Genomic DNA, 175,034 nt, shown 5'->3' with positions numbered 1-175,034 from the left:
GACTGTGTGGGAGAGTAGGAGGTTGCCAGGTTAGTATGGCTCGATAGCTCAGTCGGTAGAGCAGAGGACTGAAAATCCTCGTGTCGCTGGTTCGATTCCTGCTCGAGCCACCATATAAACCTAGTGCATTTTGTACTAGGTTTATTTATTACTTATAACTTTTTGATACAAAGTTTTTCTCTAATAGGTTTACTGCAAAATTTTATTTTTATTAATAAGTTTTCGATGAAACTCAGTTTTAATTCACAGATATTGTGGATAAGTTGTGATTAACTCGAATATAATGCAAATAAAGAAACTCATAGTAAAGTTACTATGAGTTTCTTTATTTGTTGTTATTTTATAAAGTGAAATCTAATTAAGGTTGAGTAGGTTTGATGCTTATCGACTTTTTATCTAATATAAATTTTAAAATATTGTTAAATTCTTAAATTAATATGAAAATAATTAAATTTGTGGTATTATAGTAAAGACTATAATTTCGAAAATTAAGTAATTATAGCCAAAAAAATTACATATTAAATAAATTATTTTGTAAATAAACATAAAGGAGACTACAATATGGAAGATAAAGTATTAGCTGTAGTAGGCGGACAAGAAATTACAGAGAAAGAATTAAACGATCTAATAGAAAAATATCCGGAAAATAGAAGAGGGTTTTTTAACACTGAAAAAGGTAAGAAACAGCTTCTAGGACAGGTAATAGATTTTGAACTTATATACCAATTTGGTAAAAAGAATGGTTTCGAAAACTCAAAAGAGTATATAGAACAAGTAGAAAAGTTAAAAAAGGAAATGTTAACTCAGATGATAATAAACAAAACATTAGCAGAGGTTACTGTAACAGATGAGGAAGCATTAACTTATTATAATGCTAATAAAGATACGTTCTCAGAACCAGAAACTGTTTCAGCAAAGCATATATTGGTAGATTCAGAAGAAAATTGTAATGAGATAAGAAAAGAAATATTAGATGAAAAAATTACTTTTGAAGAAGCTGCTGCAAAGTATTCAACTTGCCCTTCAGGTGCAGAAGGAGGAAACTTAGGAGCGTTTTCTAAGGGAATGATGGTTCCTGAATTTGAGAAGGCTGCTTTTGAACTTGCAATAGGTGAGTTAAGTGAAGCAGTTAAGACTCAATTTGGATATCACTTAATAAAGGTTGAATTAAAGAATCCTGCTTCTATCAAGTCATTTGATGAAGTAAAGAGTACAGTTGTAAATCAGTTAGTTCAAGAAAGACAACAAAAAAAGTATTTAGACTTTGTTAAAGAATTAGCTGAGCAATATGGAGTTGACAGAAAAATATAATATTATAAGCACATAACGTAATATGCTAATTTAAGGTATTATGTAATTTATAAAGAAGTATTTTAGTTATTTAAGTAGCTTGTTTTCAAGCTGCTTTTATTTCTCTATAGGAAATCATAAAATCGTCAAGTTATGGATAACTTATAACACAGTCCACGGAGTGGACCTTTTTAATTACCATTTGAGAAGGTGAAATCACAGCAAATAAGTCAGTTATAAAGTTATTTGCTTATAGACTAGACGCCTATTAAATTTTATATTAATGTGATAACCTATTGACGCTATATAAATACAGTATCTGGAGTTGAAAAGATGGAAAAATCAATCTTTAAAAATACAATTTATAGTATTCTATTAAGGGTTTTTAATATAGTTATTCCAATAATTATTGGCGCGTATCCTTTAAGAATATTAGGACCTGATTTAATAGGAAGAATTAGTTATTCAGAGAGTATTTACAATTACTTTATGATATTTGCTTGTTTTGGTATCTACAACTATGCATTAAGAGAGATGAGTAAGGTAAGAAGTGATAAGAAAAAATTAAACCAAATGTTCACCAATATGTTTATATTAGGGTTGATCAGTCATATTACAGTTTTCACGATATATTTATTTTATGTAATTCTAAATTTTAATGATAAACCTCAATTTTGGGTTTTAATAGTATATGGAATAAATATGATTCAAGATATTTTTTACATTGAATGGGTTAATGAAGCTCTTGAAAATTATGATTTTATTGCTATGAAGTCAATAATAATTAGAATAATTAATATTATTTTACTACTTACATTAGTAAAGTCAAAAAGTGATTTTTACATTTATGTATTATTAACCACCTTTACTTTTATAGCAAATAATTTTATTAGTTTTATATATATAAAGAAAAAGGTTAAATTTGATTTTTCAAATATCCAAATAAAAACACATGTTAAGTTTTTAGTTTTTATACTTTTAATTTCTAATGCTAATGTATTATATACTCAGTTAGATAAGCTAATGATTGGAACTTATAATGGAGAAGCACAAGTAGCATTTTATAACTTAGGTCAAATGATAATAACGCTTATTCACCCCATGCTTTTATCTGTAGTATATGTTACTGTACCTAGACTTTCGAATATTGTAGAAAGCAGTGAAGAAGAATATATAAATTTATTAAATAGAGTATCTAAGTACTATTTTGCATTTATGTTTCCTTCAGCAATAGGATTATATGTATTAGCTAAGGAAGCAGTAATTCTTTATGTAGGTAGTCAATATATCGATGCTATCCCTATTCTTAAGATATTTGCAATGTACTTAATTACTATAGGGTTTGATTCTTTATTTACTAATCAAATTATATATGTAAGAAGACAAGAAAAATACTTAGTAAAGTTCTTACTATCTTGTGGAGCTTTAAATCTTATTCTTAAGTTCCTTTTATTAAAACTTAATATACTGACTCCGATAACAGCGGTTGTAACAACTCTTGTATGTAATTCATTACTTGTAATCTTAGAATATATTTTTATAAGAACTAAGTTAAAGATAAGATTTAATATTTTCCAGATAGATAAAATTAAGTATTTTTTTATCTCATTAATATTTATTCCAATAACTATATTAATTAAAAGTTTGATAAGCAAAATATTATTAGTAGCGTTATTAGGAGTAGTGGCAAATGGTGTAATATATATACTGATTTTATTTATTATAAAAGATGAGATTTTATTTTCATTTATTAAAAAACTTAGGTATTAAAAGATATAGAAAGATACTAAAAAGGTAATTTTTATGTTATTATAATAAAAGTTACATGTTAAGTATTACTTATAATATGAAAAATAAATATTTTTATTATAAGTATTAAAATAAAAACTAAATCAAGAGGGATAAAGATGAGAATTCTTCAAATTATAAACAATCTAGATATTGGTGGTGCAGAAACACTACTTAAAAATTATTTACTTACAAATAATGATAAAGATATAGAAAATGATATTTGTCTATTAGGAGGGGGAAATACCTTTATAGTAGATCAATTAAAGCAAAAAGACATAAGAGTTTTTAATTTGGGTTTGAAAAGTAAGTACAATTTTAGGACGGCTATAAAAAAGGTCACCGATATAATAAAAGAATATAAATATGATTGCATACATGTACATTTGTTTCCGGGTCAATACTATGGAGCTATTCTTGCGAAAAGGTTTAATAATTTACCGTTTATTTTTACTGAACATAGTACTTTTAATAAGAGAAGAGATATTAAGTTGTTTTATCCAATTGAAACATGGTCATATAAACATTATAAGAAGCTTTTTTGTATAAGTGAAATGACAAAAAGAGCTCTTGTCGATTGGATGCCATCGCTAAGTAATAAAACTGAGGTGATTTATGGTGGTATACCAATAAAAACTAGTAAGTGTGAATGGCAAAATGAACAAAAGATATATGATTTAGCATTAGTTGGTTCTTTAAGAGGACCAGAAAAGGGCGTAGATCTTTATATTAAAGCCATAAAACAAGTTGAAGATCAAATAACAAAGGCAGTTGTTGTTGGTGATGGAGTTTTAAAGGATGAACTTATAAAACTTAGAAACAGCTTAGGATTAGAGAATAAGATTGAATTTGTAGGTAACAGAGATGATGTAAATAGTTTTCTTCAGAGAAGTAAGATGTTTGTTCTACCTTCTAGATGGGAAGGGTTTGGTCTTGCTATAGTCGAAGCCATGGCAAACAAGCTGCCAGTAATTGCAACTAATACAGGTGGTATTCCTGAGATTATAACTAATGGATACGATGGTTTATTAATTGAAAAAGAAGATGTAAATGATTTAAGTGAGAAGATAGCATATTTATTATTTAATAAAGAAAGGGCAAAAGAGTTAGCTGAAAATGCATATAATACCGCCTTAAACAAATTCTCTATCGAGGTATACACTAAAAAAATTAATAGTTATTATAAGGAAATATGTAAAGAATATTAAGGGAGATTTATTATGAAAATCTGTTTTTTTGTTGGAGATGTTTCAAAAAAAGCGGGAACAGAAAGAGTTACAACAATAATTGCAAATGATATGGCCTCTAAAAATCATGAGGTCTATATTATGAGTTTAGCAAATAGCTCAGAGAGTGGTTTTCCTCTCCATGAGTCAATAAAGGTAATAGCCTTAAAGAATGGGTCAGAAAACAACAAAAAGAACTTTATACCTTTAGTTAAGGAAATAAGAAAAGTACTTAAAAAACATAAATTCGATGTTTTGATTGAAGCTGATGTTATATTAAGGATATTTACATACCCTGCAAGCTTTGGCATAAAGACATCTATAATTTCATGGGAACACTTTAATTTTAAAACAAATTTAGGTACTAAATTAAGAGATATTGCTAGAATTATTGCTGCAAAAAAATCCAAATTCATAGTAACTCTAACAGAAACTGATAGAGATAATTACTTAAATAATTTAAAATGCAAGGCCACAGTTAAAGCAATACAGAATCCACTTGTATTTTATCCTAATCAATTTACTACAGCTTCCAATAAGGTTGTCTTAGCCGTGGGAAGATTTCACTATCAAAAGGGATTTGATATGCTTGTGGAAGCATGGGAAGAAGTAAGTAAAAAGCATCCTGACTGGATATTAAGGATAGCAGGTAATGGTGAATTAGAAAAACAAATCAAAGATAAGGTAAGAGAATATGGAATTAGCGATAAGGTTGAGTTTTTAGGTCAAATTGATAGAGTAGATGAACAATACCTAAATTCAAGTATATATGTTATGTCTTCAAGGTTTGAGGGATTTCCTATGGTGTTACTGGAGGCAATGTCTTTTGGATTACCAGTGGTAAGTTTTGATTGTGAAACAGGTCCAAGAGATATAGTAAATGATGGTATAGATGGAATTTTAGTAAAACCTAATGACATACAAGGTTTAGCGTCTTCTATTTGTAAGCTTATAGAAGATGAATCTTTAAGAAAAGAAATGTCAGTTAACGCAAAAAGTAACATAAAAAGATTTAGCAAGGAAAATATCATCTTTAAATGGGATGAGGTTTTAAACTCCATAGAAAAAACTAAATAATGATTAGGAGGAAATTTCATGGATAAAGCTAATAAGCAAGATAATTTGAAAAAATTTTTTGTAATAGTTAAGAAGTATTTAGCTTTAATTATTGTAGTTCCAATTATAGGAGCAGCAGTTCTAGGATCAATGTCCTTAAGAAAACAACCTGTTTATGTAAGAGAAGTATCAATGAAGTTTGATGGAGAGGAATTAAGAAAAATTAATCTTAACACTAATGAATTAATAAATAGTAAAAAGCTTTATGAGAATATTGCAGGTAACGATCTTATTATAAAAGATTATAAGAATTTGAACAAAGTTAGTGATGTTGATGAAGAATTGATAATTAATTGGATATCATCTCAAATTGAAGCAAGAATAAATGACAAAAACTCCAATATTGTTAATTTAAAAATTACATCAGCAAATAAGGAGCTAAATAAAGATATACAAAACGCATATAGGGAAGGAACAGATAAGTTCATAAAAGAGGAAATGGATATATATTATGGAAAGATACTTGCTTACTACGATAAAAAAATGGAAGTAATTAAAGATAAAGAGAGAAGCTTAATTGGTGATAAAACTGATGTTCGTGGATTAAGTACAGCCTTAGATCAGTGGGCAGATGCAAAAATAAAGAAAGATAACTATGTATCGCCAGTTACTACAATAGAAGAAAAGAATAGTACAATTCAACAAGGTAAAAAGGATGCTTTTAAATATGCTGTAGTAGGGGCAGCTGGTGGATTGTTCGGTATTTTATTTTTAGTTACCCTTATTGAATATTTTAGAAGCTTAAGATAAAAATTAATTATGAAAGGAAATAGATAGCTAAATGATTTACTTAGGTCTATTATCCATAATGTTCATTTTTGCATTTTTAGATGTATGTGAAGAGAAGCAATTCCCTAGTTATAAGAATATCTTTCTAACATTTTTTTTCATTATGTTATTTTTTGTAGCTGGCTTCAGATATAATACTGGATATGATTACGATTCATATAAGGATATTTTTAATAGAGTAAATAGTTCTACCTTATTTAATATGGGTATTGAGTTCGGTTTTACAACTTTATGTTATATACTAAAACTTTTAGGGTTAGGCTTTGAAGTGTTAATTTTTATAATAGCATTGGTAAGCTTAGTCTTCAAGTACAAATCCATTAAGCAATATTCAATTTATCCATTTATTTCACTAATAATATATTTTTCAGCAAATTTTATTATTCAGGATTTTGGTCAAATACGTCAAGGGCTCGCTATCGCATTTTCATTGTATAGTATTAGGTACATAAAAGAAAGAAGGCTAGTAAGTTATTTAATTTTAATGGCCTTTGCAATAGCATTCCATTATTCAGCAGTAATATTTCTACCATTCTATTTTATAGGTAATGTTGAGTTATCAAATAGGAAACTTATCATTATTGTAGCATTTTCATTTGTTATATATGCAGTATTTAGATTTGGCGTTTTTGAGTTTATTTTTACAAAGATTATTAATTTACCTTATGTAATTTATAAATATAAAGCTTATTCAGGAGCTCCATTGGGATTTGTTGGATTTACTTTTGTTTTTAGAGTAGCAATTTTTATAGCATTTTTATTGTTAGAACGAGATATAAGAAATAACTATACTTACTATAATATATTAAAAAATGGATATTTTCTTTCTATAATAATGTATATCATATTTAATGTTAATGAAGGATTGGCTACAAGAGGAGCACTTTATTTTAAAACCTTTGAGATATTATTGATACCAAGTATAGTTTATGCAGTTAAGAATAAGATAGTAGTTTTTAATGCTATATTAGTATGTTATCTCTATACATTAAAGGATCTAGTAGGAGCCTTAATGGGACAAACGGAAAAATTTATACCTTATAAAAATTTGATTTTTGAATTTATGAAAAAACTAATATAATATGAATGTAAAAAAGCAGCTTCAATGAAGCTGCTTTAATATGCTGTAATTTTATTTAGTAAAATGTGGGTAAAGGTGGAGAAGTATTCTCCCCCAACCTCAGTTTATGAATTATTACTTTTTATTATATTAAACCTTGTTAATAGACTAAAGACTAATTCATCTCTTAATAATAAAAGTACCACAAGGTAAACTACCCCACAACCTATTACTGAAAGTAATGCTATTAATATTAAATTTGATATTAAGTATTTAATGCAGTAGACGATAGGAATAAATAAAAAAGATATAATTAAATACTTCATATTTTTAATAGATAACAGGTTTAAATCAACTTTAAGCTTACGTCTTATAATTATATATTCAACTACTATTAAGCAACTGTATGAGAAGGTAGTTGTGGCTATAGCTGTATAAGGATTTAACATATTAAATACCACTAATATATATTTTATTAATAAATTTAGTAAACCACCACATCCAATTAATACTACGGAAAATTTCTCTTTCTTTTTTACATAGAAAATTTGGTTTGTAAATATGAATTCGATTCCTGCAACAATCATAAATATAGAAAAAATCTTTAAAATCCCTATTGCTGGGCTAAACTCAACTCCACCATAAAGAAGTATTATTTCTTTTGAAAGTAGAAACATTCCTATAGCTGCAGGAAATAAAAAAGCAAAGTAACCTTTACAAATCTGCCCTAGCAACTTTTCATAGGCCTTTTGACTTTCATTTGCAATAACATGTGAAAGTCTTGGAATAGTTACATAAATTATCGATAAAAGTAATGCGTTAATTATGTTCGTAATTAATTGGCTTGTAAAGTAATAACCAACATATTTTTCAGATAAATAACTACCAAGCATTATTTTATCTAATTGAACATAAAGAATATTTGCATTAGACATTACTAAAACAATTAGCAAAGATTTTACATGACTTTTAATTTGGAGATTTGAAAAGTTAAATTTAACACTTCGCTTAATATAAATAAAACTGACAATATAATTTAGCAAAAATAATAGTGTATTTAATGAAACATAAATTAAGAAATCTTCATATGTTCTAACTAGGGTAAATAAAAGAATTATATATATTATCCTAATAACCATAGTTTTAATGGCAATAAAGTTATAGCTCTCATTAGCCTCAAATAACCATTCTATATAGAAAACATTTAGAACTAGGTTTATACCGTATAATATGAGGACTGGAAATAATGGAGTACCTTTGAAATTAAAAAATACAAATATAAAATAGCATAGTGTAACTATTAAGTTAGCAGCCACACTGATCACAAATAAACTACTAAAAAGGGATGAAACTTGTGACTTATCATTTCTTATTCTACTAATTTCTCTTAATCCATAATTGTATATTCCAAAGGAAGCAAATATTAAAAAGTATGTGTAAATAGATTCAGCATAACTTATACGTCCTATTAGATTAGGTCCCATAATTCTATAAGCATAAGGTCCTATTATTATAGGTACAATTATATTAAAAACATTTAATAAAGTTTTATATATTACATTTTTTAAAATAGATTTTTCTTTGGTCATGTAATTACCTCTTTCTAAAATAAACCATAGCTATATACTAAACCGCGGTTTCTTCAATATTGTCATAGCTTTCAATGAACCTATCTGCTAAATTTATTATTTCTTCTTTCTGGTGTTCTGCAGCCTCGTCATATACTCCTACAACCTTCATTCCTGCAGCTTTTGCACCTTGTATTGCAGCCAGTATATCTTCAAATACGATGCAGTTTTCAGGTTCCACATTTAATTTTTTTGCTGTTAAAAGATAAACATCAGGAAAGTTTTTACCTCTTTCAACTTCACCAGTAGTAGTAATAACATCAAAAAACTCATAAATACCATTAGACTTCAAAGCACATTGAAGAAGAGAATTTGAATTTGAGGTAGCTAGTGCTATCTTTATTCCAGATTTTCTTAGTTTAAGAAGGAATTCCTTTGCACCAGATTTTAACTTAACATTGTTTTCATAATGGTCAAAAGCCATGTTGAACCATTCATTCATTATTTCTTCAACTGATTCTTTGATATTAAAGGTATTTTTAAAATAAATTGCTGTTTGTTCAAAGCTTAAGTGGTTTATATCCTCTTTTAGATTTTTAGGCTTATCATAACCTTTATTTTTTAGATAATCTACATCTATCTGTTCCCAGACCCACATTGAGTCTATTAAAGTTCCATCTAAATCAAATATTGCTGCTTTTATATTATTTAACATTGTTAATATCACCCTATTAAAGTGTATCATAATACTATAACTTGTTAAAGTAGATTGACAAATCCCACAGATAAATCTGTGGGATTCTTAGGTGGTAGCCGCCAGTTTGTTTCTGAAAGGCTAGTATTGTAGTGTAATCAAAGAAAGTTGAAAAGGTTAAATGAAGAAATTTAGTATTAATGATGGAACTATACCAACTATCATACCTATTATTACATCTGTAGGATAGTGTACTCCAAGATATATTCTTGAAAAACCTACCAAAATTGCTGAAGTTATAAAAGTTATATTCCATTGAGGAATAAGAAAACAAAGACATGTAGCCATTGAAAAGGCAGCAGATGTATGGCCAGAAGGGAAAGAATATTCATCAATTCCTATCTTTTTTATGTGAAGTCCTTTTAACTTTATAAATGGTCTTATTCTAGTTACTGAATGTTTTATTATACTGCATATGGATGAACTTATAACTAAGGACAAAGTAATTATTAAAGAAAATTTATTAAAAGGAGAATGAAAGATAAGTAAAGAAGATAAACAACATATTATACATATTTGAGTAGAACCTAGATATGTTACTATAGGCATAATAATATCCAATAGTCTACATTTAAGTGATGTATTTATTTTTATTAATAATACTTCATCTTTTTTAATTATATTTTGAAGAAGCAATTTAACAACTCCCTTCTATTTTGTAAGTATAGTTTACATAATTAATTTTAAATTTTCGTTAAGAAAGGTAAAGGGGAGTTTAAGTTTAGCAATATTAAAAGAAAAAATGCGACTATCGCCGCATTTCTCAAAAGGTACGTTCAAATATTTCTATTTTCTTTTCATCCTTAAAGTCCTCAAGAGATTCTATGCCTAATTTTTTTAGAACTTCATCCATGATATCACTATGAGTTGCTACTTTAACGGCAGAGCTATATGCATAGTCATCAGCAGCTTTTTTACCTTGATCTCTTGGGATTAAGACTTTAGGGCCACCTACACATCCTCCTACGCAACCCATTCCTTCTATAAAGTTAGCATCTATTTCACCTGCTTGAGCATGTGTGAGCATTTTCTTACATTCTACTACTCCATGAGCTTGAATTGCTTTAAACATCTTAGATTTTTCAGGGAATAATTCTTCTATAGCTTCTGAAACTGCTATAGATACACCACCAGTTCTTGCATATAACCTTCCACCTCTTGAAGCGTATTCAACTGAAGGAACACCAGCGAGTTTGCCAGGTTCTATATCGAGAACATCAAATATTCCTTTTACTTCTTCAAAAGTTAGAACATAATCTATAGCACCAGCGATATCTTTATCTCTTGCTTCAGCCTTTTTGGCTATACATGGACCTATAAATACTACTTTAGCATCTGGATTTAGTTCTTTAACTACTCTACCAGCAGCTATCATAGGAGATACAGAGGGCGAAACATCCTTTACGAGCTCACTATAGACTTTTTTTAGCATACCTACCCACATTGGGCAGCAACAAGAAGTTATCATTAGGTCTCCTTTTTTATGCACATGCTTATCAAATTCTACTGCTTCTTTAATTGTAAGCATATCTGCTGTAAAAGCTACCTCAAACATATCAGCAAAGCCTACCTTTATAAAAGCTTCCCTCAATTGATCCATGGTTACATCAGGTCCCCATTGTCCAGTAATTGCAGGAGCAACAGCAGCGATAACTTTTTGGTTGTTCTTCAATAATTCCATGATTGGAACAAATTCAATTCTATCTAAGAGTCTACCACTATCACATGCTTCAATGCACATACCGCAATCAGTACATAAGTCCATATCTATGTAAGTAGTACCCTTTATAGGCTCTTTAAGTATTGCATTAAATGGACATGATAATTGGCACTTAGTTTTCCCGTCCTCATCAGTATGACAGCTTACTGAACATTCAGAAACTTTTTCTACAATTTTTTCTCTTACCTTATAGTTAGTTATAGCCTTTTTTATATTATAAATAAAGTTTTCATCTTTATCTACATCTACACCACATAATGCAGAAACTACTGCCATAGCTTCTTCTCTATCGAAGTCCTTAGAATTTATAATTTCTTCAAGTGTTTCATCAAAGTTATTTTCATAATATGATTTAACTAATTTTTTAAATAATTCCTCATATTTTTTTTTCATAAAGCTCCTCCTATTCTTAAGAGATTTACATAGCAGATTTACCTCTTGTTATTTTATCCAAGGACATTAGGATTTATTACCAAGAAAAATGTGAATAAATATATAAAATGTGTAAAAAATAAGTAATAACAATAATGTTTCCATAATGTGGAATTGGAAGGTGAGTTAAATGATATATTTTTTAATAATTTTTTTGGTTTCTTTTGTTATAATTTTTTGTCTTGCTCTTTGTAAAGCTGCAGCAAGAGAGGATGAATTTTATAATAGATTACATAATAAAGAAAAGAATAATTAATGTAAATAAGTTAAATTTTATAACGTGAAATCTAGCCAAAACTGAGCAGGTTCAATATCTGATCAGTTTTATTCATTTGTATATTTAGGTTAAGGATAATTATTTAAAATAAAAAGTACATTATTAAGTATATTTTAATCTACATTTAATATATTGTAATGATAACTAATTTTGTAGGGGAAAGATATGGTTGATTTAGCCTTAGATGCAGGTCATGGGGGGATAGATCCTGGTGTAGTAGGACCAACAGGTCTTATGGAAAAGGAATGTAATCTTTATATTGCAAAAAAGTGTGAAGAAATTCTTAAAAATCAGGGTGTTACAGTAAAACAAATAAGGGAAGATGATAACTTTTTAAATCTTTCTGAAAGAGTTCAGATAGCAAATGATGCTAAAGCAAAATATTTTTTTAGTATTCATGTTAATAGTGCTGATGTTGATACTGCACATGGTACAGAAGCATATGTATTAGCAAAAGGTGGAGAAGGGGAAAAGTTAGCAAGAGAGGTATTAGATCACGTTGTAGAGGCCACTGGTTTAGCTGATAGAGGTGTTAAATTTGCAAACTTTGTAGTCCTAAGAGATACGGACATGCCTGCAGTTTTATTAGAAGTCTGCTTTATAAGTAATTCAGCAGAAGAAAGTTTGCTAAGGGATGATGATTTTAAAGATAAAATCTCTTTAGCTATATGTAAAGGATTCTTAAATTATATTGGAAAACCATATAAGAATAGTGTTAATGCACAACCTATTAATACCTTAACTCCGATAATATTAAAACCATCAGCCTTAAAGGACCAAGTTAAACAATGGGCGAAAAATAATAATGCTACACCAACTTTTATTTCATTAGCTGATTTATATTGGGATTTATATTCATCTCATGGTGAAGTTAACCCAGTAGTAGCTTATGCTCAAGCTGCATTAGAAACTGGTTATGGTAAGTTTGGAGGTAAGATAGATGAAGGTTATAAAAATCCTTGTGGATTAAAAACTTCTACAGCTAGAGATGATTCTCCTTCAGCTCATATAAAATTTAATACATGGGAAGATGGGATTTCAGCTCATTTAGACCATTTAGCTCTTTATGCTGGGGCGAGCGGTTATCCAAAAGGCCACACTAAAGATTCTAGACATTTCCCATATCTTTTGGGTAAGGTAAAATATGTTGAAGAACTTTCAGGAAATTGGGCTCCTGCTCAAGATTATGGGGTTAGAGTTTTAAAACTTATGTTTGATATACAAGAAACAATTATTAAAGAAAACTTTGAAAGTAGCACTAATGCTGCAGGTAGTAATGTTAACAATAGTTTAGTAGGTAAAGATGGAAGTAACACTGATGATGGAAACAATGTGGTAGACATTAAAAGTAATCTAGATAAGATTTCTAATGGTATTGAGTCGTTAAAAAGTCATTATGGTAATGTTTACAGCAGCATAGATGAATTAGAAAAGTTTATAAGTGAGAAAGATATACAAATTACAAAATTAATTAATGAAAATAGCGAATTACAATCTAAAATTATAATATATGAAGAGGTTATTGAGAATATTCTTAATATAATTAGTCAGAGGATAAAAAAATAAGGGCTGTTGATATTATTCAACAGCTTTATTTGCTGTTATTTCATAAAGTAAAATCTGACTAAAGTTGAATAGGGTCAATGCCTGCTAAGATTTAGTATATTATAAATTATGTAAAATAAAAAAGGAAATTGTATTTCTACAATTTCCTTAATGGTCGGGGTGACAGGGATTGAACCTGCGACCTCATGGTCCCAAACCACGCGCGCTCCCATCTGCGCCACACCCCGAGGCACATTTCTAATTATAGACACATAAATGATTATTGTCAATATATTTTATAAGAAAATTATAAAATAATTTTCTTATAAATGATTAATATTACTTAAAGAATTTATAGACTAATTTAGGCTAAGATTTTTCTTTACTAATATAAACATAGTTATCTATAATTAAAGGTACATATCTTAGGCAATTAGGAAATTAGAAGAAGTATTAAAATTTATAAAGCATAATTATGAGCTTTTATTTTTTAAAGGAGGAATAAGCATGAGAACAACAACTTTAGTTTTAGAAGTTGCCAGTATCTTATATATGATATTTGGAATTGTACTTGCATTTGGTAAGGGGTTAGCTCAAAAGTTAGAAAAAAGAAGTAATTTAAAGGATAGTAAAGGTTATGTGAAGTTTATCGGAAGATTTAATATTATTCTTGGTATAGTAGGTGTAGTATTAGGAATATTAGACTTCGCCTTCCCTAATCTAACTAAGGTATGGATCATAACTTTTTTAATTATTATGATGAGTTCTTCTCTTATACAAAACAAATTAACTAAAAAATACATATAGTAATGTTACGTAGAAAGTTAAAAAAAGACATGTGATAGATTTCACATGTCTTTTTACCCTATAGGAAATTATAAAATCGTCAAGTTATGAATAACGTATAACACAATCCACGGAGTGGACTTTTTTATATGTTATGTATAAAAGATTTCATAATTAAATTTGTAATTCGCTAATACATAAGTTCATGTTGAGTTAGAGTTTGGAATTATTTAACTATAATTTGCTGCCAGTTTATAAAGTGAAATCTGGCTAAAGCTTAAAAGGGTCGATTCTTGATTGGTTTATTAAAAACTAGTCAAGAATTAAATAGTGATGAAAAAAGGTGGTTTTATGAAGTTGAAAGTTATTATCTTTATATCAATATTTTTCATTTTTTATCTTCTTATAAATTATTATATAGGATTTAAGGTATTCACAGGAATATCACTCAAGTATACTTTAAATTCAAAGGTATTTTGGATTTTCTTTTGGTTTATCTCTTTAGCTTACATTATGTCAAGATTATTAATTAGTTATTTACCGGGAGCTATTCTTAGTGTTTTTACTCTTATAGGAGTTTATTGGTTAGCTATTTTATTTTATCTATTACTTATATTTCCGTTTATAGACTTAGTGAGAGCTATTAATAAAAAGTTAAATTTTATACCTAGCAAATATTTAATCCCCAATAATCTTTCAGTTGCGTTAGTATTTATAATTTCATTAATGATTTTTTTTATTATTATATATGGTACATGGAATGGAAGGAATGCTTATGTTAAAAATTATGAGATTACAATAAATAAGGATTCATTAAAAATAAAAGATTTAAATGTTATTATGGTATCTGATATTCATTTGGGAGATTTAATTGAAAATAATAGGTTAAACAAAATGGTAGAACAAATTAACTCTTTAAAACCTGATGTTGTTTTTATTGCAGGAGATGTGGTGGATAATGAACTACAACCCTTTATTGAGGGTAAAATGGCTCAACAATTTTCTAATATAAAGTCAAATTATGGTGTATATGCTTCCCTCGGTAACCATGATTTTATGGGAGAAAATCAGGATAGAATTACTGAGGAACTCAGGAATGCAGGAGTAACAGTATTACGAGATGAAGCTATTGTGGTGGATAGTGGATTTATTGTAGCAGGAAGAGATGACATTTCAATTAATAGAATTGGAATCGGGAGGAAAGATCTGGATGAAATATTAAGAAATTATAATAAATCAATGCCGTTATTTGTTTTAGATCACAATCCAAGTTCGATAAAGGAAAGTGAAGAGGCAGGAATAGATCTACAGTTTTCAGGACACACTCATAAGGGGCAATTTTTCCCTAACAACTTAATAACTAAAGGGATATTTGAAGTAGATTATGGTTATTTAAAAAAGGGAGATTTTAATGTGATAGTATCTTCTGGATATGGAACTTGGGGACCTCCTATAAGAATAGGAAGTAGGAGTGAAATTGTAAATTTAAAAATAAAATTTCAAAATAATAATCAGTTAACAGAACATAATTAATTACTATTAAAAATGACGACCTTTTAGGGCCGTCATTTTTAGTTATTGTTTTTTATTCATAATTTTATTTCTAATTTCTTTAAACTTAGGGAATGCTTTTTTATACATATTATATATAAAAGAATTTATAACAAGATCGAATTCACCAATGAATTCTACGAAGTTTCCATTAAAGCCTTTTTTGAATTTATACAGCCCATACAATGGATTCTCAGGACTTAAATCTCCAGAGACTCCTCTAAAGTCGTATAGATAGCATTCTAAATCTATACTATCTGTAATCATAGCCCATTGCATAAGGAAGTTAGGCATAGTATCTCTAAGAATATTTTCAGATGCTCCATAAAGGTACCATGCCTTTCCTCCATAATAAAGGTAAATGGACCCAGAAAGATATATTTCTTTATTTTTATAAGGCTCAATATCAGCAATCTTTTGAGTGAAGCCCTCTATTTGTCTTTCTGAATCTTTAAGTCTATTTTCTTGATCTGCAAGCTTTTTACTTAATCTTGAAGCTTTACCTTCATCAGTTTCAGCAACTAAATTTTCTTTAAGTTCATTAATCTTTATAATAGCTCTATTTCTAGCATCTTGTTGCTTTTTAAGCTTTTCTTCTAATCTAGTAAAATCTTTTTGGTAACTGTATTTTATCATGTAAAGTCTGCAGTAAGGAGAAATATTATTTATCATATCTTTAAAATATTCTTTTCTTCTTACTATAAAATTATCTCTCTTACCTGTAGTAACCATTATTTCATGAAATTTGGTAAGAACTTCTTCAGTAAGATTAGTTTTATCATACCATTCAACGGAAAGGCCTCTATCTTCAGCTACCTTAATATTGTATCTAGTTTTACTTGAAAAGTTCTTGAAAACTTGATTCTTTATATTATTTTTTTCTCCTTCCGTTGGTAAATCTAATCTAAATACAAAATTTGGTTGGATAGCCTCGAAGTTTTTACTATCTGTATTCTTATAATTAGAACTTCTGAGGAAGTCTCTTACAGTTTTACCCTTTTCTTGGATTACTTCGTTTTCAGCAAGATGAATATCAGGGTCTACTGTAATAAAAGCAATTTTATTGCTTTTTGCAAAAGTCTTTAGATATTCTGTAAATTCTATAACTAAACTTTTATTTTCATAGTCACAAGTAAAACCTCTTGGTATGTATCCCATATAAGAATTTATATAAGGAGCTTTTCTTAAGAGTATTGTAGCAGTTAAAACAATATCATTATTTTGATCATAACCAGCTATAAATCTTACTTCCCATTCCTTTTTTACCTCAGACCAGTAAGAGGTTTGAAATATATGTCCCTTCTTATGTTCATTATTGAACTTGTTTACTTCTAATGGATTTATTTCTTTAAAACTATACAATCAAAATTCCTCCCTTAATATTTGTGGGATAAGCCACAGAACTAATAATATGAACGCATAAGACTATTGTAATACGAAAAATAAAGAAATTTCAAGGGAAATACTTATATAATAAATTGTTGATAAAAAGTTACGAGTAGACAATTGGTACTATTTAAGGTATAATCTGTAAGGTATGAGTTTGAAGAAAAAATTAATAATTTGTAAATAATTTTACAAAAATGTAAAATGGAAATCATTGACATTGTTATAAAAAACTATTTAATGTTATAATTTGAATTAGATAAAAAAGGTAGGGGAGGGTAGTAGCTCTTGTATATATAGTTATAAGAGCTGAAAACTATGATGAAAAGAGCGATTTCTACTTTAATTGCTTTGAGTGTGGTTATTGGAACTGGTGTACAAGCATTTGCAGAACCAATTACAGAAGCACAACAGAAGCAGATTCAAGAAAACAGAGATAAGTATGCTGACGTAAATAGTAAGATAGATGACTTAACTAGTAAAATAGATGACTTAGATGATCAAATTCAACCTTTAGTTATAAAAATTGATAAAAATAATGATGATATAAAGAAAGCAAAAGGTGAAATTGATTCAACTGAAAAAGCAATTAATAAAGCAAGAAAGGAACTCCAAGACAAGGAAAAAGTCTTTGGAGAAAGAATAAGAGCTATATATAAATCTGGTGGACAAGAAAGCTATTTGGCACTACTTCTTAGTTCAAAGAATATGAATGATTTAGTTTCTAAGATGCAAGCTGTAGGAAAAATAATGAGCATCGATAAGAAGATAATTACTGAGCTTAACAATAAGAAAAAGGAATTAGATGATAAAGTAAAAGAATTACAAGCAAAGAATGAGGAGCTTGAAAAACTTAATAAAGAAACACAAACACAGCTTGATGAACTAAATAAGAAAAAGGACGAGCAACTTAAGCTTGTTGCGCAGTTAAAGGAAGAGCAAAAGAAGGCTTTATCAAATTTAACTGAGAGTGAAAGAGTATTAATTGAATATCCTATTTCAATAATTAACAATTCAGATAGTTCTATTGAGGATTTAAGAAATGCTAGAAAAATGCTTGATGCAGCAAGAGTTAAAGTTGTAAGTTCAGTTATTGAAAAGCAAATACAAGATTATGATAGTAAAGCTGTTAATCTTATAGAAGAAAAAAAGAAGGCTAAGACTACAAGTACTTTTGTACCTAGTAGAGGAGCTGTTCCAGCTTCAAGTGCTCCAGCACCAAGTGCTTCAGCATCATCTGTAGTATCTTATGCGTATCAGTTTTTAGGAACTCCTTATGTTTGGGGAGCAACAGGCCCAAGTACTTTTGATTGTTCAGGATTCACATCATATGTATATAGAAAGTTTGGAGTTAACATAGGAAGAACTACGTATGATCAAGTCACTGTTGGTACACCAGTATCTCGCGGAGAGTTACAGCCAGGAGACTTAGTATTTGAAAGAGGTTCAGCTTCAGCTCCTCAGCATGTTGGTATATATGTTGGCGGAGGTCAAATAATACATGCACCAAGAACAGGTGATGTAGTAAAAGTTGGTCCAATTTATGATTATGTGGCAGCTAGAAGAGTAAATTAATTTAAAGAGCTAGATTACTAGCTCTTTTTTAATTTGCAGTAGTTGGGTATAATAAATAATGACATTTAGACGGAGGAACAAAGAGCAAATGAGAATTATAGATAAGGAAATGATAAAAACACTGGTTTGGGATGGTGAAACTTTAGATGATTTACAATTAAAAGGTATTCATCTTATACAGAAGAAGGATGCTTTTAGATTTGGGGTTGATGCTGTTTTGTTAGCTAATTTTGCAACTGTAAGAAAAGGTAATGAAGTTATAGATTTGTGTACTGGCACAGGGATTATTCCTTTTATAATAGCTGGTAAGACTGAGGCGAGAAGAGTTACAGGTATAGAGATACAAAGAGAAATGGTTGAAATGGCTAATAGAAGTACACAACTTAATATGCTGGAAGATAGAATTACTTTTATAGAAGAAGATCTTAAGAATTTAAAAATTATGAAATCTATACCTAAGGCAGACGTTGTTACTGTAAATCCCCCATATAAACTTAATCAGTCTGGAATTCTAAATCCAAATGATAAAACTGCCATTGCTAGGCACGAAGTTTTATGCAATTTAGAAGATGTTATTATAGCTTCTAGAATACTTCTTAAGGATAATGGACGATTGTATATGGTTCATAGACCAGAAAGATTAGCTGATATTCTTTGTCTTATGAGAAAACATAAAATAGAACCAAAGAGAATTAGAATGGTTCATCCTAACACGAAGAAAGCGCCTAACATCATTCTTGTAGAAGGTCAGAGAGATGGAGGACAATTTTTAAAGTTGGAACCACCTTTATATGTTTATAATGATGAGGGTGGGTATAGTGATGAAATTAATAGAATATATGGAAGGGAGTAGGGGGAAATGAGCAAACTTTATTTAGTGCCTACACCTATAGGTAATCTCAAAGATATAACTTTAAGAGCATTAGAGGTACTTAAAGATGTAGATGTCATAGCTGCAGAGGATACTAGACAAACTTTAAAGTTATTAAATCATTATGAAATAAAGAAAACTCTAATAAGCTATCATCAGCATAATGAACTTGGAAAAAGTGAGAGCATAATTGATAGAATTAGGAAAGGTGAAAAAATAGCACTTGTTACTGATGCAGGAACGCCTGGAATATCTGATCCAGGTGCTGTAATTGTTCAAAGGTGTATAGACCAAGAAATAGAATTTGAGGTACTGCCAGGGGCAACAGCTATAACAACTGCAGTAGTTTATTCAGGATTAGATACTTCGAAATTTCTATTTAGAGGCTTTTTGCCAAGAGAAAATAAAGATAGAAAACCAATAATAGAAGAACTTAAGAATAGAACAGAAACTCTTATATTTTATGAATCACCACATCGACTTTTAGATACTTTGAAGTTTTTATATGAGAACTTAGGTAATAGAAAAATAGCAGTGTGTAGGGAGCTTACAAAACTTTATGAACAAATATTCAGAGCTTCGTTAGATGAAGCTATAAAATATTTTGATGAAAATTCTCCTAGAGGAGAATTTGTACTTGTTATTCAAGGTAAAAGTTTAGAGGAAATAGAAAATGAAAAAATGGCACAGTGGGAACACCTTACTATAGAAGATCATATTATTAAGCTTATTAATGAAGGGTTAAATAAAAAGGAAGCTATTAAGAAGGTGGCTAAGGAGAGAAATCTTCCTAAATCAGAAGTTTATAAATATTCAACAGAAATATAAAATGTCATAGATAAATAAATAAGTATTAAGTTATTCATTCATTGTAATTTATGACAATCTTTGGGGTTTTAAGTTCTAAATCTTAAAAAGCAAAAAGCACTTCAATATAATTTGAAGTGCTTATATTCAACACCATCAAGGGGAGTGAGGTGTTGTAATAGAGAATAGAATATTATTTGTTGGCCATTTCACAAAGTGAACTCTGGCTAAAACTGGGCAGGCTCGACGCCTGAGAAGTTTTATTTATCGTCTTTTAATTCTTCTAAACAGTTTTTACAGATATTCTTACCCTTGTAGTTTACAACATCTCTTGCATCTCCACAGAATATACAAGCTGGTTCATACTTCTTAAGAATTATTTGTTCTCCATCTACATATATTTCAAGAGCATCCTTTTCAGCTATATCTAGAGTTCTTCTTAACTCTATAGGAATTACTATTCTTCCTAATTCATCTACTCTTCTAACTACACCTGTTGATTTCATTGTTATTCCTCCTCAATTTTTACATCGTTCGACAAATTCTATAATAATACTAACAAAAATGTAATATAAAGTCAATACGTTATTCAGAAAAAAATGTTTTTATTTACATTTTTTTTATTTTTATATCATCTAATATAAAATATACTACCATTTTTTTGAAAAGTCAATAGGTCTTTAAATCAATAAACTTATATTTTTTTATTACAAAAAAAAGCTTGTACCCCTATTTATGGATATGTATACGTTTGTAATGGTTATAATTTAACGGAATATGGAAAAAATAAACTATATGTGAAAATAATAAGTTGATAAATAAAATAAGTAAATTGTTGGAATGATGGATAAGCTATGTCGAAAAAAAACATATGTTATTTAAATAAAAAATCTTATATAATCAATATATGTAACTAAAAGGTATTTTGCTTATAATTAATACTGAGAAAAGAAAATATATAACTTTAATTAAATATTAAGTAAATATTTACCACGCAGTTTAACGTACTAATAGTACATTTTGCAGTTAATTGTAAAAATAATGTAATATTTTTTTCAGAATATTATCAGGGAACTATTAAAAAAATATTTATAGGTAGGGAATCATCCTCTAAATATCAATAATTTGTCCACAAATAATATGTGGATAATGTGCAAAAGTTTGAATTTTTATCCACAGCTTATTGGATTGTGAGAACTTATCAACATATACTGTTGATAAGTTGTGAATAAATAATGATTATTATTGAAGTATGTGTATGTAGTATTTAAAATGTAAATAATTAATCTAAAATAGATTAAGGTAACTTGTAATGGGTTTATATATACTATATAATGATAATAGGTAACAAAGTTGATGAGTATTAAGGGTGTTGAATTCTAGTCAGATTCCATTTTGTGAAATGGCAGCAAATAAAAGTGCAAAAATAGAAAGTTTAGAGGTGTAGATATGGAAACTAAAAAATTCGATGCTAGTCATGTTATGAATCTAGCGGAAGAAATGTCAAAAAACAATATAGTTTCGTATAACGATCTTCCTAAATATGATTTATTCTTATCACAAGTTATTGATTATTTAAATGATAAGTTTATTGATGATAAATATACAAATAATATAGTACAGAATTATATTAAGAGTGAAGTTATATCTAAACCGGAAGATGGAAAAAAAAGAGGATATACTAAAGTTCATTTAACTCAATTACTATTGTTAAGTTATATGAGGCCGCTATTAACCACTGAAGAGATAAAGAAAGTTTTTAGACTTGCATTCAATGAAATAAATGATAGAGAAGATGATATAATTTCATGGGAGGATGCTTATAAGGTTTTCTCAGAAGTCCAGACTGAAAGTTTGAAAGAGTTTTTAAAAGATCCTTTATTTGATGAATCTAAGTTAGAAAATACAATAAAGAGTTTACATTTAGAAGAAACAGATGAAGAGAGAATTAGGATATTCCTTATGGTGATGGCTCTTATAGCACAGGCAAGCGTTATTAAAAAGCTTGTACAAAAATTAGTTAGTCAGTATAATGCAGAATAGTCATATAAGGTTTTTTACCTTATATGGCTTTTTTTATAACGATTTTTATTACAGTATATATAGATACACAACTTCATAACTGAATTTATAATTCAGACATATAAGTTTATATTGAATTAAGAATTATAGGGAAAGTATTGCATTCCGAGATTACTTTCCAAAGCTAGTTAGGTATTGGAATTGTGTATCTTTAGTAAATAAATTAATATTAGTTTTATCTAATTATAAAATTTAGTATTAAATTAAAACTTTCTAATATGTGCATATCTAATGAGTGAGAGGAGGATGATATCATGGATAGTATGGTTCAACTTATAGGTAATCTAGGCTTTCCCATCACAATTTCTCTTTATTTACTTACTAGAATTGAGGGGAAATTAGAGAACTTAACAACTAGTATTAACAATCTATCACAGGTAGTTTCTAATATTAAAAATAATACCCCTTAGTGTGAAAAATATAGGTATTGTTTTAGTCTAAAGGATTAGACTTAGCTATTATCGTTATACAACTTTAAATTACTTAGGAGAAGTTATGATAAAGAAGGAAGTTAAGGTTTCTGTAAGAAATCTTGTACAGTTTATTTTAAGAAAAGGAAATATTGATAATAGGTTTATAGGAAAAAGTAGAGCACAGGAAGGGATAAAAGCTCATCAAAAACTTCAAAAACAAAATAAAAATGATTATGATAATTATGAAAAGGAGGTTTATCTAAAGCATGTCTTTTCTTTTGATGACTTAAATATTGCTGTTGAAGGAAGAGCAGATGGAATAATTGTTGATAATAATGATGTTATTGTAGAAGAAATAAAAAGTACAAATAAAGAGCTCATACATATAGATGCCGATTATAATCCTACGCATTGGGCTCAAGTTAAGTTTTATGCTTATATATATTCCATACTCAATGGATTAGAAAATATAAGTGTTCAGATCAGTTATTATCAGCTTACATCAAATGAAATAAAAACCATAAGAAAATTATTTTCTATTAATGAACTGAAGCTATTTGTAGAAGATGTTTTAGAAGGATATTATAAATGGGCTAAGCTTTCTTTAAGTTGGATTAATGAGAGGAATACCTCAATAAAAAGTACAGCATTTCCTTTTAAGGAGTATAGAAAAGGGCAAAGAGAACTAGCAGTATCAGTATACAATACCATTAGAGAAGGTGGAGTACTCTTTGCTCAAGCACCTACTGGGATAGGAAAGACTATATCTACAATTTTTCCTGCAGTTAAAGCTATTGGAGAAGAGAGCGGTGACAGGATATTTTATCTAACAGCTAAAACTATCACCAGAACTGTGGCGGAAGAGGCATTTAAAAGATTAAGAGACAAGGGATTAAAATTTAAGACTATAACCCTTACTGCTAAAGACAAAATATGCTTTAATGAGAGAATAGGATGTAACCCTGAGCAGTGTCAATATGCTCTTAATTATTATGATAAGGTGAATAATGCACTATTTGACGTAATAACTAATGAACAGTATTTTTCACGGGAAATAATAGAACAATATTCTATAAAATATAATATATGTCCATTTGAGTTTTCTTTAGATTTAAGTTATTGGTGTGATGGTATAATATGTGACTATAATTATGTATTTGATCCTAGGACTTATTTAAAAAGATTCTTTGATGATATAAATGAAAGATATATATTTTTAGTGGATGAAGCCCATAATCTAATAGATAGAGGAAGAGATATGTTTTCTGCTGAAATATTAAAAAGTAATATTTTGGAAGGAAGAAAATTTGTTAAAGGAAAGGTACCAAAGTTATATAAATCCTTAAATGCATTAAATTCTTTTATGGTTGATGTAAGAAGAAGTGGAGAAGAGCAGGATGAAAAGTCATATTTACTAGAAGGAGAACCAAAGGATATTTATCCTCTTATAAGAAATTTCTTAAAAGAGTCTGATGAATACCTAGTAAAGAATCAAAATGTAGAAGGATATGAGCACATTTTAGAGTTATACTTTGATTTAAATGCTTTTGTTAATATGTCAGAATACTATGATGAGGGGTATTTAAGTTATGTGGATTGTTCTAATAAGGATGTAGCGCTAAAACTATTCTGCATATATCCTAGAAACAACCTTCAGCAAGGTATTAAGAGAGCACATAGTACTATTGTTTTTTCAGCAACTTTAACTCCTTTAAATTACTTTATTGATATACTAGGCGGAGAAGAAGGAAGTTATAAGATGAAGCTTTCTTCGCCATTTAATTCAGAAAACTTGTGCCTTATGATATCGCCTATTTCTACACGATATAAACGAAGAGAGCAAACTTTCTCAATTATAGTGGATTACATATATAAATTTACTCAAGGGAAAAAAGGTAACTATATGATTTTCTTCCCTTCCTATGCATATATGATGAAGATATATGAGCTGTTTAAATATACCTATCCTAATTTGAATATAATTTTTCAAAAAGGAGAAATGAAGGAAGAGGAAAGAGAAAATTTTTTAAACTGTTTTAAAGAGAACCCAGTAAACACCTTAATAGGGTTTTGTGTAATGGGAGGAATATTTTCAGAAGGTATAGATTTAACTAATGATAGGTTGATAGGTGCAGTTATAATAGGGGTAGGACTTCCACAGATATGTTTTGAAAGAGAGATAATAAAGCAATACTTTGATGAGTTTAAAGCTGCTGGATATGATTATGCGTATACTTTTCCGGGAATGAATAAGGTACTACAGGCAGCTGGGAGAGTTATAAGAACGGAAGAGGATAGGGGAGCAGTTTTATTAATTGATGACAGATTTTTAACTTCTAAGTATATTTCTTTAATGCCAGAAGGGTGGAAAAACTTCTCTATGGTTAATACTAAAGAAAACATAAATCAAGTTTTAAAATATTTTTGGAATTAATTGTGTTTTTCATTGATTTGCTGTCGTTTAATAAAGTGAAATCTGGTTAAAGCTGAGTAGGATTCATGTCTGTTTAGCTTTATTTAAGATTTGAAGAAAAGCGTTAATGAAGAAATTCAGCTCTTTAAATTGAACTGAATTTCTTTTTTTATTAACAATTTTTAATTATTCATTAACTGTTATGGTATAGGTGCATTTAAAGCTTTTATTTATTTCTAAGCTTATTATGCCTTCTTTATTTTTGAATTCTCCTCTAAAGTCATCATAGTCTGCATGTCCAAACCATGGTTCAATACAAACAAAAGGAGCACCTGAAGGTTTTGACCATAAACCTAGATATGGAAATTCATTGAAATCAAAAGTCACGTTTTTAGAGTGATTTTTTGATTTTAATGTAATCGTATGAGATTTTAAACTATTAAATACAAGAGCATCATTCTTGAAGAGTTCTGTTGTAAGGCCTATAATGTTCTCTTCTTTTAATAATGGTATTTTTTTCCCCGAAAAGTATCCATCAGATGTTAATTCCATAGTTGAAGCAGTTTCTTTCTCACTAAATTCAAAGTAATAATCCTGGAAATTTTCATTTTCTAATATAGGACACTTAAAGGCTGGATGCGCACCTATTGAGAAGTATATATCTGTATTGTCTAAGTTATTTACGATATATTCAATTTTAACTGAAGAATCTTCTAAAGTGTATTTTATCTGAAGTGAAAACTTAAATGGATATTTTTCTAGAGTTACTTTTGAATGTTTAAGTTCAAAAGTAAGTGAGTTTTCAGTTTGTTCAAAAAGATTGAACTCTGAAGTTCTAGCAAGGCCATGTTGAGGAAGTTCAAATGTTTTGTTATTAATAATATATTTGTTATCGTATACTTTGCCTACAATAGGAAATAGTATAGGAGCATGGTACTTCCAATATGTTTCATTACCATCCCATAAGAATTCGGTATTAGTTTTTTTCCCTTTAATACTATGAAGTTCCCCTCCAAAAGTAGAAGCTGTAATCTTTAATAAATTATTTTCTAAGGTTTTTAGCATTTATTAAACACCCTTTCTTTATTTGCTACCATTTCACAACGTGAAATCTAGGTCGAATTTAATAGGATCTATACCTATTAAATTTTATTTTACTATAAAAAATAGAGCATAGTTTTATGCTCTATTTATTTTAATAACTTAAATTTAAAATTTAGGAGTCGCTGCAGTTGGTTTTACATCCTCGAATATATACTTTTGCATTTGTTCCTTAGTAGCTTCTTCATCAAATTTTAAATACCATACACCATTTATTGTAGCTCCTGTACAATAGCCATCAAGTGGAAATCTTTCCTGTTCTAGATTGGTAACTCCAGTACTTAAAGCATTTGTACCAATTTTTATTAAGTTAATAGAGCTTAAACTTGTTTCAACATATGGTAACAACTTATTAACCATTGATGGATAATTTGCAACACCTGCGTTCTTAATTTTGTTGAAAAGTGCAGTTAAAACAGTTCGCTGTCTTTCAGTTCTTTCAAAGTCGCCATTTCCAACATATCTTATTCTGGTATATGCAACGGCTTGTACTCCGGATAATGTTTGAAGTCCAGGCTGTGAAATATGTTTTCCAGGTTGTTTGATAATGTCTGCAACGCTGTCAATATATGCATTAACCATTTTAACTTCATAATCTTTAATGTTTATATCAACACCACCAAGTTCATCTATAATTTTAGATAATTCTCCAAAGTTAACAGCAACGAAATCTTTTATGTTTAATCCATAGTTTTGATTCAATGTCTTTATTGCTAGCTGTGGTCCACCAAAGGCATAGGCATGATTTAATTTATCCTTTCCGTAACCTTCTATGGCTACATAAGAATCTCTCATAATTGAAGTCATCTTAATCTTTTTAGTCTTTGTATCAATAGTAAGAACCATTGTAGAGTCGGATCGACCTCTTTCACCTGGATTCATTTGGTCAACTCCAAAGAATGCTATGTTTATGATGTCATCTTCTTTATCTTTAAATTGTTCTGTAACAGAATTATCAATACCTAAGTCATCATTGCTTTTAGATATTTCAGTTTTATTAACCTTATTTAACAAATTATAAGTATAAAATGCACCAAATCCTATAATGAATATAAGAATAAACAATATAGTTAATACAATTACTTTAGTCTTTTTATTACTTTTATTATTTTTTCTTGAGTGTTTCGCTCTCTTCACCATGTTTCCACCGCCTTAATAAAAACTCAATATTAAAATTATACTATTAAAGTACTTATAAATAAATAATAATCACATAATAATGTCATATTATTTATGTTACTTGTATAAAATTATACGATAGATCCAAGATTAAAAAAATAATTTTTTACTTGATAAATGTAATATAATAAATTAGTTTTTTTGTGAGAATATTAATAAATGGATTTATAATACATTGCTATGTAGACACATAAAGATAAACAATCTCATAAAAAATTTATTAATAATAAGATAATCTACTATAAAAATTTTTAGTAAGGTGATTGAATGGATAAAGATTGTTTACTAAGAAGAAATTGTTTTTTTATCATAGTTAAAAAGCTAATAAAAAAGGTAAAGAAAGATGATATATTTGCTCTAGCTTCTCAGCTTGCTTATAATTTAATACTTGCCTTTTTTCCTTTTCTTATGTTTCTTATGACATTAGTTGGGTTAAGTAACTTAAGTAGTAACGATGTCTTAGTAAGTTTAAAGAGTATTCTACCCTTGAATGCTTATGAGCTTATTGAGTCTACAGTAGTAGAAGTGGTAGAAAGTCAACAGAAAGGACTTTTATGGCTCAGTATTTTGCTTGCGTTATGGACATCTTCTTCAGGTTTTAGTGGAGTAATTAAAGGGCTTAATAAAGCTTATGAGGTCAGGGAAACACGATCTTATTTTAAAGTAACCTATATATCTATTCTTTGTACTTTAGCATTTGCTTTAATGATAATAATAACTTTGTTTCTAATGGTTTTTGGAGATCTTATAGGTAAATTTCTAATTATAAAGTTTCCTTTCGATAAAGCCATAAAATTTGCATGGGATATGTTCCGATTTATTATTCTTATATCTATGATGATTTTAATTTTTGCATCTTTATATTACTTTACTCCAAATAGAAGACTTACTTGGTCAGAGGTTTTGCCAGGTGCAGTCATAAGTACAATAGGATGGTTAGCTACCTCCTATGGTTTTTCGTTTTATGTAAATAACTTTAGTAATTATTCTAGGTTTTATGGTAGCCTAGGAGCAATATTCGTGCTTATGACGTGGTTATTTTTAACCTCCTTACTACTTCTTCTTGGAGGAGAAATAAATGCTGTGTTAGCAGAAGATTATTAAAAAACTCGACCAAAATTGGTCGAGTTTTTTAATATCCATTTGGGTGATTTTTATGCCAGTTCCAAGCTGTTTCAATGATAGTTTCAAGAGAGTTGAATTTAGGCTCCCAACCTAATTCCTCAATTGCTTTCTTTGAGGATGCTATTAAAACTGCAGGGTCCCCAGCTCTTCTTGGAGCAACTTCTGCTGGTATAGGATGACCAGTTACCTTTCTTGCGACATCTATTACTTCTTTTACAGTGAAACCAGTGCCATTTCCAAGGTTGTATATTCTGCTTTCTCCGCCATTCATGAGTCTTTGTAATGCTAGAGAATGAGCAGAAGCAAGATCCGATACATGTATGTAGTCTCTTACACAGGTACCATCCTTTGTATCATAATCATCTCCAAACATCATAATTTTATCTCTTTTTTCTAAAGCTACTTGTAGTATAAGTGGTATAAGATGAGTTTCAGGTGAGTGATCCTCTCCAATCTTACCGTTTATATGTGCTCCAGCAGCATTGAAATATCTAAGAGCAGTGTATTTTATTCCATAAGCATTGTCACACCACTTCAGTATTTTTTCAACTAATAGCTTGGATTCACCATAAGCGTTAGTTGGGTCATTTTTATCTTCCTCTAAGATTGGTATACTTTCAGGTTCTCCATAGGTTGCTGCTGTTGAAGAAAATACTATGTATTTAACATTATGAGCCCTCATTGCCTCAAGAAGAGTTATTGTACCAGATACATTATTATTAAAGTATTTTAAAGGCTCACTCATACTTTCGCCTACTAAAGAATATGCAGCAAAATCAATAACTGCTTCTATATGATTTTCAGTAAATACTTTATCTAATATAGTTCTATCTCTTAAGTCTCCTTCGTAAAGCTTACCCCCTAAGATAGCATCTTTATGGCCTTTTTCAAAGTTATCAAGTATTACAACATCTTTTCCACTTTCTAACAACTCTGCTACCATGTGACTTCCTATATAGCCAGCACCACCACAAATTAATATTGCCATTGATATCCCTCCTTTAAATGTATAATTATATTATAATACTATTGCTAATAATACTACTAGAGATTTGAAGTTAAATTATTATTGTAGTAAAATATTTACAGTTATATCTTTACGGAGGGATGGCAAATATGAAAGAAACTAAAATGAGAAATAAGTCTAATAAGCAAAAGATAATAATTATATTTGGTCTAATAATTGCATCAGCTTTACTAATAGCAGTAGGAGGATCATATTACTACATTAATAAGATTAATAGAGTAAAACTTGATGAAAATAAAATAGGAGTAACAGATGTAAATCAAGTTCCTATAAATGATGATAAAAGTACACAATCTGGAAGAAATAAGGTCAAAAATATACTTCTTCTTGGAGTAGATAATCAAGAAAAAGCTTCTGATTCAAATATAATAATAAGCTTAGATGATACTTCAAAACAAATAAAACTATCTTCATTGATGAGAGATACTTACGTAGAGTATGGACCAGATAAGGTGAATAAATTAAACTATGCTTACCATTATGGAGGGCCAGAATTATCTGTAAAAACTATAAATGAAAAATTTAAATTAGACATAACTGACTATGTAAAAGTAGATTTTAATGGTCTTACCAAGATTATAGATCAAGTTGGTGGAGTGGAAATTAATGTAAGGTCATCGGAAGTTAAGTCACTTAATGGATATGCTAAAGATATAGCAAGTATTGGTAAAACTCAATATACTCCTATAAGTAGGTCAGGAAACCAAGTTTTAAATGGACAACAAGCAACTGCATATTGCAGAATTAGATATGTAGGAAATCAAGACTATGAAAGAACCGAAAGGCAGAGAAGAGTTCTTGAGCAAATATTTAGTAAGTTGAAGGATAAATCTGTTACTGAATACCCAACAATACTTTCTAATATACTACCTTATATTGAAACTAGCTTAAATAGAATTGAAATAATAAGTGTAGCAACGACAATTTCTAACTATGGAAAGAATGGCATAAAGGAAACAAGATGTCCTTATGATGGTCTAAGGCAGGATGCTATGGTTAATGGAATATATTACATGAAGTGGAATGAAGAAGAAAACGTTAAAAAACTTCATCAATTTATTTACTTACAATAACATTTAGGGATAAGTGTTATGTAATCAGGTTATTATTTAGTAATTAAAGATAAATAACTTTAATTCTTAAACAATTCATGAAAAGTAAAGCTGAATAGGCTCGATGCCTGGTCAGCTTTATTTATTGTTATTTAACTACATAAGTCTATAAAATTAATAAGTCTCTCCTAGTTTTATATATTATTTTTATATCGTTATAAGTCGAATATAAAAGTACTGTGCTATAATGAATTAATTGAAGTAGGAAATATGGAGGTGTACATATGACAACACTATATCTTACAAGACATGGTGAAACTCTTTGGAATGTAGATAAAAGAATGCAGGGATGGGGAAATTCACCTTTAACTGATCTTGGAATAAAGCAAGCTGAGAGTTTAAGTGAGAGATTAAAGGATGAAGTAATAGATGTTATTTACTCAAGCCCTATAGAAAGAGCGTATAAAACTGCTGAAATACTTAAAAGAGGTAGGAATATAGATATAATAACTCATGAAGGATTAAAAGAAATTCATGTGGGGGAATGGGAAGGATTAACTCTTGATGAAATTTCAAGAAGTGAACTTTATGGTGAACAGTTACAAAACTATTTCTATAATCCAAACAAGTATAAACCTTTTGGAGGAGAAACTATTGATGCACTTTCAGAAAGATGTGAGAAAGCTATTAAAGAGATTATAACTGAGAATAAAGAAAAGAAGATTCTTATAGTAACTCATGGAATAGCATTAAAAATGATAATGATGTATTTTATGAAGGTTACAAAAGAAGAAATAATGAAGTTGCCAGTTATGGGACAAGCTGGATTAACTCAAATTGAAGTATATGATGATAATTTTGATATTATTTTAAATAATGATATCTCTCATTATGGAAGAGATTTCACAACTAAAGGATGGTAGAATATAATCAAAGTGCATTAGTTTATACCTAAATGAAATTTTCTTTAATTTAGAGTAATTTATGGTAGACATTCAAAAAATACAAATAACAATTATAAATAAAAGTGAATAGGTATCGAACCTATTTACTTTTACCTATATTTCGCTTTGTGAAATGGCAGCAAATAAAACTTATAACAATAGCTTAAATTGAGCTAAATACAGGCTTGATTTAAGCTATTTATTTTTATTTAATATAATTTTACAAAGTATAATTTTTATTTTTATATTATCTTCTATAAGTTTAAAGCTAATTGAAATTAATATATTTATACTAATTTTTACACAAGGTTGCATAAAAATTGTTTGTATGGATAGAATTTACAATGAGAATTTTCAGGAGGTTATAATATGAATAAGATTGTTTTATTAGGCAAATTAATTAAAGACCCTGAACTAAGATTAGTTGAAGGCCATGAAAAGGTTTATACGAAATTTATAATTGCTGTAGAAAGAAACTTTAAGTCTTCTGATGGAGAGAGAAAAGCAGACCTTATTCCTGTAACTATATGGGGAAGAAAAGCTGAGGTAGTATGCCAATACATGAAGAAAGGCAGCATAATTAGTCTAAGCGGAAGATTAAGAACTGGAAGCTATGAAGATAAAGATGGAAATAAAAAGTATATAGCGGAGGTTGTGGCAGAAGACTTTAGGTTTGTTGGAAACAGAAGAAACGAAGAAAATGGAGACATGACTAGCGACAATAATAATTAAAAGAATGTGTCGAGTACTTTTTCAGTCTCGGCACATTCTTTTAAGGTTAATATCTTGACAACTTAATTAAATTTTTAAATGATACCTTTAGATAAAACTTCAGACTTAGTTAAGCATTTATCTAAGGCCTTTATTATTATAGTAGATTTTGATATATTACCTATTAATATACCTGCTACAATTTTATTATCCTTAAAGAATAACTTTATATATTTATTATTTAATATATCTTTTGAGGTTATTTGTTCAAGTGAAGAATCACTAAAATCTATTATTCCTGCTGAGAATATATGCGTTCCCATAACACTAAATATTGTTGAAGATACGAAGTTTTTAAAGTAAGCTTCGTCAGATGCAGCATTAGCCCCAGCTACTTTACCCATTTCAATTGCTGCTGGCCAATTACCGAATATTACGCCATCCAGCTCGGCGACATCACCACAAGCAAAGATATCTTTTATATTTGTTTCCATTTTACTATTCACTACAACACCTTTGTCACATTCTATACCAGCGATTTTTGGAAGTTCTATATTTGATCTAATACCTGCTGAAAATAGAAGTAAATCACAATCTAAAACTTTATCATTTTTTAGTTTTACTCCAACAACTTTATTATTTTTAATTATTACTTCTTCACAAATTTCTTCAAGTATTATCTCTATGCCAGAGTTACTAATAATATTCTTAAATATTTGTGAACCTTCTTCATCCAGTTGTCTAGGGAGTAGTCTTGGGAAATGTTCTACTACAGTAATCTTAGGACCCAGCTTATTTAATTCGTAAGCAGCCTCAAGACCAAGAAGGCCTCCTCCAACTACTACTACGTTTTTTGAAATCTTTATTGCTTTTTTTATTTCATAAGCATCATTTAAATTCTTTATTGTAAATACACCATTTACAGATTTGTAGTTAAATGAATTTAGTTCGCTAATATCATTATCTGAATTTGAACTTACCTTAATAGAAGGTATAAAGTTGTAACTTCCATTAGCTAAAATTAACTTATCATAGTTTATTTCCTCATTATTACTTAGTATAATTTTTTTATCTTTAGTATCTATAAGTTTTACAATTGTTCCAAGAATTTGTTTGATGTTATTTTCATCATACCACTTCTTGGAGGTTATATAGAACTTATCGTCTTTAATATTATCACTTAATAAGTCTGAAAGCATAGGTCTAAAATATGAACGAACCTCTTCTTCAGAAATAATCTTTATTAAACATTTGGAATTTCGTTCTCTTATAGATTTAGCAGCATAGAACCCTGCAGCACCATTTCCTATGATAACAAAAGTTTCATTAGTTTCTAGTTTAAAATCTTCCTTTACAGTTCTTTCAATTTCAACGAACTGATCTCTACCAGCACCACAAACTGGGCAAATTTCAGGGGCAATATCATATTCGAAAATTTCACCGCAAACTACACATTTCCACAGCTTGAGCTTGCCATCTCCACTTTTTGCTTTTTCTACTGATAAATTTGTTTCAGGATTATATTTCGAATGTTCTTTTCCTAAAATCATTTTTGCAAAGCCTATACCAAATTCAAAAGCTTTTTGAAGATCTTCTTGCGATGGTTTAAAGTTTATCTTTAATCCTGGTCCATGTATCTCCATTTTCAACTCAGCAAGTCGTGTTTCAATTCTTGGTACAGCCTCCCCACTCCAACCATAAGAACCAAATGCTCCAGCGACCTTTCCACCATGGACTATAGGATTAAGTTTTGAGAGTATATCTCTTATTGGTTCGAGGAGTTCACCAACTATAGTTGGTGAACCAAATAGTATACCATCAGAATCAGAAATATCTAGTAGTATATCTTTCATATCGCAGTGAATTACATTACATAGTTTAATCTCAAAATCACCTACAGAGTTTATTCCATCGGTTATTTTACTTGCTAATTGTTCAGTATATCCATAAGCAGAAACATAGGATATTGTGACTTTCTTTTTTTTATCCTTATTTAATGCAGCAGGAGTACTCCATTCTTTATAAAGATTAACTATTTCCCATGGGTTTTCTCTTAAAATAGGACCATGGCCTGGACATATAGTATCTATTTCTAAGTTTTTTATCTTATCAATAGCTTTTAACACATAAGGTTTAAATGGACCCATAATGCAATCATAGTAATATTTTAATGCTTCCATATAATTATCCGTGTTTAAAATTAAATCATTGTATACTTCTTCAAAACAGTAGTGACTTCCAAAGGAATCACAAGTCATTAATAACTTATCTTCCGGTATATAAGTATAAATTGAGTCTGGCCAATGTAGAAATGGAGCAGATATAAATCTTAATGTTTTATTGCCTAAATTTAAAGTATCACCATCAGAAACTATTATTGATTCGAAATCTCTATTTGCAATTTTCTTCATGAATTTTATTGCTGCTGCTGAACCTACAACTTTAGCTTTAGGTGAAAGCTCTAATAGTTTTACAACTGAACCTGAATGATCTGGTTCGGTATGATCTACAATAATATAATCTATATTATTGATGTTAACATTTAGAGTTTTTAACCTTGTTATATATTCCTCGAAGAACTGCTCCTTAACAGTTTCAAAAATTGCAACTTTTTCATTTCCATTTACAACATATGAGTTATATGTTGTTCCATAGGGAGTATACATAATAATATCAAAAATTCTTAAATTAGGGTCAAGGGCACCAACCCAATAAATATCCTTTTTAATTTCTAGTGATTCCACTTTACAACACCTTCCTTTAAATATCACTTAACATATATTTTTAAAAAATAAACTAGGTTATTTAATAATTATTATTACTTATATAATTTATTATACACATATTATTAAGAAAGTAAATATAGGCTTTTGTTTTTTTTGTTAAAAATTATTTACAACTTTTTATATAAATTTTTGATAAAATAGATGTATATTTTAATAATATACTCAATATCTACTATAAGTTAAAATTATCATTTAGATATCAGATAATGTTACTTATATTAAAAATAAGAGAAAAGGAGTGTACAAATGAGAGAATTATTTTGGGTGTTTTTGCTTTCTGCAGTACCTATTGTAGAACAGCGAGGGGCTATTCCTTTGGGATTTTTTTATGGATATAATCCTCTGTTAATTTTTATTGTAGGCTTTTTAGGAAGTTTACTACCTGTACCATTCATACTATTACTTTTTAATACCATATATAACTGGCTTAAGAAAAATCCTAGATTTGAAAAGGTTGTAGTTCTTATTGATAGTAAAATTAGTAAAAATAAGGGCAAAATCGAAAAGTATAAAGAAATAAGTCTTATAGCTTTTGTAGCTATACCCTTACCGACTACAGGGTTATGGACGGGAAGTGCGATAGCTGCATTTTTAGGATTAGATTTTAAGAAATCATTTATATGCGTAGCTATAGGTGGAATACTATCTGCACTAATAATAACATCTATATGCATGTTTTTTCCTACATTCTTTAATGTTAGAATAGTTTTAGATGCACTTTTTGTGTAAGAGAACACCTATTTTTGGTATTTTTATCAATATTTTTTAAATTTTATATTGCATTTTAGTTTTTATGTGATATAATATAATTAAATACATGATAACGTATTCAAGAGACTTTCAACTATGGTATTATGGGGAATTTAAAGGGATATAATAAGAAGAAAAAGGAGTTGAGTTTTTCGACTCCTTTTTTGTATAAAATTTTTCTATAACTGTTATAAATATAAACAATTTTCTATTACTTTGAATAATTTTTTTACTAATTGATAAAAATACTACTTGAAATTCAAGTGGGAGGGATACCATGAGAAGTAAAGAGTTTATGAAAAAGGTTTATAGAAACTTTGGAGACTTTGTTAGAGTTGCTACATCTAGAGAGTTGCAGTACTTTATTTTAGATGGAAAATACACAAGTGACTTTAATTACAGAATGAAACAACTTACTGAAGAATTAAATAATAAAAGAAAGATAAATGTTGATTTTGTAGTATTTTTCAATACACGCGGAGAGGTATCTATAATTGATGAAGAATTACTTGGTTCTTATGTTGCAGATAGATATAAGGTTGAGATGGTAAATCACTATAGGATATCTAATTTAAACCATATGGTGAAAATGGTGATAAATGGTGGAGAAAGAGCTCAAAAGGACTTTGTATATATAAGTTTTTCTATACTATATATAATATTTAAAGAAGTTTATAAAGAAATAAAATATAGAAAGGAAGTAGGAAATCTTTATAAGGAATTATTCGACATTCCTGAAGGAGAAAATCATCACTTGCCTTTAACAATATGTTCTTTACTTGTTTGTGAAGATATTTGTAGATATTTGGGAATTAATATTGATCTTAAAGATATCATTAAATCGTAAAAATAGAATATATTTAAAAAAAAGTGTCAACATATGTTTCTGAAATTCGACATATAACCACCTTCTGTATTATTCAATAATTCCATAGATGTAAATAACATCCAGCTAGCATAACATTTTCTTAGTTATTGTGTCATATTATAAAGATAAAAAAAATAAATTCAATTCACATTTTGACACAAAAAAAAGGACATCAATGATAGTATTAAAGAAGAGTTCGATAACAGCTCATTAATGAGTGTTATGTAGCTATAAGGGGGATAATTATGAAGGTTGTTGAAAATTTAATTAAATCAGTTAATTGCGATAATATAAGTTACACATATTCTTACAGATTAATAAGAGATAGCTATAAAAGTAATGATGCATATGGAATAGAAATAGAGAGAGCTGATTATAAAAATGACATAATAGTAAATATAGATAGAGATAGAGTAAAGTTAATTTCACCTAACCTTGAAAAGGTTAGAGGTCTTGTTGTAATGCTTTATGAAAATCAAGTTTCACCAATTCATTTAATTGATATTATAGGTGAAAAAGTAGATGAATGGGTTGCGGATTTTGAAAACTCTTCATATACAATAAAAAACTAGTTAAATAAGCTGGGGAAAGTAACGCTACTTTCCTCTTAATTTTATTTTATTATCAATGTTAGTAGCAGATAAACTTAGGCTTTAGTAAAATTCACAAGTATCTGTGCTTTAAATGGTTTTTTATAAAACTATAAGATCTCATTATAAATTTTTTTATCTTTATCATCTATAGTTGATATTGTTTTATGCCAAATTCCTTTTGTAATTTATAGCTTTTTGAATTAACTATAAATTAGTTGTAAAATATTTTTATAGATAACAGCGATATGTGCTAGTTATAAGTTTATATATAATTTATGGTTAAAAAAGCATTGGGGGTAAGGCAATGATATTAGGAGTTGGAGTAGATATAATAGAAATAGAAAGAATAGAAAAGGCTGTAGTTAGAACAAAATCCTTTATTTCAAGGGCTTTTACAGAAGAAGAGGTAAAACTTTTTATCGAAAAAGGGATGAGATCAGAGGTTATTGCAGGAAACTTTGCTGCAAAAGAAGCTATTAGTAAAGCTTTAGGCACAGGGGTAAGAGGCTTTGAGTTTAGAGATATAGAGATACTTAGGGATAAGCTTGGAAAACCTATAGCAAGGTTTCGAGGAAGAGCAAGAATTATAGCAGAATTAAGAGGGGTTAAAAATATACATATAAGTATCTCACACAATAGGAAAGATGCCATAGCGTATGCTGTCTTGGAAGGTGATGAAATTGAGAGTAGCAACATCAGAGATAATGAGAAATATTGATAAAGCTTGTATAGAAAGCCTTGGAATACCTGGTATTGTTCTCATGGAAAATGCTGCTTTAAAGGTTTTAAAGCATATGGATTTAGAAAATAATCACAATTTTGTTGTAGTATGCGGTAGTGGGAACAATGGTGGAGATGGTTTTGCTATAGCAAGACATCTAAAGGTTAAAGGAAAGTGTGTTAAAGTATTCCTAGTTTCAGATGGGAAAAAACTAAGTGATGATTGTGCAACCAATTATAATATATTAAAAAATTTAGGTGTTAAAATACATAATTTAAACAACATTGAGGATTGTACTAGTTTAAAAGATGCTCTACTGAATAGTGATATGACAGTGGATTCACTTTTTGGAACAGGTCTCTCAAGAAAACTTGATAAATTTTATATAGACATAATCTCAATAGTAAATGAGAACAGCAAATATATATTATCTATTGACGTACCATCTGGAATGGATAGCAATACTGGAAATGTATATTGTAACTGTATTGAAGCTAATAAAACTGTATCTTTTGAACTTTACAAAATAGGTTTTTTAAAATGGAATTGTTATAAGTATATTGGTAAAGTTGTAGTGGAAGATATTGGTATACCAAAATTTATAATTGATAAATATCATGAAGGAGTTTTCATTACTACAGAAAATGTAGTTAGGAATAATATACCTTTACGAGATGTATATGCACATAAAGGTGATTATGGCAGAGCTTTAATTATAGCAGGTTCTAAAGGTTTTTCCGGAGCAGCTTATATTTCTACTCAAGCTGCTGTGAGATGTGGTGCTGGTTTAGTAACTCTATGTACCTCAGAAGAACTTCAGTCAATACTATCTGTCAAGCTAGTAGAAGCAATGACATCTTGTTATAAGGATATAGAGAAACTCGTAAATTACATAAGAAAAAGTAATTGTATAGCCATTGGGCCAGGGCTGGGAGATAACCAGTATACATTATCCTTAGTTAAAGAAGTTTTAATCAATAGTAATTGTCCTATTGTTATAGATGCTGATGGTATAAACGTTTTAAAAAGTAATTTAGATTTATTAAAAGGAAGAAAAGCACCAGTAATAATCACTCCTCATCTTGGGGAAATGGCAAGAATTACTGGATATTCAATTGAATATATAAGGGAAAATCGTTTGGAAGTTGCACAACAGTTTGCAAAGGATTATGGAATAGTAGTACTATTAAAAGGATATAATACTATAATTACAGATGGTAGTAAGACTTATATAAACCCAACTGGAAACAGTGCAATGGCTTCTGGAGGAATGGGTGATTGTCTAACAGGAATAATAACAGGTTTAATAGCTCAAGGATTAGCACCTTTTGAAGGAACTGTTATCTCTGCTTTTATCCATGGATATATAGGAGAAAAGTTATCTGAAAACATGTACTGTGTCAATGCAAGTCATGTGTTGGATAAAATACCAGAAGTTATAAAAGATATTATTAAATAAATAAGAAAGCTTATTTATGGATTTGAAGAAATAGTCTTGATTTCAAGTGTTTTTATAAGATTTTCAATTTAATTGTAAACTTGTTATTTAAAAATTAGAATAAATAAATCTAGTAGTTAATAATAGTATTAATGTATAGTCATAATTCTCTGGAGGCGTTATGAAAAGAAATAGACTATTATTAATACTATTATTTTTTATAGTTGGTATAGTTGCAGTAGCTGCAGCTTATCAAAAATTATATAAAATTACACCAGAAGAAATATTAGATGAAATTAAAGATGTAAAGGCATATACAACAGAGGTAACTTACGTAATTAAAAATGCTAGAGGAGAAATAAAAGAACAAAGTATACAATTTTATGACAGAACTATAGGTACTAGAGTAGAATTTGGACAAGATAGAATCCTCATTTATAAAGATAATAAAATTTTTATAAAAGACTTAAAAAGTAATAATACTTATGAAGTGGATAATAACTTTGATCAATTCTATAAACTTGCCTTTCTTAATGAAATAGGTAGGTATATAATACATGATGAAGAATTTAAATATCATTATAGCAATATTGAAGGAAAAAGATTTTTAGTATTAGAATTTAGCACATTAAGCTCGAATGAAAACCTCTATAAAGAAGTTTTTATTATAGATATAGAAAAAAAGAGCCCAAAAGAAATGATAATTTATGATAAAAGGGGTAATGAAAGGGGGAGAATAATTTATAGCAATTACAAAAAAGCAGACAAACTGGATAAGAAGTTATTTGAAATGTAGCTTAATAAACAGTAATTTCAGTAAGAGGTGAAAATATGAACCACATAAGACCTGTTTGGGCTGAAATAGATTTGGATGCAATAGAGTATAACATAAAGCAGATTAGAAAAGTTGCTAAAAGCAAAGAAATTATTGGAGTAGTAAAGGCAGATGCATATGGTCATGGTGCTTTAGATGTAGCTCCTGTGCTTTTGAAAAATGGAGCAGATAAATTAGCTGTAGCTGTTATAACAGAGGCCTTGGAGTTGATAAATAATGGAATAAATGCACCTATAATAATATTAGGATATACTCCATTAGATTTTGCAAAAGACTTAATCCAAAACAATATTGAACAAACTGTTTATAGCCTAGAATATGCAAAAGAATTATCTAAAAAAGCACAAAAGTTAAATAAGATTGTTAAGGTACACATTGCTCTTGATACTGGAATGGGAAGAATAGGTTTTCTTCCGGATGATCAGGGTGTTAAAGATACTTGTGAGATCAGTAGGCTTCCTAATATAGAAATAGCTGGACTTTTTACTCATTTCTCTACATCTGATGAAAAGGATAAGAACTACACCATGAATCAACTTGAAAAGTATACAAGTTTTTATAATAAGCTTGTTAACCATGGAGTAAATATAAAATTGAGACATGCTGCTAATAGTGCAGCAATAATTGATTTACCAGAAACTCATTTTGATGCAGTGAGACCGGGGATAATTCTCTATGGTTATTATCCTTCTGATGAAATCATAAAAGAAAAGATAGATTTAAAGCCTGCATTAACGTTAAAAACTAACGTCGTACATGTTAAAAAGATGCCAAAAGGTATGTACATAAGTTATGGAAGAAAGTTTCAAACAGAGAAAGAAAGCATAATCGCAACACTTCCAATTGGATATGCTGATGGTTATACAAGACTTTTGTTTAACAAGGCTAAGGTTATAATCAATGGAAAGCTGGCACCAGTAGTAGGAAGAATATGTATGGATCAATGTATGGTAGATGTTTCAGAAGTTGGAGATGTAAAAATTGGAGATGAGGTTATTTTAATAGGAGAGCAAAATGGTATTAAGTTTAATGCCGATGATATTGCAGAACTTATAGGAACAATAAACTATGAGGTAGTTTGCATGATCAGTAAAAGAGTGCCAAGAGTTTACACGAAAGAAGATAAAATTGTAAAAATAAGAAACTATATGTAAAAATAAGTAGTTTTTTATAAACAAAAGGAGAAAATCCTTTGACACGATGACATAATTTGATATAATTTATTTATACATATATCACTCTTTTTACATTTATAGGGAGATGAGAAAATTATGTCGTATTCAAGGGAAACGAAAAACTGTAAAATAAATGATGAATATTATGAAAATAATAGTCAATTAAATTGCATGAGAATAATATCATATATTGAGGGGAAAGAAAGCTCAGATTTTTTTGATGCTATGAAACGTGGGTATGAAGAAATGGCAAGCATAAATTTAGAATATGCAGAAATGGGGTCATCTTCATACTACGACGATACAATTGAATACGAGTCATGGCTGTTCGGAGTGTGATATAGGTAATGACAGTTTTAAATGTAAAAAGAGGAGACATTTTTTATGCTGATTTAAGTCCAGTGATAGGTTCTGAACAAGGAGGCATAAGACCTGTTATAATAATCCAGAATGATATTGGTAATAAGTATAGTCCTACAGTAATAGTTGCAGCTATAACGTCTCAAATAAATAAAGCCAAGCTGCCAACTCATGTAGAAATATCTTCGGAGGAATATGGTCTTAACAGAGATTCTGTTGTGCTTCTAGAACAGATAAGAACTTTGGACAAGAGAAGACTTAAAGAAAAAATAGGTCATATGACTGATGACGATATGAAAAAAGTAAATAAAGCTTTATTAATTAGTTTAGCATTAGATTAAAAGACGACAAATGTCGTCTTTTTTTTATGTTTAGAACATAATAGTTTTAGGCTGCTTATTAATATTATGTAGTAGTTTTAGGATTAAAGCCTCATTATTAGTTTATTAATAATATAAATAATCTAATAATAATATATTTATGATATATTATTTTAGATATAAGAATATATTAAATAAGCATATTTTAAAATTTCTATATAAATATGTAAAAAAATGTGGTAAAATGTCTTTTTGTAGAAGGAAATAATTAAAAGTTAAAATAGAGATAATATTTATTGATAATATAAACTATAGGAGGTCTGTTATGAGTAATAAGGTGGAAGAATTAAAAGGGATAGCTAAGGTTATAAGAAAGGATATTGTAACCATGCTTACTGAATCAGGTTCAGGACATCCAGGTGGTTCACTTTCAGCAGCAGACATAGTAACAACACTTTATTTTCATGAAATGAATGTGAATGCAGAAAACCCTAACGATACTGAGAGAGATAGGTTTGTTCTATCAAAAGGACATGCTGCTCCAGTACTTTATAGTGCTTTAGCAAGAAAAGGCTTTTTCAATGTAGAAGAACTTAAGGGTTTAAGAAAATTTGGTTCAATGCTTCAAGGACACCCAAATATGAATGATGTTCCAGGGGTAGATATGTCAACAGGTTCTCTAGGACAGGGAATTTCATCATCAGTAGGTATGGCATTAGCAGGAAAGATAGATAAAAAGAATTATAGAGTGTATACACTTTTAGGAGATGGAGAACTTGAAGAAGGACAGGTTTGGGAAGCTGCAATGGCTGCAGCTCATTACAAGCTTGACAATTTAACAGCTTTTGTAGACTTTAATGGATTGCAGATAGATGGTAAGATTCAAGATGTTATGAATCCAGCACCTATCGATGAGAAATTTAAAGCTTTTGGATGGCATGTTATAAATGCAGATGGCCATGACATAGAAGGATTAATTAACGTTATTGAGGAAGCTAAGAGTACAAAGAATAAGCCAACAGTTATAGTATGTAAGACAGTAAAAGGTAAGGGAGTTTCCTTCATGGAAAATGAAGCTTCATGGCACGGTACAGCACCAAATAGAGAACAATGCGAAAAAGCTTTAAATGAAATTGGAGGGGAAGTTTAATGGCAAAGAAAATAGCAACTAGAGAAGCATATGGAAAGGCATTAGCTGAACTTGGCAAGATAAATGAAAATGTAGTAGTTTTAGATGCAGACCTTTCAAAATCAACAAAGACTGCAGACTTTAAGGATGTTTGTCCAGAAAGATTTTTTAATATGGGTATAGCAGAAGGAAATATGATGGGTGTAGCAGCAGGTCTTGCAACTTGTGGGAAAATTCCATTTGTTAGTACCTTTGCTATGTTTGCTGCAGGAAGAGCTTTTGAACAAATAAGAAACTCTATATGTTATCCAAAATTGAATGTAAAGGTATGTGCTACACATGCAGGGCTTACAGTAGGCGAAGATGGAGCTTCTCACCAAGCAATAGAGGATTTATCTCTTATGAGAAGTGTTCCTAATATGACAGTTATAAATCCATCAGATGATATAGAGACAAAGGCTGCAATAAAGGCAGTAGCAGAATATAATGGACCATGTTACGTAAGACTTGGAAGATTAGCAGTAACTACTATAAATGATTCAGCAGACTATAAGTTTGAAATTGGTAAGGGTGTTATTCTAAGAGAAGGAAATTCTGCTGCTATTATTGCTACAGGTATAATGGTTGAAGCAGCACTTGAAGCCCAAGAAACTTTAAAGGCTGAAGGGGTAGATGTTGCAGTAATAAACATCCATACCCTTAAACCAATTGATAGAGAAATAATATTAAAGGCTGCTAAGGAAACAGGAGCTCTAGTAACTGCTGAAGAGCACAATATAATTGGAGGACTAGGTTCAGCAGTTTGTGAAGTAGTAGCTGAGGAATGTCCAGTACCAGTTCTAAGAATAGGTGTTAAGGATACTTTTGGAGAGAGCGGAAAGCCAGATGAACTTTTAAAAGCTTATGGATTAACTTCAGATGAAATAATTAAAGCAGTAAAAAAGGTTATAGCTCTTAAGAAATAAATTAAGTTTTAGAAACCTTAATAATTGATACTTTACTTGAAAACTTAATAAAATTATAGAAATTCAGATTTTAGATTTGAGAACTAAGTGTTGATAATTATAATTATCTATAGATTAACTTACTAAAGATTAGGTTGACCTATTAGCTTGATTATCTCCTAGGGGTTTTCACATATTTTAAAATCTGAATTTTTTATTTCCTTTCATTTTACGAAGTAAAATCTGACTCAAGCTATATGTACACAACTTTATAACTGAATTTATATTTAAATGATTAAATCAAGTCTTTACAAGTTGTAAAATATCAAGTATATGTGATATCTTTATTTTTATAAAATAATATTAACGATAAATAATTTTATCTTTAATTAATTACACAAAATAGTTTTATGCTTTTTTAAAACTACATATTTAATGAAAAACTTATTTGTTGTAAGTTGAAAAAAATGGAGGTGTAAATGTTGAAGGAAAATATTAAGGAGTTTTTAATAATTACAATAGGGGTTATACTTGTGGCATTATCAGTTCAGTATTTCTTTGTACCAGCTAAAATTACTGGGGGAGGAATAACAGGTTTAGCTATGGTTATAAATCACTATGTACCTTCTCTTTCGATGGGATTATCGATGATGATTATGAATGTGATTCTATTTGGTATAGCATTTTTATTCTTGGGAAGTAGTTTTGGAGCAAAGACTATTTATGCAGCTTTTGGACTTTCAGGGGCAATGTGGTTTATAGAGAAGTTTATGCAGCCACACGCAGTGACTGATGATATTATGTTATCAGTCGTAATAGGAACATTGCTTTTAGGAATAGGACTTGGAATTACATTTTCTCAAAATGCTTCTACTGGAGGAACAACAATTTTAGCAAAAATATTAAATAAGTTTTTTCATATAGAAATAGGTAAGTGTATACAAGCTGTAGACATTATTGTAGTTATAGCAGGTGCTTTAACTTTTGGTTTAAGCAAAGGTCTTTATGCAGTAGTAACTGTTTTATTAAATGGAATAATAATTGATAAGGTTATAGAAGGTTTTGATTCTGTTAAGTCTGTTATGGTATTTTCAAATAAATGCGGCATAATAAGAGAATACATTGTTAAGGATTTAGACAGAGGATGTACAGTTTTTGAAGGTAAGGGAGGATACACAGGAAATAATAATGAAGTAATTTACTGTGTAATGGATAGAACACAACTAATAAGGCTTAGAAGTTACATAAAAAAAGTAGATAAAGATGCTTTTATAATAGTAAGTGATGCTCGTGAAGTTTTAGGACAGGGGTTTAAAAATATACATAATGGATAAAAAGTATATTTTGTGAAAAGATAAAAATGATTATTGAGAAAGAAGGGAAAACCATGTCAGCTAAACTGCTTAAAGACTATAGTTTAATTACCATAGGAATTATATTAGTAGCTATATCAGTTGAGTACTTTTTTGTACCTAATAATTTAGCGGCGGGAGGAGTAACGGGTCTTGCCATAGTCATAAATCATTATATGCCTTTTTTAACTACTGGAGTTTTAGTGTTGGTTATGAACCTTATTCTCTTTGTAATTGCTTTTATATTTATAGGGGGGAATTTTGGAGCAAAAACCATTTATGCTTCCTTTGGTCTTTCTTTTGTCTTATGGTTTATTGAAAAGGTCCTAAATCCAATAGCATTATCAAAAGACTTAATTATTGCGTCTATTTTTGGAACTTTTTTATCAGCTATAGGGATGGCTATCATATTTAATGTTAATGCATCTACAGGAGGAACAGACATATTAGCTAAAATTTTAAATAAGTTTTTTCATTCTGACATAGGAAAGTCTCTTTTAATGGTAGATTTTATAGTAACCCTTTTAGCAGCAATAACATTTGGTTTGGATATAGGGCTTTATGCTCTTCTTTGTGTAATACTTAATGGATTAGCTATTGATAGAGTAATAGAAGGCTTTAATATCTGTAAGGAAGTTACTATAATGAGTTCTAAAAATAAAGAAATAAGTGAGTATATTATTCATAAGCTTGAAAGAGGATGTACTCTTTTAAAAGGTGTTGGAGGATATACTGGAGATGAAACTGTTGTACTATATGCTGTTCTAGGAAGAACAGAGTTTATTAAACTTAGAGAATTTATAAGAGAAATAGATCCAAAAGCATTTATTACTGTTGGAGAAGTGTATGAAGTATTAGGGGAAGGATTTAAAGAGTTTGATAATATATAAGAGGTCTTTTTAACCTTAATGGACGAAATACTCGCATTATTCTCTAAGGTGAGCGTAGTGACGATGAAGCCATCTACTTATATAAGTGGAGGTAGTTCACAGAGAGGCATAAGTAAATGAAAAATATTATTAAGCAGTATATTTTTATCACTATAGGGATGGTTCTAATTACAATTTCCCTTGAATATTTATTTTATCCTAATGGTGTAGCAGCAGGAGGAATAGCAGGGTTTGCTATTGTTATTAACAAGCTTACAGGAATTTCTGCTGGAGCATTAATGATTATTTTAAATATAGTATTGTTTGCTTTAGCTTTTTTATTAATAGGTGGAGGCTTTGGAACTAAGAGCATTTATGCTACATTTGGTCTTTCTGTACTTCTTTGGTTTTTTGATAGTTTTGTAAAACCTACACCTATAACAGATAACCTAGTTTTGGTAGCAGTTTTTGGGAGTGCTATTCAATCGGTAGGATTAGCTATAATATTTAACAATAATTCATCAACTGGAGGTACTTCTATTGTTGCAAAAGTACTTAATAAATATTTTCATATTGATATAGGAAGATCCCTTCTCATAACAGATTTTATTGTAACTCTTTTAGCAGTGTATGCTTTTGGTGTAGAAAAGGGAATGTTTGGACTTATAAGTGTATTTATAACAGGAACACTTATTGATAAGGTTATAGAAGGATTTAATCTTTGCAAGACTGTTTTTGTTATAAGCACTAAGAGTGAAGAAATAGCACAATTTATTATCGATGATTTAATAAGAGGGTGCACTTTTATTGATGGAAAGGGAGCCTATACAAAAGAAAAAACAACAATGATTTATGCTGTTATTAATAGAAGGCAATTTATACTACTAAAAAATAAAATAAAAGAACTTGACCCAGGAGCTTTTATGACCGTAACTGATACAAGGGAGGTTCTGGGAGAAGGCTTCAAGGAGTGGGTGGAATAAGGTAGTATCCTCTAATTTGATAGACTAATTAGAGGATACTACCTTAATAACTTTTTATTAAATTAATGTGTATTTTTTTATTAGAAAATTTAAGAAATTAAGTAAAAATAATTGTTACAAGTATCATAAATTGTTCATTATGGCATACCAATTGTATTTAATTCTTTGAGGAAGTTAATAAAGAGTTCATAAAATTAAACTTTATACATTTGACACATATGTTATAATTAATTTGTATATTAATAGACTAAAAAATGTCTTACAGTCGAAAAAACACTTTTAAGGAGTTGTTTATATGATAGAATTTAAAAATGTTAGCAAAGTTTATAAGAGTGATGTACAAGCTCTTAGCGATGTAAATGTGCAAATTAAACAAGGAGAATTTGTTTTTTTAGTTGGACCAAGTGGAGCTGGTAAATCAACTTTTATAAAAATGCTTCTTAAGGAAGTTGAACCAAGTTCAGGACAAATCCTGATGGAAAGTACTGATCTTTCTGCTATAAAAAGAAAACAAATACCTTTTTATAGAAGAAAGATAGGTATGGTTTTTCAAGATTTTAGGCTTATACCTACTCTTAATATTTATGAAAATGTTGCTTTTGCTATGAGAGTTGTAGGAGCACCACCAAAAGAAATAAGAAAAAGAGTACCTTTAGTATTAGCATTAGTGGGGTTATCAGATAAGTATAAGATGTTCCCGAATCAACTTTCGGGGGGAGAACAACAAAGAGTTTCAATAGCAAGAGCTATAGTTAATAATCCTCAAGTGCTTATTGCTGATGAGCCTACAGGAAACCTTGATCCAGAAACAGCAAAGGACATCATGGGTATTATCGATGACATAAATAAGGCTGGCACTACTGTAGTTATGGCAACTCATGCAAAGGAAATAGTTAATGAAATGGAGAAGAGGGTTATTGCAATAGAGAAAGGTACAATAGTAAGAGACGAAAAGAGAGGTAGATATATCTATGAAGATTAGTACATGTAAATATTTCATTTCAGATGCCTTTAAGAGCTTAAAAAGAAATTCAACTATAAGTTTGGCTTCGATGGCAACTGTTCTTGCTACATTATTTGTTTTTGGAGTTTTCTTACTAACAGCTATTAACATAAATATAGGTGTTAAAGATGTAGAATCAAAGGTTGAGATAAAAGTATTCTTAAAAGATAATATAAGTACAAGTGATCAACAGAATGTGGAAACCAAACTTAAAGATACTAATGGAGTTAAGGATGTAGTTTTTGAATCAAAGCAAGAAGCACTTAGTAGATTCAAGCAGCAGCTTAATGACAATGCAAGTATTTTAGAAGGATATGATGATAAGAATAATCCTCTTCCAAGTTCCTTTGTAGTAAAACTTAATACGCCGGACGATTCAAAGACTGTATCCGATACAGTAAAAGACATGAATGGTGTTGAAAGTGTAGGTAATGATCAAGAATTAATAGATAAGATTGCTTCCTTTGCCAAAACAGTTAGATGGGTTGGTGTAGCTATATTTATTATATTAATATTCGTATCATTATTCCTTATAGTAAACACAATAAAATTAACAGTATATTCAAGAAGAAGAGAAGTTGGAATAATGAAATTTGTGGGAGCAACAGACTGGTTTATAAGATGGCCATTTATACTTGAAGGTATAACAATTGGAGTGGTAGGAGCTATCTTATCAGACATAGCACTTTATTTTGCATATAAGGGAGTATATGAAAAAATTACTGTAAACTTATTTACAGTTCAATTAATGTCTCCAATATATGTACTTTCAACAATGTCATGGCAGTTCATCCTTTCTGGAACAATTATAGGTATATTTGGTAGTATAATTGCCTTAAGGAAGTTCCTGGTAGTATAATCATAAAGTAAGAATAGAATAATTTAATAAGATAAGAATATAAATATAAGGCTAGATAGATAAACAAGTTTACAATCAGACTTAGAATTTTTGAGAAAAAACATTTAAGTAAAGATATTTTCTCAAATTTCTTTAAGATTGAACTTGTTTATCTTTAGTTACTTTAGAAAGGGTGAATCTAATGAACAAGGAGAATGAAGAGGGAAAAAAGCATAACCTGAAAAAGATTGGGAGTGTACTTCTTATAGTACTTGTTTTTGTAGTAACTAATGCAAGCTCCTTTTACGTAGGAAATGCTTTGGCTTTAAAAGGTTTTACTCCAGCAGCTGCAGATACAGATGTTGCAAAATCTTTGCAAGGAATAAATGATGTTTCAAAGTTTAAGAAGTTATTTGATGTTCGAAGTACTTTATATAAATACTACGATGGTAATATTGATGAAGATCAGCTTGTAGAAGGCGCTATAAAAGGTATGACTGCTTCATTAAATGATCCTTATACTGTATTTATGAGTAAGAAGGAGTATGAAGACTTTGAGGAGAAAAGTGAAGGTAGTTATATGGGTTTAGGACTTCAAGTAGGAGTTAAGGATGATAAGGTTACAGTTGTAGCTCCTATTGAGGGATCACCTGCAGAAAAAGCTGGTATAATTCCAGGTGACGTAATACTTAAGGTTAATGACACTGATGTATCAGGAAAAGAGTTAGATAAAGCTATTTCCTTAATGAAAGGGAAAGAGAAGGCTGAGGTTAAACTAGCTATTTCAAGAGAAGGAAAAGGAACTTTTGATGTAAAGGTTATGAGAGATGTAATAAAAATGATCTCTGTTAAAGGTGAGATTGTTGATAAAACAATAGGCTACATACAAATAAATGGTTTTGAACAGGAAACCGCAAAAGATTTCCAAAAGAAACTTAAGGAACTTGAGGATAAAGGGATGAAGGCATTAATTCTAGATCTTAGAGGAAATCCAGGTGGATATCTAAATGAATGTGTTGATGTGGTATCTAACTTTATACCAAAAGGAAAGACTGTTGTTTCAACAATAGATAAGTATAAAACTGAGAATAAAAGTAATTCTAAGGGTGGAATAGCTATAGGTATGCCATTAGTTGTTTTAGTAAATGAGGGATCAGCTAGTGCCTCAGAAATTGTTTCAGGTGCTATAAGAGATTATAAGATAGGAACATTAGTAGGAAAAACAACGTTTGGAAAAGGAGTAGTTCAGGTAGTCCTTCCAGATAAGACAGATGGTACAGCGCTAAAAGTTACTATATCAAAATACTATACTCCAAACGGAGAGAATATTCATAAGAAGGGTATAAAACCAGATGTTGAGGTTGATTATCCAAAAGAGTTACTATCTAAGTCTTATAATAGAGGAGAGGATCCACAGTTCAATAAAGCCTTAGAGATAATAAATGAAAAAATAAAATAGGAGGACTTATCCACATGGATTTAGCAATACATACACTAAGATCCGTAGCTTATGCAATTGTGGGGCCTTCATATGCTTTTGTTTTAATAATAATTGGGGTAATGTTTTATCTTCAGAATAAAAAAACGTCATTTGTACAAAAAATGATTATTGGGGAGAGTTTTAACTCTTCCCTAGAACTTACACTATCTCAATTAGTACTGGGAATTTTTGCAGGAGCTATAGGAAGCATAATGCTTACATATTTAGGAGTAATATTCGATGAAAACTCAGGTATAGAAATTCTTTTTATGATATCACTATTGTTGATGTTTTATAAGCCAAGATTTTTTTGCTTTGCTTATTCTTCATCAATACTTGGCTTAATTTCTATTGGCTTAAATAGTGCTTATGCATCTTTAGGAACACAAGCCTTAATTAATGTAAATATAATTTCACTAATAACTTTTGTTGGAGTACTTCACTTTATAGAAGGCCTATTAATTATAGCTGATGGAGCTAGAGGGTCAATTCCTGTCTTTACAAATAAGGATGGGAAAATACTTGGCGGGTTTGCATTTAAAAGATATTGGGCAATACCTGTATCAGTAATATTAATAGTAACAGGTACTGCTGATGTAGCTACAGAACAGATAGGAAATCCATCATGGTGGCCACTGATTCAAAGCCCTTCTTACATAAAAGCTATAGCAATGGCTATAATTACATTAATGCCTTTTTATGGTGTTTTAGGATATGCCTCAGTGACGTTTACTAAAAGCAAAAAAGAAAAGATATATACTTCAGGAATTTTAACTGCTATCTATGGATTGCTTATGATTGCAGTAGCTCAGCTTGGTAAGATTGGTGTAGCTGGGCAGCTTGTAGCAGTTATAATTGTGCCATTAACTCATGAGTTAATGATCATATTACAAAATAAGCTGGAGGAAAAAGATAATCCGCTTTATATAAGTGATGATGATGGAATTGCTATTTTAGAAGTTGCACCAAACTCACCAGCCTTTCAAGCGGGTATAAAAAGTGGAGATAAGGTAATAGAAATTAATGAAGAAAAGGTTCTTAGTGAGATAGATGCTTACAATCGAATAAAAGAAAGTTATTTAGATATGGAAATGAAAATAAGAGATAGAAAAGGTCATATCACAAGCTATAGTCTAAGAGCGAATGAAAACAAAAGAATAGGTGTTGTGCTTGTGCCTAAGATGGTAAAAACTGAAGATATTATTAATCTAGATAAAAAAGATTTTAACGAAATTTTGGATAAGCTTAAAAATAAAGGTGAGTAACAAAAAAAGATGCCTAAATAAATCAGGCATCTTTTTTTGTTGCTCTTTTTTGCTGTCATTTCATGAAGTGAAATCTCACTTAATCTATAGATACATAACTTCACAACTGATTGTGTACCTTAAGTAGGCTCGATGCCTGCTTAGAGTTATTTTAAATAATGTTTATTTTTAGTTAAGTCTAGATAGATAAGATAATAGATTATCAATGGTAGGTTGTTTTTGTTAACTAATTGTAAAGTTTAGCCGATGTGTATTTACTAGGTTGACATTGATGATTGGAAATGATATTATAATGCCATAAACATAAGTTTTCCTATAAGAATGGTAGGAAATTAAACAAGGCAGAAGAGTAGATATAAATTTTAATGGACATAAATTATTAGTTATTGAAAATAAGTAAAAGTATTTGATTTGAGGTGGTTTTATGGGAGAGGTAAATAATAATATTGTTTGGCATGAGACTAAGGTTAATAGAGAGAATAGAGAAAAACTTTTAGATCAAAAGGGAGTTGTACTTTGGTTTACAGGTTTATCTGGTTCAGGAAAATCAACCGTAGCAACTGCACTAGAAAAAAGACTTAATGAAAAAGGGAAGTTAACCTATATTTTGGATGGAGACAATATAAGGCATGGATTATCTGCAAATCTTGGATTTAGTGATGAGGATAGAGTTGAAAATATAAGGAGAATTGGAGAAGTATCAAAATTATTTGTTGATACAGGAGTAATAACTATTGTAACCTTTATATCTCCTTTTAGAGCTGAAAGAGCTAAGATTAGAGAACTTTTAGGGAAAGATTTTATAGAAGTATATATAGATTGTCCTATTGAAGTATGTGAAGAAAGAGATCCAAAGGGGATTTACAAGAAAGCTCGAAATGGAGAAATTAAAAACTTTACAGGTATAGATTCCAGTTATGAAGCACCATTAGATCCTGAAATAACTTTGCAAACTTATTTAAAATCTATAGATGATTGTGCAGATCAGGTTATAAGTTACCTTGAAAAGCGAGGATAAGTATATGAAATTAAAAAATAAAGTTTTAACTAGTGATGTCTTAATTATAGGAGGAGGGGCAGCCGGTTGCTATGCTGCTCTCACTATATCAGAGAATACAGATGCAAAGGTGATAATTGCAGAAAAAGCAAATATAAAGAGAAGTGGATGTCTTGCAGCAGGAGTAAATGCATTAAATGCGTATATTACTGAAAAGGAAACTCCAGAATCCTTTGTAGATTATGTAAAAAGGGAGTTTGAAGGAGTTGTAAGAGAAGACTTAGTTTATTCAATTGCTAAAAGATTAAACAAAGTTACTGCAAAGATAGAAGAATGCGGATTGCCGATATTAAAAGATGAGAATGGCAAGTATGTAACAAGAGGAAAAAGAAGTGTAAAGATAAATGGAGAAAACATAAAACCTCTATTAGCACAGGAAGTACATAAGCATGATAATGTGCAGGTTTTAAATGGTGTGAACATAATTGACTATATAGTAAAAGACGGAAAAGTAATTGGTGCTTACGGATTTTCTATTAAAGAAGAAGAATTCTATGTAATTCACTCTAAAGCAGTAATTTGCACAACTGGAGGAGCAGCAGGTATATATAAGCCTAATAATCCTACATTTTCAAGACACAAGATGTGGTACAGCCCTTTCAATGTAGGGTCAGGATATGCTATGGGAATAAGAGCTGGTGCAGAGATGACTACTTTTGAAATGAGATTTATAGCTCTTAGATGTAAGGATACTATAGCTCCAACAGGAACCATTGGGCAAGGAGTAAAAGCAGAGCAGGTAAATGGTAGGGGAGAATATTACGTACAAAAGTACGGAAAACCAACTACTATTAACAGACTGTATTCAACAGTTATGGAAAACTTAAATGGTAATGGACCTTGTTTTTTAAAGACTGAAGGTATAAGTAAGGAACAGGCAAGTGACTTATTTAAGGCATATTTAAATATGGCTCCTAGTCAAACACTAAAGTGGGTGGAAAACAATACATCACCATCTAGTGAAAATGTAGAAATAGAAGGAACAGAACCTTATATAGTAGGTGGCCATACTGGTAGTGGCTATTGGGTAGATACTAATAGAAAAACTACAATAAAAGGACTGTATGCAGCAGGAGATGTAGCAGGTGGAAGTCCTAAGAAGTATGTAACAGGATGCTTTGCAGAAGCTGAAATAGCAGCAGTTGATGCTGTTCAGTACATAAGAGATGTGAAACTAGAACTACTAAATGAAGCAGAGATTGAGCAAAAGCTAGAAGAAATAAATAGTTTTTTTGAAAATGATGACCAACTGTATACAATTGAACAAGTAGAACAAGCTATGCAAAAGATAATGGATGAGTATGGCGGAGGTATATCTCAAAATTATGTATACACTAGAAATAAACTTTCAATAGCTCAAAGAAGAATTGATGAACTTATTGAAATAAGCAAAAAACTTAAAGCTGGAGATTTACATGAATTACTTTTTATTTATGAAATAATAGACAGACTATATGTTTCAAAGGTACTTATAGCTCACTTAATAGCTAGAACAGAAACTAGATGGAGATGCTATCAACAAAATGGTGATTATCCTGAAAAAGATGATAGTAACTGGCTTAAATATGTAAATTCCATATATAAGGATGGAGAAGTAAAGATACTGTTAAAAGAGCTTGTTGGAAGGGATGAAGTTTATGAGCATAAAAATTGATGTTAATAAATGCGTAGGCTGTGGAAAATGTTTAGAAGTTTGTCCCGGAAGTTTAATTTATAAAAGTAAAGATAATAAGGCTTACATAAAATACGAAAAAGATTGTTGGGGATGCACAGCTTGTCTTAAGGAGTGCGGGGTTGAAGCTATTAAGTACTATTTAGGACCAGACATAGGAGGAAATGGATCGTACTTATACACAAAGAAAGATAAAAACTTTTTAAATTGGCATATTGTCAATAAAGAGGGTCATGAGAGTGTTTTAAAAATAAATAGAAAAGAATCCAACAAATATTAAGCAATGGGAGGGGAGTGTAGTTGAAGATAAAAAAGGGAGTATTCATTTTACTTACCGTTATTAGTTTGGGTTTAATTGCGGGATGTTCATCTAAAAACAAAAGTGAAGACTCAACTGTAAGGGTTGCTTTTTTTGCTAACTTAACCCACTCTCAAGCCTTAATTGGAAAAGAACAGGGTGTGTTTCAACAAGCTTTAGGTGAAGGTAATAAAGTTATATGGAAACAATTTAACTCAGGTTCATCAGAACTAGAGGCTTTATTAGCAGGAGAAGTTGATATCGGATATATAGGACCTAGTCCTGCTATTAATGGATACGTAAAGTCTAAAGGAGAAATTCAAATAATCTCTGGAGCTGCAGATGCAGGAGCAATATTGGTTTCTAGAAAAGGATTATTAATAAGAGATATTAAAGAGTTAAGCGATAAGAAAATAGCTATTCCACAGTATGGTAATACCCAGGATTTAAGTTTAAGAAACTTAATTCAGGAAGCTGGATTGAAAGATAAAACTAAAGGTGGAACTGTGGATATAGTACAGGCGAATAATTCTGATATTAAGACTTTACTGGATCAAGGAGAGATTGATGCTGCTCTAGTTCCAGAACCATGGGGAGCTAGATTAGTTAAAGAAATAGGAGCTAATGTAGTGCTGGATTTCGATAAGGTTTGGCGAGATGGAAAGTATTCTACTACTGTTTTAGTAGTAAGAAAAGAGTATCTAAGAGATCATCCTGATGTTGTGGAAAAGTTCTTGAGAACTCATATTAAATTAACAGACTATATTAATGAAAATCAAGACGAGGCAAAGAAGCTAGTAAATAAGCAGATTGTAGACTTAACTAAGCAATCTCTACCTGATGATGTGTTAGATGCTTCATTTAGGAGACTTACTATTACAAATAATCCAGAAAGTGAAGCAATAAATGATATGGTGCAGTTGTCCGTTAAGGCTGGTTATATAAGACAGCAGCCTAATATTGATAATTTATTAAATTTGGATTTATTAAATAAAGTTTTGCAAGAGAAAGAACAGCAGCAAATTCAATAAAATATATTTGTATAGGGGGTGAAGGAAGTTGGGTTTGATAATTGAAGGCATAAGTAAGAGATTTATGACTAGGCATAAGAACACTCATACTTTAGATAGGGTTGATCTTTCATTTAAAACTGGTGAATTCATATGTTTACTTGGGCCATCAGGATGTGGAAAATCTACTTTGTTAAATGTTATTGCAGGTCTTGAGAAACCAACAGAAGGTAAAGTTTTATTAAATGGTGAAGCGATAAAGGGTGTAGGACCAGATAGAGCAGTAATGTTTCAAGAATCAGCATTATTCCCATGGCTTAAGGTCATAGATAACGTGGAGTTTGGGATGAAAGTAGCAGGTGTACCAAAGGAAGAAAGAAGAGAAAAGGCAAGACGATATCTGAAAATGGTTCACTTATCTAAATTTGAGAATTCTTATATACATGAATTGTCTGGTGGAATGAGGCAAAGAGTTGCTTTAGCAAGAGCACTAACATTAGATTCTGAGGTATTACTAATGGATGAACCTTTTTCGGCACTAGACAGTCAGACAAAAAACATACTTCAAATTGAGCTACAGAAGATTTGGTGGGAAACGAAAAAAACTATTATCTTTGTTACTCATAATGTTGAGGAAGCAGTACTTTTAGCTGATAGAGTAATAGTTATGGCTGCTAATCCAGGAAGAGTAAAGGCAGAGTTTGAAATAGGATTAGCAAGACCTAGAAGTTTAGATAGTGCTGATTTAAACTACTTTGTTTCCAAAGTAATGAAGGAGCTTAAGGAGGAGGTGGAGAAGGTTGCAAGGGCTGAATACGACAGTGACTGGAGTATTGAAAAAGATTCTATTCTTTATGATTCTAATAATGATGTGGGAATTGGTCTATAAGGTAGGAGTTGACTACTTAAAGATATGGAAGCCATATATTTTTCCTTCTCCCATTGATGTTTTTAAAACATTGGTAGCTCTTTTTCAAGATAATACAATAACTATTGCTATAGTAGCTAGTATTAAAAGGCTTATTATAGGATATGCAATATCCTTAGTAATAGGAGTAAGCTTGGGTATTTTGATTGTTAGGTATAAATATATAGATGAAAACATGAGTGCACTTATCCTAGGGTTGCAAACTCTTCCAAGTATTTGTTGGCTTCCCTTTGCAATTTTATGGTATGGATTAAATGAGAGTGCAATTATATTTGTAATAGCAATTGGGTCAATATTTGCAGTTTCTATGGCTACAGTATCAGCTATAAAAAATGTAGAACCAATTTACCTTAAAGCAGCTAGAACTATGGGAGCAAGAGGTGTTAGATTGTACGGTAGCGTAATTGCACCAGCTTCACTTCCAACTATAATTACAGGAATGAAACAAGGTTGGTCATTTGCATGGAGAGCGTTGATGTCAGGAGAAATGTTATCTGCTACAAAAGGCTTAGGCCAAGTTTTGGTGGTAGGAAGAGAACTTGGAGATATAAATCAAGTTATGGCTGTAATGATAGTAATAGTTGTATTAGGATTAGTTATCGATAAACTTATATTTGACAGTTTGGAGAAAAATGTAAGATATAAATGGGGTCTAGAAAGAAGATAATAAAAATCTTTTAGATTAATTTATAAAGTTGTTATTGAGTAACGAAATTAATAATTAAAACAGGAGGCATAAACATGGATCACTTAGATAGATTAGAAGCAGAAAGCATATTTATAATGAGAGAAGCATATAAGCATTTTGGTAAGTTAGGAATGCTTTGGTCAATTGGGAAGGACTCAACTGTAATGTTGTGGCTTGCTCAAAAAGCATTTTTTGGAAATTGCCCATTCCCACTTATTCACGTGGATACAACATTTAAGATTCCAGAAATGATAGAATTCAGAGATAAAGTTGCTAAAGACTATAACTTAAATTTAATAGTTAACACAAATAAAAAAGCTTTAGAAGAAGGTATGGGACCACATGCAGGAAGATTAGTTTGTTGTAAGGCTTTAAAAACTGAGGGACTTCAACAAGTAGTAAAAGATCATAAGTTTGAAGGTCTTATAGTTGGTATAAGAAGAGATGAAGAAGGATCAAGATCTAAGGAAAGAGTTTTTAGTGAAAGAAATTCAGAGTCAGAATGGGATTATACAGATCAACCACCAGAATTATGGGATCAATTTAAGACAGACTTCAAGAAAGGTAACCATATAAGAGTTCATCCAATTATAAACTGGAGAGAAATTGATATATGGGAATACATTAAAAGAGAAAACATACCAGTAGTTGACTTATATTTCTCTAAGAATGGAAAGAGATATAGAAGCTTAGGATGTGCTCCATGTACAACTCCTATAGAATCAAATGCAGCTACAGTTGACGATATTATACAAGAGTTAAAGAATACTAAAGAAACTGAAAGAAGTGGTAGAGCTCAAGACCAAGAGGATGCTCACGCTTTAGAAAAACTTAGAAAGAACGGATATATGTAGTGGGGGTGTAAGGATTGAAAGATAACAATAGAGAAAATTTAAATATAGTTGTAGTAGGACACGTGGATCACGGAAAATCAACTCTTATAGGAAGACTTCTTTTTGATACTGATTCACTTCCACAAGGAGCTATTGAAAAAGTAAAGAAAATATCACAAGAAAAAGGAAAATCCTTTGAATATGCATATCTTTTAGATGCTTTTGAAGAAGAACAAAAACAAGGTATCACTATAGATATAACTATGATTCAATTCTTTACTAAGAAAAGAGATTATGTGATAATAGATGCTCCAGGACATAAAGAATTTTTAAAGAACATGATTTCAGGAGCAGCTAGTGCAGAAGCAGCCTTCTTATTAATAGATGCTAACGAAGGTATTCAAGAACAAACTAAGAGACATGGATATATATTATCTCTTTTAGGTATAAGAAAAGTATATGTAATTGTAAATAAAATGGACTTAGTGGAATATTCACAAGAAAGATTTGAAAAACTTCAGGTTGAATTTAATGAATTCTTAAACAATTTAAATGTATACCCTGAAAAGTATATACCTATATCTGCTTTTTATGGTGAAAATATGGTATCAAGATCAGAAAATATGCCTTGGTATAACGGTGATACTATATTAGAATGCATGGACAAAGTTGAAAAGGAAAAAGGAATTGAAGAAAGAGTTCTTAGATTCCCTATTCAAGATGTATATAAATTTGACAACAGAAGAATCATAGCAGGAAGAATAGAGTCAGGAACATTAAAAGCAGGAGACGAAATAGTAATATACCCAAGTGGTAAAACTACTAGAGTAAAATCCATAGAAAGCTGGCAGGAGAAAGATAAAGCAGACAAAGTATCAGCTGGTATGTCTGTAGGTATAACTGTAGAAGATGAATTCTTCAATAAAAGAGGAGAAGTTATATGTCATAAAGGAACTCCTGTTACAGTAGCTAACTTCTTCAATGCAAGTGTATTCTGGCTTGGTAAAAATCCACTTGTAAAAGATAAGAAATACAAGTTAAAACTATCAACTCAAGAAGTGGAGTTTGAAGTATATTCTATAAATAAAGTAATAGATGCAGTTTCACTAAAGAATAGTGATAACTCAGACACAATAAAGAAAAATGACGTAGCAGAAGTTACAATAAAAACAAAGTATCCTATATGCTTTGATGAATTTGCTGATGTCCAATCTTTAGGAAGATTTGTAATCATAGATAATTATGACACTAGTGGTGGTGGAATTATTTCAGGTGTTGAAGATTCATTAAAGAGAGATATAAAGCAGGTAAGCAGTAAGAATATAAGAATAAGAAAGAGACTTGTATCTAGACATGATAGAGAAAACAGCTTAGGACAAAAGGGTAAAGTAGTATGGCTTACTGGTATACCAGGCTGTGGTAAGAATGAGATTGCAGTTAAGCTTGAGAAGAAGCTATTTGAACAAGGTAAGAAAGTATATTATATTGATTCTTCAAATATCAGATTTGGATTAAGCTCAGATCTTTCATTTACAGAGAAAGATGCTCATGAGCAAACTAGAAGAATAGCAGAAGTAGCTAACCTCTTTGCAGACAGTGGATTAATTACTATAGTAACTTCAGTAAGCAGATTCAAAGAAGATAGAGAATATGCTAGAAATATAATAGGTAAGAATACTTATGTTGAAGTTCATGTAGATGCTCCAATGGATGTATGCAAAAAAAGAAATGCTGGTGCATTTAATGAAGACAGCGATAGCTCATTTGAATATGAAAGATCAGAATATCCTGTAACATCAGTATATATAGATGATGCTGAATTTAATTCAGATAAGAAGGCTGAGGCTATACTGGAGTTATTAGGGTACTAGAATAAGGGTAGATATATATAATAGGATGAATAGTTCAGGAGAACTATTTATCCTATTTTTTTATACGTAAAAGTAGTAAAAAATTTTTAAGATAATATATTGACTCTAACGTTAGGTTATAGATTATCATAAACTTACAGGATAAATAACAGCAAATACTCCTAAGTGTATTTTAGAGCTAATAAGTAATAAAGGAGATGCGTTTATGTCTTACAAAATAAAGGAAGTAGCTGATATGGTGGGAGTAAGTGTACGTACACTGCATCACTATGATCAAATAGGTCTTTTAAAACCAGAATCTGTAACTAAGGCTGGGTACAGACTTTATGCAGGTAGAGACCTTGAAAGGTTACAACAAATTTTATTCTTTAAAGAGCTTGATTTTAACCTGCAGGAAATAAAGAATATTTTAGATAATCCAAGGTTTGATAGAAAACAGACATTAATAACTCATAGAGAATTATTGCTAGAAAAAAAGAAGAGACTTGAAAAGATAATTAAATCAATAGATAAGACTATAGAATCAATTGAAGGAGGAATAGAAATGAATAAGAAGGAAATGTTTGATGGATTTGATATGACTGAAATAGAAAGACATAAGGAAAAATACGCTGAGGAGACAAAGCAAAAATACGGAAATACAGATGCATATAAGGAAAGTGAAAAAAAGACTTCAAAGTATACAAAAGATGATTGGGCTAGAATAATGGCAAAAGGAGATCAAATCTATAAAAAGCTTGCAGTATTAATGGATAAAGATCCTTCTGATCCACAGGTACAAGAACTTGTTGCGGAAAAGAGGCAGTATATTACTGATAGCTTCTACAACTGTACTCCTGAGATTTTCAGAGGGCTTGGAGAGTTATATGTTTATGACGAGCGATTTACTGCTAATATCGATAAATACAAATTAGGATTAGCTAAGTTTTTAAGTGAAGCTATACAATATTATTGTGATAATCTAAAGTAGTAAGATTTAATAGTTAAGGGTTAAATAACTTTTAATAGAGTATTAATATACGAAGGAACTCATCAATTTTTGGTGAGTTCTTTTATATGCTGCCATTTCACAATGTGAAATCTGACTAAAATTGAATAGGCTCCTATTATCTTATGAGGTAAAGTATGGTTACAACCTAGAAATGTTGATACCTATCTAGCTTTAGAATATTAATATTTAATTATAAATCTACAAATAGTATTCACTTATAAATACGAATATTGTAAAATGTTATCTATGTTGTTTACTATCTAATTTTTTTAAGGTGGAGATAATACATGATACGTGAATATTTAAAAAACAATATTTTAATCACAGATGGAGCAATGGGAACATATTATTCGGAAATAACAGGAGATAATATATCCTTTTGTGAATTTGCCAATATAGATAAGCCAGAAATAATAAAAAGGATTCATATGGATTACATTGAATCAGGGGCTAAACTTATTAGAACAAATACTTTCTCAGCTAATACTATAACTTTAGGTATATCAAGAAAAAAGGTAAGACAACTGATAGAGAAGGGTTATGTAATAGCTAAGCAGGCAGCAGAAGGAAAAGATGTATTTGTTGCTGCCAGCATTGGTCCTATATATGAAGCAAGTTTTGAAAAAGATAACCTAGATGTTTTAGAAGAGTATAAGTTTATAGTTGATACATTTTTGGAATTAGGTACTAATATATTCATATTTGAGACATTTAGTAGTGTAGATTATATAAAGGAAATTTCAGAATATATAAAACAAAAGAATAACTCAGCTTTTATATTAACTCAATTTGCAATCACCCCTGATGGATTTACGAGAAAGGGTATTAGTGTAAATAGAATCGTTAATGAAGTTAAATCATTAAGAAGTATTGATGCTTACGGATTTAATTGCGGTTCAGGACCAACACATTTACATAAAATACTTAAGAAGCTAGATATAAGCAATGAGATTGTATCTGTACTGCCGAACTCTGGATATTCTGAACTTATAAATGAAAGAACGGTTTATGTTAACAATCCTGATTATTTTGCAGACATAATGGCAGATATTAAGAATTTAGGAGTTAAAATAATAGGAGGCTGCTGTGGTACAAAACCTTCTCATATAAAAAAGATTGTAGATAGATTAAAGGTAAAGTCAAGGGATGGTTATATAGATATTCCAACAGAAACAGCAGAAGCAGTAATAGTAGACAAGAAAAGTAATACTTTCTTAGATAAGCTTTTAAGGAACGAATTTGTGGTTGCTGTTGAATTAGACCCACCGTTTGATACTTCCATAGATAAAATTATCCATGGAGCTAAAATCTCTAAAGAAAATGGTGTAGATTTAATAACAGTAGCAGATTCACCTATGTCAAAAGTTAGAGTAGATTCTATTATGATTGCTGCAAAAATTAAAAGAGAAATTGGAATAGATACAATGCCACATATTTGTTGTAGAGATAAAAATCAGAATGCAATAAGGTCTGGTTTATTAGCTGCTCATATTGAAGGAATCAGAAATATTTTAGCAGTTACAGGTGATCCACTTTCAGATCAGAGTAAACTAAGTACTAAAAGTGTGTTTAATTTAAATTCCTTTAAGTTGATAGATCTTATATCGGAAATGAATAAAGAGGTTTTCGCAGAGGATAAAATAAATATTGGAGGCGCTCTTAATCTAAATGTTCGAAATAAAGATATTGAACTATCTAGAATGTTTAAAAAGGTAGAAAAAGGAGCAACATTCTTCCTTACTCAGCCTATTTTTGATGAAAAGGTAATAGAATATTTATCTAATATGAAAAGAGAAAAACATATTAAAATATTAGGTGGGCTAATGCCTTTAGTTAGCTATAGAAATGCCCAATTTTTAAACAATGAAGTACCAGGTATACATATACCTCAGACTTATATTGATAGATTTGATAAGGACATGACAAAAGAAGAAGCAGAAGAAGTAGGTATTAATTTAGCTGTAGAAATTGGAAATAGAATAAAAAAATATGTTGATGGTATATATTTAATTACTCCATTTAATAGAATTGAAATGGTAATGAAGGTATTAAATAAAATTAAGTAATAGGTAAATAACGAAACTTGTTAAAAAGCAAAGTACTCCCTTAAAGTAAATGCAGATTATAAAGAATTGTATCACTCACCTTAAGGTGAGTGATAACAAGATGAAATCTTTTTAAAACTGAGCAGGCTTGATGCCTGCTCAGTTTTATTATGTATATATTATATTTTATAAATATAATTAATTTGTAGGGTAACTTTCAATATATACAGATTCTTAGATGTTAACAATTTAATGGGGGAAATAAGAGAAATAGACGGAAGATAACCTAAGTTGCTAATAATCCCCCTTTCCTTCGGTATCTACTGAAATCTTAACATTAACTTGTATCTCAGAATCACTTATAACCTTATTCCAATCTACTCCTGTACGTCTCCCATATTTGGCAGCAGCAACTCTTCCTAAATCTAAAACATCCACTTTATACTCACCTTTAATTTTATCAATAAAATCACTACACATTTTTTCTACAGAGATTTTCATGTTTTCTTCAAATTTTTTTAATACTTTTGTATCCCCATGTATATTTTTATATAACTCATTAGACTCTATAGAGCCCTTTATATCTAAATCTATTATAAATTTATATTTGCCATCTTTTTTCTCGCATTTAACCTTTCTTTTGGAAACTGCATAAAAATTAATATATTCCTTTGCATTCTCTTGTATAGTTAATATACCTTTTACATTCCTTTCTTTTAAAATATTTAGTATTCTAGCTTCTTTTATGTTTGTTTTAGCTACCATCTTATCTTCTTTAAATATAGCAAGCCCTGTGGTTTCTATACCTTTCGGTGTTATTTCTACATAGGGTAATAATGCATTTCTTCCTTCTGCGTCAATTCTTACTACTAAATCTAGAAGAGCATACTGGTTTGAGAAAAAATTAAATTGTTTTAAGTTTTTTCCCATTCCCTCAAGGAGTTCTGCAGAACTTGAATATCCTTTAACCTTATAATTTAAAATATCCTCAGTTTTTCCTTTGCATACTATACATACTGCTCTATCATTAATTTGTGGATTGGTAACTAATATATCGATAATACCCCTGATTCCATAACTTGCCATATCCTCGCTAAATACAAAACTTCTATTAAGGCCTAATATGAACTTTTTACCAGTCTTTAAATGTCTTTCTTCTCTAGTTTCCGCTGTATTTGTAGCCTTTCCAGTAAGTATATAAGTTACTGTTTTACCTTCTTGTTCAAACGAATACATCAATAGAGGTATGCTATAAGATGTTTGTGCAGAATTTTTTTCTATATCATACCCTATACCTACAGGTATCTCCAAGCGTTCAATAACTTCTCCTTTTGAGCCTACAAAAGATAATATCAAAATTAATATTGCAACTATCATTATATAAAAACTACTTTTTTTCACTAATATCACCTTTTTTTAAATAGATTAAAAATGCTACTGTAGAAACATATATCACGTTAAATATTATATAAATAGGAAGTATTTTGCTTATATAATTACTTCTTGTTGTTGGATTTCCATATAGACTGGATATATAAAAAAGTATAGGATACAGTAGTAAAACAAATGTTTCAGCAGATATTCTTTTTATTAATTGATTTAAGCTATAAGAAACTGCAAAATAACAAGTAGATATAGACTTAAATGCTAATAAAGACCACAAAGTCATAAATATAAATCTAAAATTATTTATAATAGGAATTGTTATACTGTCAGCTAATAATAGTACGGGCCATATATACTTTGGTATGGTTTCAATACCTAGATAAAATATACTTAAGAAGATAAGCCATGTATAAACAACTACTACAATAGATATACCTACTATGCCGCATTTTAATAGTTTTTTGTTATCCTGTAAAAAAGGATAAACTATGAAAATTATTTCTATACCTGTATAAGCCCAAGCTGTTTCTTTTGAAGCTTTTAATATATCAATTAATCCTGATTGAAATACAGGCATTAGGTTTAAAATACTTCCGTATTTTATAGTCATTACAGGCATAAGAAATAAGAAAAAACTTAAATAAAAAGTTAATTCATTTAGTCTTCCAAGAGGCTTGATGCCTTTATAAGCAATATAAGCGGATATAATTAAAACAGGTAATAAAACTTGATGGTTTTTTAAAAAAGCAGTTGTATATACCCTAAATACGTTACTAAATCCTGAAAGCATTGCTGTTCCTTGAAATATGAAGAATGATATAAAAATTAAAAATAAAATATTCCCTAAAAAGTTTCCAAAACATTTTTTGCTTAATATCAACATATTATCTTTAGGGGATTTTTTACATATGTAATTTGCTATAATAACCATGTATATAGGATATATTGATCCTAATAAACAACCTATCCAGCCATCTTGTTTTGCATTTTTTATAACATCTTTAGGTAAACTTAAAATTCCAGTACTGATTATAGTTGCTATTAACGTAAATGTAAATTGACTTGTAGTTAAAAGTTTATTTTCAGCTTTATTCATTTTTTTTCTCCCTAAAGTCACTTTGTCTTGTAGGGTCATTATGGGGTATTGCTTCAGGTCGTTTATTCATTTTCCATATAGGTGCTCTTATCAATATATCTTTCATATCATTTTTATGAAATGAAAAATAAGGTACCCCAAAGTTCTCTAAAGAACAGAGATAAGCTAATATAAAAAACCACCCTATAACTATTCCTAGTACACCAAGCCAATTTGATAATATTAACATAGGATAAGTTATTAACCTTATTGCAATGGACATTTGATAATTAGATATTATGAAAGAAGCAACAGTAGTAATGCCTGCAACAAGTAATGTAGTAGAACTTACAATTTTAGACTGAATAGCAGCATCGCCAATAATAATACCACCTACGACACTTAGGGTTTGCCCTATTTTCCCTGGTAGCCTCAGTCCTCCTTCTCGTAAAAACTCTATGGTTATTTTCATAGCTATTAAGGACATAAATGGGGTTAATGCTATACCTTTTCGAGACTCAATAAGAGATGCTAAAAAATCTACAGGTATTAGCTCTGCGTTAAATTTAATTAAGGTTATATAAATTGGACCAAGAGTTATTATAATGAAAATAGCTAAAAATCTTAAGATTCTTATAAAAGAATATACTAAAGTTCTTCCATAATAATCCTCTGGTGTTTGAAGAAATTCTATAAATACAGTGGGATAAGTTATAACATAGGGTGTACCTTCTAACAAGAAAGCTATTCTTCCTTCCATTAAACTTGCCTGTATTACATCAGGTCGTTCTGATCCAATGGTTTGTGGAAAAACGCTATAAGGATGTTCTTCTATCATTTGTTCAATAAAACCGTTTGCTGAAATTGAGTCCATATCTATGGTGTTTATTTTGTCCCTTATTTTTTTTAAGAATTCTTTATCTACTATGTCGTCTATGTACATGATTACTAGACTAGATTGGGTTCTTCTTCCCATAGTAAAGTTCTCTGTTACTAGATTTTTATCTTTTATTTTTCGTCTCAATATACTTATATTTGTTTCTAGGTTTTCTATAAAGCCTTCTCTTGGTCCCCTTAAAGCTATATCATTTACTGGTTCAGATATTGCTCTATAAACCCCTCCAGTAGTATCTACTACGATAAAGTCATGAGAACCTTGAACTAATAATACTGTGTTTCCTCTTTTAATGTTATCTACAGCTTTATTTATATCTGTTTCAACATTAGTATTGCTTACAGCAATATATTTCTTATATATGTAGTCTGATATATTTGGTATATCATTTAAGTCCTCTACTACATGAAGCATTAATGGATTAAGTATATCTCTATCTATCATATCTTTATTAGCTAATCCATTCATATAAATAATAGCGGCCTCTAAGCAATTTTTTTTCCCAATAATCAAGTTTCTTATTACTAATTCATTTTTATCTCCTATTAGATTTTTTATATTACCAATATTATATTTAATGTCTCCTTGATTATCGTACATATAAATCACCTCCTCTAGTTATATGTTTATTGTACTCAGGTTTTTGTTAAAATATTTATTTATATTACAAATGTTTACAAGATGTTACAGTTGTATCTGAAATGACAGAAAACAAAACAATTTACTAATATAAATTGTTTTGTTTTTTGTCATTTCACGAAGTAAAATCTGACTAAAATTTAATAGGCATTGTCTAAGGTGTGAAGTTGTGTATCTTTAGGAGATGGGGTGGCTGATCAATTCTATTATGAATAATGAACCTATGAATTTTTTGTTCACTATATAATCAATCGTGTTTGTGGTCATTTTTGACAGATTGTGATCGTTATATGGAAAAAATAGTAATGAGAGGGTGGTATATCATAGAATATAATGATAAAATTGGATATGCGCACAAAAATTATGTAATAAAATTGTAATTTTATTAATATATAGAATTTCAAAATAATGACAAGTCGTAATAAATGATATATAATATATAGTATATTGTGTAATAGTGTATATTATATATCTATATAACAATAAATAGTAAATGCTATATTCTGATTAATGGGGGATAACTATGTTAAAGAATGATGTGCCAAGCGAGAAAATAAATGAAGACTTAAGATATTTAAGATTACTTTCGCAACAATATCCTACAATTAATGAAGCTTCAACTGAAATAATTAATCTTCAAGCAATCTTAAATTTACCTAAGGGTACTGAACATTTTCTTACAGATGTTCATGGAGAGTATGAACCTTTTGTACATGTATTAAGAAATGCTTCTGGTGTTATTAAAAGAAAAATTGAAGATATTTTTGGTAATGCACTAAGACAAAGTGAGAAAAAGAGCCTAGCAACTCTTATTTATTACCCTGAACAAAAGTTAGATATAGTTTTAAAACAAGAGAAAAATATTAAAGATTGGTATAAGATAATTTTATATAGATTAATTGAGGTATGTAGGCATGTTTCCTCCAAGTATACGCGATCTAAGGTAAGAAAAGCTTTACCAAAAGACTTTGCGTATATTATAGAGGAATTATTACATGAGCAACCTAATGAAATAGACAAATATGAGTATTATGGTGAAATTATTAAAACTATTATTGATATTGACAGAGCAAAAGAATTTATAGTAGCTTTATCAAAGTTAATACAAAGGTTAGTTATAGATAGATTGCATATTATTGGTGATATATTTGATAGAGGGCCAGGTGCAGATATTATTATGGATACCTTGGTAGAATATCATGCAGTTGATATTCAATGGGGAAATCATGATATATTATGGATGGGGGCAGCAGCAGGTTCAGAAGCTTGTATCGCTAATGTTATAAGAAATTCTGCAAAATATGCCAATCTAAACACTATAGAAAATGGATACGGGATTAATTTGCTTCCACTGGCTACTTTTGCTATGGATTTTTATAATGAGGATCCATGTAATGATTTCTTACCTAAGCTTGATAATGATAAGAGCTATAGTATGAAGGAAATTCAATTAATAGCCCAAATGCATAAGGCAATATCCATAATACAATTTAAATTAGAAGGTCAAGTTATTCTAAGGCATCCAGAATTTAATATGGATGATAGGCTTGTGTTAAATGAAATTAATTATGAAGATGGAAGCATTGAGTTATATGGCAAAACATATAAATTAAAGGATGCACACTTCCCAACTATAGATCCTAATGATCCATACAGACTTATTGATGAAGAGATAGAGTTAATTGAAAAGTTAAAGTCTTATTTTATGAATAGTGAAAAATTAAACAAACATGTTCGGTTCTTATTTTCAAATGGAAGTTTATATTTAAAATATAATTCAAATCTTTTATATCATGGATGTATACCTCTAAATGAAGATGGAAGTTTTAAGAAAGTAAGAGTAGGTGAAAAGGAATACAGTGGAAGAGAACTCTTAGATATATTTGATATATTAGCAAGAGAAGGTTATTTTTCTAAGAGTGATACTGAAAGTAAACAAAATGCTATTGATATAATGTGGTATCTATGGACAGGACCTTATTCACCTTTATTTGGTAAAGATAAAATGGCAACTTTTGAAATGTATTTTATTGAGGAAAAAGAAACTCATTATGAAAAAAAGGATCCATACTATAGCTTTAGAGATAATGAAGAGATTTGTAATAACATATTGAAGGAATTCAGTTTAAATCCAGAAAAGTCACATATAGTTAATGGACATGTACCTGTAGAAGAGAAAAATGGAGAAAGCCCTATAAAGGCTAACGGAAAATTAATGGTTATAGACGGAGGGTTTTCTAGGGCTTATCAATCTAAGACTGGAATTGCAGGATATACATTAATATATAATTCATTTGGACTTGTACTTGTATCACACCAGCCTTTTCAATCTACAGAAATGGCTATAAAAGAAGAGACAGATATATTATCTTCTACTATTGTTTTGAAACAATCTTCAGTAAGAAAAAGAGTTGGAGATACTGATGTAGGTATTGCCCTTCAACAGCAAATAAAGGATTTAAAAATGCTTCTCGCAGCATATAGAAAAGGAATAATTAAAGAACAAAGTAAGATATGAGATGTCACTTAATATATAGATATTAATAAAGCTGAACAGGCATCGAGCCTACTCAGCTTTATTAATAACTCTATTTATGTCTTATTACCTCAAACTTCTCTATACTATATTTTTCACGAGCATTTATTCCAGCTTTGCTCAATACTATATTAAGCTGTTCTTCAATAGTATCTACTCCCTCTAAATCTGGTAACAACAAACCAGACTTTCTCCCAGTGTTGACTATAACACCATATTTTTTAGGATCTAGCTCTTCTCTAGTAGCTGGAATAGGTTCTGTCAGAACATCTACTGAAAAGTGAATATCCTCTAGCTCGCTCTCCTCAACAGGATCAAATCTTGGGTCTTGCTCTCCAGCCTCAACAGCATTTCTTATTATTTCTTCAGCTAAGCTATTAGTTACAGGAAACACGGTTCCAATACAACCTCTTAGGTTTCCAAATTTTTTTAGAGAAACAAACACACCTCTAGAACTTCTTTTCATTTCATCTGGAACATAGTCAGGTATATCTATGTAATTACCATTTGTAATGTAATACGTCAAACTTTCACGGGCAAGACGTACATATGAATCCTCATTTTTCAACCTGTTTTTATAACGTTCTTTTTTTGCATCAATCAGTTGAGTTAATGTGTCTTCAGTACTCTTTTCAAGATCAAATCTCATAACTCCATATCCTACTCCGAAAGTACCTTCATAGGATAAAAGTTCTCCTTTAATTTTATAGCCATTCATTGCACCAAGCATTATATAATAGGATCTAAGACCACACTCTCCAGCATTTTCAACAGTATTCTCATCTATATTAAATACTCCTAGAATATCACCATCCCTAAGAAATCCAATTATTTCTTTATCAAACTTTTCACCATAAGGGCTGTAGTTATAAGGGCCTTCTTCCTTTAATTTATGAGATAAATCTCCACTAGCTATAAATACACTATTAGTACTACTTTCTTTAAGTGCATTATTAATAGCAATCCCGAATTTATAAAGTTCTATATCTGAAAGCATACTATAAGTTATGTGAACTAACTTAAATTTACTAAGCTTTTTTCTAAGAAAATAAAGTGGAACTAAGACACCGTGATCAAGAGTATATTCTACATTATATGATTTAAGTAATCTCTCATTTAGTGCCACCACTGGGATGTTGTACGTTTTTGCACTTTCTATAATTTTTTCTGTTAATAGAGTATCTATCTCTAAATCCATATGAATTTGTGGAGCACCAAAATTTGATAAGCTACCAGAAATACTCTTTTCATAAGATATAGCAATGGCGTCACTAAACATAGTACCATGAGGAGTAACTATAACTATGGTATCTGGTTGCAAAAGAGCTATTTCCTCTGCAATTTTATTGCAGGCTTCAGTTGTATTTTTAATCTTTTTTTCCTCTCCTTTGCCTATTTCAGGAATTATAATTGGTGGATGAGGCATGGCATAAAAACCTAGAATTTCTCCCAAATGAAGCACCTCCTAAAAGTATAAACTCAAACTCCAATTTCTAAGTACTTATTTTAAATAATTAATTCTATTTTGAAATTCATTGGTTAATAGTAAATTTAGATAACTTTGTAAAGATACACAACTTCAATCTTTAAACAATTTATGTTAAATAAAATTTAATAGGCATCGATCCTATTAAATTTGAGCCAGATTTCACTTTGTGAAATGGCAGCATAATAGCCTCGGCATACAATGCTTTTTCTAGGATATATAAGTTCAATCCTTAACGAATTTTAGAAGATAGTCTCGGCATGCAATACTTTTTCTAAAATTCTTAATTCAATATGAACTTGTATATCATGAATTATAAGTTCAGTTATGAAGTTGTGTATCTATAAACACAAATTAGATACTTTATTTTTCAAAATATTTTTAAACATATGTTTAATATTTCCCTTTATTATAAGAATAATTTATAGTTAAGCAAGTTTTAGAGCTTGCCGAATTTATAATCTTAAGAACTATCTGCATAATCTCGGTATTTCTACTCAAACTAAATCATCTATAGCTTGAGTAACATTTTACTTAATTAAATGACAGAAAATCAGAGAGGATGATATCATGTTTTTAGATAGAAAAGATGCAGCAAATAAGCTTTCATTAGAATTAGAAAAATACAAAAATGAAGATACAATTATTCTTGCTATTCCAAGAGGTGGCATTGTTACAGCTTATGACACAATAAAAAAATTTGGTTTTCAATGGGACTTTATTATTCCTAGAAAAATAGGTGTCCCTTCTAATAAGGAGTATGCTATAGGTGCAGTATGTTCAGATGGAACGTACTTTATAAATGAGGAGTATGCACATTCACTTAATATATCTCAAGATTATATTGAGAAAGAAGTATCTTCTGAAACAAAGGAAATTAAAAGGAGACTAAAAAAATATAGAGGAAGTGAAGACTTCCCTGAAGTAAAAGGTAAGACAGTTATTATTGTAGATGATGGTATTGCTACAGGATTAACTATAATTGCTGCAATAAAATCCATTGAAAAGCATGAAGCGAGAAAAGTTGTTGTTGCAGTACCCGTAGCACCTGTAGAAACAATTGCTGTCTTAGAAAAACTCGTGGATGAAGTTATATGTTTACTAGTACCTGACGAGTTTTATGCTGTAGGACAATTTTACAGGACATTTGAACAAGTTACTGATGAGGAGGTTTTCAGTATAACAAAAGAATTAGGGTTAACATTAAAAGTATAAGTTTTTTAACTCTATATAAAAATCGTTATAAATTATTGAAGTTTATAGCGATTTTTCATTTTTTTAAATATATAAACCTCGTCTTTACTAAAGATAACTAACTTTAATCCTTATCATTTTTAAATTTTTGCAAATAATAGTCTTTATAGCGATGTTACTTAATAAAAGTTTTTTGCTTGAAATGAGGTGCAAAATGATAGGTAGAATTATAAGAAAAACAAATAGTAATAATTTTAGAAGGCGGAGTAATTGGTGGAGGTTTCTGTTAATTGGATTTATCACATACATTATAGGTTTAGTAGTTTTAATATTAACTGCAAACCCTAATGTGTTTCCATCAGTAGTTATGCTTGGAAACTTTCTTATACCTGTAGTATACGTAACTTTCTTCTATGAAAGACGGCATATGAGCAATGTTAGGATGGTGACAACTGCTGCAAGCTTTTTTTATGGCGGTTTTGTAGGCACTTTTTTGGCAGCGATATTAGAACCTATTTTTATTTATAACCTTAACTTTAAAACTGCTATTATTGTAGGAGTTATTGAAGAGTTTACAAAGTTTGTGGGAGTTTTATTTATACTTAGACGTAAACAGCATAAGTTAATATTAGAAGGAATAATTCTTGGGGCTGCAGCGGGAATGGGGTTTGCAGCTTTAGAAAGTGCAGGTTATGCTTTTTCTGCATTTCTTCGCAGTAGAGGGAGTTTATCACTTACAGTATATATAACATTATTAAGAGGTATATTGGCACCTTTAGGTCATGGTACTTGGACTGCAATATTAACTGGAGTGTTTTTAAGGGAGAGGGCTTTAGGACATTTCCGTTTTAACTCAAAAGTCATTGGTGCATATTCATTAGTAGTTTTATTACATGGACTTTGGAATGGGCTTCCTTCTATCATTTCAATATTTACTCCATCATATGTTGTCGCTTTAGTAGGAGATATTATTGTAGGTTTTATAGGTATTTATATACTTTTTAGACTTTGGAAAGAAGGAAAGAAGCAGCATTATCAACAACTCTAGACTGAAGTCGAGGACGTCCACCTCACAACCTGATTTCTTGAAAAGGAAAACAGGTATTTATGAATTGCATAAACGTAAAAATAATTTAATTAAGTATTTACATATGAGATATGAAGCTGTATTATATTAATAATACATAAATGTAAATAACAAACTTATCATATGACAGATACAATGTACTAGTATTATGTGTTAATTATATGAATATTTATTATATGAAATAAGTATAAAAAAGAAGTTCTTAAAAGAACAAAGTAATGTTAAAAAGTTTTATTTGTAAAAGCAATGAATAGAAGTAGTAGGGATAAAAGAAATTTTCAGAGAGCCGAAGGTGCTGTGATTCGGTAATTTCATAATCTTGAACTCGTCTATGAGCTTTCGCCTGAAGCTGTTAGTTAGGGTCTAGGGTAGAACGTAATTTCCACGTTATAGGAAAATATGATGATAATAGTTGAAGTGGAATGCTATTGTCATTAAAAAGTGGGCTTTAAAAAGTTAATTAGAGTGGTACCGCGGGTTAACCTCGTCTCTTTTCATAGAGATGGGGTTTTTTATTTTATAAAAATTAATTCTAAGGGGGGCAAAAAATGTCTTATAATAAGTATAAAAAATATTCAGGAGTTAAGCTTACAAATCGTCAGTGGCCAAATAAGCAGATAGAGAAGGCACCTATATGGTGTAGTGTGGATTTAAGAGATGGAAATCAGGCTCTTCCAACTCCAATGAATGTGGAAGAGAAGTTAAAGATGTTTAAGTTGCTTGTAGACTTGGGATTTAAGGAAATTGAGGTAGGATTTCCTGCTGCATCTAATACTGAATACACTTTCATACGTACTTTAATAGAAGAAGGACTTATTCCTGATGATGTTACTATTCAGGTACTAACTCAATCAAGGGATCATCTTATTGAAAAGACTTTTGAATGTTTACGAGGAGCTAAAAGTGCTATTGTGCATCTTTATAATTCAACCTCAACACTACAAAGAAGAGTAGTTTTCAATAAAACAATGAAAGAAATAATTGAAATAGCTGTTCATGGGGCAAAGCTCTTTAATAAATTAAGTAAAAAGTACCCAGAAACTAATTTCACATTCGAGTATTCTCCAGAAAGCTTTACAGGTACTGAACTTGAGTATGCTTTGGATATATGTAACGAAGTTTTAAAGGTTTGGGAGCCAACTCCATCAAGAAAGGCCATAATTAACTTACCTGCTACTGTGGAGATGTCTACTCCTAATGTTTATGCTGATCAGATTGAGTGGTTCTGTAACAATATTTCCAATAGAAACAGCGTCATAATAAGTCTTCATACTCATAATGATAGAGGAACCGCTACTGCAGCCAGTGAGCTTGGATTATTAGCTGGTGCAGATAGAGTAGAAGGAACTCTATTTGGAAATGGGGAAAGAACCGGAAATCTTGATATTATAACTTTAGGTATGAATTTATATTCACAGGGTGTAGATGCTAAACTAGACTTTTCAAATTTAAATAATATTGTAGGAATATATGAGCAGTGTACTAAAATGACTGTTCATGAACGTCATCCATATGCAGGGAAACTGGTATATGCTGCTTTTTCAGGTTCTCATCAAGATGCTATTAGAAAAGGTCTTTTAGCTATGAAGGAAGGGGAAAATCAGTATTGGGAGGTTCCTTATCTTCCAATAGACCCTCATGATGTAGGACGTGAGTATGAAGAAATAATACGTATTAATAGCCAATCAGGTAAGGGCGGTACTGCTTATATCATGGAAAGTGAATATGGATTTATACTTCCTAAAGCTATGCACCAAGAGTTCGGTGCAGTTGTTAAGGATAAGTCTGACTCTTTAGGTATAGAATTAACTCCTAAGCAGATATTTGGACTATTTAAGGAACAATACTTGGATAAAAAGGAGCCATATAAGCTAAAGAACTATGAGATTCAATCCGTACAGGATGTAGAGACAGAAGAGAATACAGTAAATATTCAAGCTGTTATAGCAGTTGAAGGAGTAGACAGAAGAATAAAGGGCGTAGGAAATGGACCTTTAGATGCCTTTTTCAATGCACTTCATATTAACCATATAATTAATTGCAAGTTTGTTTCCTACTACGAGCATGCTCTTGATGGAGGTTCTCACTCTAGAGCAGTTTCATATATTCAGATTGAAAATAATAATAAGAAGTACTTTGGGGTAGGAATATCAGAAAATATAGATACTGCTTCATTAAATGCTCTTATAAGTGCTATTAATAGATGTGAATAATGCAGTAACTCTTGGAAAGAAGGGGCTGTCTCAAAATGAATATCGTATGCAATAAATTTTAAAAAGCTTCAAATTTATTCTAAAAGCTATAAATTTATAGGATATTTTTAAGAAATAAAATAATAATTCTGGTTATACAAAATAAAGGGGTTGCTCAAAATGCATGTTTACGCATTTTGAGACAGCCCCTTTTTTTGCGTCATTTCATGAAGTGAAATCTGGTTCAAATTTAATAGGTTAGTTTTATTTTGTAAGTATACTTATTTTTTATTAGGGAAAGTTAAAAATTTGAAATAGCTATTATACTAAAATTAATTAAACGTAAGAATCTTATAGTACTAAATTTTAAAGAATTTATAAGGATGTGGTTTTAGTGGTTGATATAGCTTTATTAGGATGTGGCGGAGGAATGCCTATGCCTAATAGATTTCTTTCTTCATTTCTTATTAACTATAGAGGAAGAAAGATACTAATAGATTGTGGTGAAGGAACCCAGGTATCTATGAGAATGCTTGGATGGGGATTTAAGTCAATTGATATTATATGTATAACTCATGGGCATGGAGATCATATAGTTGGTCTTCCAGGACTTCTTGCGACTATAGGAAATAGTGGAAGGATTGAACCCATGACTATAATAGGTCCTGAAGGAATAACGAACATTATAAATGGTCTTAGAGTTATAGTACCTTATCTTCCATACGATATAAACATAGTAGAACATCCTAAGAAGCCCCTAAGCATTGGCGTTGGATTAGATAATATGAAGGTTTTATCTAAAGACTCAGGGGATAGTAGACAAATACTTGATTCTAATTCACAAACTTTACGCTACAAAGCATTATGTAATGAGGATATAGTAATTTCAACGCTAAAAGTTGACCACTCATCTTCATGTATAGGGTACAGTTTTTATATAAGAAGAAAACCTAAGTTTGATGTAGATATGGCAACTACTAATGAGGTGCCAAAGGTTTTATGGAACAGACTTCAAAAAGGTGAGGACATAATTTATGATGGAAAGACATATGAACCGGGCATGGTACTTGGAAGCGAGAGAAGAGGTATAAAGTTGAGTTATATCACAGATACAAGACCAGTAGATGCTATTCCGGACTTTATAAATGGAAGTGATTTATTTATATGTGAAGGTACCTATGGAAGTGATAATGATTTAGAGAAGGCAATAAAGAATAAGCATATGACATTTAGGGAAGCAGCAGAACTAGCCTATAAAGGTAATGTACAGGAACTTCTACTTACTCACTTTAGTCCAGCTCTCACTGAACCAGAATTATATAAAGATAATTCACTGGGTATTTTTCCTAATACTATGATTGGATATGATAGATTAATTAAAACTTTAGCTTTTAAAGATTAATAAAACATTTACTTAATATAAATACTTGTCTAATAATTATTTGATATTATAATATAATTAGTATAATATATGAATAATAGAATATTTTAAATAATTGAAAAAAAGAAAGGGAGGGTGTTGTCGAATTTCATAAGTAATTCGATAAGTATAATATATGGATAATTCATTATTAATTAAAGTAACAGATGTAAAAGATATTTTTGAACAATATATAAATACTCCGATAGAGCAACTTATAAAATATCATAATCTAGGATATCCCTTTGATAATTATAATAAGGCACAACTATTAGTCGGTATGTGTATGGATAATCGTAAACAACTTAACATTCCAAATAATTTTTCGTACATTCTTCGTACTGGAGGGGGTAACTTACGTTATAATGAATTCAAAATCTCATATGCTATTGCTCTTGGAGAGGTTAAGGCAATAGCTTTAATAGGTCATAACAATTGTGGAATGGTAAATTTAATGTCAAAAAAAGATAGGTTTGTTAAAGGATTAGTTGAAAATGCAGGATGGGAAGAAAAACAAGCAGAGGAGCATTTTATGAGTTTTGCACCAATGTTTGAGATTGAAAATGAAATAGAATTTTTATTAAGTGAATCAAAAAGATTAAGAGAAAAATACCGTAATATGTTAATTGTACCATTGTTTTATAATTTGGATGATAATCTTTTATATCAAATTAAGGAAAATTAATGTACATAATAAATAGAAATATGATATTGTTATAAGATGATATAAGGAAGCTTAAAATTTTAGGCTTCCTTATTTGTAATTATTTAAAAAAATGAAGTTTGGTTAATAATGAAAGGGAGTTATACCCTTTTGTTATTATGCTTGATGATTTTAATCTGTGACAAGTATATAATATTGTATGTTATTGTACATAGTATAATAATTTTACTAACTAAGTTTAAAAATATTAATGAAGTATTAGTTAAGCAATAAGAGATAAAACTAAAGAAAAATAAAGAGAGGTATTAATTAAAAGTGGCAAAGAAAAATACTAGAAATAACAATATTTTAAGAAATTCTAAAGCAAGTACTTCTGCTAAAATATATTCTTTATTAGTTAAGTTGGTAAATAATAACAAAGAAGACTTAGCAGAGATGGTATTGAAAATTGATTATTTACTACAATATGCAAGTACTTGTATAAAGCAAAAGGATTTTGATGAAGCAAAAGAATGTTTAAATAGAGTTAAAACTAGAATAGATATGTTAAAAAAAGAAGGCGTAGACACAGAGCATCTACACTATTTATATGAAGGTATAGAAAAGAAATCTAAAAATAAGTAAATTTACTTATTTTTGAAAGGATGTATTTTATATATGAATGTATTATTTAATATCATTATTGTTCTTTTATTAGTTTTGGCAAATGGTTTTTTTGTAGCTGCAGAGTTTGCATCAGTTAAAGTGAGAAAATCAAGAATAGATACATTAGTGATCCAAGGAAATCCTAGGGCGAAATATATCCAAAGAATTGTGACTGATTTAAATTCTTATTTATCAGCTTGTCAGTTAGGTATAACTTTAGCATCTCTTGGATTGGGATGGGTAGGAGAGCCTGCTGTGTCTCGTATGTTGGAGCCTTTATTTAGGTTGTTAGATATGTCAGAAAGGGCTATTCATTCAGTGTCGTTTATAATAGCTTTTACAATAATAACAGGTATGCATATTGTCCTTGGAGAGCTAGCACCTAAAAGCTTAGCAATTATAAGTGCGGAAAGTGTTGCTATGAATACTGCTTTGCCCTTAATAATATTTTATAAAGTGACCTATCCTATAATATGGGTTTTTAATCATACCTCTAATTTAGTACTTAAAATGTTTGGTATGTCACAGGTTGATGATCATGAATCAGCTCATACAGATGAGGAAATTAAGTTATTAGTTGAGGAAAGCTATAAACATGGGTTAATTGATAAAACAGAATTAACCTTTGTAGATAATATCTTTGATTTTTCAGAGAAGACCGTTAGAGAGGTAATGGTTCCTAGAACAGAGATGGTCTGTGTTTATAAAGAAGATTCTTTTGATGAAATAATTAAAATGTCACTAAGTGAACAGTTAACTAGATTTCCCGTATGTCTAAATAATAAGGATAATATCATTGGATATGTTCATGTTAAGGATTTATATAAGATGAAGATAGAGGGAAATGATAAAAACATCGATAATATTATTCGTGAGACAATAACTATTCCGGAATCTATGTCTATAAGTCTATTACTGAAGAAATTTCAAAAAGAAAAAGAACAAATAGCTATAGTAATTGATGAATATGGTGGTACAGCAGGTCTAGTAACTGCTGAAGATATACTAGAAGAAATTGTTGGAGAAATTCAGGATGAGTTTGATGAAGAAGGTGAATTAATCCAGCAATTAGAAAAATCTGTTTATGTTGTTGATGGAAAGGTTATGATTCATGATATTAATGAATTATTAGATATTAATATAGAATCAGAAGATATTGATACTATAGGTGGATGGATATATTCTAAGTTAGAATTACCTCCTCAGGTAAATCAAACAGTTAATTATGAGGGATATGAATTTTTAGTATCAAAATGTGATAGAAAAAGAATATATAGAATTACTATTAGAAAAATTAATGAAAAATAGAACTTAAAGTATAATGATATTGAGATATAATAACTTAATAATGTTAATAAGAATTAAAATGTATTGAACCCTTTAATTCTTAGCGAGATTTTACTTTGTGAAATGGTAGCAAATAATTAATTGTATAGCAATATTTTTTGCTATACAATTTTTATATAAGAAAAAATAGCAATAAATTTAAAAATGTAATATGCATAGTGAGATGGTTTGAAAATATTAAAATTCTTATTTTGGAGGTGGGTGCATGGGAGAATTTAAGATTACTTCTAAATTTAGACCTACAGGAGATCAACCACAGGCCATTGATAGTCTTGTTAATTCAATAAGTACGGGAGATAGATACCAAACATTATTAGGGGTTACTGGTTCAGGAAAAACATTTACTATGGCAAATATAATAGAGAGAGTTCAAAAACCTACTTTGGTGCTCGCTCATAATAAAACTTTAGCAGCACAGCTTTGTGCGGAGTTTAAAGAATTTTTTCCTAATAATATAGTTGAATACTTTGTATCATACTACGATTATTATCAGCCAGAGGCATATGTTCCTCAGACAGATACATTTATTGAAAAAGATGCTTCAATAAATGATGAAATAGATAAATTGCGCCATTCAGCTACCTCAGCTCTTTTTGAAAGAAGAGATGTTATAATTGTAGCTTCAGTTTCTTGTATCTATGGGTTAGGTAATCCAGAAGAGTACAAAAAGCTTACTATTTCTTTAAGATCCGGGATGGAAAAGGATAGAGATGATATAGTAAGAAAGCTTATTGAAATTCAATATGAAAGAAATGATATAGATTTTGCAAGAGGAACCTTTAGAGTTAGGGGAGATTCTTTAGATATTATTCCAGCATCTTCTTCAAGTAAGGGTATAAGAATTGAATTGTTTGGGGATGAGATCGACAGGATAAGAGAATTTGATGTGCTGACAGGAAAGATACTAGGAGAAAGAAATCATGTATCTATATTTCCAGCTTCCCACTTTGCTACTTCATTAGATAAGCTGGAAATAGCAATAAAGCAAATAGAAGATGAACTTGAGGAAAGACTTAAGGAGCTTACAGCACAAGATAAGATTCTGGAGGCACAGAGACTTAGACAGAGAACTAATTTCGATATAGAAATGATAAGAGAGATGGGGTACTGCAGTGGGATAGAAAACTACTCAAGAATACTTGATGGAAGAGCAGCTGGTACTCCACCTAAAACATTATTAGATTATTTTCCAGAGGATTTCTTGATGTTTATTGATGAAAGTCATGTAATGCTTCCGCAAGTTAGAGCTATGTATGGTGGTGATAGATCAAGAAAGACATCATTAGTAGAGTATGGTTTTAGATTACCGTGTGCTTATGACAATAGACCCCTAAAGTTTGATGAGTTTGAAAACAAGGTAAATCAAGTGGTATTTGTTTCTGCTACCCCTTCCAAGTATGAACTTGATCATTCAACCAACATAGCAGAACAAGTCATAAGACCTACTGGGTTGATTGATCCTGAGATAGTGATAAAACCTGTTGAAGGACAAATAGATGATCTATATGGAGAGATTCAAAAGACTGTAGCTAAGGGTTTTAGAGTTTTAGTAACTACTTTAACTAAGAGGATGGCAGAAGATCTTACAAAATATCTAAAAGACTTAGGGGTTAAAACTACGTATATGCACTCAGATATAGAGACCATTGAAAGAATGAAAATTATTCGTTCTCTAAGATTGGGTGAAGAGGATGTTTTAGTTGGTATAAACCTTTTAAGAGAAGGATTAGATATTCCAGAAGTAGCTCTTGTAGCTATACTTGATGCTGACAAGGAAGGATTTCTACGTTCAGAAACTTCACTTATTCAGACAATAGGTAGAGCCGCTAGAAATGCAGAAAGTAAGGTTATAATGTATGCTGACAATATAACTAACTCTATGGATAGAGCTATAAAGGAGACCTATAGAAGAAGAGAAATTCAAATGAAATATAATGAGGAGCATGGTATTGTTCCAAAGACTGTAATAAAGGATATAAGAGATATTATAGAAGCTACCAAGATATCAGAAGATGAGGTTCAGTATAAAGCTGTTAGTAATGAGAATGGGATAGAAGTAAATATAGAAGATTTAATTAAGAAGTATGAAGAAGAAATGAAGGATGCAGCTAAGAATCTTCAATTTGAAAGAGCAGCTGAACTTAGAGATGAAGTAATTAAGTTAAAGGAAAAGCTTAAGGAGAGGAAATAAATTTCTTTGAGCCTATAAAGTTTATAATTATGATATAAAGGGATGATTAAAAGTAAGCGTTTTACTTGCAGACATTTCACAAAGTGAAATCTGGTTAAAGCTGAGCCAACTTGATGCTGACTCAGCTTTATTTTATATTTTCAACCTTTTATTAGATACTAATATCATAGGTAAAATACCAAAGAAAATTATTACATTAGAAAATAAATATCTATAGTCTTGAGCAGGCATTGATATCAATAAGCTAGCGATATTAAAAAACAAAGGTACTGATACAAGAATTATTTTTTTGTTTAACTTTATAAATTCATATATAAATATTGCAAAGGTTAGATACATAAAAATTGCTGGACGCCAAAATATTGATGGGTGCTTGCCAGTGTAATCCATAAAATTAAAAAGATAATCAGATATTCTGTTACTTTTAGGAGCATTTAACAAATTGTATTTATTCTGATTTATTGGATACTCCCAAATAAAAACATAGTTATCTCCAGATTGTCTAGTTTCCCATATTAATGAAATTTGCCTAAAGTAAGATTTTATAAAGATACCAGGATTTTGTTTAAATATTTCAAAAGATAATTTAACAAACTCAGATGGATTATTGGAGATTATACTACTATTAAATTGTTTATCAAATTTTATCGAGTTAGTAGAGTATGCGTAATAATCTTTACCCCATAATTCATATGGAAGAATTTTATTCAATTGTCCTTTTTGCTCTTCAGTTATATTGCCGTTATCTTTAACTACAGCTCCAATACCATTTACTAAGACACCAAAAGCTTCACTTTTCTGGGTTGGCTGTACATTAAGCATCGAGAATATTGGACCTTTAACTATAGAAAATACGATTAATATGGATGTAAATAATATAAATAGTCGTTTAGCTTCATTTCTATAAACAATTAATAAGCCAATATATGTAGCTATGAATGGTATTAACCCATTATGTCTAAAGAATAGAACACCAAAAGAACATAATATTAAAGTTATTATAAATAAAGAGTTAGTCAACAGTGTTGAACCCCTATAATGTAAATCTAATAGTAATATAGTCATTAAAGAGATCATTGCAGAATAAGGGATGTCCTTCCATAGGCAAATACTCATTAGTCCTGTGGGTGGAAAGATTGAAAATAAAATACTTAATGATATTAGTATTTTTTTATTTACTCCTAGCCTATAAAAGGTAGACATTGCATAGCCGAAGGTTAGTGAAATCATTATAATTTGAACTAAGACAATAGCAGCAGGGCTATACCATATCCTTGTGATTAAGTAGTTAAATAAGGTATGCATTACAGGATGCCAGTCACTTAATTGAAAAGTATTCATCTGATCCCATTGAGCTAAAGAGTCAGCTGTCATAACTCCAGGATAAAAGCCTAATAAATAAATAATACCTACAAAAAAGGTAGGGAGTCCAAATAATAAAACTTTAGTAAATTCTTTAATACTCGATTTCATTAAGTATCTTCCTTTCATTGTTATATTTATTAAATTCTTAAATATAATTAAATCTAATTCTGATCGCAATAAAGATAAACAGTTAAAATACAAAATGGTATTTCCAAATCAGTATATCACAATTATTACCTGTTACAATAAGTTTTACTGTATAGTTCAATATGAAAGGAGATGACTAGAAGCCATCCCCTTTCTATAGTATCTATAAAGATATAAAAATTGCACCTAAAATAATTAATGTGATTCCCATAATCTTTTTTAAAGTTATCTTTTCATTAAAAAGCAGATAAGAAATCATAATTGTCCAAATATATGTTATAGATGTCATAGGAAGCACAACGGTATACTTTAAATGCTTCAGTGTTATTATATTTAAAATCGCACCGGCTACATAGAACAAACCACCTATATAAAGACTTGGACAAAATAGTAATGATAAAAAGCTACCACCTCTTTGAGTAGCTTTTTTGAAAAATAATGCGCCAAATGCACCTAATAGTGTAAAAACTAAGCAAAGTAGATAATATTTAATCATCTCCGCCTCCTATAAGTATTACTCCTAATATGATTATGAAAATTCCAAGATATTGATAGATTGTTATACTTTCTTTTAAAACTATATTTCCAAGTATTATAGCAAATATATATCCAAAGCTTAACATTGGATGAATAACAGATAAGCTCCCATATCTAAATGCAATAATCATTAATACTGCCCCAATTCCATAAAGAAAGAAACCTGAAATTAGGAAGTTTAAAGATTGTCCGTTAGATAGTTTCCATAATAACTGACCTAATGAAGTCAGTAGTGAAGCTATAATAATAAATAGTATTCCTTTGTAGTTTTTCTTAAAAGATGTTATAAAGCTATTCATTTTCAACCTCTTTCTACATATAAAAAAGTTATGAATTTAAGAACTGAAAAATATTATCTAAAATTTATTATAAATTAACCTGTTTATTTTTTACTAAAATCATAGGTAAAATTGCAAAAAATATTAAAGTGTTAGAGAAGAGATATCTATAGTCCTGAGCAGGCATAGATATTAACAAACTTGCAATATTAAAAAACAAAGGAACAGCAACAAGTGCTATCTTTTTATTAACCTTTACAAATTGATATAGGAATATTATAAAGGTTAAATACATAAAAATTGCTGGGCGCCAGAAGATCGTTGGTCTCTTGCTGGTAACATCAATAGTATTAAAAAGATAATTATTAAGTTTATAGTTTTTAGGTATGCTTCTTAGGTTATAATGGTTGTCTGCAATTGGATACTCATAAATATAAACATAACCATCTTTAGGTTGATTAATTTGCCAAGCTAGTGATATTTGTTTAGAATATGCTTTAATTATATCCCTAGGATTCTGCTTAAATATTTCAAACCATAATTTAATAAAGTCTACAGGATTATCTGATAAAATTTTACTGTTAAATCTTTTATCAAATTTTATACTATCAGTAATATATGGATTATATTTTTCACCCCATAACTTATAGGGCATAACTTTATTTAACTTTTCTTTTTGAGCTTCAGTTATATTTCCATTATCTTTAACAACAGCCCCAATACTGTTTACAAGAATACCTAGCGCTTCACTTTTTTGGGTAGGCTGCACACCCATTGTTGAAAATATAGGACCTTTAATAATGCAAAATGTTAGTAATATGGATATAAACATTATAACTATTCTTTTAGTGAAATTTTTATAGACAATCAATAAACCTATATATGTGGCTATGAATGGTATTATTCCATTATGTCTGAAGAATAGTATACCAAAAGAGCATAATACTAATATTGTTATAAAAATAGGTTTAAGAAATAGTTTAGAACCTTTGTAATATAGATTTAAGAGCAATATAGTCATCAAAAAGATCATTGCCGAGTAAGGTATATCTTTCCAAATACTTATACTCATAAGTCCTACAGGTGGAAGTAGTGGGAATAAAACACTTAATAATGCTAGTAATTTTTTATTTACATTTATGCTATAAAAAATATACATTGCATAACCAAAGGTTAACGAAATTATGGTGATTTGAACTAATGCAATAGCAGCAGGGCTATACCATATTCTTGTAATCAAATAGTTAAATAAGGTATGCATAACTGGATGCCAGTCAACAAGTTTAAAAGTATTCATCTGATCCCATTGGCCTAGAGAGTCAGATGTCATGATACCAGGATAAAATGCCAGTAAATAAAGAATACCTATGCAAAAAGTAGGTAATGCAAATAGTATAACTTTTACAAATTCATTATTCCTTAATTTCAACAGCCATCTTCCTTTCATTATCAAAGATTAATAAGTCTAATAGGACAAAGGACTTTATAACTGAAGTGAATTTAGAAAAAGGATAAAGTCCTTTTTAAAATAAAGAATATTTCTTGATTATTATATCACAATAACCTTTTGTTACAATGATTTTTACTATATTATCCAATTAAGTAGTGTGTTTTTGTAAGATTTATATAATTATGTATTTTAAATATAAGAAAAGTTTTTATATATGGATAGAATAATTCTATAGAGTTTTTAGAAATAAAAATTATATAGTTTTATTTGACTTCTTAGAATAGAAAAATTAAAATTAAATATATACGAACAAGTGTTCAGTAGTTAGATAAAGATACACAATTTCAATCTTTAAACAATTCATGTTAAATAAAATTTAATAGGCATCGAGCCTATTAAATTTGAGCCAGATTTCACTTCGTGAAATGGCAGCAAATAGTCTCGACATCCAATGCTTTCTCTAAGGATATATAAGTTTAATCAGTAACGAATTTTAGGAAAAAATCTCGGCTTCAATACTTTTCGTAAAATTCTTAATTCAATTATGAACTTGTATATCTGAATTATAAATTTAGTTATGAAGTTATGTATCTATATACTGCGTTCTAGTTAATTTTAAAGATAGTAGAGGAGATAAGAATGAAAGATAAAATAATAATAAAAGGAGCTAAGGTACATAATCTTAAGAATGTAGATTTAGAGATTCCAAGAGATAAACTTGTTGTTTTTACAGGGCTTTCAGGATCTGGTAAGTCCTCTCTTGCTTTCGATACTCTTTATGCGGAAGGTCAGAGAAGATATGTAGAATCTCTTTCTGCTTATGCAAGACAATTTTTAGGACAAATGGATAAACCAGATGTAGAATACATAGAAGGATTGTCACCGGCTATTTCAATTGATCAGAAAACAACAAGTAGAAACCCACGTTCTACAGTAGGAACTGTTACAGAAATATATGATTATCTAAGATTACTGTACTCAAGAGTTGGAACACCACACTGTCCAAAGTGTGGGAAAGAAATCACTCAACAAAGTGTAGACCAAATTGTAGATAAAGTTATGGAGCTTCCAGAGAGAACTAAAGTTCAAATTCTTGCACCCGTTGTAAGAGGAAGAAAGGGAACTCATGAGAAGGTGTTTGAAAATATAAGAAAGAATGGTTTTGTAAGAGCAAGAATTGATGGGGAAACCTATGACTTATCAGAAGAAGAGGTTAAACTTGAAAAGAATATAAAGCATACCATTGAGGCAGTGGTGGATAGATTGGTTGTTAAGACTGATATGGAAAGCAGACTTACAGATTCTCTTGAAACAGCTTTAAAGCTTGCTGAGGGTTTAGTAATTATAAATATTGTAGGAGAGCAGGATATATTATTCAGTGAAAAATTTGCCTGCTCAGAATGTGGAATAAGTATAGATGAACTTGCACCAAGACTATTTTCATTTAACTCGCCTTTTGGAAAATGTGATCATTGCGATGGTCTAGGAACTCTTCTTGAAATTGATGAAGATCTTATTATTCCAAACAAGGATGTAAGCATAATGGAAGGTGCTATTGCTTCTTGGGGAGAAGGGAGACTTAAGGAGGATTCTTGGACATATTCTGTACTTCAAGCATTAAGTAAAAAGTATAATTTTGATTTAAATACGCCAATTAAGGATCTTCCAAGAGAGATTGTTGAAATCATGCTTTATGGAACTAAGGGAGAAAAGATTCTTGTTGATTACTCTAAGGAAGGCATACTAGGCACATATTCTCACTCCTTTGAAGGAGAAATTAATGGTTTAAAAAGAAGATATATTGAAACTAACTCAGATATGATTAAGGCTGAAATAGAGCAGTATATGAGTAATAATCCTTGTCCAAGATGTAAGGGAGCGAGATTAAAGCCAGAAGCTCTTGCTGTAACTGTTGGTGGAAAGAATATAAATGAATTTACTAAAATGAGTATTAAAGAGGAGCTAGATTTTGTAAATTCAATAGAGTTCTCAGAAAAGAATAAAATTATAAGTCATCAAATAGTAAAGGAAATAAACTCAAGACTTCAATTTTTAATTGATGTTGGATTGGATTATTTAAACTTAGCAAGAAATGCTGGAACCCTTTCTGGAGGAGAGTCACAGAGAATAAGACTTGCTACTCAAATAGGATCACAACTTATGGGTGTTCTATATATACTAGATGAACCTAGTATAGGACTTCATCAAAGAGATAATGATAGATTAATTGCAACCTTAAAGCACTTGAGAGATTTAGGTAATACTTTAGTGGTTGTTGAGCATGATGAGGATACCATAAAGGAAGCAGATTTCATAGTTGATATTGGACCAGGTGCTGGCGAACGTGGCGGACGAATTATTGCTGCTGGACCATTGGACGTGATTATGGATTGTGAGAATTCTATTACTGGACAATATTTAAATGGAGTTAAAAAGGTTGAAATTCCTTCAGAAAGAAGAAAAGGAAATGGTCAGTTCATTACCATTAAAGGTGCTAAAGAAAATAATCTTAAGAATGTAAGTACAAAATTCCCTCTTGGTACACTTACTATGGTAACAGGAGTATCAGGTTCTGGTAAAAGCACTCTTATTAATGAAATTCTTTATAAGGGACTAACGAAAATTATTAATAAGTCTAAAACTATACCAGGAGTACATAAGGAGATTCTTGGTTATGACAATATTGACAAAATAATTGATATAGACCAAAGTCCGATAGGAAGAACTCCCCGTTCAAATTCTGCTACTTATACTGGAACTTTCGATATCATAAGGGAGCTATTTGCTAACACGACTGAAGCTAAAATGAAAGGATATAAGCCTGGTAGGTTTAGTTTTAATGTAAAGGGAGGTCGGTGCGAGGCATGTAGTGGAGATGGTATCATTAAGATAGAGATGCAATTTCTATCAGACGTTTATGTCCCTTGTGAAGTATGTAAAGGTAAGAGATATAATAGAGAAACTCTTGAAGTCAAATATAAGGGTAAAAATATAGATGATGTACTTAACATGACTGTAGAAGAAGCTTTAAATTTCTTTGAAAACATTCCTAGAATAAAGAACAAGCTTCAGACCCTTCATGATGTAGGTTTAGGCTATATTAGATTAGGGCAGCCATCAACTCAGCTTTCTGGTGGAGAAGCACAAAGAATAAAGCTTGCCTATGAGCTTTCAAAGAGAAGTACAGGAAAAACTCTGTATATTCTTGATGAGCCAACTACAGGACTTCATATAGATGATGTAAACAGGTTAATAGGTATCCTTCAAAGGCTTGTGGATTCAGGTAATACAGTAGTGGTTATAGAGCATAATCTAGATATGATAAAGTGTGCTGATCATATAATTGATTTAGGGCCTGAAGGTGGAGATAAAGGTGGAACTATAATTTGTACTGGTACTCCAGAAGAAGTAGTAGCAAATGATATTTCTTATACAGGTAGATATTTAAAGAGATATTTATAATAAAGCTGACGTTAAGTTGTTAAAGCAGTTAAGTTAGTATAAAGATTAATTTTAAAATATAAAGCTGAGTAGGCATCAAGCCAACTCAGCTTTAGTCAGATTGTACGTTTAAACTACTAAAGATAAACAACTTCAATCTTTAAACAATTCATGTTAAATAAAATTTAATAGGCATTAAGCCTATTAAATTTGAGCCGGATTTCATTTCGTGAAATGGCAGCAAATAGCCTCGACGTGCACTGCGTTTAGTTATGAAGTTGTGTATCTATGTTTATATAAAAGTAACTTAGCATATTAGGCTAGAATATTATTTTAGATATGTAGAGAAAATAACAAGAGGAAAAGTTGATATATAATGAGTTATAAATTAATTTCATTAACAAATCATTTTGTTGTAATAATACCTGTTATCTTAATGAAGAAATTGCTTCCTCTTTGTATTAAATCTATTGACTTTAATGGATATTTAGAGTAACATAATGATAATATATTTTAGTACAATAAAGCGATGAAGTGGTAAATGAATGAAGGGGGTGCCCATTTGATGAATAAGTGGAAAAAATACGTGGTGGAAGGCACCAATGATATTTTGTTTGAACAATGTGCGGCAAAGAATGTTATTACTAATAATATTAGAAATGTATTTCAAAGGTATGGTTTTTTGGAACTGCAGACACCTACATTAGAATTCTATGATGTCTTCAATTTCTCAAATCATCCTGTAGATGATGAGAAGATTTATAAACTTGTTGATTATAAAGGAAGAATTCTTACCTTAAGACCTGATTTTACAATTCCTATAGCAAGAGTATATTCAACTAAGATAAAAAAAGGAACAGTTCGATTAAGCTATTTTGGACAGGTGTATAGAGCAAATGAGCATAATCATGGTAAGAATAATGAAATAACTCAATGTGGTATAGAAATTATAGGAGCCGAAAATATTAGAGCTGAGATTCTCCTACTTTTAACTGCTATAGATGCATTAAAAGAAGCTGGAATTGATGGTTTTAAGATAGAGATAGGACAGAGTCAATTCTATAAAGCATTAACAGAAGAATTGAAGTTTGATGATGAAGAAAAGCTTCAACTTCAAACCTTAATAATGAATAGAAATATCGGTTCATTATATTCTTTCTTAAATTCCAAAAGGGATAAATTAGATGAGAAAAGCTATGAACTTTTAAAGAAGCTTCCACAGCTTTTTGGAGGAATTGAGATTGTTGATGAAGCTGAAAAGCTTATAGAATCACAAAAAGCATTAAATGCATTAAGCGAACTAAGATACATTTATGATACTTTAAATAATCTAGGATATTCTCAGTATATATCAATAGATTTAGCAATGATTCAAGATTTTGATTATTATACTGGAGCAGTATTTAAGGGATATGTAAGAGAGCTTGGAGAAGAAATACTAAGCGGTGGTAGATATGATAGTCTTATAGGTGAGTTTGGAGATGCTACTCCAGCAGCAGGTTTAGGACTTAATATTGATAATATACTAAAAGTATTAACTGAAAAAAGGCAGATAAATGATTTTAATAACGAAGAGGGCATTATTTACTTTGACAAAGAATGTCTTAAAACTGCTTTAGAGCTATTAGGCAGTTTAAATAATGGCAATATTAAATGGAACTTATCTCTTCAAGATAACTTACAAGACGCAATTAAGTGCTGTAAGAATGCGGGTATCGGTAACTTGATTCAGGTTACTGAGAAAGGTATATTTAAATATAAGATTGATGGAGAAGAAAGTTTTGTGGGAGAGATGACTTATGGAGAGAATTAGGATTGCACTAACAAAAGGGAGACTAGAAAAGGAAGCTATTAAGATATTTGATGGTATCGGGGTAGATACAAGTGAACTTAAGGATAAAGGTAGAAAGCTTGTGTTTAAAAGTAATAACTTCCCAGTAGAATTTGTTTTAGTAAAAGCTCAGGATGTAATTACTTATGTAGAGCATGGCGTTGTGGACATGGGCATAGTGGGCAAGGATACTATTTTAGAAAATCAAACAAATTTCTATGAAGTTGTTGATTTATCAGTGGGAAAATGTTTCTTTGCTTTAGCTTCTCTTCCATCTTTTAAGGAACTTCCTTCATATCATAGGAAAATTATAGCTACTAAATATACAAAGGTAGCACATGATTTCTTCAGAGAAAAGGGAGAAGATGTTGAAATTATAAAAATAGAAGGATCTGTAGAACTTGCTCCAATTTTAGGACTTGCAGATGCTATCGTAGATATAGTAGAAACGGGATCTACATTAAAAGAAAATGGACTTATTATATTTGAAAAAATATGTGATATAAGTGCAAGATTGATAGTAAACAAAGCAAGTATGAAGATGAAGAAAAAAGAAGTTTTAGATATCGTAGATAGAATCGAAAATTATATTAAACAAAATGGAGGAAAGAAAGTTGATTAAAATATATTCTTCATTAGATGAGATAAAAAGCTTCTTTGAGATTTTAAAGAAAAGAGGCGGAGAAGATAATCACGAGGCTTTAAAAAGTGTAGAAGCAATCCTAGCAAATGTTAAAGAAAAAGGTGATGAAGCCTTATTAAAATACACAAAAGATTTTGATGGTGTTGAGCTTCAAAATCTTAAGGTAACAGAAGAAGAAGTAGAAGAAGCTATGAATTTGGTAGCTCCTGAACTTATAAGTGTTATTAATAAAGCCATATCTAATATAAGAAAATATCATGAAAAGCAAGTAAGAAACTCTTGGATGATGACTGAAGAGAACGGAATTGTTATGGGTCAAAAGGTTATGGCTCTTGAAAAAGTAGGAGTATATGTGCCAGGAGGAAGTGCAGCATATCCATCTTCCGTTTTAATGAATGTAATTCCTGCAAAGATTGCTGGTGTAAGTAAAATATGTATGGTGACACCACCTCAAAAAAATGGTAAGGTAAATCCAGATATTTTAGCTGCTGCAAAATTAGCAGGAGTAGATGAGATATACAAAATTGGAGGAGCTCAAGCAGTTGCAGCTCTAAGCTTTGGCACAGAAACAGTACCAAAGGTAGATAAGATTGTGGGACCTGGAAATATATATGTTGCTTTAGCAAAGAAGCTATGTTATGGAACAGTTGATATTGATATGATTGCAGGACCAAGTGAAATTCTTGTAATAAGTGACGAAAAGTCAGATCCATCATTCTTAGCAGCAGACTTGATGTCTCAAGCAGAGCATGATAGATTAGCTTCTTCAGTTCTTATAACAACAAGTGCTGAGTTAGCTGCAAAGGTTAAAGAACAACTAGCTATTCAAGTGGAGAAATTAGAAAGAAAAGATATAATAGTGGATTCACTTCAAAGATATGGTGGTATTCTGTTAGTATCTTCTATAGATGAAGCTATAGAACTGAGCAATGAAATTGCTCCTGAGCACTTAGAACTTATGGTAGAAAAACCATTTGATATTCTTGGAAAGATAAAACATGCAGGATCAATATTCTTAGGTTCTTACTGTCCTGAACCATTAGGAGATTATATGGCAGGTCCTAACCATGTTCTTCCTACAACTGGAACTGCAAGATTCTATTCACCTCTATCCGTTGATGATTATGTAAAAAAATCAAGCTTTTTATACTATCCAAAAGCAGCGTTAGCGGAAGTGAAAGATGATGTTATAACTTTTACAAAGCATGAAGGTTTAACTGCTCACGGTAATTCTGTTAAGGTAAGATTTGATAATGAATAATTTACTTGCTGCCATTTCATAAAGTGAAATGCGGCTAAAGCTGGGCAGGGTCGATGCCTGTCAGTTTTATTTTAGGGAAGATTTAAAGACTTTTAATAGTGTTAAGAGTATTTTGATAAGAGGTGAAGATAGTGAGAGTAGGAGAAGTTAAAAGAAAAACTGGTGAAACTGATATAGATATAAAGTTAAACCTAGATGGTGAAGGAAACTATGAGATTGAAACAGGCGTAGGCTTTTTTGATCATATGTTAACTTTACTATCAAAGCATTCTCTTATTGATTTAAAGGTAAAGTGTAAAGGTGACTTAGAGATAGATGGTCACCACACTGTAGAGGATATTGGAATTGCTTTAGGTAAGGCGTTATCTCAAGCTTTAGGAGATAAAAGTGGAATTAAAAGATATGGAACTTCCTATGTACCGATGGATGAAGCTTTAGGATTTGTTTCTTTAGACTTAAGTGGAAGAGGATTCTTAGTTCTAGATGCTCCTTTCGATATGTCAAAATCTATAGGAGAGTTTGATGTTGAATTAGTAGAAGAATTTTTTAGAGCTTTAGCAACTAATGGCGGCATAACTCTTCATGCAAAAGTATTTTACGGAAGAAACCACCATCATATGGTGGAGGCGTTGTTTAAAGCTTTAGGAAGAGCACTAAGAGAAGCAGTAACAAAGGATGAAAAGATAAAAGGCGTTATGTCTACAAAAGGTATTCTTTAATCTGAGAGGTGATAATATGATAGCAATTATTGATTATGGTATGGGAAATTTAAGAAGTGTAGAAAAGGCTCTTGAAGCTTTAGGAATAGAGTCAAAAATCACTGATGATCCACAAGAAATTCGTGATAGTAAGGCTATAATACTTCCTGGTGTTGGGGCTTTCCCAGCAGCAATGAAGAGAATTAAAGAAAAAGAGTTAGATAAGCTTTTAAAAGAAGAGGTTGCAAAAGGTAAACTTCTTTTAGGAATATGTCTTGGTATGCAGCTTCTCTTTGAATCAAGTGATGAAGTAGAATTTACAGAGGGTTTAGGATTTATACAAGGTCATGTGAAAAAGCTTCAAATAAAGGAAAAGGTTCCTCACATGGGATGGAACAATTTAAAGTTTAATGAGAAGAGTCCATTTTTAAATGGAATAGATGAAGGAAGTTATGTATACTTTGTACATTCTTTCTATGCAGACACGAAAATGGAAAATGTTAATGCTTATACTGAATATGAGGTAGTTGTACCAGCAGTAGTATCTAATAAAAATGTAGTAGGATTTCAATTCCACCCAGAAAAAAGCGGTACTATAGGATTAAAGATGCTAGAAAACATAAAGGAGTGGATAAAGTGATAATTTTACCAGCAATAGATTTGAAGGACGGAAAGTGTGTAAGACTTTACAAGGGAGAAGAAAGTTCAACTCACGTAGTTGCAGAGAGTGCAATAGAGATGGCTCTAACCTTTGAAAGAAGTGGAGCAAAATACATTCATATGGTAGATTTAGATGGAGCTTTTAGTGGAAGTCAAAAGAACCTAGACACTATAGAAGAGGTAGTTAAGAGTGTTTCTATCCCTGTTGAAGTTGGTGGCGGAATAAGAAATATGGAAGTTGTTGAAAAGCTTATTTCTATAGGTGTATCAAGAGTTATTCTTGGAACAGCGGCTTTAAAGGATGAAGAATTTTTAAAGGAAGCTGTAAAAAAATATGGAGATAAAATTGCTGTCGGTATTGATTTTAAAGATGGCAAGGTTGCAATAAAAGGATGGGTTGAAGTAACAGAGGTAGGATATTTAGAATTTGCTGCTAAACTTGAAACTTTAGGAGTAAAAACTATAATAGTTACTGATATATCTAAAGATGGTACTCTTGAAGGACCAAACCTTGATATGTTAAAAGAATTAAAAGAAAAAGTTAATATAAATATCATTGCTTCTGGTGGAATAAAGGATATTGAGAATATAAAGGATCTAAATGCTTTAGGAGTTTATGGTGCAATAACTGGAAAAGCGATTTACTCAGGTACATTAGATCTTAAAGAAGCTATAGCAGTATGTTCTTAATTAAGATAAACAACTTCATTCCTTAAACAATTCATGAAAATAGCCTCGACATGCAATGCTTTTTCATGAATTATACATTCAGCTATGAAGTTGTATATCTAGAATTAAAGATAAATAACTTTAATTCTAAATTTAGTTATAAAATCGTTTATCTGTAAAAGAGCCTAAATTTACTTAAAGGGGGCTAAAGAAATGCTTACGAAGAGAATAATACCATGCTTAGATGTAAAAATGGGCAGGGTAGTAAAAGGTATAAATTTTTTAGGGTTAAAAGATGTTGGAGACCCTGTTGAGATAGCAAAATACTATAATGATGAAGGTGCTGATGAGCTGGTATTCCTAGACATTACTGCTAGCCATGAAGGAAGAAAAACTATGCTTGATGTGGTTGAGAGAACTGCAGCAGAAGTTTTTATTCCGTTAACAGTAGGTGGAGGAATAAGTTCTCTAGATGATATAAAAACTATTTTAAGAGCAGGCGCAGATAAAGTTTCTATAAATTCAGCAGCAGTTAGAAATCCTCAACTTGTGACAGATGGGGCTGAAATCTTTGGAAGTCAATGTATTGTAGTTGCTTTAGATGCTAGAAAAATACAAGATGGTAGTGAGTGGCATATCACAATTAATGGTGGAAGAATTGATACAGGTATAGATGCTCTTGAATTCGCTAAGGAAGTGGAAAAAAGAGGAGCAGGAGAAATTCTTCTAACAAGCATGGATGCTGATGGCACTAAAGAGGGCTTCGATTGTGAGCTTCTTAATGCTCTTTGTGATGTAGTAAACATTCCAGTAATCGCTTCTGGAGGATGTGGAACTATAGGGCACTTTAGAGATGTATTTGAAAACACTAAAGCAGATGCTGCTCTTGCAGCTTCAATATTCCACTATAAAGAAGCTTCAATAAAAGAGGTAAAAGAACACTTAAGAAAATATGAGATACCAGTGAGATTATAAACGAGGTGAGAGAATGTATCCGGATTTTTCAAAAGGATTAATTCCTACAATCATAGTGGAGGCTTCAACAAATGAAGTTCTTATGCTAGCATATATGAATGAGGAGTCCTATAAAAAGACTTTAGAAACTAAAACCACGTGGTTTTACAGCCGTTCAAGAGATAAGCTTTGGAACAAAGGAGAAACCTCAGGACATTTTCAAAAGGTATTGGAGATATTAATAGATTGTGATGAGGATACTCTTTTAATAAAGGTAGAGCAAAAGGGACCTGCTTGCCATACAGGAGCAAAGAGCTGTTTTTATAGAAAAGTATTATAATTTGGAGTGAAATTATGGAAAGAAAAGATGTACTTAAGGATCTTTATGAGTTAGTTTTAGATAGAAAGCAAAATCCGCAAGAAGGATCATATACAAATTATCTTTTTTCAAAGGGAAGAGATAAGATACTTAAAAAGGTAGGAGAAGAAGCTACTGAGGTAATCATTGAAGGAAAAAATCCAGAAGGAAAAACAACCGCAGTTAGTGAAATTTGTGACTTACTTTACCATCTTACAGTTCTTATGGCAGATATGGATATAGATTTAGATGCTGTATATAGTGAGCTAGATGAGAGAAGAAAAAAGATGGGAAACCTTAAAGCTGAAAGAAAAGAGATAGTAGATTTATAATTGGGATCTTAATGAGGTATCAATTATTTAAAAACTTAAAGAATTAATAGTAAATGTAACTCAACCAGGTAACAGCAGTTTCAGCAGACAACGAAATGGTTGAGTTATATTTTTTTTTACAATTATAAACGTATACATAACAATGTTATCATGAATTTAGACTTTTTTTATTGTATAATCAATATAAAGAAATAGTAAAAATATAATAAAAGATTTATATAAATAATTTGTTTGAGGTGAAGTTATGAGTTTTACAAAGTTAATGAGTGCTGTTTTTGGTGTAATATTTATTATTATTCTTTATGCAATTATATACTATTCACTAAAAATTATGTACAAGGATGTTAAAGGTGGAGGAAGAAAAAAGGTATCTACTGGGAGAAGGGCTCATGGGTTAGAGGTACTAGAATCCGGAGAAAATAAGAGCTTGAAAATTGGTTCTATTATACCTGTAAGAACAACCATAACCCTTGGAAGAAAGGAGGACAATTCTATAGTTCTTCATGATCAATTTGTTTCAGGTTATCATGCTAAATTATATGTTAGAAATAATGAATTCTTCCTTGAAGATTTAGAAAGTACTAATGGAACATTTATAAATAAACAAAGAATCTCTGGAAGAGTGAGATTAAAGATAGAAGATGAAATTAGACTTGGAAGCACTATTTTTAAAGTTATAGATTAAAAATAAGCACGTTTAACATTTAATAGATTTCAGAAAATAATTATTATATTAGATGTTTTTTGAAGTTTAAAATTTGTTATTAACTTGTTTGTTGTGATGAGGTGAAGTTATGGGTTCATTAAAATACGAAAAAAGACTTTTAATAATTTCATATTTACTTTGTATAGCCCTTTTTATTAACTTGGCATTATTAAGTGACACCATAGATAAAGGGGCTTTAATTATGGGTGGAGTACTTATAATACTTATTTTTTATGGACATTTTGTCTTAGGAAGATTTTTTCCTGATGGAGATAAGTTTCTTCTAATTTTTGCATCTATTTTATCCTTTATAGGGATAGCGATGTTATATAGACTTAATCCCCAAGTAGCTGTAAAGCAGCTTATTTGGTTTGTTGCGGGTATAACTACTTATATTCTTATAGTTGTACTTTTACCTGATTTAAAGAGTTTCGTTAAGTATAAGTATATATACTTAGCTGTAACATTAATATTTATGTCTATGGCTCTTATTGCAGGACAAGAGGTATATGGAGCAAAGAACTGGGTAATAATTGGAGGCTTTAGCTTTCAACCTTCAGAGATTGGAAAGATATTTTTAGTTTTATACCTTTCTTCAGCATTATCGACCTATGATGATAAAAAAACCCTCTCAGGAGATTTTAAGCAACTTGTTGAACCAGCTTTAGTGGTTATGGCTTCATTAGGTTGTATGGTACTACAGCGGGATTTAGGTTCGGCATTAATTTTCTTTGGTATTTCTATCACTATGGTTTACATCGCAACTTCAGGATTTAAGTACGTTGTAACTGGACTTCTGTTGTTTGCTGGTGGAGCAGTAGTTAGTTATAGCCTTTTTGGTCACGTAAGAAGAAGAGTTCTTATATGGAAAGACTTATGGAAATATGCAAATAACGAAAGTTATCAAATAGTTCAAGGTTTATTTGCTATATCTTCAGGTGGTTTTTTTGGATCAGGTCTAAAACAAGGTTATCCTGGATTTGTACCAGTTAATGAAACAGATTTTATATTTGCTGTAATTTGTGAAGAATTAGGTATTGTTTTCGGTATAGGTATAATGCTGCTTTATTTTCTTTTATTTTATAGGGGTATAAGAGCGGCTTTAAGTGCAGAAGATAGATTTTCTCAACTTAATGCAGTGGGTTTTAGTGCTATGATTGCCATGCAGGTATTAGTTATTATAGGAGGAGTTTATGCTGTAATCCCATTAACAGGTATTGCTCTCCCACTAATAAGTTATGGTGGTACTTCAATGCTTACTATGTTTTTTGCGTTAGGGATACTTCAGAAGATATCAGAGGAGGGCTAGTATGAATGATATATTAGATAACATAAAAAAAGTACTTGTAGTATATCTTGTATTAATAATTGCTCTTATATCATATATAGCCTACTTTCAGCTTTTTAAAGCACCTGCAATAGCAGAAAAATCTGAAAATAAAAGATTATGGGCAAAGAGAAATGAAGTATTGAGAGGCACTATCTACGATAGAAATAAAAATGCTCTTACTGCTTCAAGTAAAAATAATGTTCTTATACAAAATAGGGAGTATAAGGGTGGAGCACTTTATTCACATGTGCTTGGATATGTAAATCCTACGTATGGAATAACTGGTCTTGAAAATAAATATGATAATGATTTAACTAATTATAAAAGTTTAACTCTTCAAAGTTTCTTAAAGTCTCTAAATGTAATGGAAGCTTTTAAAGATAGAAATAAGAAGGAAGAAAAGATAGGAAATAGTTTAATTACTTCATTAGATGATAAAGTACAAAAGGCAGCTTTCGATGCCCTTGGAGATAATAAAGGATCAATAGTGGTGTTAAATCCTAAGACAGGAGAAATTCTTGCAATGGTATCAAAACCAACCTTTGATCCTAATAATCTTGCTGAAGTTATGAAGAAGGCTAACTCACAGTCTTATGAAGAGTCTCCATTGTTGAATAGAGCAGTATCGGGACTTTATCCTCCAGGGTCAACTTTTAAAATTGTAACTTTAACATCTGCTATAGAAAATATAAGTGGAGTAACAAATAGAACTTTTAATGATAATGGAAAAATAGTATTCAATTCAAAACAATCATTAAGTAATTTACATGGAAATGCCTATGGTAGTATAAGCTTAAAAGAAGCTTTAGCAGTGTCCTCTAATGTTGTATTTGGAGGTCTTGCATTAGAATTAGGAAACGATAAGCTTAAAGCAACTGCTGAAAAGTATGGATTTAATAAAAATCTTCCATCAGATGGAATTGTTATGGAAGATAGTAGATTTCCAAAACTTAAGGATTATGAAAAAGGGAGTATAGCTCAGTCTGGAATAGGTCAGAGTAAAATATTGGCTACTCCAATTCAAATGGCTTTAGTAGCAAGTACTGTAGCTAATAATGGTATTATGATGGAGCCTAAACTAGTTAATGAAGTAGTAAATAAAGATGGAGAATTAGTAAGAAAAATTCCATCTACGGCTATAAGTACTGTTATTTCTCAAGATGTTTCTAATATAATTAAGGGCTATATGAAGAATCTTGTTGATGAGAGAATTAATAGGGATTGGGGAGTATTTAAAGGAACAAATGCGGCAGGTAAAACAGGAACCGCTGACTACCAACTTCCTAATGGAAGAGATGCAGAACCACACTCATGGTTTATAGGTTTTGCTCCAGCAGATAATCCACAGGTTGCAGTGGCAGTAATTGTGGAAAATGGAGGTGCTGGTGGAGGATTGGCAGCTCAAGCAGCAGGAAAGGTAATAAGAACTGCATTAGGAAGGTAACAAAGATATGATATATTTATATAATAGCAGGAGGTGAGAAAAATTTTTGACTTTGAATACCATCTAAAAACACTTCCTGATAAACCAGGAGTTTACATAATGAAAAATTCCCTTGGAGAAGTAATATATGTTGGTAAGGCAAAGGTATTAAAAAATAGAGTAAGACAGTATTTTCAAAGTTCAAGAAGCCATTCGGAAAAGACCAAAGCTATGGTTAGAAACATTGCAGAGTTTGAATATATTGTAACTGATTCTGAGATGGAAGCCCTGCTATTAGAGTGTAACTTAATAAAAAAGTACAGCCCAAAGTATAATATTGCATTAAAAGATGATAAATTCTATCCATTTATAAAGATTACTACTAATGAAGATTTTCCAAGAGTTTATGTAACTAGAAATTTTGCTAAGGATGGAAATATGTATTTTGGGCCATATACTAATGCGACAGCAGTATATGAAACTATTAATCTTATAAAGAAAATATTTCCATTGAGAAATTGTAAAAGGGTAATAGCTGAAGATGGAGAACTTACGAGACCCTGTTTGAATTATCATATAAAGCAGTGTAAAGCTCCTTGTGGTGGACATATATCAAAAAAGGAGTATATAGATATGATCAATGAAATCATAAATATACTCAGTGGCAAAGATGCTAATATAATCAAAGAATTAAGCAAGCAGATGGATGAGGCAGCTCAGAATCTTGAATTTGAGGAGGCTGCAAAGTTAAGGGATAAGATTTTAGCTGTTGAAGCCATAGGAGAAAAGCAAAAGATGTTCACTGCAAAAGAAGCTGATGAAGATTTTATCCACATATTTAGTGATGAGAAGGATACTTGCATTCAAATCTTTTTTTTACGAGAAGGAAAAGTTACTGGAAGAGAACACTTTATGTTTGAGGATAGAGCTAATGATGAAATAGGTGAACTAATATCAGAGTTTATCACTTCTTTCTATGGTGGAACTGCTCAAGTTCCTAAGCATATTTATGTACCAGAACTAGAGGATTTAGAACTTATAGAGGAATTTTTAACTGTAAAAAGAGGCTCAAAAGTTTGGATTAAAGTTCCTAAAAGAGGCGAAAAGAAAGAAATGCTAGAAATGGTGAAAAATAATGCAAGGGTTACTCTAGAGCAATTTAAGGATAAAATGCTTAAGGATAAGGAAATAAACAGGGTGGCACTTACAGAGTTAGCAAACTTGTTAGAGTTAGAGGAAATACCTGTGAGGATAGAAGCTTATGACATTTCTAACATCCAGGGGATGGACTCTGTAGGAACCATGATAGTTTTCGAAGAGGGCAGGGCAAAGAATTCTGATTACAGAAGATTTAGAATTAAAACTGTTCAAGGAGCAAATGATTACGATAGTATGAGAGAAGTATTGGAAAGAAGATTCTTACACGGGTTAGAAGAGTTAAGGGCGATTCAAGAAAGAAGTCTTGAGTTTTCCAAAGGGAAATTTTCTATATTTCCTGACCTCATAATGATGGATGGAGGAAAAGGACAGATAAATGTTGCACTGGAGGTTTTAAAGAATTTTAACATAGATATTCCAGTATGCGGCATGGTAAAGGATGATAAGCATCACACAAGAGGTCTTATCTTTAATAATCAGGAGATTATTTTAAGAAGAAGCTCTAACCTGATTCATATGATAACAAGAATTCAGGATGAGGTACATAGATTTGCCATAACTTATCATCGATCCTTAAGAGACAAAAGAACCCTTCACTCTATACTGGAGGATATCCCTAATGTTGGAGAGAAGAGAAGAAAGAATCTTCTTATAAAGTTTGGTAGTGTAGAGAACATTAAGAAGGCTACTTATGAAGAACTCTTAGAAACACCAAGCATAGATAAAAAAGCTGCAGAAAGTATAAGGAGTTACTTCTCATCAAAGAATCAAAGGTAAACTTAATTCCTAAATTTGTGAAAAAGAAGTAATATAGATAAACAACTTCATAACTGAACTTATAATTCAGAAAAAGGCATTGCATATCGAGGCTATTTTCCTGAATTGAGTATGGATTGAAGTTGTTTATTTTTATTAAAAACAAAATAATTAATAATGCAATAGTTGGGATAATTTGTAAAAAACATAAAAAAATTAACTTATTTAATCAAAAAAGGAAAAAATTTAGACTTAAACCTTGATTAAAGGGCAGTAATTATCTTATACTATTTAATTGAATGTAAAAAATAATTTTGAGGAGTTTGGATGATGAATCATTATGTAGATTTTAGCAAAGTGCTTTTAAGCGTTTATGACGAAAATGATATAGAGTTAAATTCTCCAATGGGTGAACACATATATTTTAAAGTTGGTGGCCCTGTTGATATACTTGTTAATCCTAGAAGTAAGGAACAAGTAGTTAAAACCATAGGTCTCTGCAAGGAATATAATGTACCATACATTATAATTGGAAATGGTTCTAATATTCTAGTTAGAGATGGTGGAATAAGAGGTGTTGTTATAAAGATATGTAAACTTGACAACATATCTGTTAATTGTAATGAGATTGTAGCGGAGTGCGGTGCACTACTTTCAGATGTATCTAAAATTGCTTTAGAGCGCAGTCTTACAGGTTTTGAATTTGCTTGTGGTATCCCAGGTAGTGTAGGTGGAGCTGTGTTCATGAATGCAGGAGCTTATGATGGAGAGATTTCTTTTGTTATTAAAGAAGCAGAAGTTATAGATGATAAGAACAATATTATAACTTTAAGCAAAGAAGAAATGGAACTAGGTTATAGAACTAGCGCTATAATGTCAAAGGGATATGTGGTTTTGAGTGCAACTTTTGTACTTAAAAAAGGAGAGTATAATTTAATAAAACAAAGAATAGATGAACTAACAAGAAAAAGAGAAGAAAAACAACCTCTAGAATATCCTTCTGCTGGTAGTACATTTAAAAGACCACCAGGATACTTTGCTGGAAAGCTTATTCAGGATGCTGGATTAAAAGGCTTTACTATAGGTGGTGCCGCTGTTTCAGAAAAACATTCAGGTTTTGTTATAAACAAGGGTGGAGCTACAGCGAAGGATGTACTTGATCTTATTGAACATATAAAGATAACTGTAAAGGAAAGGTTCGATGTGGATCTACATCCGGAGGTTAGGATAATAGGCGAAGATTAAAAGGCTGCTAAGTTAGCAGCCTTTTTTTGATGCCATTTTTTTAGCTTTAATATACTGTGGAATAATGTGGACTAAACATGAAAATACTAAAACAAGTTACAGTAATGAACATATGAGTGGGTTTATAGTTTTATTTACAAATTACAGATAAACAACTTTGATAGAAATTTGAGATATAAAGCTAAATGAAATTATAAAGTAATATCAAGGATAGATAGATTTTATCCATCAGTTAAAGGAGAGATTACCTAAGAGTCACGCCACTTTAGTGGTGTAAGGTTCAAACGTAAATACTAACTAAATATCAATTTTAGTTATCTTTAATAAAGGCTGAGATGGTGATATATATGATACGAATTTTAAGTGATAGTTTGGTTGAGAACTTAAATACCATAAGAAGTGATTTAGGCAATAGTAGCGACATTGTTATACGAGAATTTATTATAGGAGAAGAAGAGAAGGTTAAAGCTGCAGTTATATATGTTGATGGGCTTATAGATAAAGATTTTGTTCAAAAGTTTATACTTAAGACCTTGATGATTGAGATAAGAAAAGTAGATTTGAGAGGGATTTGTTCTAGGGAAAAAGGCTGGTTTCAAATTTTAAAGGATTTTTCAATTTCTGTTGCAGATATTAAAGAAGCAGAGGATATGGACTCTCTCTACTTAAGTCTTTTATCTGGAGATACTATAATTCTTATAGATTATTCCAATAAAGCCTTTTTAGCAAGCTCAAGAGGATGGCAGGGGAGAGGAATTGAGGAACCTACTTCCCAGAGCTTAATCAAAGGACCTAAAGAAGGGTTTACTGAGACTTTAAGAACAAATACTGCTCTTATAAGAAGACGGATAAAGGATACAAATCTTAGGATTGAAACTGTGGTAGTTGGAAAAAGATCAAAGACAGAGGTAGTAATTGCATATATTAATGGATTAGCAGATGATAAAGTAGTTAATGAAGTAAAAAGTAGAATTAATCAAATTGATGTGGACTATGTAATAGGAAGTAGTGCGATTGAGGAGTTAATTCAAGATTCAAAGTATAGTCCGTATCCTACTATATACAATACAGAAAGACCGGACTCTTTATCTGCTGGAATATTAGAAGGGAGAGTAGGAATTATAGTTGATGGTACTCCCTTTGCTATGCTTGTACCTGCATTGTTTATTCACTTCTTTCAGTCAAGTGAGGATTATTACATTGGATCTCTTACGGGTAGTTTTAAAAGGGTTCTAAGGTATTCCGCATATTTTCTTACTCTATTAACACCAGGAACGCTTGTAGCACTTTTAAGCTTTCATCATGAAATGATGCCAACAACTTTATTTATTAGTATAGCAGCTCAAAGAGCAGCAGTTCCATTTCCTATATCAATAGAAGTTATGCTATTAGAAGTTATGTTTGAGGTATTAAGAGAGGCAGCTGTAAGAATGCCTAGGCTAGTTGGACCTACTATTTCTATCGTAGGAGCATTAGTTCTTGGTCAGGCAGCTGTAGAAGCAGGTATTTTTTCATCTATAACAATTATAGTTATTGCAGTTACAGGTATAGCCTCCAATATGAGTTCTACTATTAATATGGGTTTTTCAGTTGCAATGCTAAGGTTTATTTTCATATTTTTAGGGGCCACCTTTGGTATACCTGGTATAGCTATTGGATCTTTTATAAATATTTTTCACCTTTGTGCATTAAAATCCTTTGGTACACCTTATTTAAGTTATTTGGCTCCTTTTAATGCACCAGCACAGAGAGACACGATAATAAGATTAACTTCTGGAAAAATACTAAAGGTTATTAAGAAAAAAGTTTAAAAGTAAGAGGTAAAAGGTATGTATAAAAAAATCTTTTGTATTATGTTAATTAATATATTTTTCTTTTCTTTAATGGGGTGCTGGGGGAAAAGAGAGATTAATGAAAATTTTCAAGCTATTGGTATTGGTATAGATAAGAAAGAAGATCACTACTTAATTACTTATCAGATTATAAATCCAGAAGAGGTTAGTGGCAAGGAAAAAACTGGAACTACGCCAGTAATTACCGTTGAAGCTGAAGGAGCAAGCATATCTGAGGCTTCAAGAAGATTAACATTAAAAGTTTCTAAAAAAGTAAATATACCACATCTTAGAGTTTTGGTTTTGGGAGAGAGTTTTGCTAGGGAAGGAATAAAGGATGCTTTAGACTTTTTTATTAGAAATCGTGACGCTAGAAGTAACTTTTATATTGTAGTAGCAAAAGGTGGAACTGCCTCGGATGTACTTAAAGTATTCACTCCATTGCAGAAGATTCCAGCAGAAAAAATACATGATAGCTTAGAAACAGCTCAAGAATTCTGGTCACCTGCTACAACTATAAGAAAGTATGAACTATTAAGTGATGTAGGTGCTGAAGCTAAAGATCCTATACTAACAGGCATATTGGTGAAAGGTAAAAAGGACGTTGGAATGACGAGGAGGAATGTTGAAACAATAGAACAAGAAGCATATATTGAAGTAGGGACAATAGGAGTGTTTAAGGGAGATAAGCTTGTTGGATGGCTTGATGAAAATGAAAGTTCAATTACTAATTCCATATTAAGAAAGGTTAAAAATACAATTAGAGTATATTCTTATGTAGGTTATCCGATAAGCTTAGAGATACAAAAATTAAGGAGCAAAATAAAGGTAGTAAATGATAAAGGTAAACCTAAAATTATCTATTATGAAGATATAGTAGGCGATATTGCAGAGGTAACGGATGATATTAAAATTAAAGATCCTCAAGTTATTAAGAAATTTGAAAAATATGTAGAAGAATTTATAAAGTTAAGAGCAGAAAATGCTATAAAAAGAGTTCAGCAGGATTTTCATGCTGATATATTTGGGTTTGGATTAGAAATTAGTAGACAGCATCCTAAGCTTTGGGAAAAGGTAAAGGATAATTGGGATAAAGAATTTGCTAAACTTCCTGTAGAAGTTATTGTAACGGTAAGGGTAAATGATACGGGAGTTATAATAGATCCAATAGAGATTAAATAACCCTAAAGAGGTGAGGTTATTGAATAATAATTTAATAAGCAACAAGCAGCTTTTTATGATTATGGTTTTATATCAATTAGGAAGCGCCTTAGTAGTACCATTAGGTATATCTGCTAGGCAGGATGCATGGGAAGCTATTTTAATGGGCATGATAGGCGGGATATTGTTAGCGTTTATATATACATATATTTATATGAAAAATGGAGTTGTCCCCTCTTTTCAAAAAATTATGACAAATGTGTTAGGAAAGAATTTTGGCAGTATATTAACGTTCATATATATTATGTTCTTTATGTATATTGCATCAAGAGTACTTACTGATTTTAGACTGCTACTTTTAGCAACTGTTTTGCCTGAAACTCCTGTTATAGTAATAACAATACTTTTAACTTTACCTATAATTTATGCTTGTTATCATGGAGCAGAAATTATAGGAAGAGCAAGTGAAATATTTTTTACAATAGTTATTTTAACTCTTATAGCTATTTATATCTTAGTATCTGTAAATAAGTTAGTTCACCTAGAAAGTTTAAAGCCTATATTTGGTGTTGGAGCACGAACTATTTTCAAGACTGTTTTTCCTGTATTAGTAGCAATACCCTTTGGAGAAACAATTGTTTTTATGAATTTATTTTCAAAGGTAAATGTTCAAGAAAGCATAAGAAAAACAGTTATCTCATCAATGGTTTTAAGTGGTATTTTATTAAGTTTTACTGTAGCTATGAATATATCAGTAATTTCATTATCTGTTATGGAACGTTCTACGTTTCCTCTTTTACTCACTGTAAGTATGGTTAAAATTGGAGAATTTCTTGAAAGATTCGATGTAATGGCAGTTATTCTGTTAATGGTAGGTGGTTCTTTTAAGATACTAACATTTTTTTATTCTAGTGTTGAAATGTTAATAGATTTATCCAATTCACCTTCAAAAAACAGGGTTCCAATAATATTTTTTTTAGGTGTAGTACTAGTGGCTATGTCTGGATTTATGGGAAAAAGTGTTCCTGAACATTATTATGTAGGGTTAGATGTTGTAACTAAGCACTTACACATACCTTTAATGATGATTATTCCAGCATTATTGGCGATTATAAGTTTTTTTAAAAGTAGAAATGTGAATAGAAAAATGCCTAAATAGTATGTGTCGCTAACTATTATTTCAAAAACAGGTAGTTTTTTTTAAGTTGCTGCATAAAATTATATATAATTAATTTATAGAGGTGCATGTATGTACTTCAATCTAAATGAATACTTAGAACATATAGATAATTTTAAAGATCAGAGAGACAATATGTTTGGACAAATGCCTATACCAGTAATGGTGCCGTGTTACCATTGGATTTATGGATTTCAAATGTTAGGTAATGAAATAGAAAATGATTATTTAGGTAACCAGATGAATAATGTTATAAATGTACCTCCTCCTTGTAGTCCAGTTACTTTATCTTACATGGACCATTGGATTCCAGAAGTTTCATTAGATGAAATGGCTAAAACTGATTATGATGTAATCATTGTTGGGACTGGTATGGGGGGAGGGGCCGCACTTTGGAGATTGTGTGAGCAGTGGAAAAACAGCGGTAAGCGAATTGGTATTGTTGAAGCAGGAGGGTTTTTATTACCTACACATGCACAAAACATTGCCACCATGAATATGGAGCGTTTTGACAGATATCTTTTAAATCCTAAAATATCAAAACAATATAAAATGCAGCTTCCTGAGTTTTCAGGTGCAGCAGAAGTTATAGCTCTTGGGGGAAGAAGTTTATTTTGGACTTGTGCCTGTCCACGTCTTTACTCTGAAGAATTTAAGAACTGGCCGATTACATCAGATGAAATAGCAGACTACTATTATATTGCCGAGGAAGTTATGAATGTTTCAAAGATATATTCAGAACAATCTACATTCAATAAAATTCTTTTAAATCGATTAATTACTAAGGGTTTTACTGAGGCAACGACAGTTCCATTAGCTACTGATCTTGTACCAACAAACTATGCACAAATACACTCCAACGTGTTTTTTGATTCTAATTCTTTCTTTGGAAGAGCTTTGAACAATAGGCAATTCGATTTAGCTGTAAATGCTCGTGTTGCTAAAGTGCTAATAGAAAAAAATAAAGTTACAGGAGTAAAGGTATTTTCTAAGGAGAAGAAACCGTACTTCCTTAAAGCCAAAACTGTTATTTTATCAGCAAGTACCCTTGAAACTCCTCGTATTTTATTAAATTCAGAAATACGAAGTAGCACTATTGGTCATTATTTAATTAACCATTCTTTTATTACAGCTACAGGAAAAGTAAATATTAGTAATTTTTCTGATCTTATTGGACCAATTAGTCTTCTAGTTCCTCAAGCATTTAAACGCCCATACCAGATACAATTAAAAGGACCGAATGGGTATTATTGGTATCACTATAAACGACCTTCAGGAGAGCAGTGGGAATTTACTTTACAAGGCTTTGGAAGTGTAGAGCCACGATATGAAAATAGAATATTCTTAGATCCTACAAAATTAGATGAGTATGGAGTGCCTGAAATTCAAGCTGAGTTTTCCTATAGTGAAAATGATCAGTATGTAATCCGTCAAATGACTAGAACTTTAGAACAAGTAGCTTCAGCAATGGATGCACAGTTAGTTTCACAGATTTGTTTGCAGCCTCCAGGATTTGACTTTCATGAAGCGGGAACTTGTAGAATGGGGAATGATCCTAATACTTCAGCTACTAATAGGTATGGCCAGATTCATGGAGTAACCGGACTTTATGTAGCTGATAAAAGTGTATTACCTACCGTAGGAGGCGCTAATCCAACATTATCAGTTGTAGCATTAGCTGCTCGTACAGTAGACCATATTGTAGATCAACTTAAATAAATCTATATTTATAGATTTATAATTTCATAATTAAACTTTATAATTCAGGCCATACAAGTTCATATTGAATTAAGAATTGAACTTGTATAGCCTAGAAAAAGTATTGCATGTCGAGGCTATTTTCAGGAATTGTTTAACGATTAAAGTTGTTTATCTCTAAATAAAAAGAGGGTGTTTCACTCAAGGTTAGAACGCCTTCTTTTCATTTGTCTCCATTTCATAAAGTGAAATCTAGCTAAAGCTGAGCAAGGTCGATGCTTATTGAGTTTTGTTTTGGATTTATTTACATAGAATTGATAGTATAGATTATTAATGCAAAGTATACCCATTTGTTCCTTGTATAATTTGGACAAACATTGAAAATAATAGAAATAAACAGAGCTGCATATTAACAAAAGAGTAAGGTGATGATATATATGGCAAAAACTTTAAGTACTAGTTTAGCTGAGAATTTAAGTACCATAAAAACTGCTCTAGGAAATAGCAGTGATATTGTTGTAAGGGAATTCATTATAGGTGAAGAAGATAAGATTAAGGCAGCAATGATTTATGTTGATGGGATTACTGATAAGACTTTTATTCAAGAATTTATACTTAAGGCGTTAATGTTTGAAGTAAGAAAAGTAGATTTAAAGGGGGAGGATCTAAGAGAAAAAGGGTGGTTTCAAATCCTAAAGGATTTTTCAATTTCTGTAGCAGATGTTAAAGAAGTAGAGGATATAGATGCCCTTTACCTAGGACTTTCATCTGGAGATACTGTAATTCTTTTGGACAGCTATAATAAAGTTCTTTTAGCCAGTTCAAGAGGAGCACCAGGTAGAGGAGTTAATGAACCTACTTCTCAGACTTTAGTAAGAGGACCAAAGGAAGGGTTTACTGAGACTTTAAGGACAAATACAGCTCTTTTAAGAAAAAGAATTAAAAATAAAAATCTTAGAATTGAAACAGTAGTATTGGGAAAAGAATCAAATACAGATATAGCAATTGTATATATAGATGGACTAGCTGATGAGACCATAGTTAATGATGTGAAAAACAGAATAAATAAAATAGATGTAGACTATATATTAGAAAGTGGTGCTGTTGAAGAGTTAATTCAGGATTCAAAATATAGTATATTTTCAACTGTTTACAATACAGAGAGAGTTGATTCTTTAGCATCAGGGGTATTACAAGGAAGAGTTGGAATTTTAGTTGATGGCACTCCCTTTGCCTTGCTTGTACCTGCACTGTTTGTTCATTTCTTCCAATCCCCGGAGGATTATACTAATGGATTTATTATAAGCAGTTTTATAAGATTATTAAGATATGCAGCTTATTTCATTTCTCTTTTAACACCAGCAGTGTATGTAGCATTATTGGAATATCATCAAGAAATGCTTCCGACACCTTTATTTATTAGTATATTGGCCCAAAGAGAAGGAGTGCCATTTCCTGCTCCTGTGGAGGTTGTTTTATTAGAGATGATTTTTGAGATTTTAAGAGAATCCGCTATAAGAATGCCTAGAATAATAGGAACTACCATTTCTATCGTAGGAGCGTTGGTTCTTGGTCAGGCATCCATTGAAGCAGGAATTTTTTCTCCTATATTAATTATAGCCATAGCTGTAACAGCTATAGCCAATAATATTTCGCCTAGTGTTAATATGGGGATTTCAGCTAGAATGTTAAGATTTATTTTTATACTTTTAGCTTCTGTATTTGGAATACCTGGTATTGGAGTAGGAGGAATTATTCTTTTTACTCACCTTTGCAGCTTAAAATCTTTTGGAGTTCCTTACTTAAGCTCGTTAGCTCCTTTTAAAGTATCAGCTCAGAAAGATACAGCATTAAGATTACCCTCTAATAAAGTACTTAAGCATGAAAAAAATTAACTAAAGAGAAGTAAGGAGTAATAATATGGGTAAAAGAACTTTCTTGATAGTATTAGCTTTTATATTGTCATTATCTTCCACAGGCTGTTGGGGAAGAAAATCTTTAAAAGACCTAAAGCCAATTTTTGCTTTTGGAATTGACAAAAAGGAAGATAAATACTTACTTACTTCACAGATTATAAATGCTTCTGAAATTGCAGCAAAAACAGGAGGGTATACAACACCAATAACTGTATACTCAGCGGAAGGAAGAAGCATATCTGAAGCTTTTAGAAAATTAACAATAAAGGTTCCTAATCAGATGTATTTTGGACACCTTAGGATCTTAGTCTTTGGAGAAGAGGTAGCTAGAGATGGGCTTCATGAAGTTTTAGATTATTTTATGAGAGATCGGGAATCAAGAAATAACTATTATTTATTAGTAGCACAGGGATGTGAAGCTTCAGAAGTGTTAAAGACACTTACTCCTTTAGATAAGATTCCAGCAAATAAAATATCTTCTGCTTTACAAATGACACAAAAGTTTTGGTCTCCTGGTGTAACAATAAAAAAGGTTGAACTATTAAATACTATAAGTGCTGAGGGGAAAGAGCCTGTATTAACGGGAGTATTACTACAAGGAAAAAAAGATATCGGTATGACTAAAAAGAATGTAGAATCATCTGAAGTACCAGCAGCAATTCAGATAGGAACAGTAGCTGTATTTAAAAACGATAAACTTATTGGATGGCTTAATGAAGAACAAAGTTCAGTTATTAATGGTATTCTAGGAAAGATTAAAAATACAATTAGAATAACTTATTATGAAGATATTGCATTAGTAAGCTTGGAAGTTAAAAAATTTAGTTCAAAAATTAGGGTGGTTAATGATGGTGGTAAACCTAAAATTATCGTTAATGAAAAGATTGAAGCTGATATTGCGGAGGTAAATGAGCGTATTGAAATAAAAGATCCCGCAATTATTAAAAAAATCGAACAATTTATGGAAGATGATGTTAGACAAAGAATAGAGAGAGCTATAACTGAAGTTAAGCAGAAGTTTAATTCTGATATATTTGGCTTTGGCAATGAAATACTAAAACAACATCCTAAGCTTTGGAGAGAGGTTAGGAGTACTTGGAATGAACAAGGATTTTCTAAAGTTCCAGTAGAAGTTAAAGTTAAAATTAAAATAGTTGACACAGGTACTATACTAAATCCTATAAAGGGTGAATAACCCAAAAGAGGTGAGGGTATTGAATAATAATTATATTAGTAAGAAACAATTATTTATGATTATGGTTTTGTTTCAATTAGGAAGCTCTGTAGTAGTATTAGGTGTAGGTGCTAGGCAGGATGCATGGATTGCTGTTTTGGTGGGGATGGTAGGTGGGTTGCTGCTATCATTTATATATACATATTTATACATAAAGAATCCGGCTGACATATCCTTTGAAAAAATATTAACTTATTTGTTAGGAAAGAGGTTTGGAGATATAATCACATTTATTTATATTATGTATTTTACATATGTCGTAGCAAGAGTAATTGCTGATATAAGATTTTTGATACATACCACTGTTTTACATGAAACACCTGAGTTAATTTTATCAGTATTTTTAATGCTACCAATGATCTATGCTGCCTATCATGGGGTAGAAGTTATAGGAAGATTGGCAGAGCTATTTTTTCCACTAATTATTATTATATTTTTTTTTATTTATCTTTTTCTAGGTACAGGTGAATCACTTCACTTAGGTAACTTAAAGCCAGTACTAGGTCATGGGTGGGGAATTATTTTTGAAAATGTCTTGAAGGAGACAATGCCCGTGCCTTTTTCAGAGACCATTAACTTTATGAATTTATATCCTAACGTTAAGAAAGAAGAAAAACAAGAAATTAGAAAACCTGTTTTTTTTTCAGTTATTTTTAGTGGAATTATTTTAAGTGCAACTATGGGGGTAAACATTATGGTCAACTCATTGCATGTTTTTGAAAATTTGACCTTTCCTATCTTGACCACTATTGGAACTATAACTATTGGAGAGTTTATTGAAAGATTAGATATATTAGCGATTATAATTCTCATGGTAGTAAATTTTTTTAAGATATTAATATGGCTTTATTCCACCGTTGAGATGTCAATAAGTTTATTTGGTTTATCACTAAAGCATAGACCTAAGATAATATTGTTTATATCAGCAGCAGCTATACTTATGTCTGTTAATCTAGGAAGTATTGTTGAACACTATGAGTTAGGTTCGAAGGTTATACCTCCATATTTCCATGGATCTTTACTAATGGGGGTTCCACTATTATTGATGATTATAGCATTTTTAAAAGATAAAAAGGTATATATAAAAGGGCTAAAATAACTTTTGGTATTTAATAATAATGAGAAGGGAGTTTTGCATGCAGCAAAATTCCTTTTTGCCTTATATAGTCATAAAAAGTCTAATAAAAAATAGAACTTGATGATAATTTATTTGTAAATAAAACAGGTTTTCTATGATATAATTTAGTAAAGTATAAATCAATAAGGAGGGATCTTATGAGATTTGTAATCGTAACAGGTCTTTCAGGAGCTGGTAAAACTGAAGCAACAAGAAGCCTTGAAGATTTAGGATATTTTTGTGTAGATAACTTACCTCCAAAACTCATACCTAAATTTGCAGAAGCCTGTCTTCAAAGTCATGGTAAGATTGATAAGGTAGCTTTAGTTATAGATATTAGAGGTGGAATTTTCTTTGATGATCTTTTTGAAAGTCTTATTTACTTGAAGGAAAATGAATTTAAGTATGAGATACTTTTCCTTGAAGCTTCTGATGAAGTGTTGGTAAAGAGATTTAAAGAGTCAAGAAGAAGCCATCCATTGGCTCCAACAGGCAGAGTAATAACTGGAATAGACGAAGAACGAAAGAAACTTAGAGAATTGAAGAATAGAGCTGATAACTTAATAGATACATCAAGATATGCTATAAGAGATTTAAGAGAGAAGATAAACGTTTTATATGGGGATGGTACACATGAGGAAAAACAGCTTTCTATAACAGTATTATCCTTTGGCTTTAAGTATGGAATACCAACTGATTCGGATTTGGTTTTTGATGTAAGATTTTTACCTAATCCATTCTATATACCAGATCTTAAGCCATTTTCAGGTAATGATGAGCCAGTAAGAAAATATGTTTTAGAGCATGAAGAAACAAAAGGATTTCTTGAAAAACTTGAGGATATGGTTTTATTTCTTATACCAAACTATGTTAAAGAAGGTAAGAGACAACTTATAATATCAATAGGTTGCACAGGTGGAAGACATCGTTCTGTATCTATTGCAAATGCTTTACATGAAAAATTATCTAATGACGGATATAAGTCATCTATAGACCATAGGGATATAAATGAAGATGTAAATAGAGGAGCAAAGAAGCTATGAAACTTATAGATTGGTTAAAACCAGGCATAAAGGTTAAGAGGTGGATACTTTATGCCATATTAGGAATACTGATAATATCTTTTGGTCTTAATGAACTTGTGCAGCATAGAGTTTATAATATCTCCTATAAGATATTTTTTATATTCTTAAATATAACTGGTATATTTGTCATATATGTTTCAGTTACGGAAGGTATGAAGTCTATTATAGCTCTTATAAACAAAGGATATATAAAGGTTTCCTTTGATAATGAAAAGATTGAAAATCTTATATATGAAAAAAGACTATTAGTTAAAGGACCAAAGATTGTTGTTATAGGTGGAGGAACAGGGCTTTCCACAATGTTAAGAGGATTAAAGTACTATACCTCTAACATAACAGCTATAGTCACTGTAGCTGATGATGGTGGTGGTTCTGGAGATCTTAGGCAAGATTTAGGAATACTCCCACCTGGAGATATAAGAAACTGTATTCTTGCTCTTGCAGATACAGAACCTCTTATGGAGGAACTACTTCAATATAGGTTTAAGGGAGGAAGATTAGAAAATCAAAGCTTTGGTAATCTATTTTTAGCTGCTATGGATGGTATATCAGAAACCTTTGAAGATGCTGTACAAAAGATGAGTTCTGTACTAGCTGTAACCGGAAAAGTACTTCCTGTTACCCTAGAAAACATGAAACTTAAAGCAGAATTAGAAAATGGCAATATTATCGAGGGTGAATCCTTAATTCCAGAAGAGGCATTAAATCAAAAAAGTAAGATTAAAAAATTAACTATAGTTCCAGAGGATGCAAAACCTTTAGCAGATGCTTTAACTGCAATAAGGGAAGCAGATGCTATAATATTAGGACCAGGAAGTCTTTATACTAGTGTTTTACCTAATATGCTGGTTAAAGATATTAAGGCAGCAGTAGGAAAGAGTAAGGCATATAAGATTTATGTTTCTAATATTATGACACAACCAGGAGAGACAGATGGATTTAAGGCTTCAGGTCATGTTAAAACTATCATAGATTACTGTGGAAAAGAAGCTGTAAATTGTATAATAGCTAATGTAGACAACATACCTGATGAACTTAGACAAAAGTATTTAGAGGACGGTTCAGAGGTTGTTGAATTAGATGAAGAAGTTTTAGAAAAACTAGATATAGATGTAGTTAAAGTTAATCTTGCTAATATAAGAAATGGGTTAATTAGACATGATTCTGAACACCTGGCAGAGGTGTTGATGGAAACTATAATGGAGAACAAACTTTTATACGACAGAAAAAAGATACTGGAGTATATGTACTTATCACAGCGCATTAAGAACAAAGTGAGGAAGTAAGGTAGTAAGGAAGGAGCATATATGTCATTTTCATCGAAGGTAAAAGGAGAGATTTGTAGATATACTGAATTAACTAGAGAAGAAGCTTTAGCAGAGATTTCTGCAATTATGAAGGTAAGTGGAACATTAGCCTTCAGTGGAAGACAGATAAGTTTTAGGATTACAACAGAAAATCCAGCATCTGCAAGATTGATGTTTACGTTATTAAAAGACCACTTTGATATTCATTCAAAGTTAATGGTTAAAAAGAGCAATTCGTTAAAGAAAAATAACATTTATATGGTTCTAATTACTGAGGAAATGGGAGTTAAAGAGCTTTTAAAGGAAACAGGAATATTAATGGAAATTGATGGAATAATGACCTTGGATTATAGAATAGATCAAGAAGTTGTATCATCAGAAGAAAATGCAAGAACTTATATTAGAGGTGCTTTTATAGGTGGTGGAAGCATAAGTAATCCAGAAAAAACCTACCACCTTGAATTTGTTACTCATTCCATAGAATATGCAGAGGATTTAAGCAAGCTTATAAATAGGTTTGGATTAAATTCAAAAGTGATTCAAAGAAAGAGCAGTTTTATTGTTTATCTAAAAGAAGGAGAACAAATAGTTGATCTATTAAATATAATAGGAGCGCACACGTCACTCTTAGAACTTGAAAATATAAGAATTATGAAGGAAATGAGAAACAATGTAAACAGACTTGTTAACTGTGAAACGGCAAACTTAAGTAAAACAGTTAATGCAGCTGTGAGACAGGTTGAGAGCATAAAACTTATTCAAAATGAAATAGGACTTGCTAGATTGCCTAAGAACTTAAGAGAAATCGCTGAACTTAGACTTTCATATCCAGATGAATCACTGAAGGAGTTAGGCGAAATGCTTGATCCTCCTGTAGGCAAGTCTGGAGTAAATCATAGGCTTAGAAAGATAGAGAAAATTGCTGAAGAGTTAAGAACAGGAAAAATATAGAGTAATAACATAGGGGGCTATTTTATGTTTACGCACATAGTATTTTTTAAGTTAAAGGAAGCTTCAGAGGAAAATATTCAAAAGGCAAGGAAAATCCTTGAAAGTATGAGAGGACAAATCCCAGAATTAAAGGATATTGAAGTTGGAGTAGACGTTATAAAAAGTGAAAGAAGCTTTGATATAGCTTTAATAACAAGATTTGATTCAAGAGAAGATTATCAAAAATATGCAGTTTGTGACTTTCATGTAAATAATGTTCTGCAGTTTATAAGACCAATGTGTGAATGTTCAAAGACTGTAGATTATGGGGTATAAAAAGTTTAAAATAGAAAGTTTTAATGATAAGAGAAATATCTTAACATTAAAACTTTTTTTATTTGTTGCCATTTAATAAAAAAGTTCACTATGCGGATTGTGTTATAAGTTATCCATAACTTGACGATTATATAAATTCCTATAGAGCAAAAAAAAAACTCGGTAAAGCGTAGAAGAGCTCAATGCCTGTCTAATTTAATTTGTATATATTGAGACTAACCCCTATATTTTGAATTTATGTTAAAATTAGAGGGGGTGTTAATAATTAATAAATGTAAGGGTGATTACTATGAATGAATTGCGTAATGATTTAATAAATAAAAGACAGGTTATAATTGCTAAAGAGAGAGGCAAAAGGCCTATGGATTTTAAGGAAGAGGAGGTTTCTTTAGAAAAAGTATTAAAGAAAATAGATTGCCCTTTTTGTGAAGGTAATGAAGAAGAAACTCCTTTGGCGGTTTTGACTATGGGAGACCCTTGGAATGTACGAGTATTTCCTAATAAATATCCTGTAGTTACTCTAGAGGGAAGTGGAATAAAGGGCTATCATTATGTAGTAGTAGAAGGAAGAGATCATTGCAAAAGTATATCAGAATACTCTAATGAAGAACTTAAAGAAATTCTTCAGGCTTATAAGATAATGGTTCAGCAATGCTTTGAGGATGAAGATATAAAATACATTCAAATATTGAAAAATTATAAGAGGGGGGCGGGAGCTTCTTTGGAGCACCCTCATTCTCAGATAATTGCGCTTAATGTGATTCCAGATGGAAAAGCTCAAAGAGAGAAATGCCTTTTATGCGAGGAAGTTGAGAAGGAATTTGAAGAAAAAGTTCGTGTTATAGATAGCGAAGGTGATTTTATTGCTTATGCTCCTTATGGTTCTGCTTTTCAATATCAAATAAGAATAGTACCACAGTGTCATAAAAGTTCCTATCATTTAGAATTTAAGGATAATGATTTTGACGAATTAACTATACTACTTAAGAGACTTTTTAAATCTATAAACCAAGCTATAGGGGATATTCCTATGAATATATGCTATCACTTTTCTAAGGATAGGGAATTAACTACTCATTTTTATATAGAAATCATACCAAGATTAAGTTTTCAGGCTGGTTTTGAACAGGGCTCAGGTGTATTTATAAATACAGTAGCGCCAGAGGATGCAGCTTTACTCCTAAGGAAGTTTATTTAAATCCTTACTCTGTCTAAGAGGTGAGTGATTCTTTTGTATAAGAAAGTTTACTATTATTTTTCAGCCTACTTTGTAGGAAGCTTTATTACTTAAGATTTAAAGCATATGTTCAGAAGTTGGGTATGTTTTACTAAAAAAAGAACGGGTATTAGGATGGGGGTTTTTCTCATATACAGATTAATTTCTTCGAGGTATAATTATATATATTTTTTAGGAAGGGAGTGAGATATAGTATTGAGTGGTAAAAAATTTACACATCTTCACCTCCATACAGGGTATAGTCTTCTTGATGGCTCTGGTAAAATACCTGATATAATAGCAAAAGCTAAAGAGCTTGGAATGGATAGTATTGCAATTAGTGATCATGGAGTGATGTATGGATGCGTTGATTTTTATAAGGCAGCAAAAGAGGCTGGAATAAAGCCAATTTTAGGCTGTGAGATATATGTAGTTCCAAAGTCTATGTATATCAAGCGCAATGATAGAGATAATGAAACTCATCATCTTGTACTTCTTGTAAAGAACGAGACGGGATATAAAAACCTTATGAAGATAGTTTCTAAGGCTTCCATAGATGGCTTTTACTACAAGCCAAGGATTGATCATGACTTTTTAAGAGAACATAGTGAAGGCCTTATAGCTCTTAGTGCTTGTCTTGGAGGAGAGATTCAATCAAGCCTTTTAGCAGACAATATAAATAAAGCTAAGGAAGCAGCTCTTTTTTATAAAAGTACCTTTAAGGATGGTTTTTACCTTGAACTTCAGTACCATGGTATGGAGGAGCAAAGAAAGGTAAACAACATGGTGATTGAACTTGCTAAGGAACTTGATATTCCTCTTGTAGCTACTAATGATGTTCACTATATAGAAAAGAAGGATTCTCGTTCTCATGATATACTCCTCTGTATTCAAACTGGAAAGACCATAGATGAAGAAAATAGAATGAGGTATCCATCAGATCAGTTCTATTTAAAGTCTCCTGAAGAGATGTGGGATATGTTTTCATATGTGCCAGAAGCTTTGGAGAATACAGTGAAGATTGCGGAACAGTGTGATTTTGATTATGATTTCCACAAATCTAAGCTTCCAAAATTTCCTCTTCCAGAAGGGGTAGATCCCTTTGATTATCTTAGAGAAACCTGTTTTAAGGGTTTAATTGAAAGATATGAAATATTTAAGGAATTTTTAAAGAGGCCTTTCGATTTAGATAAGATAATTAGCTTTGGTAAGGTTAGTGAAGAAGCAAACTTATATATAGAAAGACTTGATTACGAGCTTTCAGTGATAAAGCAGATGGGGTATGTAGATTACTTTCTCATAGTATGGGACTTTATGAGATATTCAATGGAAAATGGTATCCCCATAGGTCCTGGAAGAGGGAGTGCAGCAGGTTCAGTAGTAGCATATACCTTAGGAATAACAAAGATTGACTCCATAAAATACAGCTTGCTCTTTGAGCGTTAATGGTGGCGCTCATAAAACTGGGTGAAATGCTGGAAGGCTAAACTATTTAATATAGCATGCTAATCAGCAGCCAAGTCTGGGAAAGGCATAAAGGTACCAGAACGGTTCAGAGACTAGAGTGATGAATAGCTAAGTAATAAATCATTCCACGAGAGCCCAGCTTGTCAATGCGAAAATATGTTTGCATAAACTTTTGATTTTAGAGAATAATAAGAGTAATTATTTTCCATTGATAAGATGATATAGTCCAATCTGAGTTGGAATTGACCAATTGATGAAAATGAGGGAAACCTCCAGAGCATGGGATAAAGAGCCTATGGATAATAACTAATGTTCCTAAATCCTGAAAGAGTAAGTATGCCAGATTAAATATCAACTATAAATAATGTAAATGAAACTTCAACTATATATCTTGATAGAAAGATGAAGAAATATGAAGATTTAAAGAAACTTTTTTATAGTTGATGTTAGTCGTGCACAGTAGAAATATTGTGCTTAAAGAGCCTCGAATTGCGGGAAAATCCTGAGAGCTCTGTGAACCACAGCATAAGGTTGAGATGATATCTAGGTGCGATGGTGGCTTGACCATAAAAATCACAGAGATTTGAGGTAGTCAGACTCTACTGGATAACCACGCAGCCAATCCTTGAAGAGAGGACGGTTCAACGACTAGTGCAAGGGCACGTAGGGGTACTTATGTACTTCGAAGCGGGGCAACCTAAACCGTGAAGGTCGGTAGGTGAAGATATAGTCTATACCCACTATGAAAAGTAGTGTTAAAGTATCTTGAAAAAGAGGGTAAAATAGATTGATTCTGACTTCTGTTATGAAAGACGTCAAGACGTTATTGATTATGTAGTAGATAAATATGGAGTTGAAAATGTATCACAGATAATAACCTTTGGTACTATGGCAGCTAGAGCTTGCATAAGAGATGTAGGAAGAGCAATGAATTATTCCTATGCAGAGGTTGATAAGATTGCAAAGATGATACCTTCTGTACTAGGAGTAACTATAGATAAGGCGCTGTCTTTAAATCCAGAGTTAAAACAGATTTATGATAGTGATGAAAGGATAAAAGAACTTATAGATGTTAGTAAGGACCTAGAAGGGCTTCCAAGACACTCCTCTACACACGCAGCAGGGGTAGTTATAGCATCAAGACCGTTGGTTGAATATGTTCCTCTACAAAAGAATGAAGAAAATATAGTAGCTCAATTTGATATGAATACTTTGGAAGAGCTTGGACTATTAAAGATGGACTTCCTTGGCCTCCGTACGTTAACAGTTATGAAGGATGCTGTAGAGATGGTTAAGCAAAATAGAGGAATTGATATAGACTTAGATAAAGTTAATTTTGATGATAAAGAAGTCTATAAGATGCTGGGGGAAGGAAAAACTGTTGGCGTATTTCAGCTTGAATCAGCAGGGATGACTTCCTTTATGAAGGAATTAAAGCCTGATTCACTAGAAGATATTATAGCAGGAATATCCCTTTACAGACCAGGTCCAATGGCAGAAATACCAAGATATATTGAAAATAAGAGACGTCCTGAGAAAATAACATATTTAACACCACAACTTGAACCAATATTAAAGGTCACGTATGGGTGCTTGGTCTATCAAGAACAGGTAATGGAGATAGTTAGAAAACTTGGGGGTTATTCCCTTGGGAGAAGTGACCTTGTAAGAAGAGCTATGTCTAAGAAAAAACACAAGGTTATGGAAGAGGAGAGAAAGAACTTTATTTACGGAATTGTAGATGAAGATGAAAATGTTCAAGTACCAGGATGTTTAAGAAATGGAATTTCAGAAGAGATTGCCAATAAAATATTTGATTCCATGATGGACTTCGCAAGTTATGCATTCGTAATTTAATAACCATAGGTATATTTTCCAAGTATCATCTTATCATATAGTTAGCTCTATTAATGAGGTGATTTTATGGTAGCAACAAAGAAGATACATTATAGAAATCTTACAGAAGATTTAAAGAAGAAAATAATAAATATTTATTATGATAGAAAAGAACTCACATTTGTAGAGATTTCAGACTTACTTGGAGTTTCTGAAGGATCAGTTGCTAGAGTTTTAACTGAAAGTGGTATTAATACAAAAAGAAAAAACCGCTATACATTGAATGAGGAGTATTTTAATATTATTGATGATGAAAACAAGGCATATATTTTAGGATTATTATATGCAGATGGTTATGTAGGAGACAATCACTTTAATAACTTTGTATTACAGTTAAAGGATAGAGATATAAAAGGATAGAGATATAATAGAAAGAATAAAAGATATTATAGGTTTTACTGGGGAAATAAGAAAAAGTAAAAAAGGTGGATTTGAAAACTCGAAGGGTGGATACGTATTAAATTTTTCATCTGAAAAAATGTGTAGTGATTTAAGAAAATTAGGGGTTGTACCCAATAAGTTATTCCTAATAAGTAAAGTGCCACAGATACCAGATTATTTAATTAGACACTTTATACGTGGGTATTTTGATGGTGATGGATCAATCTTTTCATCACACAACACATCATATTTTAAAAGAAATGGGATTGTAAAAAAATATCAATATAAAATATATGCTTTTTCAATGTTAGGTACAACTGAATTCTTAAAAGATGTTATAGATTTTTTACCAGCTAATCATTATTCAATACGAGATACAAAGACTAATGAAATTAAAGAGTTAAGAATAAGTGCAAAATGTGAGTTTAATTTATTGTTTGATTATCTATATAATGATTCTACAATTTGTTTAGAAAGAAAATATAACAAGTGGTTAGAAATAAAGAGTGCCTTTACAAAGTGATTTGTAAAGAAAACAGGGTGAATTGCGGGGAAGACCTTAGAGGCTTAAGTACTAACTTATGCTAGTAATAGATATAAGGGCAAGAGGTAATTCTCAAGGTAAAGTAAAAAGCTTAAGGATTGGTTTATCCGCAGCCAAGCCGACTAGTAATAGGCGGAAGGTTCAGAGACTAGGTTATGGAATCCTAATCAAAATATTATTTTGATGGATGGTAAAAACCCACGAGTGCCCTGTACCCATAATAATATAATGGGTAATGATATAGTCCGATCTCTATAGAAATATGGAGTTTAGGGTTAAATTCCCTAATTTAACACTATATGTCAATAAATCACATGCAGCAGCCTATGCAGTAGTAGGCTTTCAAACTGCATATTTAATGCGATATTTCCCAACGGAGTATATTGCAGCGATGTTAAATTCTGTTATGGGATCAAGTGAAAAGGTAGCCTTTTACATAAGCTTTGCAGAAAGTCTTGGAATACAGGTGCTTCCACCAGATATTAACGAGAGTTATACAAAGTTTACTGTTAAAGGTGATACTATAAGATTTGGATTGGCAGCTATAAAGAATGTTGGAATAAATGTAGTTGAAAGTATTGTTAAGAGCAGAGAGGAAAAGGATGTATTTGAATCCCTTATGGATTTCTGCAATAAAATAGATTTATCAACTATAAACAAGAGGGCTGTTGAAAGTTTAATAAAAGCAGGTACATTTGATAGTTTTAAAATCTACCGTTCAAAGCTTTTAGCGGTATATGAGAAAATTTTAGATGGAATAATAAATCAGAAGAAAAGAAATGTAGAAGGTCAGATTAGCTTGTTTGGAGGATTGGATTCTGAAATTAAAGTTCCTGAATTTCAATATCCAGATATAAAGGAATTTGATAAGAAGTATCTTCTTGCAATGGAAAAAGAAATGACGGGACTTTATATCAGTGGTCACCCTCTTGATGAATATACTCAGAGCCTAAAACTCCAGACAACAACGCAAATAGATAAAATTTTAAGTTCTAATAATCAGATACTAGAGGATGAGCATGATGAAGATCAAGTTGCTTCAACTGTTAATGAAGTAGCACTTATAAACGATGGTGAAAGAGTTGTACTTGGCGGAATAATAGCAGAAGTTTCAAGAAAAGTAACTAGAAATAACACCATAATGGCTTTTATGAAGCTAGAAGACCTTACAGGGGTTATCGAGGTAATAGTATTTCCTAAAACATTGGAGAAAGTAAATCTTCTTATTAATCCTGATCATTTAGTGGTGATAAGGGGAAGAGTAAGTATTAAAGAAGATGAACTTCCAAAGCTTATATGTGAAGATATTCAGCCTTTAGAAAAGATAAATACATCAAAAGTTTATATAAGAGTAGAAGATAAAAATGTAGCTAGGGATGTAATTAAGTTGTTAAAGCAATTGCTAGAACCATATAAAGGGGATACTCCAATATATATTTTTACTTCAAAAGAGAAGCAGAACTTCAGGCTAGTAAGAGAAATGTGGGTATCTTTAGAAAGTGGTGTTGTTGAATTTTTAGTAAATCAATTTGGGGTAGATAATGTTAAGGTAATAGATTAAACTCAAGGGTAAACCTTGAGTTTTTCTTTTTAACAATTGAATAACTAAAACAATTAAAAGCAGTCAGCAATAATCAACAATAATCAACAATAATCAAAAATAATCAAACATTATAGACTTAATAAATTCTACAAAAAATATTTGTAAAAAGTACAAAAAAAGTATATGATTTTTAGTAATATATACAATATTCGATTTTTTTTTAATAATATATAAAATAATTATAAAAAGGACATAATAAAATCGTAGTAATATGAAATATTTTGTCAGAAAAATAGTCTTTTTTAGACAATATATTGAAAATTAAGAAAATACTCGATAAAAATTACATAAAAGACGATAAATAAAGGTTATTTGCACGAAAAAGGAAAAGTTTAAAGTTGAAAAATTAAGATAATTTAGGTAAAATTAATGTATTAGTAAATGTGGGTAAGATTTAGCACGTGTGGGACTACAAATGTCCCAAAAGTGTAGAGGAGGAAGTATTATGAAAAAGATTGCTGTTTTAACAAGTGGAGGAGATGCACCAGGAATGAACGCTGCAGTAAGAGCGGTAGTAAGAATGGCTTTGCATAATGGGCTAGAAGTAATGGGTGTTAAGAGAGGCTATGCAGGGTTAATTAGTGGTGAACTTTTCAAAATGGATAGAAGTAGTGTATCAGATATTATTCACAGAGGTGGTACAATCCTTAGAACTGCTAGATGTGAAGAATTTAGAACTGAAGAAGGAAGAAAGAAAGCAGCAAATATATTGAAAGCTTATGGAGTAGATGCTCTTGTAGTTATAGGTGGAGATGGATCATTTACTGGAGCTAAGCTTTTATCAAAACTTGGAGTTAAGACTATAGGATTACCAGGTACTATAGATAATGATTTAGCATATACAGACTACACAATAGGATTTGATACTGCTTTAAATACAGTGGTAGATGCAATAAACAAATTAAGAGACACTTCAACTTCTCATGAAAGAGTATCAGTTATTGAGGTTATGGGAAGACACTGTGGAGATTTAGCTTTATATGCTGGTATTGCAGGTGGAGCAGAAGCTATCGTAGTTCCAGAAAAGGAATTTGATAGAGATGAACTTTGTAAAACAATACTTGAAGGAAAAACTACAGGAAAGATGCACAACCTAGTAATGTTAGCTGAAGGTGTAGGTGGAGCAGAGGAGTTAGCAAAATATATTGAAGAAGTTACAGGTTTAGAAACAAGAGCTACTATCCTTGGTCATATTCAAAGGGGTGGAAGTCCATCTGTTTTTGACGTAGTATTATCTTCAAAAATGGGAGCTAGAGCTGTTGAGCTGCTTTTAGAAGGAAAAACTTCTAGAGTTGTTGGTATAAAGGACAACCAAATAATGGATGAAGATATAGATGAAGCTTTAGCTATGGAAAGAAAGTTTGATGATAAGCTATATGAAATAGCTACTGCACTTTCATATTAATCAGTTAAATACATGTCATAATAATGGTGTGTTTAAATATAATAAATTTGTTGTATATTTTGGGGTTGGATAAACAAATTCATATTTGAACTTGAGTATCCTTAATAAAAAAAGAGGAGTGTTTATAATGAGAAAGACTAAAATTGTTTGTACTATTGGACCAGCAAGTGATAAGGAAGAAATTTTATCTAAAATCATAGAAGCAGGTATGAATGTTTCAAGACATAACTTTTCCCATGGAGATCATGCAGAACATGCAGGTAGAATAAACATGGTTAAAGAATTATCTATGAAATACAATAAGCAAATAGCAGTAATGCTTGATACAAAAGGACCAGAAATAAGAACAATGAAGTTTGAACCAAGCAAGGTAGAATTAACTGCAGGATCAAAATTCACTATTTATTGTGGAGAAGAAGTTGTAGGAGATACAACAAAGTGTTCAATTACTTATGTAAATTTAATTAATGATGTTAAGCCAGGAAATATGATACTTATAGATGATGGTCTTGTAGGATTAGAAGTTGAATCAGTAGAAGGAAATAAGATAAACTGTGTTGTTAAGAATACTGGAATGGTTGGAACACATAAGGGAGTTAATGTACCAGGAGTTTCAATACAATTACCAGCAATGACTGAGAAAGATATAGCAGACCTTAAATTCGGTTGTGAAATCGGAGTAAATTTAATAGCTGCTTCATTCATAAGAAAAGCTGCTGACGTTGAAGCTATAAGAAATATTCTTGTTGAAAATGGCGGAGCAGACATTCAAATATTCTCAAAGATAGAAAATCAAGAAGGTGTTGACAACATCGATGCAATTCTAGCAGTATCAGACGGTATAATGGTTGCTAGAGGAGACCTTGGAGTTGAAATTCCAATAGAAAAGGTTCCATCAGTTCAAAAGATGATTATAGAAAAGTGTAACACTGTTGGAAAGCCAGTAATAACTGCAACTCAAATGCTTGACTCAATGATGAGAAACCCAAGACCAACAAGAGCTGAGGTTTCAGACGTTGCAAATGCTATACTAGACGGAACAGATGCTATAATGCTTTCAGGAGAAAGTGCTAACGGAAGTTGGCCAGTAGAATCAGTTGAAACAATGGCAAGAATTGCAGAAGAAGCAGAACAAAAATTAAGCTATGAAGTAGCTGTTTCTCATGCTAAACAACATATTCCAGCTATAGAAGGAGTTATAAGCAGAGCAGCTTGTAATGCTTCATATGAGTTAAAGGCTAATGCAATCATTACATCAACTCAAACTGGTGCAACAGCTAGAAGAATATCACAATGCAGACCAGACTGTTCAATAGTAGCTGTAACTCCAGATGAAAGAGTTGCTAAGAAGCTTGCTTTATGTTGGGGAGTATATCCTATCGTAGCTGAAAGAGTAAACTCTACAGATGAAATGATAGAAAGATCAGTTAATGTAGCTAAAGAAAATGGATTTGTTAAAGCTGGAGATACAGTAGTAATATCTGCTGGAGTACCAGTTGGAGTTGGTGCTACAAACTTATTAAAGATCAGTGTTGTAGAATAATATTGTTTTATAAAAATGGGTAGCATAATGCTGCTCATTTTTTAATTTATTGCTATTTGATAAGGTGAAACTCCACAAGAGGAAAATGCTTTGAGGTTCTTTCACTCTTACTTTAAAAATTTCCAACGAAATAGTTTAGGTGAATTTTGATTTATAATGAGGATTAAGTACACTTAATTAATTACATAATATCGAATATATGGTTTAATGTTCAGGAGGAAATTAAAGTAATTAAAGTTTTACGATAAGTTCACAAAAAATTTACAAATATATTAAGATAAATATTAGTTTTTGTATGTATATTAATAGGAGAATATGTGAAAATAATAATAGGGATATAATGGCAACTGATTCCTATAGTCTTGCACCTGTTAAAAGGTGCTTTTTTTATAGATAAAAGCTTAATATTTATAAAAATAGCAAACTTATCAATTAAGGTATTAATTACATAAGATGAGTAAATACTATAAATATATTAATCATAAAGAAGTTCCATTCTTCATGAATTTTAAAGAAATAATTTAGTTTTAATTATTTTTAGACCCCACATTGAGAAAAAATTTGTTTATCTACATACAAAAGTTTAAGGAGTGATTGGTATGGCTAAACTAAGCTGTAACGTTGAGAGTTGTGTTAACAATGTTGGGGGAGGGTTTTGTACAGCAGCAACCATACATATTACAGGTTCAGATGCGCATAGAAGTAAGTGTACTGACTGTTCAACTTATGCACCTAAAAGCTTTAAAAATGCGTTAGCAAGTATGGCGAATACAAACTATACTGGGGAGGTTGCTCAGTTATTTTCAGCAAGTGAAATAACGATTAGTCCAAATATAATTTGTGAATCAGTTAATTGTATTTATAATAAACAAAAAGATTGCACAGCATCAAATGTGCAAATATATGGCCCACATGCAGTCTCAGATAATGGAACTGAGTGTGAAACCTTTGTAGAAAGGTAACCAGAATAAGCACCTCAATAGAGTATGCAGTTCGCCAAGCTGCATACTTTTTCATTTGGTATCACTTCCTAAAGTGAAATCTAGCTCAAGCTAGCTACACAACTTCATAACTGAATTGTCTAAGGATTAAAGTTATGTATCTTTAATATGCTCGATACCTCTTCGGATTCGTTTTGTATTATTTTAATTTATATAAACTTATTATAACAATGGATGATTTTATTGACAGCTTAATGTTTTTGAAGGAAAATTTAGATGTAATAAATAAGGAAAAGGTGATTTACTTGGTTGAAAAGAATAAAGAATACATTTTAGAGATAGTTTCTCAAGGATACGAAGGTGAAGGAATTGCAAAGATAGATGAGAGTTTCCCAATTTTTATAGAAGATGCATTAAAGGGTGAGAAAGTAAAAGTAAAGATAGTTAAAGTGAAGAAGAATTATGCTTATGGTAAGCTTATAGATATTTTAAAATCTTCTCCAGAGAGAGTAGGCCCTGTATGTTCAATATATAAGAGATGTGGGGGATGCAGACTTCAGCATACAACCTATAAAGAGCAGCTTGATTTTAAGACTGAAAGAGTTAAGGACTGCATTGTCAAGATAGGGAAGCTTAATGAAGACATAGTACATAACACTATAGGTATGGAAAATCCATATAGGTATAGAAATAAGGTGCAGCTTCCAATAGGTTTAAAGAATGAAGAATTACAAATAGGGTTCTTTGCTCCAAGAACCCATGACATAATTGATATGGAGAGTTGCCACATTCAAGATCAAATTGCCGATAAGGTAGTAACTCTTACAAGAACATGGATTAAAAAGAACAATATTAAGCCATATAATGTAGATGGACATTATGATCAAAGTGGAATTATAAGACACATAATGGTTAGAAGAGGATTTAAAACAGAAGAAGTTATGGTAGTTGTAGTAACTAATGGAGAGAAACTTCCTCATAGGGAAGAGTTCATAAATTTGATGGTAGATAATATTCCAGGTATTAAGAGCATAGTGCAAAATATAAATTCTAAATCTACTAACGTTATTTTAGGAGAAAAGTGTATAACTCTGTGGGGGTCAGATACTATAAGTGATTATATAGGAAAATTTAAGTTTAATATATCTCCATTATCTTTCTTTCAGGTTAACCCTATTCAAACAGAGGCTTTATACTCCAAAGCATTAGAATATGCAAATCTTACTGGTGATGAAGTTGTTTTTGATGCTTATTGTGGAACAGGAACCATAACGTTATTCCTTTCACAAAAAGCTAAGAAGGTTTATGGCGTAGAGATAGTACCTGAGGCTATAGAAAATGCAAAAATAAATGCTATGGACAATGGAGTAGATAATGTAGAATTTTTTGTAGGGGAATCAGAAAAAGTAATACCAGATTTAATATCTGAGGGAATAAAGGCCGATGTAGTTGTAGTAGATCCTCCAAGAAAAGGCTGTGATAAAAAACTTCTAGAAGCTATATCCTCAATTGATGCAAAGAGAATAGTATATGTTTCTTGTGATCCAAGTACTTTAGCAAGAGATCTAGCTATATTAGAGGAACTTGGCTATGAAACTAAGGAAGTACAGCCAGTCGATATGTTTCCACAAACTGCACATGTGGAGTGTGTTGCGTTGATAGATAAGAAATAAAGGTAAGGTGCCAGCCTCTTTACATTTACATTTGAGGGTTATACTAAGATATATATTTCCTCTGTTATGTTTGTACTTAAGGCAGCTACCGGTTATGTTGCAAAAGCACCACAGCAGACCACTGAAGTTGCATTAAATATCAAGCGACTTACAATAATAATCCCCGCAATTGGAAACTTAATAGTAGTCCTTATTCTAACATTTTGGTCTCCTATAACTAATGAAAAAATTGCATAACTTTCAGAGAATTTAGAAGTAAAGTATGTCTAAAAGTAAACTATAAAAATACTCGTAATAAAAATATCCATATTTCTATGTTTAAAAGTAGAGATGTGGGTATTTTATTTTATTGGATATAGCTGGAAGTGGTTTGCATTATCTTATTTTTTTATTATTCCATAAGTAATGTATAATTTTTACTTCAATTAGAAATTTGTATTTCGAAAGACAGTACCAAAATAATGGAGTAAAATATATTACAGAGAAAACACAGATATGCAGGAGGTAGAGATATGAATAATGGATTTTACTATGAAACGGAAATTGGTAAAATAGGAATTATAGAGAATGGTACGGCGATTACTCATCTGCACTTGAAAGAAAGCATTCCTCAAGATGTAAATATTATTGAAACACCTTTACTGAAAAAAGCAAATAAACAACTCCAAGAATACCTTACTGGAAAAAGGCAGACATTTGATTTGCCACTTGCACCACAAGGCACAGAATTTCAACAAAAGGTGTGGAGTGTATTACAAGAAATTCCTTATGGTAAAACCTACAGCTACAAAGATGTAGCAAAAAATATCGGCAATATAAAAGCTTCTCGTGCAGTAGGTATGGCAAACAATAAAAATCCAATTCCTATCTTTATTCCTTGTCATCGTGTCATTGGTTCTAATGGTAAATTGGTTGGTTACGCATGCGGTTTGGATGTAAAAGAAAAACTTTTAGAAATAGAAAAACAAAATGGAAACAGCTGAAACTAAGTTTTTTGAGTATGATACAACAGAAATTACTTATTTAAAACAAATACATAGAATATTAGGAAAAGCTATAGACACGCTTGGTAAGGTAGAACGTATGATTATCTCTAACCTATTTTCAGCACTGATTTATGCAAGTATAGGACAACAAATATCTATACAAGCTGTTCATACTATTTGGGATAGGATGCAAGAATGTTTTGGTGAAATCACACCGTAAAATATTTCAAAGATTTCTATACAGGAAATACAACATAGATAATGAAATACAGTAAAATCTGCTTAAACAAAGAGACCGTCAAATTAATGACGGTTTTCTTATAAACTATCAAACTTAGTATCTCGTAGTGCCATATTCCGTAAGTCATTTAGTTAATCATGATAACAGTAATTCTCACCGTATATGATTTCATGCAATCGAGCAATCTCTAAATGACCACTATCTGTTGGGTGTGGATTTGGGCTGGGCTCGCAAAAATGTGTCCAAGTGCAGACTTTCCAATTTCCGTCAGGAAATAGACCTTGAAAATGCTCGTGGACATCAACGACTTTATATTTATACATAAAACGGTAACCCAGATGACTAATTACATAATTAATCTGTTGGATATAGTTTTCTACTTTGTTGTAGTTAGGATTTACACCTGTAAGAGGATTGTATACAGTCATAACCAGTATTTCGGCTTTAGATACAATGGAATTACGAATTTCATTCATGATTTGTGGCCAGTCTTGAATAAAGGCTAAAACACCGTTAGTAGCACACGCATCGTTAATATTTCCATTAGTTATACATCTCAATAAGTTGGCTCCCCCAATACTAATTGTTATTACACTAGCATTTTTTACGTCTTCTCTGATTGAGGTATTCTGTTTAAGCTGATTGAGCAGGTTACCACTTGAAAGACCAACGACTGCATGATTTGTTAAGTCTACGCAATTATATAATGTTGATAAAAAGTCTCTAAAGTAATTAACATACCCATAGTTATTCGTTGCACCAACTCCAAGTGCAATTGAATCGCCTAATGCACTATAGTGGAAACAACAGTGAGAAGATTTAACTACCACTATAAATCGCCTCCCTTTATATAATCACTACATGATATTCATTTTTTGTCGATTTGTGACGATAATAGACTAAATAGATAGCGTATTTTGGGGCGATAAAGCTCTTATTGTGGATTTATACCAATATTAGTAGACACGAAAAATTAAATTATTTATTAATGCTTTTAGTATCATCTAGAAGCTAAAATACATGTGGAGTACGTTATGTGAGTATAAAGAACAAATAACCCAGCTTCAGGTCTTATAATGATTTTAAGTGAAAATTAAGGTGTGTTTTAAGTTGGGATTGTGACAAAAGTAGCTCATTTTACAAGTCTGTAAATTGTACATTTATTTTACAATAAAAAAACAGTATTGAGCATTATACTGACATCTCAATACTGTTTTTTAGCTGTATTTAATATTTTTGCAAGCTACTTAGCTAAAGTTTCATTTAAATTACTTCTATCACAGCCTCAAGTTGTTTCTTGGGGTGGTGCAACTTTACCTATTAATAAATACACGAAAAGAATCAGGGGTTTTGCTAATTAAGTTTTTTGATAACTTTTTCTATGATTACTGATGTACCTACTCTATTAACAAACTGATTAAAGGTTTCATTAGGTGTTAGATTCTCTTTATAAAATAATATCAGTTTCTCAAGCACCAAATGCACATCTTCACTTTTAATACGACATCTAAGATCTTCAGCAAATTTAGCGTTTGGATCTAAAGTACCTCCTATTGAAAGTGAGAATCCTTCTACATTTCCAGTATCAGTTTTTATAAGGGCGCCTTGAAGACTGATATCTGCTATTTGCTTTTGTCCACAGGAATTAGGACAACCTGTGAAATGAATACGAATTGGGTTATCAAGCTTGATATTATTATCAAGATATTCAATAATTTTTCTAGCACTGGATTTTGTTTCAACAATAGCAAGGTTGCAGAATTCTTTTCCAGTACAAGAAATAGTATGACCGATAAAACTATTTGGATTTGGTGATAAATGTTTAAAAATTGTTTCTTTCAATAAAGTTTGTACATTTTCATCATCTACTCCGGAAAGGATTATGTTTTGAGATAATGTTGTACGAAGTTTACCGTCACCATATTTATCAGAGATTTCTGCAAGCTCAAAAAGTTCATTAGAAGTAAGTTCCCCTAGTGGAACATTCATACCAATATAGCTTTTACCTTCTTGTTTTTGTGGATGAACTCCAAAATAATACGCTGAATTCCAAGAAACTAATTTATCATCGCCAGAGTTAGGAATATCACCAATGATTTCTAATAACTTTTCTTGAAATTTATCTATGCCCCAATCTGCAACCAAGAATTTTAAACGAGCACGCTGACGCTTTTCTCTATAGCCATAGTCTCTGAAAATAGTACAGACGCCTGCAGCTACTTTTTGCACATCCTCTGGTTTTACAAAGATATTAAGTTTTTTAGATAGATGAGGACTTGATGAAAGCCCACCTCCTACCCAAACATGAAAGCCAACTACTTCTTCACCATTTATATTTTTAACAGCTGGTGTAAAGGCAAGATCATTAATTTGAGCATGAGCTGCGTTGTGAATATTAGAAGATATAGAAATTTTAAATTTTCTTGGCAAATTGGAGAAATCTCTATTTAATAAAAAGAAAGTATTCACCTGTTCTATGATTTCAGTTGTATCCATAAGTTCATATTTATCTATGCCTGCCAAAGGATTTCCTATTATAGTTCTTGGACAGTCACCGCAAGCCTCAAAAGAACTAAGGCCGCAAGCTTTAAGCCTATCAAAGATATCAGGAAGCTGTTCTACAGTTAACCAATGAAACTGTATTGCACCCCTTGTAGTTATATTTGCAATACCTCGGCCGTAATCTTGTGCTATATCTGCTAAGGTTCGTGCTTGTTCTGAATTAAGTATTCCAGAGTTTATACGTACCCTAAGCATAAAGTAGCCATTTCTAGGTCTTTGCTCATAAACTCCAGCCCATTTAAATCTATTCATATCATCTTCTGTGATGGAATTATATCCTTCCTTTGAATACTTACTTATTATAGTTTCAATTACATCTAAACCATCCTTCTCAAGTTTTATTAGCTCAACTTGGTTTAGTTTGCTGGGATCTTTAGCGTATATCGATTCAAAAGACATTCTTAATCACTCCTTAACAGTTATCATTATGTATAATTTTTATCCTAGCACATATTAAAATTAAATTCTGTGATTAAAGTCACACGATGTAGGTGCCAGCCTCTTTACATTGAAGAGTTATTTATAATTGTATAGTGAAATTCAGAAAGTTATTTAAGAAGGATAAATTTTCACTAATAAACTTTAAGACCGTACTGAATTCAGTACGGTTTTTTAGTTAGTTTATTAAATTTAGAATTATTAAGGGTAATTATACCATAACTAACATGCCTTTAAGCTGGAGGAGGAGGGGGAGGAGGAATATATTCAAGAGCGGATACCTGACATAGGGAAACTAAATGGTATTTATTTTGGGTACCACCTGATGAACCTTCCCTCAATAGTACTGTGCTTAATCCTGTTGCAACAATTGGTTTATCAGAATTACTTATTATATTCTCGTGAGTTTTAGTAGTAAGCTTTCCTAAGTTTCCACCTGATTCTATCCTTTGTCGTAATTGTTCTCCACAAGTATTTTGACAACCCTCAGGAATATTACTTTTTGTTGCTATTAATGTTGAAATAATGGCTTGAACTTTAGTAGCATCAGCTTCTGTAAATTGAATATTTTCTATACCACATAATGGAATTATTGTATTGCCAAAGAGTACAAGAGTATCTGTTACTTCAGAAGGAACAGCACCAGATGATGGTACTGCATTTTGGGTTCCATTTGCAGTAATTTGAACTGATATACTCAGGTCTTTTAGTTTTTTCAATACAGCACTTAACGCTTTTAAACAACAATCCATTAAGTTGTGACCTGGAGGACCTTGATCACCCTTATCGCCTTTGTCACCCTTATCGCCTTTGTCACCTTGATCACCCTTATCGCCTTTGTCGCCTTGATCACCCTTATCACCTTTGTCACCTTTAGGTCCAGGAGGACCTGGTTTACCTGGTCTACCAGGAGGACCAGGAGGACCTGGAGGGCATATGCATCTACAACGATGTTCATAGCAACAATCATTATAACAGCAGCCCTGATGGTGTTTATAACAACGATCATTATCACAATGGTCTTGGTCATGATAATCCATAAAAATCACCCATCTTTAACATAATTATAGAACATATTAAAGAAAAACAGTTCAACATTTAAAATAGATTTATAATCAAATCTAACACAAAATACTGTGTAGTCGAGTGGAAGTCTACACATGTTCTAATATTAGTATATTTATTATTTTCACTTAGGTGCCAGCCTCTTTACATTTACATTTGAATAGGATTTAAAGAAATGGCGATAATGGTAACGAGGTGAGAGTGATGCCGAGATTACCAAGACAATTAAGTACAGGAGCAATTTATCATGTTTATCAGAGAGGAAATAATAGAGAATATATATTCGACAAGGATGAGAGTAAAGGTTTTTTTATTCACCAAGTAAAAGAGTATAATAAGAAATTTGATTTTGAGGTTTTTGCGTTTGTTATGATGGATAATCATTATCACATGATCATTAAGTTAAATAATGATCCCCTTGATAAGATTATGTTCAATATTAATAATGTATTTGCGCACTATTTTAATAAAAAATATAAAAGAACTGGTCATGTTTTTGAATCGAGATATAACTGTAAGAGGGTTGAATCTAATGCAAATTTATTATGGTTATTGAGATATATACACAGGAATCCTGTAAGGGCAAATATGGTTAATAGAGTAGATGATTATAAATGGAGTAGTCATTATTTTTATATCAATAGAATAAAGGATTTTGTAAATACACATTTTATCCTTAGTATAATTTCAAATAATAGAACTAAGAGTATAAAAAAATATCTACAGCTTATGTCTGTAGCGGGAGATAATTGCGATAATAAGAAAGACTATGAAATAATCAAGGATACATTAATTCAAAAATGGGATGTAAATGAGATAACTCTAACTTTTGATAAAAATAAGAGTTGTATGGAAAGAGAATCGCTTAACGATATAAGTAATAGAATCTTTTGTGATAAAGTACAAAAAAATCTTATATTATCTGGAAGTAGGAGGAGAGGCTTAACAAGACAAAAATTAGCTTTTATTAAGGAGGCCATAAATAATAAATATACTATAAAAGAAATTTCAAATTACTTAAACAATACAGAGCCAGCAGTAAGTTTATTGTTGTCTCGTAACAAAATGTAAATGTTAAGAGGCTGGCACCTAAAAACAACAACAAAAGGATAGGGCTATAATTTAGGATATATATAGAAATTTGAAACATATTTATATATAAAAGTGTTTTTGTATATAAAGGAGGTTAAACAGGTTGCAAAGTTAAAAACTTTACAACCTAAGAATGTATGGGAATTGAGTATAATGAAAAAAGTGAAATATTTCATTTGAAGGCAAAAGATACAAGTTATATTATGGAACTTTTTAAATCAAGATATGTGGCTAGTTTATACTGGGGAAAGAAAATAAGATCTTCTGATGTATCGCGAATATTACAAGTTAAATACAGAAGTTTTTCACCAGATACAGATCCGTCTGATCGTACTTTTTCTTTAGATACACTGCCTCAAGAATATCCCGCTTATGGAAATTCAGATTTTCGCTCACCAGCATACCAGATACAACTTAACAATGGTTCTACTATATCTAATGCCATATATAAGCAGCATAAAATTTTTCAAGGAAAAGCAAAATTGGAAGGGCTTCCGTCTACTTATGTGGAGGCAGAATATGAAGCTCAAACTTTAGAAATAGAACTTTTTGATGAGTTAATAAGATTGAGCATTATACTTTCTTATACGGTTTATGAAAACTTTGATGTAATTACAAGATCAGTGCGCTTTATTAATAGAGGACAGGAAAATATAAAAATACTCCGAGCTCTAAGTATGAATGTCGATTTTAAAGATGATTATTTTGATTTTTTGCAGCTTTCAGGAGCACATACAAGAGAGAGACAGGTTCAGAGACGGTCACTTGTTACAGGAATTCACTCTATTGAAAGCAGGCGGGGGGCTAGTAGTCATCAGGAAAACCCATTTATTGCCTTACTTCGAAAAGATTCTAATGAACATCAAGGTGAAGCTTATGGATTCAGTTTTGTATATAGTGGGAATTTTTTAGCTCAGGTTGAAGTGGATCAGTACAGAACCAGTCGTGTTTCAGTAGGAATTAATCCTTTTGATTTTAGTTGGCTACTGGAACCAGGACAGTGTTTTCAAACACCAGAAGTTGTAATGGTTTATTCAGATTGTGGCCTCAATAAAATGTCTCAAACGTATCATAAATTGTATCGTACCCGTCTTTGTAGAGGAAAGTATAGAGATAGGATAAGGCCGATATTAATTAACAACTGGGAAGCAACGTATTTTAATTTTAATTCTGAAATTTTATTAAACCTTGCTAAAGAAGCAAAAGAATTAGGAATAGAACTTTTTGTTTTGGATGATGGATGGTTTAGTCAAAGGAACTCAGATACCTGCTGCCTTGGTGATTGGTTTGTAAATAAAGCAAAAATTCCGGAAGGTCTATATGGTCTATCAAATCGCATAAATAATTTAGGAATGGAGTTTGGTTTATGGGTAGAACCAGAAATGGTATCACCTAATAGTGAATTATATAAAAACCATCCTGACTGGGTTATTCATGTTCCTAATCGACCACGTTCTGAATCTAGGAATCAGTTGATTCTTGATTTATCTCGAAAAGAAGTATGTGATATGATCATTAAAGTGATTTCAGACATTCTTGCTAGTGCTAATATAAGTTACGTAAAATGGGATATGAATAGAAATATGACAGAGATAGGATCGGCTTCGCTACCTCCAGAAAGACAAAGAGAAACAGCACATAGATACATGCTTGGATTATACAGAATCCTTGATAAAATTACATCAACTTTTCCGGATATTTTATTTGAAAGTTGCTCGGGAGGTGGAGGAAGGTTTGACCCTGGTATGCTTTATTATATGCCGCAGGTTTGGACTAGTGATAATACAGATGCAATAGCTCGTCTAGGAATTCAGTATGGAACCAGTATTGTATACCCACAAATTACAATGGGAGCTCATGTTTCAGCAGTTCCAAATCATCAAACACAAAGGATTACTTCACTGAAAATACGTGGAGATGTAGCTATGTCAGCCAATTTAGGATATGAAGTTGATCTTACAAAATTAGTGGAAGTTGAGAAGAAAATTATAAAACAGCAGGTCACTATTTATAAGGATATGAGAGAACTAGTTCAATTTGGCATATTTTATCGTCTTCTTAGTCCTTTTGAAGGAAATGAAACAGCTTGGATGATTGTTTCAGAAAATAAAGCAGAGTTTGTCGTCTATTATTACAGAGTATTGGCTGAAGCAAATGCACCTTTTAGTAGCTTAAGATTAAAGGGACTGGATCCAGAAATAGATTATCAATTGGTACAAATGGATTATAACATTTTAAGTAATGGAGAGATTTATGGTGGAGATGAACTAATGTATGCAGGTATTAATATCCCTGAATTACAAGGTGATTTTCAAAGTGTTATATGGAGATTCGAAAGACCTCAATCAAATAGTATAATAATAGATAATCCATTTAGGTACCTTAAAATAAATTGTCCATATATTAGGTACTATTAAAGATCAGCATCCTCAATTTTAAAACAATTCATGACAAATAAAAGTTAATAGGTATCGAGTCTACTAACTTTTAACTAGATTTCACTTTGCGAAATGTTTGCAAATAGTCTCGACATGCAATGCTTTTTCTAAGGGTATATAAGTGCAATTCTTAACTAATTATAAGAATTAGACTTGGTATGTAATACTTTTCTTAAAATTCTTAGTTTAGCATGAACTTATATATGTGAATTATAAATTCAGTTATGAAGTTGTGTATATATACGGCCCCGCTTTTTTCTTATTGAGAAATTCGAATAATAATTTAAAAAACATATTTAGTACGATATAATAATAATTAAAAAGTATGGGGGAGAATTATGGTAGGTATAATTAAAGTTTTAATGAAAGCCGTTAATGATATTCATGATGTAATAATAAAACAAGCTCATAGTGCAGGATATAATTTTTCGGACAAGCAACTTCATTTTATTTTAATTGGTATTGTTGGAATGTTGATTTTCGTTGCAACACAGTCGGTGTTCAGATGGCTTGCTAAGTACAGTATAACTGCTATTTCATTTATATACACTTTTACAGTGTTGATGGTTATAGTCTTTGGAATTGAAATAGGGCAAAAAATTACTAAAAGAGGAAATATGGAGTTTGCAGATATTGTAGCAGGTGTGAATGGATTTCTTTATATTTTTATAGTTTATTTAATCATAAGAATTATTACTTATTTGATGAAAAAAATTTTATCATATAGTAATAATAAAAAACATAAAAATTTATAGATGAAATGTAAATGTAAAGAGGCTGGCACCACATTAAAAACCACCAATTAGTTAATTACACTAATTGGTGGTTAAGCAAATCCTAACTCATCTAAAAAGGCTGGCTCTATTTGAATCTTCATCATCCTTTCCTATAATTATTTTTATAATACTACTATCCTTTCTTATAATTATTTTCACAATGCCATCATATTACTGTATAGCTTGTACAATTTTAATTGAAAGAAAAATATGGATTTCATAGATATTATTATATAGTTATACGTTACTCAAATACTATAAGGTACATATATGCTACATATAGCATATAATTCAATACCTATTAACTATGCACCTCATTTCTGTAAAGTATATTTAATGATTGTTTTAATATTACTTTATGAGTTAGGATCTGCAAGAAGAAGAATTAACTTACTTCTTGTTTATATTATAGCATTAATATCCAAACTAATCAACATAATATTCTGAAAATTTTTAAAATTATGAGTAAATACTCACAAAATTATGTAATATTTACAATTTAACTGGTAATTTAAAGCTTACTTATATGATTAATATAGAAATAATTCTAAATAACAACATAATTTTCTTGAATTATTTATATAAAATAATATAATAAGTGGTAAGATAAACAAGTTAAATACTTAATGAATTTAAGAAAATAATCTTAATTTTTTATGTTTTTTATATTTTAAAGTTATTATAACTTATTTAACTAAATATAATTGAATATTAAATATCTTAGGTACTTAATAGAAGTTTAATAGGGAAAGTGGTGAAAATCCGCTGCAGCCCCCGCTACTGTATACGAGGACGAATTTCAGACCACTGGCAGAGTAAGTAAATACAATGCTGGGAAGGTGAATGGAGAATGAGACGTGAGTCAGGAGACCTACCTAGGATATATGCTCTAATCCTTCGGAGGGAAGGTAAATGGCACAGGTAGTTTGAATTCTTTTGAATATCTAACTTCACCACAGTATGGTGAGGTTTTTTACTCTACGAACTTTTTGCCCTGTCATTTGCTGACAGGGATTTTTTATTTTTTGTGGATTATTAATATAATTACTAATTTTGTTACTTACATCACGGATTTTTCAGGATTAATTTGATATCATTAGTAAATAGTTCATTTAAGTCCACAAATAGGTATATGAAATAGTTTTAATATTTTTGGGAGAGTAGGTATAGACAATGAAAAGTATAATGATCACTGCACCTTCTAGTGGTAGTGGAAAGACCTTAGTAACTATGGGAATTATAAGGGCTTTAAAGAAAAGAGGTTATAATATCTCTGCTTTTAAGACTGGTCCTGATTATATAGATACAGCTTTTCTAGCTGCCGCTTCAAGTGATAATTCATATGAAACTTTAGATAATCATAGAAAAGCAGGGAATTTAGATATTCATTTACAAGGGGAAGAAGGAATTTTACAATCGCTATCATTAGCAGAAGGAGAATATTCTGTTATTGAAGGGGCAATGGGATATTTTGACGGCATATACAATACATATATTAATTCTAGTTATGATATTTCAAGAAAGTTAAAAGTTAACTCTGTGCTTGTTTACACTCCAAAGGGTGAAATGTTCTCTGCAGTACCGAAAATTAAAGGAATGGCTGAGTTTGAGGATTCAACTCTTAAGGCTGTTATATTAAATAAAGTTACTCAGCAATATTATGAGCTTTTAAAGGAACAAATTGAAAAACATACAGAACTTAAGGTCTTAGGATATATTCCTAAGATTGAAGAATTTGAGATTAAAAGTAGGCATTTAGGTCTTATACAAAGTAGAGAAATCAATGAACTTGAAAACATCATTGAAAAAGCAGCGGAATATATAAATCAAAATATTGATATGGATTTACTAATTGAGCTAATGTCAGACATACATCAGTATAAAGAACTAAATTATAAGAGAAGAAACATTACTGTTGCAATTGCATTAGACAAAGCATTTTCATTCTATTATAGAGAAACTTTACAGCTTTTTGATAAAACCTGCAATGTAGTTTATTTTTCCCCGCTTAAGGACAAAGTGCTGCCAAAGTGTGATTTTTTATATTTAGGTGGTGGATATCCGGAGGTATACAAAGATGAACTATCTAATAATATTTCTATGAGAGAATCCATTAAGAATTATATAGAAGATGGTGGCTGTGTATATGCTGAATGTGGTGGGTTTATGTATCTTACAAAATATATTGAAGATAAGGAGATGGTTGGTATATTTCAAGCTAAAAGCTCAATGACATCAAGGCTTCAAAGGTTTGGATATATAGATATCACCTTAGATTCAGATTGTATTTTAGGAAATAAGGGGGATAAACTAACTGCCCATGAATTTCATAAGTCTATAACAGAAATAAATGAAGAGGGAATTTATAAAGTACAAAAAGCAATGGGACAACAACAATGGAGCTGTGGATATTTATATAAAAATGTTTTAGCAGGATATCCTCATATAAATTTCTTAGGAAACTTAAAAAGTTTTGAACATCTTATTAATTATGTTGAAGGGAGAATTAAATAATGAAAGGTATATTAGTAATAGGACATGGAAGTAGATCACAGGAGGCAGATGAGGTATTCTTTAAAATTGTTGACATGCTTAAAAATAAGACAGGTTCTTTAGTAGAAGGCTGTTATATGGAAATATCAAAGCCGAGTATACCTGAAACCATAGAAAAAATGTATAAAGAGGGAATTAAGGACTTTACGGTATTACCTTATTTCTTATTCCCAGGAATTCATATAAAGGAAGATATTCCTGAAATACTTAAGGAAGTTGAAGAAAAGTATGAAGACATTAAAATTTCCATGGCAAATCCAATAGGATACAATGAACTCCTAGTTGATATTCTTCTAGAGAGGGTAAATGGTGAAAAACAATGTATATAAAAAACCCTAACCAGATTGAACATAAAAGCTTTGATATTATTGAAGCTGGGATGAAAGAGCATAACTTTAACGAGCAGGAGCTTAGTATAGTTAAAAGAACCATACATACCACCGGTGATTTTGACTATGAAAACATAGTGATATTTAAAAATAATGCAGTGTTAGAAGGAATAAATGCAATAAAGCCAGGTTGTAGAATAGTAACAGATACAAAGATGGCTTTTTCAGGAATAAATAAGATAGCGCTTCAGAAGGCAGGCTGTACTATAGATAATTATATAGATAATGAGGAAGTAAGAAAAATAGCTCAAGAGTTAGGGATAACTAGATCTATGGCTGCTATAGATATGGCGGCATCAAAGGGAGTAGATATTTTTGTAATTGGAAATGCTCCAACAGCTTTATTTAGAATAGGAGAGCTTTTAGAAGAGGGGAAAATTTCACCAAAGCTTATAATAGGTGTACCAGTTGGTTTTGTAGGAGCAGCTGAGTCAAAGGAATACGCAAGAACCTTCAATATGCCTACTATAACTACTGAAGGAACTAAAGGAGGAAGTAACGTAGCTGCTGCAATAGTAAATGCACTTCTTTATATGGCAGTAGGCAGGTGAAAATAATGAAACTAGACATGTATATTGTAAAAGAAGGGAAAAAGTTAAGATGTGGCTACACTACAGGAAGCTGTGCTGCTGGTGCAGCTAAAGCAGCAGCAACCGCTTTTTTTAACGGAAGCTTCCCTGAATTTATTGAAATAGATACTCCAGCTGAAGTTGTATTGAAATTAAAGGTAGAAGATCCCTTTTTAGGTGAAGACTATGCATCTTGCTGTATCGTGAAAGATGCAGGGGATGACCCCGATGCTACAGATGGCATGCAGATATACGCAAGGATTAGTAAAAGAACTGACAATAAAGTGGTTATAGACGGGGGAGATGGAATAGGAAGAATTACTCGTGGTGGATTTATTGGAGAAGTTGGTGAAGCTGCAATAAACCCTGTACCAAGAAGGATGATCGAAACTGAAATTAGGAAGGTCACTGATGAAGGTGTGGATATAGTAATATATGCTCCTATGGGAAGAGAAGTGGGGAAAAAGACCTTCAATGCTAATATAGGTATTGAAGGAGGAATATCTATAATTGGAACAAAGGGAATAGTTCAGCCTATGTCAGAGGAGGCCTTAAAAGAAAGTATATTTAGAGAAATTGATGGCATAGATAGTAGTGGGGCTGAAGAAATAATTCTTTACCCAGGAAATTATGGAGAAGAGGTTGCAAAAAGTTTAAGTAGAAAAGAACAGGGAGTTAAAATATCTAACTTCATAGGTGAAGTAATATCCTATTGCTATTATAAAGGTTTTAAAAAAGTTACCTTAGTAGGGCACATAGGAAAGTTATGCAAGGTTTCTATAGGTGGTTTTAATACCCATAGCAGAACGTGCGATATAAGAATGGAATCATTAGTATACTACCTTGCTATTAATGGGGCTCCTCAAGATCTTATATTACAAGTACAAAAATGTGTAACTTCAGAAGAAGCATTAAAAATTATATTAGATAGAGGATACAAAAAAGTAATCGATGATATGAAGATTGGCTGCGTTGAAAGGCTAAAAAAATATATAAAAGATACCAGTTATGATATAGAAGTTATTATGTACTCAATGGAGTACGGTGTACTTTAGGGGGCAAAAATGATTTATCTTATTGGAATGGGACCAGGAAACATAAAGTATCTTACTGTTGATGCATTAGAAAAGATTAAGGTATCCTCAAAAATTGTGGCCTTTGGAAGATTATCAAAGATAGCAGAGGAACTAGTGGGAGCAGCAACCAAAATTACAAAGGTAGAAGACGTGCTTAACCATATAAATAGTGACGAAAATATAGCAATCTTAGCATCAGGAGATCCTTGTTTTTATGGTCTTCTTGAGTATTTAAAAAATAAGAATATAGAAGTTGATGAGGTTATTCCAGGAATATCATCCTTTCAATATATGATGACAAGGCTTAAGAAAAGCTGGCATGATGCGGAATTTATAAGTCTTCATGGAAGAAATGAAAGCTTAGATAGGGCTCTTAAATCTAGTGTATCAGTGATACTTACTGATAGAAAAAATACTCCTCACAGCATATCCAAAACTCTTTATGAAATAGGTGTGAGAGGCATTTTATATGCTGGTTTTAATTTATCTTATGAAGATGAAAAGATAGTTTTAGCGAGTATAGGAGACGATATTGAAAATATAAGTGACTTATCAGTGGTGGTGATTGAAAATGAGATGGATTAAGGACAATGAATTTATAAGAGGAGATATTCCTATGACAAAGTTTGAAATAAGACTTATAAGCGTAGGATTATTAGGGATAGAACCTGGAGATGTTCTGCTGGATATTGGAGCAGGTACAGGGTCCGTTTCTATTGAGGCTTCACTTCAAGGAGCAGAGGTGTATTCAATTGAAAAGGAACCAGAAGGCATAGATTTAATACAGAAAAATGCAGCTAAGTTTAATACTAACATAACTGTGATACAGGACATTGCGCCAGAGGGAATAGATAAAGTTCCTTCCTTTAATAAGTGTTTTATTGGAGGTAGCGGAGGAAATTTAAAAGATATATTTTTAAAGGCAGATAGTAAGTTAAAATCAGGAGGTACATTAGTAGGTAATTTTATAACCTTTGATAATTTTAATGTATTAAAGCAATGCATGAATAAAAATGACTATAAAGATGTAGAAGTAAGACTTATTCAATCGTCTAAAGTTGAAGGCAAGGCAGGTATGCTTAAAGCAAATAATCCTATATTTATAATAAAGGGGGAAAAACCTTGAGAGAGTTTTATGGAGTAGGTATTGGACCAGGAGATAAAGAACTTATAACACTTAAAGGATATAATACTTTAAGAAATAGCGATTATATATTTATCCCTAAAAGTAAGGGTGAAAGTTTAGCAGGGAGTATAGTCAGTGATTATATAGAGGGAAAAAATATTATTGAGATTGAATTTCCTATGGGAGAAAGTAACTCAGATAGGTATGCAGAAGCAGCAGTACTTATTAATGAGACAATAAAAGAGGGACAAATAGGAGCATTTATTACCTTAGGAGATCCGATGACATATAGCACTTACATATATCTTATGATAGAACTATTTAAATTCGATATTAAAGTAGAAACTATACCAGGTATAACATCTTTTAATGCAGCAGCTGCTTGTTTAAATGAGCCTATTACCTTAAAAGGTGATAATTTTTACTTGTGTGATGGCCAGATAGATGATGACATTTTAAAAAAAGCAAGTAGTGTTTGTATATTAAAAGTTAATAAGAACAAAGAGAATATTATTAATATCCTTGAGGAGAATGGATTCAAGTACGTTTATGTAAGAAGATGCACTCAGAAGGATGAAAAAGTATTATATGATAAAGATGAAATCCTTAATGATAATGATTATATGTCTCTAATATTCGCAAGGAAAGAAACAGTTAATAATTTATTCTCTACATGAAAGAAACACAAGGATCATAGCAATTAATAATCGTTATGTACTTTTAAAGAATCTAGTGAGCATAGTAATTAATAATTGTTATGTACTTTTAAAGAATATAGGGAGCATAGCAATTAATAATTGTTATGTGCTTAAGAGAAATACAAAGGGCATAACAGTTGATAACTGTTATGTGCCCTTAAGGAATGCAGGGAGGGCTTAATATGTTTTATTTTATTGGAGCAGGTCCAGGAGATGTGGATCTTATAACTGTAAAAGGAAGAAGACTGCTTGAAAGTGCAGATGTGGTAATATACGCAGGTTCGTTAGTTTGGGATAAGCATCTTGATTTTTGCAAAGTAAACTGTAAGAAGTATAATAGTGCATCAATGACGCTGGAAGAAGTTATAGAAGTAGCTGTAACTTCACATAAAGAGGGAAAGGATATTGTAAGACTTCATACAGGAGATCCAAGTATCTATGGGGCTATAAAAGAGCAGATGGACCTTCTTGATAAACATAATATTCAATATGAAGTGATTCCAGGGGTAAGCTCTTTTACAGCAAGCTGTGCTGCTTTAAAAAGAGAGTTTACATTGCCAAATGTAAGTCAAACTGTTATAGTTACTAGATTAGAAGGAAGAACTCCAGTACCTGAAGAGGAGGATCTTGAAAAGTTAGCATCTCACAAATGTTCTATGGCAATATTCTTATCAGTTCAGGATATTGATAGAGTGGTTGAAAGGTTAGTAAAAGGATATGGAAGTGATGAGGTGCCAGTGGCAGTAGTATATAAGGCAACATGGCCAGAGCAGAAAATCATTAGAGGAACATTAAAAGACATTTCTTCTAAGGTTAAGGAAGAAGGAATAAAAAACTTTTCACAAATACTTGTAGGATATTTTATAGATTGTGAATATGAAAGATCAAAGCTATATGATCCTGAATTTACCCATGGCTGCAGGGTGGCAAAAAATGAAAATAGCCTGCATTAGTTTCACTGGGAACGGATATTTAATTAGTGAACAAATTAAAAATAACTTGCAGCATGTTGTAGATATTTATACTAAAGATAATTATAAGGATAAGCTAGATAATATATTTAAAAGTTATGATGGTATTATTTTTATATCAGCAACAGGAATAGCGGTAAGGCTTATAGCTCCTTATATAATTGATAAAACCATTGATCCAGCAGTAGTTGTTGTTGATGATCTTGGAAGGTATTCTATAAGTCTTCTTTCTGGGCATATAGGAGGAGCAAATAACCTTGCTAATGAGGTAGCTGGAGCTATTAATGCAGTTTCTGTGATTACGACTGCATCTGATGGGAGAGGTATAGATGCAGTTGATGTGATCGCAAAGAGGTATGATCTTTATATTAATAGCATGAAGGATGCAAAAGTAATTACCGCTCTTATGGTAGAGGGAAAACGAATAGCTGTTCAATCGGAAATAGACGTAAAAATAAACTATCATAATATATGTAAAGATAATCCTGATGGATTTATTGTTATATCTTCAGAAAATAGTGTGAGCTTTGATAAGCCCAATTGTGTATTAAGGCCAAGGGTTTTAAATGTTGGGATAGGATGCAGAAAAGGTAAGACAAAAGAAGAGATTCTTAATGCAATAAAAAAGGTTTTTAATGATTCAAACCTATCAATACAATCAATAAAAAATATTGGAACAGTAGATGTGAAAAAAGATGAAAAAGGCTTAATTGAAGCATGTAAAGAGTTAAAACGTGATTTGAAGATATTCCTTAGAGATGAAATAGAAAAGGTTCAGCATAAATTTAAATCTAGCAGCTTTGTAAAATCCCAGATAGGAGTAACATCTGTTGCTGAACCTTGTGCATATCTACTAGGTGGAGAAATTATTATAAGAAAGACAGCAGTAGATGGAGTAACAGTGTCTGTTGCTAAGGAGGTTTAAGAATGGCTAAATTATATGTTGTTGGAATTGGTCCGGGTGGATTATGTCATATAACACAAAGAGCCCGTGAAGTTATAGAAAATTGTAAGGTAGTAGTAGGATATACATTTTACATAGAGCTTATAAAAGATTTAATTACTGGGAAGGAAGTCATAAAGACTGGAATGAGAGGGGAAATCGAAAGGTGTAAAATGGCCATAGATAAAGTAAGAGATGGCTTTGACACCTGTATTATAAGTACAGGTGATGCAGGTCTTTATGGTATGGCAGGCCCAATTTATGAAATGGGAGAGGATATAGAGGTTGAAGTAGTTCCAGGAATAACAGCAGCCTTTAGTGCAGCTTCAGAACTTGGAGCACCAGTAATGCATGATTTTTGCACTATAAGTCTAAGTGACCTAATGACTCCATGGGAAGTAATAGAAAAGAGAATAAAGTGTGCCGCAGAAGGTGATTTTATAATAGCAATCTATAACCCAAAGAGTAAAGGAAGAGTGGACCATATAAATAAGGCTGTGGATATAATTTTAAAACACAGAGATGGAAAAACTCCTGTTGGACTTGTTAAAAATTCAGGAAGAGATGGAAATGAAAAAGTAGTCACTACCTTAGACAGCATAGATTTTGATTTCATTGATATGATGACAGTGGTGCTAATAGGTAATAGTAATTCATATATAAAAAATAATTTTATTGTTACCCCAAGAGGATATAAGCTTTGATATGGATCATAGGAGGCACAAAGGAATCAAGAGAATTTGCAGAAATCTTAAAAGGTAAAAAAGAATTTTTGGTTTCTGTAGCAACCTATGCTGGCTATGAACTGTTAAAAAAAGATAATACTGTAGTTTTAAGAATGAACAAAGATGAAATGATAAATTTCATAAAAAAGAATGATATAGACTACATAGTGGATATGTCCCATCCCTATGCAGTAGAGGTAACAAAAAATGCACGTGAAGCAGCAGAAGTATGCGACGTGCGATATTTAAGATATGTAAGAGAATGTGCAGATTATAAAGATGTAGTGCAGTTTGATTCTTTTGATAAATGCATAGAGTTTCTGAAGCATATCAATGGATGTGTATTCTTTACCACAGGTTCTAAGAATATAAAGGACTTTGAAGCTATACGAGGAAACAATAGATTTATATATCGTGTTATACCTTCAGCATTTAGTATTGAAGAATGTGTAAAATATAATGTTAAGATGAAAGACATAATAGCTGCCCTAGGACCTTTTAGTGAAGAACTAAATATAGCAATGTTTAAGGAGTATGAGGCAGATTATGTTGTTATGAAAGATAGTGGTGATGCGGGAGGAACTAAGGAGAAGATTCTCGCGTGTCTAAGTCTTGGAATAAGGCCCTTAGTTATAGGAAGACAAAAGGAACAGGGAATAAATGATATGAAAAAACTGCTTGATAGCTTAACTTAAAAGTAAGATCAGTTTTAAAAATCTTAATATGCAAGATGAATATTAATTAGTTTAATTTGCTGCGATTTCACAAAGTTAAGTCTGGTTCAAATTTAATGGGGGAAGGATAAGTATGAAAGAAGAAGTAATTCTTTCTTCACACGGTGGAGATATTTACACAGAAGGAATGCTTAAAGGAAGAGAACTTATTGATTACAGTTCAAACATAAATCCCTTTGGGATTCCAGACTGTTTTAAAGAGAAAATATCAGAGGCATTAGAAGCTTCAATGAGATATCCAGATTATAAGTATAGAAGGTTAAAGGATGCAATTAGAGAGTATCATAATTGCTATGATAGAATGAATATTGATGAAGAAATGATTCTTTTGGGTAATGGTGCATCAGAAGTATTAGATCTAGCTATAAGTTCATTGAAAAGCATATTGATTGTTGTTCCTTCCTTTATAGAGTATGAGGAACTTTCAAGTAAGTGGGGACTTAATATTGAATTCTCACAATTAGATGAAAATATGAACTATGATTATAAAAATATATTAGATAAGCTAAGAGATACTGAAGGGTTAATACTAGGAAACCCTAATAATCCTTCAGGAAATTTAATAGATTATGAAAAGTTTAAAGTTATATTAGATTACTGTGAAAGTCATAATAAAAGGATTATAGCAGATGAAGCCTTTGTAGAATTTGCACCAAAAGACAGCAGTCTTTTGGCTTTAGTAAATAACTATAAATGTTTATTCATAGTAAGAGCTATAACAAAGTTTTTCGGCACGCCTGGTATAAGGTTTGGATACGGCATAAGCTCAAATGAAGAATGGATTAGAAACATGAAGAAAAAGCAAAATCCTTGGAATGTAAACTGCTTTGGAGAACATGCTGCTATATATTCTTTTAAAGATAAACATTATATTGAAAAGAGTAGAGTATGGATAAGAGAAGAAATTCCTTATTTCTTAGATGGCCTTAGAAAACTATCTTTTATTGATAGAGTATATGATACAAATACTAACTTTGTACTTATTAAGCTTAAGGATATGAATGGACAACAGTTATATGATAAATGTTTGAAAAAAGGATTTGTTATAAGAAGAGCTCATAACTTTAGAGGACTAGATGACTGTTTTGTAAGGTTCGCTATTAAAAACAGAATAAATAACGAGAGATTTCTCAATATTTTAAAAAACGTAAAAACATAAAAACATAGGAACATAAAAACATAGATAATATAATAGGCTTATTTTAAAGATTAATACAAATAAAAGTATATTATCATGTTTCTAGCATAGGTTATAATAGGACTTTCTAAAGTGTTATTCCGTATAATTTCCTTGACTGGGGTTTTTAGTAGAACTATAATGATGATAACAAAATACAATATACTCTTATAGGTACTCTAATTAGAGTTTAAAAGGGAAAAAGGTGAAAGACCTTTGCAGCCCCCGCTACTGTAATGAGGACGAAATCTGTAATAACCACTGAGGTTTAGAGCCTTGGGAAGGGCAGAGAGTAGAATGAGTCAGAGTCAGAAGACCTGCCATAAGAGCTTTGGTAAATTTTTCGGAGGGAGAAAGGATCCGCACAAGACTACAATTGAGTAGTTTATTTGTTGCGTTTGTAAGACCTTTCAACAAGGTCTTTTTTTATTGTCTAGGAAAGTATAGATTTTTGTAATTTAAAAAGCGTGGCGTAGCGACTTAATTCTTAGCTATTATCTCATGAAGTGAAATCAGGCTTATATTTAATAGATATATGCCTATTAAATTTTACTTAGTTTAAATAGAGCAACAAACTTTACATATAAATAATTTTTGGGGGAGGAAGCTATGGGAGAATTAACTTTTTTAAAGGAACTTTATCCACTCTATGAAGATGCAGTTAAAAAGGCTAGAGTACGTATGGATAATCTTATAAAGCCATTAGGTAGTTTAGGAACATTAGAGGAGATGGCTATAAGGTTATCAGGAATAACAGGAAAATTACACAATGAAGTTAATAAAAAGGCAATTGTAATAATGTGCTCAGATAATGGAGTATGTGAAGAGGGGGTTGCTTCTGCACCTCAAATAGTTACTCTTACTCAAACCATAAACTTCTTGAGAGGCATTACTGGTGTGGCGGTATTATCAAAACATAATAGATGTGATTTAAAGGTAGTGGATATAGGAGTAAAAGAAGACATAACAATATCAGGTCTTATCACTAAGAAAATAAGAAAAGGTACATGGAATTCTGCAAAGGGAGAAGCTATGACAAGAGAAGAAGCTCTTAAAGCAATCCATATTGGTTTTGATTTAGTAAGAGAGCTAAAGGAAGAGGGTTATAACTTAATTGGTACTGGTGAAATGGGCATAGGAAACACAACCACAAGCTCATCAGTACTTTTAGCTTTAACTGGATGCTCTATAGATGAAGGCGTTGGAAGAGGTGCAGGTCTTAAGGATGAACAATTCTTCCATAAAAAAGAGGTAATTAAAAAGATACTTCAGGTAAATAAACCTGTAAAGGAAGATCCAATAGATGTTCTTCACAAGGTTGGAGGATTCGATATAGCTGGAATGGTAGGATTATATTTAGGTGCAGCCTATTATAGAATACCTATAGTTGTTGATGGGTTTATTTCAGCAGTAGCAGCACTAGCAGCATACAAAATAAATCCATTAACCAAGGATTTTATGTTTCCTTCACATATTTCTAAGGAAAAGGGCTATAACAGAGCTATCAATGAAATAGGGCTTGACCCAATATTAAACCTAGGTATGAGACTAGGAGAGGGCTCAGGGTGTCCTCTAGCCTTTAATATTATAGAAGCAGCTACAGTAATTATGAATAATATGGCTACCTTTGAAGAAGGTGATGTTGATATAGAAAACTATAAGGATTTATGGAAGGAAGAAGCTAAGTAAAATTGAGTAGGTATCGAGCCTACTGAAGATACACAACTTTTAGCTTCAGGCAAATTTCACTTAGTGAAATGACAGCAAATAAAGTATCTTTCATAAAGCTTTAATTTTATTAAATATAAGAATTGTTAAGTAGAGAGGGGAAAATCATGATTGTTGTAACAGGAGGAGCTAGAAGTGGAAAATCAACCTTCGGAGAAAGTCTACTGATGGATAAAAAGGAAGTACTGTATATTGCTACTTCTATTCCCTTTGATGATGAAATGAAAGATAGAGTAAAAAAACATAAGGAAAGCAGACCTAGCCGTTGGGATACCTTGGAGTCTTATAAGGCTATAGGAGAAAATATAAGAAGTTTACAAAACACATATGAAGGTATAATTTTGGATTGTGTTACTATAATGATTACTAATCTTCTTATTGAAAATATTGATGAGAATTCTGAAATAGATTATAGAGATATTGAAAATATGATTATGAATGAAGTAAAGTCTATGACAAACTTCTTTAAGGAATATGAAGGAGAAGTGGTTTTAATAACTAATGAAGTAGGCAGTGGCATTGTTCCAGAAAATAAATTATCAAGAGAATTTAGAGATATAGCTGGAAGAGTAAATCAATATTTAGCAAGAGAAGCAGAGCAGGTTTATCTAGTAGTTTCAGGTATACCAGTAAAAATAAAAGGGTAAAAAGCTAGAGTTTGTGAAGCTTTTTCATAATTAGGTTAAAGGATGAATTTATATGAAGAATTTTATTTTAATACTACAGTTTATGACTAGAATTCCAATAAACATAAATCTAGATGTAAAAAGAGAAGATTTTGCAGAAGCAGTTAGATATTTTCCACTAGTAGGACTAATTATAGGATGTTTTGATATCATTGTTTACTTCTTAATGTCAAAGATTTTTCCAACAACTATAGCCTCTGTTTTCATGGTTTTATCCCATGTTTTTATAACAGGAGGGCTTCATATGGATGGATTAGGTGATACTGCAGATGGTATGTTTTCAGGAAGAAGTAGAGAGCGAATTCTAGAGATAATGAAGGACAGCAGGGCAGGAAGTTTTGGAGTTCTAGCGGTAGTTATCGCCCTTCTATTTAGATTTGGAGCATTTCAAAGTTTACAAGTACAAGCAACTGTATTATATAGAGGAGCTCTTCTATCACCTATTATAGCAAGAACACTAGTATCAATGCTAATGTACAGAAGAACTTATGCTAGAGAGAAGGAAGGGTTGGGAGATTTATTTATAGGAAAGATCTCAAGAAAGACATTTATAACTGTACTTATAATGGGGATCATACTCACATTATTTATTGGTGGTTATAAAGGAGCAATATCCTTTGGAGTAGTTGCGTTATTTGTACTTTGGCTAGGGAGATATGTTGAAAAGAAAATTGAAGGTTTAACTGGTGATGTGCTTGGTGCCTCTATTGAACTTAGTGAAATTATAGTACTTCTATGCTTTACAGCAAAAATAGGTTTTCTATAAAGGTGAGCACTGAATTGTCAATTGCTCACAACCTAAGAGGTAGGAGATTGTAACTCTACTACATATGGTAAGCGATACAGGAGTGTCTCCTCTCTTACTTTGGAAGTCAGAGTATCCTTGCTGCGTATGGATGAAAAGAGGTGAAGTGTTGTGAAACTTATTCTTATTAGGCATGGAGAAACAGAAGGAAATGCACGAGGAATTTATCAGGGCTCTTTAGATTTAAGTCTTAATAGACAGGGCGAAACTCAGTGTTTAGAGATAAAAGAAAAGTTAAGGGAATTTAACATTGATAAGGTTTTTTCATCTCCTTTAAAAAGAGCTGTTGAAAGTGCAGAAGTAATATTTAAATTAGATATAGATGAAGATAAAAATTTAATAAGAAAGAAGAATTATCCTCCAATCATTAAAATAGAAGAATTTAAAGAAATAAATTTCGGTCTTTGGGAAGGAAAATGTTATAAGCAAATAAGCAGTGAGTTTAAAGATCATTATGAAAGTTTCTTAAGTGACTATAAAGCTTTTGTATTTCCACAAGGGGAGAGCTTTAAGGAGTTTTATTCAAGAGTTGCAAGTGGGTTGCAAGATATAAGAGATGTTTGTAAAGATGAAGAAACCGTAGCGATCGTAGCTCATGGTGGAACGCTAAAAGTTATACTTTGTGAGCTTCTAGGGTTAGGTGAGAATGGTTTTTATAGTTTTAATGTTTATCACGGATGCTATAGTTTTCTTTCCCTATATGGAAACACTGTAGTAGTTGAGAGGATTAATAAGTAAATACACAACTTCATAAGTAAACTTATAATTCATAAAAAAGCATTGCTACAATTTCACAAATTAAAATTTGCTCAAATTTAATATGAATTGTTTAAAGATTGAAGTTGTTTATCTTTAGAGAGGGGGAAAAATATGAAAAATAAAAGCATAATGCTTCAAGGAACAGGTTCTACTGTAGGCAAGAGTATACTCTGCACAGCACTCTGTAGAATTTTTGTACAAGATGGTTTAAATGTTATGCCTTTTAAGTCACAGAATATGTCCCTGAATTCAGGGGTAACACCTGAAGGGCATGAGATGGGAAGAGCTCAAGTTATGCAGGCAGAGGCAGCAGGAGTAGTTCCTTCTTCAAAAATGAATCCTATACTTCTGAAGCCTACTTCAGATAGGAAATCTCAGGTAATACTTTTGGGTAAGGTCTGGAATACTTTAGATGCAGTAAACTATTTTCAAGTAAAGAAGCACTTAAAGACTAAGATAGAGGAAGTTTATAAAGAACTCAAGAATGAAAGTGATGTAATCGTCATAGAAGGTGCTGGAAGTCCAGCAGAAATAAATTTAAGTGATGAATTTGTAAATATGGGTATGGCTAAAATAGCAAAAAGCCCAGTACTTCTTGTAGGAGACATAGATAAAGGTGGTGTTTTTGCATCCCTTTATGGAACTATAATGCTTCTTCCAGAAGAGGAAAGAAAAATGATAAAGGGAATAATAATAAATAAATTTCGAGGAAGCGTGGAGCTTTTAGAACCAGGACTTAAACAGATTGAAGAACTTACAGGAGTTCCGGTAGTGGGAGTAGTTCCATACTTTGCTTTAGATTTAGAAGATGAAGATAGTGTAGTAGATTTTAAAAAGTTTAATAAGGAAGGAGCTCTAAAGATAGGAGTTGTACATCTTCCTTATATGTCTAACTTTACAGATTTCAATTCCTTAGCTTTAAATAAAGGGGTATCCTTAAACTTTGTAGAGCTGCATGAAAATTTAGATGAATATCACTTGATAATTATACCAGGAAGCAAAAGTACTATTGGTGACTTAAAAGCATTAAGGGAAAGTGGTATGGATAAAAAACTAATTAAGGCGTCTAAGGATGGAAAATATCTCTTTGGTGTTTGTGGAGGATATCAGATATTAGGAAAAGTCATAAAAGATAAAGAAAGCTTTGAAACTCATCTTCAAGAGGAACAGGGACTTGGGCTTTTAAATACAGAGACTGAATTTAAGGAAGAAAAAGTTACTGTTCTTTCAAAAGGGATAGAAAAACTTTTTAATACTGAAGTAACAGGATATGAAATACATATGGGAGAGACATTAGGAGACAACCTTCTAGATGAAAAAGCCTTCATAAAAGGTGAAAGAGGACTAGATGGAATTATAGATTATGAGGGAAGAGTGATAGGCACGTACTATCATGGTATCTTTGATAATGGAGAGTTTACAATTAAGTATCTTAACCTGGTTAGAAGTACTTTTAATCTTCCACTAGAACATGAATGCGTAGATTACTGGCAGCATAAGATGAGAGAATATGATAAGTTAGCAGATATAGTAAGAGAGGCTCTTGATATGGAGAAGATATATAAGATAATGGAGGAAGGTTTATGATAGACATATGGGTGGCCTTCGCATTGGATTGTATTTTAGGAGATCCATATAAGTTTCCTCATCCTGTGAGATTTATAGGAAAATATATTGCATGGTTTGAAAGGGTAGTTACAAAAAGGAAGAGAACAAAAACCTCTCTTCGCTATATATGGGGCCCATTTCTAACTATCTCAACGGTAGCATTGACTTTTAGCGTAATATTTACAATACTAAAGATTGCAAGTAGTATACATACATATTTATATCATAGTTTAAATGTTATACTTTTGTGGACCAGTATTGCACCTTGTTGTTTATCTAAGGAAGGATATAAGGTCTATAAACCATTAAAAGAAGGAAATATTAAAGAGGCAAGAGAGAGAGTTTCTTATTTAGTATCTAGGGATGTTAAGAGTCTCAATGAAGAGGGGATAACACGTGCGGCAGTAGAAACTATTCTTGAAAATATCTCAGATGGAATTATAGCACCATTATTTTATGTATTTTTAGGAGGGGCACCACTAGCACTAGCTTATAAAGCTGTTAATACTTTAGACTCAATGGTTGGATATAGAAATGAGAAATATGAAGATTTGGGATTTTTCTCAGCTAAGGCTGATGATTTAGTAAACTTTATTCCAGCAAGACTCTCCGGGTTTTTAATTTCTATTTCAGCTTTAGCTTTAGGATACAACTTTAAAAACTCTATTAGGATTTTCTTTAGAGATAGATTAAAGCATAAGAGTCCTAATTCAGCTCATCCAGAAGCTTCAGGAGCAGGTGCTCTTGGTATAAGACTTGGAGGACCTAATTTATATTTTGGCAAAATTGTTAATAAACCATACATTGGAGATGAACTACAGAGTATAAAGTCAGAGCACATAGTTCACTCAATAAAGCTTTTATATGGAGCTACAATCATATTCTTAGGAATATGCTCTCTTATTTACAAGATAAGATTTATCATTTAGAAGTTATTTAAATTTGAAATATAATTGTGGTAAAGATAAATACTTCAATCCTTAATAAATTTGAACAGGCTTGATATATATTCCATTTTAGCCAGATTTTACTTTGTAAAATGGCAGTAAGTCAATTTAATTATGAAGTTGTTTATCTGTATTATACATTCATAAGATAAAAAATTAAGGAGGATACAATAATGAAAGGAATAAAAAAATTAACAGGTTTGTTACTTGTACTTATATTTACTTTATCATTTGCTGCTTGCAATAATAAAGAAGAAAAGAAAGAGGAATCAAAGGGAATAAAAATAACAGATTCATATAATAGAGAAATTTCTCTAGATAAAACACCAGAGAGAGTTGTAACTCTTTCTCCAGGAGCAACAGAGACTATATTCGCTTTAGGAAAGCAAAATGTTTTAGTTGCAAGATCAGATTATGATGATTATCCATCAGAGGTCTCAAAGATACCTTCAGTAGGAAGTTTAAACCAACCAAATGTTGAAAAGATTGCTGAGCTTAAGCCAGACTTAGTAATAGGTGGAGCACATTTCCCTAAGGAAGCTATTGAAAAGTTTAACGAGCTAGGTATAAAGGTTGCAGTACTTTATGGTTCAGAAGATTTTGAGGGATCTTATAAGAATATAATGGATATAGCACAAGTTCTTGGCGTAAAAGAAAAAGGACGAGAGATAGTAGATGGAATGAAGAAGAAGGTTTCAGAGGTTGAAGCAAAGGTTAAGGGATTAAGTAAACCAAAGCTTTATTATGTTGTTGGTTTCGGTAAGCAAGATTTCACAGCAGGTGGAAATACATTTATAAACCAACTAATCGAAAAAGCTGGCGGAGAAAACATAGCAAAGGATGTTCAAGGATGGAAGTATTCTTTTGAGAAGATTGTGGAAAATAATCCTGAGATAATAGTACTTTCAGATAAGTTTGATACAAAGAAGAATTTTATATCTGCTGATGGATATAAAGATTTATCAGTAGTTAAGAATGGTAAGGTATTTGAAATAGATAATAATATGCTAAACCTACAAGGACCAAGACAATCAGATGGATTAGAAGCATTAGCTAAAATTCTTCATCCAGAAGCATTTAAATAAAGGAGTACTCCATGAAGAAAAAGACATTTTTTCTTGGGCTTATTTTGATTACATTTATGGCAGCACTAGTTTCTATAACCCTTGGGGCTGCCTCAATAACTCCAATTGAAGCATTACATATAATAGTAGAAAAAATAATAGGGAATGGTGAAACATCTGTTTATGAAAAAATAATATTTAATATAAGACTTCCTAGAATAATTTTGGCTGCCTTAGTAGGAATAGGACTTTCAGTTACAGGGGCTTCCTTTCAAGGGCTTTTTAAAAATCCTATGGCTGATCCCTATGTATTAGGAGTATCTTCAGGAGCTGCACTAGGTGCAACCTTATCAATAGTTTTTAGATTAGAGTCAAGTGGACTTGGATTAACAACTATTTATGCATTTTTAGGAGCATTATTTTCTATTATGCTTGTTTATAACATTGCAAAAGTTGGAAGTAAGCTTCCTGCTACAACATTGCTACTTGCAGGAATTGCAGTAAACTTTTTATTCTCATCAATGATATCTATTTCAATGATACTCCATCGTGAAGCAATGGAAAGAATAATATACTGGACAATGGGAAGCTTTAATAGTGCTTCTTATAAGCAGATAACTTTTATTGCTCCGATAGTTATAGTAATATCGTGTATTTTTTATAGTAATTATAGGGCTTTAAATATCATGGCAGTAGGAGATGAAAGTGCCTATACTCTTGGTGTTGATGGAGAGAAGATTAAGAAAAGAATAATTATTTTAAGTTCCATTATGGTGGCGTCTATAGTTTCAGTTAGTGGAATAATAGGGTTTGTGGGGTTAATTATTCCTCATGCGTCAAGAATGATAGTAGGATCAAATCATCGAGAACTCATTCCATTTTCAGCAGTACTTGGTGCATTATTTGTTATAATATGTGATACTTTATCAAGAGCACTTATGCCACCAATGGAATTGCCAGTTGGTGCTATAACTAGTCTTTTTGGTGCTCCTTATTTCATATTCCTTCTGTGGAAGAGGAAAAGAGGGTAGAAAATGAACTTTATAGATATAGAAAATCTTCAATATCAAAAAGGAACTAATCAAATACTAAAAGGATTGACTACTAGCTTTAATAGTGGAAAGTTTTACTCAATAGTAGGTCCGAATGGAAGCGGTAAAACAACCTTTCTAAAAAATATAATAAAATACCTTATGCCATCACAAGGGAAGCTCAAAGTAGAGGGAATGGAATTGGGGAAAATAAGAGCGAAAGACTTAGCATCAAAAATTAACTATGTTCCTCAAAATACTATAATGGAATTAGATTTTACCTGTTTTGATATGGTAATGATGGGAAGGAGTCATAAACTTAAAACTTTTCAAAAGGAAAGTAAAGAAGATATCGAAGCTACTTTTTCAGCTATGGAGTTAACAGATACTCTTCATCTAAAAGATAAATTCATAACAGAGATTAGTGGAGGCGAAAGGCAGAGAGTTATTTTAGCTAGAGCAATAGCTCAGGATGGGAAGTGTATAATTCTCGATGAACCACTTTCTCATTTAGATATTAATCATCAATTATCAGTACTAAAGCACTTAAATAAGCTTAAAAATAATGGAAAAACCATAATTACCGTACTTCATGATCTTAATCTTGCACTTATGTATTCAGAGGAAATAATACTTATGAATAACGGAAAGATTTTTTCAAGTGGCAGAGCAAAAGATGTAATAACACCAGAAAATATTAAACAAGTTTATGGAGTAGATAGTAAGGTAGTAACAATAAATGGAAAAAAACATATATTGTTTATATAGATAAATAATTAAAGGTGCTGTTACTTAGCAAGAGGCTTTGTAGCTGCACTTTTTATTTTATCTGAAATTCCCACGCCTGAAGGCTTGGGGTTCTTAGGTACTCAAACTTCCAATGTATCTCGAAAGATATAGAGACTGGTCTGTTTCCCTAAGACTTTCACTATCAAGAGTTGCGCGCAACTCATTAACGATAGCATAAAGGCTCATTTCAAAACCTTTAAAAATTATATACCTATACTTGATAGATTCTCTAAAGCAGAAAGTCTATCTATTTCTTTATTATGAAGTTCTAAAAACTTTTCAAAATCTTTAATGCATAGCTCATTATCTATTGTATTTAAATCTTGTTTGACATTTTTAATTAAGTAGCTTGAATAAATATCTCTTTGAACCTTAATTTTCTTTCCATTATACTCAAAGTAGTTCCATCTTTGAGAAAGTTTCTTTTTACTATATTGCCTATTTAAATGATTGTATTGAGAGGCTTTAACCTCATAGGTATTAACTTCCTCATATAATCCACCTTTAACTTTTAACTTATTTTCTAAAATAGTCAAGAACATGCTCGGAGCTTTATTTGCTAAAGATTTTCCAAATCTCTTCTTCCTATTAATCTTGCCTGTTTTTTTAGAAATTTTAGTTTCTTTAGTTCTTTTTTGAAGACCTTTAAAACACATAGTTTCTACTTTAGCAGTATCACATTGGTTTATTATTTCGTTAGCCATAATATTATGGTCTTGCCTTCTTATATCTGCTTGTTTTCTATATAAATCTTTAAGAACGTTTCTTGCTTTTATATATTTCTTAGAAAAATTCCATTCTAATTTAACACCTTTTCTAACAGTTCCATCCTCATTAAAATTATTAGGATTAGCTGCTCTTTTGCTTCTATCCATATATCTTAATAATTTGCGTTTTTCATTTTCTATGTTCTGAACTCTTGGTGCTAATTCTAATAACTTAGAATCAGAGTCAGTTGTATAAGCTATTGTTTGTGTTCCAATATCTATACCACAATCCCTCAAACCTATATCGGTTTTGATTCTTCCAGTTCCCTTTTCTATTTTAAGTGGTGGAATACCTTCAAGAACTAATTGTAGAACATATTTGAATTTTTCTCTAACAAATCTTCTTATTATTCTACAATACTTAACTTTATCTCTTAAAGCATTAATTTCATAATCATTTAATTTAGATTGAACTTTTATAACTAAACCATTCCATTCTAAAGTATGTGTATCAAGTTTATATCTAATTCCAGTTCCATTTGTCTTTCCTTCTAAAGAATTTAAACCTTGATTATATTTTTTAAAATGAAGTTTTTCACCGTCTCCAAATAAAACTTTATCTAACGCAGTCCAAACTCTACTAGCTATTTTCTGACAAGTGAAAGAATCTAAATTTCGTTTATAATGATGCTGCATTGTTTTAACAACTTCATGAAGTGAGTATTCAGTACAGCTATATTTTGCTTGTAGGTCTTTTCTTATTTTAAAATAAGGTTTACAAAGTTTTTTAGCTTTTTCCAAATCTTTCTCAACTTTATAAACATCAGCTATATTCTTTTGATTTTCTCTCCATGTTTTGGTTTTAATCATTTCGATATATCTATTTTGACCTACCCCTAAAACAGAATTATATAGTTTTCTTCCAATTTCAAATCTCACATCAAGAATATCTTCTTGGAACAATTCAGTTTCTAATTTTAAATTTAATACATAACTTGGAGCATTTTTAGCCATACAATACTCACCTCCTGTCTAATATCTATTTTTTTGATTTTCAACATATTGCTTAATGGTTTCACTACATACATTTCCAGCAGTAGAGATAAAATAACTTCTAGTCCATAGGCTAGGCATTTTTGATAATATAGCAAATTCCTTTCTTAATTCTCTACTTGTTACGCCCTTGATTTTTTGCATAATATCGGAGGGACTTAAAGTAGGAAGACAGTTTACAAACATGTGCGTGTGGTCTTTATCACATTCTATTGCTATTATTTCTATATCTAAATCATCACAAGTCTCTTTAACTAACTCTTTGAATCTTTCTTCAACTTTAGGAATATTAAAAATCTTCCTTCTATATCTTGGGCAAAATACAAAATGGTAGTTAATTAAACTTACAGTAGTAGTTGTTGTTCTATATTTGTTATCCATATACTAATAATACACTATTTTGTGTATGTTGTTGATTATATTGCACACATTATTTTAAGAAATAACATCGGCTCGAACTTCGTTCTACCGACGCTATTCATCCCACCCCTAAAGGGGAATGGGCTTTCCGCTCAATATTGTAATTTGACTCAGTGAAAACTGCCTAAGATTGAATAGGTCCTATGACTATTCAATTTTTACTTTAATCTATAAGAAATTATAAAATGACTTATAACACAATCCAAATAATAAGCTTTTTTATAAAAAACTAAAACTCTACCGGATTATCCAATAGAGTTTTATTATATGCTGTCATTTCACAAAGTGAAATCTGACAAAATTTAATAGGTTCGATGACTATTCAGTTTTATTTTAAATAAAGTTATACTATTAATTCTTATTTCTTAAATACGCCAAAGGGTTTTCCTACTGGCAAGAATTCTCTGCCAAAGTGAGTGTTTAACACTACAGCAGCAGAGCCATAAAATGAAACCATTGATATTAAGAATTCTGAGTATGCTGCAATCTTATGTGAAAGTTCTGCCATAACATCAAAGGAGTTAAGTGTTAACCCTAAGAATAGGAAATCAATAAGAAAGAAGATAATGAATAATACCTTATTAGTTTCAGCGGCACCTATAGTCATAAAGATAGTAAATATTAAGTATCCTAAGAATGCAAATCCAAGTTGTTTTGCATCTACCCCTTTTGCAAGTGCTTCACCAAATACACCAGCCTTAATCATCCATGAAGCTCCTACTGCAAACCAGAAGAATGCATACCCTCCAAAAGCAGTTGTTCCAAAGGTGTTTTGTTCTTTAGAATCATTAATACAAGCAAATAATTGAGCAAAACCACCTAAAAATATTGCCCATGGAATTACAAAAGAAGTACCTTGTGTAAGTCCAAGTTTTTGAGATGATGCAACTAGTGTAACCATAGCAAGCCCAAACAATCCTAATGCTGATGGATTGGCAGTTGCAATTTTAACATGTTGTGTTTCATTAGTACTCATAAAAAAACCTCCTAAAGTAAATAATCCCTATAAAAAGGTATCAATAAAAACATGAAAAATCAAGCTTTTTCAATTGGTTTTTACGTGAACATTAAGAAATTATGGGCTTTATATAATATTAAAGAGGTAACTTGTTATTGTGGTAATATAACCATATGTTTTGAACTGTTTTTCACGCGAACAGTGAAATACTATGAGCCTTACATAATACTGAGATAAATCATCATAACAGGATTATAAATACCTTTAATGGAACATTTTACAATTAGTGGGTGTAACTTTAAGCTATTGTCTTTCATACATTGTAGTATACGTATGAATAATAAATTTTTTATAAGGGGAATTAAAGTGATGGATAAGACAGTTTGTTTAGATCCATGCAACAAGCATAATGAATTTGAAGTTAAATTCAAACCCTGCGAAGAGATTAAGGATGTAATGTTAAAAGTTGATGTGGATAGAGACCCCGATATTAATTTTGAACCACGTAATTGTAATTCTAAGTCACGTAATTGTAATTTTGAATCACATAATGGTAATTTGAATGCTGATAACGTTGGAGTCATTCTATTGCTAATTGCAATTATGGGAATCTTTAGATACCGTACATTTCGGTAAGATACTAAGACAAATATCTATTAACATAAATTAAGTTAAATTAATATTATATATTAAGGTAACTTAAAAATGTAATTATATATATCATATATATATTATAAGGAGAAGAATAAAAATGGATGAACTAAAGAAAGTTACTACATTAGATGAAGAAATTGCGTTAGATGATTATAGCTGTGATGATCCACTAGTTACTTGCAACTGCTCTTGTTCAGGTCGACAAGATGTTACTTTCAATGCTTGTCAGGATGTTAGCGATATTACCAATATACCGGCTACATTACAATGCTTAGGAAGACTATTAAGAGTAACAGTTACAGTTCCTAATGCTTGTAGAGGTAGACTTATTAACATTGGCGTATTGGTTTGTGAAGGATCTGATATTCGAGGATTTAAAGTATGCAGAGTAATGGTGCCAACAGGTACACCAAGTGATGGTCCATGTACAAGCATTACAACAGATACATTCTGTTTTGTTTTAAGTGAAGAAGCTACTACTTTATGTACATCTCGTACTGTAACAGTAAGAGTTTTGGCAAACTATACCACATCCATGCCAGCAATTCTAAATTGTTCTTGTTAATAATTTATAAAATTGTCCATGCTGATAACTTATAAGTTTAAGAGTGTGTCAAAAATCCTTTTGATACACTCTTAAAATATAATGAAAAATGTGCTGGAACTTGTTTTTTTATAAGAAATAAAAAAAATTTTAATATAATTATTTTTTACGTAAAGTTAAAGGATGTTAACATAATATTTCTTGACAAGCAATCTTTTGCTTGTTTTCTATGTTATCTTATATGTTTTTTTGATTTATGGTTAAAATAATAACAATGATTTTTTCATATTAACTCAATATATTACAAAATATACCTAAATGTAAAGGGAATCTATGCTGATATATTTAATAAAAGACTAAAAATTTTAACAATTATTTGTTTGACATTTAACAAACTAAATTGTATACTAAATATAGTTAATAAATCATCAAAAAATACGAAATAAAGACAAGTATTACCAAAAAAGGATTCTATTCTCAGAATCAAAGGTAACTAAAATTATAAGATTTCAAATTAAATTTATAATAAATAAGGAGAGGTGTAAAATCATGAAGGTTACAAACGTTGAAGAGTTAATGCAAAGATTACAACAAATCAGAGCTGCTCAAAAGAAATTCTCAACATATACTCAAGAACAAGTTGATGAAATTTTCAGACAAGCAGCTATGGCAGCAAATAACGCAAGAATAAAGCTTGCTAAAATGGCTGTTGAAGAATCAGGAATGGGTATAGTAGAAGATAAGGTTATTAAGAACCACTATGCTGCAGAATATATATACAACAAATACAAGGATGAAAAGACTTGTGGAGTTTTAGAAAGAGATCCAGCTTTTGGTATCACTAAAGTTGCAGAACCAATAGGTGTTGTTGCTGCTGTTGTTCCAACAACTAACCCAACAGCAACTGCAATATTCAAAGCGTTAATATCTTTAAAGACTAGAAATGGTATAATCTTCTCACCACATCCAAGAGCTAAGAATGCTACTATAGAAGCAGCTAGAATAGTACTTGATGCAGCTGTTGCAGCTGGTGCTCCAGAAGGAATAATTGGATGGATAGATGAGCCATCAGTTGAAATGTCACAAATAGTAATGAGAGAAGCGGATATAACTCTTGCAACTGGTGGTCCAGGAATGGTTAAGGCTGCTTACTCATCAGGTAAGCCAGCAATCGGTGTTGGTGCAGGTAATACACCAGCTATAATCGATGAAACTGCTCACGTAAAGATGGCAGTAAACTCAATACTTTTATCAAAGACTTTCGATAACGGTGTTATCTGTGCTTCAGAGCAAGCTGTAATCGCATTAGATTCAGTATATGATGAAGTTAAGAATGAATTTGCTGAAAGAGGAGCTTACATCCTTAAGGGCGAAGAAATAGATAAGGTTAGAAACGTAATATTAGTTAATGGTGCTTTAAATGCTAAAATAGTTGGACAATCAGCTTACAAAATAGCTCAATTAGCAGGCGTTGATGCTCCAGAAACAGCTAAAGTTCTTATAGGAGAAGTAGAATCTGTAGAACTTGAAGAAGCATTCTCACACGAAAAATTATCACCAGTTCTTGCTATGTACAGAGCTAAGAGCTTTGATGATGCACTTGCTAAAGCAGTAAGACTTGTTGAACTTGGTGGATATGGACATACTTCTGTATTATATGCAAATACAATGACAGCAAAAGAAAAGATTGAAAAGTTCAGCGCTGCTATGAAGACAGGAAGAACTATCATAAACATGCCTGCAGCACAAGGTGCTATAGGAGACTTATTTAACTTTAAGCTAGCTCCTTCATTAACATTAGGTTGTGGTTCATGGGGTGGAAACTCTGTATCAGAGAACGTTGGACCTAAACACTTATTAAACGTAAAGAGCGTAGCTGAGAGGAGAGAAAACATGCTTTGGTTTAGAGTACCTGAGAAAGTTTACTTCAAGTATGGTTCACTAGGAGTTGCATTAAAAGAATTAAAAGATTTAAATAAGAAGAAAGTATTCATAGTAACTGATAAAGTTCTTTATGAACTAGGATATGTTGATAAGGTTACATCAGTTCTTGAAGAAATCGGTGTTGACTACAAGGTATTTACTGATGTAGAACCAGATCCAACATTAGCTACAGCTAAGAAGGGTGCTGCAGAAATGGTAAGCTACCAACCAGACACTGTAATAGCTGTTGGTGGTGGTTCAGCTATGGACGCTGCTAAGATTATGTGGGTAATGTACGAACACCCAGAAGTAAGATTCGAAGATCTTGCTATGAGATTTATGGATATAAGAAAGAGAGTATACTCATTCCCTAAGATGGGCGAAAAGGCAATGATGATTTCAGTTGCTACATCAGCTGGTACAGGTTCAGAAGTTACTCCTTTCGCAGTTATTACTGATGAAAAGACAGGAGCTAAGTATCCATTAGCTGACTACGAATTAACTCCAAACATGGCAATCGTTGATGCTGAATTAATGATGGGTATGCCAAGAGGATTAACATCTGCATCAGGTATAGATGCATTAACTCACGCATTAGAAGCATATGTTTCAGTACTTGCTTCAGAATACACTAATGGATTAGCTTTAGAAGCAATCAGATTAATATTCAAGTATTTACCACAAGCTTACAATGAAGGTACAACTAATATAAAAGCAAGAGAAAAAATGGCTCATGCTTCAACAATAGCTGGTATGGCATTTGCTAATGCATTCTTAGGAGTATGTCACTCAATGGCACACAAATTAGGAGCTGCACACCACATACCACACGGAGTTGCTAACGGATTATTAATCAATGAAGTTATAAAATTCAATGCAGTAGATAGTCCAACAAAGCAAGCTGCATTCCCACAATACAAATATCCAAATGCTAAGTGGAGATATGCTAGAGTTGCTGATTACCTACAATTAGGTGGTAACACAGAAGACGAAAAAGTTGAATTATTAGTTAAGGCTATAGATGAATTAAAGGCGAAAGTAAATATTCCAATGACTATAAAAGAAACAGGAGTTTCAAAGGAAAAGTTCTATGCATCTCTTGAAGATATGTCAGAACAAGCTTTCGACGATCAATGTACAGGAGCTAACCCAAGATACCCATTAATCAGCGAAATCAAACAAATGTATATAAATGTTTTTGATAAAGCTGAAGTGGTAAAAGAAGATACAGTTGAAGAAGTTAAAGAAGTAGCTGCAACTGAATAATCTAGAAGTTAGTTAATATAAATAGGGGATCCCAAGATGGGATGCCCTATTTTTTTTGATGTTATTTCACAAGGTGAAATCTAGCTAAAGCTGAACGGGCTTGATGCCTACTCAGCTTTATTTTCATGTTAACATTCCTTAGATAATATGTTTATAAAATCTATAATTTTAAACCTATTTATTTAATATAATGAATATAAGTACTATTACAAAATAAAGGAAAAGGAGAAAAATGCATTATTTTATTGGTGAAAGTCCTAATAATCATGCTCCCATATCAAATGGACGTATATTAACTTGGTTAAAGCAATATGATGAAGAATTTATTCCAGTTGACTTGCTTAGTCAGATATTTTTTCCGGATTTTGATTTAATGAGTGCACTTTTACATGATAAGGGTTCATATGTTTTTGTAAAAGATGAAAAGGAAAAGATTTGGTACGATCCATATGGTATTGTAAAACAAAAATTAGGTCAAGTAGGAGAGATTATTTCATTAGATAATACCCGATATGTTGATGGGTTGGGAATTTACGAAGTAACTTCCCATAAGGGAAATACTGTAGTAAAAACAAAAACATGGTCACCTTGGGGGAGTAATGTTGTTATAAGATCTATTCAGGTAAGTACGTTAAAAGGCAACGCTACGAATGTAGAAATTTTCCCTGTAGTTAACCTGAAAAATATATCAGAAAGAATTGATAACATATTTATTTCTCGTATTTCTTGTTGCCAATGGTTGGCAGTAACTACAATTCCATCTATAGAAGGTAAAACAGGAGATGTTGGCAAAGCATTAACTGGAGGAGCAAGTACAGTTTTTGAGCATAGTTCTCTCCCAATAGCTTTAACTTTTAATGTGAAGAAATCTGTACCTGACAAAGGATATAGTGCTCCTATTTATCAATTGTTTGCTGCTGGTAAAACAAAGGAAGAAGCAGTGTCTCAACTAAATTGCGCTATGAGGAATATAGATAACCTTTATGAAGACACTTTAAGTGAATGGAAAAAATGGCATACTATATCTGATGGTCCACTAGCTAAACTTCCACCTAAACTTCAGTACTATTGGCGTACAAGCAACAGTTTGCTGCGAATGAGCTTACAGGAAGATGGATCCCCTATTCTAATTGGTTTTCGGCCATACCAAGGAAATGTATGGGTAAGAGATGGTATATGGATTGTTACCACTCTAGCACTTGCTGGCCATTTAGAAGAAGCTAAAAAAGGATTATACCGTATTATTAATTTTCTAAAGGAACGTCCAGATGGTAATTACTATTTTGCTTATAATGTGACAACAGGTGTTCCAAATGAACATGCTTTTGAGAATGATACTACAGGACTTGTCCTTTATGGTATATGGAATATTTGGCATCTTACAAAAGAAGATAAAATTGTAAAAGACTTATGGCCAATTATAGAACATTCAGCAAATTGGATTATAGATAATAGAGATGAAACAGGACTAATAAACAAAGATGCTGGTATTTGGGAAACCTTTGGTCCGCATCTTAACGAGCCTTTTGAAAACATGACGTGGACATCTGGAATCTCAGTTTACGGAATAGTAAAAGCCTCACTTATGGCTCGTTCTATAGGCCACCTGGTGGAAGCAGTAAACTATGAAAGAGTAGCAGTTGAAATTTTCATGGCTATTGAAAAGAATAATGTGAAAGAAAGTGTAGTGGTTCGTTCTAAGCAAACAGCATTACTAGATTCCTCGGTTTTATTATTCTTTACGGAATTCCCTATTTTCCCTAAACAATGGTTAAATCCTACACTTCAAGAAATTGATAATCGACTCAGAGATCCTCTTTTAGGTGGAATATGGAGACATGAAAGCTTAACCACAGAAGAAGGAGATATGCGGCCATGGACTGGACCTACATTCTGGATGGGGGAAGCACTACTTACAGCAAGTAGACCTCAACTGGCATGGGATTACTTTAATCATAATTATAGGAATAGTGCTTTTTGTGGACTCCTTCCAGAATTAATGTATAGTAAAGATAGAGCAAGAGGGATTGCTATGCCTGGTTATTCGCAATCTGGTGTAATCCGTTCTATTTTATATGCGTTAGGATTATTTCATAAAATTAAATTATAGATGTAAAATAGAGTAAGGAAGTTTTTACTTTCCTTACTCTAATAATTTAAAGTGGTTATCAAGAGCTTATGTTATATTCCTCTTTCTAGAGTGTATTTATCTATATTGTAGTTAAGAGTTCCTTTGGAACTTATCTCTATTCCTGTTGAAGATTCTAGTGGAAATACTCTAGATGTAAATACAAGTTCACCATCATTGATGAAAATTTCCACGATGCTTCTATCTATAAAAATTTTAAGGTTTAGGTTTTCACCTACATTTATTTCGCCAGATCTTATATGTCCAAATTCTTCAGCAAATTTATCAATAAAGTTCTCTCTATCAATAAATACAGCTTTGTTTGCTATATCAAAATATATAGTAAATGCTTCATTTTCAGATTTAAATAGTTTTAGTGTGATATCATCGCTATTGATATTTGTAAAATCTATATCTAGTTCATAGCTAGTTTTATTATTTTCAATATCTACTAAATTATTATTTAAAGTACCTTTTATATTTAAATGGTCTTTTCTTAAGCTTTCTAATTCTTTAACAGGTTTTTGTTTAAGTATATTACCTTCAAATGATAATTCTCTAGGTAAGGTTAGGCAATGAGCCCACATATTTTTATCAGATGGATACTCTACTTCAGGCATTCCTGACCATCCAAACATTAACCTCCTATTTGAGTTATCTTCAAAAGTTTGAGGTGCATAAAAATCAAAGCCTTTATCTAATTCTTTGATATATTCAATATCAAAAGTCAATTTATCTAAATCTAACTTTCCAACGGCGTATATAACATTATAAAGATTTTTATAATCGTGTCCATTTGCCTCTATTCCTTGAGGGGAGAATATTAAAATATCTTTTCCATTTAGTTTAATATAATCAGGACACTCCCACATAAATCCAAAGTCTTCTAAGGAGGTTTTTAATTCACCTTTAAAGTTCCATTCGACAGCATCAGGAGACTCATAAACTATTATTGATCCAGTAAGGTTTTCTCTTTGTGCTCCTAACAGCATATAATATTTATCGCCATCTTTCCAAACCTTTGGATCTCTAACGTGCCCAGTATAACCTTTTGGTACGCCTTTTATAACTGGGTTACTTGTGGATTTTTGTACAGTATAATCTTTATTCATTATTGCTAAGCATTGATTTGCATCTCTTTCAGTATCGGAATACTTCACATTACCAGTATAGAAAAGAAGTAATTGATCATCTTTTACTATTGCATTACCTGAATATGCACCATGAGACTCATAATCCTCAGTAGGAATAATAGCTACGGACATTCTTTCCCAATGAACTAAGTCCTCTGATTTAACATGAGCCCAATGCTTCATGCCATGTATAGGTCCAAAAGGGAACCACTGATAGAAGACATGATATTCTCCATTGAAGTATGAAAGTCCATTAGGATCATTTAAAAGTCCACATTCTGGATGTATGTGAAATATAGGTTTCCAAGGATCATTTTTCGAAGTATTAATTAGTTCTTCTAATTGTCCTTTTTTAGCTTCTAAAATTGTAGTGTATTTATTAGATATAAGTTTGTTCAATTTTATATTTCCTCCTAATAATTTCAATATATTTAATTTGTTGTTATAGGTAAACAATTTCAATCCTTAATCAATTGAGTTATGAAGTTGTTTATCTATAGCTTAGTGAAATTTAGTTGAAATTGAGTAGGCTTGATACCTGCTTAGTTTTATTTATTCTAATTATTTATATCTAGTTTTAATTAAAGATTTTTAAGTTATAAGAGAATAATAAATATTATTAATGTACCCTCGATTTTTCTAAATTTTTAGTAAAACCAAGGGTAATTTTAAGGTGTTGTGAGTTAGTATATAATATGTATAGATAAACAACTTCATAACTGAACTTATAATTCATGAAAAAGCATTGTATGCAGAGGCTATTTTCATGAATTGTTTAAAGATTAAAGTTGTTTATCTTAGTTAGTAAATGTGGGAACGTTCCCATGTTTATATTATATTTTTTCTATAATAATTTGTCAACAGTCTCTCTTTTAATAATTTCATAATTAGAAACTAGTACTCTATCGATGTTTTTACCTTGAATAAGCTTTATTATGTTATTACTAGCAGTATTGCCTGCTCCATGATAATCAAATTTCACTGTAGTTAATGAAGGATGTATTATCTCAGATATCTTATATCCTCCAAAGCCCACTACTGAAATATCCTTTGGAATCTTTAAGCCATTTAAAAAAATACTTTTCATTGTTCCTAATGCTATATTATCTGTAGCACAGAATATAAGAGATGGTCTTTCTTTTTTTATTATAGTATTTGCTGTAGTCAAAGCATCTTCTATAGCAAAGTTAGTAGTATGATAGGAGATGTTTAAAATATTTGCTTCCTTAATTGCTTTTGTAAATCCTGCTTTTCTTTTAATACCTACTGATATATCTTTTTCTGGTACGCCCAAGTAAGCGATATTCTTATGCCCCATACTTATTACATATTTGGTTAACTCATAAGCTGCATTAAAATCATCATGAACTATACAATTATATTTATAATGTTCCTGACCCATTACTATAATTGGAATTCCTATGTCGTCTATTGCTTCTTGATGTTTTTCAGTTATTTCAGTACTAAGAAGAATTATTCCTGCTACTTTCTGCTTTTTAAAACTATATAGGCTTTCTATTTCTCTATCTATACTTTGGCTAGTATTAGATATAATCATCTGGTAGTTATTTTCTTTTAATTTTTCATCAATTCCAATGAGGGTTTTTGCTACTGCGTATGAGTCTAACCTTGGGATAATAACTCCAATGAAATTAGAAGTTTTTGATTTTAAATTCTGCGCAAACTTATTAGGTTCATATCCAGTTTCTTGTATTACCTGCTCTATTTTTGATTTTGCATCAATACTGACATATCCGGCATTTAAATACCTTGAAACAGTACTTTTAGATACTCCTGCTAGTTTGGCTATATCTGAGATAGTTATTTTCATAAAATTGCTGGACCGTTGACTTATATGTGATAAAACCTATTAAACTCCAAAGTAAACCTATAAAAGTTTATATTTTTTTAATAAATATTCTATTATGCAACTAATTTTCATAAGTTAAAGGAACTATTAATTTTAATAGGATTAAAGATGGACAGTTTTTTAAATCAACGGCTTTACCTACCTTTCTATTATTTATAATAATGTTAAATATATTTCTTGTTTCATTTAGGTTAAAGATAAATAACCTCAATCCTTTCAATTATAAAGTTGTTTATCTCTAGCATTAAATAGAGAATTTATTCCATAATTTTTCTGTGTCTTAATTGTGTAATTAACGTTGATTTGTTGCAAATAATGAAGTGATGTAAGTAATCTAGCAAAGATAAATTATAAAAATATTTCTTCAAGCACTCTTCCTTCAGTCCCTTCTAAGGTTCCATCCAATATCTTTGCTATAGTTGGCCCTTCATCTAATAGGGACATTTCTTCAATATTATAATTCTTTTTTACTCTTGGTCCTTTAATCACAAAGAAAGTATCATATTCATTTTTACCAGGAGAGTACCCATGACTTCCTTTGTAATGTACCTTTCCAGTAGCTTCAATTATTTCGTCTTTAATATCATTTACAAAATAAAAGCCTTCCTTCGATTCTAACATGAAGGTACAGCGAGTATCTCCGCCTAAAAGAACTGCTTCTTCTGAAGATAGGATTTCTTCTATACAATCGCTATGATCTTTGGAAAATTTCTGAATAAGATTTAATATCTGATTTTTAAGAGAAGAATCCTCTTCATCTTTCATGTAAATGTAGGCTGAGCCGTCACATGTATTCATATATGCAGTCCAATCTTGTATTCTTCCTTTGTTGTCTATGGAAATAAGTCCATGTTCTGCGAAGAGTTTATTTATTTTAATTACGTAGTCTGCATTAAGAAGAGTATGGTCACCGAGAACTATAATAGTAGAATTCTCAAAGGTACCTGTATCTTTTAATAGAGAGAATATTCTACCTAATCGCTCATCATGACGTAAGAGAGCTTCCTTAGATTGAGGAGAAAAGGCTCCATGCTGATGCTTCTGAGAATCTAGATCTATAAGATGAAGCATTAAAAAGTCAGCTTTTCTATTTTCAATAAGATAAAGCATACACTCCATTGAGAAGTTATCTAAGTTAGGTTGTTTTTTTCCGTCTCTTAAATAGCCATATTTTCTATCCATAAGAAGTTGAAAGAACTTACTTCCACTATAGATAGAAACCATAGCCTGATTTTGCCACCAGCGGTTAGAAAAAATCTCTGGAATATTAAAATCTATATTAGCTTTACCTGTTACAGGCCAAAGTACGGATGCAGTCCTATAACCTTTTCTTTTAGCTAAGTCATAAATGGTATCTCCCTTTATATCTTTCCTAAACCAAAACCAATCGGCAATTTTTCTTTTAGGTTGAATGAGAATATTATTGATAATCCCGTGGTTGTTAGGAGATTTTCCAGTAACAATAGAAGTGTGAGCAGGGTAGGTAAGAGAAGGATATACAGTTTTTACATTACTGCAATAAGAAGCGCTATCTACAAGGGTTTTAAAGTTAGGGAGAGTAGATAGAAATTCAAAGTCCTTTTTTCCACTGCCATCAAGGGAAATAATTATTATAGGATTAATAGTCATACAAGTAGCCTCCTATATTGGTTTTTAAACATTCAAAAACTAATGACTAATATTTAAAAATTTAGAAATTAGAAGATATTTCTTAACATAAGTATAAACTTAATAATCTCTAAAATAAATAAGCTTAAGTTGTTTGAAAAATAGTCATTATATCTAAATAAATTATTGACAAGGTTTACATAACTTGATACAATTTTAAATGTAAAGAGAATAATCCTTAGGGATTGTTACTGGTGATGCAGGCAAAACCCAAATCAATGGATAGAGGTGTTCTATCATTTTGGTTTGGGTTTTTTTGTTTCTCCAAATTTAGTATCATAGACAAAAATAAAATAGCATCTATAGCTTGACCTATAATTAGAAACTATATTCTTTAAAAACACATTGTTAAGGTGAAGCAAAAATGTAAATGTTTAAGTAGAAAAAGGGAGGGAATTTTAATGGATTATGGCAAATTAGCAAATCAAATTCTACCTTTAGTTGGGGGAGAGGGCAACATTGAAAGTGTCACTCACTGCGCAACTAGATTACGTTTTATGTTAAAGGATGACTCTTTAGCAAGGACAAAAGAACTTGAAAAGATTGATGCAGTAAAGGGAGCTTTCTTAAGCTCAGGACAATA

148 protein-coding genes, 2 tRNA genes, 3 pseudogenes, 2 riboswitches and 1 other annotated feature are annotated in these 175,034 nt (G+C 31.1%); of the genes and pseudogenes, 125 read left to right on the top strand and 28 right to left on the bottom strand.

Going from position 1 to position 175,034, the window contains the following annotated elements; genetic code table 11:
* The first annotated feature begins 37 nt into the window (after positions 1-37).
* The 7 genes from CPJCM30710_RS04845 to CPJCM30710_RS04815 all read left to right on the top strand — a co-directional run bounded on the left by CPJCM30710_RS04845 (position 38) and on the right by CPJCM30710_RS04815 (position 7,290).
* Positions 38-113: transfer RNA gene (locus CPJCM30710_RS04845), tRNA-Phe, on the top strand.
* 448 nt (positions 114-561) lie between these two features.
* On the top strand, positions 562-1,311 hold the full coding sequence (locus tag CPJCM30710_RS04840; RefSeq protein WP_212903046.1) for a peptidylprolyl isomerase: 750 nt from the start codon (positions 562-564) through the stop codon (positions 1,309-1,311).
* Positions 1,312-1,623: 312 nt separating this feature from the next.
* Entirely contained in the window at positions 1,624-3,060 is a 1,437-nt protein-coding gene (locus CPJCM30710_RS04835; protein ID WP_212903045.1) for an oligosaccharide flippase family protein, read from the top strand.
* 137 nt (positions 3,061-3,197) lie between these two features.
* Complete coding sequence (locus CPJCM30710_RS04830) at positions 3,198-4,286, top strand: glycosyltransferase family 4 protein (protein WP_212903044.1); 1,089 nt, start codon at positions 3,198-3,200, stop codon at positions 4,284-4,286.
* A 12-nt stretch (positions 4,287-4,298) separates the two neighbouring features.
* The gene (locus CPJCM30710_RS04825) at positions 4,299-5,381 is read left to right on the top strand and encodes a glycosyltransferase family 4 protein (RefSeq protein ID WP_212903043.1); all 1,083 of its coding nucleotides are present in this window, start codon (positions 4,299-4,301) and stop codon (positions 5,379-5,381) included.
* Between the two features lie 18 nt (positions 5,382-5,399).
* Positions 5,400-6,170: a GumC domain-containing protein gene (locus CPJCM30710_RS04820; RefSeq protein ID WP_212903042.1), complete on the top strand. Its 771-nt coding sequence runs from the start codon at positions 5,400-5,402 to the stop codon at positions 6,168-6,170.
* 31 nt (positions 6,171-6,201) lie between these two features.
* A complete protein-coding gene (locus tag CPJCM30710_RS04815) occupies positions 6,202-7,290 on the top strand; it encodes an EpsG family protein (RefSeq protein WP_212903041.1) in 1,089 nt (362 codons plus the stop codon).
* A gap of 104 nt (positions 7,291-7,394) precedes the next feature.
* Here CPJCM30710_RS04815 and CPJCM30710_RS04810 read toward each other — a convergent pair whose 3' ends face one another.
* The 4 genes from CPJCM30710_RS04810 to CPJCM30710_RS04795 form a co-directional block, all read right to left on the bottom strand.
* Positions 7,395-8,858 (bottom strand): oligosaccharide flippase family protein, encoded by a 1,464-nt coding sequence (locus CPJCM30710_RS04810; protein WP_212903040.1) that lies wholly within the window; start codon positions 8,856-8,858, stop codon positions 7,395-7,397.
* 37 nt (positions 8,859-8,895) lie between these two features.
* Positions 8,896-9,552, bottom strand: coding sequence for an HAD family hydrolase (locus CPJCM30710_RS04805; protein WP_212903039.1), 657 nt, complete (start codon positions 9,550-9,552; stop codon positions 8,896-8,898).
* Between the two features lie 156 nt (positions 9,553-9,708).
* Positions 9,709-10,227, bottom strand: coding sequence for a phosphatase PAP2 family protein (locus tag CPJCM30710_RS04800; RefSeq protein WP_246503453.1), 519 nt, complete (start codon positions 10,225-10,227; stop codon positions 9,709-9,711).
* Positions 10,228-10,354: 127 nt separating this feature from the next.
* Positions 10,355-11,704, bottom strand: coding sequence for a [Fe-Fe] hydrogenase large subunit C-terminal domain-containing protein (locus CPJCM30710_RS04795; protein ID WP_212903038.1), 1,350 nt, complete (start codon positions 11,702-11,704; stop codon positions 10,355-10,357).
* A 169-nt stretch (positions 11,705-11,873) separates the two neighbouring features.
* On the opposite strand from CPJCM30710_RS04795, the gene CPJCM30710_RS18020 reads away from it, so the two are divergent.
* A complete protein-coding gene (locus CPJCM30710_RS18020) occupies positions 11,874-11,999 on the top strand; it encodes a hypothetical protein (RefSeq protein ID WP_281413951.1) in 126 nt (41 codons plus the stop codon).
* Between the two features lie 186 nt (positions 12,000-12,185).
* Positions 12,186-13,586: an N-acetylmuramoyl-L-alanine amidase gene (locus CPJCM30710_RS04790; protein WP_246503452.1), complete on the top strand. Its 1,401-nt coding sequence runs from the start codon at positions 12,186-12,188 to the stop codon at positions 13,584-13,586.
* Positions 13,587-13,737: 151 nt separating this feature from the next.
* Here CPJCM30710_RS04790 and CPJCM30710_RS04785 read toward each other — a convergent pair.
* Positions 13,738-13,813 (bottom strand) — tRNA-Pro (locus CPJCM30710_RS04785).
* Between the two features lie 259 nt (positions 13,814-14,072).
* Here CPJCM30710_RS04785 and CPJCM30710_RS04780 point away from each other — a divergent pair.
* Together CPJCM30710_RS04780 and CPJCM30710_RS04775 are read left to right on the top strand one after the other, a co-directional pair.
* Positions 14,073-14,372 carry a hypothetical protein gene (locus CPJCM30710_RS04780; RefSeq protein ID WP_212903037.1) on the top strand — a complete coding sequence of 100 codons (300 nt, stop codon included), beginning with the start codon at positions 14,073-14,075 and terminating at the stop codon, positions 14,370-14,372.
* A gap of 330 nt (positions 14,373-14,702) precedes the next feature.
* Positions 14,703-15,884 (top strand): metallophosphoesterase, encoded by a 1,182-nt coding sequence (locus tag CPJCM30710_RS04775; protein ID WP_212903036.1) that lies wholly within the window; start codon positions 14,703-14,705, stop codon positions 15,882-15,884.
* A 42-nt stretch (positions 15,885-15,926) separates the two neighbouring features.
* Here the strand turns inward: CPJCM30710_RS04775 and CPJCM30710_RS04770 are convergent, their stop codons facing one another.
* Positions 15,927-17,264: a lipid II:glycine glycyltransferase FemX gene (locus CPJCM30710_RS04770; RefSeq protein ID WP_212903035.1), complete on the bottom strand. Its 1,338-nt coding sequence runs from the start codon at positions 17,262-17,264 to the stop codon at positions 15,927-15,929.
* Between the two features lie 342 nt (positions 17,265-17,606).
* Between CPJCM30710_RS04770 and CPJCM30710_RS04765 the strand changes: the two genes are divergently transcribed.
* From CPJCM30710_RS04765 to rsmI, 3 genes are all read left to right on the top strand, one after another.
* Positions 17,607-18,863 (top strand): C40 family peptidase, encoded by a 1,257-nt coding sequence (locus CPJCM30710_RS04765; RefSeq protein WP_212903034.1) that lies wholly within the window; start codon positions 17,607-17,609, stop codon positions 18,861-18,863.
* 88 nt (positions 18,864-18,951) lie between these two features.
* Positions 18,952-19,716, top strand: a complete 765-nt coding sequence (locus CPJCM30710_RS04760; protein ID WP_246503451.1) for a tRNA1(Val) (adenine(37)-N6)-methyltransferase — start codon at positions 18,952-18,954, stop codon at positions 19,714-19,716.
* A gap of 6 nt (positions 19,717-19,722) precedes the next feature.
* Positions 19,723-20,562, top strand: coding sequence for a 16S rRNA (cytidine(1402)-2'-O)-methyltransferase (gene rsmI / locus CPJCM30710_RS04755; protein WP_212903033.1), 840 nt, complete (start codon positions 19,723-19,725; stop codon positions 20,560-20,562).
* Between the two features lie 239 nt (positions 20,563-20,801).
* Here rsmI and CPJCM30710_RS04750 read toward each other — a convergent pair whose 3' ends face one another.
* Positions 20,802-21,047, bottom strand: coding sequence for an AbrB/MazE/SpoVT family DNA-binding domain-containing protein (locus CPJCM30710_RS04750; RefSeq protein WP_212903032.1), 246 nt, complete (start codon positions 21,045-21,047; stop codon positions 20,802-20,804).
* Positions 21,048-21,990: 943 nt separating this feature from the next.
* Here CPJCM30710_RS04750 and CPJCM30710_RS04745 point away from each other — a divergent pair.
* From CPJCM30710_RS04745 to CPJCM30710_RS04735, 3 genes are all read left to right on the top strand, one after another.
* Positions 21,991-22,584 carry a DUF1836 domain-containing protein gene (locus CPJCM30710_RS04745; RefSeq protein WP_212903031.1) on the top strand — a complete coding sequence of 198 codons (594 nt, stop codon included), beginning with the start codon at positions 21,991-21,993 and terminating at the stop codon, positions 22,582-22,584.
* Between the two features lie 293 nt (positions 22,585-22,877).
* Complete coding sequence (locus CPJCM30710_RS04740) at positions 22,878-23,033, top strand: YvrJ family protein (RefSeq protein WP_212903030.1); 156 nt, start codon at positions 22,878-22,880, stop codon at positions 23,031-23,033.
* Between the two features lie 85 nt (positions 23,034-23,118).
* Entirely contained in the window at positions 23,119-25,470 is a 2,352-nt protein-coding gene (locus CPJCM30710_RS04735) for an ATP-dependent DNA helicase (protein ID WP_212903029.1), read from the top strand.
* Positions 25,471-25,635: 165 nt separating this feature from the next.
* Here the strand turns inward: CPJCM30710_RS04735 and CPJCM30710_RS04730 are convergent, their stop codons facing one another.
* Both CPJCM30710_RS04730 and CPJCM30710_RS04725 read right to left on the bottom strand, forming a co-directional pair.
* Entirely contained in the window at positions 25,636-26,514 is an 879-nt protein-coding gene (locus tag CPJCM30710_RS04730; RefSeq protein ID WP_212903028.1) for an aldose 1-epimerase family protein, read from the bottom strand.
* Positions 26,515-26,658: 144 nt separating this feature from the next.
* Entirely contained in the window at positions 26,659-27,690 is a 1,032-nt protein-coding gene (locus tag CPJCM30710_RS04725; RefSeq protein WP_212903027.1) for an LCP family protein, read from the bottom strand.
* 306 nt (positions 27,691-27,996) lie between these two features.
* Here CPJCM30710_RS04725 and CPJCM30710_RS04720 point away from each other — a divergent pair, with 306 nt between their 5' ends.
* Positions 27,997-28,833 carry a YihY/virulence factor BrkB family protein gene (locus CPJCM30710_RS04720; protein WP_212903026.1) on the top strand — a complete coding sequence of 279 codons (837 nt, stop codon included), beginning with the start codon at positions 27,997-27,999 and terminating at the stop codon, positions 28,831-28,833.
* A 28-nt stretch (positions 28,834-28,861) separates the two neighbouring features.
* Here the strand turns inward: CPJCM30710_RS04720 and galE are convergent, their stop codons facing one another.
* Positions 28,862-29,842, bottom strand: coding sequence for a UDP-glucose 4-epimerase GalE (gene galE / locus CPJCM30710_RS04715; protein WP_212903025.1), 981 nt, complete (start codon positions 29,840-29,842; stop codon positions 28,862-28,864).
* Positions 29,843-29,970: 128 nt separating this feature from the next.
* Between galE and CPJCM30710_RS04710 the strand changes: the two genes are divergently transcribed.
* The 3 genes from CPJCM30710_RS04710 to CPJCM30710_RS04700 all read left to right on the top strand — a co-directional run bounded on the left by CPJCM30710_RS04710 (position 29,971) and on the right by CPJCM30710_RS04700 (position 32,609).
* Complete coding sequence (locus CPJCM30710_RS04710; protein ID WP_212903024.1) at positions 29,971-30,954, top strand: LCP family protein; 984 nt, start codon at positions 29,971-29,973, stop codon at positions 30,952-30,954.
* A 263-nt stretch (positions 30,955-31,217) separates the two neighbouring features.
* Entirely contained in the window at positions 31,218-31,856 is a 639-nt protein-coding gene (locus CPJCM30710_RS04705; protein ID WP_212903023.1) for a histidine phosphatase family protein, read from the top strand.
* A gap of 390 nt (positions 31,857-32,246) precedes the next feature.
* On the top strand, positions 32,247-32,609 hold the full coding sequence (locus CPJCM30710_RS04700; protein WP_212903022.1) for a single-stranded DNA-binding protein: 363 nt from the start codon (positions 32,247-32,249) through the stop codon (positions 32,607-32,609).
* 74 nt (positions 32,610-32,683) lie between these two features.
* Here the strand turns inward: CPJCM30710_RS04700 and CPJCM30710_RS18015 are convergent, their stop codons facing one another.
* Positions 32,684-35,332: an FAD-dependent oxidoreductase gene (locus CPJCM30710_RS18015; protein ID WP_281413950.1), complete on the bottom strand. Its 2,649-nt coding sequence runs from the start codon at positions 35,330-35,332 to the stop codon at positions 32,684-32,686.
* 288 nt (positions 35,333-35,620) lie between these two features.
* Between CPJCM30710_RS18015 and CPJCM30710_RS04690 the strand changes: the two genes are divergently transcribed.
* The 28 genes from CPJCM30710_RS04690 to CPJCM30710_RS04555 all read left to right on the top strand — a co-directional run bounded on the left by CPJCM30710_RS04690 (position 35,621) and on the right by CPJCM30710_RS04555 (position 63,711).
* Positions 35,621-36,103, top strand: coding sequence for a COG2426 family protein (locus tag CPJCM30710_RS04690; RefSeq protein WP_212903021.1), 483 nt, complete (start codon positions 35,621-35,623; stop codon positions 36,101-36,103).
* A 298-nt stretch (positions 36,104-36,401) separates the two neighbouring features.
* Positions 36,402-36,971, top strand: coding sequence for a hypothetical protein (locus CPJCM30710_RS04685; protein ID WP_212903020.1), 570 nt, complete (start codon positions 36,402-36,404; stop codon positions 36,969-36,971).
* Positions 36,972-37,237: 266 nt separating this feature from the next.
* Complete coding sequence (locus CPJCM30710_RS04680; protein ID WP_212903019.1) at positions 37,238-37,564, top strand: DUF6514 family protein; 327 nt, start codon at positions 37,238-37,240, stop codon at positions 37,562-37,564.
* 325 nt (positions 37,565-37,889) lie between these two features.
* Positions 37,890-38,303: a holo-ACP synthase gene (gene acpS, locus CPJCM30710_RS04675; protein WP_212903018.1), complete on the top strand. Its 414-nt coding sequence runs from the start codon at positions 37,890-37,892 to the stop codon at positions 38,301-38,303.
* Complete coding sequence (locus CPJCM30710_RS04670) at positions 38,266-39,765, top strand: NAD(P)H-hydrate dehydratase (RefSeq protein WP_212903017.1); 1,500 nt, start codon at positions 38,266-38,268, stop codon at positions 39,763-39,765. Before acpS ends, CPJCM30710_RS04670 begins: the two co-directional genes overlap by 38 nt.
* A gap of 160 nt (positions 39,766-39,925) precedes the next feature.
* Positions 39,926-40,540, top strand: coding sequence for a germination lipoprotein GerS-related protein (locus CPJCM30710_RS04665; RefSeq protein ID WP_212903016.1), 615 nt, complete (start codon positions 39,926-39,928; stop codon positions 40,538-40,540).
* Positions 40,541-40,575: 35 nt separating this feature from the next.
* Positions 40,576-41,733: an alanine racemase gene (gene alr, locus CPJCM30710_RS04660; RefSeq protein ID WP_212903015.1), complete on the top strand. Its 1,158-nt coding sequence runs from the start codon at positions 40,576-40,578 to the stop codon at positions 41,731-41,733.
* A gap of 117 nt (positions 41,734-41,850) precedes the next feature.
* Positions 41,851-42,093: a hypothetical protein gene (locus tag CPJCM30710_RS04655; RefSeq protein ID WP_212903014.1), complete on the top strand. Its 243-nt coding sequence runs from the start codon at positions 41,851-41,853 to the stop codon at positions 42,091-42,093.
* An 8-nt stretch (positions 42,094-42,101) separates the two neighbouring features.
* Complete coding sequence (locus CPJCM30710_RS04650; RefSeq protein ID WP_212903013.1) at positions 42,102-42,455, top strand: type II toxin-antitoxin system PemK/MazF family toxin; 354 nt, start codon at positions 42,102-42,104, stop codon at positions 42,453-42,455.
* A gap of 283 nt (positions 42,456-42,738) precedes the next feature.
* Complete coding sequence (locus tag CPJCM30710_RS04645) at positions 42,739-43,584, top strand: transketolase (RefSeq protein WP_281413952.1); 846 nt, start codon at positions 42,739-42,741, stop codon at positions 43,582-43,584.
* Positions 43,584-44,528 carry a transketolase family protein gene (locus tag CPJCM30710_RS04640; protein WP_212903011.1) on the top strand — a complete coding sequence of 315 codons (945 nt, stop codon included), beginning with the start codon at positions 43,584-43,586 and terminating at the stop codon, positions 44,526-44,528. Before CPJCM30710_RS04645 ends, CPJCM30710_RS04640 begins: the two co-directional genes overlap by 1 nt.
* A gap of 458 nt (positions 44,529-44,986) precedes the next feature.
* Positions 44,987-45,841 (top strand): YitT family protein, encoded by an 855-nt coding sequence (locus CPJCM30710_RS04635; RefSeq protein ID WP_212903010.1) that lies wholly within the window; start codon positions 44,987-44,989, stop codon positions 45,839-45,841.
* 53 nt (positions 45,842-45,894) lie between these two features.
* Positions 45,895-46,749, top strand: a complete 855-nt coding sequence (locus CPJCM30710_RS04630; protein WP_212903009.1) for a YitT family protein — start codon at positions 45,895-45,897, stop codon at positions 46,747-46,749.
* A 116-nt stretch (positions 46,750-46,865) separates the two neighbouring features.
* Positions 46,866-47,711, top strand: coding sequence for a YitT family protein (locus tag CPJCM30710_RS04625; RefSeq protein WP_212903008.1), 846 nt, complete (start codon positions 46,866-46,868; stop codon positions 47,709-47,711).
* Positions 47,712-48,006: 295 nt separating this feature from the next.
* The gene (ftsE, locus tag CPJCM30710_RS04620; RefSeq protein WP_212903007.1) at positions 48,007-48,693 is read left to right on the top strand and encodes a cell division ATP-binding protein FtsE; all 687 of its coding nucleotides are present in this window, start codon (positions 48,007-48,009) and stop codon (positions 48,691-48,693) included.
* Positions 48,683-49,573 carry a permease-like cell division protein FtsX gene (ftsX, locus tag CPJCM30710_RS04615; protein ID WP_212903006.1) on the top strand — a complete coding sequence of 297 codons (891 nt, stop codon included), beginning with the start codon at positions 48,683-48,685 and terminating at the stop codon, positions 49,571-49,573. The genes ftsE and ftsX overlap by 11 nt, the downstream gene beginning before the upstream one ends.
* A gap of 181 nt (positions 49,574-49,754) precedes the next feature.
* Positions 49,755-51,011 carry a S41 family peptidase gene (locus CPJCM30710_RS04610; RefSeq protein ID WP_212903005.1) on the top strand — a complete coding sequence of 419 codons (1,257 nt, stop codon included), beginning with the start codon at positions 49,755-49,757 and terminating at the stop codon, positions 51,009-51,011.
* Between the two features lie 14 nt (positions 51,012-51,025).
* Positions 51,026-52,297 carry a PDZ domain-containing protein gene (locus tag CPJCM30710_RS04605; protein WP_212903004.1) on the top strand — a complete coding sequence of 424 codons (1,272 nt, stop codon included), beginning with the start codon at positions 51,026-51,028 and terminating at the stop codon, positions 52,295-52,297.
* A gap of 424 nt (positions 52,298-52,721) precedes the next feature.
* The gene (gene cysC / locus CPJCM30710_RS04600; protein ID WP_212903003.1) at positions 52,722-53,315 is read left to right on the top strand and encodes an adenylyl-sulfate kinase; all 594 of its coding nucleotides are present in this window, start codon (positions 52,722-52,724) and stop codon (positions 53,313-53,315) included.
* 4 nt (positions 53,316-53,319) lie between these two features.
* Positions 53,320-55,008, top strand: coding sequence for an adenylyl-sulfate reductase subunit alpha (locus tag CPJCM30710_RS04595; RefSeq protein WP_212903002.1), 1,689 nt, complete (start codon positions 53,320-53,322; stop codon positions 55,006-55,008).
* Positions 54,992-55,306 (top strand): 4Fe-4S dicluster domain-containing protein, encoded by a 315-nt coding sequence (locus CPJCM30710_RS04590; RefSeq protein ID WP_212903001.1) that lies wholly within the window; start codon positions 54,992-54,994, stop codon positions 55,304-55,306. The genes CPJCM30710_RS04595 and CPJCM30710_RS04590 overlap by 17 nt, the downstream gene beginning before the upstream one ends.
* Before the next feature lie 20 nt (positions 55,307-55,326).
* Complete coding sequence (locus CPJCM30710_RS04585; protein WP_212903000.1) at positions 55,327-56,355, top strand: aliphatic sulfonate ABC transporter substrate-binding protein; 1,029 nt, start codon at positions 55,327-55,329, stop codon at positions 56,353-56,355.
* Positions 56,356-56,383: 28 nt separating this feature from the next.
* Positions 56,384-57,223: an ABC transporter ATP-binding protein gene (locus CPJCM30710_RS04580; protein ID WP_212902999.1), complete on the top strand. Its 840-nt coding sequence runs from the start codon at positions 56,384-56,386 to the stop codon at positions 57,221-57,223.
* The gene (locus tag CPJCM30710_RS04575) at positions 57,189-57,929 is read left to right on the top strand and encodes an ABC transporter permease (protein ID WP_246503455.1); all 741 of its coding nucleotides are present in this window, start codon (positions 57,189-57,191) and stop codon (positions 57,927-57,929) included. Before CPJCM30710_RS04580 ends, CPJCM30710_RS04575 begins: the two co-directional genes overlap by 35 nt.
* A gap of 74 nt (positions 57,930-58,003) precedes the next feature.
* On the top strand, positions 58,004-58,804 hold the full coding sequence (cysD, locus tag CPJCM30710_RS04570; RefSeq protein ID WP_212902998.1) for a sulfate adenylyltransferase subunit CysD: 801 nt from the start codon (positions 58,004-58,006) through the stop codon (positions 58,802-58,804).
* 14 nt (positions 58,805-58,818) lie between these two features.
* Positions 58,819-60,654, top strand: coding sequence for a GTP-binding protein (locus CPJCM30710_RS04565; protein ID WP_212902997.1), 1,836 nt, complete (start codon positions 58,819-58,821; stop codon positions 60,652-60,654).
* A gap of 205 nt (positions 60,655-60,859) precedes the next feature.
* Positions 60,860-61,624, top strand: coding sequence for a MerR family transcriptional regulator (locus CPJCM30710_RS04560; RefSeq protein ID WP_212902996.1), 765 nt, complete (start codon positions 60,860-60,862; stop codon positions 61,622-61,624).
* A 308-nt stretch (positions 61,625-61,932) separates the two neighbouring features.
* Entirely contained in the window at positions 61,933-63,711 is a 1,779-nt protein-coding gene (locus tag CPJCM30710_RS04555) for a bifunctional homocysteine S-methyltransferase/methylenetetrahydrofolate reductase (protein ID WP_212902995.1), read from the top strand.
* A 273-nt stretch (positions 63,712-63,984) separates the two neighbouring features.
* On the opposite strand, the gene CPJCM30710_RS04550 is transcribed toward CPJCM30710_RS04555, so the two are convergent.
* From CPJCM30710_RS04550 to CPJCM30710_RS04540, 3 genes are read right to left on the bottom strand one after another with little or no spacing between them, the layout of a single operon-like run.
* Positions 63,985-65,091 carry a Ger(x)C family spore germination protein gene (locus tag CPJCM30710_RS04550; RefSeq protein ID WP_407644974.1) on the bottom strand — a complete coding sequence of 369 codons (1,107 nt, stop codon included), beginning with the start codon at positions 65,089-65,091 and terminating at the stop codon, positions 63,985-63,987.
* Positions 65,078-66,172: a GerAB/ArcD/ProY family transporter gene (locus CPJCM30710_RS04545; RefSeq protein ID WP_212902994.1), complete on the bottom strand. Its 1,095-nt coding sequence runs from the start codon at positions 66,170-66,172 to the stop codon at positions 65,078-65,080. Before CPJCM30710_RS04545 ends, CPJCM30710_RS04550 begins: the two co-directional genes overlap by 14 nt.
* A complete protein-coding gene (locus CPJCM30710_RS04540; RefSeq protein WP_212902993.1) occupies positions 66,165-67,646 on the bottom strand; it encodes a spore germination protein in 1,482 nt (493 codons plus the stop codon). The genes CPJCM30710_RS04545 and CPJCM30710_RS04540 overlap by 8 nt, the downstream gene beginning before the upstream one ends.
* A 562-nt stretch (positions 67,647-68,208) precedes the next feature.
* On the opposite strand from CPJCM30710_RS04540, the gene CPJCM30710_RS04535 reads away from it, so the two are divergent.
* On the top strand, positions 68,209-70,203 hold the full coding sequence (locus tag CPJCM30710_RS04535) for a fructose-1,6-bisphosphatase (RefSeq protein ID WP_212902992.1): 1,995 nt from the start codon (positions 68,209-68,211) through the stop codon (positions 70,201-70,203).
* 70 nt (positions 70,204-70,273) lie between these two features.
* Here the strand turns inward: CPJCM30710_RS04535 and amrA are convergent, their stop codons facing one another.
* Entirely contained in the window at positions 70,274-71,647 is a 1,374-nt protein-coding gene (gene amrA, locus CPJCM30710_RS04530) for an AmmeMemoRadiSam system protein A (protein WP_246503454.1), read from the bottom strand.
* 630 nt (positions 71,648-72,277) lie between these two features.
* On the opposite strand from amrA, the gene CPJCM30710_RS04525 reads away from it, so the two are divergent.
* From CPJCM30710_RS04525 to uvrB, 8 genes are all read left to right on the top strand, one after another.
* Positions 72,278-72,922, top strand: coding sequence for a phosphoribosyltransferase (locus CPJCM30710_RS04525; protein ID WP_212902990.1), 645 nt, complete (start codon positions 72,278-72,280; stop codon positions 72,920-72,922).
* 193 nt (positions 72,923-73,115) lie between these two features.
* Complete coding sequence (locus tag CPJCM30710_RS04520) at positions 73,116-73,949, top strand: PrsW family intramembrane metalloprotease (RefSeq protein WP_212902989.1); 834 nt, start codon at positions 73,116-73,118, stop codon at positions 73,947-73,949.
* A 276-nt stretch (positions 73,950-74,225) separates the two neighbouring features.
* Positions 74,226-74,483 (top strand) — a binding site (T-box leader).
* Between the two features lie 53 nt (positions 74,484-74,536).
* On the top strand, positions 74,537-76,201 hold the full coding sequence (gene leuA / locus CPJCM30710_RS04515; RefSeq protein WP_212902988.1) for a 2-isopropylmalate synthase: 1,665 nt from the start codon (positions 74,537-74,539) through the stop codon (positions 76,199-76,201).
* A 373-nt stretch (positions 76,202-76,574) separates the two neighbouring features.
* Positions 76,575-77,582: a ribonuclease Z gene (locus CPJCM30710_RS04510; RefSeq protein WP_212902987.1), complete on the top strand. Its 1,008-nt coding sequence runs from the start codon at positions 76,575-76,577 to the stop codon at positions 77,580-77,582.
* Positions 77,583-77,736: 154 nt separating this feature from the next.
* Entirely contained in the window at positions 77,737-78,285 is a 549-nt protein-coding gene (locus CPJCM30710_RS04505) for a carbonic anhydrase (RefSeq protein WP_212902986.1), read from the top strand.
* 294 nt (positions 78,286-78,579) lie between these two features.
* Entirely contained in the window at positions 78,580-78,888 is a 309-nt protein-coding gene (locus tag CPJCM30710_RS04500) for a hypothetical protein (RefSeq protein ID WP_212902985.1), read from the top strand.
* Positions 78,889-78,921: 33 nt separating this feature from the next.
* Positions 78,922-80,217: a hemolysin family protein gene (locus CPJCM30710_RS04495; protein ID WP_212902984.1), complete on the top strand. Its 1,296-nt coding sequence runs from the start codon at positions 78,922-78,924 to the stop codon at positions 80,215-80,217.
* Between the two features lie 244 nt (positions 80,218-80,461).
* Positions 80,462-82,447: an excinuclease ABC subunit UvrB gene (gene uvrB, locus CPJCM30710_RS04490; RefSeq protein WP_212902983.1), complete on the top strand. Its 1,986-nt coding sequence runs from the start codon at positions 80,462-80,464 to the stop codon at positions 82,445-82,447.
* 132 nt (positions 82,448-82,579) lie between these two features.
* Here the strand turns inward: uvrB and CPJCM30710_RS04485 are convergent, their stop codons facing one another.
* The 4 genes from CPJCM30710_RS04485 to CPJCM30710_RS04470 form a co-directional block, all read right to left on the bottom strand.
* Positions 82,580-83,920, bottom strand: coding sequence for a DUF6020 family protein (locus CPJCM30710_RS04485; protein WP_212902982.1), 1,341 nt, complete (start codon positions 83,918-83,920; stop codon positions 82,580-82,582).
* Positions 83,921-84,122: 202 nt separating this feature from the next.
* Entirely contained in the window at positions 84,123-84,455 is a 333-nt protein-coding gene (locus CPJCM30710_RS04480; RefSeq protein ID WP_212902981.1) for an EamA family transporter, read from the bottom strand.
* Positions 84,448-84,795 carry an EamA family transporter gene (locus CPJCM30710_RS04475; RefSeq protein WP_212902980.1) on the bottom strand — a complete coding sequence of 116 codons (348 nt, stop codon included), beginning with the start codon at positions 84,793-84,795 and terminating at the stop codon, positions 84,448-84,450. The genes CPJCM30710_RS04480 and CPJCM30710_RS04475 overlap by 8 nt, the downstream gene beginning before the upstream one ends.
* Positions 84,796-84,862: 67 nt before the next feature.
* Entirely contained in the window at positions 84,863-86,203 is a 1,341-nt protein-coding gene (locus CPJCM30710_RS04470) for a DUF6020 family protein (protein WP_212902979.1), read from the bottom strand.
* Positions 86,204-86,863: 660 nt separating this feature from the next.
* On the opposite strand from CPJCM30710_RS04470, the gene uvrA reads away from it, so the two are divergent.
* The 38 genes and pseudogenes from uvrA (at position 86,864) to CPJCM30710_RS04280 (ending at position 131,357) form a co-directional block, all read left to right on the top strand.
* A complete protein-coding gene (uvrA, locus tag CPJCM30710_RS04465) occupies positions 86,864-89,686 on the top strand; it encodes an excinuclease ABC subunit UvrA (RefSeq protein WP_212902978.1) in 2,823 nt (940 codons plus the stop codon).
* A 544-nt stretch (positions 89,687-90,230) separates the two neighbouring features.
* Entirely contained in the window at positions 90,231-91,478 is a 1,248-nt protein-coding gene (hisZ, locus tag CPJCM30710_RS04460) for an ATP phosphoribosyltransferase regulatory subunit (RefSeq protein WP_212902977.1), read from the top strand.
* The gene (gene hisG, locus CPJCM30710_RS04455) at positions 91,465-92,118 is read left to right on the top strand and encodes an ATP phosphoribosyltransferase (RefSeq protein ID WP_212902976.1); all 654 of its coding nucleotides are present in this window, start codon (positions 91,465-91,467) and stop codon (positions 92,116-92,118) included. Before hisZ ends, hisG begins: the two co-directional genes overlap by 14 nt.
* Positions 92,096-93,400 (top strand): histidinol dehydrogenase, encoded by a 1,305-nt coding sequence (hisD, locus tag CPJCM30710_RS04450; protein ID WP_212902975.1) that lies wholly within the window; start codon positions 92,096-92,098, stop codon positions 93,398-93,400. The genes hisG and hisD overlap by 23 nt, the downstream gene beginning before the upstream one ends.
* A 128-nt stretch (positions 93,401-93,528) precedes the next feature.
* On the top strand, positions 93,529-94,119 hold the full coding sequence (gene hisB / locus CPJCM30710_RS04445) for an imidazoleglycerol-phosphate dehydratase HisB (RefSeq protein WP_212903051.1): 591 nt from the start codon (positions 93,529-93,531) through the stop codon (positions 94,117-94,119).
* A 16-nt stretch (positions 94,120-94,135) separates the two neighbouring features.
* Complete coding sequence (hisH, locus tag CPJCM30710_RS04440; protein ID WP_212902974.1) at positions 94,136-94,738, top strand: imidazole glycerol phosphate synthase subunit HisH; 603 nt, start codon at positions 94,136-94,138, stop codon at positions 94,736-94,738.
* Positions 94,735-95,448: a 1-(5-phosphoribosyl)-5-[(5-phosphoribosylamino)methylideneamino]imidazole-4-carboxamide isomerase gene (gene hisA, locus CPJCM30710_RS04435; protein WP_212902973.1), complete on the top strand. Its 714-nt coding sequence runs from the start codon at positions 94,735-94,737 to the stop codon at positions 95,446-95,448. The genes hisH and hisA overlap by 4 nt, the downstream gene beginning before the upstream one ends.
* Positions 95,449-95,640: 192 nt before the next feature.
* Complete coding sequence (gene hisF / locus CPJCM30710_RS04430; protein ID WP_212902972.1) at positions 95,641-96,402, top strand: imidazole glycerol phosphate synthase subunit HisF; 762 nt, start codon at positions 95,641-95,643, stop codon at positions 96,400-96,402.
* 13 nt (positions 96,403-96,415) lie between these two features.
* Positions 96,416-96,721, top strand: coding sequence for a phosphoribosyl-AMP cyclohydrolase (gene hisI / locus CPJCM30710_RS04425; protein WP_212902971.1), 306 nt, complete (start codon positions 96,416-96,418; stop codon positions 96,719-96,721).
* Positions 96,722-96,735: 14 nt separating this feature from the next.
* Entirely contained in the window at positions 96,736-97,071 is a 336-nt protein-coding gene (gene hisE, locus CPJCM30710_RS04420; protein ID WP_212902970.1) for a phosphoribosyl-ATP diphosphatase, read from the top strand.
* A 244-nt stretch (positions 97,072-97,315) separates the two neighbouring features.
* On the top strand, positions 97,316-97,756 hold the full coding sequence (locus tag CPJCM30710_RS04415) for an FHA domain-containing protein (RefSeq protein WP_212902969.1): 441 nt from the start codon (positions 97,316-97,318) through the stop codon (positions 97,754-97,756).
* Between the two features lie 109 nt (positions 97,757-97,865).
* Entirely contained in the window at positions 97,866-99,086 is a 1,221-nt protein-coding gene (locus CPJCM30710_RS04410; protein WP_212902968.1) for an FtsW/RodA/SpoVE family cell cycle protein, read from the top strand.
* A gap of 1 nt (position 99,087) precedes the next feature.
* Positions 99,088-100,551 carry a peptidoglycan D,D-transpeptidase FtsI family protein gene (locus CPJCM30710_RS04405; protein WP_212902967.1) on the top strand — a complete coding sequence of 488 codons (1,464 nt, stop codon included), beginning with the start codon at positions 99,088-99,090 and terminating at the stop codon, positions 100,549-100,551.
* 42 nt (positions 100,552-100,593) lie between these two features.
* Positions 100,594-102,465 (top strand): excinuclease ABC subunit UvrC, encoded by a 1,872-nt coding sequence (gene uvrC, locus CPJCM30710_RS04400; protein WP_212903050.1) that lies wholly within the window; start codon positions 100,594-100,596, stop codon positions 102,463-102,465.
* A gap of 309 nt (positions 102,466-102,774) precedes the next feature.
* Positions 102,775-103,689: a UDP-N-acetylmuramate dehydrogenase gene (murB, locus tag CPJCM30710_RS04395; protein ID WP_212902966.1), complete on the top strand. Its 915-nt coding sequence runs from the start codon at positions 102,775-102,777 to the stop codon at positions 103,687-103,689.
* 347 nt (positions 103,690-104,036) lie between these two features.
* The gene (locus tag CPJCM30710_RS04390) at positions 104,037-105,500 is read left to right on the top strand and encodes a spore germination protein (RefSeq protein WP_212902965.1); all 1,464 of its coding nucleotides are present in this window, start codon (positions 104,037-104,039) and stop codon (positions 105,498-105,500) included.
* 18 nt (positions 105,501-105,518) lie between these two features.
* Positions 105,519-106,703 carry a Ger(x)C family spore germination protein gene (locus CPJCM30710_RS04385; RefSeq protein ID WP_212902964.1) on the top strand — a complete coding sequence of 395 codons (1,185 nt, stop codon included), beginning with the start codon at positions 105,519-105,521 and terminating at the stop codon, positions 106,701-106,703.
* A 19-nt stretch (positions 106,704-106,722) separates the two neighbouring features.
* Positions 106,723-107,841 carry a GerAB/ArcD/ProY family transporter gene (locus CPJCM30710_RS04380; protein WP_212902963.1) on the top strand — a complete coding sequence of 373 codons (1,119 nt, stop codon included), beginning with the start codon at positions 106,723-106,725 and terminating at the stop codon, positions 107,839-107,841.
* 90 nt (positions 107,842-107,931) lie between these two features.
* Positions 107,932-109,578, top strand: coding sequence for a GMC oxidoreductase (locus CPJCM30710_RS04375; RefSeq protein ID WP_212902962.1), 1,647 nt, complete (start codon positions 107,932-107,934; stop codon positions 109,576-109,578).
* A 416-nt stretch (positions 109,579-109,994) separates the two neighbouring features.
* On the top strand, positions 109,995-111,452 hold the full coding sequence (locus tag CPJCM30710_RS04370; protein ID WP_212902961.1) for a spore germination protein: 1,458 nt from the start codon (positions 109,995-109,997) through the stop codon (positions 111,450-111,452).
* Positions 111,453-111,477: 25 nt separating this feature from the next.
* Positions 111,478-112,668, top strand: a complete 1,191-nt coding sequence (locus tag CPJCM30710_RS04365; protein WP_212902960.1) for a Ger(x)C family spore germination protein — start codon at positions 111,478-111,480, stop codon at positions 112,666-112,668.
* A 19-nt stretch (positions 112,669-112,687) separates the two neighbouring features.
* A complete protein-coding gene (locus CPJCM30710_RS04360) occupies positions 112,688-113,806 on the top strand; it encodes a GerAB/ArcD/ProY family transporter (RefSeq protein WP_212902959.1) in 1,119 nt (372 codons plus the stop codon).
* A gap of 176 nt (positions 113,807-113,982) precedes the next feature.
* Entirely contained in the window at positions 113,983-114,867 is an 885-nt protein-coding gene (rapZ, locus tag CPJCM30710_RS04355) for an RNase adapter RapZ (protein ID WP_212902958.1), read from the top strand.
* Complete coding sequence (locus CPJCM30710_RS04350; protein ID WP_212902957.1) at positions 114,864-116,195, top strand: gluconeogenesis factor YvcK family protein; 1,332 nt, start codon at positions 114,864-114,866, stop codon at positions 116,193-116,195. The genes rapZ and CPJCM30710_RS04350 overlap by 4 nt, the downstream gene beginning before the upstream one ends.
* Before the next feature lie 21 nt (positions 116,196-116,216).
* Positions 116,217-117,167, top strand: a complete 951-nt coding sequence (gene whiA / locus CPJCM30710_RS04345; protein WP_212902956.1) for a DNA-binding protein WhiA — start codon at positions 116,217-116,219, stop codon at positions 117,165-117,167.
* Between the two features lie 24 nt (positions 117,168-117,191).
* Positions 117,192-117,482, top strand: a complete 291-nt coding sequence (locus tag CPJCM30710_RS04340; RefSeq protein WP_212902955.1) for a Dabb family protein — start codon at positions 117,192-117,194, stop codon at positions 117,480-117,482.
* A gap of 289 nt (positions 117,483-117,771) precedes the next feature.
* Complete coding sequence (locus CPJCM30710_RS04335) at positions 117,772-118,680, top strand: galactose-1-phosphate uridylyltransferase (protein WP_212902954.1); 909 nt, start codon at positions 117,772-117,774, stop codon at positions 118,678-118,680.
* A gap of 234 nt (positions 118,681-118,914) precedes the next feature.
* Positions 118,915-120,141: pseudogene (dnaE, locus tag CPJCM30710_RS04330) on the top strand (DNA polymerase III subunit alpha); the annotation flags it as partial.
* Positions 120,142-120,951: 810 nt separating this feature from the next.
* Positions 120,952-122,013: pseudogene (gene dnaE / locus CPJCM30710_RS04325) on the top strand (DNA polymerase III subunit alpha); the annotation flags it as partial.
* 75 nt (positions 122,014-122,088) lie between these two features.
* Positions 122,089-122,421: a hypothetical protein gene (locus tag CPJCM30710_RS04320; RefSeq protein ID WP_212902952.1), complete on the top strand. Its 333-nt coding sequence runs from the start codon at positions 122,089-122,091 to the stop codon at positions 122,419-122,421.
* A 118-nt stretch (positions 122,422-122,539) separates the two neighbouring features.
* Positions 122,540-122,965 (top strand): hypothetical protein, encoded by a 426-nt coding sequence (locus CPJCM30710_RS04315; RefSeq protein ID WP_212902951.1) that lies wholly within the window; start codon positions 122,540-122,542, stop codon positions 122,963-122,965.
* 325 nt (positions 122,966-123,290) lie between these two features.
* Positions 123,291-124,547 (top strand): annotated as a pseudogene (locus CPJCM30710_RS04310) (helix-hairpin-helix domain-containing protein); the annotation flags it as partial.
* A 487-nt stretch (positions 124,548-125,034) separates the two neighbouring features.
* Entirely contained in the window at positions 125,035-125,994 is a 960-nt protein-coding gene (pfkA, locus tag CPJCM30710_RS04305) for a 6-phosphofructokinase (RefSeq protein ID WP_212902949.1), read from the top strand.
* 127 nt (positions 125,995-126,121) lie between these two features.
* The gene (pyk, locus tag CPJCM30710_RS04300) at positions 126,122-127,537 is read left to right on the top strand and encodes a pyruvate kinase (RefSeq protein ID WP_212902948.1); all 1,416 of its coding nucleotides are present in this window, start codon (positions 126,122-126,124) and stop codon (positions 127,535-127,537) included.
* Positions 127,538-128,136: 599 nt separating this feature from the next.
* Positions 128,137-128,499 carry a DUF1540 domain-containing protein gene (locus CPJCM30710_RS04295; RefSeq protein WP_212902947.1) on the top strand — a complete coding sequence of 121 codons (363 nt, stop codon included), beginning with the start codon at positions 128,137-128,139 and terminating at the stop codon, positions 128,497-128,499.
* 284 nt (positions 128,500-128,783) lie between these two features.
* Complete coding sequence (gene rlmD / locus CPJCM30710_RS04290; protein WP_212903049.1) at positions 128,784-130,151, top strand: 23S rRNA (uracil(1939)-C(5))-methyltransferase RlmD; 1,368 nt, start codon at positions 128,784-128,786, stop codon at positions 130,149-130,151.
* 512 nt (positions 130,152-130,663) lie between these two features.
* Positions 130,664-131,134, top strand: a complete 471-nt coding sequence (locus CPJCM30710_RS04285) for a methylated-DNA--[protein]-cysteine S-methyltransferase (RefSeq protein WP_212902946.1) — start codon at positions 130,664-130,666, stop codon at positions 131,132-131,134.
* On the top strand, positions 131,121-131,357 hold the full coding sequence (locus tag CPJCM30710_RS04280) for a DNA glycosylase family protein (protein WP_212902945.1): 237 nt from the start codon (positions 131,121-131,123) through the stop codon (positions 131,355-131,357). The genes CPJCM30710_RS04285 and CPJCM30710_RS04280 overlap by 14 nt, the downstream gene beginning before the upstream one ends.
* Before the next feature lie 152 nt (positions 131,358-131,509).
* On the opposite strand, the gene CPJCM30710_RS04275 is transcribed toward CPJCM30710_RS04280, so the two are convergent.
* The 3 genes from CPJCM30710_RS04275 to CPJCM30710_RS04265 all read right to left on the bottom strand — a co-directional run bounded on the left by CPJCM30710_RS04275 (position 131,510) and on the right by CPJCM30710_RS04265 (position 135,418).
* The gene (locus tag CPJCM30710_RS04275; protein ID WP_212902944.1) at positions 131,510-132,208 is read right to left on the bottom strand and encodes a GDSL-type esterase/lipase family protein; all 699 of its coding nucleotides are present in this window, start codon (positions 132,206-132,208) and stop codon (positions 131,510-131,512) included.
* 523 nt (positions 132,209-132,731) lie between these two features.
* On the bottom strand, positions 132,732-134,339 hold the full coding sequence (locus tag CPJCM30710_RS04270) for a nitrite/sulfite reductase (RefSeq protein ID WP_212902943.1): 1,608 nt from the start codon (positions 134,337-134,339) through the stop codon (positions 132,732-132,734).
* A 272-nt stretch (positions 134,340-134,611) separates the two neighbouring features.
* Complete coding sequence (locus CPJCM30710_RS04265) at positions 134,612-135,418, bottom strand: hypothetical protein (protein ID WP_212902942.1); 807 nt, start codon at positions 135,416-135,418, stop codon at positions 134,612-134,614.
* Positions 135,419-135,647: 229 nt separating this feature from the next.
* On the opposite strand from CPJCM30710_RS04265, the gene CPJCM30710_RS04260 reads away from it, so the two are divergent.
* From CPJCM30710_RS04260 to CPJCM30710_RS04145, 24 genes are all read left to right on the top strand, one after another.
* Entirely contained in the window at positions 135,648-136,514 is an 867-nt protein-coding gene (locus CPJCM30710_RS04260) for an REP-associated tyrosine transposase (protein WP_212902941.1), read from the top strand.
* A gap of 158 nt (positions 136,515-136,672) precedes the next feature.
* Entirely contained in the window at positions 136,673-138,952 is a 2,280-nt protein-coding gene (locus CPJCM30710_RS04255; RefSeq protein ID WP_212902940.1) for an alpha-galactosidase, read from the top strand.
* A gap of 359 nt (positions 138,953-139,311) precedes the next feature.
* On the top strand, positions 139,312-139,728 hold the full coding sequence (locus CPJCM30710_RS04250; protein WP_212902939.1) for a hypothetical protein: 417 nt from the start codon (positions 139,312-139,314) through the stop codon (positions 139,726-139,728).
* Between the two features lie 726 nt (positions 139,729-140,454).
* A riboswitch (cobalamin riboswitch) is annotated at positions 140,455-140,642 on the top strand.
* A 280-nt stretch (positions 140,643-140,922) separates the two neighbouring features.
* Positions 140,923-142,263 (top strand): cobyrinate a,c-diamide synthase, encoded by a 1,341-nt coding sequence (locus CPJCM30710_RS04245; RefSeq protein ID WP_212902938.1) that lies wholly within the window; start codon positions 140,923-140,925, stop codon positions 142,261-142,263.
* On the top strand, positions 142,263-142,631 hold the full coding sequence (locus CPJCM30710_RS04240; protein ID WP_212902937.1) for a sirohydrochlorin chelatase: 369 nt from the start codon (positions 142,263-142,265) through the stop codon (positions 142,629-142,631). The genes CPJCM30710_RS04245 and CPJCM30710_RS04240 overlap by 1 nt, the downstream gene beginning before the upstream one ends.
* Entirely contained in the window at positions 142,622-143,242 is a 621-nt protein-coding gene (locus tag CPJCM30710_RS04235; RefSeq protein ID WP_212902936.1) for a precorrin-8X methylmutase, read from the top strand. The genes CPJCM30710_RS04240 and CPJCM30710_RS04235 overlap by 10 nt, the downstream gene beginning before the upstream one ends.
* A 5-nt stretch (positions 143,243-143,247) precedes the next feature.
* Positions 143,248-144,315, top strand: coding sequence for a cobalt-precorrin-5B (C(1))-methyltransferase CbiD (cbiD, locus tag CPJCM30710_RS04230; protein WP_212902935.1), 1,068 nt, complete (start codon positions 143,248-143,250; stop codon positions 144,313-144,315).
* 9 nt (positions 144,316-144,324) lie between these two features.
* Positions 144,325-144,921 (top strand): precorrin-6y C5,15-methyltransferase (decarboxylating) subunit CbiE, encoded by a 597-nt coding sequence (cbiE, locus tag CPJCM30710_RS04225; protein WP_246503450.1) that lies wholly within the window; start codon positions 144,325-144,327, stop codon positions 144,919-144,921.
* A complete protein-coding gene (gene cbiT / locus CPJCM30710_RS04220) occupies positions 144,908-145,462 on the top strand; it encodes a precorrin-6Y C5,15-methyltransferase (decarboxylating) subunit CbiT (RefSeq protein ID WP_212902934.1) in 555 nt (184 codons plus the stop codon). The genes cbiE and cbiT overlap by 14 nt, the downstream gene beginning before the upstream one ends.
* Complete coding sequence (gene cobI, locus CPJCM30710_RS04215) at positions 145,459-146,139, top strand: precorrin-2 C(20)-methyltransferase (RefSeq protein WP_212902933.1); 681 nt, start codon at positions 145,459-145,461, stop codon at positions 146,137-146,139. Before cbiT ends, cobI begins: the two co-directional genes overlap by 4 nt.
* Before the next feature lie 203 nt (positions 146,140-146,342).
* Positions 146,343-147,113, top strand: coding sequence for a precorrin-4 C(11)-methyltransferase (gene cobM, locus CPJCM30710_RS04210; RefSeq protein WP_212902932.1), 771 nt, complete (start codon positions 146,343-146,345; stop codon positions 147,111-147,113).
* Positions 147,094-148,056: a cobalt-precorrin 5A hydrolase gene (cbiG, locus tag CPJCM30710_RS04205; protein ID WP_212902931.1), complete on the top strand. Its 963-nt coding sequence runs from the start codon at positions 147,094-147,096 to the stop codon at positions 148,054-148,056. The genes cobM and cbiG overlap by 20 nt, the downstream gene beginning before the upstream one ends.
* A 2-nt stretch (positions 148,057-148,058) precedes the next feature.
* Positions 148,059-148,778: a precorrin-3B C(17)-methyltransferase gene (gene cobJ / locus CPJCM30710_RS04200; RefSeq protein ID WP_212902930.1), complete on the top strand. Its 720-nt coding sequence runs from the start codon at positions 148,059-148,061 to the stop codon at positions 148,776-148,778.
* Positions 148,775-149,494 carry a precorrin-6A reductase gene (gene cobK, locus CPJCM30710_RS04195; RefSeq protein WP_212902929.1) on the top strand — a complete coding sequence of 240 codons (720 nt, stop codon included), beginning with the start codon at positions 148,775-148,777 and terminating at the stop codon, positions 149,492-149,494. Before cobJ ends, cobK begins: the two co-directional genes overlap by 4 nt.
* Before the next feature lie 112 nt (positions 149,495-149,606).
* On the top strand, positions 149,607-150,692 hold the full coding sequence (locus CPJCM30710_RS04190) for a pyridoxal phosphate-dependent aminotransferase (RefSeq protein WP_212902928.1): 1,086 nt from the start codon (positions 149,607-149,609) through the stop codon (positions 150,690-150,692).
* 172 nt (positions 150,693-150,864) lie between these two features.
* A riboswitch (cobalamin riboswitch) is annotated at positions 150,865-151,049 on the top strand.
* A 270-nt stretch (positions 151,050-151,319) separates the two neighbouring features.
* Entirely contained in the window at positions 151,320-152,399 is a 1,080-nt protein-coding gene (cobT, locus tag CPJCM30710_RS04185) for a nicotinate-nucleotide--dimethylbenzimidazole phosphoribosyltransferase (RefSeq protein WP_212902927.1), read from the top strand.
* Between the two features lie 146 nt (positions 152,400-152,545).
* Positions 152,546-153,085: a bifunctional adenosylcobinamide kinase/adenosylcobinamide-phosphate guanylyltransferase gene (cobU, locus tag CPJCM30710_RS04180; protein WP_212902926.1), complete on the top strand. Its 540-nt coding sequence runs from the start codon at positions 152,546-152,548 to the stop codon at positions 153,083-153,085.
* A gap of 52 nt (positions 153,086-153,137) precedes the next feature.
* The gene (gene cobS / locus CPJCM30710_RS04175; RefSeq protein WP_212902925.1) at positions 153,138-153,890 is read left to right on the top strand and encodes an adenosylcobinamide-GDP ribazoletransferase; all 753 of its coding nucleotides are present in this window, start codon (positions 153,138-153,140) and stop codon (positions 153,888-153,890) included.
* A gap of 150 nt (positions 153,891-154,040) precedes the next feature.
* Complete coding sequence (locus tag CPJCM30710_RS04170; RefSeq protein ID WP_212902924.1) at positions 154,041-154,667, top strand: histidine phosphatase family protein; 627 nt, start codon at positions 154,041-154,043, stop codon at positions 154,665-154,667.
* A 132-nt stretch (positions 154,668-154,799) separates the two neighbouring features.
* Entirely contained in the window at positions 154,800-156,275 is a 1,476-nt protein-coding gene (locus CPJCM30710_RS04165) for a cobyric acid synthase (RefSeq protein ID WP_212902923.1), read from the top strand.
* Positions 156,272-157,225 carry an adenosylcobinamide-phosphate synthase CbiB gene (gene cbiB, locus CPJCM30710_RS04160; RefSeq protein WP_212902922.1) on the top strand — a complete coding sequence of 318 codons (954 nt, stop codon included), beginning with the start codon at positions 156,272-156,274 and terminating at the stop codon, positions 157,223-157,225. The genes CPJCM30710_RS04165 and cbiB overlap by 4 nt, the downstream gene beginning before the upstream one ends.
* A 191-nt stretch (positions 157,226-157,416) precedes the next feature.
* Positions 157,417-158,328 carry an ABC transporter substrate-binding protein gene (locus tag CPJCM30710_RS04155; RefSeq protein ID WP_212902921.1) on the top strand — a complete coding sequence of 304 codons (912 nt, stop codon included), beginning with the start codon at positions 157,417-157,419 and terminating at the stop codon, positions 158,326-158,328.
* Positions 158,329-158,339: 11 nt separating this feature from the next.
* Positions 158,340-159,338 (top strand): FecCD family ABC transporter permease, encoded by a 999-nt coding sequence (locus tag CPJCM30710_RS04150; protein ID WP_212902920.1) that lies wholly within the window; start codon positions 158,340-158,342, stop codon positions 159,336-159,338.
* 3 nt (positions 159,339-159,341) lie between these two features.
* Positions 159,342-160,106 (top strand): ABC transporter ATP-binding protein, encoded by a 765-nt coding sequence (locus tag CPJCM30710_RS04145; protein ID WP_212902919.1) that lies wholly within the window; start codon positions 159,342-159,344, stop codon positions 160,104-160,106.
* Positions 160,107-160,330: 224 nt separating this feature from the next.
* Here the strand turns inward: CPJCM30710_RS04145 and CPJCM30710_RS04140 are convergent, their stop codons facing one another.
* From CPJCM30710_RS04140 to CPJCM30710_RS04130, 3 genes are all read right to left on the bottom strand, one after another.
* The gene (locus tag CPJCM30710_RS04140; RefSeq protein WP_212902918.1) at positions 160,331-161,848 is read right to left on the bottom strand and encodes a transposase; all 1,518 of its coding nucleotides are present in this window, start codon (positions 161,846-161,848) and stop codon (positions 160,331-160,333) included.
* An 18-nt stretch (positions 161,849-161,866) separates the two neighbouring features.
* Complete coding sequence (gene tnpA, locus CPJCM30710_RS04135; protein WP_212902917.1) at positions 161,867-162,268, bottom strand: IS200/IS605 family transposase; 402 nt, start codon at positions 162,266-162,268, stop codon at positions 161,867-161,869.
* A 397-nt stretch (positions 162,269-162,665) separates the two neighbouring features.
* The gene (locus tag CPJCM30710_RS04130; RefSeq protein ID WP_212902916.1) at positions 162,666-163,283 is read right to left on the bottom strand and encodes an acetate uptake transporter; all 618 of its coding nucleotides are present in this window, start codon (positions 163,281-163,283) and stop codon (positions 162,666-162,668) included.
* A gap of 288 nt (positions 163,284-163,571) precedes the next feature.
* Between CPJCM30710_RS04130 and CPJCM30710_RS04125 the strand changes: the two genes are divergently transcribed.
* From CPJCM30710_RS04125 to CPJCM30710_RS04110, 4 genes are all read left to right on the top strand, one after another.
* Positions 163,572-163,901 carry a hypothetical protein gene (locus tag CPJCM30710_RS04125; RefSeq protein ID WP_212902915.1) on the top strand — a complete coding sequence of 110 codons (330 nt, stop codon included), beginning with the start codon at positions 163,572-163,574 and terminating at the stop codon, positions 163,899-163,901.
* 115 nt (positions 163,902-164,016) lie between these two features.
* Entirely contained in the window at positions 164,017-164,484 is a 468-nt protein-coding gene (locus CPJCM30710_RS04120) for a hypothetical protein (RefSeq protein ID WP_212902914.1), read from the top strand.
* Positions 164,485-165,012: 528 nt separating this feature from the next.
* Positions 165,013-167,652, top strand: coding sequence for a bifunctional acetaldehyde-CoA/alcohol dehydrogenase (gene adhE / locus CPJCM30710_RS04115; RefSeq protein ID WP_212902913.1), 2,640 nt, complete (start codon positions 165,013-165,015; stop codon positions 167,650-167,652).
* Between the two features lie 232 nt (positions 167,653-167,884).
* A complete protein-coding gene (locus CPJCM30710_RS04110; protein ID WP_212902912.1) occupies positions 167,885-169,762 on the top strand; it encodes a glycoside hydrolase family 15 protein in 1,878 nt (625 codons plus the stop codon).
* 71 nt (positions 169,763-169,833) lie between these two features.
* Here the strand turns inward: CPJCM30710_RS04110 and CPJCM30710_RS04105 are convergent, their stop codons facing one another.
* From CPJCM30710_RS04105 to CPJCM30710_RS04095, 3 genes are all read right to left on the bottom strand, one after another.
* The gene (locus tag CPJCM30710_RS04105) at positions 169,834-171,312 is read right to left on the bottom strand and encodes a glycoside hydrolase family 32 protein (RefSeq protein ID WP_246503449.1); all 1,479 of its coding nucleotides are present in this window, start codon (positions 171,310-171,312) and stop codon (positions 169,834-169,836) included.
* A gap of 445 nt (positions 171,313-171,757) precedes the next feature.
* A complete protein-coding gene (locus CPJCM30710_RS04100) occupies positions 171,758-172,744 on the bottom strand; it encodes a LacI family DNA-binding transcriptional regulator (RefSeq protein ID WP_212902911.1) in 987 nt (328 codons plus the stop codon).
* A gap of 387 nt (positions 172,745-173,131) precedes the next feature.
* Positions 173,132-174,412: an alkaline phosphatase family protein gene (locus CPJCM30710_RS04095; protein ID WP_212902910.1), complete on the bottom strand. Its 1,281-nt coding sequence runs from the start codon at positions 174,410-174,412 to the stop codon at positions 173,132-173,134.
* Between the two features lie 440 nt (positions 174,413-174,852).
* On the opposite strand from CPJCM30710_RS04095, the gene CPJCM30710_RS04090 reads away from it, so the two are divergent.
* A partial coding sequence (locus CPJCM30710_RS04090; RefSeq protein ID WP_212902909.1) for a PTS transporter subunit EIIB occupies positions 174,853-175,034 on the top strand: 182 nt, incomplete at its 3' end.

Origin of the sequence: Clostridium polyendosporum (assembly GCF_018332455.1) — a bacterium.
GTDB lineage: Bacteria > Bacillota > Clostridia > Clostridiales > Clostridiaceae > Clostridium_AY > Clostridium_AY polyendosporum.
Note: the sequence above shows the minus strand (reverse complement) of the source record. Positions and strands in the feature narration are given on the sequence as shown.

Excerpts from the sequence above, each read along its gene's own strand:
- CPJCM30710_RS04145 (WP_212902919.1), top strand. The coding sequence starts at position 159,342 with ATGAACTTTATAGATATAGAAAATCTTCAATATCAAAAAGGAACTAAT.
- hisI (WP_212902971.1), top strand. The coding sequence starts at position 96,416 with ATGTATCCGGATTTTTCAAAAGGATTAATTCCTACAATCATAGTGGAG.
- CPJCM30710_RS04590 (WP_212903001.1), top strand. The coding sequence starts at position 54,992 with ATGAGCATAAAAATTGATGTTAATAAATGCGTAGGCTGTGGAAAATGT.
- CPJCM30710_RS04130 (WP_212902916.1), bottom strand. The coding sequence starts at position 163,283 with ATGAGTACTAATGAAACACAACATGTTAAAATTGCAACTGCCAATCCA.
- CPJCM30710_RS04640 (WP_212903011.1), top strand. The coding sequence starts at position 43,584 with ATGGCAAAGAAAATAGCAACTAGAGAAGCATATGGAAAGGCATTAGCT.
- CPJCM30710_RS04810 (WP_212903040.1), bottom strand. The coding sequence starts at position 8,858 with ATGACCAAAGAAAAATCTATTTTAAAAAATGTAATATATAAAACTTTA.
- cobM (WP_212902932.1), top strand. The coding sequence starts at position 146,343 with ATGTTTTATTTTATTGGAGCAGGTCCAGGAGATGTGGATCTTATAACT.
- CPJCM30710_RS04405 (WP_212902967.1), top strand. The coding sequence starts at position 99,088 with ATGAATGATATATTAGATAACATAAAAAAAGTACTTGTAGTATATCTT.
- CPJCM30710_RS04545 (WP_212902994.1), bottom strand. The coding sequence starts at position 66,172 with ATGAATAAAGCTGAAAATAAACTTTTAACTACAAGTCAATTTACATTT.
- CPJCM30710_RS04610 (WP_212903005.1), top strand. The coding sequence starts at position 49,755 with ATGAACAAGGAGAATGAAGAGGGAAAAAAGCATAACCTGAAAAAGATT.
- CPJCM30710_RS04705 (WP_212903023.1), top strand. The coding sequence starts at position 31,218 with ATGACAACACTATATCTTACAAGACATGGTGAAACTCTTTGGAATGTA.
- CPJCM30710_RS04320 (WP_212902952.1), top strand. The coding sequence starts at position 122,089 with ATGGTAGCAACAAAGAAGATACATTATAGAAATCTTACAGAAGATTTA.
- CPJCM30710_RS04740 (WP_212903030.1), top strand. The coding sequence starts at position 22,878 with ATGGATAGTATGGTTCAACTTATAGGTAATCTAGGCTTTCCCATCACA.
- cysD (WP_212902998.1), top strand. The coding sequence starts at position 58,004 with ATGGATCACTTAGATAGATTAGAAGCAGAAAGCATATTTATAATGAGA.
- cobU (WP_212902926.1), top strand. The coding sequence starts at position 152,546 with ATGATTGTTGTAACAGGAGGAGCTAGAAGTGGAAAATCAACCTTCGGA.
- CPJCM30710_RS04415 (WP_212902969.1), top strand. The coding sequence starts at position 97,316 with ATGAGTTTTACAAAGTTAATGAGTGCTGTTTTTGGTGTAATATTTATT.
- CPJCM30710_RS04780 (WP_212903037.1), top strand. The coding sequence starts at position 14,073 with ATGAGAACAACAACTTTAGTTTTAGAAGTTGCCAGTATCTTATATATG.
- cbiB (WP_212902922.1), top strand. The coding sequence starts at position 156,272 with ATGATAGACATATGGGTGGCCTTCGCATTGGATTGTATTTTAGGAGAT.
- rapZ (WP_212902958.1), top strand. The coding sequence starts at position 113,983 with ATGAGATTTGTAATCGTAACAGGTCTTTCAGGAGCTGGTAAAACTGAA.
- CPJCM30710_RS04625 (WP_212903008.1), top strand. The coding sequence starts at position 46,866 with ATGAAAAATATTATTAAGCAGTATATTTTTATCACTATAGGGATGGTT.
- CPJCM30710_RS18020 (WP_281413951.1), top strand. The coding sequence starts at position 11,874 with ATGATATATTTTTTAATAATTTTTTTGGTTTCTTTTGTTATAATTTTT.
- rsmI (WP_212903033.1), top strand. The coding sequence starts at position 19,723 with ATGAGCAAACTTTATTTAGTGCCTACACCTATAGGTAATCTCAAAGAT.
- adhE (WP_212902913.1), top strand. The coding sequence starts at position 165,013 with ATGAAGGTTACAAACGTTGAAGAGTTAATGCAAAGATTACAACAAATC.
- CPJCM30710_RS04245 (WP_212902938.1), top strand. The coding sequence starts at position 140,923 with ATGAAAAGTATAATGATCACTGCACCTTCTAGTGGTAGTGGAAAGACC.
- CPJCM30710_RS04795 (WP_212903038.1), bottom strand. The coding sequence starts at position 11,704 with ATGAAAAAAAAATATGAGGAATTATTTAAAAAATTAGTTAAATCATAT.
- CPJCM30710_RS04525 (WP_212902990.1), top strand. The coding sequence starts at position 72,278 with ATGTTTTTAGATAGAAAAGATGCAGCAAATAAGCTTTCATTAGAATTA.
- CPJCM30710_RS04255 (WP_212902940.1), top strand. The coding sequence starts at position 136,673 with ATGGGAATTGAGTATAATGAAAAAAGTGAAATATTTCATTTGAAGGCA.
- CPJCM30710_RS04260 (WP_212902941.1), top strand. The coding sequence starts at position 135,648 with ATGCCGAGATTACCAAGACAATTAAGTACAGGAGCAATTTATCATGTT.
- CPJCM30710_RS04595 (WP_212903002.1), top strand. The coding sequence starts at position 53,320 with ATGAAATTAAAAAATAAAGTTTTAACTAGTGATGTCTTAATTATAGGA.
- CPJCM30710_RS04680 (WP_212903019.1), top strand. The coding sequence starts at position 37,238 with ATGAAGGTTGTTGAAAATTTAATTAAATCAGTTAATTGCGATAATATA.
- CPJCM30710_RS04735 (WP_212903029.1), top strand. The coding sequence starts at position 23,119 with ATGATAAAGAAGGAAGTTAAGGTTTCTGTAAGAAATCTTGTACAGTTT.
- CPJCM30710_RS04190 (WP_212902928.1), top strand. The coding sequence starts at position 149,607 with ATGAAAGAAGAAGTAATTCTTTCTTCACACGGTGGAGATATTTACACA.
- CPJCM30710_RS04100 (WP_212902911.1), bottom strand. The coding sequence starts at position 172,744 with ATGAAAATAACTATCTCAGATATAGCCAAACTAGCAGGAGTATCTAAA.
- CPJCM30710_RS04250 (WP_212902939.1), top strand. The coding sequence starts at position 139,312 with ATGGTAGGTATAATTAAAGTTTTAATGAAAGCCGTTAATGATATTCAT.
- hisH (WP_212902974.1), top strand. The coding sequence starts at position 94,136 with ATGATAGCAATTATTGATTATGGTATGGGAAATTTAAGAAGTGTAGAA.
- CPJCM30710_RS04710 (WP_212903024.1), top strand. The coding sequence starts at position 29,971 with ATGAAAGAAACTAAAATGAGAAATAAGTCTAATAAGCAAAAGATAATA.
- CPJCM30710_RS04665 (WP_212903016.1), top strand. The coding sequence starts at position 39,926 with ATGAAAAGAAATAGACTATTATTAATACTATTATTTTTTATAGTTGGT.
- CPJCM30710_RS04390 (WP_212902965.1), top strand. The coding sequence starts at position 104,037 with ATGATACGAATTTTAAGTGATAGTTTGGTTGAGAACTTAAATACCATA.
- ftsE (WP_212903007.1), top strand. The coding sequence starts at position 48,007 with ATGATAGAATTTAAAAATGTTAGCAAAGTTTATAAGAGTGATGTACAA.
- hisZ (WP_212902977.1), top strand. The coding sequence starts at position 90,231 with ATGAATAAGTGGAAAAAATACGTGGTGGAAGGCACCAATGATATTTTG.
- CPJCM30710_RS04370 (WP_212902961.1), top strand. The coding sequence starts at position 109,995 with ATGGCAAAAACTTTAAGTACTAGTTTAGCTGAGAATTTAAGTACCATA.
- CPJCM30710_RS04155 (WP_212902921.1), top strand. The coding sequence starts at position 157,417 with ATGAAAGGAATAAAAAAATTAACAGGTTTGTTACTTGTACTTATATTT.
- cbiG (WP_212902931.1), top strand. The coding sequence starts at position 147,094 with ATGAAAATAGCCTGCATTAGTTTCACTGGGAACGGATATTTAATTAGT.
- CPJCM30710_RS04095 (WP_212902910.1), bottom strand. The coding sequence starts at position 174,412 with ATGACTATTAATCCTATAATAATTATTTCCCTTGATGGCAGTGGAAAA.
- amrA (WP_246503454.1), bottom strand. The coding sequence starts at position 71,647 with ATGCCTCATCCACCAATTATAATTCCTGAAATAGGCAAAGGAGAGGAA.
- CPJCM30710_RS04560 (WP_212902996.1), top strand. The coding sequence starts at position 60,860 with ATGTCTTACAAAATAAAGGAAGTAGCTGATATGGTGGGAGTAAGTGTA.
- leuA (WP_212902988.1), top strand. The coding sequence starts at position 74,537 with ATGTCTTATAATAAGTATAAAAAATATTCAGGAGTTAAGCTTACAAAT.
- CPJCM30710_RS04605 (WP_212903004.1), top strand. The coding sequence starts at position 51,026 with ATGGATTTAGCAATACATACACTAAGATCCGTAGCTTATGCAATTGTG.
- CPJCM30710_RS04790 (WP_246503452.1), top strand. The coding sequence starts at position 12,186 with ATGGTTGATTTAGCCTTAGATGCAGGTCATGGGGGGATAGATCCTGGT.
- murB (WP_212902966.1), top strand. The coding sequence starts at position 102,775 with ATGAATCATTATGTAGATTTTAGCAAAGTGCTTTTAAGCGTTTATGAC.
- pfkA (WP_212902949.1), top strand. The coding sequence starts at position 125,035 with ATGAAAAAGATTGCTGTTTTAACAAGTGGAGGAGATGCACCAGGAATG.
- CPJCM30710_RS04240 (WP_212902937.1), top strand. The coding sequence starts at position 142,263 with ATGAAAGGTATATTAGTAATAGGACATGGAAGTAGATCACAGGAGGCA.
- tnpA (WP_212902917.1), bottom strand. The coding sequence starts at position 162,268 with ATGGATAACAAATATAGAACAACAACTACTACTGTAAGTTTAATTAAC.
- whiA (WP_212902956.1), top strand. The coding sequence starts at position 116,217 with ATGTCATTTTCATCGAAGGTAAAAGGAGAGATTTGTAGATATACTGAA.
- CPJCM30710_RS04350 (WP_212902957.1), top strand. The coding sequence starts at position 114,864 with ATGAAACTTATAGATTGGTTAAAACCAGGCATAAAGGTTAAGAGGTGG.
- CPJCM30710_RS04270 (WP_212902943.1), bottom strand. The coding sequence starts at position 134,339 with ATGTCTTTTGAATCGATATACGCTAAAGATCCCAGCAAACTAAACCAA.
- cobJ (WP_212902930.1), top strand. The coding sequence starts at position 148,059 with ATGGCTAAATTATATGTTGTTGGAATTGGTCCGGGTGGATTATGTCAT.
- CPJCM30710_RS04575 (WP_246503455.1), top strand. The coding sequence starts at position 57,189 with ATGATTCTAATAATGATGTGGGAATTGGTCTATAAGGTAGGAGTTGAC.
- CPJCM30710_RS04555 (WP_212902995.1), top strand. The coding sequence starts at position 61,933 with ATGATACGTGAATATTTAAAAAACAATATTTTAATCACAGATGGAGCA.
- CPJCM30710_RS04635 (WP_212903010.1), top strand. The coding sequence starts at position 44,987 with ATGTTGAAGGAAAATATTAAGGAGTTTTTAATAATTACAATAGGGGTT.
- alr (WP_212903015.1), top strand. The coding sequence starts at position 40,576 with ATGAACCACATAAGACCTGTTTGGGCTGAAATAGATTTGGATGCAATA.
- hisF (WP_212902972.1), top strand. The coding sequence starts at position 95,641 with ATGCTTACGAAGAGAATAATACCATGCTTAGATGTAAAAATGGGCAGG.
- CPJCM30710_RS04820 (WP_212903042.1), top strand. The coding sequence starts at position 5,400 with ATGGATAAAGCTAATAAGCAAGATAATTTGAAAAAATTTTTTGTAATA.
- CPJCM30710_RS04475 (WP_212902980.1), bottom strand. The coding sequence starts at position 84,795 with ATGAATAGCTTTATAACATCTTTTAAGAAAAACTACAAAGGAATACTA.
- CPJCM30710_RS04815 (WP_212903041.1), top strand. The coding sequence starts at position 6,202 with ATGATTTACTTAGGTCTATTATCCATAATGTTCATTTTTGCATTTTTA.
- CPJCM30710_RS04700 (WP_212903022.1), top strand. The coding sequence starts at position 32,247 with ATGAATAAGATTGTTTTATTAGGCAAATTAATTAAAGACCCTGAACTA.
- CPJCM30710_RS04650 (WP_212903013.1), top strand. The coding sequence starts at position 42,102 with ATGACAGTTTTAAATGTAAAAAGAGGAGACATTTTTTATGCTGATTTA.
- CPJCM30710_RS04335 (WP_212902954.1), top strand. The coding sequence starts at position 117,772 with ATGAATGAATTGCGTAATGATTTAATAAATAAAAGACAGGTTATAATT.
- CPJCM30710_RS04750 (WP_212903032.1), bottom strand. The coding sequence starts at position 21,047 with ATGAAATCAACAGGTGTAGTTAGAAGAGTAGATGAATTAGGAAGAATA.
- CPJCM30710_RS04725 (WP_212903027.1), bottom strand. The coding sequence starts at position 27,690 with ATGGTGAAGAGAGCGAAACACTCAAGAAAAAATAATAAAAGTAATAAA.
- CPJCM30710_RS04720 (WP_212903026.1), top strand. The coding sequence starts at position 27,997 with ATGGATAAAGATTGTTTACTAAGAAGAAATTGTTTTTTTATCATAGTT.
- CPJCM30710_RS04805 (WP_212903039.1), bottom strand. The coding sequence starts at position 9,552 with ATGTTAAATAATATAAAAGCAGCAATATTTGATTTAGATGGAACTTTA.
- hisG (WP_212902976.1), top strand. The coding sequence starts at position 91,465 with ATGGAGAGAATTAGGATTGCACTAACAAAAGGGAGACTAGAAAAGGAA.
- cobS (WP_212902925.1), top strand. The coding sequence starts at position 153,138 with ATGAAGAATTTTATTTTAATACTACAGTTTATGACTAGAATTCCAATA.
- CPJCM30710_RS04385 (WP_212902964.1), top strand. The coding sequence starts at position 105,519 with ATGTATAAAAAAATCTTTTGTATTATGTTAATTAATATATTTTTCTTT.
- CPJCM30710_RS04110 (WP_212902912.1), top strand. The coding sequence starts at position 167,885 with ATGCATTATTTTATTGGTGAAAGTCCTAATAATCATGCTCCCATATCA.
- cbiT (WP_212902934.1), top strand. The coding sequence starts at position 144,908 with ATGAGATGGATTAAGGACAATGAATTTATAAGAGGAGATATTCCTATG.
- uvrB (WP_212902983.1), top strand. The coding sequence starts at position 80,462 with ATGGGAGAATTTAAGATTACTTCTAAATTTAGACCTACAGGAGATCAA.
- CPJCM30710_RS04540 (WP_212902993.1), bottom strand. The coding sequence starts at position 67,646 with ATGTACGATAATCAAGGAGACATTAAATATAATATTGGTAATATAAAA.
- CPJCM30710_RS04280 (WP_212902945.1), top strand. The coding sequence starts at position 131,121 with ATGGAAACAGCTGAAACTAAGTTTTTTGAGTATGATACAACAGAAATT.
- CPJCM30710_RS04150 (WP_212902920.1), top strand. The coding sequence starts at position 158,340 with ATGAAGAAAAAGACATTTTTTCTTGGGCTTATTTTGATTACATTTATG.
- CPJCM30710_RS04765 (WP_212903034.1), top strand. The coding sequence starts at position 17,607 with ATGATGAAAAGAGCGATTTCTACTTTAATTGCTTTGAGTGTGGTTATT.
- cbiE (WP_246503450.1), top strand. The coding sequence starts at position 144,325 with ATGATTTATCTTATTGGAATGGGACCAGGAAACATAAAGTATCTTACT.
- cbiD (WP_212902935.1), top strand. The coding sequence starts at position 143,248 with ATGAAACTAGACATGTATATTGTAAAAGAAGGGAAAAAGTTAAGATGT.
- hisE (WP_212902970.1), top strand. The coding sequence starts at position 96,736 with ATGGAAAGAAAAGATGTACTTAAGGATCTTTATGAGTTAGTTTTAGAT.
- CPJCM30710_RS04825 (WP_212903043.1), top strand. The coding sequence starts at position 4,299 with ATGAAAATCTGTTTTTTTGTTGGAGATGTTTCAAAAAAAGCGGGAACA.
- hisD (WP_212902975.1), top strand. The coding sequence starts at position 92,096 with ATGGAGGAAAGAAAGTTGATTAAAATATATTCTTCATTAGATGAGATA.
- CPJCM30710_RS04120 (WP_212902914.1), top strand. The coding sequence starts at position 164,017 with ATGGATGAACTAAAGAAAGTTACTACATTAGATGAAGAAATTGCGTTA.
- CPJCM30710_RS04840 (WP_212903046.1), top strand. The coding sequence starts at position 562 with ATGGAAGATAAAGTATTAGCTGTAGTAGGCGGACAAGAAATTACAGAG.
- CPJCM30710_RS04235 (WP_212902936.1), top strand. The coding sequence starts at position 142,622 with ATGTATATAAAAAACCCTAACCAGATTGAACATAAAAGCTTTGATATT.
- CPJCM30710_RS04535 (WP_212902992.1), top strand. The coding sequence starts at position 68,209 with ATGTTAAAGAATGATGTGCCAAGCGAGAAAATAAATGAAGACTTAAGA.
- CPJCM30710_RS04365 (WP_212902960.1), top strand. The coding sequence starts at position 111,478 with ATGGGTAAAAGAACTTTCTTGATAGTATTAGCTTTTATATTGTCATTA.
- cysC (WP_212903003.1), top strand. The coding sequence starts at position 52,722 with ATGGGAGAGGTAAATAATAATATTGTTTGGCATGAGACTAAGGTTAAT.
- CPJCM30710_RS04630 (WP_212903009.1), top strand. The coding sequence starts at position 45,895 with ATGTCAGCTAAACTGCTTAAAGACTATAGTTTAATTACCATAGGAATT.
- CPJCM30710_RS04835 (WP_212903045.1), top strand. The coding sequence starts at position 1,624 with ATGGAAAAATCAATCTTTAAAAATACAATTTATAGTATTCTATTAAGG.
- CPJCM30710_RS04315 (WP_212902951.1), top strand. The coding sequence starts at position 122,540 with ATGTGTAGTGATTTAAGAAAATTAGGGGTTGTACCCAATAAGTTATTC.
- ftsX (WP_212903006.1), top strand. The coding sequence starts at position 48,683 with ATGAAGATTAGTACATGTAAATATTTCATTTCAGATGCCTTTAAGAGC.
- pyk (WP_212902948.1), top strand. The coding sequence starts at position 126,122 with ATGAGAAAGACTAAAATTGTTTGTACTATTGGACCAGCAAGTGATAAG.
- CPJCM30710_RS04140 (WP_212902918.1), bottom strand. The coding sequence starts at position 161,848 with ATGGCTAAAAATGCTCCAAGTTATGTATTAAATTTAAAATTAGAAACT.
- CPJCM30710_RS04340 (WP_212902955.1), top strand. The coding sequence starts at position 117,192 with ATGTTTACGCACATAGTATTTTTTAAGTTAAAGGAAGCTTCAGAGGAA.
- CPJCM30710_RS04410 (WP_212902968.1), top strand. The coding sequence starts at position 97,866 with ATGGGTTCATTAAAATACGAAAAAAGACTTTTAATAATTTCATATTTA.
- CPJCM30710_RS04480 (WP_212902981.1), bottom strand. The coding sequence starts at position 84,455 with ATGATTAAATATTATCTACTTTGCTTAGTTTTTACACTATTAGGTGCA.
- CPJCM30710_RS04745 (WP_212903031.1), top strand. The coding sequence starts at position 21,991 with ATGGAAACTAAAAAATTCGATGCTAGTCATGTTATGAATCTAGCGGAA.
- uvrA (WP_212902978.1), top strand. The coding sequence starts at position 86,864 with ATGAAAGATAAAATAATAATAAAAGGAGCTAAGGTACATAATCTTAAG.
- CPJCM30710_RS04265 (WP_212902942.1), bottom strand. The coding sequence starts at position 135,418 with ATGGATTATCATGACCAAGACCATTGTGATAATGATCGTTGTTATAAA.
- CPJCM30710_RS04520 (WP_212902989.1), top strand. The coding sequence starts at position 73,116 with ATGATAGGTAGAATTATAAGAAAAACAAATAGTAATAATTTTAGAAGG.
- CPJCM30710_RS04690 (WP_212903021.1), top strand. The coding sequence starts at position 35,621 with ATGAGAGAATTATTTTGGGTGTTTTTGCTTTCTGCAGTACCTATTGTA.
- CPJCM30710_RS04760 (WP_246503451.1), top strand. The coding sequence starts at position 18,952 with ATGAGAATTATAGATAAGGAAATGATAAAAACACTGGTTTGGGATGGT.
- CPJCM30710_RS04285 (WP_212902946.1), top strand. The coding sequence starts at position 130,664 with ATGAATAATGGATTTTACTATGAAACGGAAATTGGTAAAATAGGAATT.
- CPJCM30710_RS04165 (WP_212902923.1), top strand. The coding sequence starts at position 154,800 with ATGAAAAATAAAAGCATAATGCTTCAAGGAACAGGTTCTACTGTAGGC.
- CPJCM30710_RS04775 (WP_212903036.1), top strand. The coding sequence starts at position 14,703 with ATGAAGTTGAAAGTTATTATCTTTATATCAATATTTTTCATTTTTTAT.
- CPJCM30710_RS04505 (WP_212902986.1), top strand. The coding sequence starts at position 77,737 with ATGGATAATTCATTATTAATTAAAGTAACAGATGTAAAAGATATTTTT.
- acpS (WP_212903018.1), top strand. The coding sequence starts at position 37,890 with ATGATATTAGGAGTTGGAGTAGATATAATAGAAATAGAAAGAATAGAA.
- CPJCM30710_RS04730 (WP_212903028.1), bottom strand. The coding sequence starts at position 26,514 with ATGCTAAAAACCTTAGAAAATAATTTATTAAAGATTACAGCTTCTACT.
- CPJCM30710_RS04655 (WP_212903014.1), top strand. The coding sequence starts at position 41,851 with ATGTCGTATTCAAGGGAAACGAAAAACTGTAAAATAAATGATGAATAT.
- CPJCM30710_RS04485 (WP_212902982.1), bottom strand. The coding sequence starts at position 83,920 with ATGAAATCGAGTATTAAAGAATTTACTAAAGTTTTATTATTTGGACTC.
- CPJCM30710_RS04685 (WP_212903020.1), top strand. The coding sequence starts at position 36,402 with ATGAGAAGTAAAGAGTTTATGAAAAAGGTTTATAGAAACTTTGGAGAC.
- CPJCM30710_RS04495 (WP_212902984.1), top strand. The coding sequence starts at position 78,922 with ATGAATGTATTATTTAATATCATTATTGTTCTTTTATTAGTTTTGGCA.
- cobT (WP_212902927.1), top strand. The coding sequence starts at position 151,320 with ATGGGAGAATTAACTTTTTTAAAGGAACTTTATCCACTCTATGAAGAT.
- CPJCM30710_RS04295 (WP_212902947.1), top strand. The coding sequence starts at position 128,137 with ATGGCTAAACTAAGCTGTAACGTTGAGAGTTGTGTTAACAATGTTGGG.
- galE (WP_212903025.1), bottom strand. The coding sequence starts at position 29,842 with ATGGCAATATTAATTTGTGGTGGTGCTGGCTATATAGGAAGTCACATG.
- CPJCM30710_RS04830 (WP_212903044.1), top strand. The coding sequence starts at position 3,198 with ATGAGAATTCTTCAAATTATAAACAATCTAGATATTGGTGGTGCAGAA.
- CPJCM30710_RS04375 (WP_212902962.1), top strand. The coding sequence starts at position 107,932 with ATGTACTTCAATCTAAATGAATACTTAGAACATATAGATAATTTTAAA.